Source organism: Clavibacter zhangzhiyongii, assembly GCF_014775655.1.
In the GTDB taxonomy this organism is placed as follows: domain Bacteria; phylum Actinomycetota; class Actinomycetes; order Actinomycetales; family Microbacteriaceae; genus Clavibacter; species Clavibacter zhangzhiyongii.
Genome location: NZ_CP061274.1, coordinates 2,765,036 through 2,984,713 on the forward strand (window position 1 = coordinate 2,765,036; position 219,678 = coordinate 2,984,713).

226 protein-coding genes, 5 tRNA genes, 2 pseudogenes and 1 riboswitch (2 of these 234 only partly in view) are annotated in these 219,678 nt (G+C 73.6%); of the genes and pseudogenes, 113 read left to right on the top strand and 120 right to left on the bottom strand.

Annotation, left to right across the window (positions count from 1 at the left end; translation table 11 throughout):
* From fusA to rpoB, 11 genes are all read right to left on the bottom strand, one after another.
* Positions 1-2,004, bottom strand: partial view of an elongation factor G gene (fusA, locus tag H9X71_RS13065; protein ID WP_191147465.1) — the 5' portion only. The gene continues 111 nt to the left of window position 1, outside the view; the window shows 2,004 of its 2,115 coding nt (coding positions 1-2,004); its start codon is at positions 2,002-2,004; the stop codon falls past the left edge of the window.
* A 47-nt stretch (positions 2,005-2,051) separates the two neighbouring features.
* Positions 2,052-2,522 (bottom strand): 30S ribosomal protein S7, encoded by a 471-nt coding sequence (gene rpsG, locus H9X71_RS13070; protein ID WP_012039311.1) that lies wholly within the window; start codon positions 2,520-2,522, stop codon positions 2,052-2,054.
* The gene (gene rpsL / locus H9X71_RS13075; protein ID WP_012039312.1) at positions 2,522-2,896 is read right to left on the bottom strand and encodes a 30S ribosomal protein S12; all 375 of its coding nucleotides are present in this window, start codon (positions 2,894-2,896) and stop codon (positions 2,522-2,524) included. Before rpsL ends, rpsG begins: the two co-directional genes overlap by 1 nt.
* Before the next feature lie 264 nt (positions 2,897-3,160).
* Positions 3,161-3,586 carry a DUF6121 family protein gene (locus H9X71_RS13080; protein WP_191147466.1) on the bottom strand — a complete coding sequence of 142 codons (426 nt, stop codon included), beginning with the start codon at positions 3,584-3,586 and terminating at the stop codon, positions 3,161-3,163.
* A 19-nt stretch (positions 3,587-3,605) separates the two neighbouring features.
* Complete coding sequence (locus H9X71_RS13085; protein ID WP_191147467.1) at positions 3,606-4,628, bottom strand: hypothetical protein; 1,023 nt, start codon at positions 4,626-4,628, stop codon at positions 3,606-3,608.
* Between the two features lie 73 nt (positions 4,629-4,701).
* Positions 4,702-5,532 (bottom strand): amino acid ABC transporter ATP-binding protein, encoded by an 831-nt coding sequence (locus H9X71_RS13090; RefSeq protein ID WP_280527973.1) that lies wholly within the window; start codon positions 5,530-5,532, stop codon positions 4,702-4,704.
* Positions 5,519-6,184: an amino acid ABC transporter permease gene (locus tag H9X71_RS13095; RefSeq protein WP_191147468.1), complete on the bottom strand. Its 666-nt coding sequence runs from the start codon at positions 6,182-6,184 to the stop codon at positions 5,519-5,521. The genes H9X71_RS13090 and H9X71_RS13095 overlap by 14 nt, the downstream gene beginning before the upstream one ends.
* A 45-nt stretch (positions 6,185-6,229) precedes the next feature.
* Positions 6,230-7,078 carry an amino acid ABC transporter substrate-binding protein gene (locus H9X71_RS13100; protein WP_191149190.1) on the bottom strand — a complete coding sequence of 283 codons (849 nt, stop codon included), beginning with the start codon at positions 7,076-7,078 and terminating at the stop codon, positions 6,230-6,232.
* Between the two features lie 192 nt (positions 7,079-7,270).
* Entirely contained in the window at positions 7,271-7,750 is a 480-nt protein-coding gene (locus H9X71_RS13105; protein ID WP_244961931.1) for a hypothetical protein, read from the bottom strand.
* 171 nt (positions 7,751-7,921) lie between these two features.
* On the bottom strand, positions 7,922-11,821 hold the full coding sequence (locus tag H9X71_RS13110) for a DNA-directed RNA polymerase subunit beta' (protein ID WP_191147470.1): 3,900 nt from the start codon (positions 11,819-11,821) through the stop codon (positions 7,922-7,924).
* 48 nt (positions 11,822-11,869) lie between these two features.
* The gene (gene rpoB, locus H9X71_RS13115) at positions 11,870-15,358 is read right to left on the bottom strand and encodes a DNA-directed RNA polymerase subunit beta (RefSeq protein WP_191147471.1); all 3,489 of its coding nucleotides are present in this window, start codon (positions 15,356-15,358) and stop codon (positions 11,870-11,872) included.
* A gap of 305 nt (positions 15,359-15,663) precedes the next feature.
* On the opposite strand from rpoB, the gene H9X71_RS13120 reads away from it, so the two are divergent.
* From H9X71_RS13120 to H9X71_RS13145, 6 genes are read left to right on the top strand one after another with little or no spacing between them, the layout of a single operon-like run.
* Positions 15,664-16,332 (top strand): MBL fold metallo-hydrolase, encoded by a 669-nt coding sequence (locus H9X71_RS13120; RefSeq protein ID WP_191147472.1) that lies wholly within the window; start codon positions 15,664-15,666, stop codon positions 16,330-16,332.
* A 53-nt stretch (positions 16,333-16,385) separates the two neighbouring features.
* A complete protein-coding gene (locus H9X71_RS13125; protein WP_191147473.1) occupies positions 16,386-17,243 on the top strand; it encodes a spermidine synthase in 858 nt (285 codons plus the stop codon).
* Positions 17,244-17,290: 47 nt separating this feature from the next.
* Positions 17,291-18,472: a PQQ-dependent sugar dehydrogenase gene (locus H9X71_RS13130; RefSeq protein WP_191147474.1), complete on the top strand. Its 1,182-nt coding sequence runs from the start codon at positions 17,291-17,293 to the stop codon at positions 18,470-18,472.
* A gap of 10 nt (positions 18,473-18,482) precedes the next feature.
* On the top strand, positions 18,483-19,013 hold the full coding sequence (locus H9X71_RS13135; protein ID WP_191147475.1) for a hypothetical protein: 531 nt from the start codon (positions 18,483-18,485) through the stop codon (positions 19,011-19,013).
* Positions 19,014-19,049: 36 nt separating this feature from the next.
* On the top strand, positions 19,050-19,553 hold the full coding sequence (locus H9X71_RS13140) for a SprT-like domain-containing protein (protein ID WP_191147476.1): 504 nt from the start codon (positions 19,050-19,052) through the stop codon (positions 19,551-19,553).
* On the top strand, positions 19,550-20,236 hold the full coding sequence (locus H9X71_RS13145) for a CGNR zinc finger domain-containing protein (RefSeq protein ID WP_191147477.1): 687 nt from the start codon (positions 19,550-19,552) through the stop codon (positions 20,234-20,236). The genes H9X71_RS13140 and H9X71_RS13145 overlap by 4 nt, the downstream gene beginning before the upstream one ends.
* Before the next feature lie 13 nt (positions 20,237-20,249).
* On the opposite strand, the gene H9X71_RS13150 is transcribed toward H9X71_RS13145, so the two are convergent.
* From H9X71_RS13150 to H9X71_RS13160, 3 genes are all read right to left on the bottom strand, one after another.
* Complete coding sequence (locus H9X71_RS13150; protein WP_191147478.1) at positions 20,250-20,552, bottom strand: DUF427 domain-containing protein; 303 nt, start codon at positions 20,550-20,552, stop codon at positions 20,250-20,252.
* 130 nt (positions 20,553-20,682) lie between these two features.
* Positions 20,683-21,276 carry a hypothetical protein gene (locus H9X71_RS13155; RefSeq protein WP_191147479.1) on the bottom strand — a complete coding sequence of 198 codons (594 nt, stop codon included), beginning with the start codon at positions 21,274-21,276 and terminating at the stop codon, positions 20,683-20,685.
* Entirely contained in the window at positions 21,260-21,760 is a 501-nt protein-coding gene (locus H9X71_RS13160; RefSeq protein ID WP_191147480.1) for an EVE domain-containing protein, read from the bottom strand. Before H9X71_RS13160 ends, H9X71_RS13155 begins: the two co-directional genes overlap by 17 nt.
* An 81-nt stretch (positions 21,761-21,841) precedes the next feature.
* Between H9X71_RS13160 and H9X71_RS13165 the strand changes: the two genes are divergently transcribed.
* From H9X71_RS13165 to H9X71_RS13180, 4 genes are all read left to right on the top strand, one after another.
* Positions 21,842-22,399 carry a hypothetical protein gene (locus tag H9X71_RS13165; RefSeq protein ID WP_191147481.1) on the top strand — a complete coding sequence of 186 codons (558 nt, stop codon included), beginning with the start codon at positions 21,842-21,844 and terminating at the stop codon, positions 22,397-22,399.
* Positions 22,400-22,452: 53 nt separating this feature from the next.
* Entirely contained in the window at positions 22,453-23,100 is a 648-nt protein-coding gene (locus tag H9X71_RS13170; protein ID WP_191147482.1) for a DUF1684 domain-containing protein, read from the top strand.
* A 236-nt stretch (positions 23,101-23,336) separates the two neighbouring features.
* Complete coding sequence (locus H9X71_RS13175) at positions 23,337-24,881, top strand: DEAD/DEAH box helicase (protein ID WP_191147483.1); 1,545 nt, start codon at positions 23,337-23,339, stop codon at positions 24,879-24,881.
* A 179-nt stretch (positions 24,882-25,060) separates the two neighbouring features.
* Positions 25,061-25,684, top strand: coding sequence for a TetR/AcrR family transcriptional regulator (locus tag H9X71_RS13180; protein WP_191147484.1), 624 nt, complete (start codon positions 25,061-25,063; stop codon positions 25,682-25,684).
* Positions 25,685-25,736: 52 nt separating this feature from the next.
* Here H9X71_RS13180 and H9X71_RS13185 read toward each other — a convergent pair whose 3' ends face one another.
* Positions 25,737-26,291 (bottom strand): NUDIX hydrolase family protein, encoded by a 555-nt coding sequence (locus H9X71_RS13185; RefSeq protein ID WP_191147485.1) that lies wholly within the window; start codon positions 26,289-26,291, stop codon positions 25,737-25,739.
* Positions 26,292-26,496: 205 nt separating this feature from the next.
* Here H9X71_RS13185 and H9X71_RS13190 point away from each other — a divergent pair, with 205 nt between their 5' ends.
* From H9X71_RS13190 to H9X71_RS13200, 3 genes are all read left to right on the top strand, one after another.
* A complete protein-coding gene (locus tag H9X71_RS13190; RefSeq protein WP_191147486.1) occupies positions 26,497-27,138 on the top strand; it encodes an alpha/beta hydrolase in 642 nt (213 codons plus the stop codon).
* Positions 27,139-27,220: 82 nt separating this feature from the next.
* A complete protein-coding gene (locus H9X71_RS13195; protein ID WP_191147487.1) occupies positions 27,221-32,032 on the top strand; it encodes an Lhr family ATP-dependent helicase in 4,812 nt (1,603 codons plus the stop codon).
* A 45-nt stretch (positions 32,033-32,077) separates the two neighbouring features.
* On the top strand, positions 32,078-32,881 hold the full coding sequence (locus H9X71_RS13200) for an Fpg/Nei family DNA glycosylase (RefSeq protein WP_191147488.1): 804 nt from the start codon (positions 32,078-32,080) through the stop codon (positions 32,879-32,881).
* A gap of 18 nt (positions 32,882-32,899) precedes the next feature.
* Here the strand turns inward: H9X71_RS13200 and H9X71_RS13205 are convergent, their stop codons facing one another.
* A complete protein-coding gene (locus tag H9X71_RS13205; protein ID WP_191147489.1) occupies positions 32,900-34,432 on the bottom strand; it encodes an amino acid permease in 1,533 nt (510 codons plus the stop codon).
* Positions 34,433-34,683: 251 nt separating this feature from the next.
* Between H9X71_RS13205 and H9X71_RS13210 the strand changes: the two genes are divergently transcribed.
* The gene (locus H9X71_RS13210) at positions 34,684-35,739 is read left to right on the top strand and encodes a sigma-70 family RNA polymerase sigma factor (protein WP_191147490.1); all 1,056 of its coding nucleotides are present in this window, start codon (positions 34,684-34,686) and stop codon (positions 35,737-35,739) included.
* A gap of 30 nt (positions 35,740-35,769) precedes the next feature.
* On the opposite strand, the gene H9X71_RS13215 is transcribed toward H9X71_RS13210, so the two are convergent.
* Positions 35,770-36,348 (bottom strand): ANTAR domain-containing protein, encoded by a 579-nt coding sequence (locus tag H9X71_RS13215; RefSeq protein WP_191147491.1) that lies wholly within the window; start codon positions 36,346-36,348, stop codon positions 35,770-35,772.
* A gap of 228 nt (positions 36,349-36,576) precedes the next feature.
* Between H9X71_RS13215 and H9X71_RS13220 the strand changes: the two genes are divergently transcribed.
* The 5 genes from H9X71_RS13220 (at position 36,577) to H9X71_RS13240 (ending at position 42,789) form a co-directional block, all read left to right on the top strand.
* A complete protein-coding gene (locus H9X71_RS13220; RefSeq protein WP_015491222.1) occupies positions 36,577-36,759 on the top strand; it encodes a PspC domain-containing protein in 183 nt (60 codons plus the stop codon).
* Between the two features lie 142 nt (positions 36,760-36,901).
* A complete protein-coding gene (locus H9X71_RS13225) occupies positions 36,902-38,800 on the top strand; it encodes an amidase (RefSeq protein WP_191147492.1) in 1,899 nt (632 codons plus the stop codon).
* Positions 38,801-38,882: 82 nt separating this feature from the next.
* Positions 38,883-40,547: a catalase gene (locus tag H9X71_RS13230; protein WP_191147493.1), complete on the top strand. Its 1,665-nt coding sequence runs from the start codon at positions 38,883-38,885 to the stop codon at positions 40,545-40,547.
* Positions 40,548-40,825: 278 nt separating this feature from the next.
* Positions 40,826-42,196: an AAA family ATPase gene (locus H9X71_RS13235; protein ID WP_191147494.1), complete on the top strand. Its 1,371-nt coding sequence runs from the start codon at positions 40,826-40,828 to the stop codon at positions 42,194-42,196.
* Positions 42,197-42,198: 2 nt separating this feature from the next.
* The gene (locus H9X71_RS13240; protein WP_280527974.1) at positions 42,199-42,789 is read left to right on the top strand and encodes an RloB family protein; all 591 of its coding nucleotides are present in this window, start codon (positions 42,199-42,201) and stop codon (positions 42,787-42,789) included.
* Positions 42,790-43,208: 419 nt separating this feature from the next.
* On the opposite strand, the gene H9X71_RS13245 is transcribed toward H9X71_RS13240, so the two are convergent.
* From H9X71_RS13245 to H9X71_RS13265, 5 genes are all read right to left on the bottom strand, one after another.
* Positions 43,209-44,585: a serine hydrolase domain-containing protein gene (locus H9X71_RS13245; RefSeq protein ID WP_191147496.1), complete on the bottom strand. Its 1,377-nt coding sequence runs from the start codon at positions 44,583-44,585 to the stop codon at positions 43,209-43,211.
* 142 nt (positions 44,586-44,727) lie between these two features.
* On the bottom strand, positions 44,728-45,186 hold the full coding sequence (gene ctaF, locus H9X71_RS13250) for an aa3-type cytochrome oxidase subunit IV (protein WP_191147497.1): 459 nt from the start codon (positions 45,184-45,186) through the stop codon (positions 44,728-44,730).
* A gap of 388 nt (positions 45,187-45,574) precedes the next feature.
* Positions 45,575-46,183: a nitroreductase family protein gene (locus H9X71_RS13255; RefSeq protein WP_191147498.1), complete on the bottom strand. Its 609-nt coding sequence runs from the start codon at positions 46,181-46,183 to the stop codon at positions 45,575-45,577.
* Positions 46,184-46,301: 118 nt separating this feature from the next.
* Complete coding sequence (locus H9X71_RS13260; protein ID WP_191147499.1) at positions 46,302-47,402, bottom strand: Gfo/Idh/MocA family protein; 1,101 nt, start codon at positions 47,400-47,402, stop codon at positions 46,302-46,304.
* A complete protein-coding gene (locus H9X71_RS13265) occupies positions 47,399-48,130 on the bottom strand; it encodes a ThuA domain-containing protein (RefSeq protein WP_094127654.1) in 732 nt (243 codons plus the stop codon). The genes H9X71_RS13260 and H9X71_RS13265 overlap by 4 nt, the downstream gene beginning before the upstream one ends.
* A 174-nt stretch (positions 48,131-48,304) precedes the next feature.
* On the opposite strand from H9X71_RS13265, the gene H9X71_RS13270 reads away from it, so the two are divergent.
* Complete coding sequence (locus H9X71_RS13270; protein ID WP_191147500.1) at positions 48,305-49,123, top strand: sugar phosphate isomerase/epimerase family protein; 819 nt, start codon at positions 48,305-48,307, stop codon at positions 49,121-49,123.
* 24 nt (positions 49,124-49,147) lie between these two features.
* Here the strand turns inward: H9X71_RS13270 and H9X71_RS13275 are convergent, their stop codons facing one another.
* A complete protein-coding gene (locus H9X71_RS13275) occupies positions 49,148-51,058 on the bottom strand; it encodes an ABC transporter ATP-binding protein (RefSeq protein WP_191147501.1) in 1,911 nt (636 codons plus the stop codon).
* A 409-nt stretch (positions 51,059-51,467) separates the two neighbouring features.
* On the opposite strand from H9X71_RS13275, the gene H9X71_RS13280 reads away from it, so the two are divergent.
* On the top strand, positions 51,468-52,319 hold the full coding sequence (locus H9X71_RS13280; RefSeq protein WP_244961627.1) for a ferritin-like domain-containing protein: 852 nt from the start codon (positions 51,468-51,470) through the stop codon (positions 52,317-52,319).
* A gap of 77 nt (positions 52,320-52,396) precedes the next feature.
* On the top strand, positions 52,397-53,200 hold the full coding sequence (locus H9X71_RS13285) for a hypothetical protein (protein WP_191147502.1): 804 nt from the start codon (positions 52,397-52,399) through the stop codon (positions 53,198-53,200).
* Between the two features lie 112 nt (positions 53,201-53,312).
* Here H9X71_RS13285 and H9X71_RS13290 read toward each other — a convergent pair whose 3' ends face one another.
* Positions 53,313-53,597, bottom strand: a complete 285-nt coding sequence (locus H9X71_RS13290; protein ID WP_191147503.1) for a GlsB/YeaQ/YmgE family stress response membrane protein — start codon at positions 53,595-53,597, stop codon at positions 53,313-53,315.
* A gap of 124 nt (positions 53,598-53,721) precedes the next feature.
* On the opposite strand from H9X71_RS13290, the gene H9X71_RS13295 reads away from it, so the two are divergent.
* Positions 53,722-54,390 (top strand): response regulator transcription factor, encoded by a 669-nt coding sequence (locus tag H9X71_RS13295; RefSeq protein WP_191147504.1) that lies wholly within the window; start codon positions 53,722-53,724, stop codon positions 54,388-54,390.
* A gap of 55 nt (positions 54,391-54,445) precedes the next feature.
* On the opposite strand, the gene H9X71_RS13300 is transcribed toward H9X71_RS13295, so the two are convergent.
* Positions 54,446-54,736, bottom strand: coding sequence for a type II toxin-antitoxin system RelE/ParE family toxin (locus tag H9X71_RS13300; RefSeq protein WP_191147505.1), 291 nt, complete (start codon positions 54,734-54,736; stop codon positions 54,446-54,448).
* A complete protein-coding gene (locus H9X71_RS13305) occupies positions 54,733-54,966 on the bottom strand; it encodes a type II toxin-antitoxin system ParD family antitoxin (protein WP_191147506.1) in 234 nt (77 codons plus the stop codon). The genes H9X71_RS13300 and H9X71_RS13305 overlap by 4 nt, the downstream gene beginning before the upstream one ends.
* An 89-nt stretch (positions 54,967-55,055) precedes the next feature.
* On the opposite strand from H9X71_RS13305, the gene H9X71_RS13310 reads away from it, so the two are divergent.
* Positions 55,056-56,120, top strand: coding sequence for a S66 family peptidase (locus H9X71_RS13310; RefSeq protein WP_191147507.1), 1,065 nt, complete (start codon positions 55,056-55,058; stop codon positions 56,118-56,120).
* A gap of 7 nt (positions 56,121-56,127) precedes the next feature.
* Positions 56,128-56,643 carry a hypothetical protein gene (locus H9X71_RS13315; protein WP_191147508.1) on the top strand — a complete coding sequence of 172 codons (516 nt, stop codon included), beginning with the start codon at positions 56,128-56,130 and terminating at the stop codon, positions 56,641-56,643.
* A 22-nt stretch (positions 56,644-56,665) separates the two neighbouring features.
* Here H9X71_RS13315 and H9X71_RS13320 read toward each other — a convergent pair whose 3' ends face one another.
* The gene (locus tag H9X71_RS13320; protein WP_191147509.1) at positions 56,666-57,730 is read right to left on the bottom strand and encodes a glycosyltransferase family 9 protein; all 1,065 of its coding nucleotides are present in this window, start codon (positions 57,728-57,730) and stop codon (positions 56,666-56,668) included.
* A 147-nt stretch (positions 57,731-57,877) separates the two neighbouring features.
* On the opposite strand from H9X71_RS13320, the gene H9X71_RS13325 reads away from it, so the two are divergent.
* Positions 57,878-58,732 carry a hypothetical protein gene (locus H9X71_RS13325; RefSeq protein ID WP_191147510.1) on the top strand — a complete coding sequence of 285 codons (855 nt, stop codon included), beginning with the start codon at positions 57,878-57,880 and terminating at the stop codon, positions 58,730-58,732.
* A 150-nt stretch (positions 58,733-58,882) separates the two neighbouring features.
* Here the strand turns inward: H9X71_RS13325 and H9X71_RS13330 are convergent, their stop codons facing one another.
* Complete coding sequence (locus H9X71_RS13330) at positions 58,883-59,548, bottom strand: DedA family protein (protein WP_191147511.1); 666 nt, start codon at positions 59,546-59,548, stop codon at positions 58,883-58,885.
* A gap of 235 nt (positions 59,549-59,783) precedes the next feature.
* Here H9X71_RS13330 and bla point away from each other — a divergent pair, with 235 nt between their 5' ends.
* Positions 59,784-60,749 (top strand): class A beta-lactamase, encoded by a 966-nt coding sequence (gene bla, locus H9X71_RS13335; protein WP_191147512.1) that lies wholly within the window; start codon positions 59,784-59,786, stop codon positions 60,747-60,749.
* 83 nt (positions 60,750-60,832) lie between these two features.
* Here the strand turns inward: bla and H9X71_RS13340 are convergent, their stop codons facing one another.
* Positions 60,833-61,069 (bottom strand): hypothetical protein, encoded by a 237-nt coding sequence (locus H9X71_RS13340; RefSeq protein ID WP_191147513.1) that lies wholly within the window; start codon positions 61,067-61,069, stop codon positions 60,833-60,835.
* Between the two features lie 46 nt (positions 61,070-61,115).
* Between H9X71_RS13340 and H9X71_RS13345 the strand changes: the two genes are divergently transcribed.
* The 9 genes and pseudogenes from H9X71_RS13345 to H9X71_RS13380 all read left to right on the top strand — a co-directional run bounded on the left by H9X71_RS13345 (position 61,116) and on the right by H9X71_RS13380 (position 70,133).
* Positions 61,116-61,586, top strand: coding sequence for a MarR family winged helix-turn-helix transcriptional regulator (locus tag H9X71_RS13345; protein ID WP_191147514.1), 471 nt, complete (start codon positions 61,116-61,118; stop codon positions 61,584-61,586).
* Between the two features lie 122 nt (positions 61,587-61,708).
* Entirely contained in the window at positions 61,709-62,554 is an 846-nt protein-coding gene (locus H9X71_RS13350; RefSeq protein WP_191147515.1) for an endonuclease/exonuclease/phosphatase family protein, read from the top strand.
* Complete coding sequence (locus H9X71_RS13355; protein ID WP_191147516.1) at positions 62,548-63,207, top strand: DUF2238 domain-containing protein; 660 nt, start codon at positions 62,548-62,550, stop codon at positions 63,205-63,207. Before H9X71_RS13350 ends, H9X71_RS13355 begins: the two co-directional genes overlap by 7 nt.
* A 167-nt stretch (positions 63,208-63,374) precedes the next feature.
* Positions 63,375-63,866: pseudogene (locus tag H9X71_RS14985) on the top strand (D-glycero-alpha-D-manno-heptose-1,7-bisphosphate 7-phosphatase); the annotation flags it as partial.
* Between the two features lie 27 nt (positions 63,867-63,893).
* The gene (locus tag H9X71_RS13360) at positions 63,894-64,988 is read left to right on the top strand and encodes a glycosyltransferase family 9 protein (protein WP_244961933.1); all 1,095 of its coding nucleotides are present in this window, start codon (positions 63,894-63,896) and stop codon (positions 64,986-64,988) included.
* A complete protein-coding gene (locus tag H9X71_RS13365; protein WP_191147518.1) occupies positions 64,985-66,037 on the top strand; it encodes a glycosyltransferase in 1,053 nt (350 codons plus the stop codon). The genes H9X71_RS13360 and H9X71_RS13365 overlap by 4 nt, the downstream gene beginning before the upstream one ends.
* Positions 66,034-67,980, top strand: coding sequence for a glycosyltransferase (locus H9X71_RS15085; RefSeq protein WP_191147519.1), 1,947 nt, complete (start codon positions 66,034-66,036; stop codon positions 67,978-67,980). Before H9X71_RS13365 ends, H9X71_RS15085 begins: the two co-directional genes overlap by 4 nt.
* Positions 67,977-69,356, top strand: a complete 1,380-nt coding sequence (locus tag H9X71_RS13375; RefSeq protein ID WP_191147520.1) for a PfkB family carbohydrate kinase — start codon at positions 67,977-67,979, stop codon at positions 69,354-69,356. The genes H9X71_RS15085 and H9X71_RS13375 overlap by 4 nt, the downstream gene beginning before the upstream one ends.
* A 72-nt stretch (positions 69,357-69,428) precedes the next feature.
* The gene (locus tag H9X71_RS13380) at positions 69,429-70,133 is read left to right on the top strand and encodes an SDR family oxidoreductase (RefSeq protein WP_043584090.1); all 705 of its coding nucleotides are present in this window, start codon (positions 69,429-69,431) and stop codon (positions 70,131-70,133) included.
* Between the two features lie 82 nt (positions 70,134-70,215).
* Here H9X71_RS13380 and H9X71_RS13385 read toward each other — a convergent pair whose 3' ends face one another.
* Together H9X71_RS13385 and H9X71_RS13390 are read right to left on the bottom strand one after the other, a co-directional pair.
* Entirely contained in the window at positions 70,216-70,593 is a 378-nt protein-coding gene (locus H9X71_RS13385; protein ID WP_191147521.1) for a hypothetical protein, read from the bottom strand.
* 94 nt (positions 70,594-70,687) lie between these two features.
* The gene (locus tag H9X71_RS13390) at positions 70,688-71,299 is read right to left on the bottom strand and encodes a hypothetical protein (protein WP_191147522.1); all 612 of its coding nucleotides are present in this window, start codon (positions 71,297-71,299) and stop codon (positions 70,688-70,690) included.
* A 104-nt stretch (positions 71,300-71,403) separates the two neighbouring features.
* On the opposite strand from H9X71_RS13390, the gene H9X71_RS13395 reads away from it, so the two are divergent.
* The 4 genes from H9X71_RS13395 (at position 71,404) to H9X71_RS13410 (ending at position 76,074) form a co-directional block, all read left to right on the top strand.
* On the top strand, positions 71,404-71,898 hold the full coding sequence (locus H9X71_RS13395; RefSeq protein WP_244961629.1) for a luciferase domain-containing protein: 495 nt from the start codon (positions 71,404-71,406) through the stop codon (positions 71,896-71,898).
* A gap of 131 nt (positions 71,899-72,029) precedes the next feature.
* The gene (locus H9X71_RS13400) at positions 72,030-73,043 is read left to right on the top strand and encodes a glycoside hydrolase family 26 protein (protein ID WP_191147523.1); all 1,014 of its coding nucleotides are present in this window, start codon (positions 72,030-72,032) and stop codon (positions 73,041-73,043) included.
* Between the two features lie 108 nt (positions 73,044-73,151).
* Positions 73,152-74,540, top strand: coding sequence for a glycoside hydrolase family 26 protein (locus H9X71_RS13405; protein WP_191147524.1), 1,389 nt, complete (start codon positions 73,152-73,154; stop codon positions 74,538-74,540).
* A 178-nt stretch (positions 74,541-74,718) separates the two neighbouring features.
* Complete coding sequence (locus H9X71_RS13410) at positions 74,719-76,074, top strand: alpha/beta hydrolase (RefSeq protein WP_191147525.1); 1,356 nt, start codon at positions 74,719-74,721, stop codon at positions 76,072-76,074.
* 7 nt (positions 76,075-76,081) lie between these two features.
* Here the strand turns inward: H9X71_RS13410 and H9X71_RS13415 are convergent, their stop codons facing one another.
* Both H9X71_RS13415 and H9X71_RS13420 read right to left on the bottom strand, forming a co-directional pair.
* Entirely contained in the window at positions 76,082-77,218 is a 1,137-nt protein-coding gene (locus H9X71_RS13415; RefSeq protein WP_191147526.1) for a glycosyltransferase family 9 protein, read from the bottom strand.
* Between the two features lie 84 nt (positions 77,219-77,302).
* The gene (locus tag H9X71_RS13420; protein ID WP_191147527.1) at positions 77,303-78,352 is read right to left on the bottom strand and encodes a LacI family DNA-binding transcriptional regulator; all 1,050 of its coding nucleotides are present in this window, start codon (positions 78,350-78,352) and stop codon (positions 77,303-77,305) included.
* A 110-nt stretch (positions 78,353-78,462) separates the two neighbouring features.
* On the opposite strand from H9X71_RS13420, the gene H9X71_RS13425 reads away from it, so the two are divergent.
* The 4 genes from H9X71_RS13425 to H9X71_RS13440 all read left to right on the top strand — a co-directional run bounded on the left by H9X71_RS13425 (position 78,463) and on the right by H9X71_RS13440 (position 83,670).
* The gene (locus H9X71_RS13425; RefSeq protein ID WP_191147528.1) at positions 78,463-79,404 is read left to right on the top strand and encodes a carbohydrate ABC transporter permease; all 942 of its coding nucleotides are present in this window, start codon (positions 78,463-78,465) and stop codon (positions 79,402-79,404) included.
* A 2-nt stretch (positions 79,405-79,406) separates the two neighbouring features.
* Positions 79,407-80,357, top strand: coding sequence for a carbohydrate ABC transporter permease (locus H9X71_RS13430; RefSeq protein ID WP_191147529.1), 951 nt, complete (start codon positions 79,407-79,409; stop codon positions 80,355-80,357).
* A 71-nt stretch (positions 80,358-80,428) separates the two neighbouring features.
* Positions 80,429-81,784, top strand: a complete 1,356-nt coding sequence (locus tag H9X71_RS13435) for an ABC transporter substrate-binding protein (protein ID WP_191147530.1) — start codon at positions 80,429-80,431, stop codon at positions 81,782-81,784.
* Positions 81,785-81,870: 86 nt separating this feature from the next.
* The gene (locus H9X71_RS13440; protein WP_191147531.1) at positions 81,871-83,670 is read left to right on the top strand and encodes a glycoside hydrolase family 35 protein; all 1,800 of its coding nucleotides are present in this window, start codon (positions 81,871-81,873) and stop codon (positions 83,668-83,670) included.
* Positions 83,671-83,713: 43 nt separating this feature from the next.
* Here the strand turns inward: H9X71_RS13440 and H9X71_RS13445 are convergent, their stop codons facing one another.
* Entirely contained in the window at positions 83,714-84,754 is a 1,041-nt protein-coding gene (locus tag H9X71_RS13445) for a PDDEXK nuclease domain-containing protein (RefSeq protein ID WP_191147532.1), read from the bottom strand.
* 150 nt (positions 84,755-84,904) lie between these two features.
* Here H9X71_RS13445 and H9X71_RS13450 point away from each other — a divergent pair, with 150 nt between their 5' ends.
* The 4 genes from H9X71_RS13450 to H9X71_RS13465 are packed head-to-tail and all read left to right on the top strand — an operon-like array spanning position 84,905 to position 89,162.
* The gene (locus tag H9X71_RS13450; RefSeq protein ID WP_191147533.1) at positions 84,905-86,407 is read left to right on the top strand and encodes an aldehyde dehydrogenase family protein; all 1,503 of its coding nucleotides are present in this window, start codon (positions 84,905-84,907) and stop codon (positions 86,405-86,407) included.
* Positions 86,404-87,987, top strand: a complete 1,584-nt coding sequence (gene rfaE2 / locus H9X71_RS13455; RefSeq protein ID WP_244961631.1) for a D-glycero-beta-D-manno-heptose 1-phosphate adenylyltransferase — start codon at positions 86,404-86,406, stop codon at positions 87,985-87,987. Before H9X71_RS13450 ends, rfaE2 begins: the two co-directional genes overlap by 4 nt.
* Positions 87,984-88,949: a glycosyltransferase family A protein gene (locus tag H9X71_RS13460; RefSeq protein ID WP_213003950.1), complete on the top strand. Its 966-nt coding sequence runs from the start codon at positions 87,984-87,986 to the stop codon at positions 88,947-88,949. Before rfaE2 ends, H9X71_RS13460 begins: the two co-directional genes overlap by 4 nt.
* A gap of 21 nt (positions 88,950-88,970) precedes the next feature.
* Positions 88,971-89,162, top strand: coding sequence for a DUF2795 domain-containing protein (locus H9X71_RS13465; protein ID WP_094127534.1), 192 nt, complete (start codon positions 88,971-88,973; stop codon positions 89,160-89,162).
* 82 nt (positions 89,163-89,244) lie between these two features.
* On the opposite strand, the gene H9X71_RS13470 is transcribed toward H9X71_RS13465, so the two are convergent.
* The 3 genes from H9X71_RS13470 to H9X71_RS13480 all read right to left on the bottom strand — a co-directional run bounded on the left by H9X71_RS13470 (position 89,245) and on the right by H9X71_RS13480 (position 90,061).
* The gene (locus tag H9X71_RS13470) at positions 89,245-89,490 is read right to left on the bottom strand and encodes a hypothetical protein (protein ID WP_191147534.1); all 246 of its coding nucleotides are present in this window, start codon (positions 89,488-89,490) and stop codon (positions 89,245-89,247) included.
* A 129-nt stretch (positions 89,491-89,619) separates the two neighbouring features.
* Positions 89,620-89,760 carry a hypothetical protein gene (locus H9X71_RS13475; RefSeq protein WP_191147535.1) on the bottom strand — a complete coding sequence of 47 codons (141 nt, stop codon included), beginning with the start codon at positions 89,758-89,760 and terminating at the stop codon, positions 89,620-89,622.
* Positions 89,761-89,887: 127 nt separating this feature from the next.
* Entirely contained in the window at positions 89,888-90,061 is a 174-nt protein-coding gene (locus H9X71_RS13480; RefSeq protein ID WP_191147536.1) for an antitoxin, read from the bottom strand.
* Between the two features lie 106 nt (positions 90,062-90,167).
* Here H9X71_RS13480 and H9X71_RS13485 point away from each other — a divergent pair, with 106 nt between their 5' ends.
* Positions 90,168-90,716 carry a DUF2087 domain-containing protein gene (locus H9X71_RS13485; protein WP_191147537.1) on the top strand — a complete coding sequence of 183 codons (549 nt, stop codon included), beginning with the start codon at positions 90,168-90,170 and terminating at the stop codon, positions 90,714-90,716.
* 198 nt (positions 90,717-90,914) lie between these two features.
* On the opposite strand, the gene H9X71_RS13490 is transcribed toward H9X71_RS13485, so the two are convergent.
* The 4 genes from H9X71_RS13490 to H9X71_RS13505 form a co-directional block, all read right to left on the bottom strand.
* On the bottom strand, positions 90,915-92,159 hold the full coding sequence (locus H9X71_RS13490) for a PP2C family protein-serine/threonine phosphatase (protein ID WP_191147538.1): 1,245 nt from the start codon (positions 92,157-92,159) through the stop codon (positions 90,915-90,917).
* 166 nt (positions 92,160-92,325) lie between these two features.
* Positions 92,326-93,660 (bottom strand): PP2C family protein-serine/threonine phosphatase, encoded by a 1,335-nt coding sequence (locus H9X71_RS13495; protein ID WP_191147539.1) that lies wholly within the window; start codon positions 93,658-93,660, stop codon positions 92,326-92,328.
* Entirely contained in the window at positions 93,660-94,082 is a 423-nt protein-coding gene (locus H9X71_RS13500) for an ATP-binding protein (RefSeq protein ID WP_191147540.1), read from the bottom strand. The genes H9X71_RS13495 and H9X71_RS13500 overlap by 1 nt, the downstream gene beginning before the upstream one ends.
* A complete protein-coding gene (locus H9X71_RS13505) occupies positions 94,075-94,413 on the bottom strand; it encodes an STAS domain-containing protein (RefSeq protein ID WP_191147541.1) in 339 nt (112 codons plus the stop codon). Before H9X71_RS13505 ends, H9X71_RS13500 begins: the two co-directional genes overlap by 8 nt.
* A gap of 270 nt (positions 94,414-94,683) precedes the next feature.
* On the opposite strand from H9X71_RS13505, the gene H9X71_RS13510 reads away from it, so the two are divergent.
* Positions 94,684-95,049 (top strand): hypothetical protein, encoded by a 366-nt coding sequence (locus H9X71_RS13510; RefSeq protein WP_191147542.1) that lies wholly within the window; start codon positions 94,684-94,686, stop codon positions 95,047-95,049.
* On the opposite strand, the gene H9X71_RS13515 is transcribed toward H9X71_RS13510, so the two are convergent.
* Positions 95,046-95,672: a histidine phosphatase family protein gene (locus H9X71_RS13515; RefSeq protein ID WP_191147543.1), complete on the bottom strand. Its 627-nt coding sequence runs from the start codon at positions 95,670-95,672 to the stop codon at positions 95,046-95,048. The two genes, H9X71_RS13510 and H9X71_RS13515, sit on opposite strands and share 4 nt — an antisense overlap.
* Before the next feature lie 216 nt (positions 95,673-95,888).
* Here H9X71_RS13515 and H9X71_RS13520 point away from each other — a divergent pair, with 216 nt between their 5' ends.
* From H9X71_RS13520 to H9X71_RS13535, 4 genes are all read left to right on the top strand, one after another.
* Entirely contained in the window at positions 95,889-96,296 is a 408-nt protein-coding gene (locus H9X71_RS13520) for a hypothetical protein (protein ID WP_244961633.1), read from the top strand.
* Positions 96,230-97,033 (top strand): nitroreductase family protein, encoded by an 804-nt coding sequence (locus H9X71_RS13525; RefSeq protein ID WP_191147544.1) that lies wholly within the window; start codon positions 96,230-96,232, stop codon positions 97,031-97,033. Before H9X71_RS13520 ends, H9X71_RS13525 begins: the two co-directional genes overlap by 67 nt.
* Before the next feature lie 85 nt (positions 97,034-97,118).
* A complete protein-coding gene (locus H9X71_RS13530; RefSeq protein WP_191147545.1) occupies positions 97,119-98,078 on the top strand; it encodes a hypothetical protein in 960 nt (319 codons plus the stop codon).
* A gap of 3 nt (positions 98,079-98,081) precedes the next feature.
* The gene (locus H9X71_RS13535; RefSeq protein WP_244961635.1) at positions 98,082-98,720 is read left to right on the top strand and encodes a hypothetical protein; all 639 of its coding nucleotides are present in this window, start codon (positions 98,082-98,084) and stop codon (positions 98,718-98,720) included.
* Positions 98,721-98,735: 15 nt separating this feature from the next.
* On the opposite strand, the gene H9X71_RS13540 is transcribed toward H9X71_RS13535, so the two are convergent.
* A complete protein-coding gene (locus H9X71_RS13540; protein WP_191147546.1) occupies positions 98,736-99,158 on the bottom strand; it encodes a GNAT family N-acetyltransferase in 423 nt (140 codons plus the stop codon).
* A 98-nt stretch (positions 99,159-99,256) separates the two neighbouring features.
* Here H9X71_RS13540 and H9X71_RS13545 point away from each other — a divergent pair, with 98 nt between their 5' ends.
* The 4 genes from H9X71_RS13545 (at position 99,257) to H9X71_RS13560 (ending at position 103,268) form a co-directional block, all read left to right on the top strand.
* Positions 99,257-100,381 (top strand): ice-binding family protein, encoded by a 1,125-nt coding sequence (locus H9X71_RS13545; protein WP_191147547.1) that lies wholly within the window; start codon positions 99,257-99,259, stop codon positions 100,379-100,381.
* 171 nt (positions 100,382-100,552) lie between these two features.
* A complete protein-coding gene (locus H9X71_RS13550; protein ID WP_191147548.1) occupies positions 100,553-101,512 on the top strand; it encodes a carbohydrate ABC transporter permease in 960 nt (319 codons plus the stop codon).
* Positions 101,512-102,495: a carbohydrate ABC transporter permease gene (locus tag H9X71_RS13555; protein WP_191147549.1), complete on the top strand. Its 984-nt coding sequence runs from the start codon at positions 101,512-101,514 to the stop codon at positions 102,493-102,495. Before H9X71_RS13550 ends, H9X71_RS13555 begins: the two co-directional genes overlap by 1 nt.
* A 59-nt stretch (positions 102,496-102,554) precedes the next feature.
* Positions 102,555-103,268 carry a GAF and ANTAR domain-containing protein gene (locus H9X71_RS13560; RefSeq protein WP_191147550.1) on the top strand — a complete coding sequence of 238 codons (714 nt, stop codon included), beginning with the start codon at positions 102,555-102,557 and terminating at the stop codon, positions 103,266-103,268.
* A gap of 38 nt (positions 103,269-103,306) precedes the next feature.
* Here H9X71_RS13560 and H9X71_RS13565 read toward each other — a convergent pair whose 3' ends face one another.
* The 7 genes from H9X71_RS13565 to H9X71_RS13595 form a co-directional block, all read right to left on the bottom strand.
* A complete protein-coding gene (locus tag H9X71_RS13565; RefSeq protein WP_191147551.1) occupies positions 103,307-103,630 on the bottom strand; it encodes a DMT family transporter in 324 nt (107 codons plus the stop codon).
* Between the two features lie 10 nt (positions 103,631-103,640).
* Positions 103,641-103,705, bottom strand: a riboswitch (guanidine-III (ykkC-III) riboswitch).
* A gap of 51 nt (positions 103,706-103,756) precedes the next feature.
* On the bottom strand, positions 103,757-105,115 hold the full coding sequence (locus H9X71_RS13570) for an ABC transporter substrate-binding protein (protein ID WP_191147552.1): 1,359 nt from the start codon (positions 105,113-105,115) through the stop codon (positions 103,757-103,759).
* 119 nt (positions 105,116-105,234) lie between these two features.
* Positions 105,235-106,140, bottom strand: a complete 906-nt coding sequence (locus tag H9X71_RS13575) for an alpha/beta hydrolase fold domain-containing protein (protein WP_191147553.1) — start codon at positions 106,138-106,140, stop codon at positions 105,235-105,237.
* 22 nt (positions 106,141-106,162) lie between these two features.
* A complete protein-coding gene (gene glpX / locus H9X71_RS13580) occupies positions 106,163-107,149 on the bottom strand; it encodes a class II fructose-bisphosphatase (protein ID WP_191147554.1) in 987 nt (328 codons plus the stop codon).
* A 60-nt stretch (positions 107,150-107,209) separates the two neighbouring features.
* The gene (locus H9X71_RS13585) at positions 107,210-108,355 is read right to left on the bottom strand and encodes an AI-2E family transporter (protein WP_191147555.1); all 1,146 of its coding nucleotides are present in this window, start codon (positions 108,353-108,355) and stop codon (positions 107,210-107,212) included.
* 309 nt (positions 108,356-108,664) lie between these two features.
* Positions 108,665-108,754: transfer RNA gene (locus tag H9X71_RS13590), tRNA-Ser, on the bottom strand.
* A gap of 56 nt (positions 108,755-108,810) precedes the next feature.
* Positions 108,811-109,353 (bottom strand): hypothetical protein, encoded by a 543-nt coding sequence (locus tag H9X71_RS13595; protein WP_191147556.1) that lies wholly within the window; start codon positions 109,351-109,353, stop codon positions 108,811-108,813.
* Positions 109,354-109,523: 170 nt separating this feature from the next.
* Between H9X71_RS13595 and H9X71_RS13600 the strand changes: the two genes are divergently transcribed.
* Positions 109,524-110,165 (top strand): HAD family hydrolase, encoded by a 642-nt coding sequence (locus tag H9X71_RS13600; RefSeq protein ID WP_191147557.1) that lies wholly within the window; start codon positions 109,524-109,526, stop codon positions 110,163-110,165.
* A 28-nt stretch (positions 110,166-110,193) separates the two neighbouring features.
* On the opposite strand, the gene H9X71_RS13605 is transcribed toward H9X71_RS13600, so the two are convergent.
* Entirely contained in the window at positions 110,194-110,922 is a 729-nt protein-coding gene (locus tag H9X71_RS13605) for a GAF and ANTAR domain-containing protein (RefSeq protein WP_191147558.1), read from the bottom strand.
* 50 nt (positions 110,923-110,972) lie between these two features.
* Entirely contained in the window at positions 110,973-111,656 is a 684-nt protein-coding gene (locus H9X71_RS13610) for a GAF and ANTAR domain-containing protein (protein ID WP_244961637.1), read from the bottom strand.
* Between the two features lie 207 nt (positions 111,657-111,863).
* On the opposite strand from H9X71_RS13610, the gene H9X71_RS13615 reads away from it, so the two are divergent.
* Positions 111,864-112,589 (top strand): NADPH-dependent F420 reductase, encoded by a 726-nt coding sequence (locus tag H9X71_RS13615; RefSeq protein ID WP_191147560.1) that lies wholly within the window; start codon positions 111,864-111,866, stop codon positions 112,587-112,589.
* Between the two features lie 9 nt (positions 112,590-112,598).
* The gene (locus H9X71_RS13620) at positions 112,599-113,399 is read left to right on the top strand and encodes a sulfite exporter TauE/SafE family protein (RefSeq protein ID WP_191147561.1); all 801 of its coding nucleotides are present in this window, start codon (positions 112,599-112,601) and stop codon (positions 113,397-113,399) included.
* 19 nt (positions 113,400-113,418) lie between these two features.
* On the opposite strand, the gene H9X71_RS13625 is transcribed toward H9X71_RS13620, so the two are convergent.
* The gene (locus H9X71_RS13625) at positions 113,419-113,649 is read right to left on the bottom strand and encodes a hypothetical protein (protein WP_191147562.1); all 231 of its coding nucleotides are present in this window, start codon (positions 113,647-113,649) and stop codon (positions 113,419-113,421) included.
* A 135-nt stretch (positions 113,650-113,784) separates the two neighbouring features.
* On the opposite strand from H9X71_RS13625, the gene H9X71_RS13630 reads away from it, so the two are divergent.
* The 7 genes from H9X71_RS13630 (at position 113,785) to H9X71_RS13660 (ending at position 122,394) form a co-directional block, all read left to right on the top strand.
* Positions 113,785-114,186: a hypothetical protein gene (locus H9X71_RS13630; RefSeq protein ID WP_191147563.1), complete on the top strand. Its 402-nt coding sequence runs from the start codon at positions 113,785-113,787 to the stop codon at positions 114,184-114,186.
* 315 nt (positions 114,187-114,501) lie between these two features.
* Positions 114,502-114,606, top strand: coding sequence for a K(+)-transporting ATPase subunit F (gene kdpF / locus H9X71_RS13635; protein WP_043668301.1), 105 nt, complete (start codon positions 114,502-114,504; stop codon positions 114,604-114,606).
* Positions 114,606-116,282 carry a potassium-transporting ATPase subunit KdpA gene (kdpA, locus tag H9X71_RS13640; RefSeq protein WP_191147564.1) on the top strand — a complete coding sequence of 559 codons (1,677 nt, stop codon included), beginning with the start codon at positions 114,606-114,608 and terminating at the stop codon, positions 116,280-116,282. The genes kdpF and kdpA overlap by 1 nt, the downstream gene beginning before the upstream one ends.
* On the top strand, positions 116,279-118,453 hold the full coding sequence (gene kdpB, locus H9X71_RS13645) for a potassium-transporting ATPase subunit KdpB (RefSeq protein WP_191147565.1): 2,175 nt from the start codon (positions 116,279-116,281) through the stop codon (positions 118,451-118,453). Before kdpA ends, kdpB begins: the two co-directional genes overlap by 4 nt.
* A 43-nt stretch (positions 118,454-118,496) precedes the next feature.
* Positions 118,497-119,105 carry a potassium-transporting ATPase subunit KdpC gene (gene kdpC / locus H9X71_RS13650; RefSeq protein ID WP_191147566.1) on the top strand — a complete coding sequence of 203 codons (609 nt, stop codon included), beginning with the start codon at positions 118,497-118,499 and terminating at the stop codon, positions 119,103-119,105.
* Positions 119,106-119,137: 32 nt separating this feature from the next.
* Positions 119,138-121,693, top strand: a complete 2,556-nt coding sequence (locus H9X71_RS13655; protein WP_191147567.1) for a DUF4118 domain-containing protein — start codon at positions 119,138-119,140, stop codon at positions 121,691-121,693.
* Positions 121,690-122,394: a response regulator gene (locus H9X71_RS13660; protein ID WP_191147568.1), complete on the top strand. Its 705-nt coding sequence runs from the start codon at positions 121,690-121,692 to the stop codon at positions 122,392-122,394. The genes H9X71_RS13655 and H9X71_RS13660 overlap by 4 nt, the downstream gene beginning before the upstream one ends.
* Positions 122,395-122,416: 22 nt before the next feature.
* Here H9X71_RS13660 and H9X71_RS13665 read toward each other — a convergent pair whose 3' ends face one another.
* Positions 122,417-123,349 (bottom strand): ketopantoate reductase family protein, encoded by a 933-nt coding sequence (locus H9X71_RS13665; RefSeq protein ID WP_191147569.1) that lies wholly within the window; start codon positions 123,347-123,349, stop codon positions 122,417-122,419.
* Between the two features lie 81 nt (positions 123,350-123,430).
* On the opposite strand from H9X71_RS13665, the gene H9X71_RS13670 reads away from it, so the two are divergent.
* The 4 genes from H9X71_RS13670 (at position 123,431) to radA (ending at position 126,962) form a co-directional block, all read left to right on the top strand.
* A complete protein-coding gene (locus H9X71_RS13670) occupies positions 123,431-123,979 on the top strand; it encodes a TetR/AcrR family transcriptional regulator (RefSeq protein WP_191147570.1) in 549 nt (182 codons plus the stop codon).
* A 53-nt stretch (positions 123,980-124,032) separates the two neighbouring features.
* Positions 124,033-124,809, top strand: coding sequence for an SGNH/GDSL hydrolase family protein (locus H9X71_RS13675; protein WP_244961640.1), 777 nt, complete (start codon positions 124,033-124,035; stop codon positions 124,807-124,809).
* A 39-nt stretch (positions 124,810-124,848) separates the two neighbouring features.
* Positions 124,849-125,208 carry a hypothetical protein gene (locus tag H9X71_RS13680; RefSeq protein WP_191147572.1) on the top strand — a complete coding sequence of 120 codons (360 nt, stop codon included), beginning with the start codon at positions 124,849-124,851 and terminating at the stop codon, positions 125,206-125,208.
* Positions 125,209-125,600: 392 nt separating this feature from the next.
* Positions 125,601-126,962 (top strand): DNA repair protein RadA, encoded by a 1,362-nt coding sequence (gene radA, locus H9X71_RS13685; RefSeq protein ID WP_191147573.1) that lies wholly within the window; start codon positions 125,601-125,603, stop codon positions 126,960-126,962.
* A gap of 9 nt (positions 126,963-126,971) precedes the next feature.
* Here the strand turns inward: radA and H9X71_RS13690 are convergent, their stop codons facing one another.
* The 16 genes from H9X71_RS13690 to H9X71_RS13765 form a co-directional block, all read right to left on the bottom strand.
* Positions 126,972-127,286 carry an ArsR/SmtB family transcription factor gene (locus H9X71_RS13690; RefSeq protein WP_191147574.1) on the bottom strand — a complete coding sequence of 105 codons (315 nt, stop codon included), beginning with the start codon at positions 127,284-127,286 and terminating at the stop codon, positions 126,972-126,974.
* Positions 127,287-127,387: 101 nt separating this feature from the next.
* Entirely contained in the window at positions 127,388-127,546 is a 159-nt protein-coding gene (locus tag H9X71_RS13695) for a zinc transporter permease (protein WP_086517094.1), read from the bottom strand.
* Positions 127,547-127,655: 109 nt separating this feature from the next.
* Positions 127,656-128,315: a hypothetical protein gene (locus tag H9X71_RS13700; protein WP_191147575.1), complete on the bottom strand. Its 660-nt coding sequence runs from the start codon at positions 128,313-128,315 to the stop codon at positions 127,656-127,658.
* A gap of 88 nt (positions 128,316-128,403) precedes the next feature.
* Positions 128,404-128,946, bottom strand: a complete 543-nt coding sequence (locus tag H9X71_RS13705; protein ID WP_191147576.1) for an amino-acid N-acetyltransferase — start codon at positions 128,944-128,946, stop codon at positions 128,404-128,406.
* A 38-nt stretch (positions 128,947-128,984) separates the two neighbouring features.
* Positions 128,985-129,257, bottom strand: a complete 273-nt coding sequence (locus tag H9X71_RS13710; protein WP_244961642.1) for a hypothetical protein — start codon at positions 129,255-129,257, stop codon at positions 128,985-128,987.
* Position 129,258: 1 nt separating this feature from the next.
* Positions 129,259-130,830 (bottom strand): sensor histidine kinase, encoded by a 1,572-nt coding sequence (locus H9X71_RS13715; protein ID WP_191149196.1) that lies wholly within the window; start codon positions 130,828-130,830, stop codon positions 129,259-129,261.
* A gap of 53 nt (positions 130,831-130,883) precedes the next feature.
* Entirely contained in the window at positions 130,884-131,657 is a 774-nt protein-coding gene (locus tag H9X71_RS13720; protein WP_244961645.1) for a response regulator transcription factor, read from the bottom strand.
* Positions 131,658-131,776: 119 nt separating this feature from the next.
* Entirely contained in the window at positions 131,777-132,805 is a 1,029-nt protein-coding gene (locus H9X71_RS13725; protein ID WP_191147578.1) for a TerC family protein, read from the bottom strand.
* 176 nt (positions 132,806-132,981) lie between these two features.
* A complete protein-coding gene (locus H9X71_RS13730; protein WP_191147579.1) occupies positions 132,982-133,920 on the bottom strand; it encodes a TolB-like translocation protein in 939 nt (312 codons plus the stop codon).
* Positions 133,917-134,990, bottom strand: coding sequence for a sugar phosphate isomerase/epimerase family protein (locus H9X71_RS13735; RefSeq protein ID WP_191147580.1), 1,074 nt, complete (start codon positions 134,988-134,990; stop codon positions 133,917-133,919). The genes H9X71_RS13730 and H9X71_RS13735 overlap by 4 nt, the downstream gene beginning before the upstream one ends.
* A 100-nt stretch (positions 134,991-135,090) precedes the next feature.
* Entirely contained in the window at positions 135,091-135,927 is an 837-nt protein-coding gene (locus tag H9X71_RS13740) for an ABC transporter permease (RefSeq protein ID WP_244961647.1), read from the bottom strand.
* A complete protein-coding gene (locus H9X71_RS13745) occupies positions 135,924-136,979 on the bottom strand; it encodes an ABC transporter ATP-binding protein (protein ID WP_244961648.1) in 1,056 nt (351 codons plus the stop codon). Before H9X71_RS13745 ends, H9X71_RS13740 begins: the two co-directional genes overlap by 4 nt.
* Positions 136,972-137,916, bottom strand: coding sequence for a SagB/ThcOx family dehydrogenase (locus tag H9X71_RS13750; RefSeq protein ID WP_191147581.1), 945 nt, complete (start codon positions 137,914-137,916; stop codon positions 136,972-136,974). Before H9X71_RS13750 ends, H9X71_RS13745 begins: the two co-directional genes overlap by 8 nt.
* A gap of 46 nt (positions 137,917-137,962) precedes the next feature.
* Complete coding sequence (locus H9X71_RS13755; protein WP_191149198.1) at positions 137,963-139,225, bottom strand: YcaO-like family protein; 1,263 nt, start codon at positions 139,223-139,225, stop codon at positions 137,963-137,965.
* On the bottom strand, positions 139,222-140,136 hold the full coding sequence (locus H9X71_RS13760; protein ID WP_191147582.1) for a TOMM precursor leader peptide-binding protein: 915 nt from the start codon (positions 140,134-140,136) through the stop codon (positions 139,222-139,224). The genes H9X71_RS13755 and H9X71_RS13760 overlap by 4 nt, the downstream gene beginning before the upstream one ends.
* A gap of 10 nt (positions 140,137-140,146) precedes the next feature.
* Entirely contained in the window at positions 140,147-140,359 is a 213-nt protein-coding gene (locus tag H9X71_RS13765) for a hypothetical protein (RefSeq protein WP_191147583.1), read from the bottom strand.
* Between the two features lie 172 nt (positions 140,360-140,531).
* Here H9X71_RS13765 and H9X71_RS13770 point away from each other — a divergent pair, with 172 nt between their 5' ends.
* Entirely contained in the window at positions 140,532-141,194 is a 663-nt protein-coding gene (locus tag H9X71_RS13770; RefSeq protein WP_191149199.1) for a YqaJ viral recombinase family protein, read from the top strand.
* Positions 141,195-141,224: 30 nt separating this feature from the next.
* Here H9X71_RS13770 and H9X71_RS13775 read toward each other — a convergent pair whose 3' ends face one another.
* On the bottom strand, positions 141,225-141,806 hold the full coding sequence (locus H9X71_RS13775) for an AAA family ATPase (protein ID WP_191147584.1): 582 nt from the start codon (positions 141,804-141,806) through the stop codon (positions 141,225-141,227).
* Positions 141,807-142,052: 246 nt separating this feature from the next.
* Between H9X71_RS13775 and H9X71_RS13780 the strand changes: the two genes are divergently transcribed.
* The gene (locus tag H9X71_RS13780) at positions 142,053-143,009 is read left to right on the top strand and encodes an NADP-dependent oxidoreductase (RefSeq protein ID WP_191149200.1); all 957 of its coding nucleotides are present in this window, start codon (positions 142,053-142,055) and stop codon (positions 143,007-143,009) included.
* Between the two features lie 12 nt (positions 143,010-143,021).
* On the opposite strand, the gene H9X71_RS13785 is transcribed toward H9X71_RS13780, so the two are convergent.
* From H9X71_RS13785 to H9X71_RS13810, 6 genes are all read right to left on the bottom strand, one after another.
* Positions 143,022-143,606 (bottom strand): GNAT family N-acetyltransferase, encoded by a 585-nt coding sequence (locus H9X71_RS13785; protein WP_191147585.1) that lies wholly within the window; start codon positions 143,604-143,606, stop codon positions 143,022-143,024.
* A gap of 123 nt (positions 143,607-143,729) precedes the next feature.
* A complete protein-coding gene (rplA, locus tag H9X71_RS13790) occupies positions 143,730-144,416 on the bottom strand; it encodes a 50S ribosomal protein L1 (protein WP_094116706.1) in 687 nt (228 codons plus the stop codon).
* 99 nt (positions 144,417-144,515) lie between these two features.
* Complete coding sequence (gene rplK, locus H9X71_RS13795) at positions 144,516-144,947, bottom strand: 50S ribosomal protein L11 (protein WP_012039476.1); 432 nt, start codon at positions 144,945-144,947, stop codon at positions 144,516-144,518.
* Between the two features lie 53 nt (positions 144,948-145,000).
* A complete protein-coding gene (gene nusG / locus H9X71_RS13800) occupies positions 145,001-146,038 on the bottom strand; it encodes a transcription termination/antitermination protein NusG (protein WP_191147586.1) in 1,038 nt (345 codons plus the stop codon).
* 195 nt (positions 146,039-146,233) lie between these two features.
* The gene (gene secE, locus H9X71_RS13805; protein WP_012039478.1) at positions 146,234-146,506 is read right to left on the bottom strand and encodes a preprotein translocase subunit SecE; all 273 of its coding nucleotides are present in this window, start codon (positions 146,504-146,506) and stop codon (positions 146,234-146,236) included.
* A gap of 86 nt (positions 146,507-146,592) precedes the next feature.
* A tRNA-Trp gene (locus H9X71_RS13810) sits at positions 146,593-146,665 on the bottom strand.
* 189 nt (positions 146,666-146,854) lie between these two features.
* On the opposite strand from H9X71_RS13810, the gene H9X71_RS13815 reads away from it, so the two are divergent.
* Positions 146,855-148,072, top strand: coding sequence for a pyridoxal phosphate-dependent aminotransferase (locus tag H9X71_RS13815; RefSeq protein WP_191147587.1), 1,218 nt, complete (start codon positions 146,855-146,857; stop codon positions 148,070-148,072).
* A gap of 44 nt (positions 148,073-148,116) precedes the next feature.
* Here the strand turns inward: H9X71_RS13815 and H9X71_RS13820 are convergent, their stop codons facing one another.
* The 7 genes from H9X71_RS13820 to H9X71_RS13850 all read right to left on the bottom strand — a co-directional run bounded on the left by H9X71_RS13820 (position 148,117) and on the right by H9X71_RS13850 (position 152,393).
* Positions 148,117-149,271: a UDP-N-acetylmuramate dehydrogenase gene (locus tag H9X71_RS13820; protein ID WP_191147588.1), complete on the bottom strand. Its 1,155-nt coding sequence runs from the start codon at positions 149,269-149,271 to the stop codon at positions 148,117-148,119.
* A 7-nt stretch (positions 149,272-149,278) separates the two neighbouring features.
* Entirely contained in the window at positions 149,279-149,725 is a 447-nt protein-coding gene (locus tag H9X71_RS13825) for a MaoC/PaaZ C-terminal domain-containing protein (RefSeq protein WP_244961652.1), read from the bottom strand.
* On the bottom strand, positions 149,722-150,171 hold the full coding sequence (locus H9X71_RS13830; RefSeq protein WP_191147589.1) for a MaoC family dehydratase N-terminal domain-containing protein: 450 nt from the start codon (positions 150,169-150,171) through the stop codon (positions 149,722-149,724). Before H9X71_RS13830 ends, H9X71_RS13825 begins: the two co-directional genes overlap by 4 nt.
* Before the next feature lie 589 nt (positions 150,172-150,760).
* Positions 150,761-150,955 carry a hypothetical protein gene (locus H9X71_RS13835; protein WP_191147590.1) on the bottom strand — a complete coding sequence of 65 codons (195 nt, stop codon included), beginning with the start codon at positions 150,953-150,955 and terminating at the stop codon, positions 150,761-150,763.
* A 202-nt stretch (positions 150,956-151,157) separates the two neighbouring features.
* Positions 151,158-151,231, bottom strand: a tRNA-Met gene (locus H9X71_RS13840).
* Between the two features lie 41 nt (positions 151,232-151,272).
* Positions 151,273-151,344: transfer RNA gene (locus H9X71_RS13845), tRNA-Thr, on the bottom strand.
* 110 nt (positions 151,345-151,454) lie between these two features.
* Positions 151,455-152,393 (bottom strand): aldo/keto reductase, encoded by a 939-nt coding sequence (locus tag H9X71_RS13850; RefSeq protein WP_191147591.1) that lies wholly within the window; start codon positions 152,391-152,393, stop codon positions 151,455-151,457.
* A gap of 127 nt (positions 152,394-152,520) precedes the next feature.
* Between H9X71_RS13850 and H9X71_RS13855 the strand changes: the two genes are divergently transcribed.
* Positions 152,521-154,260: a glycoside hydrolase family 13 protein gene (locus H9X71_RS13855; RefSeq protein WP_191147592.1), complete on the top strand. Its 1,740-nt coding sequence runs from the start codon at positions 152,521-152,523 to the stop codon at positions 154,258-154,260.
* A gap of 96 nt (positions 154,261-154,356) precedes the next feature.
* Here the strand turns inward: H9X71_RS13855 and H9X71_RS15050 are convergent, their stop codons facing one another.
* The 5 genes from H9X71_RS15050 to H9X71_RS13880 form a co-directional block, all read right to left on the bottom strand.
* Positions 154,357-155,616: a M23 family metallopeptidase gene (locus H9X71_RS15050; RefSeq protein ID WP_280527975.1), complete on the bottom strand. Its 1,260-nt coding sequence runs from the start codon at positions 155,614-155,616 to the stop codon at positions 154,357-154,359.
* Positions 155,617-155,846: 230 nt separating this feature from the next.
* On the bottom strand, positions 155,847-156,656 hold the full coding sequence (locus H9X71_RS13865) for an inositol monophosphatase family protein (RefSeq protein WP_191147594.1): 810 nt from the start codon (positions 156,654-156,656) through the stop codon (positions 155,847-155,849).
* Positions 156,657-156,724: 68 nt separating this feature from the next.
* Complete coding sequence (locus H9X71_RS13870; RefSeq protein WP_191147595.1) at positions 156,725-157,471, bottom strand: YoaK family protein; 747 nt, start codon at positions 157,469-157,471, stop codon at positions 156,725-156,727.
* A gap of 174 nt (positions 157,472-157,645) precedes the next feature.
* Entirely contained in the window at positions 157,646-158,632 is a 987-nt protein-coding gene (locus H9X71_RS13875) for an aldo/keto reductase (RefSeq protein ID WP_191147596.1), read from the bottom strand.
* A 114-nt stretch (positions 158,633-158,746) separates the two neighbouring features.
* Positions 158,747-158,828 (bottom strand) — tRNA-Tyr (locus tag H9X71_RS13880).
* A gap of 140 nt (positions 158,829-158,968) precedes the next feature.
* On the opposite strand from H9X71_RS13880, the gene H9X71_RS13885 reads away from it, so the two are divergent.
* The gene (locus tag H9X71_RS13885; RefSeq protein ID WP_191147597.1) at positions 158,969-159,457 is read left to right on the top strand and encodes a YajQ family cyclic di-GMP-binding protein; all 489 of its coding nucleotides are present in this window, start codon (positions 158,969-158,971) and stop codon (positions 159,455-159,457) included.
* Between the two features lie 78 nt (positions 159,458-159,535).
* Complete coding sequence (gene cls, locus H9X71_RS13890; protein WP_191147598.1) at positions 159,536-161,005, top strand: cardiolipin synthase; 1,470 nt, start codon at positions 159,536-159,538, stop codon at positions 161,003-161,005.
* Positions 161,006-161,026: 21 nt separating this feature from the next.
* On the opposite strand, the gene H9X71_RS13895 is transcribed toward cls, so the two are convergent.
* The 5 genes from H9X71_RS13895 to ubiE form a co-directional block, all read right to left on the bottom strand.
* Entirely contained in the window at positions 161,027-161,512 is a 486-nt protein-coding gene (locus H9X71_RS13895; RefSeq protein ID WP_191147599.1) for a MarR family winged helix-turn-helix transcriptional regulator, read from the bottom strand.
* A 125-nt stretch (positions 161,513-161,637) separates the two neighbouring features.
* Entirely contained in the window at positions 161,638-162,360 is a 723-nt protein-coding gene (locus H9X71_RS13900) for a prepilin peptidase (protein WP_244961654.1), read from the bottom strand.
* A 123-nt stretch (positions 162,361-162,483) separates the two neighbouring features.
* Positions 162,484-163,854: an FAD-dependent oxidoreductase gene (locus H9X71_RS13905; protein ID WP_191147600.1), complete on the bottom strand. Its 1,371-nt coding sequence runs from the start codon at positions 163,852-163,854 to the stop codon at positions 162,484-162,486.
* 91 nt (positions 163,855-163,945) lie between these two features.
* Positions 163,946-165,019, bottom strand: coding sequence for a polyprenyl synthetase family protein (locus H9X71_RS13910; RefSeq protein ID WP_191147601.1), 1,074 nt, complete (start codon positions 165,017-165,019; stop codon positions 163,946-163,948).
* A gap of 36 nt (positions 165,020-165,055) precedes the next feature.
* Entirely contained in the window at positions 165,056-165,790 is a 735-nt protein-coding gene (gene ubiE / locus H9X71_RS13915) for a bifunctional demethylmenaquinone methyltransferase/2-methoxy-6-polyprenyl-1,4-benzoquinol methylase UbiE (protein WP_191149203.1), read from the bottom strand.
* Positions 165,791-165,948: 158 nt separating this feature from the next.
* On the opposite strand from ubiE, the gene H9X71_RS13920 reads away from it, so the two are divergent.
* Positions 165,949-167,223 (top strand): isochorismate synthase, encoded by a 1,275-nt coding sequence (locus H9X71_RS13920; RefSeq protein WP_191147602.1) that lies wholly within the window; start codon positions 165,949-165,951, stop codon positions 167,221-167,223.
* Here the strand turns inward: H9X71_RS13920 and H9X71_RS13925 are convergent.
* On the bottom strand, positions 167,220-168,551 hold the full coding sequence (locus tag H9X71_RS13925; RefSeq protein ID WP_191147603.1) for an MFS transporter: 1,332 nt from the start codon (positions 168,549-168,551) through the stop codon (positions 167,220-167,222). The two genes, H9X71_RS13920 and H9X71_RS13925, sit on opposite strands and share 4 nt — an antisense overlap.
* Positions 168,548-169,132, bottom strand: coding sequence for an ArsR/SmtB family transcription factor (locus H9X71_RS13930; RefSeq protein WP_244961656.1), 585 nt, complete (start codon positions 169,130-169,132; stop codon positions 168,548-168,550). Before H9X71_RS13930 ends, H9X71_RS13925 begins: the two co-directional genes overlap by 4 nt.
* A gap of 58 nt (positions 169,133-169,190) precedes the next feature.
* On the opposite strand from H9X71_RS13930, the pseudogene H9X71_RS13935 reads away from it, so the two are divergent.
* Positions 169,191-169,925, top strand: a pseudogene (locus H9X71_RS13935) (tyrosine-protein phosphatase).
* Between the two features lie 30 nt (positions 169,926-169,955).
* Here the strand turns inward: H9X71_RS13935 and H9X71_RS13940 are convergent.
* From H9X71_RS13940 to H9X71_RS13950, 3 genes are all read right to left on the bottom strand, one after another.
* Positions 169,956-170,801 carry an EamA family transporter gene (locus H9X71_RS13940; protein WP_191147604.1) on the bottom strand — a complete coding sequence of 282 codons (846 nt, stop codon included), beginning with the start codon at positions 170,799-170,801 and terminating at the stop codon, positions 169,956-169,958.
* Positions 170,802-170,874: 73 nt separating this feature from the next.
* Entirely contained in the window at positions 170,875-172,551 is a 1,677-nt protein-coding gene (gene menD, locus H9X71_RS13945; RefSeq protein WP_244961939.1) for a 2-succinyl-5-enolpyruvyl-6-hydroxy-3-cyclohexene-1-carboxylic-acid synthase, read from the bottom strand.
* A gap of 85 nt (positions 172,552-172,636) precedes the next feature.
* The gene (locus H9X71_RS13950; protein ID WP_191147606.1) at positions 172,637-173,077 is read right to left on the bottom strand and encodes a PLD nuclease N-terminal domain-containing protein; all 441 of its coding nucleotides are present in this window, start codon (positions 173,075-173,077) and stop codon (positions 172,637-172,639) included.
* A 137-nt stretch (positions 173,078-173,214) separates the two neighbouring features.
* Between H9X71_RS13950 and H9X71_RS13955 the strand changes: the two genes are divergently transcribed.
* Complete coding sequence (locus H9X71_RS13955) at positions 173,215-173,589, top strand: DUF4229 domain-containing protein (protein WP_191147607.1); 375 nt, start codon at positions 173,215-173,217, stop codon at positions 173,587-173,589.
* 105 nt (positions 173,590-173,694) lie between these two features.
* Complete coding sequence (locus H9X71_RS13960; RefSeq protein WP_191147608.1) at positions 173,695-173,976, top strand: DUF1905 domain-containing protein; 282 nt, start codon at positions 173,695-173,697, stop codon at positions 173,974-173,976.
* Positions 173,977-174,011: 35 nt separating this feature from the next.
* Here H9X71_RS13960 and H9X71_RS13965 read toward each other — a convergent pair whose 3' ends face one another.
* The 5 genes from H9X71_RS13965 to H9X71_RS13990 form a co-directional block, all read right to left on the bottom strand.
* Positions 174,012-174,380: a hypothetical protein gene (locus H9X71_RS13965; RefSeq protein ID WP_191147609.1), complete on the bottom strand. Its 369-nt coding sequence runs from the start codon at positions 174,378-174,380 to the stop codon at positions 174,012-174,014.
* Positions 174,380-175,363 (bottom strand): 1,4-dihydroxy-2-naphthoate polyprenyltransferase, encoded by a 984-nt coding sequence (locus tag H9X71_RS13970; protein WP_191147610.1) that lies wholly within the window; start codon positions 175,361-175,363, stop codon positions 174,380-174,382. Before H9X71_RS13970 ends, H9X71_RS13965 begins: the two co-directional genes overlap by 1 nt.
* A gap of 134 nt (positions 175,364-175,497) precedes the next feature.
* Positions 175,498-176,250: a histidine phosphatase family protein gene (locus H9X71_RS13980; protein ID WP_191147611.1), complete on the bottom strand. Its 753-nt coding sequence runs from the start codon at positions 176,248-176,250 to the stop codon at positions 175,498-175,500.
* A gap of 71 nt (positions 176,251-176,321) precedes the next feature.
* The gene (locus tag H9X71_RS13985) at positions 176,322-177,233 is read right to left on the bottom strand and encodes a serine hydrolase (RefSeq protein ID WP_191149205.1); all 912 of its coding nucleotides are present in this window, start codon (positions 177,231-177,233) and stop codon (positions 176,322-176,324) included.
* An 11-nt stretch (positions 177,234-177,244) separates the two neighbouring features.
* Positions 177,245-179,227 (bottom strand): M13 family metallopeptidase, encoded by a 1,983-nt coding sequence (locus H9X71_RS13990; RefSeq protein WP_191147612.1) that lies wholly within the window; start codon positions 179,225-179,227, stop codon positions 177,245-177,247.
* A gap of 92 nt (positions 179,228-179,319) precedes the next feature.
* Here H9X71_RS13990 and H9X71_RS13995 point away from each other — a divergent pair, with 92 nt between their 5' ends.
* From H9X71_RS13995 to H9X71_RS14005, 3 genes are all read left to right on the top strand, one after another.
* Positions 179,320-179,517, top strand: coding sequence for a helix-turn-helix transcriptional regulator (locus H9X71_RS13995; RefSeq protein ID WP_191147613.1), 198 nt, complete (start codon positions 179,320-179,322; stop codon positions 179,515-179,517).
* A complete protein-coding gene (locus H9X71_RS14000; protein WP_191147614.1) occupies positions 179,501-179,902 on the top strand; it encodes a hypothetical protein in 402 nt (133 codons plus the stop codon). The genes H9X71_RS13995 and H9X71_RS14000 overlap by 17 nt, the downstream gene beginning before the upstream one ends.
* A gap of 105 nt (positions 179,903-180,007) precedes the next feature.
* Positions 180,008-181,291: a uracil-xanthine permease family protein gene (locus H9X71_RS14005; protein WP_191147615.1), complete on the top strand. Its 1,284-nt coding sequence runs from the start codon at positions 180,008-180,010 to the stop codon at positions 181,289-181,291.
* 34 nt (positions 181,292-181,325) lie between these two features.
* On the opposite strand, the gene H9X71_RS14010 is transcribed toward H9X71_RS14005, so the two are convergent.
* On the bottom strand, positions 181,326-182,024 hold the full coding sequence (locus tag H9X71_RS14010) for an HAD family hydrolase (RefSeq protein WP_191147616.1): 699 nt from the start codon (positions 182,022-182,024) through the stop codon (positions 181,326-181,328).
* Positions 182,025-182,088: 64 nt separating this feature from the next.
* Complete coding sequence (locus H9X71_RS14015; RefSeq protein ID WP_191147617.1) at positions 182,089-182,598, bottom strand: MarR family winged helix-turn-helix transcriptional regulator; 510 nt, start codon at positions 182,596-182,598, stop codon at positions 182,089-182,091.
* Positions 182,599-182,731: 133 nt separating this feature from the next.
* Between H9X71_RS14015 and mmuM the strand changes: the two genes are divergently transcribed.
* Positions 182,732-183,634, top strand: a complete 903-nt coding sequence (gene mmuM / locus H9X71_RS14020; protein WP_191147618.1) for a homocysteine S-methyltransferase — start codon at positions 182,732-182,734, stop codon at positions 183,632-183,634.
* A gap of 70 nt (positions 183,635-183,704) precedes the next feature.
* Here mmuM and H9X71_RS14025 read toward each other — a convergent pair whose 3' ends face one another.
* Positions 183,705-184,568 (bottom strand): SDR family oxidoreductase, encoded by an 864-nt coding sequence (locus H9X71_RS14025; protein WP_191147619.1) that lies wholly within the window; start codon positions 184,566-184,568, stop codon positions 183,705-183,707.
* 115 nt (positions 184,569-184,683) lie between these two features.
* Between H9X71_RS14025 and H9X71_RS14030 the strand changes: the two genes are divergently transcribed.
* Both H9X71_RS14030 and H9X71_RS14035 read left to right on the top strand, forming a co-directional pair.
* Positions 184,684-185,064 (top strand): winged helix-turn-helix transcriptional regulator, encoded by a 381-nt coding sequence (locus H9X71_RS14030; protein ID WP_191149206.1) that lies wholly within the window; start codon positions 184,684-184,686, stop codon positions 185,062-185,064.
* Positions 185,065-185,140: 76 nt separating this feature from the next.
* Positions 185,141-186,427, top strand: a complete 1,287-nt coding sequence (locus tag H9X71_RS14035) for an MFS transporter (RefSeq protein ID WP_191147620.1) — start codon at positions 185,141-185,143, stop codon at positions 186,425-186,427.
* Positions 186,428-186,449: 22 nt separating this feature from the next.
* Here the strand turns inward: H9X71_RS14035 and H9X71_RS14040 are convergent, their stop codons facing one another.
* Positions 186,450-187,280 (bottom strand): helix-turn-helix transcriptional regulator, encoded by an 831-nt coding sequence (locus H9X71_RS14040; RefSeq protein ID WP_191147621.1) that lies wholly within the window; start codon positions 187,278-187,280, stop codon positions 186,450-186,452.
* Between the two features lie 101 nt (positions 187,281-187,381).
* Between H9X71_RS14040 and H9X71_RS14045 the strand changes: the two genes are divergently transcribed.
* The 3 genes from H9X71_RS14045 to H9X71_RS14055 all read left to right on the top strand — a co-directional run bounded on the left by H9X71_RS14045 (position 187,382) and on the right by H9X71_RS14055 (position 189,326).
* Positions 187,382-188,119 (top strand): SDR family oxidoreductase, encoded by a 738-nt coding sequence (locus H9X71_RS14045; RefSeq protein ID WP_191147622.1) that lies wholly within the window; start codon positions 187,382-187,384, stop codon positions 188,117-188,119.
* Positions 188,116-188,346 (top strand): Atu4866 domain-containing protein, encoded by a 231-nt coding sequence (locus tag H9X71_RS14050; RefSeq protein ID WP_191147623.1) that lies wholly within the window; start codon positions 188,116-188,118, stop codon positions 188,344-188,346. Before H9X71_RS14045 ends, H9X71_RS14050 begins: the two co-directional genes overlap by 4 nt.
* 113 nt (positions 188,347-188,459) lie before the next feature.
* Positions 188,460-189,326, top strand: a complete 867-nt coding sequence (locus H9X71_RS14055) for an aldo/keto reductase family oxidoreductase (protein ID WP_191147624.1) — start codon at positions 188,460-188,462, stop codon at positions 189,324-189,326.
* 32 nt (positions 189,327-189,358) lie between these two features.
* Here H9X71_RS14055 and H9X71_RS14060 read toward each other — a convergent pair whose 3' ends face one another.
* Complete coding sequence (locus H9X71_RS14060) at positions 189,359-190,294, bottom strand: LysR family transcriptional regulator (RefSeq protein WP_191147625.1); 936 nt, start codon at positions 190,292-190,294, stop codon at positions 189,359-189,361.
* A 71-nt stretch (positions 190,295-190,365) separates the two neighbouring features.
* On the opposite strand from H9X71_RS14060, the gene H9X71_RS14065 reads away from it, so the two are divergent.
* The 3 genes from H9X71_RS14065 to H9X71_RS14075 are packed head-to-tail and all read left to right on the top strand — an operon-like array spanning position 190,366 to position 192,064.
* Positions 190,366-191,343, top strand: a complete 978-nt coding sequence (locus tag H9X71_RS14065) for a DMT family transporter (RefSeq protein ID WP_191147626.1) — start codon at positions 190,366-190,368, stop codon at positions 191,341-191,343.
* Entirely contained in the window at positions 191,340-191,708 is a 369-nt protein-coding gene (locus tag H9X71_RS14070; RefSeq protein WP_191147627.1) for a YidH family protein, read from the top strand. The genes H9X71_RS14065 and H9X71_RS14070 overlap by 4 nt, the downstream gene beginning before the upstream one ends.
* Positions 191,705-192,064: a DUF202 domain-containing protein gene (locus H9X71_RS14075; RefSeq protein ID WP_191147628.1), complete on the top strand. Its 360-nt coding sequence runs from the start codon at positions 191,705-191,707 to the stop codon at positions 192,062-192,064. The genes H9X71_RS14070 and H9X71_RS14075 overlap by 4 nt, the downstream gene beginning before the upstream one ends.
* 40 nt (positions 192,065-192,104) lie before the next feature.
* On the opposite strand, the gene H9X71_RS14080 is transcribed toward H9X71_RS14075, so the two are convergent.
* A complete protein-coding gene (locus H9X71_RS14080) occupies positions 192,105-192,995 on the bottom strand; it encodes a carbohydrate kinase family protein (protein WP_191147629.1) in 891 nt (296 codons plus the stop codon).
* Positions 192,988-193,986 carry a LacI family DNA-binding transcriptional regulator gene (locus H9X71_RS14085; RefSeq protein ID WP_244961659.1) on the bottom strand — a complete coding sequence of 333 codons (999 nt, stop codon included), beginning with the start codon at positions 193,984-193,986 and terminating at the stop codon, positions 192,988-192,990. The genes H9X71_RS14080 and H9X71_RS14085 overlap by 8 nt, the downstream gene beginning before the upstream one ends.
* Positions 193,987-194,154: 168 nt before the next feature.
* Between H9X71_RS14085 and H9X71_RS14090 the strand changes: the two genes are divergently transcribed.
* From H9X71_RS14090 to H9X71_RS14105, 4 genes are read left to right on the top strand one after another with little or no spacing between them, the layout of a single operon-like run.
* Positions 194,155-195,246 (top strand): substrate-binding domain-containing protein, encoded by a 1,092-nt coding sequence (locus H9X71_RS14090; RefSeq protein WP_191147631.1) that lies wholly within the window; start codon positions 194,155-194,157, stop codon positions 195,244-195,246.
* Between the two features lie 2 nt (positions 195,247-195,248).
* Positions 195,249-196,295, top strand: coding sequence for an ABC transporter permease (locus tag H9X71_RS14095; RefSeq protein WP_191147632.1), 1,047 nt, complete (start codon positions 195,249-195,251; stop codon positions 196,293-196,295).
* The gene (locus H9X71_RS14100) at positions 196,292-197,089 is read left to right on the top strand and encodes an ATP-binding cassette domain-containing protein (RefSeq protein WP_191147633.1); all 798 of its coding nucleotides are present in this window, start codon (positions 196,292-196,294) and stop codon (positions 197,087-197,089) included. Before H9X71_RS14095 ends, H9X71_RS14100 begins: the two co-directional genes overlap by 4 nt.
* Positions 197,086-197,379 (top strand): putative quinol monooxygenase, encoded by a 294-nt coding sequence (locus H9X71_RS14105; protein WP_191147634.1) that lies wholly within the window; start codon positions 197,086-197,088, stop codon positions 197,377-197,379. The genes H9X71_RS14100 and H9X71_RS14105 overlap by 4 nt, the downstream gene beginning before the upstream one ends.
* Positions 197,380-197,467: 88 nt before the next feature.
* Here H9X71_RS14105 and H9X71_RS14110 read toward each other — a convergent pair whose 3' ends face one another.
* A complete protein-coding gene (locus H9X71_RS14110; RefSeq protein WP_191147635.1) occupies positions 197,468-198,220 on the bottom strand; it encodes an SDR family NAD(P)-dependent oxidoreductase in 753 nt (250 codons plus the stop codon).
* 192 nt (positions 198,221-198,412) lie between these two features.
* Here H9X71_RS14110 and H9X71_RS14115 point away from each other — a divergent pair, with 192 nt between their 5' ends.
* From H9X71_RS14115 to H9X71_RS14130, 4 genes are all read left to right on the top strand, one after another.
* Positions 198,413-200,488, top strand: a complete 2,076-nt coding sequence (locus H9X71_RS14115; protein ID WP_191147636.1) for a PhoX family protein — start codon at positions 198,413-198,415, stop codon at positions 200,486-200,488.
* 147 nt (positions 200,489-200,635) lie between these two features.
* Positions 200,636-200,992, top strand: a complete 357-nt coding sequence (locus H9X71_RS14120) for a biopolymer transporter Tol (protein ID WP_191147637.1) — start codon at positions 200,636-200,638, stop codon at positions 200,990-200,992.
* 36 nt (positions 200,993-201,028) lie between these two features.
* Positions 201,029-201,634 (top strand): hypothetical protein, encoded by a 606-nt coding sequence (locus tag H9X71_RS14125; protein ID WP_191147638.1) that lies wholly within the window; start codon positions 201,029-201,031, stop codon positions 201,632-201,634.
* Positions 201,635-201,687: 53 nt separating this feature from the next.
* A complete protein-coding gene (locus H9X71_RS14130; protein WP_191147639.1) occupies positions 201,688-202,425 on the top strand; it encodes a ZIP family metal transporter in 738 nt (245 codons plus the stop codon).
* 43 nt (positions 202,426-202,468) lie between these two features.
* Here H9X71_RS14130 and H9X71_RS14135 read toward each other — a convergent pair whose 3' ends face one another.
* Positions 202,469-202,957, bottom strand: coding sequence for a MarR family winged helix-turn-helix transcriptional regulator (locus tag H9X71_RS14135; protein ID WP_191147640.1), 489 nt, complete (start codon positions 202,955-202,957; stop codon positions 202,469-202,471).
* Positions 202,958-203,125: 168 nt separating this feature from the next.
* Between H9X71_RS14135 and H9X71_RS14140 the strand changes: the two genes are divergently transcribed.
* From H9X71_RS14140 to H9X71_RS15120, 3 genes are all read left to right on the top strand, one after another.
* Positions 203,126-205,015, top strand: coding sequence for a MinD/ParA family ATP-binding protein (locus tag H9X71_RS14140; RefSeq protein ID WP_191147641.1), 1,890 nt, complete (start codon positions 203,126-203,128; stop codon positions 205,013-205,015).
* A 98-nt stretch (positions 205,016-205,113) separates the two neighbouring features.
* Positions 205,114-206,442, top strand: coding sequence for an MATE family efflux transporter (locus H9X71_RS14145; RefSeq protein ID WP_425321403.1), 1,329 nt, complete (start codon positions 205,114-205,116; stop codon positions 206,440-206,442).
* Between the two features lie 700 nt (positions 206,443-207,142).
* Complete coding sequence (locus H9X71_RS15120; RefSeq protein ID WP_425321416.1) at positions 207,143-207,688, top strand: FRG domain-containing protein; 546 nt, start codon at positions 207,143-207,145, stop codon at positions 207,686-207,688.
* Between the two features lie 44 nt (positions 207,689-207,732).
* On the opposite strand, the gene H9X71_RS14155 is transcribed toward H9X71_RS15120, so the two are convergent.
* From H9X71_RS14155 to H9X71_RS14170, 4 genes are read right to left on the bottom strand one after another with little or no spacing between them, the layout of a single operon-like run.
* A complete protein-coding gene (locus tag H9X71_RS14155) occupies positions 207,733-208,593 on the bottom strand; it encodes an aldo/keto reductase (RefSeq protein WP_280527976.1) in 861 nt (286 codons plus the stop codon).
* A gap of 23 nt (positions 208,594-208,616) precedes the next feature.
* Positions 208,617-209,558, bottom strand: coding sequence for a methyltransferase family protein (locus H9X71_RS14160; RefSeq protein WP_191147644.1), 942 nt, complete (start codon positions 209,556-209,558; stop codon positions 208,617-208,619).
* Positions 209,555-210,070, bottom strand: coding sequence for an ASCH domain-containing protein (locus H9X71_RS14165; RefSeq protein ID WP_191147645.1), 516 nt, complete (start codon positions 210,068-210,070; stop codon positions 209,555-209,557). Before H9X71_RS14165 ends, H9X71_RS14160 begins: the two co-directional genes overlap by 4 nt.
* A 40-nt stretch (positions 210,071-210,110) precedes the next feature.
* A complete protein-coding gene (locus tag H9X71_RS14170; RefSeq protein ID WP_191147646.1) occupies positions 210,111-210,830 on the bottom strand; it encodes a class I SAM-dependent methyltransferase in 720 nt (239 codons plus the stop codon).
* Positions 210,831-210,918: 88 nt separating this feature from the next.
* Between H9X71_RS14170 and H9X71_RS14175 the strand changes: the two genes are divergently transcribed.
* Positions 210,919-211,479, top strand: a complete 561-nt coding sequence (locus H9X71_RS14175; RefSeq protein ID WP_191147647.1) for a GNAT family N-acetyltransferase — start codon at positions 210,919-210,921, stop codon at positions 211,477-211,479.
* On the opposite strand, the gene H9X71_RS14180 is transcribed toward H9X71_RS14175, so the two are convergent.
* Positions 211,476-212,009, bottom strand: coding sequence for a GNAT family N-acetyltransferase (locus H9X71_RS14180; protein ID WP_191147648.1), 534 nt, complete (start codon positions 212,007-212,009; stop codon positions 211,476-211,478). The two genes, H9X71_RS14175 and H9X71_RS14180, sit on opposite strands and share 4 nt — an antisense overlap.
* Before the next feature lie 173 nt (positions 212,010-212,182).
* On the opposite strand from H9X71_RS14180, the gene H9X71_RS14185 reads away from it, so the two are divergent.
* The 7 genes from H9X71_RS14185 (at position 212,183) to H9X71_RS14215 (ending at position 218,214) form a co-directional block, all read left to right on the top strand.
* On the top strand, positions 212,183-213,130 hold the full coding sequence (locus H9X71_RS14185) for a DMT family transporter (protein ID WP_244961944.1): 948 nt from the start codon (positions 212,183-212,185) through the stop codon (positions 213,128-213,130).
* Between the two features lie 9 nt (positions 213,131-213,139).
* The gene (gene nucS / locus H9X71_RS14190; protein WP_191147650.1) at positions 213,140-213,835 is read left to right on the top strand and encodes an endonuclease NucS; all 696 of its coding nucleotides are present in this window, start codon (positions 213,140-213,142) and stop codon (positions 213,833-213,835) included.
* 55 nt (positions 213,836-213,890) lie between these two features.
* Positions 213,891-214,607, top strand: coding sequence for an HAD family hydrolase (locus tag H9X71_RS14195; RefSeq protein WP_191147651.1), 717 nt, complete (start codon positions 213,891-213,893; stop codon positions 214,605-214,607).
* A gap of 113 nt (positions 214,608-214,720) precedes the next feature.
* Positions 214,721-215,182, top strand: coding sequence for a MarR family winged helix-turn-helix transcriptional regulator (locus H9X71_RS14200; protein ID WP_191147652.1), 462 nt, complete (start codon positions 214,721-214,723; stop codon positions 215,180-215,182).
* 87 nt (positions 215,183-215,269) lie between these two features.
* Positions 215,270-216,127, top strand: a complete 858-nt coding sequence (locus H9X71_RS14205) for a M56 family metallopeptidase (RefSeq protein ID WP_191147653.1) — start codon at positions 215,270-215,272, stop codon at positions 216,125-216,127.
* Between the two features lie 270 nt (positions 216,128-216,397).
* Positions 216,398-217,507 carry a VIT1/CCC1 transporter family protein gene (locus H9X71_RS14210; RefSeq protein WP_191147654.1) on the top strand — a complete coding sequence of 370 codons (1,110 nt, stop codon included), beginning with the start codon at positions 216,398-216,400 and terminating at the stop codon, positions 217,505-217,507.
* Between the two features lie 62 nt (positions 217,508-217,569).
* Entirely contained in the window at positions 217,570-218,214 is a 645-nt protein-coding gene (locus H9X71_RS14215; protein ID WP_191147655.1) for a HEAT repeat domain-containing protein, read from the top strand.
* Positions 218,215-218,276: 62 nt separating this feature from the next.
* On the opposite strand, the gene H9X71_RS14220 is transcribed toward H9X71_RS14215, so the two are convergent.
* Positions 218,277-219,077, bottom strand: a complete 801-nt coding sequence (locus H9X71_RS14220) for a DUF4352 domain-containing protein (RefSeq protein ID WP_191147656.1) — start codon at positions 219,075-219,077, stop codon at positions 218,277-218,279.
* A 165-nt stretch (positions 219,078-219,242) separates the two neighbouring features.
* Positions 219,243-219,678 carry the end of an alpha/beta fold hydrolase gene (locus tag H9X71_RS14225; protein ID WP_191147657.1) on the bottom strand. 437 nt of this gene lie beyond the right edge of the window, so only the last 436 of its 873 coding nucleotides appear in the window; its start codon lies off the right edge, out of view; it ends in the stop codon at positions 219,243-219,245.

Here is a 219,678-nt window from a genome sequence, read left to right on the forward strand (position 1 = left end):
GTCGCCGACGTAGCCGAACATCTCCGACAGGGGGACGTTCGCCGTGATGACCTTGACGCCGCTGGCGTCCTCCATGGCCTGGATCTGGCCGCGGCGGGAGTTCAGGTCGCCGATGACGTCGCCCATGTACTCCTCGGGCGTGCGGACCTCGACGGCCATGAGCGGCTCGAGCAGGACGGGCTTCGCCTTGCGGGCCGCCTCCTTGAACGCCATGGAGCCGGCGATCTTGAACGCCATCTCCGAGGAGTCGACGTCGTGCGCCGCGCCGTCCAGCAGGGTCGCCTTGACGCCGACCATGGGGTAGCCCGCGAGGATGCCGACCTGGAGCGCGTCCTGGATGCCCGCGTCGACCGAGGGGATGTACTCCCGCGGGACGCGACCGCCGGTGACCTTGTTGTCGAACTCGTAGGTCTTCTCCGCGGTCACCTCCATGGGCTCGATCTTGATCTGGATCTTGGCGAACTGGCCCGATCCACCCGTCTGCTTCTTGTGGGTGAAGTCGTGCTTGTCGACGGTGCCGCGGATGGTCTCGCGGTACGCGACCTGCGGCTTGCCGACGTTCGCCTCGACGTTGAACTCGCGCTTCATGCGGTCGACCAGGATGTCGAGGTGGAGCTCGCCCATGCCCTTGATGACCGTCTGACCGGTCTCCTGGTTCTGCTCGGTGCGGAAGGTCGGGTCCTCCTCGGCGAGCTTCTGGATGGCGACACCCAGCTTCTCCTGGTCGGCCTTCGTCTTCGGCTCGATCGCGACCTCGATGACGGGCTCGGGGAACGTCATGGACTCGAGGACGATCTGGTCCGTCGGGTCGCAGAGCGTGTCGCCCGTGGTCGTGTCCTTGAGGCCGATGACCGCGTAGATGTGACCGGCGGTGACCGAGTCGACCGGGTTCTCCTTGTTGGAGTGCATCTGGAAGATCTTCCCGATGCGCTCCTTCTTGCCCTTGGTCGAGTTGATGACCTGCGAACCGCTCGCGATGTGGCCCGAGTAGACGCGCACGTAGGTGAGGCGACCGAAGAACGGGTGCACCGCGACCTTGAACGCGAGCGCCGAGAAGGGCTCGGTCGAGTCGGGCTTGCGGATGATGACCTTCTCCTCGTCGCGCACGTCGTGTCCCTCCATGGGGGGCACGTCGAGCGGGCTGGGGAGGTAGTCGATGACCGCGTCGAGCATCGGCTGGACGCCGCGGTTCTTGAACGCGGAGCCGCACAGCACGGGGTAGATCTCGCTGTTGACGGTGAGCTTGCGGATGGCGGCCTTGATCTCCGCCACCGTCAGCTCCTCGCCGCCGAAGTACTTCTCGAGCAGCGCGTCGTCGGTCTCGGCGACGGTCTCGAGCAGCTTGGCCCGGTACTCGTCCGCCTTCTCCTGGAGGTCCGCGGGGATCTCCTCGATGTCGTACTTCGCACCGAGCTCGACGTCTCCCTTGGAGTCGCCGCGCCAGGTCAGCGCGCGCATCTCGACGAGGTCGATGACGCCCTCGAAGCCGCCCTCCGCGCCGATGGGCAGCTGGATGACCAGCGGCTTCGCGCCGAGGCGGTTGATGATCGTGTCGACCGTGAAGTAGAAGTCGGCGCCGAGCTTGTCCATCTTGTTGACGAAGCAGATGCGCGGCACGTCGTACTTGTCGGCCTGGCGCCACACCGTCTCGGACTGGGGCTCGACGCCCTCCTTGCCGTCGAACACGGCGACCGCGCCGTCGAGGACGCGGAGCGAACGCTCCACCTCGACGGTGAAGTCGACGTGCCCGGGGGTGTCGATGATGTTGATCTGGTTCTTGTTCCAGAAGCACGTCGTCGCGGCGGACGTGATCGTGATGCCGCGCTCCTGCTCCTGGGCCATCCAGTCCATCGTGGCGGCGCCGTCGTGGACCTCGCCGATCTTGTGAGTGATGCCCGTGTAGTACAGGATGCGCTCGGTGGTGGTGGTCTTGCCGGCATCGATGTGAGCCATGATGCCGATGTTGCGGACCTTGTTCAGGTCGGTGAGCACGTCCTGTGCCACAGGTTCCTCCGAAAGGGGTTGGTGGTGCTGTCGAACGAGGTGGACGACTACCAGCGGTAGTGCGCGAAGGCCTTGTTCGACTCGGCCATCTTGTGGGTGTCCTCGCGGCGCTTGACCGCGGCACCGAGGCCGTTGGATGCGTCGAGGATCTCGTTGGTGAGACGCTCGGTCATGGTCTTCTCGCGACGCGACTTGGCGTACGTCGTGAGCCAGCGGAGCGCGAGGGTGTTCGCGCGGTGCGGCTTGACCTCGATCGGCACCTGGTAGGTGGAGCCACCCACGCGGCGCGAGCGGACCTCGAGGGCCGGGCGGACGTTGTCGAGCGCCTTCTTCAGCGTGACGACGGCGTCCTGGCCGTTCTTCGCGGCGACGCCGGCGAGGGCGTCGTAGACGATCTTCTCGGCGAGGCCCTTCTTGCCGTCGAGCAGGATCTTGTTGACGAGCTGGCTGACGATCGGCGCACCGTAGACGGGATCTGCGACGACAGGGCGCTTGGGGGCGGGACCCTTGCGAGGCATTACTTCTTCTCCATCTTCGCGCCGTACCGGCTGCGAGCCTGCTTGCGGTTCTTCACGGCCTGGGTGTCGAGCGCGCCGCGGACGATCTTGTATCGCACACCGGGGAGGTCCTTCACGCGACCGCCGCGGACGAGCACCATCGAGTGCTCCTGGAGGTTGTGGCCCTCACCGGGGATGTAGGCCGTGACCTCCTGGCCGTTGCTGAGCTTGACGCGGGCGACCTTGCGCAGAGCCGAGTTCGGCTTCTTGGGCGTGGTCGTGTAGACGCGGGTGCAGACGCCGCGCTGCTGGGGGTTGGCCTTCAGGGCGGGCGCCTTGGTCTTGACGACCTTGGGCGTGCGGCCCTTGCGGACCAGCTGCTGGATGGTGGGCACTACGGGACTCCTCGATGCTGCACGGTGACAGCGGGTTGATGGTCAGCATTCGACGCCCGCGGACGGGATCGAGTTCAACTGGACCCGCGCGTCCGCCGACCACGGGAGTGGAAGGCGCCGGCGGGTATGCCGTGGGGGCCGGCCGAGTGGCCGAACCCTGATCGGTGCGCTGACGGCCCGCTCGACTGCACCCGTTCCCGGGCACGACACGAGCGCACGCCGAAGCGCACACCCCCGCCACGATACAGTTCCGCGACTCGCCGGTCAAACGGTGGACGAGGGTCCGCGAGCGGCCAGGGCGACGGCGCCGAGGCCCAGGAGCGCGGAGACCCCGAGCACCGCGATCCCGAACGGATCGACCAGGTGGCGGATCGCGAAGGCGACGCTCGCGAACGCGTCGGCGCCGCCCGCGAGGTACACGACGGCGCCCACGAGCCCGTACGCCAGCCAGGCAGCCGCGCCCCAGCCGAGGACGGGGAGGACGGGGATCCGCCGCTCGCTGTCGGCCTCGCGCGCGGTGCGGACGAGGCCCCCGGCGAAGACGAGCGTGGCGCTGAGGACCATGACCGGACCGAGGAGGACGCCGGCGTCCCGCTCCGGGATCACGTCGTCACCGCCGAGCAGCGAGACGAAGCCGAAGATGCAGACCACCAGGGCGACGTGCAGTACGGCGGCCAGGAGGGGGATCACTCCCCCAGCCTGACACGCGTCAGCGGTGGTCCGGCTGCTCTGCCAGCTTGCGGTCGTACTCGGCGCGGGCCTCGACGTTCCGGGCCTTGACCCGGCGTCCGCGCGCGCTGATGCCGGCGCCGAGCCAGGTGACGAGCTCGCGGGCGAGGAAGCCGGCGAGGATCCCGTCGGGGAAGGTCACCGTGCGCTGGAGCAGGAGCGCCTGCTCCGACGGGGCGAGGTCCATGACGCCGCCCTGGAGGAGGCGCGTGCCGACGTACGCGGCGTAGACGAGGATCGCGACCGGCAGGCCGCCGAGGACGAAGGCCCACCACTTCCCGCGGTTGACCAGCAGCGCCAGCAGCACGAAGAGGACGAGGAAGGCGATGGTCGGCACGTAGAAGACGGGCGACAGGAGGTAGCGGCCGAAGACCTCGCCGAACGCGTCGGGGTTGCGGACCGAGGCGAGGAGGGCGGTGCCCAGCGAGTAGAGCAGGGCGAACAGGATGGCGGCGACGACCGCGATGAGGACGCCGAATCCGCGGTTGCCGCGCTTCACGGGCGGGACGGGCGCCTGGACGTAGATGGGCTGGGACTGCGACTGGCGCTGGCCCTCCTCGTCGCGCGCACGGCGGTCGCGCTCCTCGCGCTCGCGGGCGTCGGCCTCGCGGGCCTCGCGCTCGCGGCGCTCCCGGTCCTCGACGTCGCGCTGGCGGGCCTCGGCCTCGCGGGCCTGGGCCTCACGTGCCTCGGCCTCACGCGCCTCGGCCTCACGCGCCTCGGCCTCGCGGGCGTCGCGCTCGCGGGCGTCGCGGTCGCGCTCCTCGGACTCGCGGGCCTCGCGGTCGCGGGCCTCGCGCGCCTCGCGATCCCGGTCCTCATCGACGGGCGCCGCGAAGGCGGTCTGGTCGAAGGCGGAGGTGTCGGAGCGCGCGGCGTCGTGCCGGTCGGCGGGGCCGTCGTCGAACGCGGCGACGGCGGCCGTCTCGTCGGGGGTGCGGGGATCCAGCGGCTGGTCGGCCTCGTCGGACTGTCGGTGCGGGGCGGGCCTGTCGTCGGTCATGGCTCGAACCTACCGTCGGGCGGCGCCCCCGCCCGGGCGGCATGCCGGGGAGCGGCCAGAACGGACAGGCGGCCTAGAAGGGCTCGAGCAGGCGCTGCAGGAAGCGCCGCGTGCGCTCCTCGGCCGGGTGCTGCAGCACCTTCGAGGGGTGTCCGCGCTCGACGACGACGCCGCCGTCCATGAAGACGACCTCGTCCGCCACCTGCCGGGCGAACGCCAGCTCGTGCGTGACGATCACCATGGTCCAGGCCTCGTCGGCCAGCTCCTTGATGACGCTGAGCACCTCCCCCACGAGCTCGGGGTCGAGCGCCGACGTCGGCTCGTCGAACAGGAGGATCTGCGGCCGGAGCGCGAGCGCGCGCACGATGCCGACGCGCTGCTGCTGGCCGCCGGAGAGCTGGAAGGGGTGCTGGTCGCGCTTGTCGGCGAGGCCTACGCGGGCGAGCAGCTCCTCGGCCTCGCGCGTCGCCTCGGCCACGGGCCGGCGCTGGACCTGCACGGGACCCTCGATGACGTTCTCCAGCACGGTCTTGTGCGGGAAGAGGTTGTACTGCTGGAACACCATCGCCGAGCGGTCGCGGAGGGCGAGGAGCTCGCGGTTCCGCGGCCCGGACGCGAAGTCGACGCGGAGCGGGCCCGTGGTGCCGGCGCGGGAGTCGGGATCCGCGGCCGCCACCTCGACGACGCCCGCCTCCGGCGTCTCGAGGCCGTTGAGGGAGCGGAGGACGGTGGTCTTGCCCGAGCCGCTGGGGCCGATGAGCGCGGTCACGCCCCCGCGGAGGACCTCGAGGTCGATGGAGCGGAGCACCTCGTTGTCGCCGAACGACTTCCGGAGGCCGCGGACGGTGAGCACGGGCTCGCCGGGGGCGCGGTGCGGGGCGGGCGTGGGATCAGTGGGCGACATACCGGTCGAGCCTCCTCTCGAGGCGGGTCTGCGCGAAGGAGAGCACGAGGCAGACGAGCCAGTAGATCAGCGCGGCCTCGAGGTACAGCAGCATGTACTCGAACGTGGACGACGCGATGAGCTGGGCCTGCTTGAACAGCTCGGTCACGAGGATCACCGACGCGAGCGACGTGTCCTTCACGAGGCTGATGAAGGTGTTCGACAGCGGCGGGACGGAGACCCGGGCCGCCTGCGGCACGATGATCCGCCGCAGCGTCAGCGCGCGCGACATCCCGATGGTGTGTCCCGCCTCCCATTGCCCGCGCGGGACGGACAGGATCGACGCCCGGATGATCTCCGCCGCGTATCCGCCGACGTTCACCGACAGCGCGATGACCGCGCTCGGCCACGGCGGGAGCACGACGCCGATGGACGGCAGCCCGTAGAAGATCACGAACAGCTGCACCAGGAGCGGCGTGCCCCGCACGACGGAGATGTAGAACCGGGCGATGCCGGACACGAGCCGGTTGCCGTAGAGGCGCATGAGCGCGAGGCCCAGCGCGATGGCGAGGCCGAGCGCGAAGGTGACGAGCGCCAGGGGGATGGTGCCGCGGATCGTCTCGAGCGCGAGCGGCCCGATGGACGACCAGAACAGGTCCCACTCCCTCGACATGCGGTCCTCTCGTCCTCGTCCTCGTGGGTCAGCGTACGCGGAGGGCTACTGCGAGACGTCCTCGCCGAAGTACTTCTCGGAGATGGTCGCGAGCGTGCCGTCGGCGCGGAGCTCGGCGAGGGCGTCGTCGACCGCGGTCACGAGGTCGTCGCTGCCCTTGCGGAAGGCGAACGCGCTGAGCGACGGGTCGTCGGTCTCTGCCGCGACCTGCAGGTCGGAGTCGCCCTGCTGCTTCTGGTAGTCGAGGAGCGTCAGGCGGTCGTTGATGGTCGCGTCGACGCGGCCCTGCTGGAGGAGCGTGACGGCCTGCGCGAAGCCCTCGACGGCCTCGACCTTGGCGCCGCTCTCGGTGGCGAGCTCGTTCCAGTTGCTCGTGAGCGACTGCGCCGTGGTCTTGCCGGCGAGGTCGTCGAAGGAGGAGATGCCCGAGTCGGAGCCCTTGACGATGATGACGCCGGGCGAGACCGTGTACGGCTCGGAGAAGTCGTAGACGGCCTCGCGGTCGTCGTTGACGGAGATCTGGTTGGCGATGACGTCCCAGCGTCCGGCCTCGAGTCCCGCGAAGATCCCGTCGAACTGGGTCTCCTCGAAGACCGGCTCCACGCCGAGCTTCTCCGCGACCGCGGTCGCGATGTCGACGTCGTAGCCCGTGAGCGCGCCCGAGCCGGATCCCTCGTGGAAGGAGAACGGCGAGTAGGTGCCCTCGGTGCCGATGACGAGCTTCCCCGCGGCCTGCACGTCGGCGAGGCTCGAGGCGGCGGCCGGGCTGGCCGACGGGTCCGTCGCGGATCCGCTGCCCGCGTCGCCCGACGCGCAGCCCGCGAGGCCGAGGGCGGCCACGGCGACGAGGCCGGTGAGGGCGAGGGAGGGGCGGATGCGGGACAGGAGGCTCATGGGGGTCCTTGCGGTCACGGCGGTCCTCGGGAGCGGGGACGCCTCGTGCGGGTGCTGTGCGGGTGATGCGGCGCCGGGTGCCGGGAAGGGTCCCGGGAGCGCCGACCGCCATCGTCTCAACGCCTGCGTCGCGTCGGTATTCCCGTGTCGTCGCATGACGGGCGCACCCGCGCCCCGGGGGCACCCGCGTCGCTAGAAGAGCGGCTCGGGATCCGTGTCGTCGCCCTCGTCCGAGACGGGGCCGATCTCGCCCTCGAGCTCCGCGAGCCGCAGGTTGACGACGCGGTCGAGCGCCTGGCGGATGACGGGCGCGAGGGGCGTCAGCTCGCGGGCCAGCGCCTGGTCGACGACCTGCTGGATCTCCGCGGCGCGCTCCCCGTAGTCCACGAACGCGGGCATGCCGAAGGGGTGGTCGCGGTACACCGGGCCGCGGGTCTCGCGGTACAGGCGCTCGCGGGCGTCGAGGGCCGCCTCCGCGCGCGCCGTCTCGAGCGCGGCGATCAGCGGGTGGATCGCGGTGTGCGGGGCGTCGCGCGGGATCGCCTCGTGGCCCGTGAAGGACGAGGCGTCGCAGGCGGGGCAGGACCCGGACCCGCCGCCCGGGGCGGGCGCGTCCTCCGTCGCGTGCCGGAGGGCGTGCGCGCGCCAGGCCAGGACCACGTCCTCCAGCATCCGCACGTCCGACGCCTCCCCGGGTCCCGGCGCGGGTCACCGGGTCGCCCCACTGTATCGCCGGGCCGACGGGCGCCCGGGAGGCGGGACCCGGGCGCGGGGAGCCCGGGGACGAGGAAGGGCCCCGCCGGAGCGGGGCCCTTCTCATCGTGCGCTCACGCGCCGGCGTCCCTAGTTGTAGGTGCCGGGCGTGTAGTCGTCCGAGCTGAAGCTGTCGAAGTCGACGAAGCTCAGGTCGGACTCGTTGAACACCGACTCATCCGTGAAGATGCGGTTCGGGTAGCGCTCGGCCTTGGCCTCCTCCGTCGCGGTGACGGTGACGTCGCGGTACTTCGCGAGCCCCGTCCCGGCCGGGATCAGCTTGCCGATGATGACGTTCTCCTTGAGGCCCATCAGCGGGTCGGACTTGCCCTCCATGGCGGCCTGCGTGAGCACGCGGGTCGTCTCCTGGAAGGACGCGGCCGACAGCCACGACTCGGTCGCGAGCGAGGCCTTGGTGATTCCCATGACCTCCTGGCGGGCGGAGGCGGTCTTCTTGCCCTCCGTCAGCGTGGCGCGGTTGACCTCGTTGTAGCGGGCCCGGTCGACCAGCTCACCGGGGAGGAGGTCCGTGTCGCCGTGCTCGACGACCGTGACCTTGCGCAGCATCTGCCGCACGATGACCTCGATGTGCTTGTCGTGGATCGGGACGCCCTGCGAGCGGTAGACGCCCTGGACACCGCCCACGAGGTGCTTCTGCACCTCGCGCACGCCCTTGACCCGGAGGACCTCCTTCGGGTCGATGGCGCCGACGTGCAGCTGCTGCCCGAGCTCGACGTGCTGGCCGTCCTCGACGAGGAGGGTCGCGCGCTTGAGCACCGGGTAGATGTGCGGCTCGTCGCCGTTGTCCGGGGTCAGGATCACCTTGCGGCTGCGATCCGTGTCCTCGATCGTGATGCGACCGGCGGCCTCCGCGATGGGCGACGCACCCTTGGGGGTGCGGGCCTCGAAGAGCTCCTGCACGCGGGGCAGACCCTGCGTGATGTCGTCCGCCGATGCCACACCGCCGGTGTGGAAGGTGCGCATTGTGAGCTGCGTGCCGGGCTCGCCGATCGACTGGGCCGCGATGATGCCGACGGCCTCGCCGATGTCGACGAGCTTGCCCGTGGCGAGCGAACGGCCGTAGCAGGCCGCGCACACGCCGACGGCGGACTCGCAGGTCAGGACCGAGCGCACCTTGATCTCGTGCACGCCGGCCGAGATGAGGTGGTCGATCATGACGTCGCCGACGTCGCTGCCCGCGGGGGCGACGACCTCGCCGGCCTCGTTGACCGCGTCAGCGGCCAGCGAGCGGGCGTACACCGAGTTCTCCACGTTGGAGTCGCGCACCGACATGCCGTCCGCCGCCTGGGTGGCGATCGGCAGGTCGAGGCCGCGGCCGGTGCCGCAGTCGTCCTCGCGGATGATGACGTCCTGCGATACGTCCACCAGACGACGGGTGAGGTACCCGGAGTCGGCGGTGCGCAGCGCGGTGTCGGCCAGTCCCTTACGGGCGCCGTGGGTGGAGATGAAGTACTCCGCCACCGTCAGGCCCTCGCGGTACGAGTGGACGATCGGGCGGGGGATGATCTCGCCCTTCGGGTTCGACACGAGGCCGCGCATGCCGGCGATCTGGCGGACCTGCATCCAGTTGCCTCGTGCCCCGGAGGACACCATGCGGTTGATGTTGTTGTCGGCGGGGAGGTTGTCCTCCATCGCCTTCGCGACCTCGGCGGTGGCCTTGTTCCAGATCTCGATGAGCTCCTGACGACGCTCGGCGTTCGTCGTGAGGCCCTTCTCGAACTGGCCCTGGACCTTGGCGGCCTGCTTCTCGTAGCCCGACAGGATGGCCGCCTTGGTGGGCGGGGTCAGCACGTCGGAGAGGGCGACCGTGACGCCGGAGCGCGTGGCCCAGTAGAAGCCCGCGTCCTTGATCCGGTCGAGCGCCGCGGCGACCTCCACCTTGGGGTAGCGCTCGGCGAGGTCGTTGACGATCTCGGAGAGCTTGCCCTTGTCGGCGACGGCCTCGATGTAGGGGTAGTCGACCGGCAGGGTCTCGTTGAACAGCGCGCGACCGAGGGTGGTCTCGAGCAGCACGGGACCGACGGTCTTGCCCTTCTCGTCGAGCTCGACGCCCTCGGGCGTCTCGCCTTCGGCGAAGTAGAGGTCGTGCAGGCGGATGCGCACCTTGGCGTTGAGGTCCAGCGAGAGCTGGTCCTTCGCCAGGATGGCCTCGGCCACCGAGCTGAACGCGCGACCCTCACCGGCGACGCCCTCCTTGAGGGTGGTCAGGTGGTGCAGGCCGATGATCATGTCCTGCGTGGGCAGGGTGACCGGCCGTCCGTCCGACGGCTTGAGGATGTTGTTCGAGGCGAGCATCAGGATGCGCGCCTCGGCCTGGGCCTCGACCGACAGGGGCAGGTGGACGGCCATCTGGTCGCCGTCGAAGTCCGCGTTGAACGCGGCGCAGACGAGCGGGTGCAGCTGGATGGCCTTGCCCTCCACGAGCTGGGGCTCGAACGCCTGGATGCCCAGACGGTGGAGCGTGGGCGCGCGGTTGAGCAGCACGGGGCGCTCGCGGATGATCTCCTCGAGCACGTCCCAGACCTGTCCGCGGCTGCGCTCGACCATGCGCTTGGCGGCCTTGATGTTCTGGGCGTGGCTCAGGTCGATCAGGCGCTTGATGACGAACGGCTTGAACAGCTCGAGCGCCATCTGCTTGGGCAGACCGCACTGGTGCAGCTTGAGCTGCGGTCCGACGATGATGACCGAGCGGCCCGAGTAGTCCACGCGCTTGCCGAGCAGGTTCTGGCGGAACCGGCCCTGCTTGCCCTTCAGCATGTCGCTGAGGGACTTGAGCGCGCGATTGCCGGTGCCCGTGACGGGACGACCGCGGCGGCCGTTGTCGAACAGCGCGTCGACGGCCTCCTGCAGCATGCGCTTCTCGTTGTTCACGATGATCTCGGGGGCGCCGAGGTCGAGGAGACGACGGAGGCGGTTGTTCCGGTTGATCACGCGGCGGTACAGGTCGTTCAGGTCGCTGGTCGCGAAGCGGCCGCCGTCGAGCTGCACCATCGGGCGCAGCTCCGGCGGGATGACCGGGACGACCTGCAGCACCATCGCGGCCGGCGAGTTGCCGGTGGCGAGGAAGGAGCTGACGACGCGCAGGCGCTTGATGGCGCGGATCTTCTTCTGGCCCTTGCCGGTGGCGATCTGCTCGCGGAGCAGCTCCCCCTCGGCCTCGAGGTCGAAGGCCTCCAGGCGCTTCTGGATCGCCTCGGCGCCCATGTGGGCCTCGAAGTAGATGCCGAAGCGGTCCTGCAGCTCGTGGAAGACGGCGTCCTCGGGCTTGAGCTCGCCGACCTTGAGGCTGCGGAACTCCTCCCAGACGCGCTCGAGGCGGGAGATGTCCTCGTCGAACGCCTTGCGCGTCTGACCCATCTCCTTCTCGGCGCCGTCCTTCGCGCGACGCTTCTGGTCGCTCTTGGCGCCCTCGGCCTCCAGCGCGGCCAGGTCGGTCTCGAGACGCCCGAGGCGCTCGGCGATCTGGCTGTCGCGCTGGTCCTGCAGGGTCTTGATCTCGAGCCGGAGCTCGTTCTCGAGGCCCGGCATGTCCTCGTGGCGAGCGTCCTCGTCCACGCTGATCACCATGTAGGCGGCGAAGTAGATGACCTTCTCGAGGTCCTTCGGCGCCATGTCGAGCAGGTAGCCGAGGCGCGAGGGCACGCCCTTGAAGTACCAGATGTGCGTGACGGGCGCGGCGAGCTCGATGTGGCCCATGCGCTCGCGGCGGACCGCGGACTTGGTGACCTCCACGCCGCAGCGCTCGCAGACGATGCCCTTGAAGCGCACCCGCTTGTACTTGCCGCAGGAGCACTCCCAGTCACGGCTGGGTCCGAAGATCTGCTCTCCGAAGAGGCCGTCCTTCTCGGGCTTCAGCGTGCGGTAGTTGATGGTCTCGGGCTTCTTGACCTCACCGTGCGACCAGCGGCGGATGTCGTCGGCCGTCGCGAGGCCGATCCGCAGCTCATCGAAAGTTGTTACGTCGAGCAATTTTCCTTCTCTCCTTGGAAAGCTTCGAGTCGAAAGTCTTGAGCGGGCTTAGATGTCGTCGATGCTGGACGACTCGAAGCGGGTGGAGATGTTGATGCCGAGCTCCTCCGCCGCGCGGAAGACCTCGTCATCCGTGTCGCGCAGGCTGACCGCCTGGCCGTCCGCCGAGAGGACCTCGACGTTCAGGCAGAGGGACTGCATCTCCTTGATCAGGACCTTGAAGGACTCGGGGATACCCGGTTCCTGGATGTTCTCGCCCTTGACGATGGCCTCGTACACCTTCACGCGGCCGAGGATGTCGTCCGACTTGATGGTGAGGAGCTCCTGGAGCGCGTAGGCCGCTCCGTATGCCTCGAGCGCCCACACCTCCATCTCGCCGAACCGCTGGCCGCCGAACTGGGCCTTACCGCCCAGGGGCTGCTGCGTGATCATCGAGTAGGGACCCGTCGAGCGCGCGTGGATCTTGTCGTCCACCAGGTGGTGCAGCTTCAGGATGTACATGTAGCCGACCGAGACGGGCTCGGGGAACGGCTCGCCGGAGCGGCCGTCGAACAGGCGCGTCTTGCCGCTGGACCCGATGAGGCGGTCGCCGTCGCGGGTGACCGTCGTCGAGTCGAGCAGGCCGGCGATCTCCTCCTCGAGCGCTCCGTCGAACACCGGGGTGGCGACCTTCGTGCCGGCCGGGGCCTGGCGCGCGTGGTCGGGCAGGCGCTCGGCCCACTTGGGGCTCCCCTCGACCTCCCAGCCCTGCTTGGCGATCCACCCGAGGTGGGTCTCCAGGACCTGGCCGAAGTTCATGCGGCCGGGGATGCCGAGCGGGTTGAGGATGACGTCGACCGGGGTCCCGTCGGCGAGGAACGGCATGTCCTCGACCGGCAGGATCTTGGAGATGACGCCCTTGTTGCCGTGACGGCCGGCGAGCTTGTCGCCCTCGGTGATCTTGCGCTTCTGCGCGATGAACACCACGACGCGCTGGTTGACGCCCGAGCCGAGCTCGTCGTCGCCGTCCTGCGAGTCGAAGACCTTGACGCCGATGATCGTGCCCTGCTCGCCGTGGGGCACCTTCAGGGACGTGTCGCGGACCTCGCGGCTCTTCTCGTTGAAGATCGCGCGCAGCAGGCGCTCCTCGGCGCTGAGCTCGGTCTCGCCCTTCGGCGTGACCTTGCCCACGAGGATGTCGCCGGGGCGGACCTCGGCGCCGATGCGGATGATGCCGCGCTCGTCGAGGTCGGCGAGCAGCTCGGGGCTGACGTTGGGGAGGTCACGGGTGATCTCCTCCTTGCCCAGCTTCGTGTCGCGCGCGTCGACCTCGTACTCCTCGATGTGGATGGAGGAGAGGGTGTCGTCCTTGACCAGGTTCTGGCTCAGGATGATCGCGTCCTCGAAGTTGTGGCCCTCCCACGGCATGAACGCGACGAGCAGGTTCTTGCCGAGCGCGAGCTCGCCGTTCTCCGTGGCGGGGCCGTCGGCGATGACCTCGCCGGCCTCGATGCGGTCGCCGGCCGAGACCAGGACGCGGTGGTTGTAGCTCGTGCCCTGGTTGGAGCGGTCGAACTTGCGCAGGTAGTAGGTCTGCGTGCCGCCCTCGTCGAGCTGGATGGTGACGACCTCGGCCGACACCTCCTGCACGACGCCCGAGGCGTCGGCGGTGAGGACGTCGCCGGCGTCGATCGCCGCGTAGCCCTCCATGCCGGTGCCGACGAGCGGGCTCTCGCTGCGCAGCAGCGGGACAGCCTGACGCTGCATGTTCGCGCCCATGAGGGCCCGGTTCGCGTCGTCGTGCTCGAGGAACGGGATGAGCGAGGTGGCGACGGACACCATCTGGCGCGGGGAGACGTCCATGTAGTGGACGTTCTCCTTCGCGACGAGCTCCACCTCACCGCCCTTGGGGCGGACGAGGACGCGGTCCTCCGCGAAGCGGAAGTCCTTCGTGAGGGGCGCGTTGGCCTGGGCGACGAGGAACTCGTCCTCCTCGCTGGCCGTGAGGTAGTCGATCGTGTCGGTGACCACGCCGTCGACGACGCGACGGTACGGGGTCTCGATGAAGCCGAACGAGTTGATGCGGGCGAACGACGCCAGCGAGCCGATCAGGCCGATGTTCGGGCCCTCGGGGGTCTCGATGGGGCACATGCGGCCGTAGTGCGACGGGTGGACGTCGCGGACCTCGACGCCGGCGCGCTCACGGGACAGACCACCCGGGCCGAGCGCCGACAGGCGGCGCTTGTGGGTGAGACCCGCGAGCGGGTTGTTCTGGTCCATGAACTGCGACAGCTGGCTCGTGCCGAAGAACTCCTTGATCGCGGCGACGACGGGGCGCACGTTGATCAGGGTCTGGGGCGTGATGGCCTCGATGTCCTGCGTGGTCATGCGCTCGCGGACGACGCGCTCCATGCGGGACAGACCGGTGCGCACCTGGTTCTGGATGAGCTCGCCGACCGCGCGGATGCGGCGGTTGCCGAAGTGGTCGATGTCGTCCACGTCGAGGCGCAGCTCGACGGGCTTGCCGTCGCGCGTGCCGTTCATCTTCGTCTCGTTCGCGTGCAGCGAGACGAGGTACTTGATGGTCGCGAGGATGTCCTCGACCGTCAGCACCGAGTCGGTGAGCTGCTTGTCGATGCCGAGCTTGCGGTTGATCTTGTAGCGACCCACCTTCGCCAGGTCGTAGCGCTTCGGGTTGAAGTAGAAGTTGTCGAGCAGCGCGCGGGCGGCCTCGGCGGCGACCTGCTCGCCGGGACGGAGCTTGCGGTAGATGTCCTTGAGGGCCTCCTCCTTGGTGAGGATGGAGTCCTTCTCGAGCGTGAGCTCGATGGACGCGACGCCCTTGAACTCCTCGAGGATCTGCTCGCTGGTGAGGCCGAGGGCCTTCAGGAACACGGTGACCGACTGCTTGCGCTTGCGGTCGATGCGGACGCCGACCTGGTCGCGCTTGTCGATCTCGAACTCGAGCCAGGCGCCGCGGGACGGGATGACGCGGGCGGAGTAGATGTCCTTGTCGGAGGTCTTCTCCTGCTGGCGCTCGAAGTACACGCCGGGCGAGCGGACTAGCTGGGACACGACGACACGCTCGGTGCCGTTGATGATGAACGTGCCCTTCTCCGTCATGAGGGGGAAGTCGCCCATGAAGACCGTCTGGGTCTTGATCTCACCCGTGAGGTGGTTCATGAACTCGGCCTCGACGTAGAGGGGAGCAGAGTAGGTCTTGCCGCGCTCCTTGCACTCGTCGATGGAGTACTTCTGCTCCTCGAGGTACGGGTTCGTGAACCCGAGCTGCATGGTCTCGCCCAGGTCCTCGATGGGGGAGATCTCCTCGAAGATCTCCTCGAGGCCGGAGTTGAGCGCGAGGTCGGTGCGACCCTGCTTGGTGCCCTCCTCGACGCGCCGCTTCCACACGTCCGAGCCGACGAGCCAGTCGAAGCTCTCGGTCTGCAGGGCGAGCAGGTCGGGGACGGTGAGGGTGTCAGTGATCTTCGCGAACGAGAGCCGCGATGCGTCGCGACCGTTCTGGGGAGTGGGAGTTGCGTTGCGCGCAGCAGCCAAGGAAATTACCTCCGTGGGCCCCGTCGGGCTCCGATGTCGTCGATACGCCGAGACCGACCCGGGACGTGACCCGTGCCGATCCTGATGGAGTTGCTCGCCACACCTCGCGGGATGGGCTCGGGATGGACCCGAGCGCACACGATGACCGACCGCAATATGAAGGCAAAAGGGAGTGGGAGCGCAAAGGATCACCATACGGGTCGCGACGCGCCATGTCCAGCGGAATCTTGCATCCTCGGCGTGTCTCGGTGTATAACGTCCGGTCGCCCTGTCGGACGGCCGCTCGGCCCGCGTAGCGTCGGGGCATGAGCGATCCCTGGCACGTGTCCCCCGGCGGCCCCTCGCACGTGCACCGGGCGGGCGACGTGGAGGTCCGGAAGGCCTCCGTGGGCGCGATGGACAACGACGCGTACCTCCTCACCGACCTCGACTCCGGCGAGCGCCTGCTGGTCGACGCGGCCGCGGACGCCGACCGCCTGCTGGCCCTCGTCGCCGAGCCGGATCCCGTCGGCCGGCTGGCCGTCGTCGTCACGACCCACGGCCACGCCGACCACCACGGCGCCCTCGCGGCCGTCGTCGACGCGACCGACGCGACCGCCGCCGTGGGCGCCGCCGACGCCGACGACCTCCCCCTCGATGCCGACCGGCGGCTCGCGCACGGCGACGAGGTGGCGTTCGGCGGCATGGTGCTCGAGGTCGTCGCGCTCCGCGGCCACACGCCCGGGAGCGTCGCGCTCGTCCTGCAGCCGGGCGACGGCAGCACGCACCTGTTCACGGGCGACTCGCTCTTCCCCGGCGGGGTCGGCAGCACGCAGGGCGACCCGGACCGCTTCCGGCAGCTGATGGACGACGTCGAGGAGCGGCTCTTCGCGCGCTTCCCCGACGACGCGCACGTGCACCCCGGCCACGGCGACTCGACGACGCTCGGCGCCGAGCGCGGATCCCTCGCCGCCTGGCGCTCGCGCGGCTGGTGACGGGTCGCCCGGCGGCCGGGCCCGCTCCCGCAGCGGGCGCCTAGGCTGAGGAGATGCCCGAGCACCCGTCGACCGTCCTGTCCCTGAGCGGGCACCGGGCCGTCATCGAGCCCGACCGGTTCGTGCCGGGCGCGTACCAGCTCGTGGTCGACGGCACGCCCCAGTCGCACGTCAACATGGACGACCCGGGCGAGCTGTTCTTCGAGTACGTGCAGCGGATGGGGCACGTCATCGACCTCGTCGGCGACCCCGGCCAGCCGATCACCGCGCTGCATCTCGGCGCCGGCGCGCTCACCATCCCGCGGTACGTCGAGGAGACCCGGCCAGGATCCCGCCAGCAGGTCATCGAGCTCGAGCAGGACCTCGTGGGGCTCGTCCGCGAGCACCTGCCGTGGTCGCGGAAGGCCTCCATCCGACTGCGCTACGGCGACGCGCGCGAGGTGATGGGGCGGCTGCCCCAGGGGCTCCGCGGCTCCGTCGACCTCATCGTCGTGGACGTGTTCAGCGGCGCCCGCACGCCCGCGCACATCACGAGCCGCGAGTTCCACGCGGAGGCCGCCGCGTTCCTCGCGCCCGGCGGGATCATGACGATCAACGTCGCCGACGGCCACGGGCTCGCGTTCGCGCGCGGCCAGGCCGCGACGATCCAGGACGTCCTGCCGCACGTCGCCGCCCTCGCGGAGACGCAGGTGCTGAAGGGCCGCCGGTTCGGCAACGTCGTGTTCGCCGCCTCGGCCACCCCGCTGCCGCTCGACTTCGTGCCGCGCCTGCTCGCGGGCGGCCCGCATCCCGCGAAGGTCGTCGAGGGGCGCGAGCTCACCGACTTCATCGCCGGCGCGTCCGTCGTGACCGACGCGACGGCCGTGCCCTCGCCCTCCCCCGCCCGCAGCATCTTCCAGACGAGGCCCTGACCGGCCTCATCCCGGGCACCGAGGCCCGCCGATCCACCGGAGTCACCATGAACCGCCGCTCCCGCACCCGCCCGGCTCGCCTCGCCGCGCTCGGCCTCGCCGCCCTGGTCGCGCTCACGGGGTGCACCAACGACGACGGCTCGCCCGTCGACGTCCGGGCCACCGAGCCGCCCGCGCCCTCCGCCGAGGCCTCCGACGCGGCGCCCGCGGGCGTCGCCCCGTCCGGCACGCCGACGGCGATCACGACGGGCCTCGTGTCGCCGTGGTCGATCGCCGAGCTGCCGTCCGGCTCCCTCCTCGTGAGCGAGCGCGACACCGCGCGCGTCGTCGAGGTGCTCGCCGACGGCACCACGCGCGTGGCCGGCGTCGTCGCGGGCGTCGGGCCGCTCGGCGAGGGCGGGCTCCTCGGCATCGCGCCGCGCGAGGCCGACGGCACCACGCAGCTCTACGCGTACCTCACCAGCGACACCGACAACCGCATCGTGCGCATGGACGTGACCGGCGAGGCCGGGTCGCTGGGGCTCGGGCCGGCCGAGGACGTGGTGACGGGGATCCCCCGCGACGCGAACCACAACGGCGGCCGCATCGCGTTCGGCCCCGACGGCATGCTCTACGCGACCACGGGCGACGCGGACCTCCGCGACGCGGCGCAGGACCCGATCTCGCTGGCCGGGAAGATCCTCCGCCTCACGCCCGAGGGCCAGGGCCCGGCCGACAACCCGACGCCCGGATCGCCCGTCTACTCGCTCGGGCACAGGAACCCGCAGGGGCTCGCGTGGGACGCCGAGGGCAACCTCTGGTCGGCCGAGTTCGGGCAGGACACCTGGGACGAGCTGAACCTCATCGAGCCCGGCGGGAACTACGGCTGGCCGGTCGTGGAGGGCTCCGGCGACGACCCGTCGGACGCGTACATCGACCCGGTCCGCCAGTGGGCGACCGACGACGCGAGCCCGAGCGGCATCGCGGTCGCGGGCGACACCATCTTCATGGCGGGCCTCGGCGGCCAGCGCCTCTGGGTGATCCGGCCGGGCGCCGTGCCCACCGACCCCATCCCCGACGACCGCGTCACCGAGTTCTACACGCGCGAGTTCGGGCGGATCCGCGACGTGCAGGCCGCGCCCGACGGGTCGCTGCGCATGCTCACGAACAACACCGACGGCCGCGGGCAGCCGCGCGAGGGCGACGACAAGCTGCTCCGGGTCGAGCTCATGCCGATCCAGGCGGGATAATCTCTTCCTCGTGACAGGCACCGCGATCATCATCGGCTACGACAGGGACACCCTCCGGGAGAAGGTGGACCTGCGGGCGGCCGGCGAGCGCCTGGACGAGCTGGAGGCCCTCCGCAGCCTCTCGGCCATCACCGAGAAGGTGGCGCTGCTGCGCATGCTCGGCCGGCTCGACGAGGCGTGGGACATGGCGAACGCCGCGGTCCGCCAGGCGCGCTTCACGGGCGACCGGGAGACGCTGCTCGCGTGCCGCATCCGCCGCGCGCAGGTGCAGCAGTACCAGGGCAAGCTCGACATCGCGCTGCAGGACCTCGGCGGCTGCGTCGACGAGGCCCGCGCCCACGAGTGGCACGCGCTCGAGGCCTTCGCGCTGCAGCACCGCGGCAAGGTGCACTTCGACCGCGGCGACTACCGCCACGCCCTCTCCGACTTCGAGGACGCGTACACGCTCCGCACCCGCGAGGGCCTGCCGAGCGACCAGCTGGAGAGCTCGGCGCTCGCCATCGACGTCGCCAAGGAGCGCATCGCCGCCCAGCCGGCGTGATGCGCCCGCTCGCTCCCCGGCCGCGGGCGGCCGGCCGTGGCTGACCTCGCCCGCGTGCGGGTCTGGGCCGACGCCCTGATCGCGCTGCACCTCGACCCGTCGTGGACCTTCGCGTTCGACCACGCCCGCACGCGCGCCGGCGCCTGCCACTACGGCGACAAGCGCATCACCGTCTCGCGGCACCTCGCCGGGCGGTTCGAGGACGACGAGATCCACCAGGTGCTCCTGCACGAGGTCGCGCACGCGCTCGCCGGGTCGCGCGCCGGGCACGGGCCGAGGTGGAAGGCGACGGCGGCGGAGCTCGGCTACGAGGGATCGCGGCTGCACTCGGGCGCGGTGGCCGAGGAGCTCGCGCCGTGGGTCGGCGCCTGCCCGGCCGGCCACGCGCACTTCCGCTACCGGAAGCCGACGAGGCCGCTCGCCTGCGGGCTGTGCTCGAAGCGCTTCGACGCGGCGCACCTCATCGCGTGGACCCGGCGGGACGTGCCGTCGGGCGCCTCCGCATCCGCATCCGCCCGGCGCCGCGAGGGCGCCGCGTGAGCCGGGCGCCGGGATCCGAGCGGCCGACCGGGCAGTGGATCGACGACCCCGACGGCCTGCGCTGGTTCCTCGACACGGGCGCGGTGAGCCTCGACCTCGCCTACACGGGCGCGCTCGGGGATCCGGAGCCGCGCGAGACGCTGGCGGACGCCGCCGCCCTCGGCGCGTGGCTGAGCGAGCACCTCGCGCCCGTCTCCGAGCCGGCCGAGCGCGACCTCGCGGACGCGCGCACGCTCCGGCAGGCCATCGGCGACATCGCCGCCGCGCTCGCGGACGACCGCGAGCCGGAGCCGCGCGACGTGGACGTGCTCAACCTGTACGCCGCGACGCCCGACCTGCCGCCCGCGCTCGGCGGCGGATCCCGCCAGGCCGGCCGCGCGCTCGCCCGGCCCGCGCAGGCGCTCGCGTCCGCGGCGCGCGACGCGGTGGCGGTGTTCGGCGCGGGATCCGAGCGGATCCACCGCTGCTCGGCCGACGACTGCACCGTGCTCTACCTCGACACGACCCGCTCGGGCACGCGCCGCTGGTGCTCGATGCGGCGCTGCGGCAACCGCGCGAAGGTGCGCGCCCACCGCGCGCGGCAGCTGCGGGAGCGGCGGACGGGGATCCCGGCGCGCGTCGCGCCCCCGCGTCCCGCCCCCGGGGACGACGACGGCCCGGGAGCGCGAGCCCCCGGGCCGTGATCGGAGATCCGCGTCACTCGCTGACGCGGACCTCCTTCCAGAACGCGATGTAGCCGCTGTAGTCGCGGCCGACGCGGTCGAACGAGGACGGGATGGGCGTCGGGTACGACCACGCGCGGTCCTGCAGCGGGGTCTCGCCGTCCTTCACGGAGTAGTACTGCGTGTCGCCCTTCCACGGGCAGTGGTACGGCGTGGAGGTCTCGGTGAGGAGCGACATGTCGACGCTCTGCGGCGGGAAGTACCAGTTGCCCTCGATCTCGATGAGCTCGTCCTTGGGGGCCTCGGCGACGGTGACGCCGTTCAGCTGTGCCTTCATGGGGTGCCTTTCCTGACGGTCCGGGCGTCACGCGGACGGCGGCGCCTGCTCCGGGGAACACGCGTCACGTCACGGCCATTCCGCCGGGGACGCGGGCGGCGGGATCCGGACAGGCGGCGATCCGCCCGGGTCAGGCGTCGCGGTGGAGGCGGTGCACGACCACGTCGGCGGACGCGACGGCCGCGACCGCCTGCGCGACGAGGTCGCCGTGCCCGGCCGCGTCGAGCCGGCGCGCGGAGACGCTCGCGGTGACGAGGTGGGAGACGGCCGGCCGGAGGCCCTGGTACGCGGCGCACGCGACGGCGGCCTCGGGGGACGCGGCGTCGATCCCGAGGGCGGCGAGCGCGTCGACGACGGCGCCCGCGGCGAGCTGGTCCTCGGCGGCCGTGCGCCAGGATCCGTCGGCCTCGACCGCGCCCGCGGCGACGACGGCCACGTACGCGCGACGGCCGAGCGCCTCCTGGAGCGCGAGGATCCAGCCGGCCACGGCCGGAGCGTCGGCGAGCCCGGCGCTCACGATCGCGGGACGCGCGGGGAGGGTCGCGACGACCTCGTCGCGGCGCGCCGCGGTGGGCGGGGGCACGGTCGGCAGCGCGTCGACCCAGACGATGACGTCGGCGCCGGTCGCGATGCGGCGGGCGCCCGCCACGCCGCCGTCGAGCCGCACCTGGTAGCGCGCCTGCGTCGACGGGTCGGGGTGCGCGGCGTCAGCGGAGGAGGTCACGATCCGATGCTACGGGCGTCCACGGCCCCGCCCCTCCCCGGATGACGCGGCGCGACGGCTCGGGCGCCCCGCGGCGCATCGCCTGGCGGATCACCTCGAAGTCGTCGCGCGTGATCTCGAGCAGCCCGGGCGCGAGCTTCCGGCCCCACTCGAGGGAGTCGCGGGTGAAGTCGAGCACGGGCACGAGCGGGCGGATGGGCGCGTCGACGGCGCCGAGGTCCCAGTCCATCCGCCGCCGCCACGGCCGCCACTCGCCCACGCGCCCCTGGTAGGGCGCGGCGTCGGCGACGCGGCCGATCGCGGTGAAGGAGCGGAGGAGCTGCCCGTCGGGGTACGACTCGCGCGGCGAGTAGTAGACGAAGCCGTCGGCCTCGCCGAGCCGTTCGACCGGTTCGCGGGCGCCGCGGTTGACCTGCGCGATGCCGAGGTCCAGGCCGTCGAGCACGCGGTCGCGCGAGACGACGCCCACCCAGTACCTGATCATGTCCGTCCCATCCTGTCCCACCGCGGCCGGGCGGCGGGCGCGGCGGGACGATCGCCCAGCCGCGCGGAGCATGCTGGGGGCATGCGCGTGCTGCTGAAGACCATCCTCGACTGCGATCCCGACGCCGCCTGGCGCGCGCTCCACTCGCCCACCGTCATGCGGGAGGTCGCGGGCCCGCTCGTCGACTTCGTGCCGCTCGAGGACGGCGGGTTCCCCACCAGCTGGGACGGCCGCGAGCACGTCGCGGCGATGCAGACGGGGCCGTTCACGGCGGGTCGGCAGAGCATCCGTCTGCGCGACATGCGGCCGCGCGTCGAGGGCGTGCGCATCGTGCGCGACGACGGCCACGGGCTCTCCGGCCTCATGGCGATCCCCACGAGCATGCGGCACAGCATGGCCGTGTCGGCGGATCCCGCCGGCCCCGACGAGGACGGCCGCGTCAAGACGCTCTTCCGCGACCAGCTCGAGTTCGAGGCCGGGCTCCTCGGCCCCGCGATGTGGCCGACCTTCTGGGCCTTCTGGCAGTGGCGCGCGTTCCGGCTCCGCCAGCTCGCGCCGACGTGGGCGTACGACTGGGAGCCCGAGGCGGAGCCCGAGCCCGAGGCCGGCGCGTCCGGCGCGGGCGTGTCCGCCGACTGACGCCGGGGCCGTCCGGCAGCGGCATCGCGCGTGGCGCCCCGTACGGTGGCTGCATGCCCTCCGCCGTCACCGCCCTCCACGTCGCCGACTGGCGCCGCCGCACGCACGAGATGTACGCGGAGGTGCGCTGGGTCGCGCAGACGGATCCCGCCGCCGCGCACGCGCTCTGGCGGCGGACCCGCGACGACATGTTCCGCAGCCACCCGGCGACGCCGCTCCTGCCCGAGCACCGCGCCGACTTCGACCGGCTCGACGTCGCGGAGTACGACCCGGCCTGGCGGTTCGAGCTGGAGATCCACGACGACCGCGGCGAGGAGCGCCACGAGGTCGAGACGGGCACCGACGGCGTCGTGCCGTTCGAGCTCCTCGGATCCGTGCACCTGCCCGCCGCCGACGGCCGCGAGGCCGGCACCCTCGACGTCTGGCGCCTCGCCAGCTACGGCGGCGGCCTGCACCTGCCCGTGAAGGACGCGTCGCACCGGCGCGAGGGCGGCACCTACGGGGGCGGCCGCTACCTGCTCGACACGGTGAAGGGATCCGACCTCGGCCCCGGCGCTCCCGGCTCGATCGTGGTGGACCTCAACTTCGCCTACAACCCGTCGTGCGCCTACGACCCGGAGTGGGCCTGCCCCCTCGCCCCGGCCGGGAACGTGCTCGGATTCGAGGTGCCCGTGGGCGAGATGGGCTTCTCCCCGGCCTGACCTGCTACGGTGGGGCCACTTGCGAGCACATCACCGTGCTCCCTGCGTCGAGAGAACGCGTTCCCTCCTCACCCCGATCAGATCGCCGCACAGGCCGACGGGGCCGAGTGACATCTTTCTTACGGCGAACGGATGCGCCCATCGGCGCCTTCGCCATCCTCCGCTTCCGTGCGGATCCGCCTCGCTGCGGATCATGACGTCGGGGCGGACCCGTGCCTGGAAGGCAACTCCCCCGAATGACCACTGACACCTTCGGCGCGCTCGGCGTGCCCGCCCCCCTCGTCTCCGCCCTCACGGCGAACGGCATCACGACGCCGTTCCCCATCCAGGTGGACACGCTGCCCGACACCCTCAACGGCCGCGACGTGCTCGGCCGCGGCAAGACCGGCTCCGGCAAGACGCTCGCGTTCGCCATCCCGATGATCGCGCGCCTCGGCGGCGGCCTCGCCGGCGGCCGTCGTCGCCCGGGCCGCCCGCTCGGCCTCATCCTCGCGCCGACCCGCGAGCTCGCCACGCAGATCACGGCCGCCATGGCGCCGCTGGCCGAGGCCTACAACCTCACCACCACCACGATCTTCGGCGGCGTCTCGCAGCAGCGCCAGGTCGCGGCCCTCAAGGCCGGCGTCGACGTGGTCGTGGCCTGCCCCGGCCGCCTCGAGGACCTCATGAAGCAGGGCTTCGTGAACCTCGACGCCGTGGAGATCACCGTCCTCGACGAGGCCGACCACATGGCCGACCTGGGCTTCCTGCCCGTCGTCACGCGGATCCTCGACAAGACCCCGAACACCGGCCAGCGCATGCTGTTCTCCGCCACGCTCGACAACGGCGTGGACAAGCTCGTCCGCCGCTACCTGCACGACCAGGTGCTGCACTCCGTCGACGAGGCGAACTCGCCCGTCGCCGCCATGACGCACCACGTGTTCGAGGCGTCCGACGTCGAGGCCAAGCGCCTCCTCGTGCAGAAGCTCGCGGGCGGCACCGGCCGCCGCATCCTCTTCATGCGCACCAAGCACCACGCCAAGAAGCTCGCGAAGCAGCTCACCGACGCGGGCATCCCGTCGGTGGACCTGCACGGCAACCTCTCGCAGGTGGCCCGCGACCGCAACCTGGCCGCGTTCTCCGCGGGCGACGTCAAGGTCCTCGTGGCCACCGACGTCGCGGCGCGCGGCGTGCACGTCGACGACATCGAGCTCGTGATCCACGTCGACCCGCCGGCCGAGCACAAGGCGTACCTGCACCGCTCGGGCCGCACGGCGCGCGCGGGCTCCGCGGGCGACGTCGTCACGATCATGCTGCCGGCGCAGCGCAAGGACGTGCAGCTCCTGATGCGCAAGGCCGACATCCACGTCACGCCGCAGCAGGTCACCGAGTCCTCCCCCGCCGTGGCCGAGCTGACGGGCGCCGTCGCGGCGTACGTCAAGCCCGCGCCGCGCGAGACGAAGTCGGTCCGCGAGTCCACCCAGCGCCAGTCGCAGGGTGGCCGCGCCAACGGCGGCGGACGCTCGCAGGGCGCCAACGCGCAGCGCAAGCGCGCGGCCCGCGACGGCGCTCCCGTCGGCGGCCGCCGCGAGGGCGCCGCGTCGGGTCGTCGCGACGGCGCCGCCTCGGGCGGACAGCGCGGCGGCAGCACGCCCCGCACGTTCAGCACCTCCTCCGAGGGCTTCGGCGGCGGCACGTCCGCCGCTCCCTCGCGTCCCCGCCAGGACCGCCCCGCGGCCTCCGGCGGCGGCGCGGCCGGCGGTCGTGCGCGCACGCACCGCCGCGTCTCCAGCGGACGCTAGACCGCACGGCGTGCAGCGCACGCCCGCGTGACACGGAGGGCCCTCGTCGACGACGGGGGCCCTCCGTCGTCCCCGGGCACGGCATCGGCCGACGCGTCCGTGCCCCGAGCTCGGAGGGCCGAGGCGCGACCTGGGGACGGTCGCCGAGGCGGCCCGACGCATCCGGATACGGTGTGCGGATGACACGCCCCGCCCTCGCCACCCGTGGCCCGTACCGCAAGGGACTGGAGCGCAGGGAGCTCCTCATCCGCACGGCCATCGAGGTGTTCGCCGAGCAGGGCTACCGCGGCAGCTCGCTGCGCGAGATCGCGTCGCGCGCGGAGATCACGCCGGCCGGCCTGCTGCACCACTTCAGCGGCAAGGAGGAGCTGCTGCTCGCCGTGCTCGCGCGTCGCGAGGAGCGCCTGGCCGCCGCCATCGAGCTGCACCGCCCGCGCAGCGTCGCCGAGCACGCGGCCGTGGTCATCGCCGACGGGGAGCAGAGCGCGTGCCTCACGCGCGTCCTCGCCGTCGTCTCGTCCGAGGCCTCGGCCGCCGGCCACTCGCTGCACGACATGTTCCGCGAGCGCCGCGCGCGCGAGCTCGACCGCATCACCTCCGGCGTCATCGTCGACCAGGCGCGCGGCATCATCGACCCGCACCTCGACCCGGAGGCCGCCGCGGCCGTCGTGCTGTCCGCCATGGACGGCCTGCACGTGCAGCGGTCCTACGGCGTGGGCGCCGGCGCCAGCGAGGCCTTCGAGGACCTGCGGCGCCACTACCTCGAGCCGCCCGAGTTCGCCGAGCGGGCCGCCGCGGTCTGAGCGCGCGTCGCCTCCGGGCGGCCGGCGCTCGCGTGCCCGGGCCGGGATACGCCTAGGGCAGCACGCCCACCGAGGCGAGGGCCGCGCGGAGCAACGCGCCGCGGCCGCCCTCCATGTCGGCGGAGACGGCGTCGGACGCGGCCTCCTCCGGCGTCATCCACGTGATCTCCAGGGCGTCCTGCCGCGGATCGCACGTGCCCGTCACCGGCACCACGTACGCGAGCGAGACGGCGTGCTGCCGGTCGTCGGTGAACGGGCTCGCGCCGGGGAACGGGAAGTACTCGGCGATCGAGAACGGCGTCGGGCTCGCGGGGAGCTGCGGGAACGCCATCGGCCCGAGGTCCTTCTCGAGGTGGCGGAAGAGCGCGTCGCGCAGGGTCTCGCCGTACATGACGCGGCCGGAGACGAGCATGCGCGTCATCTGGCCGGTGACCGTGGCGCGCAGCAGCACGCCGATGTCCTTCACCCGGCCCATCCCGTCGACCCGCACGGGCACGGCCTCCACGTAGAGGAGGGGCAGCCGCTGCCGGATCTGCGCCAGCTCCACGTCCGACAGCCAGCCGGAGTTCGGGTCGGGGATGTTCGGGTCCGGGGTGCGAACGGTCATGGTCCATTGTCACCCACGGCCGGAGCGCGACGGCCACCGGCGCGCTCCGGGGCTCGCAGCGTCCCCCGGCTGCCCGCCCGGCTGCCCGCCCGACTGCCCGCCCGACTGCCCCGATGCCGTCCAGGGGCGGGTGCGAGGATGGGCGCGCCGGTCGATCCCCGCGTCCGCGCATCCGCCGCCGCCCGGCCCGTCGACGAGGACACCCGTGACCGCTCTCCCGCTGGATCCCGACGCCGTCCTCTGGTCGGCCTCGACCGCCGAGCTCGCCGACCGGCCGCTGCTCGTGCTGCTGCACGGCTTCGGCTCGCACGAGGGCGACCTCTTCGGCCTGTCGCCGTACCTGCCGCTCGGGCCCGTGGTCGCGTCGCTGCGGGCGCCGATCGCGCTGCAGGGCGGGCACGCGTGGTTCCCGATCGTGCCCGGTACCACGGGCGACCCGGATCCCGCGGCCGCCGACGCCGCCGCGCAGGGCGTGCTCGACTGGCTCGACGCACTGCCCGTGCCGCCGCGCTCCGTCGGCCTCCTCGGCTTCAGCCAGGGCGGCGCGACCGCGCTGCAGCTCCTGCGGCTCGCGCCCGGGCGCTTCGCGTACGCGGTGCAGCTCAGCGGGTTCTCCGTGCGCGGCGGACACGCGGGCGACGCGGCCAACGCCGCCGCCCCGACGCCGGTGTTCTGGGGCCGCGGCACGGCCGACCAGGTCATCCCGGACGAGGCCGTCGCGCGCACGAGCGCCTGGATCGGCGCCCACACCGACCTCACGGAGCGCATCTACGAGGACCTGCCGCACTCCGTGTCGGCGCCGGAGCTGCGGGACGTGTCCGCCTTCATCCGGGAGCACGCGGGCTGACGGCCGCACGACCGGCCGACCGCCGCCGTCCGGCGGGCGCGCGGCCCGGCCGGATGTCGGTGGCGCGGAGGAGGATGAGCAGATGGATCCCGTCCTCGCGCGCTTCTCCCCGGCCACCCGGGAGTGGTTCCAGGGCGCCTTCCCCGGCCCCACCGCCGCGCAGACCGGCGCGTGGGAGGCCGTGCAGAAGGGGTCGCACGCGCTCGTCGTGGCGCCCACGGGATCCGGCAAGACGCTCGCGGCGTTCCTCTGGTCCATCGACCGGCTGGCCTCGCGACCCGCGCCGGAGGATCCGATGCGGCGCACGCGCGTCCTCTACATCTCGCCGCTCAAGGCGCTCGCTGTCGACGTGGAGCGGAACCTCCGCTCGCCGCTCGTGGGCATCGTGCAGACGGCGAAGCGGCTGGGCGCCGAGCCGCCCGAGGTCACGGTGGGCGTGCGCTCCGGCGACACCCCGGCGGCCGACCGGCGGGCGCTCGCGAGGACGCCGCCGGACATCCTCATCACCACGCCCGAGTCGCTGTTCCTCATGCTCACGTCGGCCGCGCGGGAGACGCTCGCGGGGGTCGAGACGGTCATCGTCGACGAGGTGCACGCGGTCGCGGCGACCAAGCGCGGCAGCCACCTCGCGCTCTCGCTGGAGCGGCTCGACGCGCTGCTCGAGAAGCCGGCCCAGCGGATCGGGCTGTCGGCCACCGTCCGGCCGCCCGAGGAGGTGGCGCGGTTCCTCGGCGGACGCTCGCCCGTGAGCATCGTGTCGCCCAAGAACACCAAGGAGTTCGACCTCCGGGTCATCGTGCCGGTCGACGACATGACCGAGCTCGGCACCACGGCGCCGCTCGAGGGGTCGGCGGCGCAAGGCGACGCGCCGCAGCAGGGGTCCATCTGGCCGCACGTGGAGGAGGGCATCGTCGACCTCGTGCTCCAGCACACGTCGTCCATCGTCTTCACGAACAGCAGGCGCCTGGCGGAGCGGCTCACGGCGCGGCTCAACGAGATCTACACGGGGCGCATCGAGGAGGGGCGGATCGACGCCGAGGGTCGGGCGATCTCGGGCGGGTCCGCGGCGGCGGACGCCGTGCCCGTGCTCGCGGGGGCCGCGGCGCTCACGTCGGCGACCTCCACCTCGTCGGGCGGCGGCGCCGACGCCACCGCGTTCTCCGCCACGCGCCGCACCGCCGCGCGCCCGCCCGCCGAGGTCATGGCGCAGGCCGGGAGCACCGAGGGCGCGGATCCCGTGCTCGCCAAGGCGCACCACGGATCCGTCTCCAAGGAGCAGCGGGCCCTCATCGAGGACGACCTCAAGTCCGGCCGCCTCCGCTGCGTGGTCGCCACCTCCAGCCTCGAGCTCGGCATCGACATGGGCGACGTCGACCTCGTGGTGCAGGTGGAGGCGCCGCCGTCGGTCGCGAGCGGGCTGCAGCGCGTCGGCCGCGCCGGGCACCAGGTGGGCGAGGTCTCCCGCGGCGTCATCTTCCCCAAGCACCGCGCCGACCTCATCCACTCGGCCGTCGCCGCGGAGCGCATGGCGAGCGGGCAGATCGAGTCGCTGCGCGTTCCCGCGAACCCGCTCGACGTGCTCGCGCAGCAGACCGTCGCCGCCGTGGCGCTCGAGTCCGTCGGCGTCGAGGAGTGGTTCGACATCGTGCGGCGGAGCGCGCCCTTCGCGACCCTCCCGCGCTCCGCGTACGAGGCCACGCTCGACCTGCTGAGCGGCCGCTACCCGTCCGACGAGTTCGCGGAGCTGCGGCCCCGCATCGTGTGGGACCGCGACGAGGGCACCATCGAGGGGCGGCCGGGCGCGCAGCGGCTCGCGGTCACCTCCGGCGGCACCATCCCCGACCGCGGCCTGTTCGGCGTGTTCATGGTGGGCGAGAAGGCGTCGCGCGTCGGCGAGCTCGACGAGGAGATGGTCTACGAGTCGCGCGTCGGCGACGTGTTCGCGCTGGGGGCCACGAGCTGGCGGATCCAGGAGATCACGCACGACCGCGTGCTCGTCACGCCCGCGTTCGGCGAGCCCGGCAAGCTGCCGTTCTGGAAGGGCGACGGGCTCGGCCGGCCGCTGGAGCTCGGCCGCGCCATCGGGGCGTTCGTGCGCGAGCTGTCGGGATCCGCGGTCGACGACGCCCGGGCCCGGGCCGGCCGCGTGGGCCTCGACGACCGCGCCGTGAACAACCTGCTCGCGTTCCTCGACGACCAGAAGAAGGCCACCGGCCACGTCCCGAACGACCGCACCCTCGTCGTCGAGCGCTTCCGCGACGAGCTGGGCGACTGGCGCGTGGTGCTGCACTCCCCCTACGGGATGCAGGTGCACGCGCCGTGGGCGCTCGCGGTGGGTGCGCGGGTCACCGAGCTGTACGGCATCGACGGCGCGACCATGGCCAACGACGACGGCATCGTGGTGCGCATCCCCGAGACCGACGGCGAGCCGCCGGGAGCCGACCTCTTCGTGTTCGAGCCGGACGAGCTCGACGCCATCGTCACGCGCGAGGTCGGCGGGTCCGCGCTGTTCGCCTCGCGCTTCCGCGAGTGCGCGGCCCGCGCTCTCCTGCTGCCGCGCTACAACCCCGGCCGCCGCTCGCCGCTCTGGCAGCAGCGCCAGCGGGCGTCGCAGCTGCTCGACGTCGCGCGCAAGTTCCCCGCGTTCCCCATCGTGCTGGAGACCGTGCGCGAGGTGCTGCAGGACGTCTACGACCTTCCCGCGCTCACGTCGCTCGCGAAGGACATCGAGGCCCGGCGCATCAAGATCGTCGAGACCACCACGGAGGACGCGTCGCCGTTCGCGCGCAGCCTCCTCTTCAGCTACGTCGGCGCCTTCATGTACGAGGGCGACAGCCCGCTCGCCGAGCGCCGGGCCGCGGCGCTCTCGCTCGACGCCGGGCTCCTCAGCGAGCTGCTGGGCCGGGCGGAGCTGCGCGAGCTGCTGGATCCCGCGGTCATCGCCCGCACCGAGCTGGAGCTGCAGCGGCTCGCGCCCGATCGGCGGGCGAAGGGGCTCGAGGGCGTGGCCGACCTGCTGCGGATCCTCGGCCCGCTCGACGCCGACGAGGTCGCCGCGCGCCTCGAGCCCGAGGAGGCCGGCGAGGGCGCCGCGCACCTCGACGCCCTCGTCGTCGGCAAGCGCGCGCTCCGCGTCTCGTTCGGCGGGCAGCCGCGCGTCGCCGCCATCGAGGACGCGAGCCGCCTCCGCGACGCCCTCGGGGTGCCGCTGCCCATCGGCACGCCGCTCGCCTTCGTCGAGCCCGTGGCCGATCCGCTCGGCGACCTCGTGGGCCGGTACGCGCGCACGCACGGCCCCTTCACCATCGCGGACGCGGCCACCGGCATCGGCCTCGGATCCGCCGTGATCGCCGACACGCTCGCCCGGCTCGGCGCCCAGCGGCGGGTGGTCGAGGGCGAGTTCCGGCCGGGCGCCTCCGGCAGCGAGTGGTGCGACGTCGAGGTGCTGCGGCGCCTCCGGAGCCGCTCGCTGGCGGCGCTCCGCAGCGAGGTCGAGCCGGTCGAGCGAGCCGCGTACGCGCGCTTCCTGCCGGCGTGGCAGCACGTCGCGGGCGCGGACCGCGAACGCGGGCTCCGCGGGGTCGACGGCGTGCTGCAGGTCATCGAGCAGCTCGCGGGCGCGCCCGTGCCCGCCTCCGCGTGGGAGACGCTCGTGCTGCCCGCCCGGGTGCGCGACTACACGCCCGCCTTCCTCGACGAGCTCACGTCCACGGGCGAGGTCATCTGGTCGGGCGCCGGCACGCTCGCGGGCGCCGACGGCTGGGTGAGCCTGCACCTCGCCGACCAGGTCGCGCTCACGCTGCCGGAGCCCGACGCGCACGACACCGACGAGCTGCAGCGCGAGGTCCTCACCACGCTCGGCACGGGCGGCGGCTACTTCTTCCGGCAGCTGAGCGACGCCGTCGGATCCACGGACGACAAGGCGCTCGTCACCGCGCTGTGGGACCTCGTGTGGGCGGGCCTCGTCACGAACGACACGCTCTCGCCGCTGCGGGCGCTGCTCGCGGGCGGATCCACCGCGCACAAGACCCCGCAGCGGGCGCCGCGCGGCCGCATGTACCGGGGAGGGCGGATGCCGCGGCCCGACATGCCCACGCGCACCGGGCCCTCGACGGCGGCCGGGCGGTGGTCGATCGTGCCGCTCGCCGAGACCGACGCCACCGTGCGCGCCGCGGGCACGGCCGAGCTGCTGCTCGAGCGGTACGGCGTGGTCACGCGCGGGTCGGTCATGACCGAGCGCGTGCCGGGCGGCTTCGCGCTCACCTACAAGGTGCTCGCCGGGTTCGAGGACACCGGGCGCGCGCGCCGCGGGTACTTCATCGAGACGCTGGGCGCGGCGCAGTTCTCCACGGGCGGGACGGTCGACCGGCTGCGCGGCTTCACGCGGGATCCCGACGCGGGCGAGCGGCCGCTGAACGCGCTGACGCTGGCGGCCACGGATCCGGCCAACGCGTACGGCGCGGCGCTGCCCTGGCCGCGGCTCGACGGGTCGTCGGTGGACGGCGACGACGGCGCGGACGCGGATCCCGCGGGCGACGCGGACGGCGGCGGCGCGACGGCGACGGTCGCGGCGGCCGGCAGCGTCGACGCGCGCGGCGAGCGGCCCACGGGCCACCGGGCCGGCCGCAAGGCGGGCGCGCTCGTCGTGCTGGTCGACGGCGAGCTCGTGCTCTACGTGGAGCGCGGCGGCAAGACGGTGCTGCGGTTCGACGACGACGAGGCCGTGCTGCGCGCGGCGGCGGAGTCGCTCGGCGGCGTCGTCCGGCGCGGCGGCGTGGCGAAGCTCGCGATCGAGAAGGTCAACGGCGCGTTCATCCTCGGCACCCCGCTCGGCACGGCGCTGCAAGAGCACGGATTCTCGGCCACGCCGCGCGGGCTGCGGATGCGGTCGTGAGCGTGCGCACGTCCCCGAGCGGCATCGCCACGACGGGAGCCGCGCGTGCCTGAGGGCGACACCGTCTACCGCACCGCCGCGCACCTGCACGAGGCCATCGGCGGCCGGGTGCTCACGCGCAGCGACTTCCGCGTGCCGAAGCACGCGACGCTCGACCTCGTCGGGCGCGAGGTCGACGAGGTCGTGAGCGTCGGGAAGCACATCCTCCACCGGGTCGACGACGTCACGATCCACAGCCACCTCAAGATGGAGGGGTCCTGGCACATCTACCAGCACGGCACCGCGTGGCGGCGGCCGGCGTTCGAGGCGCGCGTCGTGCTCGAGACGGCGGAGCGCGTCACGGTGGGCTTCTCGCTGGGGGTGCTCGAGGTGATCCCGCGCGACCAGGAGCACACGGTCGTCGGGCACCTGGGGCCGGACATCCTCGGCCCAGGGTGGGATGACGCGCAGGCGGAGGAGGTCGTGCGGCGCATCGCCGCCCAGCCCGACCGTCCCATCGGCCTCGCGCTCCTCGACCAGCGGAACGCGGCCGGAATCGGCAACGTCTACCGCGCCGAGCTCTGCTTCCTCCGCGGCGTGCTGCCCACGCGGCCGGTGCGCGAGGTGCCGGACCTGCCCGCGATGGTCGCGCTCGCCCGCCGCACCATGCGCGCCAACCGCGACCGCATCGAGCGCACCACCACGGGCGACCTCCGCCGCGGCCGCACCGACTGGGTCTACGGGCGCAAGGGCAAGCCGTGCCTGCGATGCGGCACGCGCATCCTGCAGGGCCAGCTCGGCGACCCCGTGCGGCCCGGCATGGGCTCGCAGGACCGGGTCACCTACTGGTGCCCGCGCTGCCAGACCTGACGCGCGGGCACCCGGGGATCAGTCCCGCGGCGTCGACGCCGACGGCAGCTCGGGCGCGGGCTCGCCGCCCGCCGCGATCCGCGCCTCCTCCTTGCCGAGCACCGAGTGGCGGCGGCCGTAGAGGAAGTAGATCGCGAAGCCGATCGCGAGCCAGACGACGAAGCGCACCCAGGTGAGGGTCGTGAGGTTGAGCATCAGCCAGATGCAGAGCACGGCCGAGAGGATCGGCAGCCACGGCATGAAGGGCACACGGAACGACGCGCGGATGTCCGGTCGCTTGCGACGCAGCACGATCACGCCGATGCTCACCAGCACGAACGCGGACAGCGTGCCGATGTTGATCATCTCCTCCAGCACGCCCACGTCGGTGAAGCCGGCGAGGGCCGCGACCACGACGCCCGCGATGATCTGCACGCGCACCGGCGTCCGGCGCTTCGCCGAGGTGCGGCTGAGGCCGCGCGGCAGCAGGCCGTCGCGGCTCATCGCGAACACCACGCGCGCGAGGCCGAGCAGCAGCACCATGAGCACGGTGGTGAGGCCGAGCAGCGTGCCGATGGAGATGACCTGCGCCGCCCATCCGGCGCCCACCGCGGTGAACGCGGTCGTGAGCGACGGGTCCTCGGCGTCGGCGAGCACCGTGTACGGCACCATGCCCGTGAGCACGAGGGTCACGAGCACGTAGAGCACGGTGACGACCGCGAGGCCCGCGAAGATGCCGCGCGGCAGGGTGCGCTGCGGGTCCTTGACCTCCTCGGCGCTCGTGGCGACGACGTCGAAGCCGATGAACGCGAAGAAGACGAGCGAGGCGCCGGCGAGCAGGCCGTAGAGGCCGTACTGCGTGGGCTCCTGGCCGCTCGCCCACGAGAAGAGGGACTGGGTCCAGACGTCGGCGGCCTTGCCCTCGGCGGGCTGCTGCGGCGGGATGAAGGGCGCGTAGTTCTCGGCCTTCACGTAGAAGGCGCCCACGACGATCACGAACAGGACGACCGCGACCTTGAGCACGGTGAAGACGCTCGAGACGCGGCTGGAGAGCTTGGTGCCGAGCACGAGCAGCACGGTGAAGATCCCGGTGATGAGCACGGCGCCCCAGCTGATCCCGAGACCGAAGACCGTGACGGTGGCGGGGATGTCGAGCCCCGCGAGCTGCAGCGCCGACTCCAGGTAGATGCCCCAGTACTTGGCGATGACGGCTGCCGCGGTGAGCATCTCGAGGATGAGGTCCCAGCCGATGATCCAGGCGAGCAGCTCGCCCATGGTCGCGTAGGTGAACGTGTACGCGCTGCCCGCGACCGGCACGGCCGACGCGAACTCGGCGTAGCACATGATCGCGAGGCCGCACGTGACGGCGGCGAGCACGAACGCGAGCGTGACCGACGGGCCCGCGTAGTTGCCGGCCGCCTTCGCGCCGACGGAGAAGATGCCGGCGCCGACCGCGACGGCCACGCCCATGAGCATGAGGTCCCAGGTGCCGAGCGAGCGGGTGAGGCTGCGCTCGCCTCCCGCGGCGTCGGCGAGCGACGACTCGATGCTCTTCGTGCGGAACAGGCTCATGGGACGTCCGTTCGGGTGGGGAGGCGGGGAACGGGGATCGAGCCTACCGGCGCGCGGGCCGCGCCCCCGTGCGGGGGCGCTGCTCCGGACTGGTGCGGATGCGGCGGCCATCGACACGCCCGGCCGACGGAGAAGCAGGAGAAGCGCCGAGGAGAAGTGCTCGCCCGACCTAGGCACCTCCGAGAAGCAGTGCTTCTCTGGAGGAGCGGTCAAGCAGCGTGCCGCGTCCGCCTTCGTCCGGAGGGTCCTGAGTGACCGGAACGCTGCGCTCGCGCGCCCTCGTCGCCGCATCGCCCGCCTCGCGCGGAGCCGCCTCGGCGACCCCAGCCGCGACGGCCCTCCCGCGCACAGCGGGTCGATCCGCGACCCGGTCCGCCCCGGTGGCGCCGACCCCGCTCGGCTCCGCCGTGACGGCGACCGCGACGACCGCGGAGCGCGCGGCGACGGGCCTCGCCGCCGCCCGCGACGAGAAGCGCCGGCTGACCCACGAGCGCTTCGTGCGGGCTGCGGCCGCCGCCGAGGATCCCGCGGGCGACGCCGAGCGCCGCCGGCTGCACGACCAGATCGTCCTCGACCACCTCGAGCTCGCCGACCAGCTGGCCCGCCAGCACTCGGGCCGCGCCCACGACTGGAGCGACCTCCGCCAGGTCGGCTACCTCGGCCTCGTGAAGGCCGCGCGCCGCTACGACCCGGGCTTCGGCGCGCCCTTCGTGTCGTTCGCGATCCCCACCATCTCCGGCGAGATCAAGCGCCACCTGCGGGACAACGGCTGGGTCGTGCGGCCGCCCCGCCAGATCCAGGAGCTGCGGCACGCGCTCCTCGCGGTCGTGCCCGCGCTCACGCAGCGCCTCGGCCGCACGCCCACCGACGCGGAGCTGGCCGCGCACACCGGGCACCCGCGCGAGGAGGTCGCCGAGGCGCTGGCCGCGCACTCGAGCCTGCGTCCCGCGTCCCTCGACTTCACGGTGCACGAGGAGGAGGGGACCTCGCTCGCCGAGACCCTCGGCGCCGACGACCCCGGCTTCGCGCGCGCCGAGCGCACGGTGCTGCTGGACGCCGCCCGCGGGGTGCTCAGCGACCGCGACCGGCGGATCCTGCACCTGCGCTTCGTCGACGAGTGCAGCCAGAGCGAGATCGCGGCTGAGCTCGGCGTGACCCAGATGCAGGTGTCGCGGCTGCTGGCGCGGATCCTCGGCCGGCTGCGCGCGGAGCTCACCCGCGGCGAGCCGGAGGCGCTGCCCGAGGCCGCGCCGCTCGCGGAGGTGTCGCCCATCCGCGCGGGCGTAGCGGACCGGCGCTCGGCCTGACGCCTCGCCAGGCCGCGCGGGCGGATCCGCTCAGGCCGAGGGCAGCGCGCCCGTCTCGACCACGCGACGCGCGACCTCGACGAGCTTCACGTTGCCGTCCTGCGAGTGACGGCGGAGGACCTGGAACGCGCGGTCGGCGTCGAGCGAGAAGCGCTCCATGAGGATCCCCTGCGCCTGCCCGATGAGCGAGCGCGACGCGAGCCCGCGGGCGAGGTCCTCCGCGGAGTCCCACGCGGCGAGCGCGATGCGCGCGTGCACGGCGACCTCCTCGGCGACGACCAGGTCGTCCTCGCCGAGCGCGGCGGATCCGCGGTGCAGCGCGACGACGCCGGCGGCACCCGGGCGCACGGCCGGCTCGTCCCCCAGGGCCACGATCAGCAGGCCGGACCCGGTCGCCGGCCCCGGCCCCCGCAGCAGCTCGGCGAGCGCCGGCCCGGTCTCCCCGGCCACCGCGATCCCGGCTCCGCGCGGCAGGACCACGGCCGCGCCGGTCGCGGAAGACGCGTCGAGGAGGGCGGCGAGCAGGAGGTCGACCCCGGAGGAACGATCGGCGGCGGAGTGGATCGCGGCGACGACGCGGGCGGGCAGGGCGGACCGGCGCTGCTCCATCCGTTCCTCCTGGCGCTCGAGGGGCGTGGCGGCTCACCGGACGCGTGCGCGACCGCGACCCGCGGCATCGCGAGGAGACGCCGAGCCCCGGCTCGACCGTTCGAGTATCGCACCATGGCTTTGGGCCCAAACCGACCCGGGGGAGAACTCACGGGGAGCCGTACGCTCGCGCGCGGGAGCCGCGCCCCCGTCCGGTCGCCGCCCACCCGCGCCTGGCATGCTCGGTGCATGGCCACCCTCATGCGTCCCCGTCGCGGGAAGATCATCGCCGGCGTCTGCGCCGCGCTCGCCGACCGCTTCGGCATCAGCCGCTTCCTCGTCCGCCTGCTCTTCGTGATCTCGATCGTGCTGCCGGGCCCGCAGGTGCTGCTGTACCTGATCCTCTGGATCGTCTTCCCCAAGCAGCGCTGACCCGCCGGATGGTCCCGTCGCCCGCGGCGCCGCCCGCGCCCGCGCCGCCCGGCGACCCGGGATCGTCCCGCGCCCGAAACGCCGCCGCAACACCCGGTTCCCAGACTGAGGAGACGCCTCTCCCCCGTCTGGAGGAATCCGCATGGCCGCACGCCGACGCCCCCGCGCGCGCATCCGCCGCGCGCCCGTCCTCGTCGGCCGCGGCGTCGCGACGCTCGCCCTCGCGGCCGCGCTCGCGGTCGGCGGACTCGGCGTCGGCACCGCGTCCCCGGCCCGCGCCCTCGCCGAGCGCCCCGCGGCGGACGCAAGCGTGAGCGCCCCCGCCGTCGTCGACCTGAATGTCGCCGACACGGTCGCGCTGCTCGACTCGGGCGCCACCACCTCCGTCGAGCTGACCCGCGCCTACCTCGCGCGCATCGAGGAGTACGACGACCCGCGCGGCGACCGGAAGGGCTTGAAGGCCGTCATCACGACGAACGCGGACGCGCTCGCGACCGCCGCCGAGCTCGACGCGGAGCGCGCGGCCGGCACGATCCGCGGGCCGCTGCACGGCGTGCCGATCGTCGTCAAGGACAACCTCGCGACCGCCGACATGCCCACCACCGCCGGCAGCGCCGCGCTCGCCGAGTACCGGACGCGCGACGACGCCACGGTCGTCGCGAGGCTCCGCGCGGCCGGCGCGATCGTCCTCGCGAAGACGAACATGTCGGAGTTCGCCTGGCACGGCACCTACACGCTGAGCTCCGCGCGCGGGCGCACCGCGAACCCCTACGACCTCTCGTGGAGCGCGAGCGGATCCAGCGGCGGCACGGGCGCGGCGGTCGCGGCCGCGTACGCGCCGGCGGGCCTCGGCACCGACTCGTGCGGATCCGTGCTCGGCCCGGCCGCGCACCAGAGCCTCGTCGGGCTCCGGCCGACCCTCGGCCTCACGAGCACGGCCGGCGTCGTGCCGCTCTCGCCGCGGCAGGACGTGGTCGGCCCGCTCACCACGACGGTCGCCGACGCCGCGCTCCTCCTGGAGGTGCTCGCGGGGCGCGACCCGGCGGATCCGCTCACGGTCGCCGCCGACGCGCAGCCCGGCACCGCGTACGTGGCCGGCCTCCGCCCCGACGCGCTCGCGGGCAAGCGGATCGGCGTCGTGCGCTGGGCGTTCGAGGAGGACCCCGAGAAGCCGGGCCTCGCCGAGACGACCGCGCTGTTCGAGCAGGCCGTGCGCGACCTCGCGGCGCAGGGCGCCGAGGTGGTCGAGGTCCCGCTCACGCGCGAGTTCGTCGAGGGGACGCTGCAGAGCGGCGGCTGGATGGACATGCGCCCGTCCATCGACCGCTTCCTCCGTGAGACACCCGCGACCTGGCCGGCCCGCGTCGCCGCGCGCACCGCGCCCGAGGACGTCCTCTCGTTCGCCGACGCGATGGCGGACCGCGCGAGCGCGCTCACGGACGGCGACATCGCCCACTTCCTCGGTCAGCGCGACGTCCCGAACCCCGAGTACGACGCGGCGATCGCCGAGCAGGAGGCGGGCAGGGACGCGATGGACGCGTTCTTCGTCGAGCACGGCGTCGACGCCCTCGCGATGCCCGTGAGCGCCACCAGCGCGACGCCGACCTGGGCGGGCACCACCTTCTGCGACGTCGGCGCGAACACCGGGATCCCCACGATCTCCGTGCCGGCCGGCTTCACGTCGGCGGGCGCGCCCGTGGGGCTCGAGCTCGCCGCGCCCCGGCACCGGGACGGCGACCTGCTCGCGATGGCCTACGCGTACGAGCAGGCGACGCTGCACCGGGTCGCGCCCACGGCCACGCCGGAGCTGGCGGTGGCCGAGGAGCCCGCGGCAGCCGACGACGGGACGGCGGCGGGCCCCGCCCCCGCCGGATCCGCTCCCCAGGCGCTCGGCGCCGCCCGCGTCACGGGCGCCGGCGTCAACACCGGCGCGCAGAACCTCGCCATCTCCGCGGGCCTCGCGCTCGTCGCCGGCGTCGTGGTCGCCTGCGGAGCCGGCCTCCTCCGCCGACGCCGCGCCCGGGGATCCGGACCCGTCTGATCCTCTGCGAGTCGGGGCCGGTCGCTGGGCGTGTCGCCCGCGGCTCGGCAGGCTGGGAGGACGACGACGAAAGGACTCCCCCATGACCGACGTCTCCTCCCAGGGCCCCGCCGAGGGCGATGACCGCGAGGTCCTCACGAACCGCCAGGGCCACCCCGTCTACGACAACCAGAACCAGCGCACCGTCGGCGCGCGCGGCCCCGCGACGCTGGAGAACTACCAGTTCCTCGAGAAGATCAGCCACTTCGACCGCGAGCGGATCCCGGAACGCGTCGTGCACGCGCGCGGCGCCGTCGCGTTCGGCTACTTCGAGGCGACCGGCACGTGGGGCGACGAGCCCGTCTCGAAGTACACGCGCGCGAAGCTCTTCCAGGAGGCGGGCAAGCGCACCGACGTCGCCATCCGCTTCTCGACCGTGATCGGCGGCCGCGACTCCTCCGAGGCGGCACGCGACCCGCGCGGGTTCGCCGTGAAGTTCTACACGGAGGACGGCAACTGGGACCTCGTGGGCAACAACATGGGCGTCTTCTTCATCCGCGACGCCATCAAGTTCCCCGACGTGATCCACTCGCTGAAGCCCGACCCCGTCACCTTCCGCCAGGAGCCCGCGCGCATCTTCGACTTCATGTCGCAGACGCCCGAGTCGATGCACATGCTGATGAACCTGTTCAGCCCCCGCGGCATCCCCGCGGACTACCGCCACATGCAGGGCTTCGGCGTGAACACCTACAAGTGGGTGGATGCCGACGGCGGCACGAAGCTCGTGAAGTACCACTGGATCCCGAAGGCCGGCGTCAGCAGCATGACCGAGGCCGACGCGGCCGTCGTGCAGGGCGGCGACCTCGGCCACGCGTCGAAGGACCTCTACGAGGCCATCGAGCGCGGCGACTTCCCCGAGTGGGAGCTCCGCGTGCAGCTCATGGACGACGGCGACCACCCCGAGCTCGACTTCGACCCGCTGGACGACACGAAGGTCTGGCCGGAGAACGACTTCCCGCCGAAGGCCGTGGGCCGCATGGTGCTCGACCGGAACGTGACCAACCACTTCGCCGAGAACGAGCAGCTCTCGTTCGGCACCGGCGTGCTCGTGGACGGCCTCGACTTCTCCGACGACAAGATGCTCGTCGGCCGCACCTTCTCCTACTCGGACGCGCAGCGGTACCGCGTGGGCCCGAACTACCTGCAGCTGCCGGTGAACGCGCCGCAGCACGCGAAGGTGGCGACGAACCAGCGTGACGGCCAGATGACGTTCCACCAGGATCACGGCGGCCAGAACCCGCACATTAACTACGAGCCGTCGATCACGGGCGGGCTCCGCGAGGGGCAGTACCCGACGCATGACGACCAGGGCCCGGAGATCACCGGCCGACTGACGCGCAAGCGGATCCCGCTGACCGCCGACTACCTGCAGGCCGGCCAGCGCTACCTGCTCATGGAGGGCTGGGAGCGCGACGACCTCGTCGCGAACCTCACCGACCTCATCTCGCAGGCCGCGCGCCCGGTGCAGGAGCGCATGCTCTGGCACTTCTACCTCGTGGAGGACGACCTGGGCCGCCGCGTGGGCGAGGGCCTCGGGATCACGCTGGAGGAGGTCAAGGACCTGCCGCCGCTGCAGTCGCAGACGCTGTCGGAGGAGGAGCGGACCCGCCTCGCGAACCTCGGGCACAACGGGACGCGCGACGTCACGGGCCTCGTGATGACGCACTGCGTGCCGGACGCGCGACGCAACCTGGTCGACGCGGCGTAGGTCGCGGGCCCGCGCACCACGCGGGACGACGGGAGGGGCGGGTGGCCGAGGGCCGCCCGCCCCTCCGACTCATGTACAGGCTCCCGCCAAGGCGAGCCGGTCTCTCTGAGCCGACCGCGAAGCTTGACCACGGCGCCCGCACTACAGCTAGTCGAGAGCGACGGCCTTTGGGACCGAGGCTTGTCACCTGAGCGCTCGAGATGACGCTTCAGATGACTCCACAGGGCTCCTGAGGACGAAGTTCGACATGTAAGGCTGCCATGGCGCATACTCAGAGCATGCTGCTCCTACGCTTCCGCCTCTCGAACCACCGAAGCTTCCGCGACGAAGCAGAGCTGTCGTTTTTGCAGAGCCGGTTGAAGTCCGCCCGGCCCCACGACGGCCAATGGGCTGACTACACGACGCATGTGGCGGCGATATACGGCGCGAACGCCTCTGGAAAATCCTCAGTCTTGGGAGCCATGGAGCTGTTCCGAAACATGATCCAAAACTCCGCAACAGCGTGGGCAGACCGAAAGAAGCTGCCACAAACTCCTTTTAAGTTGGATGACGTTTCGAGCGCACAGCCAACTTCATTCGTTCTCGACTTTGCAATAGATGACCTGCGGCACGAATACGGATTCACTTTCACAGAAGACGCGATAGTCTCAGAATGGCTATACGACTACCCCGTAAGCCGCAGGAGGGTATTGTTCGAACGGAATAACGTTACGGATTACAAGTTCGGGCGGGCCCTTCGAGGTGAAACGGCAATTTTGGAAAAGATTACAGGACAAAGAGAGCTGTTTCTTTCCCGTGCCGCAAGCTCTCGCCACGAACTTCTTCGTGAAATCATGCTTGAACTCACATCCAAAATGCGGTACGCGGAGTTCACTGACGCAAGTCGTCAAACTCGAATTGCGAAAATAGCAGAAGGCCTAGCTGATGGCGAAGTTGCACTTCGAGACATAGTCACGTTGCTAAAGGTTGCTGACGTTGGAATTGGCGAAGTGGAGGTCAAAACCTCCGAACTCCCCGCCGAGGTCCTTGACATGATTCAACGTATGATAAACGCCGCAGCCGAGAACCCAGGAAAGGGTAAGCGAAAAGCACAAGCAACGAAGAACGAAGATAACAGCGGAAGCGCGCGCTCCATAGAAGGCTTCAGGGCCATTGACAGCATTCAGCGTGCGCTTGAATTCTCGCACCTGGGTCAAGACGGAAAATACTATAACTTGCCTGCAGTTGTTCAATCTACTGGAACAATGTCCTGGCTGAGTTTAGCGCTTCCCAGCGTCGAAATATTGCGCCACGGCGGCGCATTGCTGATCGACGAATTGGATGCCAGTCTCCACCCCCAATTAGCTCAAGTCTTGATTCAGATGTTTAAGGACCCGTTGCTTAATCAAGCAGGTGCGCAATTGATATTCACGACTCACGACACTTACTTTCTTTCTCCAGCCGCAGAGGTCCGCCTAGGCGAAGAAGAAGTTTGGTTCGCAGAAAAGGATCGAAGCGGACTTAGCGAGTTGTATGCGCTATCCGATTTTAATATTCGGGACAGCGAAAATATATCTAGGCGCTACCTCCATGGTCGATATGGCGCCACTCCTTCGGTGGCACCCAGCTTCCTGGCATCCCTGTTTGACCAACACGAAATTGACGCTTAATTATGAGCAGCAGTCGTGTCAACCGAAAGCACCGAGCCCGACAAGAGCGGAAACGAATTCTTGTAGTCTCGGAAGGGGTGGTTACCGAAGCTCAGTATATACAGGGGCTGGCGCAATATCTGCGGACGAGTGGAGTCAGCATCCGTACGCCACTATTAAAAGGCATAGGAAGAGATCCGTATAGCGTACTGCAGGCCACGGTCAAACTCAGGGAATCTGACGCCGAAGGCTTCGACGAGACCTTTGCTCTCGTGGACGTGGATGATCATGAGACCTTAGACAAATGCCTTGAAAGTTCAGGGGCGGCCAGCGTGGGCGTCATTGTCTCCAATCCCTGCTTTGAAATATGGCTCTTGTGGCACTACCGTGATCACAATCGCAATGACTCGACAAGTGCGGTGCAGGCAGCTTTAAAACATGAAGGCCACGAGCAAAAAGCAATTCCAACAAAGTTTCCATATGAGAAGTACGTAGATGCCGTTGAGCGGGCCGACAAGCGCAATCGCAAAATGGTTACCAGCCATGCTGGTCAAAATCCCGGCAGCTCGATGCCGCGCCTGATCGAGGCAATGATTTTAAACGCGCAGGGCTAGTGCGTCAAACAACACAAGTAGATGTGCGGGAGATGTTATTCAGTCTGATGCCTATCGGTTATCGAAGACATCACTAGAGCCCTCAATGAGCCGGAATAACGCATTTTTCTCGGCGCTTCACCGAGCGCCCTAAGAGCGGCAATTCTGGGGCAGTTGTCTCCTCTATTCGGTAGCGATGCTAGCCCGTCCAAGGCCCCGTCGCCGAGACCCCGAGACCATACTCACGGTCATCCGGCTAGCCTTGCCCGCAATCACCGCTGCCAAGTCGCGGCACTGCAAGCCGCCCGCAGTGCCCACCTCTAGACGCTTACTCAAGTTACTCACTGTCAGCGGTTATCTGGCGGCGCTGCTATTGCATTGCTGTCTCGCCGCGACTCCATAACGCCGCGAGCAACACTCGAGGCGCGGCGTGCGGCGGGTCAGCCGCGCGACCGCGGGACGAAGCTGCGGGTCTCGGGCTCGAGCGTCATGCCGCCGCCCGCGCGGATGCGGTCGACCGAGCCGTCGGCGGCGCGCTCGGCCGTGACCTCCTCGCCGACGGATCCGAAGCCCTCGCCCTCCACGATGCGCGCCGACGAGTCGCCCGTCGCTGCGAGCACGTCGACGGCGTCGAGGGGGTGCTCGGCCGTCGGGTCGATGCGGAGGAAGCGGTCGCCGACCACCTGGAAGTCCTGCACGCCCCACATGTTCGCGAAGCGGCCCGTGAAGGGCGCGTCGACGGCGGCGCGCTCCGCGTCGGTGGCGGCGGAGTCGGCCAGCAGCAGCTCGAGCACGCCCGTGCTGAGCGCAGCCGCGGGGCCGTCGATCGCGTTCGTGAGGACGCTGACCGCCCAGCCGCTCACCGGATTCACCGCCGTGCGCGTGATGTGGCCGGGGTACCCGCCCGAGTGGCCGAGCACGGTGGCCTCGTGCGCGCCGGATCCGACGCGCTCGACGATGAGGCCGTAGCCGTAGCGGCGGGGACCGGCCGGGTCCTGGCCGGTGGCGAAACGCGGACGCTGCTGGATCCGCTTCGACGCGTCGGTCAGGAGCCGCTCGTCGCCGGGCAGCACGAGCGCGGAGAAGAACGCGACCAGCTCGGCCGCGGTGCTCGTGACGCCGGTCGCCGCGGCCATCGCCTGCGTGTCGACGTGCGGGAGGACGCTGCGCTCGCGCGAGGTGCGGAGCGAGGTGGAGGCCGCCGCGTACTCGCCCGCGCGCTCCGGCAGGTACTCGGCGGCGGTGTCGCGGAGCCCGAGCGGGGCGATGATCCGGTCGGCCAGGTAGTCGGCGAAGGACAGGCCGGACGCCGCCTCGACGACGAGCCCGAGCAGCGCGTAGCCGACGTTCGAGTAGTTGAACGCGGTGTCGGGCGCGACCTTGGCGACGCCGGGCGCGGTCGCCATCGCGAGCAGGTGGCGGCGGTCGGGGAACGGGCCGGCGTGCTGCCAGTGGTCGCCGTCGGGCCCGTCGCGGAGCACGCCCGCGCCGTGCTCGAGGAGGGCGGCGACCGTGACGTCGGCCAGCTCGGATCCGGCCAGCTCCGGCACGTGCAGCGCGAGCCGGTCGTCGAGGCGGAGGGCGCCGCGCTCGGCGAGCTGGAGGATCGCGGTGGCCGTGAAGGACTTGGAGTGGGACGCCACCCGGAACAGGTGCGCGGGGGTGAGCGGCGCCTCGGTGGTGGGATCCGCGACGCCGTACGCCTCCGACAGCACGACCTCGCCGTGCCGGGCGATCGCGACCTGCGCGCCGGGAACGCGGGTCTGCCAGACCCGGAGGTCGAGCCAGGTGCGGACGTAGTCGAGGATCTCGGTCATGGCGGGGCTCCGGCTCGTGTCGGTGACGGGGTACGCGGGGATGCGCGACCGCGCGGCACGGGCGGCGGACCGCCGACCTCCGGGACCGCGGGTCGCCCGTCGGACACTACGCGAGTCCCCGGCGCCGACCGGGGATCCGCCCTCAGCGGGCGTGCCAGCCGCGGTAGTACTCGTAGGTCCAGCCGACGAGCGCGATGACGAGCAGGATCGCGCCGAACAGGGCGATCCAGATCCCCACCGCGAGCCCGAGGAACACGAGCGCGCCGCCGCCCGCCAGGGTGATGGGCCACCAGCTGTGCGGGGAGAAGAAGCCGAGCTCGGGGTCGCCGTCGTCGACGTTCGCGCTCTCGACGTCCTGGGGCAGCTCGCCCGACTGCGCCCGGTGGACGCGCTGCAGGAAGAACCCGATGAGGGCCGCGAAGGCCGCGGACAGGAACAGCGCGGTCGTGCCGACCCACTCCACCGTCGACGCGCCCTCGCCGCTGTTCGGGTCGGTGTTCAGGCCCTGCGCCTCGTAGGCGATGTTCCACACGACGTAGGCGACGGCGGCGACCACGAAGAACGAGGCCAGGACGAACATCAGTCGGACGTTGGCGCGCATGGTCCCCCTCGGATCGGTCGGCGTGCGTCGATCGCACTCCGATAGGGCGGGGGCGCCCAGGTGCTTGACCTCGGCGGGCCGGGTGCGCTATCCGACGACCCGACCGAGGGCCGCGGTCCGCGGCCCGCGGTCCGCGATCCCCGACTTCAGTCGTCGGCGCCGCACACCGCCTCGAGGATGGGCCGGGCCGCGGACTCCGCCGCCTCGTGGGAGGGGTACGGGCCGTCCTCCGGCATGCCGTCGAAGCCCTACAGGTCGAACGGGTGGCGCACGAAGAAGGCGGGACCGGCGTCGCCGCGCTCGGTGGTGATGGTCACGTCGGACATGCGGGCCTCCCCCGACGGCTCCGCCGACCCGGGGGTCGACGGCCGCGTGCGTGCGGGTGGGACTACTCGCGGACGAGCACCAGCTCGGAGAGCGGCAGGCGCGTGCGCGGCAGGGTCTCGCGCTCGGCGAGCGGGCCCTCGAGCGCGTCGGCGGGCGCGACCGTGCCGACGGCCGTGACGGTGAGCGGCTGGAGGTTCTCGGGCAGGTCGAACGCGGCGGACAGCTTGTCGAACTCGACGCCGGCCATCTGGTGCGTGTGGAGGCCCTCGGCCTGCGCCTGCACGGAGAGGTGGGCGACGGCCTGGCCGAGGTCGTACGCGGCGTAGGGGCGCTTCTCGCCCTCGACCGTGGAGGTCTCGGCGATGGCGACGATCAGCGCGGAGGCGTGCACGGCCCACGCGGCGTTGAAGCCGACGAGCGCGTCGACGATGGTGTCGAAGGCGTGCGTGCCGCGGCGGGCGACGATGAAGCGGCGCGGCTGCTGGTTGCTGCCGGACGGCGCCCAGCGGGCGGCCTCGAGGAGCGCGTCGAGCTGCTGGTCGGAGACGGTGGCGTCCCGGTCGAAGGAGCGGGGGCTCCAGCGGGCGTCGAGCTCGCGCACGATCGGCACGGACGTGTCGGCGGTGCGCTCGGTGGAGGCGGGGGTGGTGGTGCTCTCGGTGAGGGTCATGCGACGGTCCTTCGGTCGGTGGTCGGGGATCGGCACGCCGTCGGGCCTCGCGGTGCACAAGGCGGGACGCGGCCCGGCTATTCCTGCGTGACGCCGGGCCGCCGGGCCGCGTCCTGCCTCACGGGGCGGGCTGGTCCGCCAGCGGGTGCCGCACGTCCTCGAAGAGGCCGGACTCCGCGGATCGGCCGGCCGCCTCCATCAGGGCGAGGCTGCCGAGGTTGTCGCGGCCGCTCGTCTCGGGCGGCGGGCCGCCGAGGATCGAGAGGGCGAAGGCGCGCAGGCCCGCGGCGCGGCCCTTCAGCGGGAGGGTCTCGAGGTCGAGCTCGCGCTCGGCGCCGGCGGCGTCGCGGATCCCGACCCGGTCGGCCGAGACGCCCTCGCCGCGGCTCGTGAAGGTCAGCTCGCCCTCCTCGCCCGAGATGCGCCACTCGCCCGCCCACGGCGTCGCGGGTCCGCGGTGCAGCCAGCTGCCGCGGTAGTCGACGACGAGGCCGCCCTCCAGCTCGATGACCATGCTCGCGACCGCGGCGTCGCGGTAGTGGCTGAACGACGGCCGGCTGGTGCGGGCGAACACGCGCACGGCCTCGCGGCCGGTGACCATGCGGATCAGGTCGAAGTGGTGGATCGCCATGTCGTTGATGATCGGCTGCGGGAACCGGTAGTGCGGGTAGTCGTCGGGCTCGTCGTTGTCCCACTGGCGGAAGTCGATCTCGATGGTCGCGACCTCGCCGAGCGCGTCGGCCGCGAGCAGCTCGCGCACGCGGCGCGGCGCCGGGTACCAGCGGTAGTTCTGGCTGACCTGCACGATGAGCCCCAGCTCCTCGCCGCGCCGCACCACCTCGGCGGCCTCCACGGTCGAGTTCGCGAACGGCTTCTCGACGATCACGTGCTTGCCCGCGGCGAGCGCCTCCAGCGCGAGCGGCGCGTGGGTGACGGCGGGCGCGGTGATGATGACGGCGTCCGCCTCCACCGCGGCGAGCGCGTCGGCGAGCGACGCGAAGGCGGCGGATGCGGGCAGGCCGAGCAGCGCGCGGACCTCCTCGCGGGTGGGCTCGCTCGGATCCACGATCGCGGCGACCTCGACCTCGGCCACCTGCGGCACGGCGTTGCGCGCCCAGTCGCCGCCCCAGCCGCCGAGGCCGACGTGGATCACGCGGACGCGCGGGCCGTCGTAGGCGGGCGCGGCGGGCACGGCGGGCGTCGCCTTCGCGGCGCTCATCGGGCGAGGAACCAGTCGCGCGGGTGCTGGTCGGCCGTGAGGTCGGCGCGGCCCTGCGTGGGCGCGACCCAGCGCGCGGCGTTCGCGAGCACGCGGCGGATGTCGGGGTGGTGGTACACGGGGTACTCCTGATCCCCGGGCGAGAAGTAGAAGACGCGGCCGCGGCCGCGGTGGTACGCGACGCCCGAGCGGAAGACCTCGCCGCCCGCGAAGGTGGAGAGGAACACCTCCTCGTCGGGGCGCGGGATGTCGAACTGCTCGCCGTACATCTCCTGCCGGTCGATGACGATCGGGTGCGGGATGCCCTCGGCGATCGGGTGCTGCGGCGCGATGGTCCAGACGAGCTCGCGCTCGCCGTCGTTCCGCCACTTGAGCGAGCACGTCGTGCCCATGAGGCGCGTGAACACCTTCGAGTAGTGGCCGGAGTGCAGGACCACGAGGCCCATGCCCGCGTGGACGTGGCGGATCACGCGCTCGACGACCTCGTCGGACACCTCGCCGTGGGCCACGTGGCCCCACCAGTACAGGACGTCCGTGGCGGCGAGGCGCTCCTCGGTGAGGCCGTGCTCCGGATCCTGCAGCGTGGCGGTGCTCACGGACGCGTCGTCGCCCAGCAGCTCGCGGAGGCCGTCGGCGACGACGGCGTGGATCCCGTCCGGGTAGTGCGACAGGACGGTCGCGTCGCCCCTGCTCTCGTGCACGTTCTCGTTCCAGACGACGATGTCCATGGCGCTCCTCGTTCGGCGGTGATCGGGGGATCGGGCGTGCGCCGCACGGGTCGGGCCCGAGATCGGCCGGACGCGGCGGCATGCCCGCGCCTACGATCGTACGCATGCCCCGCGCCGATGCGGGCGACCCGGAGGACGCATGGACGCCATCGCCGACGACCACGGAGCGATCCGATGACCGGCCCCACCGACAAGGCCGTGCACGCCTGGTCCCTCGACGGGACGCTCGGGCATCCCCGCGTCCCCGGCCCGGACGGATCCGGCTCCGTCACCCGCGCCGCCGGTGCCCTCGACCTCCTCGACCTGCCCGCCGAGCTCGCCCGCCGCGGATACCGGGCCGTGCAGCTCGCCCACTTCCAGCTGCCCACGCGCGACGCCTCCTACCTCGAGGAGCTGCGGTCGTCGCTCGAGACGGCGGGCATCGTGCTCGACGCGTTCCTCGTCGACGACGGCGACCTCACGCACCCCACCGACGCCGACCTGCACGAGCGGTGGATCTCCGACCGGCTCGACGACGCCCTCGCCCTCGGCGCGCACCACGCCCGCGTCGGCGCCGGCCGCAGCGCGCCCACCCCGGAGCTGATCGCGTCGAGCGCCCGGCGCATGTCCCGGCTCGCGGACGCGCACCCGGGCCTCCAGCTGGTCGTCGAGAACTGGCGCGAGATGATGCCCGACGCGGACTCCGTGCTCGCGCTCCTGGCCGACGCCGGCGACATCCGCGTGCTCGTCGACCTCGGCAACTGGACCATGCCCGACAAGCACGAGCAGCTCGCCCGCATCGCGCCGCACGCGGTCACCTGCCACGCCAAGGCCCACCGCCACGACGACGGCCGCCTCGACGACGTCGACTACGCCCGCTCCCTCCGCGTGCTCCAGGACGCGGGGTTCACGGGCGCGCTGGCGATGGTCAACGAGTCGAGCCGGCCCGACGGATCCGACGAGTGGGACGGCCTCGAGGAGGAGTTCGAGGTGGTGCGGCGGGTGTTCGGGTGAGGTGACGCGGCTCCCGCGCCGGCCTCAGCGGCCGGGACCACCCACGGGCTCCTCGTCCGCCGCCACGGCGGCCTTCCGCACCGCGAACTGGGTGCGGTGCAGCTCCTCGTACCGGCCCGCCGCGGCCAGCAGCTCGTCGTGCGTGCCGCGCTCGACGATGGATCCGTCCTCGACCACGAGGATCATGTCCGCGCTGCGGATCGTGGAGAGGCGGTGGGCGATGACGAGCGCCGTCCGCCCCTCGAGCGCCTCGCTCAGCGCGGCCTGCACCGCGGCCTCGGAGGTCGAGTCGAGCGCCGCCGTCGCCTCGTCGAGGATGACGACGCGCGGCTGGGCGAGCAGGAGCCGGGCGATGGTCATGCGCTGGCGCTCGCCGCCGGAGAGCCGGTAGCCGCGCTCCCCCACCATCGTGTCGAGCTGATCCGGGAGGGACCGGACGAGCGGCTCCAGGCGGGCACGGCGGACGGCGTCCCACACCTCGTCGTCGGTCGCCTCGGGCCGGGCCAGGCGCAGGTTGGACAGGATCGTCTCGTGGAACAGGTGGCCGTCCTGCGTCACCATGCCGAGGGTGTGCCGCATGGAGGCGGAGGTGACGTCGCGCACGTCCGTCCCCGCGAGGCGCACGGCGCCGCTGTCGACGTCGTACAGGCGCGCGAGGAGCTGCGCGATCGTGGACTTGCCGGCGCCAGACGTGCCGACGAGGGCGACGGTCTGCCCCGCCTCGATCCGGAACGAGACGCCGTGCAGCACCTCCTCGCCGCCGCGGGTGTCGAGCGTCGAGACCTCCTCGAGGGAGGCGAGCGACACCTTGTCGGCGGACGGGTAGGCGAAGCGGACGTCGTCGAACTCGACCGCCACCGGACCCGCGGGCACGGGGACGGCGTCGGGCTTCTCCTGGATGAGCGGCTCGAGGTCCAGCACCTCGAAGACCCGCTCGAAGCTGACCACCGCGCTCATGATCTCGACCCGGGCGTTCGCGAGGCTGGTGAGCGGCGCGTACAGGCGCGTGAGGAGGAGCGCGAGCGTGACCACCTCGCCGGTGTCCAGCTGGCCGGCCAGCGCGAGGAAGCCGCCGAGCCCGTAGACGAGGGCGAGCGCGAGGGCGGAGACGAGCATCAGCGCGGTGAAGAAGACGAACTGCAGCATCGTGCTGCGGACCCCGATGTCGCGGACGCGGGCGGCGCGCACGCGGAACTCCTCGGATTCCTCATCGGGGCGGCCGAACAGCTTGACGAGGGTCGCGCCGGGCGCCGAGAAGCGCTCGGTCATCTGCGTGCTCATGGCGGAGTTGTGGTCGGCGGCCTCGCGGCGGAGCGCGGCGAGGCGACCGCCCATGCGGCGCGCGGGGATCAGGAAGATCGGGAGCATGATCACCGCGAGCACGGTCACCAGCCACGAGGTGCTGAGCATGACGGCGAGGGTGAGGATCAGCGCCACGAGGTTCGTGACCACGCCGGAGAGTGTGCCGCTGAAGGCCTGCTGCGCGCCGATCACGTCGTTGTTGAGGCGGCTCACGAGGGCGCCCGTGCGCGTGCGGGTGAAGAACGCGATGGGCATCCTCTGCACGTGGTCGAAGACGGCGGTGCGGAGGTCGAGGATCACGCCCTCGCCGATCCGCGCCGAGTACCAGCGCGTGACCAGCGACACGGCGGCGTCGGCCACGGCCACGAGGGCGATGACGACGGCGAGCCAGGTGATCGTGCCGACCTCGCCCCGGGCGACGATGACGTCGACCACCTGGCCGGCGAGCACCGGCGTCGCCACGGCGAGGAACGCGCCGACGACGGAGAGCCCGATGAAGACCAGCAGCTTCGACCGGTAGGGCACCGCGAATGCCAGGATCCGGCGCACGGACTCCCGGGAGATGCCGTTCCTGCCGTCCCGGGCGCTCGAGATCTTGTAGAGCGAGCTCCAGGCCGCGCCTTCCATGCTCATGGTGGTTCCTCTCGTGGGCGCCCTGCTCGGGTGATCGGCGGCCGGCCCGGGGTCGGGATGCGCCGTGACGGCGACGAGCCGGGCGGCGTCCCGGGGGACGGCTCGGTCGGCGACGTCGTCGTGGCCGGATCCGGCGACGGGGCGCGCACCGCTCATCCCGACGATGCCCGCATGCCCATCATGCGCCACGGCCGGCGGCGATCACGCCGTGCAGGCGATCCGCGACCGGAGGGGACAGGGAGCGGGGCGGCGCGCGAGTCGGCGTCCGTGTCGGCGAGTCGTCCCGCGGAGGACGTAGCCGGCGTCCGCCTCGCGGACCACGTCGTCGCCGGGAGATGCTCCGCGGCGACCCCCGGGGTCCCCCCTGCGCCCGGCGAGGCCGCGGGGCGGGCGCTCCTAGCGTGACGACATGACCTCGAACACACCGACCGCAGCGCACCCCGATCCCCGTCCCGACGCCGCGAGCGGGACGCCCCGCATGGCGACCGCCGTCGACTGGATCGCCCACTTCCACGCCAACGCCGACCGGCACCGGACCCCGGAGGAGCTGATCCCGGACGACGCGCCCTCGCCGATGGACGCCCGCACCCGGCGCGCGTTCATCCGCTCGTTCCAGCGGTTCGCGCTCGGCGAGAGCGGCGACGGCATGCACCTCCTGCGGATGGCGACCGCCGCGGGCGACCCCGCGTACACGCACGCGCTCGCGCTCCTCGTGCAGGAGGAGCAGAAGCACGTGGCCCTCTTCCTCCGCGCGCTCGACCACCTCGACGCGCCCGCGCTGCCCGCGCACTGGACCGACGCGGCGTTCACGCGGCTGCGGCACCTCATCGGGCTGCGGACGGAGATCAGCCTGTTCCTCATCGCGGAGACGGTCGCGACGGGCTACTTCCACGCCCTCGCCGACCACGCGCCGGATCCCGCTCTCCGGGCGCTCGGGCAGCGGATCGCGGACGACGAGCGCGACCACGTGCGCTTCCAGATCGACCGGCTCCGCACGGGCTTCCGCGACACCCCCGCTCCCCTGCGCGCGCTCATCGGCGCGGCCTGGACGGTCGTCGCGGCGGGCGCGGCGATCGTGATCGTGGTCGACCACCGGGCCGCCCTCCGCGCCTGCGGCGTCGCGCCGCGCGCGTACTGGGGGCAGGGGATGCGCGACTTCGGCGCGGCGGCGCGCTCGGTGCTGGTGGATCCGCGGGCGCCGCTGCTGGGGCCGGCGGACGCGGGTTCCAGCGGTTCCCCGCGAACCGGAGGTCAGTCGTAGCGCATCTCGAGCGTCGCCGGATGAGGAGCCCGACCGGGGTCCTGCGTCCGCGACCGGCTGTGTATAGCGTCGTCCGGGTGAGCATCGAAGGCGATTCCGGTTCCTACGTCTACTTGTACCGCTCGACCGGTACCCAACAGAAGGCGAAGTACGTCGGGTACGGACGAAAGCCAGCCAGGGCCCTGTCGCATGCAGCCGAGAGCCACAACGATGCACTCAGATCCTGGCTCGAGCGCGGCGATTACTCGCTCGAGATCGCGGGCCCCTACGCCGACGAGAAGACGGGCTTGGAGGTCGAGGCCGCATTGATCTCCGCCATGGCCCCGGAATTCAACAGAGCTGTGGGCAATGGTCATCGCTTCCTCCCGTTGGGAGTTCCCGCCGACCTCGCCGACCGGATCGGCCTGGCACCGGTCCACGAAGGAGACCTCGCGCAGCAGGCAGGCGGTGCGCTGTTCGTCTACCTCGCGGCGGGCGACGTCCTGGCAGACGGCCGGATCATGGCCGACCCGAGCAACCCCGACGAGAAGATCATCGCCGCCGATGCGGAAGCATGGTGGCAGATCGAGCGGCATCTGGACGAGTGGATCGAGCATCCGACCGACGCGCCTCGCGCGTTGGTCGCCGTCCACGGCCCTCACACCCGAGCTCGGTTCGTCATCGGGTCGTTCGAGATCGACGTGCAACTCCTCCTGTCTCGCGATCCGTCTTTGCGGCAGGGGTCCTTGTGGAAGATCCCTCTCGTGAATCGCGAGGACGCCGACTTCGCCGCGCTGCGGGGACGGAAGCTCACCTACAGCTCGTTCGGACAGTTGAAGCAGCAGCTGTACCACTGGGTCGACGAGCACGGAGAAACCCGCTGGGACGGCAAGCAGTCCTGATCCGCGTACGCCGAAGGGGCGGGCGGCCTCCACGGCCGCCCGCCCCTCCTCGTCTCAACTACCGGCTGTCGTCAGGTGCGCGCCAGCGCATCGACGGGTCGCCCGGCCGTGTTCAGCGGCGGACGCTGCGGTTGCTGCGACCGCCGACCTTCACGTAGATGAGCAGCACGATGATGGCGCCGATGATCGAGCCGATGATGCCGGCGGGCTGGAGGAAGCCGTCCATCACGTCGTGCTGGAAGATCAGGAAGCCGAGGAAGCCGCCGACGAACGAGCCGACGATGCCGAGCAGGATCGTCTTGAGGATGCCGAGGTTCTGGCGGCCGGGCACGACCGCGCGGGCGATGAAGCCGGCGATCAGGCCGACGACGATGAGGCTGATGATGAGTCCGAGCATGGTGTTCTCCTCTGTGCGAGCACGTCAGGGAAGACGCGCGGTGGGTGCCCGTTCGGGCCGATGACCCCAACCAACCACCCTCCGGGGTGTGGGAGCACACCCCTGGGGGTGGGATCCTGGATCCATGCCCGCCACCCGCACCCGCCCTGTCACGATCGCGCTCGTCGACGACTACGACGTGGTGCTGAAGGGCCTCGCCCACATGTTTGACGACTACCGCGACCGCGTGGTCGTCGCCGAGATCGACGCGAACGCGGCCCTCGCCGACGAGATCGACATCGTGCTCTACGACTCGTTCGCGCAGCCGGAGTCCGACCACCACGAGATCGCGGAGCTGGTGCGGAACCCGCGCGCGACCCACGTGGTCGTCTACACCTGGAACTTCCAGCCCGAGCTGATCGCCGACGCTCGCCGCCAGGGCGTGCACGGCTACCTCTCCAAGGCACTGCCGGCCCGCGAGCTGGTGGAGGCGCTCGAGCGGATACAGGCCGGGGAGGAGCTGTTCAACGACGCGCCGCTGCGGGCCGCGAGCGCGCCGTCGCTCGACTGGCCGGGCAAGCGCGAGGGGATCACGGACCGCGAGTCGGAGATCCTCGCGCTCATCACGCAGGGCAAGAGCAACCAGGAGGTCGCCGCCCTCACGTACCTCTCCCCCAACACGGTGAAGAGCTACATCCGCTCGATCTACCGGAAGATCCAGGTGCAGAGCCGCACCCAGGCGGTCATCTGGGGCGTGGGGCACGGGTTCAGCCCGGACCACCATCGGATCGACCACTGGCTGGGCGGGCCGTAGGGCGGGACACGCCCCCGTCGAGCAGAGCCACCCGCCGAGGCGAGTCCAGCGCCCCTCACAGGTGCCGGGACGGGTCCATCCGCTGGTGCAGGATCCGGATCACGTTGATCGTGTCGGGCCGGTCCACGTAGTAGACCGTGTGACTCCCGATGCCGTAGCGCCTGTACCCCGGGCGGATGTCGCCGCAATCGCGGCCGCGCAGGGAGTCCTCGGCCACGCGCTCGATGGCGGCTCCGATCTCCCGGACGTACGACTCGGCCTGATCGGCGTCCCAGCGCTCCTCGGTGTAGTCCCAGATCTCGGAGAGGTCCTTCGTCGCCGCCGGCGTGAGCCGGTAGGGCTTCACGCGCGCTTGTCCGCGATGAACGCGTCGAGGTCGAACGGTGCGGCCTCGCCGCTCGCCTCGCCGGCGATGAGCGCTGCACGCAACGCCTCGAGCTGCGTCTCCTGGTCCTCCAGGAGACGAAGCCCGGCACGGACCACCTCGCTCGCCGAGCGATAGCGCCCGGATTCGACCTCCCGGGCGAGGAAGCCGGTGAAGTGCCCGTCCAGGCTGATCGACGTGTTCTGAGCCATGGCACGAAGGTACCAAGGATTGGTACAAGGGGGAACGGACGGAGGGATCGCCCCGCGGGCTCACGGGCTCCTCTGCGAGCATGACCCGCATGACGCCCTCCACCACCTCCCGGTTCCGCAAGTCCGTGCCCAAGGCGAAGGCGGGAGACCAGGTGGCGGTGCTGAGCCCCGCGTTCGCCGCCCCCGGGATCGCGCCCGAGGTGCACGAGCAGGCGATGCGCCGGCTGCAGGAGGCGACCGGGCTGATCCCCGTCGAGTACCCGACCACCCGGCGGCTCGGTGCGAGCGCCGAGGACCGCGCCGCCGACATCACCGCCGCGTTCGCCGACGACTCGATCCGCGCCATCGTCTCGACCATCGGCGGGGACGACCAGGTCACCGTGGTGCCGCACGTCGACATCGAGGAGCTGGCCCGGAACCCCAAGCCGTTCCTCGGCTACAGCGACAACACGAACCTGCACAACCTGCTCGCGGGGCTCGGCATCCCCTCCTTCTACGGCGGATCCACCCAGGTGCACCTCGGCGCCGGACCCGGCATCGACGACGTGCACCTCCGCTCGCTCCGGGCGGCGCTGATCGAGGGCGGGGAGCTGGCGATCACGGAACCGGGCGAGTCGGAGGACTTCGGGATCGACTGGACGGATCCTCGCGCGCTCACCGAGCACGGCGAGCGCCACGCGACCGAGCCGTGGAAGTGGGCCGGTCCCGCGAAGATCGCGGAGGGGCCGACGTGGGGCGGCTGCATCGAGGTGATCGACCAGATCGCGATGGCCGGGCGCATGCCCGAGGTCGCGAAGCTCGAGGGCGGGATCCTGCTGCTGGAGACCAGCGAGGAGGTGCCGTCGGCCGACAGCGTGCGACGGTGGGTGAGGGGGCTCGGCGAGCGCGGGATCCTCGACGTCGTCGCGGGCGTGCTCGTCGCCCGGCCGCCGACCATCATCATGGGAGCGCCGGTGCCGTCGGCCGAGGAGCGCGCGCGGCTGCGGGCGGAGCAGCGCGACACGATCATCGAGCAGGTCGCCCGCTACAACCCGCGCGCCGTGGTCTGCGTGGGCGTGCCGTTCGGTCACACGCGGCCGCAGTGGATCCTGCCGCACGGCGGGACGGTGCGGCTCGACGGCGCGGCGAAGACGGTGCACGCGGACTACAGCTGATGCAGCGATGACGGACCCGGCGATGGAGCACTCGAACCTCCCGCGCGCGGCGACGTTCCGCGGGAACCTGCTGTCGCGGCTGACGCTCGTGGAGCTGTCGCAGCCGGAGTGCGTCGCGATCGTGGAGGGTGTCGAGTTCGCCGAGGACTCGACGACGCTGATCACGACCTCCGGGCACCGGATCCGCATGCCGGGGTGGGCGACGAGCGAGGAGATCCATGAGGCACTCGCCGCCTTCATGCCGCTCGCGCCGCTCGACCCGGACTGCTGGCAGAGCTTCCCGTACGACATGACGCCGTGGGCGATCTGGCTCACGCTCCACTACGACCTCGCGTCGCTCGAGCACCACCTCGACGACAACGTGCCGGGGCTGCACCTGGTCGAGGTGCATCGCGACGGCGAGCACGCACGCATCGTCACGGGGATCGGCGACGAGCGCGTCCGGCACGAGGTGCCCCTCACGGAGCAGCCGCTCGCCGTCCCGGTCGACCTCGCTTTCGAGGTCATGCGGCTGCGGCGCTGAGCCGTCCTGCGGTCGCGGCGGATCAGTCGCGCGGCTCGCCCGTGAGGGGACGGATCACGCGGTGGCCGTCGAGGGAGCGGGCCGCCTCGAGGACGTGGGCCGGCGTGATCGCGAGAAGCGCCGGATCCGGGATCGCGGAGAAGGTGTCGCCGAGGCGCTGCGACGCGTCGGTCAGCACGATGTGCGGGCCGGACGCGGGCGGGCCCCACTCCTCGGGCGGGGCCGGGCCGAAGATCACGACCGACGGGATGCCGTAGGCGCTCGCGAGGTGGGCGGCGCCCGTGTCGGCGGAGATCACGAGGTCGGCGGCCGCGATGACGCCCGCGAAGGCGTCGAGGGCCAGCTCGCCCGCGAGCACCGTCTCCGTGGGCATGCCGGCGAGGGCGGCGACCTCGAGGGCGCGCTCGCGCTCCTTGTCGCTGCCGGTGAAGACGACCGTGCGGCCCTCGTCGGCGAGCGCGCGGGCGACCTCGGCGAAGCGGTCGACGGGCCACTGGCGGGATCCGTAGGCGGCGCCCACGTGGATCACGACGGCGTGCTCGGCGACGGGCGGCTCGGCGGGCACCAGGATGCCGACGTCGTCCGGGTCCGCGGGCATGCCGTGCCAGGAGACGAGCCGGGCCCAGCGGTAGCGCTCGAGGACGTGGTCCTCCCACGCGGGGCCGTCGGCGGCGGGCATGCCGTCGAGCTCGGGCGCCGCGTGGCCGAGGGTGCGGTGCGCGCGCAGCTCGTGGAGGAGCGTGCGGCTCTCGATGCCGGCGCCGTGCAGGTTGATCGCGAGGTCGACGGTTCCGGGCTCGCGCGCGATGGGGTGGTCGAAGCCCTGCTGCGGGAGGTGCACGTCGACCATGCCGAGGAGTTCCACGACGGGGGCGAGCCAGCCGGTGGTGGCGAGCAGGATCCGCGACCCCGGGTGCGCGCGGCGGATGGCGCGGAGCGCGGGGACGGCCACGAGGATGTCGCCGAGCTTGATGGCGCGGAGGACGAGGATCTCGGCGGGGCTGTCGAGGCTCGCGGCGCCGTCGGTGCTCGTGGGAGCGGGGCGGGCGTCGTCGGGGAGGGCGGCGCGATCGCCGGGGGTATGCATGGGTTCCAGCCTGGCACGCGATCTCAGCCTGTAGCACCCACTCGTACCAGTACCACGGCAAATGAACTGTTTTGCAAAACGGCTGGAGGTGCAGCATTTAGGTGCGGAAACGCTTGCAAATGGAGCACGAATCTGTTCAACTTGAATATGAGTACAGAAACTATCTTACACTTTTCACGTGCCTTAGCATCCCACATTCAAGCAGGGGAAGCGCTCATCATTAAACTTCTCGAGGAAGGAGACCGACGTGAAGAGTCTGCTGCTAAACTTCACTTGGATTCCAGCGGTGATATTTCTCGTGATGACATCCGGCATGCTCACCAAGATCTGTTAATGACTGCGCTGTCCGGCCTTGACCATTTCAAGGCTTTTTGCTCCACCCTCGAGGCCCGGCCGGTCGGCGCATGGGCACTCGGCTCACTAGCCAGAGGCGCCACAGAGGCCTTTGGCAAGGTCGCTTACTTCCTCGAATCAGAAACAACCGAAGAATTTTACTACCGCTTTTCTAGGCTTCGTATTAAGTCCGTCAGCTACTTAGCCGGCGAGGAGTACCGCGAATATGAAACCGAATGGGGCCGCCGAGCGCGAGATCATGCAGCACGCTGGGAGGCAGAGCTTATATCCAATAGCGGGGAGCCGGTATCCAAAACCAACACTCCGACGCCGCCCCGGTTAGCAAAAAATCTTCTTCGTAAGACTTTTGAGGCAAGAGCCAGTTCTTGGTATGCGTCCGTAGCAGCATTAAGCCACAGCGAGTACTCAGCCATGGATCGCCTGGTAGATCCAACCATACATAACAACCACGACTTGATTGTCGTCATCAACGGATTATATGTTGACGTTGAGCAGCTCGTTGCGCCACCCATGCTCGTCGAAAGCTATGTGCTGCGCTCCATCAGTGAATACTTTGGGCTTTCTGAAGTGGAGCTGAATGATTGGATCCAAACAGGCACAACCACTGCCGAATATGCAGCCAAGTACTGGACCGGCAGGGCAACCTAAATTGAGCTCGCGCTCGTATGCACGTTTTCACCAGATAGTTGGAGGAGCCAGCTTCAACTTCAATCGAGTTGGATCCCGTCAAGCGACCGCATGATCGCGGCCGCCCGCGCCCACCGGCAGGCGGGCGCGGGCGTGGCGTGCCCCGCGCCCTCAGGCCGCCCGCACCCGCCGGATCAGCCGCGACACCACGAACCACAGCACCAGCAGCGCGATGACGCCGACGGCCGCGTACGAGATCAGCCCGCTCCACTCCTCGAGCACCGGGCGGATCGCCGGGCCGAACGCGAAGCCGAGGCCCACCCAGACGGCGTTCCAGGCACCGGATCCGATCACCGTGTAGAGGGAGAAGCGCCAGACGGGCATGCGCTCGATGCCCGCGGGGATCGAGATGAAGGAGCGCACGAGCGGCACGCAGCGGCCGAGGAGCACGGCGGTGCCGCCCCAGCGCACGAAGAAGGCCTCGGCCTTGTCGAAGTCGGCGTGGTCGAGCAGCGGGATCCGGCCGACGAGGCGGCGGGTGCGGTCGCGGCCGAGGGCGGCACCGATCGCGTACCAGATGAGCGCGCCGAGGAGCGCGCCCACGGTGGCCGCGGCCCAGGCGCCCCACGCGCTCATCCGGCCCTCGTAGGCGAGGAAGCCGGCGACGGGGAGGATCGCCTCCGACGGGATCGGCGGCACGAACGTCTCGATGAGGACCGCGAGGCCGACGCCCACCTCCCCCAGCGTCTCGATGAGCGAGAGGACCCAGCCGACGAAGCCGTCGTACCCCTCGCTCGGATGGATCTCGCCGGGGGTCACTGCGGTGATGGCGCTCATGCGGCCTCTCGTCTCTCGGGGGGTCGGGCGTCGGGGTCGGGCGTCGGGTCCCGCGTCGGGAGCCCCGCGAAGCCTAGGGAACGCTTTTCCACATCCGCTGAATCGGAAGCGTGGTCCGAGCGGGGGACCCGCCTGCACCGCCCGGGGGACGACGCGCGCGTCCACGCGGGAGAGGCTGGATCCGCGGCCCGCACGACGCGCCGCATCCGCCCGACGCCTCCCGAGGAGCCCCGCCGTGATCCACCCCGCCCGACCCGTGCGCCTCGCCGCCGTCGCGTCGCTCGCCGTCGCCCTCCTCGCCGGGTGCGCCGCCCCCGCCGCCGAGTCCCCGACGCCGCCCGCCCCCGCCGCGCCGCCCGCATCGGCCGAGCCCTCGCCCGCGGTCGACCAGGCCGCCGCCGACGCCGCGTTCACCGCCCTGGAGGGGCGCTTCGGCGCGCGCCTCGGGGTCCACGCGGTCGACACGGGCACGGGCGCCGAGGTCTCCTGGCGCGCGGACGAGCGGTTCGCGTACGCCTCCACCATCAAGGCCCCGCTGGCCGCGGCCCTCCTCGACCGCGTCGGCATCGCGGGGATGGAGCGCGCGGTGCCGATCGACGCGGCCGACGTCCTCTCCTACGCCCCCGTCACCGAGACGCGCGTCGGCGGCACGATGACCCTCCGCGAGCTGGCCGAGGCCGCCATGACCCGCAGCGACAACACCGCGGCGAACCTCCTGCTCGAGGCGCTCGGCGGCCCCGCGGAGCTGGATGCGGCGCTCACGGCCCTCGGCGACGACACGACGATCGTCTCCCGCACCGAGCCCGACCTCAACGAGGCCACCCCGGGCGACGACCGCGACACCACCACCCCGCGGGCCGCCGCCGCACTGCTCCGCGCGTACGCCCTGGGCGGCCCGGGGGCGATCGCGGATCCCCTCGACGCCGACGAGCGCGCCCTCTTCACCGGCTGGCTGACGGCGACGCAGACGGGCGACACCCTCGTGCGCGCCGAGCTGCCGACGGACTGGACGGTCGGCGACAAGTCGGGCAGCGGCGCCTACGCGAGCCGCGGCGACGTGGCCGTCGTCTGGCGGCCGGATGCCGCACCGATCGTGATCGCCGTGCACTCGTCGAAGGACCGGCAGGACGCGGACGTCGACGACGCCCTCATCTCCGGCGCCGCGAAGGCCGCCGTCGCGGCGCTGGGCGCGCTCGACTGACGCGGCACCCGGGCACCGCCCAGCTCGGCCCGGCTCGGCCCGGCCAGCCGTGAGGCCAGACGTCGCGCCGGCCGACCCGCGGATCAGGCGGGGCAGCGCACCTGCGTGCGCGCCCCCGACCGGTCGATGTCGTGGTCGGGCATGGGCTTGCCGCACATGGGGCAGAGGCGCGACTGCGGCTCGGGCACCGGATCGTCGGTGTACGGCCCGAGCGGGGGCGCGCCGAGGTACGGGCGCAGCCGCTGGTTGAACCGCTCGACGGCCGCCCCGAAGCCGCGCTCGTGCCGCGGGCCGTCCTCCCGCCCATTACCTCGTGTCATAGTATTCAGTGTACGCGGTATTTCTCCGCGCGGCGAGGAGCAGGGCATGGCACACGACGACGCGACGCGCGCGGATCCCCTGGCGCTCGAGAGCCAGGTCTGCTTCGCGGCGGTGCTGGCGGCGCGATCGGTCGTCTCGCTGTACCGGCCGATCCTCGAGCCGCTGGGCCTCACGCATCCGCAGTACCTCGTGATGCTGGCGCTCTGGGAGCGGGACGGCCGCTCCATCTCCGACCTCGGCGGCGCGCTCGCGCTGGAGCCCGCGACGGTGACGCCGCTGCTCAAGCGCCTCCAGTCGGCGGGCCTCCTCGAGCGGTCGCGCAGCGAGGAGGACGAGCGCGTCGTGCGCGTCACCCTCACCGGCGCGGGCCGGGCGCTCCGTCGGCAGGCCGAGCAGGTGCCCGCGCGCGTCGCCGAGCGCACCGGCATGACCCCGGCCGAGCTCGGACGGATCCGCGACGACCTGCACGCGTTCCTCGCGCGCATCGACGCCGCCCCGGATCCCGCCGCCGCGTAGCCTCGCGCCGCGTCCGACGGGCCGAGCGGCTCCGCGTGTCGCGTCGCGACGATGCGGACGACCCCGGTGACGGTTCCCCGCCAGCGGCGGTCGGTGCGGCCCCGCTGGGGGACGATGGACGCATGACCCTCAGCGCCGACGGCACCCTGCAGGACGGGCGGGTGCTCATCGGCCCGGTCGACGCCCCCGACCTGCACGTGATGACGTACAACATCCGCCGCCTGTTCCGCCGCTACCGGCCGGGCAGCCCCGACCGCTGGGCCGACCGCGAGCCGCTCCTCGCCGCGCTGCTGCAGCGCGAGCAGCCCGCGCTCCTCGGCACGCAGGAGGCGATGCCCACGCAGGGCCGCGCCCTGTCGCACGCGCTCGGGCGGCACTACCGGCGGATCGGCCACGGCCGCAACCCCGACGGGCACGGCGAGGGCTGCCCCACCTTCTACGACACGCGCCGCCTCGAGCTCACGAGCTGGCGGCAGGTCGCGCTGTCGGACACGCCCGCGGTCGCCGGATCCCGGAGCTGGGGCAACATGGTGCCCCGCATCGCCGTGGTCGCCGACTTCACCGACCTCGCCACGGGCCTCCCGCTCCGGCACGTGAACACGCACTTCGACCACCTCTCGCGGCGCTCCCGCGAGGCGTCGGCGCGCATGATGCTCGAGATCGTCGCCGAGGTGCCGGTGCCGACCATCGTCTCGGGCGACACCAACGCGGGCGTCGACACCGAGCCGCACCGGCTGCTCGTCGAGTCGGGCGCGCTCGTCGACGCCTGGCCCGCCGCCCGCGAGCGCCTCACTCCGGAGTGGGGCACGTGGTCGAACTACAAGGCGCCGAAGCGGACGACCCGCCGGATCGACTGGATGCTCGTCACGCCCGACGTCGAGGTGACGCGCGTGGGCATCAACACCACGCGCGTCGCGGGCCGCGCGCCGAGCGACCACGAGGCGCTGCAGGCGGTGGTGCGGTGCTGACGGACCCCACCGCGTCGACCCCGCCCGACGCGCCCGCCCCGCCCGAGGACGTCGCGGCCTTCGCCGGGCTGGCCGGGCTCACCTTCCTGCAGCCGCCGCGCGGGATCACGGCGGTCCTCGCCGACGCCGTGCGCGTGATCGGGCTGCTCACGTTCCTCTTCTCCGTGTTCGCGTGGACGGGCGTCACCTCCGCGATGTTCGCGCTCGCGCTGCTCGGGCTGGTGGCGCCGCGGGGTCTCGGCGCGCGGCCCGGGCTGGACCTCGCCATCGGGATCACGACCCTCGTCTCCGCTGCGAGCAACCGGCTCGACCTCTACGAGAGGCTGCCGTGGTGGGACATCCCCGCGCACCTCGTCACGACGGCCGCGCTCGCCGCGCTCGTGATCCTGCTGGCCGACCGCGCGGGCGTCGTCGTCGACCGGCGGCCGCTGCCGCTCGGGTTCCTCAGCCTCACCGTGGGCCTCGCGCTCTCGGCGCTGTGGGAGCTCGGCGAGTGGGCGGGGCAGACGTGGCTCGACCCGGAGATCCTCACCGGCTACGCCGACACGATCGGCGACATGGCCGTCGGCGGGCTGGGCGCGCTGCTGATCGCGCCGCTCATGCCGATGCTGCTGGCGCGATCGCGGTGGATCACGGAGGCGCCCGCGCGCTGACGCCGGCCTCCGCTCGACCCGCGCCCCCGTCCGCGCGCCCCCGTCCGAGGGCGCTGCTGCTCCCCGCGCGGGGGCGCTGCTCCTCGGCTCGCGGAGAAGTGTGACGGGAGGAGGAGAAGTGCTCGCGGCCGCGTTTGGGAGGAGGAGCAGTCGGGTACGGGCCGATCATGCGCTCGCCCGGGATCGACCTCCAGGCCGTCCTGTTCGACCGGGACGGGACGCTCGTCGTCGACGTGCCGTACAACGGCGACCCGGCCCTCGTCACGCTCATGCCCGGCGCCCGCGAGGCCGTCGACGCCGTGCGCGCCGCGGGCCTGCGCGTCGGCATGGTGACCAACCAGTCCGGCATCGCGCGCGGCCTCATCACCCGCGATCAGGCCGACGCCGTCAACGCGCGCGTGCAGGAGCTGCTCGGCGCGTTCGACCTCGTGCTGCTGTGCCCGCACGGATCCGACGACGGCTGCGACTGCCGGAAGCCCGCCCCCGGCATGGTGCTCGAGGCCTGCCGGACGTGGGGCATCGCGCCGTCGACCGTCGCGGTCGTGGGCGACATCGCCGCCGACATGGGCGCCGCCCGGAACGCGGGCGCGCGCGGCGTGCTCGTGCCGACGCCCGTCACGCGCGAGGAGGAGGTGGCCGAGGCGGAGCTCGTGGCCCCGACGGTCCTCGACGCGGTGCACCTCCTCATCCACGACCCCGCGCCCCGCCGCGTGCTCGTCGTGCGGCTCGACTCCGTGGGCGACGTGCTGATCTCCGGCCCCGCGGTGCGCGCCGTCGCCGCCGACCCGCGCGTCGAGGTCCACCTGCTCTGCGGCCCGCGCGGCGCGTCCGGCGGTCGGCTGCTGCCGGGCGTCCACGCGGTGCACGTGTGGGACTCGCCGTGGATCTCCTCCCCCGCGCCCGCCGCCGACGCCGCGTCCGTCGACGCCCTGCACGCGATCCTCACCGAGGTCGCGCCCGACGAGGCCGTCATCCTCACGTCCTTCCACCAGTCGCCGCTCCCGCTCGCGCTGCTGCTGCGGCTGGCGGGCGTGCGGCGGATCACCGGCGCGAGCGTCGACTACGCCGGCTCCCTCCTCGACGTGCGCCTGAAGCCCGGCGAGGACCTCGACGAGGACCAGCCCGAGCCCGAGCGCGCCCTCGCGATCGCCGCCGCGGCCGGGCACGCGCTGCCCGCCGACGACGACGGCCGGCTCGCCGTCCGGGAGGCCGCGCTGCCGTCCGACGTGGAGGCGCTCCTCCCCGACGGCCCGTTCGCGCTCGTGCACCCGGGAGCCGCGGTCGGCGCGCGCTCCTACCCGGCCGACCAGCACCGGGACGCCGTCGCGCTCCTCGTGGAGCGCGGGATCCCCGTGGTCGTCACCGGCGGACCCGACGAGCGGGACCTCACGGCGCACGTCGCCGGATCCGCCGCCCTCGACCTCGGCGGCCGCACCGACCTCGCCGGCCTCGGCGCGCTCATGCGCCGCGCGGCCGTGCTCGTGAGCGGCAACACCGGGCCCGCGCACCTCGCCGCCGCGACCGACCTCCCCGTCGTCAGCCTGTTCTCGCCCGTCGTGCCGCCCATCCGCTGGGCGCCGTACCGCGTGCCGGTGATCCTGCTGGGCGACCAGGACGCGCCCTGCAAGCTGAGCCGCGCCCGCGACTGCCCGATCCCCGGCCACCCGTGCCTCGCCGGCGTCTCCCCCGCGGAGGTCGCCGACGCGGTCGAGCGCCTGCTCGCGACCACGGGCGGCACCGGCGGCACGGCGTCGCGACCGTCCTCGGAGGTGCCCGCATGAGGATCCTGATGTGGCACGTCCACGGCGGCTGGACCGACTCGTTCGTCCTCGGCTCGCACGAGATCCTCTTCCCGACGACGCCCGCGCGCGACGCGTGGGGCCTCGGCCGCGGCGGCCGCGCGTGGCCCGCGAGCGCCCGCGAGGTGGATCCGTCGTCCCTGCACGACGCCGACGTCGACCTCGTGCTCCTCCAGCGCGTCGCCGAGATCGAGGAGGCGGAGCGCCTGCTCGGCCGACGCCTCGGATCCGACGTGCCGGCCGTCTTCCTCGAGCACAACACCCCGCGCGGCGCCCCGACCGAGACCGTGCACCCGCTCGCCGACCGCACCGACATCCCCGTGATCCACGTCACGCGCTTCAACGCGCTCATGTGGGACACCGGATCCGCGCCCACCACGGTCGTCGAGCACGGCGTCCCCGACCCCGGCGCGCTGTACACGGGCGAGGTCGCCTCCTTCGGCGCGGTGATCAACGAGCCCGTGCGCCGCGGCCGCATCACCGGCACGGACCTGCTGCCCGCGTTCGCCGACGTCGCGCCCGTCGAGGTGTTCGGCATGGGCACCGACCTGCTGCCGGGCGCGTTCCCCGAGCTCGGCGAGCGCCTCGTGCCGCGCGGCGACCTGCCGACCGCGCGCATGCACCCGGAGCTCGCGCGGCTGCGTGCCTACATCCACCCGCACCGCTGGACCTCGCTCGGCCTGTCGCTGCTCGAGGCGATGCACATGGCCATGCCGGTGCTCGTGCTCGACGCGACCGAGGCGTCGCGTGCGGTGCCGCCGGACGCGGGCGCCGTCTCGTCCGACCCGGCCGAGCTCGTGCGCGTCGCCCGGCTGCTGCTCGCGGATCCCGACGAGGCCACCCGGCGCGGCCGCGTCGCCCGCGAGGCCGCGCTCGCCCGCTACTCGCTCGGCCGGTTCCTCGGCGACATGGACGCCGCGCTGCACGACGCCGTGGATGCCGCGGCCGCGCGCCGCTCCCGCCGCGCCCCCGCCGGATCCGGCCCCAGGACTTCCCCGCACCACCCGCTCGACGAGAGGACGACACGATGAGGATCGCGATGATCTCCGAGCACGCCAGCCCGCTGGCGACCCTCGGCGGGGTCGATGCCGGCGGCCAGAACGTGCACGTCGCGGCGCTGTCCGCGGCGCTCGCGGACGAGGGCCACACGGTCACCGTCTACACGCGCCGCGACGACGCCTCGCTGCCCGCCCGCGTCGCCTTCGCGCCCGGCGTGGAGGTCGTGCACCTCGACGCGGGACCCGCGCGCGCCGTCCCCAAGGACGACCTCCTCCCGCACATGGGCGAGCTCGCCGACGGCCTCCTCGCCGACTGGCGCACCAACCGGCCGGATGTGGTGCACAGCCACTTCTGGATGTCCGGCATCGCGGCCCTCGACGCCGCCGCCCGCCTCGCCTCCTCGCCGGTGGGCGCCGCCGCGGCCCCGCCCGTGCTGCACACCTTCCACGCGCTCGGCTCCGTGAAGCGCCGCCACCTCGGCGCCGAGGACACGAGCCCCGCCGAGCGCACCGAGCTCGAGCCCGGCGTCGGCCGCCGCGCGGACGCGGTCATCGCGACCTGCTCCGACGAGGCCGCCGAGCTCGTGCGCACGGGCGTCGACGCGGCCCGCATCACGGTGATCCCGTGCGGCGTCGACGTCGAGCACTTCACCCCGCGGTCGTACGCGGACGCCGACGCGGATGCCCCGATGCGCGTCATGGTCGTCGGCCGCCTGGTGCCCCGCAAGGGCGTCGACCTCGGGATCGAGGCCCTCGGGATCCTCGCCGGCCGCGGCCGGCGCGACGTCGAGCTCGTGATCGTCGGCGGATCCGGCGACGCCGCGAGCGCCACCGAGGAGACCGAGGCCCGACGCCTGATGGACGCCGCCCGCGCCGCCGGGGTCGCCGACCGCGTGCGCCTGCACGGCCGCGTCTCCCAGGCCGACATGCCCGCCGTGATGCGCACCGCCGACGTCGTCGTGTGCGCGCCCTGGTACGAGCCGTTCGGCATCGTGCCCCTGGAGGCGATGGCCTCGGGCGTGCCCGTCGTCGCGTCCGCCGTGGGCGGCCTCACCGACAGCGTGGTCGACGGCGTGACGGGGATCCTCGTGCCGCCGCGCGACCCCGCCGCCATCGCCGACGCCCTCGGGGAGCTCCTCGCGGATCCCGCCCGCCGCCGCCGCCTCGGCCGCGCCGGCCGCGACCGCATGGAGCAGGGCTACTCCTGGGCGACCGTCGCCGCCCGCACCGCCGACGCCTACCGGTCCGCGATCCAGGACGCCGCCCTCGACGACCTCCCCGCCGACCCGACCGTGGTCGACGCGCACCTCGACGCGCTCGGCCCGGTGCTCGACGCCCTCCGCACGCACGCGCCGCGCCTCACCGCGTGGGGCAGCGAGATGGCCGACCGGATGAGCCACGGCGCGCGCCTGCTCGCGGCCGGCAACGGCGGATCCGCGGCCGAGGCCCAGCACCTCACGAGCGAGCTGGTGGGCCGGTTCGACGGCGACCGGCGACCGTTCTCCGCGATCGCGCTGCACTCCGAGTCGTCCGCGGTCACCGCGATCGGCAACGACTACGGCTTCGACGAGGTCTTCGCGCGCCAGGTGCACGCGCATGCGCGCTCCGGCGACATCGTCGTGCTCCTCTCCACCAGCGGCCGGAGCGTCAACCTCCTCAAGGCCGCAGCCGCCGCGCGCGCCGCCGGCGCCACCACCTGGGCGATGACGGGCCCCGGCCCGAACCCGCTCGTGGAGGCGTGCGACGAGTCGCTCGCGCTCGACGGGCCGTCGGCCAACGTGCAGGAGGCGCAGCTCGTCGCCGTGCACGCGATCTGCCGCGCGTTCGAGAGCCGCCTGAAGGCGAACGACCGCGCCGCCGCCCTCGCCTCGGCCACCGCGGACGCGGCTCCCGCGTCGCCGGCATCCGTCGCGTCCGTCCCCGTGACGGTCACGCCCGCGTCCACCACGGCCGCTCCCGCGGAGGTGCCGGCATGAGGATCGTCGTGGTCGGCGACGTGCTCCTCGACGTCGACATGACGGGCGCCGCGCACCGCCTGAGCCCGGATGCGCCCGTCCCCGTCATCGAGGTCGAGGAGTCGCTGCCGCGCGCCGGCGGCGCGGGCCTCGTCGCGACGATGCTCGCGCGGGACGGCCACGACGTCCGCCTCGTCACCGTGCTCTCCGACGACCGGCACGCGGCGACCCTCCGCGCGTGCCTCGACCGGATCGACGTGGTCGCCGGCCCGTCCCGCGCGCCCACGCCCGTGAAGACCCGCGTCCGCGCCGACGGCCACGCCATCGCCCGCATCGACGAGGGCTGCGCGCCGCCGCCCACGCCGGAGGCGACCGACGCGATGCTCGACGCGATCGCCACCGCCGACGCCATCGTGGTCGCCGACTACGGCCGCGGCGTCACGCGCGACCCCCGCGTCCGCGCCGCTCTCGACGCGCGCGCCGCGGTCGTGCCGCTGGTCTGGGATCCGCACCCCGCGGGCGAGCCGCCCGTCCCGAACACCGCGCTCGCCACCCCGAACCTCGCCGAGGCGCGCGCGTTCTCCGGGATCGCCGGGCGCGACGTGTCCGCCGCCGCCGACGCCGCCCGCCTCCTGCAGGAGAGGTGGGGCGTGGGCACGGTCGCCGTCACCATGAGCGAGCGCGGCGCGCTGCTCGTCTCGGCGCCGTCGGCCGGGGGATCCCCGTCCATGCCCGTCATCGTCCCCGCCCCGCTCGTCGCCACCGGTGACCCGTGCGGCGCGGGCGACCGCCTGGCCGCCACCGCCCTCGCGGCCCTCGCCGGCGGATCCGCGGTGGACGACGCCATGCGCGACGCCGTCGCCTCCGCCGCCGAGTACGTGGACGCGGGCGGCGTCGCCACGCTCACGGGCCCGCCGGCCGCCCGCCCCATCGGCGGCCACGCGGCGAGCGCCCTCCAGGTCGTGCGCGCGACCCGCGCCGCCGGCGGCACCGTCGTCGCGACCGGCGGCTGCTTCGACCTCGTGCACGCCGGCCACGCCCGCACGCTGGCCGCGGCCCGCGCCCTCGGCGACTGCCTCGTCGTCCTCCTCAACTCGGACGACTCCGTCCGCCGCCTCAAGGGACCCGAGCGGCCGATCATGACCGAGGAGGACCGCGTGGACCTCCTCATGTCGCTCGGCGTCGTGGACGCGGTCGTGCTCTTCTCCGAGGACACCCCCGAGGAGGCGCTCCGCTCCATCAAGCCCGACCTCTGGGTCAAGGGCGGCGACTACCGCGCCGAGGACCTCCCCGAGTCGGCGGTCATCGCCGAGTGGGGCGGCCAGGCCGTGACCGTGCCGTACCACCCCGGCCGCTCGACAACGAAGCTCGCGGGCGCGCTCGCCCGCGTCGGCTGAGCCCCTGATCCGCACGTCTCCCCCGCACCTCCGCGCCCACCGGGCGCGATCCGCATCACGGAAGGAACACCCATGACCGACTCCCCCCGCCCCAGCACCGGCCGCGTCCTCATCACCGGAGGCGCGTCCGGGCTCGGCGCCGCGGTCGCGCAGGCGGTCCTCGCGGCCGGCGGCGAGCCCATCGTGCTCGACCTCGACACCTCGAGCGTCACCGGCATGGAGGCCCACCGCATCGACGTCTCCGACACCCGCGCCACCGAGGCGCTCGTCACCGAGATCGCCCAGGCGCACGGCGGGCTGGACGCCGTCGTCACCGCCGCGGGCATCGACCGCTGCGGCCGCCTCGTCGACGTCGCCCCCACCGAGTGGGAGAAGGTCATCGGCGTGAACCTGATGGGCACGGTCGCCGTCGTCCGCGCGGCGCTGCCGTTCCTCACCGAGTCGCACGGCCGCGTCGTCACCGTCGCGTCGTCGCTCGCGATCAAGGCCGTCTCCGACGCGACCGCCTACTGCGCGTCGAAGTTCGGCGTGCTCGGCTTCACCCGGGCCCTCGCCGCCGAGACGAAGGGCGAGGTCGGCGTGACCACGCTCATCCCCTCCGGCATGAAGACCCACTTCTTCGACGACCGCGACCCGAAGTACAAGCCCGGCTCCGACGCGAACCTCAACGACCCGGCCGCCGTCGCCGACAGCGTGATGTTCATCCTCGGCCAGCCGCGCGGCTGCGAGATCCGCGAGCTCGTCATCACCCACGAGCTCGAGGACAGCTGGCCGTGAGCCGCGGCTGATCCGCACCCTGCGCACGTGACACGAGCCCGGCCCCGCATCGCGCGGGGACGGGCTCGTCTCGTCCCGAGGGTCAGCGGAGAGCGATGCCGGTCATGACCTGCACCGCGAAGTTGATCCCCACGATGAGCGCGATCCCGGTGATCGGCGCCCACGCGGCCGGCACACGACGCGTGCGGCAGACGACGACGGCCACGGTCGACAGCACGAGCACCGCGATGGTCCCGACGACCCAGAGTCGCGAGGCCGCCGTCTCGAGGCCGATGTCGCAGGCGCCCGAGACCCCGCAGCGGTCCGGGAGCCAGCTCACGAGCACCATGGCGACGAGCCCCGCGAAGCCGAGCACCCACTCGACGACGAGCAGGATCATCGCGAGCCGCGCGTCGTACGGCGGCCGGGTCGGCACGGGTCCGGCGACGCTCGGGCGGTGCGCGGTCTGCTGGTCGCTCATCGGATCCCCCTGATCCCGGGCGCACGCTACGCCTGTCGATCCCCCGACGCTATCCGCGTCCCCGCCCGCCGCGGAAGGGCCTTGCGCGATCGCGTCAGACCGGCCGCACCAGCGTCACCCCGCGCTCCGCGGAGAACCGCGCGAAGTCCGCCACCCCGAGCCGCGCATCCGCCGCCGTGGATCCCACGCCCGACGGGTTGTGGAACGTCGCCGTCTCCCCGTCGAACGCGTGCACCAGCACGAGGTGCCCGCCGCGCCTCGTCGCCGGCCGCTCCGGGTACCGGATCTCCGACGACACCGACGCGAGCACCACCCGCCCCTCGCCCACCCCGGCGAGCAGCTCGGGCACGGCGATCCGCGGATGCACGACCGCCTCGATCCCGAAGTCGTCGCGCACCCACTCCGCGAACGGCCGGTAGTACAGCCCGCCGACCTCGTCGCCGTCGCGCGTGAGGGCGGCGCGCGCGACGGCGCGGGTGATCAGCTCCTGCATCGGCAGCGCGCCGGCCGCGGGGATCCACGCCTTGAGCACCGACCGCAGCCCCGCGAGCCCGCAGACGTGCCGCGACCAGAACAGGTACTCGGCCTCCGACGGGTGGCCCTCGGTGCGCCAGTCGAACCGGTCGGCCGGGCTCTCGCCGCGCTCGATGAGCGGCGCGTTGCAGGCGAGGTCGCCCCACTGCGACTCGTACGGGTACGTGGTCATGCGGGCTCCTCGGGTCGGTCCTGCACAGGGTGGCATGCGGGCGGTGGGAGCACGTCCCTCCTCCGGCCGACGCTCCCGGCGCAGCCCCGGCCTACGTTCGACGGGTGATCTCCACCCCGCGCCCCGGCCCGCGCCCGTCCCTCTCCGACGAGGGCCCGCAGCGGCAGCTCACCGACCGCGCCGCGCCCGAGCTGTGGGGGCGGCTCGTCGCGCACGCGTTCGCGCTGCCCGGGGTGCGCGAGAGCCACAGCCAGGTGTCGCCCGCGTCGTCGCGCGGCCTGTTCCTCCGCGATCTCGAGACGCCGATCGTCCCGTGGACCTCGCTCGCCCCCGAGGGCCGCCTCGAGCCGGTGCACCTGCACGGCGTCGACGACACCTCGGTGCACCTCTGCCTCCCTGTCGCCCGCGGCGCCGAGCTCACCGCGCTGGGCTGGGCCACGCCGCACCAGTACGAGGACTTCGGCACCGAGTTCCTCGTCTACGGCCCGCGCGACGAGGCCGAGGTCGACGTGGTCGTCAGCCTGATCGAGGAGGCCATCGCCTTCGCGCGGGATCCCGGCGACGAGCAGCCGGCGCACCTCCCCGTCGCCGGGGGCTGAGCGCGAGCGGGCGCATGGATCCCCACCCGACCATCGCCTGACCGTCCGGCCGTGACCGGACATCGCCCCGGGATGCAGCGGGAGCGTCGGATAGCTTCCGGGGAGCGGACATCCGCAGAGAATTGGTCAGAATGCAGCACCACCCCCTCCCCTTCCGCCCCGCGACCGCCCTCCTCCTGGGTCTCGCCCTCACCGCCGGGGTCCTCACGGCAGCATCCCCCGCCAGCGCCGCGACCCGCGGCACCGCACCCGCCGTCGGCGCCGCGTCCGCCGCCCCGACCGTCTCCGACGCCCGGCTCCGCTTCGGCGTCGCGACGCCCGGCGGCCCGACCGCCGGCGGCGAGCTCGACCAGGTCGCCGCGCAGGTCGGCGAGAGCCCGAGCATCGTGCTCTCCTACGCCGACTTCACGCAGGCGCCGCCCATCGCGGCCCTCGACGCCGTCGCCGCCCGGGGTGCCGAGAGCCTCCTCACCTGGGAGCCCTGGCGCGCCGGAGGCGGCCGGGACCAGCCGGGCTTCTCGAACGCGAGCATCGTCGCGGGCGACCACGACGCGCACCTCCGCGCGTGGGGATCCCAGCTGGCCGCGTGGGGAGGTCCGGTCTCCCTCCGCTACGCGCACGAGATGAACGGCGACTGGTACCCCTGGGCCGAGGGCGTCAACGGCAACGCGGCGGGCTCGTACGCCGCGGCCTGGCAGCACGTGCACGACGTCGTCGTGGCCGAGGGCGCCACCAACGTGCGCTGGGTGTGGACGCCGAACGTGCCCTACGCGGGATCCACCGCGCTCGCGGGCCTCTACCCCGGCGACGCGTACGTCGACGTCGTCGGGCTCGACGGCTACAACTGGGGCACCGGCGTCGCGGGCTTCGCCTGGGTGTCGCCCGCCGACCTGTTCGGCCCCGGCATCGAGCGCCTCCGCGCCATCGCGCCCGGCAAGCCCATCGTCATCGCGGAGACGGCGTCGTCGGAGATCGGCGGATCGAAGGCCGCCTGGGATCGCGACCTCGTCGCGTTCCTGCAGGCCCAGCCCGACGTCGCGGCCTTCGTCTGGTTCGACATGGACAAGGAGGCGGACTGGCGCATCGGCAGCTCCGAGTCGTCCGCGACCGCCTTCCGCGACGCGCTCGCCGCCCGCCGCGTCTGATCCGCCGCCCCGGCCGTCGGATCCCGTCGCTCAGCGGACATCCGATGGACGGCGGGGGCCGAAGAACATACGCTCGCATGGATCCATCGGGGGAAGGACCATCTCGCCATGCCCGCTCGTCGCCGTCTGAAGTGCGCCGTCGTCACCGCCGTCGCCCCCGCTGTCGTCGTCACGGCCACCGTCCTCGCCGCACCGGCGACCGTGACCCAGGCCGCCGCCGCGCAGGCCGTGCCCGCGGCCCCCGCCGCGATCGTCCTCTCGGTCGCCGCCGGCCCCGTCGGCACCGCCGTCACGGTGACCGGCACCGGCTTCCCCGCGAGGAAGGCCGCGGTCGTCACGGCCGGAACCACCGCGAAGCGCATCACGACCACGGCCACCGGCCGTCTCACCACCGCGATCCCGATCGCCCGCACGGCGCTGTCGACCATCCGGATCACCGCGACGTCCGGCACGCGCACGGCCGCCGCGTCGTTCACCGTCACCCCGGCCCGCAGCGCGCGCGAGACGCGGACGACCCCGACGCCCGCCCCCGCCCCGAAGCCGGTCCCGAAGCCCGCGCCGGCACCGCGGCCGACCCCGACACCCGCGCCCACCGTGTCCGCGCCGAGCGCCCCGGCGGCCCCCTCCGCCCCGGCCATCAGCTCGGCCCGCCTGCGCCTCGGCCTCTCCACCCCCGGCGGCCCCACGGCGAACGGCGAGCTCGATGCCGCCGCCGCGACGCTCGGCGAGAGCCCGTCCATCGTGATGAGCCACGTCGACTTCACGCATCCGGCGCCCGTGGCGGGCCTCGCGAGCGTCGCCGCGCGCGGCGCCGACAGCCTCCTCACCTGGGAGCCGTGGATCGGCGGCGCGGGCGTCGACCAGCCGGCCTACGCGAACGCACGCATCCTCGCGGGCGACCAGGACGCCTACATCCGCTCCTGGGGCGCCGACCTCGCGAGGTACGGCGGGCCCGTCTACCTCAGATACGGCCACGAGATGAACGGGAACTGGTACCCGTGGTCGGACGGCGTCAACGGCAACGCGCCCGGCTCCTACGTGGCCGCGTGGAAGCACGTGCACGACCTCGTCGTCGCCGAGGGCGCCACCAACGTCAAGTGGGTGTGGAGCCCGAACGTGCCGTACCCGGGATCCACCGACCTCGCCTCCCTCTACCCCGGCAGCGACCAGGTCGACGTGGTCGCGCTCGACGGCTACAACTGGGGGACCGCGCCCGGCCAGACGTGGACCGCGCCCGCCGCGCTCTTCGGCCCCGGCATCGACCGCCTCCGCGCCATCGCGCCCGGCAAGCCCCTCGTCATCGGCGAGGTCGCGTCGAGCGAGGCCGGCGGATCCAAGTCCGCGTGGAACCGGGACCTCGTCTCCTACCTGCAGGCCCAGCCCGACGTGCTCGGCTTCGTGTGGTTCGACTTCCGGAAGGAGGAGGACTGGCGGATCGACAGCTCGGCCACCTCCGCCGCCGCCCTCCGCGACGCGCTCGCGCTCCGGCGCCGCTGATCCGGGCCCGCGCCGGCACCGCCCGCCGGCCCGCGCTCCGTCACGCCCGGCGCCTCCCGTCCCCCAACACACCCGGCGCGCACCCAGCCGGCGCACAGCGGATGCCCGCCGCCCGCGCCCTACCCTCTGACGGGCGCCGCCCGACCCGACCGGCGACGTCCCAGACGAGGAGGCGGTGGTGACCCGAGCCCACCGGCGGCGCGAGACGGCACATGGCGTCCCGTCCCGAGCCCACCGGCGGCGCGAGACCGCGCTGGCCCTCGCGGCCGTGCTCGTCGGCCTGCTGATCCTCCCGGCCCCGCCCGGCTCCGGCGTCGAGGGCGGCTTCGCCCAGCTCGACCGCTACTCCGCCCTCACGGCCGCGCAGGCGCACCGCATGATCGCCGCGCATCCCGCGCTCGAGCTGCAGGTGATGGACGCGGCGCCCGACCGCGTCGTCGCGTGGTGGGCGGCCAAGGACCGGAAGCACCGGAAGGCGCTGATCCGCGAGTCGCCCGCGCTCATCGGCAACCTCGACGGCGTGGACTACGCCTCGCGCGACGCCGCCAACCGCCGCCAGCTCCGGACGGAGATCCGCGAGGAGGAGCAGGCGGTCGCGGCGAGGCCCCGCGACGCCGACGCGCACGCGCGCCTCGCCGCCCTCACCGCGATCCGCGCCGCCTTGCACGCGCACGCCTCCACCCCCGGCGGCCCGGAGCCGAAGCGCACGCTCGTGTCGCTCACCCGCCGGGATCCGCCGCTCGCCGCCATCGCCGTGGGGGATCTCGACACCGCCCGGCAGGTCACGTTCACCGTCCCGGGCATGGGCACCTACACCGACGACATGCAGCTCTGGACGGAGACGGCGCAGAACGTCTTCGACGCGCAGGCGTCGGTCGGCGCGCCGGCCGCGCACGCCGTGGTCGCGTGGATCGGGTACCGCACGCCGCCGCCCGGCGTCGACGCGACCCTCGGCGACGCCGCGGAGCGCGGCGCCCCGCTGTTCGCGAGCGAGCTGGCCGGGCTGCAGGCGGCGCGGCGCGGCGGCGACCTGTCGTCGGTGAGCGTCATCGCGCACTCGTACGGATCCACCATGGTCGCCGACGCCCTCGCCGCCCGCGACCTCGGCGTGCGCTCCTTCGTCATGCTCGGCTCGGCCGGCGTCGAGGACGGCATCCACGGCGTCCGCGACCTGCACGCCCGCCACGTCTTCGCGGGCGAGGCCGCGGACGACGGCGAGGCCGTGTGGGGCCGGCTGTCCCGGCAGGATCCGCGCGCCCCCGGCTTCGGCGCCACCGTGATCTCCGTCGACGGCGATCCCGCGCGCGGCCTCCTGCCCGTCACCGGCCACGCGCCCGTGCTGCACTCCCCCTGGAACGACGACCCGGACTCGCGCGCCTGGACCACGATCCCCGACGAGGCCCAGCGCGCCGCCGAGTACGCCGCCCACGAGAGGACCTACGGCTACCTCGACGCGGGCACGGAGTCGCTGCTCGATGCGGCGATCGCGACGACCCCGCACGCGACGGGGCCGCTCCTCACCGAGCAGGGCTGAGCGCGGCTCAGGCCGTCACGCGCTCCCCGAGCGACGCGCGCCGCAGCTGCTCCACGTCCGCGTGCACGTCGTCGACCCGCACGTCGGCCACGTACGACGGGTCGTGCTCGCAGCGCTCCGCGGTCCAGCCGACCTGGGTCACGTCGACGCCGCAGACGGGGCAGCGCGTGGTCCAGCCCATGTGGATCCGGTGCCGTGTGCGCCCGAACGCCGCCGCGTTGATCACGTTGCCGAACCAGAACACGCCGACCGTGCGCGCGCCGACGGCCTGCGCGAGGTGGCGCGGTCCGCTGTCGTTGCCGAGCACCACGTCGGCGTGGGTGAAGAGGCCGGCCAGCTCGCCGAGGGTGAGGGCGTCGGCGAGGGAGGTGATCCGCTCGGCCTGCTCCGCCGGCAGGCCCTGGCGGCCGAGCGCGACGATGCGGTCGGCGTCGGCCGCGTCCGTCGCGTCGCCCACCACGACCACCTGCGCGTCGTCGGCGGCGGCCCGGCGCGCGACGTCGGCGAACGACCCGACCGGCCAGCGGCGGCGCACGTCCGTGGCGCCCGGGTGGATGACGACGAGCCCGCCGGGCGCGCCCGTCACGTGCTCCGCCGCTGCCGACCGCTCGGCGTCGGTGACCTGGACGACCGGCTCGAGGTCGGCGATCGGCGCGCCCGCGAGCCCCGCGACCTCGAGCCCGCGCAGCACCTCGTGCTGGTAGTAGACGTACGGGATTACGCGCTCGAGCCGCTCGGCGTCGTCGGTCGCGGTGCCCACGGTGTGCCGCGCGCCGAGCCGCAGCAGGAACGGGTTGGAGTTGCGGCCGCCGCCGTGCACCTGCACGGCGAGGTCGAACCGGCGCTCGCGCATCCGGGCGGCGAACGCCTCGATCTCCTCGGGGTCGGGATCCGTGCCCGGCACGTCCCGCACGCCGTGCGCGACCGGCAGCACCTCGATCTCCTCGGGCGCTCCCGGGCGGCCCTCCAGCAGCGCGCGGTGCAGCGGCGTGCCGAGCAGCGTGATCCGCGCGCCCGGGTACGCGGCCCGCAGCGCCGCGATGGCCGGCAGCGCGAAGATCAGGTCGCCGAGCCCGCCGCCGCGCAGCACGGCGATGGAGCGGACGCGATGGAAGGTCTCATGGAGCGGGGCGACGACGGGCACGGGCGGGCCTCCTGGTGGGGCGGTCGGGTCCCCCACCCCGTTCCCCGCGGCGGCCGTGTCGAAACGGTCCGGCGGATCGGCGCGCTACGTCCGCGGCGCCCCCGCGCTCTCGCGCACCACGAGCCGCGTCGGCACGATGCGGTCGCCCGAGGGCTCGCGCCCGTCGAGCATCTCCAGCAGCACCTGCATGGAGCGGCGGCCGATCTCGGTGAAGTCCTGGTGCACGGTGGTGAGCGGCGGCCAGAACGAGCTCGACTCCTCGGTGTCGTCGAAGCCGACCACGCTGACGTCGCCCGGCACGTCGCGGCCGAGCTCGTGCAGCGCGTGCATGATCCCGAGGGCCATCTGGTCGTTCGCGGCGACGATGCCGGTGATGTCCGTCCGCCGCCCGAGCTCCTTCCCGATGCGGTAGCCGGACGCCGTGGTCCAGTCCCCCTGCGCCGGGTCCTCCGGGGTGAGCCCCGCGTCGAGCATGGTCGCGCGCCACTCCGCCGCGCGCCGGGCCGCCGAGTACGAGGTGGACGGCCCCGCGACGTGCACGATCGCGGTGTGCCCGAGGTCCAGCAGGTGCTGCGTGACGAGCCGCGTGCCCTGCTCCTGGTCGGTGTCGACGACCACGAACGGGTCGCCCGCGTCGGAGTCGATGATCACGACGGGCAGCCCCACGGGGATGATCACGTCGGCCCGGTCGAGCATGTGCGCCTCGATGATGATGACGACGCCGTCGACCGCCTCCTCCTGCAGCCGGCTGAACGCCCCGGCCACCTCGCCCTCGGTGGGATGCGGCACGGGCATGAGCGTGATCGTGTAGCCGGCGCCGGACGCGGCCGTCACGATCGCGTCGAGCGTGCGCATGTTGCCGAGGGTGGAGAGCGTGAACATGATGATGCCGATGCTGCGGAAGCGCCCGGTCTTCAGGGCCCGCGCGGCGCTGTTCGGCCGGTAGCCGAGCTCGGCCATCGCGTCCATCACCCGCTGGCGCGTCGTCGCCTCCACGTTCTGGGCCCCGTTGGACACGCGGGAGACGGTCTGGGCGGACACGCCGGCGTGCGCGGCGACGTCCGCCATCGACACGGTGCGGCCCCCGGGCGTGCGGCGGCCAGCCGACTTGACGACCGACGGTGGAGATGTCATGGTTGCGAGCATCACAGATGTTTGCGCAAACACCCAATCCTCCTGAGGTGGGTGACCGGCCTTTCGAAACGGCCCGGCAGCGCGGAGATCCCCCGACGAAGTGGAAGCACATGACGACGATGTCGACCTCGGCCACCCGGCCGAAGGCGCCCGACGCGGGCCGCCCGAGCGGCCCCCCGATGCGACGCGACAAGCGACGCTGGACCGGGCTGGGCTTCGTCGCCCCGTTCCTCGTGGTCTTCCTCGTCGTCCTCATCGCGCCCGTCGGCTACTCGATCTACCTCAGCCTGTTCCAGGAGCGGATGATCGGCGGCAACTCGTTCGTCGGCCTCGCCAACTACACTCAGGCGCTCAACGACCCGAAGTTCTGGGACGCGCTCGGCCGCGTCGCCCTGTTCCTCGTCGTGCAGGTGCCGATCATGCTGGCCATCGCCCTGTTCGCGGCGCTCGCGCTCGACTCGGCCCGCCTGCACTTCACGGCGTTCTTCCGCATCTCGATCTTCCTGCCGTACGCCGTCCCCGCGGTCGTCGCGGCGCTCATGTGGGGCTTCATCTACGGCAACCGCTTCGGCCTCGTCGGCAACGTCGAGCAGGCCACCGGCTGGGACCTCCCCGACCTGCTCTCGCAGAGCTGGATCCTCGCGTCGATCGGCAACATCGTCACGTGGGAGTTCGTCGGCTACAACATGCTGCTGTTCTACGCGGCCCTCCGCGTCATCTCGCCCGACCTCTACGAGGCCGCCGAGCTCGACGGCGCCGGCCCGTTCCGCATCGTCACCGGCATCAAGCTGCCCGCCATCCGCGGCGCGCTCGTCATCGGCGTGATCTTCTCCATCATCGGCAGCTTCCAGCTGTTCAACGAGCCGAACATCCTGCAGACGCTGGCGCCGAACGGCATCAGCTCGTTCTTCACGCCGAACATGTACGCCTACAACCTGTCCTTCGCGGGACAGCAGTTCAACTACTCCGCCGCCATCGCGATCATCATGGGCGTCCTGACGATGGTGGTCGCCTACGTGGTGCAGCTCGTCGGCACCCGGAAGGACAGCTGACCGTGTCGACCCTCACCGGAACCCCCCTCGCCGCGCCCGACGCCGGCACGCCCACCCGCGACGCCCCGGCCGACAAGGCGCCGAAGCGCCGCAAGAGCGCGGGCGCTCCCCGCGAGCGCCGCAGCATCGTGCTCACGCTCGTCATGGCGCTGCTGCTCATCTACTCCGTGCTCCCCCTCTTCTGGCTCCTGGTCAACTCGACCAAGACGCAGGACGCGCTGTTCAGCTCGTTCGGCCTCTGGTTCTCGGGCGACTTCGCGCTGTGGGACAACATCCAGGGCGTGCTGACCTACGGCAACGGCGAGTTCGTCCGCTGGCTCGGCAACACGCTCATCTACGTGGTCGTCGGAGCGGGCGGCGCCACGCTGCTCGCCACGCTCGCGGGCTACGGCCTCGCGAAGTTCGACTTCCCGGGCAAGAAGATCGTGTTCGCGGTGGTGCTCGGCGCCGTCGCGATCCCCGGCACGGCCCTCGCGGTGCCGACCTTCCTGCTCTTCAGCCAGATGGGCCTCACGAACACCCCGTGGGCGATCATCCTGCCGTCGCTCATCAGCCCCTTCGGCCTGTACCTCATCTGGACCTACGCGGTCGACTCGGTGCCCACCGAGATCCTCGAGGCGGCCCGGATGGACGGCTCGAGCGAGCTGCGCACGTTCTTCACGATCAGCCTCCGGCTCCTCAGCCCCGGCCTCATCACGGTGCTGCTGTTCTCGATCGTGGCGACCTGGAACAACTACTTCCTCCCCCTGATCATGCTGAGCGACTCCCGCTGGTACCCCCTCACGGTGGGCCTCAACCAGTGGAACGCGCAGTCGACCACCGTGGGCGGCCAGCCGATCTACAACCTCGTCATCACGGGCTCGTTCCTCGCGATCATCCCGATCGTGATCGCGTTCCTCTTCCTCCAGCGCTACTGGCAGTCCGGCCTCTCGGCCGGCGGCGTCAAGGCGTAGCGCTCCCCGACAGCACCTCCCCGCACCACAGCACGTCCCCTCACCACCACGAAGAAGTGAAAGGCACCACCATGTCCATCTCGTTCCCCCGCAGGGCGAAGCGCGCCATCGCGCTCGGCCTCGGCATCGTCCTCGCGGGCTCGCTCGCGGCGTGCTCCTCCGGATCCGGCGGCGGCGCCAGCGGCGGCACCGCCAGCGCCGACGACCTCGCGAAGGCCCTCGACACCGAGTCCTCCATCACCGTCTGGGGCTGGGCCCCCGCGATCAAGCCGATCGCCGAGGCGTTCGAGAAGGAGCACCCGAAGATCACGGTCGACGTGCAGAACGTCGGCACCGGCGCCGACCAGTACACGAAGCTCCAGAACGCCATCAAGGCGGGCAAGGGCGCCCCCGACGTGGCGCAGATCGAGTACTTCGCGATCCCGCAGTTCGCGCTCGGCAAGTCCCTCGCCGACCTCTCGGGCTACGGCTACACGGACCTCGAGGACCAGTTCACGGCGTCCACCTGGAACGCGGTCACCGAGGGCGACGCCCTCTACGCGCTGCCGCAGGACTCGGGCCCCATGGCGATGTTCTACCGCCAGGACGTCTTCGACAAGTACGGCATCTCCGTCCCCACCACGTGGGACGAGTACGTGGCCGCCGCGGAGAAGATGCACGCCGCCGACCCGAACCAGTACATCACCAGCGACTCCGGCGACGCCGGCTTCACCACGAGCATGATCTGGCAGGCCGGCGGCAAGCCCTACAAGGTCGACGGCGACAAGGTCACCATCGACATGCAGGACGCGGGCGCCAAGAAGTACACGGCCATGTGGAACCAGCTCGTCGCCAACGGCTCGCTCGCCCAGACCCCCGGCTGGACCGACGAGTGGTTCCGCGGCCTCGGCGACGGGTCCATCGCGACCCTGATCACCGGCGCGTGGATGCCCGGCAACCTCATCGCGCAGGCGACCGAGGGCGCCGGCCAGTGGCGCGTCGCCCCCATGCCGCAGTACACCGCGGGTGACACCGCGACCGCGGAGAGCGGCGGATCCTCCATCGCCGTCATGCAGCAGTCCGAGAACAAGCTCGTCGCGGCCGAGTTCGCGAAGTTCACCACGGCCGACGAGCAGGGTCGCCAGATCTCGTTCGACGCCGGCGGCTTCCCGTCCACCACGGCGGACCTGAACAGCCCCGAGTTCCTCGGCGAGACCCCCGAGTACTTCGGCGGCCAGAAGATCAACGAGGTGCTCAGCGCGGCCTCGAAGGAGGTCGTCCCGGACTGGCAGTACCTGCCCTTCCAGGTCTACACGAACAGCGTCTTCAGCGACTCGGCCTCGTCCGCGTACTCCAACGGCACCTCGCTCGACCCCGTCCTCGAGGCGTGGGGCCAGGCGGCTGCCGAGTACGGCCAGCAGCAGGGCTTCACCGTCGACGTGAAGTAGCGACACCCGTACGACGAGGGGAGGTGCGACGCGAGTCGCGCCTCCCCTCTCCCATGCCACCCGCCCCCACATCCGAGGACACGACCATGCCCGGCCTCCCCGCCACCAGCACCCGCTTCCGCATCGGCGCCGACGACTTCGAGCTCGACGGCCGCCCGCACCGCGTCATCGCGGGCGCCCTCCACTACTTCCGCGTGCACCCCGACCAGTGGGCCGACCGGATCCGCAAGGCCCGCCTCATGGGGCTCGACACCATCGAGACGTACGTCGCCTGGAACGCCCACTCCCCCGAGCGCGGCGCCTTCGACACGTCCGACGGCCTCGACCTCGGCCGCTTCCTCGACCTCGTCCACGCCGAGGGCATGCACGCGATCGTGCGCCCCGGCCCCTACATCTGCGCGGAGTGGGACGGCGGCGGGCTCCCGGGCTGGCTGTTCGAGGACCCCGCGGTGGGCGTCCGCCGCAGCGAGCCGCTGTACCTCGCGGCCGTCGACGAGTTCCTCCGCCGCGTGTACGAGATCGTCGCGCCGCGGCAGATCGATGAGGGTGGGCCGGTGATCCTCGTGCAGATCGAGAACGAGTACGGCGCGTACGGCGACGACGCGGAGTACCTCCGGCACCTGGTCGACCTCACGCGGGAGTCGGGGATCATCGTGCCGCTGACGACCGTCGACCAGCCCACCGACGAGATGCTCTCGCGCGGCAGCCTCGACGAGCTGCACCGCACGGGATCCTTCGGCTCGCGCGCCACCGAGCGCCTCGCGACGCTGCGCCGCCACCAGCCGACCGGCCCGCTCATGTGCAGCGAGTTCTGGGACGGCTGGTTCGACCACTGGGGCGAGCACCACCACACGACCTCCGCCGCGGACGCCGCCGCCGAGCTCGACGCGCTGCTCGCCGCGGGCGCGTCCGTGAACATCTACATGTTCCACGGCGGCACGAACTTCGGCTTCACGAACGGCGCCAACCACAAGGGCACGTACCAGTCGCACGTCACCTCGTACGACTACGACGCCCCGCTCGACGAGACCGGATCCCCGACGGAGAAGTTCTTCGCGTTCCGCGACGTGATCGCCCGCTACCGGTCGGTGCCCGACGAGGTGCCCGCGCAGCGCGGCGACGCGCCCGCCTTCCAGGTCGCGTTCGACGCGGTCGCGCCGCTCGCCGACCTCGTCGAGGGCGGCGCCCCGGGCGTGTTCCGGTCGACGGAGGCCGTGCCGTCGATGGACGCGCTCGGCGTGTTCCGCGGCTTCGCGCTGCACCGGGTGGAGCTGCCCGCGTCCGACGGCACGCACGTGCTGTCCTTCGGCGAGGTGCGGGACCGCGCCGTGGTGTCGGTCGACGGCGTGCGCGTCGGCGTGATCCAGCGCGACCAGCACGAGACCGCGATCGCCGTGCCGCCCGGCCGGATCCTCGAGGTGCTCGTGGAGGACCAGGGGCGCGTCAACTACGGCGTGCGGATCGGCGAGGCGAAGGGCCTCATCGGGCCGGCGACGCTCGACGGCGTGGAGCTCACGGGCTGGGAGAGCATGCCGCTCGACCTCGGCGCGATGGCCGCGGTCGTCTCCTCGGCGGCGTCCTTCGCGGCTGAGCCGGCCGAGCCCGTCACGGCGCTCGACGGTCCGGTGCTCGCGCACGCGTCGTTCGACATGGAGGCGCCCGCCGACCTCTTCCTCGACACGCGCTCGTGGGGCAAGGGCGTCGCGTTCGTCAACGGGTTCGCGCTCGGCCGCTACTGGACCCGCGGGCCGCAGCACACGCTCTACGTGCCGGGTGCGCAGCTCCGCGCGGGCCGCAACGACCTCGTGGTGTTCGAGACGGGCGCGGCGGCGGATCCGGTCGTGGCGTTCCTGGCGCAGCCGGAGCTGGGGCACCTGGAGTCGTAGGGGCGGCGCGGTCCGCGCCACCGCCATCGTCACCTCGATGGGGTCACGCCGAGCCGTCGTCCTCCGCCCATCCGAGCGCGGCGATGATCTGCTCGGCCGCGGGCAGCGCATGCTGCTCGGCCGCAGGCAGGCTCTCGTACGTGTAGGTCGACACGGCCATCGGCGCCGACGCCTGCCCGAGCGCATACCGGACCGTGCGCTGGTTGCGGCTGCCGCAGATCAGGATGCCGACGGTGGGCCGGTGGAAGTCGCGGCGCATCTCGTCGTCGACCACGGCGACGTAGAAGCCGAGCTGCCCGGCGAAGGCCGGTTCGAACTTCCCGGTCTTGAGCTCGATGACGACGTAGCGGAGCTGCTCGGTGTGGAAGAAGAGGAGGTCGACGTAGAAGTCGTCGCCATCGACATCGAAGCGCACCTGGCGGCCGACGAACGCGAAGCCGGCGCCGAGCTCCCGGAGGGTGTCGACGATCCGGTCCATGAGCGCCTGCTCGAGCTCGCGCTCGGAGACCGCGTCGGTGAGGTCGAGGAAGTCGAAGACGTACGGGTCCTTGCCGAGTTCCCGGGCCAGGTCGGAGTCGGCAGGGGCGAGCTGTCCGGCGAAGTTCGTCGGCGGGGCGCCGACTCGCTCGATGGTCCGGTTCATGATCTGGTTCGTGAGCACGTTGCGCGACCAGCCGTGTTCGGCGGCGCGCACGGCATACCAGTCGCGTGCTGTCCGGTCGTCGAGCTTGCCGAGGAGGACGGTGATGTGCCCCCACGGAAGTCGTCCAACAGCTTGTTGGACTACTTCGGCACGGTCGGGCCACGCCCCCGCGAAGGCTCGCATGTGGAAGAGGTTCGAGCGCGAGAAGCCCTTCATCGCGGGGAACTCGGCGCGAAGGTCATCGGCGAGGCGCGCGACGACGGCACCACCCCAGCCCTCGTCTGCCTGGCGCTCCAGGATGACGTGCCCGATGGACCAGTACAGCTCGACCAGCTGCGTGTTCACGCGCCGTTGCGCGGTGAGCTGGGCCGTTCGGACCTGCTGCTTCAGCGCCGTGAGGACGCTGGCGTAGTCGGTGGGCAGCGGCAGCACGTCGGTCACCGGGTGAGGGTAGCCGCCGCGGCCCGAGACGAGGGATCGACGCGACGCCCCGTGTGAGGAACAGGGGAAGTGGGTACGGGCCGGGTGGCGCGCGAGCGCCGCCCGGCCCGCGCCGCACCGTGCGGGCCGCCGACCCGCACGAGGAGACCAGTGACCACGGACACCGCACTCGACATCGACGGCCTGATCGACCCCGAGGAGGTCGAGGCCGGGCCCGGCACGCTGCGGATCACGGATCCGCGCGACGGCTCGCCCGTGGGCGACATCGACGCGTCGAGCCCCGAGGAGGTCGACGCCGCAGTGCGCCGCTCGGTCGCCGCGTCCGCCGCCTGGGCTGCGACGCCGCCCGCCCAGCGCGGCCAGGCCGTGCGCCGCGCCGCCCACGCGCTCGCGGAGCACGCGGAGGAGCTGGCGGAGCTCAACGTGCGCGAGACCGGCAAGCCGCACGGCGACGCGCTCGGCGGCGTCGGCGCGGGCGTCGACACGCTCCTGCAGTACTCCGAGCTCGGGCCCGTCCACCGCGGGAAGGCCCTCCTCGGCACGCTCCCCAACGTCGACTTCTCGGTGCCGCGCCCGCGCGGCGTCACGGTCGCGCTCACGCCGTGGAACGATCCGGTGGCGGTCGCCGCCGGCATCATCGGCGCGGCGCTCGTGATGGGGAACACCGTGGTCCACAAGCCGAGCGAGCGCTGCCCGCACACGGGCGAGCTGCTCGGGCGGATCCTCGCGGAGGCCCTGCCCGACGGCGTGCTCGTCTCCGTGGTCGGCGGCGGCGACGTCGGCGACCGGCTCGTCGCGCACGAGGACACGCAGGTGGTCGCGCACGTCGGATCCACCGCCGCGGGCGAGGCCATCGCGCGCCGCGCCGCCGGCACCCCCACCCACGTCATCCGCGAGAACGGCGGCAACGACCCGCTCCTCGTCGACGCGGGCGTCGATCCCGCGTGGGCCGCCGCGCAGGCCGCCCTCGGGTCCTTCGCGAACGCCGGCCAGATCTGCACCTCGGTCGAGCGGATCTACGTCCACCGCGACATCGCCGACCGCTTCACCGCCGCGCTCGTCGCCGAGGCCGAGCGCTGGAACTCCTCCGGCGACCTCGGTCCGCTGGTCGACGAGCGCATGCGCTCCGCCGTGCACGAGCAGGTGTCGGAGGCGCTCACGGAGGGCGCCCGCGCGCTCGTCGGCGGCCACGTCCCCGACGGCCCCGGGTCCCGCTACCCCGCCACCGTGCTCGTCGACTGCACCGACGACATGACCGTGATGACGCACGAGACGTTCGGCCCGGTCGCGGCCGTGCGGGTGGTCGAGGACTTCGACGAGGCCCTCGAGCGCGCGTCCGCCGACCGCTACGGGCTCGCCGCGAGCGTGCTCACGGCGTCGATGGAGCACGCGCAGCGCGCCGCCGCCGAGCTGCCCGTCGGCACGATCAAGGTCAACGGCGTCTTCGGCGGCGCACCCGGCGGCGCCGCGCAGCCCCGCGGCCGCAGCGGATCCGGCTTCGGCTACGGCCCCGAGCTGCTCGACGAGATGAGCACCACGACGGTCGTGCACCTCGGGCTGCCCGTGCTCGACGCGGGCGATGCGCCGGCCGTCACCACCCCGGCCGAGGACGCGTCCGGCTCCGTGAGCACCGACGCGGGCGACGCACGATGACGAGCGAGCTGCGCGGGATCATCGGCCTCCTCGCGGAGCGCCGGCCCACCGTCACGGTCATCGGCGACGTCATCCTCGACGAGTGGTGGCGCGGCCACAGCGACCGGATGACCCGCGAGGCGCCGGCGCCCGTCGTCGACGTGACCGAGCGGATCCAGTCGCTCGGCGGCGCCGCGAACACGGCCGTGAACCTCGCGAGCCTCGGCGGCACCGTGCGGATGGTCGGCCTCGTCGGCCAGGACGCCGCGGGCGACCGCGTGCGCGACCTGCTCGTGGCCGCGGGCGTCGACGTCACCGGCCTCGTGCACTCGCCGCGCCTGCGCACCACCACCAAGACGCGCATCGTGGGCGACGACCAGGTGATCGTGCGGGTCGACGACGTGCACCGCGGATCCGTGCACCGCGACGACGCGCGCGCCCTCGCCCGCGCCGCGCTCGAGGCGACGGCGGGCGTCGACGCCGAGATCGTGTCCGACTACGGCACCGGCACGCTGCACGGCGTGGTGCTCGAGTCGCTCGCCGCCCGGTCGAGCCGCCCCGGACTGACCGTCGTGGACGCGCACGACCCCGCCATGTGGGCGCCGCTCCGCCCCGACCTCATCACGCCGAACGCGGGCGAGGCCGGCCGCCTCGTCGACCGTGCGCTCGGCCGCGACGAGGACCGCGCCGCCGTCATCGCGGGGCTCGCCGACGCCGTGCTCGCCGCATCCGGATCCGCGACCGCCGTCGTCACCCTCGACCGCGACGGCACCGTGGTGCTCGGCGCGGGCGAGCCGTACCGCACGCGCGCGCACCCGGTGCCCGAGAAGCAGGCGTCCGGCGCGGGTGACACCTTCGTCGCCGCCCTCACGCTCGCGCGCGCCGTCGGCCTCCCGCTCCAGGTGAGCGCCGACTTCGCGCAGGCCGCGGCCGACGTGGTCGTGCGCCTCCCCGGCACCTCCGTGTGCTCCGCCGCGACCCTCGCCGACCACCTCGGCGAGACGCGCTCGCGCACCGTCAGCCAGGGCGAGCTCGTCGAGCTCGTGGCCGCCGAGCGCGCCGCGGGCCGCCGGATCGTCTTCACCAACGGCTGCTTCGACGTGCTGCACCGCGGCCACACCACCTACCTCCGCCAGGCCAAGCGCCTCGGCGACGTGCTCGTGGTGGCGCTCAACAGCGACGACTCCGTGCGGCGGCTGAAGGGATCCGACCGGCCGGTGAACACCGCGGAGGACCGCGCGGGCGTGCTCGCCGAGCTGTCCTGCGTCGACGTGATCACCGTGTTCGACACCGACACCCCCATCCCGCTCATCGAGGCGGTGCAGCCCGACGTGTACGCGAAGGGCGGCGACTACACGCCCGAGATGCTCGACGAGACCGCGGTGGTGCGCGCGTACGGCGGCGAGGTGTCGATCCTCGGCTACGTGCCGTCGCAGTCGACGAGCTCGATGGTGGACCGGATCCGCGCCTCCGCTCCCGAGCCCGGCTTCACCCGTCCCACGGGCACGGCGACGTCCGCGCCCGTCTCCGGCCCCGAGGCCGACGCCCCCGCGTCCGCGTCCGAGACGGATCCGGAGCCCGCGCCGGGAGCACCCCGGTGACCTCGGGCCGGAGCCGCCGCTGGTCCGGCGAGTGGGGCGCGGGCCGGGCGCCGGACGCGCCCGCGATCGACGTGCTGATCCCGAGCGCCGGCCGCACGGCCGAGCTCGCGGTGACCCTCTCGGGCCTCGCCGGGCAGGACGACCCGCCGTTCCGCGTCGTCGTGAGCGACCAGTCCGACGGCTTCCGCGCCGACGCCGAGCCGAGCGTGCAAGGCATGGTGCGCGTGCTCCGGGCGCAGGGCCGCGAGGTCGAGGTGGTCTCGCACCTGCCGCGCCGCGGGATCGCCGAGCACCGGGCGTCGCTCCTCGCGCGCGCCACCGCCGACGCCGTGCTCTTCCTCGACGACGACGTGTGGCTCGAGCCCGGCATGCTGCGCCGGATGCACGACGCCCTCGAGACCCTCGACATCGGCTTCGTCGGCGCCGCCGTGCAGGGCCTCAGCTACCTCGAGGACCGCCGCGCCCACGAGGCCACGGCCTTCACGCCGTGGGGCGACGACGTCGAACCGGAGCGCATCCGCCGCGGCACGCCGGGCTTCGACCGCTGGCCGCTGCACAACGCCGCGAACCTCGCGCACATCGCCGCCGACCTCGACCTCGAGGTCGACACCTGGCTCGCCTACCGGATCGCGTGGGTCGGCGGCTGCGTGCTCTACCGCCGCCGCGCGCTCGTGGAGACGGGCGGCTTCGACTTCTGGGAGCGCCTGCCCGAGCGCCACTCGGGCGAGGACGTCGCCGCGCAGTGGCGCGTGATGGAGCGCTTCGGCGGCGCGGGCATCGTGCCGAGCGGCGCCGTGCACCTCGAGGCGCCGACCACGATCCCGGTCCGCGAGGTCGACGCGTTCGACGTGGTGTTCGCCGAGGATCCGCCGGATCCCCAGGAAGCACCCCTAGGCGACGCGCCGCCGGAGGAGTCGACTCGATCCGTGGACGCCGCGACCCGTCGCGCCGACCGCTCCTGATCACCGACGAGAGGACACCCCATGGCCATCAACCCCATCGAGCTCCAGAAGCACCTCAGCGGCCTCGACTACCCCGCGTCCAAGGACGCGATCGTGAAGAAGGCGGAGGAGTCGGGCGCCGACTCCGACGCGCTCGACGCGCTGAAGAAGATCGAGGACAAGGAGTACGACGCCCCCACGGCGATCAACTCCGCGGTCTCCGACGCGAGCTGACCCGACGCGGGCGATCCGCTCGCCGCACCGACGGCCCCCGTCCTCCCGGTGAGGACGGGGGCTGTCGCACGCATGGGCCGGCTCAGCCCCGCCCGCCGGCCTCCGCCGGGAGCTCCTCCTCGATCGCGGCCAGCGCGTCCTCGAGGCAGCCGAACCAGTCGCACAGCCCGGGGACCGGCTGCATGCGCATCAGCTCGACCCGCTCACCCTGCGCCTGCAGGTAGCCGCGGAGCCGCCGCGCGTCGCTCTCGTGCAGGCGCGCATCGCACACCCGCCACTCCGTCGCCGAGAGCGCGACGACCTCCAGGCGCTCCTCGATCCGCGGCATGCTCCCTCTCCTCCCGGGCGTCCCCGCCATCCCCTCGACGCTAGGCGCGTGCGGGATCGGGGAGGACGGGGTTGACAGCTCCCCGGGAGGGATGCCGGGCGGCGACGCTGGGGAGGGGCGGCCGGCGGCTCAGGGCCGGTACTCGCGCGGCCTGTCGAAGCCCATCGGGTCGCCGTTCGCGGGGTTCTGCCCGTCAGCCGACATGCGGCCCTTGCCGAGCACGTAGAGGATCCGCATCAGGACGCGGCCGAGGAGGCGGAGGGCGGTCATGTGCCGACCGTACCCGGGCGCCACCACGGGACGGAAGGCGCGCGGACCGACGGGGGCGCGGTCGCCGGACGCAGCACCGCCCGGCCCTCGAGAGGAGGTCCGGGCGGTGCGGATTCGATGTGCGGGACTACTGGCCGAGCTTCCGGTCGGCGACGTCGCCGGCCTTCTCCGCGGCGCCGTCGGACTTGCCGCCGGTCGCGTTGCTGGCGGCGTCCTGGCCCTTGTCGATGGCCCCGTCCGTCGCCTGCTCGCCCTTGTCGCTGTCGATGAGTCCCTTGGCCTTGTCTGCGAGGTCTGCCATGTCGTTCTCCTCTTCGTCTGCGGAACGCCCCGATCGGGGCGCACCTCCACCCTGCTCCGATCCGGGGCGCACGACATCCCCCTGTCGCGGATGCGAGGCTGGATCCATGGACCACATCGACCCGCGCCGCATCGCGGCGGTGCTCGCCGACACGGAGATGCGGGCCGCGTACGCGCGCGTCGTGCTGGGATGCTCCCTCGACGACGCCCTCGCGCACCTCTCCCCCGCCCGACGGCGGAAGGCGCAGGCGGCGCTCACCGGATCCGGCCTCGTGCTGGTGGCGGAGGACGGCGGCGCGACCGCACCCGACGCCGTGTTCCGCGCGATCCTCGCCCAGCAGCCCGCGACACCGCCCGCCCAGGGCGTCGAGCGCTTCCTCCGCGACGGCCGCATCGCGCAGTGGCCGGCCGGCCCGACGGACCTCGACGCCCTGCTGCGGCACGTGGTCGCCCAGGTGCTGGACACGCACGAGGTCCTCGACGAGAAGGCCCTCACCGCGCGCCTCCTCCGCCTCACCGACGACCACGCCCTGCTCCGCCGCCACCTCGTGGACGCCGGTCTGGTGCTGCGGACGCGCTCGGGATCCGAGTACGCGCGGGCGGAGGCGGGCGCGGAGACGGCTGACGCGACGGATCCGGCCGGCGCGACGGCCTAGCGACCGCGGTCCGCGCGCGCCGGTCCCGCCCGGTGCTCGGCGCGCAGGGCCTGGACGCGGTGCGCGACCACCCGAGCCTGCAGGCGCTGGGACCGGTCCCGCGGTGGGATCCGCCGCACGGGCGCGCGGTCGGACCGGCGGCTCCCGACGGGGATCCGGCCGCCTGAGCCGTCGGGCGAGCGGGCCGCCGAGCGCGGCTCAGCCGGCCGACGCGTTCCGCACGCACACCGCGGAGACGTCGTCCCCGACCCGCGTGCCGGCCACCGCGTCGGCGATGCGCCGCACCGTCTCGGCCGCGTCCCCGGCCGTGCGCACGAGCTCCACGAGCGGGGCGACCGAGTCGAGGGATCCGTCGAAGAGGTCGAGCGCGCCGTCGGTGAACGCGAGGAGGCGGTCGCCCGGCCGCAGCTCGCCGGAGACGGGCGCCCAGGTCGCGTCCGGCACCACGCCGAGCGGCAGGCCGAGCGCCGGCAGCACCTCGTGCGTGCCGTCCGCGCGCAGCACCACGGTGAGGCCGTGGCCGCCGTCGGCGTACGCGAAGCGGCCGGTGGATCCGTCGATGCGGCAGTGCAGGAACGTCGCGAACGTCTCGGTGGCGTCGAGGTCGGCCTGGAGCTGCGCCTGCACCGCCGTCACGGTGCGCGCGACGTCCGGGCCGCGGTGCGCGAGGAAGCCGGAGCGGACGGCCGAGGCGAGGATCGCGGCGCCGGCGCCCTTGCCCATCACGTCGGCGATGGTCAGGTGCAGGCCGTCGGCGTCCTCGCCCCACGCGTAGAAGTCGCCGCCCACGCCGCGCGCCGGGAGGCTGATCCCCGCGAGCTCGTAGTCGGGCCAGAGCGGCCGGTCGACGGGCAGGAGCCGCCGCTGGACATCGCCCGCCAGCTCGTCGTCGGCGCTGTCGCGGAGCTCGCGCTCGACCCACGCGCCCATCTCGTCGAGCAGGCGCTCCTGCTCGGGCGCGAGCTCGCGCGGCTCGGTGTCGACGAGGCAGAGCGTGCCGACGGCCTGGCCGCCCGACATCAGCGGGCGTCCCGCGTAGAAGCGGATGTGGCGCGGACCGGTGACGGTGCTGCGCCACGAGAAGCGGTCGTCGCGGGTGGCGTCGGGCACCACGAGGAGCTCGGGCGAGCGGATGGTCACGTCGCAGAAGGACTGGGAGCGGTCGGACAGCAGCGAGACGCCCGCGGGCTGCGGCGACTTCGTGAACTGCTCGACGTCGTCCACGAGGTTGATCTCGGCGATCGGCACGTCGAACAGCTCGCGTGCGATGCGGGTGACGCGGTCGAAGCGCTCCTCCGCGCGGGATCCGACGAGCCGCAGGTCGTGCACGGCGCGCAGCCGCGCCTCCTCGGCGGCGCCGGTCGCGCCCGGGCGGGCGTCGACGGTGATCCCGCCCGCGGGATCCGAGCCGCCCTGGCGTGCGACGGGTTCCTGCATGGACATGTGCCCCCCTGGTGGATCCGGCGCCGGTCGCGCCGGGCGGAGCCCCGCCCGTCGCACGATCCCCCCGGACCGCCGCGCCTGCATCGAGTGTACGTGCAGGTCTTCGGAGCCCTCCCCGGATCAGGAGGGCGTCAGGATGCCGCCGTCCCGCTCCGCGCCGCTGCGCTCAGGCCTCGCGGCGGAGCACGAGCACGGTCACGTCGTCGGGGTTGGCCTGGCCCTCGGCGAGCGCGGTGATCCGCCCCACCAGGTCCTCGGCCGACGCCGCCGTGCGCGCCAGCTCGGCCACCCGGTCGACCGCGCGGAGCGTCCCGTCGTACAGGTCGAGCACGCCGTCGCTGAAGGTGACGATGAGGTCGCCCGGCCCGAGCGCCACCTCGTGCGCGGCCCAGCCGTCGCCGCCCGGGACGCCGACGGGGAGGTCCGTGGACTCGAGCCGCTCGTGGGTGCCGTCGGCGCGCACCAGCGCGGAGAGGCCGTGGCCCGCGTCCGCGTAGAGGACCGTGTGGTCCTCGACCCGCACGCGCGCGTGGAACACGGTCGCGAACGACGCGGCCTCGCTGAGCTCCGCGGTGAAGCAGTCGGCGGTGCGCTCGATGGCGGCCACGGGATCCGGCACGTTCTTGGCGCTGCGGACGACCGCGCGGGCGGTGGCCGCGATGATCCCCGCGCCGACGCCCTTGCCCATGACGTCGCCGAGCGTGAAGGCGAGGCCCTCGCGCACCGGGTACCAGTCGAAGAAGTCGCCGCCGACGGCCTTGGAGGGCAGGCACGCGCCCGCGACCTGATAGCCCGGCAGCGGTGCGGACGTCTTCGGCAGGAGCGCCTGCTGCACCACGGAGGCGCGGTTCAGCTCGTCCTCGCTCACCCGCTCCCGCGCGCGCGACGCCTCGAGGCTGAGGCGCGTGAGCCGCGACAGCTCGTTGACCACGAGCGCCGCGACCGCGAAGGCCAGCGCGCTGAAGAACCCGCGCCACAGCTCGTTCGCGTTCTGCTCGCCGAGCTCGAGGAGCAGCGGCAGGCCGAGGGTCACGTAGACGCCCACGAACGCGACGAGCACGTTCCAGCGGCCGGGGTTCAGGCTGAACCAGATCACGGGGAGGATCACGAGGGATCCGAAGATGGATGCGTTCTCGCCCGTCGCGATGCGGAGCATGCCGACGGCCAGGAAGTCGAGCGCGGGCACCGTGTCGGCGAAGCGCCGGAGGGACGGGCGCATCGAGACGGCGACCGCCAGGCCGGTGGCGGCCAGGAGGATCAGGGCCGCCACGAGCAGGGAGCGCGGCGCCGTGATGGCGAGCGACGGCACCGTGACGCTCGCGAGCACGGCGAGCGCGAACAGCACCAGCATCGGGAGCTGCTTGAGGATCGGGGTGGGACCGGCCGGTCCGCCTCCCGCGCGGGCCGCGGACTCCGGCACCCACGTGATGCGCTCGAGCCAGGCGGGCACGGCGGGATGCGGCGTCCGGGCGAGCCGGGGCAGCCGCGCGTTCGCGCTCATCAGGACGCCTCGGGCTCGCTCCGGGTCCGGCGCACGCTCCACACGTTCTCGTCGCCGACCCGCTCGTACGTCAGCTCGTCGCAGAGGAGCTGGACCATCGCGAGGCCGCGGCCGGACTCGGCGTCCTCCCCCGGCATGTCGCGGGGCACGAGGCGGAAGTCGCCGGGCTCGGATCCGTCGGCCAGGCGCGCGCGCATGACGTCGCCCTCGACGGTGACGCTCACGACGCAGGTGACGCCCTGCCCGTGGTCGGCGTGCTCGATCACGTTGGAGGCGAGCTCGATGAGGGCCGTCTCGAACGCCATCCGGTCGAGGTCGCCCACGTCGGGTCGGGCGTCCCAGAGGCCGGCGACGAGCTCGTGCACGGCGTCGACGTCGTCGGGCGGGGACTGGAGGGTGAGGCTGCGCGTCGTCTCAGTCACGGTAGGCCGCCTCGGCCGTCGGCGTGGACACCAGCACGCGGTCGAGGTTGGACAGCTGCAGCACCATCGCCACCTGCGGTCCGGGAGCCGCGATGCGGAGGTCGCCGCCGGCGTCGCGCGCCTCGCGGAGGCCGGCGATGAGGACGCCGAGGCCGGAGGAGTCGATGAAGTCGACGGCCGCGAGGTCGACGACGATGCGCGGCGGGCCGCCCTCCAGCGCGTCGTGGATGGCCTGCCGCAGGTCGGCGGCCGCGGCCATGTTGAGATTGCCCGTCGCGGTGACGACGGTCACGTCGTCCTCGCGTCGTGCGGTGGCGGTCGTGAGCGCCATGGGTCCCCCTCGGATCATGCGGTCGCCGGCGACGCGCATCCCCCGATGCCGACGTCGGACGGTGCCGGTCCCGCGCGGTCGCCGCGCGGATCCCCTGCTCCCGCCTCGCCCATCCTCTCATCCTCGGAGTGAGGAAATACGATGGGAGCACGACGGGTCCGGATCCATGTCCGCGTGCCGCGTCCGGCTGGCCGCCGCCCCGGCATCCGGCTAGGTTGCGGCTGACCCGCATGAACGAGCACGGCCGCCCCGGCCGCACGAGGAGAGACCGTGTCGACCGCATCCGAGCACGTCCCGACCGAGCGCCGCATCACGCGGCAGGCGATCGAGACCTCCGTCGCGATGGCGTGGAACCAGGAGGGCGCGATCCGCGGCCTGCCGCCCCTCGCCTGGCAGCTCGGCGGGCCCTGGGAGGGCGTGCACTTCTCGGGCGACGCCGACGCGTACGCGCCCGAGGTGCGCCGCGAGGTCGTCGAGGCGTGGATCGCGGGGCTCGGCCTGGCCGACGCCATCGACCTCACCGACGGGCCGCTCGCGCGCCGCGGAGACGACATGGTGTGGACGGGCGCGCTCGACGACGTGGTCTTCGAGCTGCGGTACCCGGCGGACGCGGATCCCGCGGGGCCGGGCGCCTAGCGCGTCGCGGGCCCGGCCTCGCGCCACCCGGATCCGTCGCGCTCCAGCTCGATGAGCTGCCCGTTCGCCCACACGAGCGAGCGCGTGAGCGCCGGCGAGCGCCGGAGCGCGGTGAGGTAGAGCACGCGGAGCAGGTAGCCGTGGGCGACCACGAGGGTGGTGCGCGGATCCGCCGCCACGTCGTCGAGCACCGCCCGCGCCCGCACGGCCGCCGCGGCCCACGTCTCGCCGCCGCCGGGGGCCGCGGGCTCGCCGTCCTCGCCCGTGAGCCAAGCCGCGAACGCCGCGCCGTGCACCGGCCCGCGCAGCTCGTCGCGCGTGATCCCCTCGAAGCCGCCGAAGTCGAGCTCCACCAGCTCGGCGCGCGGCTCGGGCACCACGCCCGGCGCCACGCCCTGCTCCTGCAGGATCCGCGCGGTGCTGCGGGCGCGCGCGAGCGTGCTCACGAGGATCCGCTCCACGCCCTCGCCGCGCAGCCGGGCCGCGAGCGGCGCCAGCTGCTCCGCCGCGTCGTCGCCGACGTCCACGTCGGTGCGCGAGTTGTAGCGGTACTCCCGGTTCCAGGGCGTCTGCGCGTGCCGGGTGAGGAGCAGGCGCGCGGGCGCGGCCGGGGGTGTCTGCATGTCCCCATCCAACCGGGTCGGCGGCGCCGCGGCGGCCGGCCAGCCCGCCGCGGATCTTGCCCGTGCCTGTGCTCCTCCGCCGCCGCCCGGCCGTCGCGCGCGGCCCCGGACTAGCGTCGGAAGGGCCCGCGGCGACCGCCCGGGCACCGGACCCAGCGGAGCACGGGAGCCACGATCGCCACTCGGAACCCGCGCCGCCCGGCCGCGTCGCCCGCCGTGCGCGTCGCCTTCGCCGCGGCCTCCGGCGCGTACCTCGTGAACTGCGCCATCGGGATCGGCGCGGCCGCCCGGATCCTGCCGCCCCGCCCGGAGCTCCGCCTCCACCACCGCGCCTACCTGCTCACGAGCGCCCTGACGGTCGTCGCGCTGAGCGCCGCGCTCTGGGCACCCGCGCCCGGCCGCGCCGCCGCCCGTCGCGCGGCCCGCGCGCTCGCCCCCGCCCTGCTCCCGCTCGCCGCGCTCCCCGCCGCCGGCACGCGCACCCGGCGGCATCCCGCCGTCGCCCTGACCGCCGCCCCCTGGTACGCCTGGGGCACCCTCACCGCCTGGAGAGACCCATGGAGTTCCTCGACGTCCTGCGCGCCCGGAAGACCACCAACGGCGCCTTCCTCCCCGACCCGGTGAGCGAGGAGCACCAGCGCCTCCTCATGGAGGTCGCCGGCCGCGCGCCCTCGCAGCTCAACAGCCAGCCGTGGCGCTTCGTGCTCGTCGAGGAGCGCGACACCATCGAGCGGATCGCCGACATCAGCGGCGAGAGCATGACCGAGACGATGTCGAACGGCACCTTCTTCGAGCGCTACAAGCACTACTTCCGCTTCTCGCAGGAGGAGATGGACAGCCGCCGCGACGGCATGCTCTTCGACAGGCTGCCCGCGCCGCTGCGCCCCTTCACCAAGCAGGCGTTCACCCCGCGCGGCCAGAAGCTGATGAACTCGCTGCGGGTCCCCCAGACGCTCGGCCGCGAGAACCGCCGGCTGGTCGCGGGCAGCCCGCTGCTCATCGGCGTGATGCTCGACCGCGGCGAGGAGCGGCCCGAGTCGCTCGCGTCCTTCTACTCGACGTTCTCGATGGGCGCCGCGATGGAGAACGTGTGGCTGACGACGGTGGAGATCGGCATGGGCATCCAGTTCATCTCGTTCCCGATGGAGATCCGCGAGCAGTGGACCCGCGTCGAGGAGCTGCTGCGCGTGCCGCCGGAGCTCCAGCTCATGGCCGTCTACCGGCTCGGCTACCTGCCGCCGGAGGCCCGCCGACCCGCGATCGACTGGTCGAGCCGCGAGCGCAAGCGCCCCTCGCAGTACGTCTTCCGCGGCACGTGCGACACCCCGCAGGAGGGGTGGGACGAGGCCGCGCCGCGCTGATCCCGGGATCGCGCGCCTCGTTCTGGGGGCGGAGCCGGGCGCCCGCCGGGCCGGCGCCGCGGATCCGCGCCCATAGGGTCGGAGCATGGCCAGCGACGCGTGGGTGCGCATCCCGTCCCCGAGCACGCGGCAGCGCTGGCTCCTCACCGCGGCGTCGCTCGCCGTCGCCGGGGTCCTGCTCTGGTCGCCCGTCGGCCTCGTGACCCGCCTCGTCGACATCGCGATCGGCCCGTCGCCGCTCATCTCCGTGGGCCTGCCGATCCTCCTGATCGCCGCCGTCGTCGGCATCGCGTACCTCGTCGTCGCGGAGCGCAGCGCGCCGCCCGCGATCGACGTCGCGCGCGAGCGCCTCCGCATCGGCCGGAAGGAGTGGGGCTTCTCCGAGGTCACCGGCGCGCGCATCGAGCTCGCGGGCGGCCCGGGCGACGACACCCTGGTCCTCCGCCTCACGACGACCGGCGGCGAGAGCTGCAGCGTCGTCGTCTCCACGCGCGAGGGCGTCCGCGTCGACGACGCGCAGCGCGACGCCCTCCTGGCCCTCGTCGCCGGATCCCGCATCGCGCCGCCCCGCTCGAAGGACGACCCGCACGGCCGGTTCGCGCACGTCGAGTTCCCCGGCCACCTGACGCGCGAGGACACCGCGTCGCTCGTCGACGGCAGCGGCACCGCCGAGCCGACGGCCGCCCGCGGGCAGCGCGGTCAGGGCACCGGCGCGCGGAACGTCCGCCCCGCGGGCACGCCCAGCCGGAGCCCCGTGTCGATGCGGGCGCAGTACGTCATCGCCGGGATCGGGACGGCGGCGGGCGCCTTCTTCGCGGTCGTCGCGGTGCGGGACCCGGCGGCGGTGTTCGGGCGCACGGAGATCCCGGTGGTCGCGCTCGCCGTCCTCTTCCTGGCCGGCGGCATCGGCACCATCGTCATCACCCGCCGCGACTCCCGACGCGCGGCCGAGCAGCGTGCCGCCGCCGACGCCGCCCGGGCGGCGGCCGAGCGCGACGGATCCGCCGAGCCCGCGGAGCGCGCCCGCCCCGCCGACGGGAGCTGACGCGTGGCCGACGACGGGTGGGTGCGGATCCCGCCGCCCAGCTTCCGGCAGCGGCTCCTCTTCGGCGGCTTGTGGTTCGCCCTCGTCGCCTGGCTGGGCGTGAACCCCCTGGGATACCTCGGCCGGCCCGTCGAGGAGGCCGTCGGCGGCGGATGGATCACGGTCGGGGCCACCGTGGCGCTCGGCGTCGCCGCCGCCGGGGCGATCCTCCTCCTCGTCATCACGCGGCTCGCCCCCGGGCTCGACGTCGACGCCAGCCGGGGCGTCCTCCGCCTCCGCGGGCGGGAGCACCCGTTCACCGACCTGGTGGGCGCGCGCATCGAGGTCGCACCGGTCCCGCATGAGTCCCGCTACGACGAACCCCGGAAGCGTCCGCGGCGGGATCCGCTGGTCCTCCGCCTCGACCTCGCCGGCGGCGCCCGCTTCCGCATCGTGCTCGCGATCGGCCGAACCGACGCCCTCTCGCCCGAGCGCACGGCCGCGCTCCTCGCGGCGGTGCGCGGGTCCAGGATCGCGGCGCCCGCCGCCTCCTATGACCCCGACGGCCGCTTCACGCACCTCAACTTCCCCGGGAGCCTCGACCTCGACGCCGCCGCGCGCCTGATCGAGGACCCGCAGAGCGCCCGCACGCTCCCCAGCTGATCGGGATCGCCCGCGTCACACCCGCAGCGAGAACGCCGCCAGCCCCTCCTCGGCGTGCGGCGCGAAGCCGAGCGCGCGGTAGAAGGGGTGCGAGCGGTCGCCGTCCTCGGTGCCGCCCGCGTCCGTGGTGAGCACGAGGAGGACGCCCGCGGCCGAGCGCGCGCGGACGCGCTCGAGGAGGGCGCGGCCGATGCCGGCCCGCTGCCGGTCGGGGCGCACGAGGAGGTCCTGCACGTAGGAGATGGTCGCGCCGTCGCCCACGGTGCGCACGAGGCCGACGAGCCGCCCGTCGTCGTCGCGCGCGGTGATGATGAGGGAGGATCCGGCGAGCGCCCGCACGAGCCGCTCCGGGTCGGCCGCGTAGACGCTCCAGCCGACGGATCCGTAGAGGTCGAGCAGCTCGTCGCGGGCGGGGATCTCGTCGGCGAGGAGGGTCACCCCCACACCGTAGCGGCCTGTGCAGTCGGCCCCCGCGGGAGGATCGCCCCTCGATACGGTCGCGGTTCCACCCGCCATCCCTCCGACGAGAGCTGCCCATGCACCAGTCGCGCCACGCCTGCACGTCCTCATCCCGTCGGTCGCGATCCGGGGCCCTCGCCGTCGCCTCGCTCGCCGTCGCCGTCGCCGCCGTCGCCGCCGGCGGCCTCGGCGCCGCCCTCCTGGCACCGGCCAGCGCGTTCGCCGCCACGGCCACCGTCGGCCTCGGCACCGCCGCGTCCTACTCGGTGCTCGCCGGCCAGGGCGTCACCAGCACCGGCCCCACCACCCTCGCGGCGGATCTCGGCACGAGCCCGTCCGCGGCCGTCACCGGCTTCCCGCCCGGCGTCGTCGGCGGCGCCACCCACGCGGCCGACGCCGCGGCCGGCCAGGCCCAGTCCGACCTCACCACGGCGTACGACGACGCGGCCGGCCGCCCCACCACCGCCGCCGTCCCCGCCGACCTGGTCGGCGCGACCCTCACGCCGGGCGTCTACACGGCAGGCGGCCCGCTCGGCCTCACCGGCACGGTCACGCTCGACGCGCAGGGCGACCCGGCCGCGGTCTTCGTCATCCAGGCCCCGTCCACGCTCACCACCGGCTCGAGCAGCCGGGTGGCGCTCGTGGACGGCGCCCAGGCCTGCAACGTGTTCTGGCAGGTCTCGAGCTCCGCCAGCCTCGGCACGAACTCGGGCTTCGCCGGGTCGATCCTCGCGCTCACCTCCATCTCCGTCGGCACCGGCGCCACGGTCGACGGCCGCGCGCTCGCCCGCAACGGATCCGTCACCCTCGACGACGACGCGTTCGTCGCCTCCACGTGCGGCAGCAGCACGTCGCCCATCGGCTCGGGCACCACGCCCGTGGTCACGCCCACCCCGGCGCCCTCGGCCACGCCGGCCCCGTCGCTCACCCCGCCCGGCGGATCCGGCGGCAGCGGTGGCGGAGGCACGACGGGTGGCACGACCGGCGGCACGACCGGCGGATCCAAGCCCACCACCACGCCCGCCACCGGCGTGCCCTCGCCCACCATGCCGCCCGGCGACGTGCCGCCCCCGGGCGGCCACCTCCCCCGCACGGGCGGCGACGGAGCGCGCCTCGTCATCGAGCTCGCCCTCGGCGCGGCGGCCCTCGCGGCCGGCGCGGTCGCGGTCATCGCCGTCCGCACCCGCCGCCGACGCCGCTGATCCCCCGCCCGACCGGACGCCCGCGCTCCCCGAGCGCGGGCATCCGTGCGTCGGGGCGCCGCGGATGCCCTCCGGACAGGCGCGGATCCGACCTCGCCGGAGGAGGAGGAGCGGGGCTAGTGTCGGCGGAGGAGCGATGCCGCTCCGACCCACCAGTCGACGAGGACCACCATGACGACGACGAGCCGGCCGCCGCGCACGGACACCCCCGACCGGCCGCCCCGTCCCCGACGCTCCCGCATGGCCCGCCGCGAGGCCGTGGCCGGCTACCTCTTCATCAGCCCGTGGATCATCGGCTTCCTCGTCTTCACGCTCGGCGCGATGGTCTACAGCCTCGTGGTGTCGTTCAGCGACTACAACCTCGCGACCGACGTGGCCACCCCGGTCGGCACGGCGAACTACGAGCGCCTCTTCACGGATCCGCGCGTCGCGCTGAGCCTCGGCAACACCCTCTTCTACGCCATCCTCGCGGTGCCGTTCGAGGTCTGCCTGGCGCTCCTGCTCGCGATCCTCCTCGCGCGCCTCGGCCGCGCCGCCGGCATCTTCCGCACCCTCTACTACCTGCCGAAGATGACCCCGACGGTCGCCACCGCGAGCGTCTTCCTGCTGCTCCTCAACGGCAACACCGGCGCCGTGAACGAGGGCCTCGAGGCGATCGGCATCGACGGCCCGCAGTGGCTCATCGACCCCGCCTGGGTGAAGCCGTCCATCGTGCTCATGACGCTCTGGGGCGTGAGCGGCACCATGGTGATCTTCCTGGCCGCCCTGAAGGACGTGCCGCGCGAGCTCTACGAGGTCTCCTCGCTCGACGGCGCCGGGCCCGTGCGGCAGTTCTTCGCCATCACCGTGCCGATGATCTCGGGCGCGATCTTCTTCAACGTCGTCGTGCTCACGATCGCGGCGCTGCAGGTCTTCGACCAGGCGTACCTGCTGTTCTGGCGCGACCAGACGAACGCCTCCCCCGACTCGTCGCTGTTCTACGGCGTCTACCTCTTCCAGCAGGCGTTCCGCTCGTTCGACTTCGGCTTCGCGGCCGCGATGGCGTGGCTGCTGTTCGTGATCGTGCTGGTGATCACGCTCGTGCAGGTGCAGCTGAGCAACCGGTTCGTCTACTACGAGGGGGACCGCTGATGGCCGTCACCGACCGCACCCCGGCCACGCCCGCGACGCCGGCCGCCGCCACGGGGGATCCGCGCCTCGCCGCCGCCCTCACGCCGCTGCCGTCGCGGGATCCGTCGCCCGGGCGCCGCGACCCCGACCGAACCCGGCGGGTGCGCTCCCGCATCGGCCGCGCCCTCATCACGGCGCTGCTCGTCGGCTTCGCGCTCCTGTTCCTCTACCCGTTCGCGTGGCTGCTCGCCGCGAGCCTCAAGCCGCGCGGCGAGGTCTTCGACAACACGCTGTGGCCGCGCACGTTCACGCCGCAGAACTACGTCGAGGTGTGGGAGCAGCTGCCGCTCCTCGGCTGGATGGGCAACAGCCTCGCCATCGCCCTGCTCTCCGCGGCGCTCGTGTCGATCTCGAGCGCGCTCGTGGCGTTCGGCTTCGCGTACTTCCGGTTCCCGGGCCGCAGGATCCTCTTCGGCCTGGTGCTCGCGACGATGATGCTGCCGGGCGCCGTCACGATGGTGCCGCAGTTCCTCATCTGGAAGAACCTCGGGCTGATCGGCACGTGGGTCCCGCTGTTCGGCATGAACCTGTTCGGCTCGGCCTTCTACATCTTCCTGCAGCGGCAGTTCTTCCTCGGGCTGCCGCGGGAGCTGTTCGAGGCGGCGCGGCTCGACGGCGCCAGCTACTTCGGGATGTTCCGGCGGATCGCGCTGCCGCTGTCGATCCCGTCGTTCGTCATCATCTTCATCTTCGAGTTCCAGGCGAGCTGGAACAACCTGCAGGCGTCGCTCATCTACCTGAACGCCGGCAGCGTCGAGGGCTTCACGGTGCCGCTCGGCCTCTCCTACGCGATGACCGCGTTCAGCCCCACGAACGGCGGGCAGGGCGACTACCAGCTCGTCATGGTCGCGGCGCTGCTCGTCACCCTGCCGATGCTGCTGCTGTTCGCGTTCGGGCAGCGCTACTTCGTGGAGGGCATCGCGACGCAGGGCCGGAAGGGCTGACGCGGGCCCGCACGCCGCCGACCCCGGTCACGCGCGCGCGATCCGCCTATCGTGGAGGGGTGACCGAGCACGAACCCGACCTCCGCAGCATCTTCACCGCCCTCGCCGACAGCCTCGTGGCCTCCGACATCGTGCAGGCGCTCAACGACCTGGTGGGCGCCTGCGTCGACCACACGTCCGCGACCGAGGGCGGCATCGTCCTCGCCGACCGCGACGGCGTCCTGCACGTCATCGCGTCCACGAGCGAGCGCGCAGCCGACGTGGAGGAGGCCCAGCTCGGCGCGCACGAGGGCCCGTGCCTCGACTGCGTGCGCGACGGCGAGGCGGTCGAGGTGCCCGACCTCGACGACATGCTCCAGGAGTGGCCGGAGTTCGCCCGCATCGCCGAGGACCGCGGCTTCCGCGCCGTGCACGCGACGCCCATGCGCCTGCGCGGTCGCACGCTCGGATCGCTCTGCCTCTTCGCCCCGACCCCGGGCCCGCTGTCGGATCGCGACGCCGCCCTCGTGCAGACGCTCGCCGACGCCGCGACCCTCAGCGTCCTGCAGCAGGACGCCATCCACCGCGGCCAGGCGCTGAGCGACCAGCTGCAGCAGGCGCTCGACAGCCGCGTGGTCATCGAGCAGGCGAAGGGCGCGCTGGCCCACCGCCTGGGCGTCACGCCCGACGAGGCGTTCGCGCACCTGCGGCGCCAGGCGCGCAGCACCGGCCGGCGGATCCACGACGTCGCCGCCGAGGTCGTGCGGCCCGACCGCGGGAGCCGCGCCAGCTGAGCCGAGCGCACGACGGCCGAGCCGGCCGGCGCGGCGGATCAGCTCCCGGTGTCGACGACCTTGAGGCCGACCACGCAGCCCACGAGGCCGAGCAGCAGCAGGACCTTCACGACGCTCGCGGGCTCCTCGCCCGTGACGATGGCGTAGGTCACGGTGAGCGCGGCGCCGATGCCGACCCACACGGCGTACGCGGTGCCGGTGCTGATCTCGCGCATCGCGTAGGCGAGCCCGACCATGCTCAGCACGACGGCGACGCCGAAGACGATCGACGGCCCGAGCTTGGTGAACCCGGCGGACCTGCCGAGGGCGGTGGCCCAGACGGCCTCGAGCACCCCGGACACGATGAGGACGATCCACGACATGGCGACTTCTCCTGGCCAGTCTTGTCGCGTTCCGGGTACTGATCCCTCGTCCGGGAGCGCGGATGAGCGCCCGAGCTCAACGGTACTCGGGCGCCCTGGTCACGGCGTGTGCGGGTCGGCGCCGGGTCAGCGCGCCGCCTGCTCGTACGCCCGCATGGCCGCGGTCTGCGCGTCGCCGAGCGCCTGCTCGGGCGTCTTGTCGCCGAGGAGCGTCGAGGCGACCGCGTTCTGCAGCTCGCTCTGGATCTGCTGCCCCGCCGGCGACCCGCCGATCGAGCGGCCCTCCGACACCACGTCGTAGTACGTCGCGATGGCCTGGTCGATGCCGTCGTCGCCGCTCGGCACGACGTGCGCGTCGCGGACGGCCTGGTCGGCCGCGGGGGATCCCGTGAACAGGCCCGTGTAGATCCCGCCGTTCTCGGCGACCGTGTCGGCGCGCACGTCGCCGGCCGCCTCCCACGACTCCTGGCTCGTGAGGTCGAGCATCCACGCGCACGCGGCGTCCTTGTTCGCGGCGCCCGCGGGGATCACGAACGCGGATCCGCCGGCCACCGCGAAGGGCTCGCCGTCGCGGTCGCGGAACGGCACGGCCGAGATGTCGATGTCGTCGCGGTACGGCGCGACCACGTTGAGGTACCACTGGGCGTCGACCTGCGCGCCGACCTGGTCCTTCACGAACTGGTTGCCGTCGCCGAACGTGTCGAACGCGTCGCTGAAGCTCTTGCCCTTCGCGTACCCGCCCTGCGCGTCGGACAGCCGCTTGAGGAACTCGAGGCCGGGCAGGTTGGCCTCGTCGTCGAGCGTGGGCTTGCCCTCGTCGTCGACGAGCTGGCCGCCGAAGCCGAGCATCCAGAGCGCGGCCTGGCTGGTGGGCACGGCGTCGAGGCCCAGCACGGCGGGGTCGCCGCCGGACTCCCGGTAGACCTTCCCGACGGCCTCGAGCAGCTGGTCGGGCTTCGACGTGTCGAACTGGTCGGCCGTGACACCGGCCGCGCCGAGCACGCGCTCGTTGAGCATGATCGCCGGCGGCTGGAAGAACTGCGGCACCGCCCAGATGGCGTCGTCGTAGCGGATGTCGTTGGTGACGGACTCGTAGAAGCGCTCCTCCGGGTCCACGTCGTGGACGGCGTAGCACTCGTCGAGCGGGAGGATCAGGTCCTGGGCCGCGTAGGTCGCCACGAACTGGCGGTCCATCTGCACCACGTCGGGGGTCTGGCCGCTCGCGACGCGGGTCGTGAACTTCTGCGCGTCGAACGCGGTGGAGTCGAGGTCGACCTCGACGTCGCCGAGCGCGTCGGCCGCGTGCGCCAGGCGGGCCTCGCCCACGTCGTCCGCGCCGTCGAACGCCCAGGCCTTCAGCGTGCCGGTGGCCTCCGTCGTGAAGGAGGCGTCGGCCGCGCCGGTGCCGCCGGATCCGCATCCCGCGAGCAGCGTGACCGTGGCCGCCGCCGCGACGACGGCGAGCGTCCTGTGTGTCCTGGTCATGTGGATCCCTCCGAGAGCACGGCGGGCGTCATCGCCCGCTCCTCGAACGTACGCCGCTTCTCCTCCGGCGGGCCGGCGGGGGGCTCCGTCGCGCGGCCGACCGGCCGGGCGCCGCCGCGTCAGGCCAGCAGCAGCGCGACCATCGCGTCGCGGGCCCGGGCGCCCTCGGGGATCGGCATGAGCGCGTAGACGTGCAGGAGGTCCGGCTCCACGTGGATCCGCACCGGGTGCCCGGCCGCGGCCGCCTTCCGCTCGAGGGCGCGCGCGTCGGCGAAGAGGATGTCGTGCGTGCCCGTGAAGACCGTGATGCGGCCGAGGCCCGCGAGCGATCCGCGGAGCGGGCTGACCCGCGGATCCTCCACCGGCAGCTCCCCGCGCCACGACTCCACGGCGGCGCGCATGCCGTCGACCGCGAGCCACGGGTCCGTGGGCTGGATGCGCGCGATGAGCGGATCCGAGAACGTCAGGTCGAGCGCGGGCGACAGGAGCACGACGTCGCGCGGCGCGGGCACCCCGCGGTCGCGGAGCGCCATCGCGGTCGACAGCGCGATCTGCCCGCCGGCCGAGTCGCCCATCAGCGTGATGCCGTCTGCGCCGACCTCGGCGACGAGCGCCTCCGCGAGGTCCGCCGTGCGCGCGACGACGTCCGCCGCCGTGCCGGTGGGCACGAGCGGGTAGATGGGCACCGTGAAGGTCGTGCCGGTGCGGCGGGCGAGCCCGGCGACGAGCCACCAGTGGAACGGCGAGATCTCGTGGGTCCACCCGCCGCCGTGCGCGTACAGGGCGCGGCGGCGGGTGGCCGGGCCCGCCGGCGCGACCTCGTAGACGTGCCAGCCGCGCTCCACCCGCGCGGTGACGCGCACCCCGCGGAGGAGCGGCGGGGGCGCGAACCCGCCCGGCCGCAGCACCCGCCGGGCGGCCCGGCGCATGGTGCGGTCGGGCGACGCGAACTCGCCCTGCCCGCCGACCAGCCGGATGACGGGCGGGACGAGGCGGGTCAGCAGGCTGCGGCGGGTGCGCGTCATGGCGGGGCGGGCCGGGATCCGGTCAGCTGGCCAGGCTGTACCACTTGGAGACGAGGTGGTCGGCCTCCACGCGGCGGATGGTGCCGGAGTGCGAGCGGAGCACGATGCTCGAGGTGCGGATCATGCCGCGGTGGCGCGTGACGCCCGCGACGAGCGCGCCGTCGGTGACGCCGGTCGCGACGAAGTACGCGTTGTCGCCCGTGACGAGGTCGTCCTGGTCGAGGACGCGGTCGAGGTCGTGGCCCGCGTCGACGGCCCGCTGCCGCTCGGCGTCGTCCTTGGGCGCGAGGCGGGAGAGGAGCACGCCGCCGAGCGCCTTGATGGCGCACGCCGTGATGATGCCCTCCGGCGTGCCGCCGATGCCGACGCACATGTCGATGCGCGAGTCGGGGCGGGCCGCGTTGATGCCGCCCGCCACGTCGCCGTCGAGCAGGAGGCGGGTGGAGGCGCCGGACGCGCGGATCTGCGCGATGAGGTCGGCGTGCCGTGGCCGGTCGAGCACGGCCACCTGCATGTCCTCGACCGCGAGGCCCTTGGCCTCGGCGAGCGCGCGGATGTTGTCGCCGATGGGGCGGTCGAGGTCGACGACGCCGCGGCCCTCGGGACCGGTGACGAGCTTGTCCATGTAGAAGACGGCCGACGGGTCGAACATGCTGCCGCGGTCGCTCACCGCGATGACGGAGAGGGCGTTCATGCGGCCGGCGGCGGTGAGGCTCGTGCCGTCGATGGGATCCACCGCGATGTCGCACGCGGGGCCGAAGCCGTTGCCGACGTGCTCCCCGTTGAAGAGCATCGGCGCCTCGTCCTTCTCGCCCTCGCCGATGACGACGAGCCCGTCGAAGGCGACGGTGCCGAGGAACTTGCGCATCGCGTCGACCGCGGCGCCGTCGGCGGCGTTCTTGTCGCCCTTGCCGATGAAGGGGGCGGAGCGGATGGCCGCGGCCTCGGTGGCCCGCACGAGCTCCATCCCGAGGTTGCGATCCGGATTCGAGTAGTTCTCCTCGGTCATGGTGGGGTCCTCCCGGTAGAGACGTGCGCGGGCGGCTCCGTCGACTCCGCAGGTGCGTCCCTACGATCCTACGGCGGGGGTGCGGGCCTTCCAGCTGCCGCCGGCGACGTACCGGACCATCACGTTGAGCGTCGCGACGAACGGCACGGCGAACAGGGCGCCCGCGACGCCGCCCACGTAGGAGCCCGCGGCGACCGCGAGCACGACCGCGAGCGGGTGCACGTGCACGGCCCCGCCCATCACGAGCGGCTGCAGCACGTGCGACTCGAGCAGGTGCACGCCGATGACGGCGACCAGCATGATGACCGCCTGGAGCGGCCCCACGAACACGAGCGCGATGACGACCGCGAACGCGCCCGAGACGATGGCGCCGACCACGGGGATGAACGACGCGAGGAACACGACCACGGCGATGGGGATGGCGAGCGGGAGGCCGAGGATCCACGCGGCGATGCCGATGCCGACCGCGTTGCCGGCGGCGACGAAGATCTGCACGCGCGTGAACGCGGAGAGCGTGCCCCAGCCCGCGCGGCCGGCGCCGTCGATCGCGGGACGCGCGCGCCGCGGGATGACGGAGACGACGAACCGCCAGATGCCGCGCCCGTCGATGAGCACGATGACGATGGTGAAGAACGCGAGCAGCGCGCCCGTGACGAGGTGGCCGACGCCGAGCCCCGCGTCGAGCGCCCCGGTGAGCAGGGCCTCGCGGCTGCTCTCGAGGGCCTTCCCGGCGGACGCGAGCAGCGCGTCGTAGTCGGCCGGCACGACGTTGAAGGGCGGCTGCGCGAGCAGGTCGCGCACGTCCTCGAAGCGGGCCATGGCCTCGCGCTGCAGGGTGGGGATGCCCGTGCGGATCTGCGTGACGACCAGCAGCACGAGCCCGGCGATGACCACCGCGGTCGCGAGCAGCGTGGACGTGATGGCGAGCCACGCCGGCCAGCGCCGCCGGCGCAGCGCCGCGACGAGCGGCTGCAGCAGCGCGCAGACGAGGAGGCCGATGAGGAACGGGACGACCACCTCCTTGAGCGAGACGAGGATCCACACGGCCGCGGCCACCGCGATGCCGATGACCACCAGGCGCCACGACCACTCGGAGGCGAGGAGGACCCCGGGCGTGACCCCGCGCGCGGCGGCCCGGCCGGCGTGCGGCACGGGATCCGACAGCGGGGCGGAGGCGCCCGGCGAGGGCTCGACGTCGTGGGACATGGCGGTGCTCCGATCTCGAAACGCGGGAGGAGCGCCCCCCGATGCGAGGTGAGCCCGGCGCCCATCATGGCCGGACCCGACGGAGGCGCGGGCGGCGGTGCCTGGTGCGTGTGCACGAGGATCCTCCGCGCGGCTGTGCGGGAGGCGTGGGCGAGCACGTGAAGGGCGGGCCGCGTAGCTGCCTTCCTCCGGTGACCCGACGTCGACGGCATGTCGAGATGACCGCCGGGGACGACGAAGGGCCCCGGTCTCCCGGGGCCCTTCGCGCGGATCGGGGGCGTCGCGCGAGGCGAGCCGCCGGGATCCTGCTGGCGGTGGCGGTGGGATTTGAACCCACGGTGGAGTCTCCCCCACACACGCTTTCGAGGCGTGCTCCTTAGGCCGCTCGGACACGCCACCGGGATCGAGTGTAGTACAGGCCCGGGGCGGGATCGCACGGGCCGGGCGGCGGCGGATCAGCGCACGGACGCGAGCGCGCGCACCGTCACGGGCAGCTCGACAGGCACCGGCGTCGCGACGTCGACCACGCGGATCCCGCGCACCTCGACGACCGCCGGCACGGGCACCGCGATGAGGTCGCCGGCCGCGACGTCGGCGGGCAGGCGCACGAGCGTGCCGCCGACCACCGCGGGCCGCGCGGCCGCGGTGGACGCGCGCCCGATCAGCCGCACCTCCGACCAGGTGCAGGCGAGGCCCGCGATGTCCGCGTCGAGGAGCAGGGCGCGCGGGGCGTCGGCGGTCGCGGGCGCGACGGCGAGGATCCGCAGGACGACCGCGGAGGCCGACGCGGTGCGCGACGCGCGGCCGCCGCTGCCGCGCTCGACCACCGGGCCGGTGACGGTGCAGGGCGTGCCGCGCTCGCCGGCGAGCGCGACGAGGGAGACGTCGCCGACCCGCAGGTCGGTCGTGGTGGCGACGGTGCCGGCGGGCCAGAGGGCGGCGGCGAGCGGATCCGGGATGCTGCGGCGGAGCGACGGGAGGATCGCGGTGAGGGTCATGGCTGCAGGTCTACCCCCGCGCAGCACGGCCCGCGCCCGCCCTCACGGAAGCCGTGCGCGCAGGGCGGCGACCCTCACGCGATCCGCACGGCGGCCGGACGATGCGCGTGCCGCATCGCCCGAGCGGGCATGCTCGAGGGGACCCGTCCGCCACGTCCCGAAGGAGACCCGTGCCCGAGAACCGCGACCCCGCCCTGCCCTGGCTCCTCTTCGACATCGGCGGCGTGCTCATCACGCGGCCGGACGACATCGGCGCGCTGGCCCGCGCGCTGGATCCCGCGGGCGTCGCCGGCGAGGACGCGGAACGGCGCGTCCGCGGGGCCTTCGACGCGCACCGGGAGCCGTACGACCGCGGCGGGAGCGCCCGGGGGTTCTGGGACGCGGTCGCCGCGGACGTCGACGCCGCCACCCCCTCCGAGGACGGCCTCCGGGAGCTGGTCGCCATCGAGCAGCGCCGCTGGGCCTCGCCCGACGACGAGGTCCTCGCCGCGCTCGACCGCGCCATCGCGGCGGGCTACCGGCTCGCCGTGCTGAGCAACGCGCCGCACGATCTCGCCGACGTGCTCGAGGACCCCGACGGCTGGGGCGCGCGCTTCGACCACGTCATGACGAGCGCGCGGCTCGGCATGGCCAAGCCCGACGCGGACGTGTGGCCCGTCGCGGCGGAGCGCCTGGGGAGCCCGGCCGAGCGGATCCTCTTCGTCGACGACAAGACCGGCAACGTCGAGGCCGCCCGCCGCGCGGGGTTGCGCGCGCACGTGTGGGAGGGCCTCCGCACGCTCGACCGGATCCTCGCCGGCGAGCTCGACTGACCCGGCCGTCGGCGCGGCGGTGCGCCGGCTAGGACCGGTCGCGCGACCCCAGCGTGATCCGCCCGGCCACGATGCCCGCCGCGACCTCCGGCATCGCCGTGCTGGTGCTGCGGGCCTCGCGGCGGATGAGCCGGAACGCGGCGTCCATGTCGACGCCGTGCATGTGCGCGACGACGCCCTTGGCCTGCTCGATGACCACGCGGCTGTCGAGCGCGTGCCGGAGCTGGTCGCGCACGACGCTGCTGTCGCGGATCGTCCGCTCCTGCAGCACGCTGATGGTCGCCACGTCGGCGAGCGCCTGCGCCGCGATCGCGTCGGCCTCGTTGAGCACGCCCTCGTGCTCGCGGAAGAGGTTGAGGGATCCGATGACCTGGCCGCGCAGCCGCAGCGGGATCGCGCGCACCGACACGTACCCGGCCCCCGCCGCCTGCGCCGCGAAGGCCGGCCAGCGGTCGGCGATCGCGCGCACGTCGGCCACGGACACGACCTGGCCGGTGGTGACCGCCTCGACGCACGGACCCTCGCCGACCTCGAGCTGCATCAGCCCGACCAGCCGGCTCTTCTCGCTCGTGGAGGCGACGACCTCCAGGTGCGCGTCGTCGGGCCCGATGATGATGCCCGCCGCGCTCGCGTCGAACAGCAGCGTGGCCTGGTCGACCAGCGTCTGGAGCAGCTCGAGCACGTCGAAGTCGCTCACGAGCGAGTCGGCGAGGCTCACGAACGTGTGGACGAGCAGCTCTTCCCGCGTCTCGGGCATCGGCGTGGTTCCTCTGGGTCTCTCGGGTGGTCGGTGATCGGTGGGCCGCGTCAGCGGTCCGGGGTGAAGTCGAGCGTGCGGCCCACGACGTCCTCGGCCACGTCCCGCAGCGGGCGTCCCGTGGCGAAGGCGTGGCCGCGGAGCACCAGGAGCGCATCCGCCGGGGGGATCCCCATCTGCGCGACGACCATCCCGGTGGCCTGGTGCACCTCGCGGCGCGAGTACCGGCCCACCCACTCCCCATTTTCCTCCTGCGAGGCATCCGCAGCCAGCAGAGCGCGGCGGAGGATCTGGCGGGCGACGATCCGGGACAGGGTCGTCGCGTCCGTCACCTCCCGGTCGGAGATGTCGCGGGCGGTGCGGGAGTAGAGGTCGACCGCGCCCAGGCTGAGCCCCGCGAAGACGAGCGGGAACGCGAAGACGGCACCGGCGCCGCTCTCGTGCATGGCCCGGCGCGCGAGCGGCCACGACGTGCCGCCGGATCCCTGCATGTCGGGCTCGAGGACGGGACGGCGCGTGACGAGCGCCTCCCAGCACGGGCCCTCCCCGAGGTCGAGCTGGATCTCGTCGAGCCGGCCCGCGTGGTCGTCCGAGGCGCAGACGGTCTCGCTGCCGAGCGGGTCCCCGAGGGTGGAGACGGCCGCGCCGCTCACGCCGAACGCGGCGACGAGGGGGCCGCACAGGTCGGATCCGACCGCCGTCGCGTGCTCGAGCGCCCGCGCCGCCTCGGCCACGGCCCCGCGGCTAGGCACGGGCCGACGCACGAGGGGGGATGACCATGAGCATGGGAGCCTCCAAGGCCCGAACAGTGCGCGAGGTGGGACGCGGAGCGCAGGGACCGGGTGTCGACCGCTACGCCACCCTATCCTCGCCGGGACCCGGCGGCGACGGCCACCGGCGACGGGTCGTGACCCGGGCGGGCGTCCGCGGAGAATGGATCCATGACGCATCCCGACGCTCCCGCCGCCCGACCCGACGCCGACCGGTCGGAGGCGGCGGGATCCGTCACCGTCGGGATCCTCGGCGCCGGCAAGGTCGGCACGGTGCTCGCCCGCCGCGCGATCGCCGCCGGGCACCCGGTGCTCATCTCGGGCTCGGGGGAACCGTCGCGCATCGCCCTCATCGTCGACGTGCTCGCGCCCGGCGCCGTCGCCACCACCTCGGCCGACGCGGCCGCCCGCGCCGACGTCGTGATCCTCGCCCTCCCCCTCGGCAAGCTGCCCTCCGTGCCCGTCGCGGAGCTGCGCGGCAAGCTCGTGGTCGACGCCATGAACTACTGGTGGGAGGTCGACGGCCACCGCGACGACCTCGCACACCCCGCCTCCTCCACGAGCGAGCTGGTGCAGGACTCCCTCCCCGGCTCCACCGTCGTCAAGGCCTTCAACCACATGGGGTACCACGACCTCGACGAGGGGCCGCGGCCCGCCGGCGAGCCGGGCCGCAAGGGCATCGCGGTCGCGGGCGACGACGACGCGGCCCGGGCGACCGTCGCAGCCCTCGTGGACGCGTTCGGCTTCGACCCCGTCGACATCGGCCCGCTGAGCGCCGGCCGCGTGCTGGAGCCCGGCCGCTCGCTCTTCGGCGTGAACGTGGACGCGGAGGAGATCCGCCGCCTGGTCGCGCTCGAGTCGGCGGACGCGCGGCCCGACGCCGCGCCCGCCGCGTAGCGCCGGCGGATGGACATCGGCGGATCCCTCGGCGAGATCACCCTCCAGGTCGCGCTGCTCATGCTGCTGGCGGCGCTCGCGGCCGGCTGGATCGACGCGGTCGTGGGCGGCGGCGGCCTGCTGCAGCTGCCGGCGCTGCTGCTGGTGCCGGGGATCACGCCCGTGGAGGCGCTCGCGACCAACAAGCTCGCGTCGCTCTTCGGCACCACGACGAGCGCCGTGACCTGGTACCGGCGCACGCACCCGGACCTCCGCACCGCCCTGCCCATGGCCGCGGTCGCGCTGGCCGGCAGCTACGGCGGGGCGAGCCTCGCGGCGCTGCTGCCCGCCTCGGTGTTCAAGCCGCTCGTGGTGGTCGCGCTCGTGATCGTGGCCGTCGTGACCATCGCCCGCCCGCGCCTCGGCGACGTGGCCGCGCTCCGCCACACGGGCCGGAAGCACCACGGGATCGCGGCGCTGCTCGGCGTCGTGATCGGCTTCTACGACGGGCTCATCGGACCCGGCACGGGCACGTTCCTGATCATCGCGCTCATCACCGCGCTCGGCTACGACTTCGTGCTCGCGAGCGCCAAGGCCAAGATCGTGAACGTCGCGACGAACCTCGGCGCCCTCGCCTTCTTCATCCCGCAGGGCCACGTGCTCTGGGCGCTCGCGCTCGGGATGGGCGTCGCGAACATGGTCGGCGGCTACGCGGGATCCCGCATGGCCGTGGCCCGCGGCAGCCGCTTCATCCGCATCGCGTTCATCGTGGTGGTGGCGGTGCTCATCGTGAAGGTGGGGTCGGACGTGGTGGCGGAATGGGCTGCGTGACCCGTCACCCGCGGCGGGCTCAGCCCGGCAGGCCCTCGCGGGCGTGCACGCGGTAGCTCGCGTAGTAGGAGACGGCCACCACCGCGAAGGCGACCGCGGCGAGCGCCTCGCAGATCCGGCCCGCCACCGGGATGTCGACGAGCACGACCGCGATGACGGCGGCGAGCAGGGCGAGCACGCCCCACACCACAGCGAGCCGGGCGCAGCGCTTCGCGGGGCCGGGCTGGAGCCAGGGGGATCGGGTCGCCATGCCCTCCACGCTACGGGCGCCGGTCGGCGCGCCCGGACCGGTCCGGGCCCCAGTAGGGGGCACGTCACGCGGCCCGACGATGACGATCCGGTCACGGGCCTGTCCGGCGGGGGTGCGCGCGTGCGAGGGTCGGGCATGCCCCGCTCCCCGCGCCCCTCCCGCGTCGTCGGCCTGGTCGCCGTGGCCCTGCTCGCCGCCGCGCCGCTCAGCTCCTGCAGCGCCGCCGCCTTCGCGTGCAGCGATGTCGGCTACCGGAACACGCTGGACGTCCGGGTCGTCGGATCCGAGGAGGCCGTCGCCCGGGTCGCCCTCGTGCGCATGTGCGACGAGGACGGCTGCTCCGGCACGCTCGAGCAGTCCGGCCCGTCGGCGGATCCCGAGGCCGCCCTGCCCGAGCACACCGCCACCGCCACCGGCCCCGGCCGCTGGACGGTCGAGCGCGGCATGACCACACCGGCAGAGGCGACCTTCACCGCGCTCGCGGCCGACGGCACCGTGAAGACCGCGGGCACGGTCGACCTCGCGCTCGCGGGCTGACGCCCTCCCCGCGGGCGCGACCGGCTCCCGCTCCGGGACGCCGTGGAGCTCGCGATCCCCGACGGGACCGCCTCGCCGCGCCCCCGCGTAGGAGTGTCGTGAGGTTCCCCGCGGCGCCGTGAGGGAACCGTATGGATGCGTGAGGACGCCCGCGCGCGAGGTGTCTAGTGGTCCTCCGTGCCCCGCCGGGCACCCGCGTCCGACCGGCCGCGGCACCCCTCACCGGAGGATCCCCGTGCTCGACCTCGTGTACATCGCAGGCGCCATCGTCCTGTTCGCCCTCGTCGGCCTCGTCGCCCGGGGGGTGGAGAAGCTGTGATCACCTCGTTCGCCGACGCGGCCGGCCTCGCCGCCGCCGTGCTCGGCATCGCGTCCGTCGTGTACCTCGTGTACGCCCTGATCCGCCCCGAGCGGTTCTGATGGAGGCGCTCGCCGGCATCCTCCAGGTCGCCACCGTCGTCCTGGTCCTCGTCCTCGTCCACCGCCCGCTGGGCGACCTCATGGCGCGCATGTACGAGTCGCGCCACGACCTGCGCGTCGAGCGCGGCATCTACCGCCTCATCGGCGTGGATCCCCGCTCCGAGCAGACCTGGCCCGCCTACCTCCGCGCGGTGCTCGCGTTCTCGCTCACCGGCGTCCTCGTCGTCTACGCGATGCAGCGCCTCCAGGCGTCCCTCCCCTACGCGCTCGGCCTCCCCGCCGTGCCCGAGGGCATCTCCTTCAACACGGCCGTCTCGTTCGTCACCAACACGAACTGGCAGTCGTACTCGCCCGAGGCGACCATGGGCTACACCGTCCAGCTCGCCGGGCTCGCGGTGCAGAACTTCGTCTCGGCGGCGGTCGGCATCGCGGTGGCCATCGCGCTCGTCCGCGGCTTCGCCCGCACGCGCAGCGGCACCATCGGCAACCTCTGGGTCGACCTGATCCGCGGGTCGCTCCGCCTGCTCCTGCCCCTCTCGCTCGTCACCGCGGTGGTCCTCATCGCGGGCGGCGTGATCCAGAACTTCGCCGGGTTCCAGGAGGTGCAGACCCTCGCGGGCGGCACGCAGACCATCCCGGGCGGGCCGGTGGCCTCGCAGGAGGCGATCAAGATGCTCGGCACGAACGGCGGCGGATTCTTCAACGCGAACTCCGCGCACCCGTTCGAGGACCCGACCGCCTGGACGAGCGCGTTCCAGGTGCTCCTGATGCTCGTGATCCCGTTCTCGCTCCCCCGCACCTTCGGGAAGATGGTCGGCGACACCCGCCAGGGCACCGCGATCGCGGCCGTCATGGCCACGATCTTCCTGGCCTCCTTCACAGCCCTCACGCTCTTCGAGCTGCAGGGTGCGGGCACGGCCCCGATGGCCGCGGGCGGCGCGATGGAGGGCAAGGAGCAGCGCTTCGGCATCGTGCTCTCGACGCTGTTCGGATCCACCTCGACGCTCACCTCGACGGGTGCCGTCAACTCGATGCACGACTCGTACACGGCGCTCGGCGGCATGATGCCGATGCTCAACATGATGCTCGGCGAGGTCGCCCCCGGCGGCGTCGGATCCGGCCTCTACGGCATGCTCGTGCTCGCCGTGATCGCGGTGTTCGTCGCGGGCCTGCTCGTCGGCCGGACGCCCGAGTACCTCGGCAAGAAGATCGGGCCGCGCGAGATCAAGCTCGCGAGCCTCTACATCCTCGTCACGCCGATCCTGGTGCTCGTCGGCACCGCGCTGAGCTTCGCGATCCCCGCGGTGCGCGCGGACGTCGAGGGCACCTCGATCCTCAACGGCGGCCTGCACGGGCTCTCCGAGGTGGTCTACGCGTTCACGTCGGCGTCCAACAACAACGGGTCCGCGTTCGCCGGCCTCACCGCCTCGACGCCGTGGTTCAACACGGCGCTCGGCGTCGCGATGCTGCTCGGCCGCTTCGTGCCGATCGTGCTCGTGCTGGCGCTCGCCGGATCCCTCGCGGCGCAGGACCGCATCCCCTCCACGGCGGGGACCCTGCCCACCCACCGGCCGCAGTTCGTCGGCCTCCTCATCGGGGTGACGGTCATCGTGACCGCTCTCACCTACTTCCCCGTTCTCGCGCTGGGTCCCCTGGCGGAAGGGCTGCAGTCATGACCACCATCACCCCCGAGGCCGGCTCCGCGCCGGCGGCCGTCCCGTCGGATCCGTCCGAGCCGAAGCCGTCGCGCGCCCGCGCCATCGACGCCCGGCAGCTCGCCGAGGCGCTCCCCGGCGCGTTCCGGAAGCTCGACCCGCGCCTCATGTGGAAGAACCCGGTGATGCTGATCGTCGAGGTCGGCGCCGCGTTCACCACCGTGCTCGCGATCGCCGAGCCCTTCACGGGCGGCCCCGGATCCTCCGGCGGCAGCGCCGTGCCCGCGACCTTCACGGCCGGGATCGCCCTGTGGCTCTGGCTCACCGTCGTCTTCGCGAACCTCGCGGAGTCGGTGGCCGAGGGCCGTGGCAAGGCGCAGGCCGACAGCCTGCGGAAGACCCGCACGAGCACCATGGCACACGTCGTCGCGTCCTACGACCAGGCCGCGGATCCGGGCGCCGAGCGCACGGCGCTCCGCGAGGTGTCGAGCGCCGACCTCACGCTCGGCGACATGGTCGTCGTGGTCGCCGGGGAGTCGATCCCGGGCGACGGCGACGTCGTGTGGGGCATCGCCTCCATCGACGAGTCGGCCATCACGGGCGAGTCCGCCCCGGTGGTCCGCGAGTCCGGCGGTGACCGCAGCGCCGTCACGGGCGGCACGCGGGTGCTGAGCGACCGGATCGTGGTGCGCATCACCTCGAAGCCCGGCGAGACGTTCGTCGACCGCATGATCGGCCTCGTCGAGGGCGCGTCGCGCCAGCGCACGCCGAACGAGATCGCGCTGAACATCCTGCTGGCGAGCCTCACGATCGTCTTCGTGGTCGTGGCCCTCACGCTCAACCCCATCGCCTCCTACTCGGCGGCGACCGTGAGCGTGCCGGTGCTCATCGCGCTGCTCGTCTGCCTGATCCCGACCACCATCGGCGCGCTGCTGTCCGCCATCGGCATCGCCGGCATGGACCGGCTCGTGCAGCGCAACGTGCTCGCGATGTCGGGCCGCGCGGTCGAGGCCGCCGGCGACGTCACCACGCTGCTGCTCGACAAGACCGGCACCATCACCTACGGCAACCGCCGGGCCAGCGAGCTGATCCCGGTGGGCGGCGTCACGGGCGAGGAGCTCGCCCGCGCCGCGGCCATGTCGTCGCTCGCGGACCCGACGCCGGAGGGATCCAGCGTCGTCGACCTCGCCGTCGCGCAGGGCGTGGACACCGCGACGCTGCCGCGCGGGGTGGACGTGCCGTTCACCGCGCAGACCCGCATGTCGGGCGTCGACCTGCCCGACGGGCGCATCGTCCGGAAGGGCGCGTCGTCGGCCGTGTTCGCGTGGCTCGAGGAAGGCGGCCGCGCGCTGCCGATGCTGGTCCGCGACGAGCTCACCTCGACCGTCGAGGCCGTCTCGAACTCCGGCGGCACCCCGCTGGTCGTCGCGACCAAGGACGCCGACGGATCCGGCCGCGTGCTCGGCGTCGTGCACCTCAAGGACGTCGTGAAGGACGGCCTGAAGGAGCGGTTCGCGGAGCTGCGGGCGATGGGGATCCGCACGGTGATGATCACGGGCGACAACCCGCTCACCGCCCGCGCCATCGCCGCCGAGGCCGGGGTGGACGACCACCTCGCCGAGGCGACGCCCGAGGACAAGCTCGCGCTCATCCGCAAGGAGCAGGAGGGCGGCCGGCTGGTCGCCATGACCGGCGACGGCACCAACGACGCGCCCGCGCTCGCGCAGGCCGACGTGGGCGTCGCGATGAACACGGGCACGTCGGCCGCGAAGGAGGCCGGCAACATGGTCGACCTCGACTCCGACCCGACCAAGCTCATCGACATCGTCCGCATCGGCAAGCAGCTGCTCATCACCCGCGGCGCGCTCACCACGTTCTCCATCGCCAACGACATCGCCAAGTACTTCGCGATCATCCCCGCCATGTTCACGGGCGTCTTCCCGCAGCTCGCGGTGCTCAACGTGATGCAGCTGCACTCTCCGGCGTCCGCGATCCTCTCGGCGATCGTGTTCAACGCGCTGATCATCGTGGTGCTCATCCCGCTGGCCCTCAAGGGCGTGAAGTACCGGCCGCTCAGCGCCTCCAAGGTGCTCAGCCGGAACCTGCTCGTCTACGGGGTCGGCGGCGTCGTCGCGCCCTTCGTCGGCATCAAGCTCGTCGACCTCGTCGTCAGCCTGATCCCCGGCTTCTGATCCCGCACCGCTCCCCGCACGCCCCACCCAGACAAGGAACCCCATGCCCTCCCCCCGCCAGTCCCTCCGCACCGCCGGCGTCGCCGTCCGCGCGATGGCCGTCCTCACCGTGATCCTCGGCGTCGGCTACACGGCCGTCGTCACGGGCATCGGCCAGCTCGCGCTCCCCGCGCAGGCGGACGGCTCGCTCGCCACCGCCGACGGGGAGGTCGTCGGATCCTCGCTCATCGGCCAGTCCTTCACGGACGCCGACGGCGCCGCGTCACCTGGGTGGTTCCAGTCCCGGCCGTCGGCCGCGGGCGACGGCTACGACGCGTCCGCGTCCAGCGGCAGCAACCTCGGCCCCGAGAACGAGGACCTCATCGCCTCGATCGAGGAGCGGAGGGCTGCGATCGCCGCCTCCGACGGCGTGGATCCGCAGACGATCCCGGCCGACGCGCTCACCGCGTCGGCCTCCGGGCTCGATCCGCACATCAGCCCGGAATACGCTCGACTCCAGGTGGCGCGCGTGGCCTCGGCCCGGGGGATCCCGGTGCAGGAGGTCGAGCGCCTCGTCGACCAGCACGTGCAGGGGCGCGACCTCGGCTACCTCGGCGAGCCGACCGTGAACGTGCTCCAGCTGAACATCGCGCTCGCCGGCCTCGGCGGCTGACGCCCGCACCACGCGGGCAAGGAAGAGGAGACATGAAGCGCGGTCGACTGCGGGTGCTGCTGGGAGCGGCGCCGGGCGTGGGCAAGACCTACGCGATGCTCGAGGAGGGCAGGCGGCTGCGCGACGAGGGCGCGGACGTGGTGGTCGCGGTCGTGGAGACCCACGGCCGCGCCGCCACCGCGGCCATGCTCGAGGGGCTGGAGATCCTGCCCCGCCGCGAGGTGTCGCACCGCGGGGTGGAGATCACCGACCTCGACGTCGACGCGGTCATCGCCCGCCGGCCGGCCATCGCGCTGGTCGACGAGCTCGCCCACACGAACGCCCCCGGCGGCCGCAGCGAGAAGCGCTGGCAGGACGTCGACCTGATCCGCGACGCCGGCATCGACGTGATCTCCACCGTCAACATCCAGCACATCGCGTCGCTCAACGACGTGGTCGAGAAGATCACGGGCGTGCCGCAGCGCGAGACGATCCCCGACCGCGTGCTCCGCGAGGCCCACCAGATCGAGGTGATCGACCTCGCGCCCGAGGCCCTGCGCGACCGGCTCGCCGGCGGGCGCGTGTACCCGGCCGAGCGGATCGACGCGGCCCTCTCCCACTACTTCCGGCTCGGGAACCTCACGGCCCTCCGCGAGCTCGCGCTCCTCTGGCTCGCCGACGAGGTCGACACCGCGCTCGCCGCCTACCGCGACGAGAAGGGGATCGACGCGCGGTGGGAGGCCCGCGAGCGCGTGGTCGTGGCGCTCACCGGCGGCGCCGAGGGCGAGACGCTGCTGCGGCGCGGCGCCCGGATCGCGGCCCGCTCGGCCGGCGGGGAGCTCCTCGCCGTGCACGTCTCCAGCCAGAACGGCCTCCGCTCCGGCAGCCCGGAGGCGCTCGCCCGCCAGCGCGCGCTCGTCGACTCGCTGGGCGGCAGCTACCACCAGGTCGTCGGCGACGACATCCCGCGCGCGCTCGTGGAGTTCGCCCGCGCCTCCAACGCGACGCAGCTCGTGCTCGGCGTCAGCCGCCGCAGCCGCCTGGCCGCCGCGACCACCGGGCCGGGGATCGGCGCCACCGTGATCCGCGAGTCCGGCGACATCGACGTGCACATCGTCACGCACGCGGCGGCGGGCGGGCGCTTCCGGCTCCCGCGCATCCGCGGCGGCGCCCTCAGCATGCGGCGCCGGGTGATGGGCGCCCTCCTCGCGCTCGTCGGCGGCCCGCTGCTCACCTGGCTCCTCTCGGCGACGCGCTCGGAGGACTCCATCACGAGCGACGTGCTCTCGTACCAGCTGCTCGTGGTGCTGGTCGCGCTCGTCGGCGGGATCTGGCCGGCCCTGTTCGCGGCCGTGCTCTCCGGGATCACGCTCGACTACTTCTTCATCGACCCGCTCTACACGATCACCGTCGACGAGCCGCTGCACCTGCTCGCGCTCGTGCTCTACGTCGTCATCGCGCTGCTCGTCAGCTGGATCGTCGACCAGGCTGCACGCCGCACCCGCCTCGCCCGCCGCGCGGCCGCCGAGGCGGAGCTGCTCGCGACGGTGTCCGGATCCGTGCTCCGCGGCGAGGGCGCCGTGCACGCGCTCGTCAGCCGCACCCGCGAGGCGTTCGGCCTGCAGGGCGTGAAGCTCGCGGACCGCGACGCGACCATCGCGTGGGACGGCGTCGTCACCGGCGCGGCCGCGACCGACGTGCCCGTGGGGTCCCGCGCCGTGCTCACCCTCTACGGCGACGACCTCGAGGCGTCCGGCCGCCGCCTGCTCCGCGTCATCGCCGCGCAGCTCGACGCCGCGCTCGAGCACCGCGACCTCTCCGACACGGCCCGCGAGGTCGGCCCGCTCGCCCAGACCGACCGCGTGCGCACGGCCCTCCTCTCGGCCGTCAGCCACGACCTCCGGCGACCGCTCAGCGCCGCGACCGCGGCCGTCACCGCGCTCCGCTCCCCCGACATGCGCTGGGCCGAGGGCGACCGCGACGAGCTCCTGGCCACCGCCGAGGAGAGCCTCGGCACGCTCGCCGACCTCGTCACCGACCTCCTCGACGTCAGCCGCGTGCAGGCGGGCGTCCTCGGCGTGCGGCTGATGGACGTCGACCTCGACGACGTCGTGCTCGCCGCCCTCGACGAACTGGACCTCGGACCCGCCGACGCCGTTCTGGACCTCGCGCCGGACCTTCCCGGCGCAGTGGCGGATCCCGGCCTCCTGCAGCGCGTGGTCGTCAACCTGCTCAGCAACGCCGTGCGGCACGCGCCCGTCGGGGTGCCGGTGCGCCTCAGCACGAGCGCGTTCGCGGAGGCGGTGGAGATCCGCGTGGTGGACCACGGCCCCGGCGTCGCGCCCGAGCGCCGCGACGACATGTTCGTGCCGTTCCAGCGCCTCGGCGACACCGACAACGCGTCCGGCCTCGGCCTCGGGCTCGCGCTCTCCAAGGGCTTCACCGAGGGGATGGGCGGCACGCTCACCGCCGAGGACACCCCGGGCGGCGGGCTCACGATGGTGGTGGCGCTGCCGGCCTGCCGGGCGGGATCCGCGCCCGCCGCGCCCCCGGCCGGTGCCGCCGCCGCCACTGCCGCCGCCGCGCCCGCCTCGGAGGTGACCGCGTGAGGATCCTCATCGCCGACGACGACCAGCAGATCCTGCGCGCCCTCCGCATCACCCTCACGAGCCTCGGCTACGACATCATCACGGCCGAGGACGGCGCCGCCGCCATCCGCCTGGCCGTCGCCGAGAAGCCCGACCTCTACATGATCGACCTCGGCATGCCGCGGCTCGACGGCGTCGAGGTGATCCAGGCGCTCCGGCTCTGGTCGACCGCGCCGATCCTCGTGGTCTCCGGCCGCTCGGGCGCCGCCGACAAGGTCGAGGCCCTCGACGCGGGCGCCGACGACTACGTCACGAAGCCGTTCTCCATCGACGAGCTGCTCGCCCGGATCCGCGCCCTCGGCCGCCGCGCCGCGCCCGACGAGGACCGCTCGGCCGTCGTCGCGTTCGCCGACGTCACGGTCGACCTCGCGGCCCGCGTCGTCACCCGCGCCGACCAACGCGTGCGCCTCACCCCCACCGAGTGGCAGGTGCTCGAGCTGCTCGTGCGGAACCCCGACCGGCTCGTCTCCCGCCAGACCCTCCTCACCGAGATCTGGGGGCCGACGCACGTGAACGACAGCGGCTACCTCCGCCTCTACGTGGCGCAGCTGCGCAAGAAGCTCGAGCCGGACCCGTCGCACCCGCGGCACCTGCTCACGGATCCCGGCATGGGGTACCGGTTCGTGCCGGCGGGGGCGGGGCGGGCGCCGGGGGAGGCGTAGCCACCGCCAGCCGACGGACGCGTCAGCCTGCCGCTCGCGCGAGCCGCGGCGTCGCGATGCCGAGCTGCCGGGCCGTGCTCCGCGCATCCTCGAGGACGGCCCGGTGCTCGGCGGCGTCCGGATCGGTGTGCGCGGCGAGGCTCACCCGCGCGATCGGCACGAGGACGGTCGCGGCCGCCAGCATCCAGCCGGTCAGCCCGGGGAGCCGCCAGGGGACCGCGGCGGCGACGTGCCGGCGGAGGTCCACGTCGCGTGCCGCGAGGACGGGGAGCAGCTCCCGGCTGGCGAGGAACGCCTCCCGGAGCGCTCGCGGACGCCCGACCATGCGCGCGAGACCGCCCGCGGCCCGCGCCTGGGCGAACATGCCGGCGTCCATGGCGAAGTGCAGCAGCAGCCATCCCCGCATGTCCTCCTCCTCCCGGGTGCCGATCCCCGCTCGCCGGAACGCCGCGCGCACCAGCTGTCCACGACGACCGGCCGCGCGCCCGGACGCATCGAGGACGATCGATCGGAAGAGGGCGCCGTGCAGGACCCCGTCCGGCCCGAAACCCCCTCCGGCCTGGGGGAATCCGAACACCACCTGGTCGGCGGGGAGCGGGGCGATCGCCGCGAGCGGCTCGTCCCAGACGTTGCCGAAGACCAGCACGGTCGCGTCGCCGATGCGGGGCGCGAGGTACGCGGCGGCCTCCTCGAGGCGGTGGTGCCCGACGCTGAGCACGACGAGGTCGAACCCGTCCGCGGATCCGAGGTCCTCCCGCAGCCGCGTCGTGACGGAGCCGCGGACGCGACGGCCCAGGGGCGAGCGGCGCGCGTCCATGACGTCCGTCCGCACCTCGTCGCCGTACTCGGCGGCACGGCCCGGGCGCACGAGGAACTCGACCTCGTGACCGCCCTCCTGGAGCACCTGGCCGTAGATGGTCGCGATGACCCCGCGTCCGAACATGAGGATCTTCATGGCGCTCTTCCCGTTAAAGTGGAGACCATCTCCATGCTCACAGTATGTGGAGACTGTCTCCATATGTCAACGGGAGGGTGCATGGCCGAGGACAAGCCGCTGCGCGCCGACGCACGCCGCAACCGCGAGGCGATCATCGCCGCGGCGCGCGCCGTGTTCGAGCACGACGAGCAGCTGAGGTTCGACGACTTCGCCGCGCGCGCGGGAGTGGGCGTCGGGACGCTGTACCGCCACTTCCCCACCCGGGAGGCGCTCGCTGCGGCCGTCTACCGCGGCGAGGTGAACGCGCTCTGCGAGCGAGGCCGCGCCTCGTCGCTCCCACCGGCGGAGGCCCTGGAGACCTTCCTGCGCGCATTCGTGGACTACGTCCTCCAGCACGCCCCGCTCGCGCGCACGCTGGCCGGCATCGTCGACGACGCCGCCCGCGCCGAGGGCGGCAGTGAGCTCGAGCGCACCCTCACCGACCTGATGTCCCGAGGGGTCGCCGACGGCACCCTCCGCGACGACGTGAGCGCACGGGCCGTGATGATGGCGCTCCACGGCATCGGAGCCGCGGCCGACGGCCCTCGTCGCGCACCCGACGCCCGCGAGGTCGCGTCGCTCCTCGCCCGCGGCCTCCGCGTCGCCTGATCCCGCGACGGGCGGCCAGCCAGCACCCGGATCCACGCGCGTATGCTCCCGTGGTGCCCACGAGAACCACCCGCTCCGCCCGTCCCGCCGCCGTCATCGCCTCCCTCGCCGCCGCGCTCGGCGGCCTCACCGCCGCCGCCCTCGTGGTGCCGCGCCGCTTCGAGGCCGGCCGCCGCGAGCGCGCCGTCATCCTCAACGAGACGCTCCCCGTGAACTCGGCCTGGTGGCGCGAGCACGCGAAGACCGAGGGCGACCTCCTCTACGTGGCGCTCGGCGACTCGACCGCGCAGGGCATCGGCGCGAGCCGCCCGGTGAACGGCTACGTCGGGATCCTCGCCGACCGGATCCGCGCCCTCAGCGGCCGCACGGTCCGCACCGTCAACCTCAGCGTCTCGGGCGCCCGCGTGGCCGACCTCATCGACTACCAGCTCCCCCGCCTCGCGAAGCTGCAGCCGGACGTGGTGACCCTCGCGATCGGCGCCAACGACATCGCCGCGTTCGAGCCGGTCGCCTTCGAGCGCGACCTCGGCCGGATCCTCGACGCCGTCCCGCCGACCACCGTCGTCGCCGACCTGCCGTGCTTCCACTTCCCGACGAGCGAGCGCAAGGTGCGGGTGGCCAACGAGATCGTCCGCCGCCTCGCCGCCGACCGCGGTCTGCGCATCGCACCCCTCCACGCCACCACCCGCCGGCAGACGGCGATCCTCGCGCTCACGCAGGCCGCGGGCGACCTCTTCCACCCGAACGACCGCGGCTACCGCGTCTGGGCGAGCGCGTTCCTGCCGTTCCTCCCGGCGGCCGTACGGGCGCTGGCGGTGTCGGGGCGCTGACGCGCGCGTCGCGTCGTACCGCGTCCGTAGGGTGGTCGCATGGCCGACGACACCCCCGACGCCCGCTCCTCCGGCACGCTCTGGATGGTGATCGGGCTCGTCTCGGGTGCCCTGCTCGTCACCGGCGCGGGCGTCTCGCCCTGGATCTCCGCGGCTGCCTTCGCCCTGTCCGTATTCATGTACGTGCGTGTCCGCGGCCGTGACCGGGCCCTCGCGCCCCCGCCGACCGGCACGCTCTGGTTCGTGATCACGCTCATCATCGGCGCCCTGCTGATCACGGGCTCGATCGAGCCGCCCTGGATCGGCGCGGCCGCCCTCGCGGGCTCCGTGCTCCTCTACGTCCGTGCGCTGGGCCGGCTCAGGGCCCGCCCCGCGGAGGGCACGGTGCCCCGCGATTGACCTGCTTCCTCCATCAGCTCGTATGGCACGGGCTCGCGCAGTAGGCGCACCCGTTCACGTTGCTGTACATGCGACGCGCCGCGTTGACGGCTCCGCTGCAGGACGCGTGAAAACCGAGATCGACCCGGTTCGATTGAAGGGGCAGACGAACGCACGCGGCGAGGTCGTGGACCTCCCGATCACCATTCGGTTGGGAGTCTCTGTTCACGATGCAGTGGGGCATGCGAGACTCCTTCGTCTCCTCGGACGCGATGGGCGTCACGGCGAGTGGATCCGGGACGGATCCGGGTGGGCCTTCAAGGTAGGCGGAAGAGGGCGGGGCCCCGCAGCCCCGCATTGGGGTGACACCGGCCGGTCCGGGGGTGTCGGTGCCCGCCGGTAGAGTCCCCCGCATGGCCCGCATCCACACCACGTACCGCTGCTCGGAGTGCGGGTGGACGACCCCGAAGTGGGTCGGGCAGTGCGGCCAGTGCCAGCAGTGGAACACGGTCGCCGAGGTGTCGCAGACGCCCGCGGCGGCCGGTCGCGTCACCACGCTCACCCCCGCGGGGTCGAGCCAGGCGCGCTCGATCATGCACGTCGGCACGGCGTCCGCCAGCCACAGGCCGAGCGGCGTCGGCGAGCTCGACCGCGTGCTCGGCGGCGGCATCGTGCCGGGAGCCGCCATCCTCATGAGCGGCGAGCCCGGCGTCGGCAAGTCCACGCTGCTGCTCGAGGTCGCGGCGCGCGCGGCCGCCAAGGGCGCGAAGGTCCTCTACGTCACGGCCGAGGAGTCCGTCGCGCAGGTGCGCATGCGCGCCGAGCGCACGGGCGGGCTGCAGGAGTCGCTCATGATCGCGGCCGAGACCGACCTCGGCACGATCCTCGGCCACATCGAGCAGGTGTCCCCCGACCTCCTCATCGTGGACTCCGTGCAGACCGTCTCCAGCAGCACGTCCGACGGCCTGCCCGGCCACCCCGGCCAGGTGCGCGAGGTCGCCGTCACCCTCATCCGCGTCTGCAAGGAGCGCGACCTGCCGCTCCTCCTCGTCGGCCACGTCACGAAGGACGGCTCCATCGCCGGCCCCCGGCTCCTCGAGCACCTGGTCGACGTGGTCTGCCAGTTCGAGGGCGACCGGCAGACGTCGCTCCGCTTCATCCGCGCGCTCAAGAACCGCTTCGGTCCCACCGACGAGGTCGGCTGCTTCGAGATGGCGGGCGACGGCATCGTCGAGGTGCCGGATCCGAGCGGCATGTTCCTCTCGCGCGGCGTCCACTCGGTCTCGGGCACGTGCGTCACCGTCGCGATGGAGGGCCGCCGCGCCCTGCCCGTGGAGGTGCAGGCGCTCGTCGTCGACACGAAGGCGCCGCAGCCGCGCCGGGTGGTCAACGGCGTGGACGCGTCCCGCGTCGCCATGCTCCTCGCGGTGCTCGAGAAGCGCGCCAACGTGCGGCTCTCGGATCGCGACGTCTACGTCTCCACCGTCGGCGGCGTGCGGCTCACCGAGCCCGCGGCCGATCTCGCCATCGCCGTCGCGCTCGTCTCGGCCGTCAACGGCAAGGCGATGCCGCACGACCTCGCCGCGTTCGGCGAGATCAGCCTCGCGGGCGAGATCCGCGGCGTCACGTCGGCACCCCAGCGTGCGGCGGAGGCCCGGCGGCTCGGCTTCACGCAGATCGTCGACGCCGAGTGGGGGCCGCTGTTCTCCGCGCTCGGCCGCGCGTTCTCCCTCGCGAAGAGCGAGCGGGAGAAGGAGCTCGACGAGGCGTTCTGAGCGGCGGGCTCAGCGCGCGTCGACGGACCCGGCCGCGTGCTCGCGCACGTGCGCCACGGCGTCGTCCACCACGTGGGTCACGTGCGTGTCCGCCACCTCGTAGCGGGCGATGCGCCCGTCGCGCTCCACGGTCACGAGGCCCGACGACCGCAGCACGCGCAGGTGCTGGGAGACGAGCGGCTGCGACAGCCCGGATCCCTCGACGAGCTCGGTCACGGTCATCGCCCCCGTGGACAGCAGCCCCAGGAGGCCGAGGCGCGAGGACGACGACAGCACCTTGAAGAGCTCGGCAGCCTGCTCGAAGCCGGCGGGTGGGTACGTCACCTGGTCGATCCTACGACCGCGGCTCCCCCATGACGACGACGGGGACCGGGCCTCGTGGCCCGGTCCCCGTGTCGATCCTCGCGCGTCGCCGCGCGACGGGATCAGTGCTCGTCGTAGTGGTCGCCGTGCTCGGCGTGCTTGTGGCCGTCGTGGACGAAGTCGACGTGGTCCTCGTGCGTGACCGTCTCGTGACCGCAGTCGGTGCCGTGCTGGTGCTCGGCGACGGTGTGCTCGGCGTGGGTCTCGGTGGTGTCGGTCATGGTGCGTCCTAACGTCGGTGGAGCACCAGGATGACACTCATATGCACGGATTGCAATGTGTGCATCCAATTGATGACCGTTGTCATGTGGGCACGATGGCAGGCGCCGGTCAGTACAGCAGGAACGACTTCGGCTCGGCGCTCTTCACGCCCGCGACCTCGACCGAGAGCGTGTACGTCGCACCGCCGGCGGGCACGGCCGGGCGCTCCCGCTCCTGGCACGTGGTGGAGGACGAGCGCTGGCGCGACCACTCGAACGGCGACGAGGTCTGCGGCGTGCGGGCGGCGAGCTCGACCTGCGCGTCCTCGGCGCCCGTCTGGCAGTCCGTCGACTTCCAGTAGACGTCGGATCCGCTCGAGATCGTGAACACCTGCGTGGTCGTCCCGAGGTTCGCCGTGCAGGGCTCCATGCCCGTGTTGGTCACGGTGAAGGACAGCTTGGGGAGGACGCCCGCCTTGTACGACGGGGCGTCGGTGACGGGGGTGACGGTGAGCTGACCGACGGCGCAGGATCCGTCGGCGTTCGTCTCCGTGCCGGCGCTCGCGGTCGGGGTGGGCGTCGGGGTCGCCTCGGGGGCGGCGCCCGCGTCGTCCGCGGCGTCCGCGGTGGGGGTCGCGCCCGGCGCGGCGGTGTCGGCCGTGCCGCGGCCGAGGTTGGAGACGATGATCACGACGACGGCGATCACGGCCACCACGACGAGCAGCGCGAGCAGACGGCGGCGGCGGTACACGGCCGCGGACGGGCGGCCTCCGGGCGAGGTCGAGGACATGACGACAGGCTATTCGCGGGGCCGTCCGGGGCCCGGTCGCCGCGCCCGGGCGGGGCGGCAGCGGATCACGGACCGGGCGGCTCGGGCCCTAGAGCGCCTTGAGCATGCGCGTGTTGCCGAGGGTGTTCGGCTTCACGCGCGAGAGGTCGAGGAACTCGGCGATGCCCTCGTCGTGCGAGCGGAGCATCTCGTAGTAGATCTCCTGCGCGATGATCGACTCCGCGACCTCGTGGTAGCCGTGGCGCTGGAAGAAGCCGACCTCGAATGTCAGGCAGAAGAGGCGGCTGAGGCCGAGCTCGCGGGCGTCGTCCTCGAGGCGCTCGAGCAGCGCGTGGCCGACGCCGGTGCCGCGCGTGTGCGGGGCGGCGGCGAGGGTGCGGATCTCGCCGAGGTCCTCCCACATGACGTGCAGGGCGCCGCAGCCGACGACCTCGCCGGACGCGTCGACCGCGACCCGGAACTCCTGCACGTTCTCGTACAGCACGACGAGGTCCTTGCCGAGGAGGATGCCCTCCATCACGAGCGGCTCGACGAGCTGCTGGATCCGCGGCACGTCGCCGGTGCGCGCACGTCGCACGCGGATGCCGGCGGCGGGCTCCACGGACTCGGCGGTGACTGGCTCTGCGCTCACGGTGACGACCCTCTCGACCCGCGGCTCGGGCGCCCGGATCAGGGGTCCAGCCTATCGACGGGCGGCTCGGGCGTCCGGGGCGGGCCGTCCGCGCCGGCACCCCCGGCGTCGGGTGCGAGCCGGGCGATCATCCGCGGCGCGATCCACACGATCGCCACCACGCCGACCACCGCCCGCAGCCCCGCGAACACGAGCACCCACCAGCCGACCCCGTCGCCGCCGACCAGTAGCGCGATCCCGATCACCACGAGCGCCGCGTCCGCGACGAACGGCACGCGCAGCCAGAACAGGAGGCGGCGGACGGGATCCATGTCAGCCGCCGACGCGCGGGCCCGGGCGCCCCGCGACGGGCGCGCCCGACGGCGGCGCCCAGCGGTCGGCCACGGAACCCGCTGCCTCGCGCGCGTCCGCCCGCCGCTCCAGCGGCAGCCGCACCCCGAAGACCGTGCGGCCCGGCTCCGACTCCACCCACACCGCGCCCTGGTGCGCCGACACGATCGCCTGCGCGATCGCGAGACCGAGGCCCGTCCCGCCGGTGGAGCGGGCCCGGGATCCGTCGCCGCGCACGAAGCGCTCGAACAGGTTCGCCTGCAGATCGGGCGGGATGCCGGGGCCGTCGTCGGTGACGCGGATGACCGCGTGCCCGTCGGATCCGGCGCCCTCCACCGCGAGCGAGGCGACGACGCGCGTCCCCGCCGGCGTGTGGGTGCGGGCGTTCGCGAGCAGGTTGACGACGACCTGGCGGAGCCGGGCGTCGTCGCCGGGCACGGTGACGGGCTCCTCGGGCAGGTCGAGGTCCCAGTCGTGGTCCGGGCCGGCCGCGCTCGCGTCGCCGACCGTGTCGAGCAGGATGCGCGTGACGTCGACCGGGTCCGACTCCAGCTCCCGCCCCTCGTCGAGGCGCGCGAGGAGCAGGAGGTCCTCGACGATCGTGGTCATGCGCACCGACTCCGACTCGATGCGCGACAGCGAGTGCGTCACGTCCTCGGGCAGCTGATGCGGACCGCGGCGCGTGAGCTCGGCGTAGCCGCGGATGGAGGCGAGCGGCGTCCGCAGCTCGTGGCTCGCGTCGGACACGAACCGCCGCACCTTGGCCTCGCTCGCCTGCCGCGACGCGAGCGCGTCCGCGACGTGCCCGAGCAGGCCGTTGAGCGCGGCGCCGACGCGGCCGACCTCGGTGCGCTCGTCGGTGTCGGATGCGGGGACGCGCGCCTCGAGCGCGACGTCGCCGCGGTCGAGCTCGAGGGCGGCCACGTGGGTCGCCGTGTCGACGACGCGGTCGAGCGGGCGCAGCGCGCGGCGCACGATGAGCGCGCCCACGAACGCGGCGAGCGCGAGCGTGATCGCGGCGACCACCGTGATCACCACGATGAGCTGGTCCACCACGTCGTCGGCGGGCTTCGTCGGGAGGCCGGTGACGACGGTCGCTCCGGACGACGAGGTGCCGGCCACGAGCCGGTAGCTGCCGAGGGATCCGCCGAGGTCGACCGTGCGGGGGACGCCGTCGGTCGGCACGCTCTGCAGCTGCTGGCTCTGCCGCGTCGTGAGCTCGACCGCGCCCGCACCGCCCGGCTCGCCCTCGGCGGCGTCGCGGTCGGCGATGTACCCGCCCGAGACGACGCCGTCGATGATGGTCGCGCTGATCGTGCCGACCTGCTGGCCGAACGCGCCGAGCCCGCCGGGAGGCGCCCCGGGGAAGCTGCCGTAGCCGCCGGGATCCCGGTCGACGAAGCTCTCCGAGCGCGCCGCCGTGGCCTGCAGCTGCTGGTCGACCTGCCGCATCAGCGACGCCTGCAGCGCGAGGATGCTGACCGCCCCGATGAGGAGGCTCGCGAGCGCGAGCAGCCCCACGACGCTGAGGACGAGCCGACGGCGCAGCGTCATGCCGCGCCCGGCCGCGGTCACGCGATCGGCGAGGCGGGCGGCGAGCGGAGAGGTCACTCGGCGGCCTTGAGCATGTAGCCGCTGCCGCGCACCGTGTGGATCATCGGGTTCCGACCGGCGTCGATCTTGCGGCGGAGGTAGGAGATGTAGATCTCCACCACGCTCGACTTGCCGCCGAAGTCGTAGCTCCACACCCGGTCGAGGATCTGCAGCTTGCTCAGCACGCGGCGCGGGTTGCGCATCAGGTAGCGCAGCAGCTCGAACTCGGTGGCGGTGAGCTCGATCGGGGAGCCGGCGCGGGAGACCTCGTGGCTGTCCTCGTCGAGGCTGAGGTCGCCGACGCGGATCACCGGGTCGACGCTGTCGCTGACCACGAGCGTCGAGCGGCGGATGAGGCCCCGCAGCCGCGCGACCACCTCCTCCAGGCTGAACGGCTTGGTGACGTAGTCGTCGCCGCCCGCCGTGAGCCCGGCGAGCCGGTCGTCGAGGGAGTCCTTCGCCGTGAGGAACAGCACGGGGATGTCCTCGGCGTCGGCCCGCAGCCGCGACAGCACCTGGAGGCCGTCGAGGTCGGGGAGCATGATGTCGAGCACCACGGCGTCCGGCTTGAACTCGCGCGCGGCGGCCAGCGCCTGGTGCCCGTTCTCGGCGGTGCGGATCTGCCAGCCCTCGTAGCGCAGCGCCATCTGGAGCAGGTCGGTGAGGGACGCCTCGTCGTCGACGACGAGCACCCGGATGGGCGACCCGTCGGCGCGGGTGAGGCGGGGCTGCGGGGCGGCGGCGGGCTGGAAGCCGGAGGGCGGGGTGGTGGTCACGGGGACCATCATCCGCATGTTCCTATGAAGCGGCCATGAGCGGGCCATGCGACGACCGCGCCGTCGCGGGAGGACGACGACGGGCCCGGCGCGTGATGCGCCGGGCCCGGATCGTGCGGAGCTGCGGGGAGCTAGTGCGTGTCCTCCGTCGCGCGGGTGACGGGCTCGCCCTCGACCGTCTTCCGGTCGTCCTTCTGCTTGTCTCCGCGGGTCTTCGCGAGGCTCGCGACGGTGGCGACCGTGATGGTCGCGCCGATGAAGAGGAGCGAGAACCAGATCGGGATCTCCGGGGCCCACAGCATCGGCTCGCCGCCGTTGATGAAGGGCAGCTCGTTGACGTGCATCGCGTGCAGCACGAGCTTCGCGCCGATGAAGGCGAGGATGACCGCGAGGCCCTGCGAGAGGTACACGAGGCGCTCGAGCAGGCCGCCGATGAGGAAGTACAGCTGGCGGAGGCCCATCAGCGCGAAGGCGTTCGCAGTGAACACGATGTAGGCCTCGTTCGTGAGGCCGTAGATGGCGGGGATCGAGTCGAGCGCGAACACCAGGTCGACGAAGCCGATCGCGATGACGCAGAGCAGGAGCGGCGTCACGAAGCGCTTGCCGTCGATCTTCGTGGTGAAGCGGTCGCCGACGAAGTCGTCGTGGACGGGGAGGATCCGGCGGGCGATGCGCACGAACATGTTGTCCGCCGCGTTGCCGCCGTGGTCGCCCTTCAGCTGCTGGTACGCGAGCACGAACAGCAGCGCGCCGAAGATGTAGAAGACCCAGGAGAAGTTCTCGATGAGGGCCGCGCCGAGGGCGATGAAGCCCGCGCGCATGATCAGCGCGATGACGATGCCGATCATCAGCACCTTCTGCTGGTACTTCCGCGGCACCGCGAACCCGGTCATGATCAGCAGGAACACGAAGAGGTTGTCGATCGACAGGGCCTTCTCGGTGAGGTAGCCGGCGAAGTACTCGCCGCCGTAGCCCCACCCGCTCGTGGCGCCGATGCCGACGCCGAACGCCAGCGCGAGGCCGATGTAGAACGCCGACCAGCGGGCGGACTCGCCGATGGTGGGCTCGTGCGGCTTGCGCACGTGGGTGAAGAACTCGTAGACGAAGAACGCGATGGTGACCGCGATCGTGATGAGCCAGGTCGTGGGGGTGATGTTCACGGGGGTCTCCGGAAGTGAGGCCGACGGGATATCGGGACGGCGGGTGGCGCGGATCCCCATGGTCCCATGCGGGATCGCCCCGGACCGGGGAAATCCCTGCGACGACGCTCCGCGGATCGCCCGTCGAGGGAGCGGCCCGGCCGCCGGGCGTCCCCGAGCGACGGCCGCCGGTCGGCTCAGCTCAGGCTCGGCGCCGCGAACGGGTAGGCGACGTACGCGAAGCGGCGCGAGTCGGGCGCCCAGCTCGTGACGTTGAGGGTGCCCTGGCCGCCGGGGAAGGACGCGAGGTCGCGCGTGCGGTGGCTCTGCCGGTCGATGACGCGGAGGATCACGTCGCGGTCGGCCGGGTGCCCGAGCGTGCCGGGCGGGAAGCTCACGTAGACGATGTGCTCGCCGTCGGGCGACGGGTGCGGGAACCAGTTGACGCGCTCGTCGGAGGTGAACTGGTGCACGTCGGAGCCGTCGACGCGCATCGTGAAGAGCTGCGCGTGGCCCGGCAGGTCGGATCCGCGCTCGGAGTTGTAGTAGAGCCAGCCGCCGTCGGGCGAGAACTCGGCGCCATCGTCGGGGAAGCCGTCGTCGGTGAGCTGCGTCGTGGGGCCGCCGTCGACGGGGACCAGGTGGATGTTCGTGGTCCACTCGCCGCGCGCGTCGAGCTGGCCGCCGATGACGCTGAGCGTCGTGCCGTCGGGCGAGACGCCGTGGAGGTAGTTCTTGAAGCCGAGCGCCGGATCCCGGTCGGCCGTGATGCGTCGGCCCTCGCCGCCCGCTCCGTCGTTCCAGAGGACGCTGTAGAGGTGGCCGTCGCGGCCGGAGACGTACACGTGCGCGCCGTCGGGCGAGAAGACGTGGTCGTTGTTGATGGGCGGCACGCCGCCGAGGTCGACGGCCTGGAAGTCGACGGCGGGCTCGGGGAGGTCCGGATCCGGCTCCTCGGCCGACGGCGCGGGCAGCCGCCACAGGCCGCCCTCGGCGTTCACGACGAGCCAGCGGCCGTCGGGCGTCCAGTTCGGCGCCTCGATGTGCAGCACGGCCGACTCGGCGACCATGCGCTCGGCGCCCGTCTCCACGTCGACGACGAGGAGACGGGCCAGCTGGCCGTCGCGCAGCGTCACGCGGCCGATCCGGTGGAGCCCGTGGAGCCGGTGGAGCCCGCCGCGGGCGCGTCGTCGCGGTTGTTCGCGAACGCCGAGTCGAAGAGGCTGTCGGGCGTCGGCCAGAGGAGGGAGCGCACCTGCGCGAGGGCGTCGGGGGCGCCGTGGAGTCGGTCCATCCCCGCATCCTCCCACTCGACGGAGACGGGGCCGTCGTAGCCGATGCTCCGGAGCGCCCGGAAGGCGCGCTCGAACGGGACGTCGCCGTGGCCGACCGAGACGAAGTCCCAGCCGCGGCGCGGGTTGCCCCAGCCGAGGTGCGAGCCGAGCCGGCCGCCGCGGCCGTCGGAGGTGCTCACCTTCGTGTCCTTGGCGTGCACGTGGTAGATCCGGTCGGCGAAGTCGAGGAGGAAGCCCACCGGGTCGATGTCCTGCCACATCATGTGGCTCGGGTCCCAGTTGAGGCCGAAGCCGGGGCGGTGGCCGATGGCCTCGAGGGTGCGGCGGGTGGTCCAGTAGTCGTAGGCGATCTCGCTCGGGTGCACCTCGAGCGCGTACCGCACGCCCTCGTCGTCGAACACGTCGATGATCGGGTTCCAGCGGTCGGCGAAGTCCTGGTAGCCGGCGTCGATGACCGACTCGGGGACCGGCGGGAACATGGCGACGTACGGCCAGATGCGGGATCCGGTGAAGCCCGTCACGCGCGTGACGCCGAGGCCCGCGGCCGCCTTCGCGGTGAGCTTCAGCTCCTCCGCGGCGCGCTGGCGCACGCCCTCGGCCTGGCCGTCGCCCCACACCTTCGAGCGGAGGATCGCCTGATGGCGGAAGTCGATCGGGTCGTCGCACACGGCCTGCCCGGTGAGGTGCTGCGAGAGCGCGTGCACCTGGAGGCCGTGCCGCTCGAGGATCTCGAGCCGCCCGCGGAGGTACGTCGGATCCTCGGCCGCCCGCCAGACGTCGAGGTGCTCGGCGGAGCAGGCGATCTCGAGGGCGTCGAACCCCCAGCCGCTCGCGAGCCGGGCCACCTCCTCCAGCGGCAGGTCGGCCCACTGGCCGGTGAACAGGGCGACGGGGTTGGTGATCTGGGGCATGGTTCCCTCTCGTCGACGGTGACGGTGGTGGTGGCGCGGGCCCGGTGACGGCGCGCGGGATCCACGCTACACACCGGGCCGCGCGCCTCCACGGCGGACGTCAGCGAAAGTTCGCCGACTGCGTGCGCTGGTAGCCGGCCAGGGTGACCGCGCCGAGGAGCAGCGTCCAGGCCGCGAGGATCAGCAGCGGGAGTCCCACGACGGCCGCGTCCTGCCGGGCGGCCGCGCTCGCCAGCGTGCTCCACGCGCCCGTCGGCAGCAGCACCGTGAGCGACTCCCAGGGCGTGCCGCTCGTGTCACCGCCCGTGAACAGGCCGCCCGCGAACGAGAGCGGCAGGTACACGAGGTTGGCGAGGCCGAGGGCGCCGCGGGCGGGGAACCAGTAGCCCATCGCGAGGCCGAGCAGGGCCATCGGGACGGAGCCCGCGAGCACGGCGAGCGCGACGGCGGCGAGGGTCGGCGCGTCCACCCGCACACCGCCGGCCGTGACGCCCACGACCGCCACGGGCACCACGAAGGCCACCCCGAAGACGCACGCGACCGTGAGCTTCGCGGCCAGGCGGATCCACGCGGGCACCGGCGCCGTGAACAGCCACCGTTCCCACGGCGACTCCCGGGCCGAGGCCACACCCACCCCGAACTGGAACGTCACCGTGCCCAGCACCGAGAACAGGACGTAGCCGAGCAGGACGCTGAGCCGCGCGCTCGGCGGGCCGCCCTGCGGCAGGCCGACCACGACGTAGATGAGCACGGGGTAGGCGAGCAGCGGGAGCACGAAGGCGGGCATGCGGGCGTTCTGCGCGAGCTCGCTTGCGACGTGGGCGCGGTAGATCGCGAGGCGGCGCCGCGCGGTGGGGCGGGCGGGGGTCGCGTCGGGGGCGGGAGCGCCGGGGGCGGGGACGTCGGGGACGGCCGGCGGGCGCGGGGTGGCGGTCATCGGGGGCACCCCGCGGGATCCGCGCTGCGCGAGCGGCCGGGATCGTCGCCGGCGAGGTCGTCGGCGGCGAGGTCGTCGTCGACCGGGACGTCGTCGCCGTCCGGCCCGGGTCCCGCTCCGGCCGTCGGCGACGGCGGGGGTGCCGCCCCCGCCGCGCCGCCCGCGAGCACGCGCTCCACTATCTCGCCGAGCCCCGGCTCGACCACCGTGAGCTCGGGATGCGGCACGGCGGCGAGCACGAGCCCGGCCACGACGTCGGAGCGGTCGGTGTCGATGACCCACCGGATCCGCTCTCTCGCCCGCGGCTCCGCGCCGGACTCGGGCCGCGCCCCGCACGACCGCACCTTGCGCGCCTCGTGCGCCGTCGCGCCGAAGCCGACGCGCCGGACGCCCGCGAGCCCGCGGAAGTCGGCGGCGGTCCAGTGGCCGACGACGCGGCCGTGGTCGAGGCAGACGACGGTGTCGGCGAGCGCCGCGACCTCCTCCATGTCGTGCGAGGCGAGCAGCACCGTGCGCCCGGAGTCCCGCACGGCGGCGATGGCGTCGCGGACGGCGGCGCGCCCCGGGATGTCGAGCGCCGCGGACGGCTCGTCGAGCACCACGACGGGCGTGCCCGCACCGACCACGCACGCGAGCGCGACCCGGCGGCGCTCCCCGCCGCTGAGCCCGCCCGTCTGGCGGGACGCGAGGCGGTCGAGGTCGAAGCGGTCGATGGCCTCGGCCGGCGCCAGGGCGCGGGCGTGGGGCACGAGCGCGAGCGCCAGCACCTCGCGGACCGTGAGGTACTCGGGGAACGCGAGCGCCTGCGGCATCACCGCGACGAGCGACGCCGTGGGCCCGCCGCGCCGCACGTCGTGGCCGAGCACGCGCGCCCGGCCCGTGTCGGGTCGGCGCGTGGCGGTGAGCACGTCGATGGCCGTGGTCTTGCCGGATCCGTTCGGCCCCAGCAGCGCGTGCACGAGCCCCGGTGCGAGCGCGAACGACGCGGCGTCGAGGGCACGCGTGCGGCCGAAGGTGCGGGTGATCCCGTCGAGCTCCACCGCGTCAGTCATGGGATGCCTCCTCCTGGCCGAAGCGACGCGCGGCCGGCTCGGCCCCGCCGAACGAGATCGCGTAGAGCGACGACTGGGTCACCCCGTCGAGCCCGAGCACCGCGTCGAGCTCGTGGTCGACGAAGCCGACCCAGCCGAGCACGGGCAGGCCCAGCGCGGTCGCGACCAGGAGCGCGTTCTGCCCCACGTGCCCCGCCTCCAGCAGCGTGAGCCGGTAGCCGCGCATCCCGTACTTGCAGCGCGAGCGCTCGAAGCTGCCCGTGATGACGACCGTGACCGCGGCGGTCTCCGGGATCGGCGCCATGAGCGACGGCGCCGCCCGGCGGAAGCGCGCCAGCCGGGACGCGCGCTCGAGCCCGGACACGTCCACGAGCGTCTCCTCCAGCGGGTCGAGCTGGTGGATCCCCGGCTCGAGCCCCGTCACCGCCCGCGCGACCACGTGCAGGTCGAGCGGGTACAAGCCGCCTCCCGAGGGCACGTGCCTCCCCGGCGTCCCGTCGCCGCGCGGCCCGTACGCGTACCGCAGCACCGTGGCGAGCTCGGCCAGCTCGACCGGCCGGCCGAGCGTGCGCGGCTCCGCCGAGCGTCGCGCCGCGAGCGTCGCGCCCAGCTCGTGCCGCACCGGCAGCGCGCGCGGCAGCGGCACGGCCGGGAGGAGCCGCGGCGCGGAGGTGGCCCCGCCCGGACCCGCGTCCTGGATGCCCTGCGCCTCCTGCGCCATCTGGTGCGCGTACCGCACGTCGGTCCAGCCGGGATGCGTGATCCGCGTGATCTTCGACGCCTCGTGGAAGTCCTCCGCCGGGTCGCCCGCCGGGCGGTCGACGGCGCCTCCGACGCTGAAGATGGGCCCCATGCTGCCGAGGGAGCGCGCGGTCGCGGCCGGCTCGCTCGGGCGCTCCCTCCGGTCGGGGGCGGCGTCGGTCTCGATGGTGCTCATGGGATCCTCCTGGTGCGGCGGGCGTGCGGACGGGCGGTGCCGGCCGTCACGGGAACGGGTGCGGGGTGGGGACGAGGTCGTCGGGCCCGTGGAGCGCGGGTCCGTCGCGCCAGAGCCGGTACAGGCGCGGATGACCCAGGAAGCGCGCGGCGTGCACCACGTCGAGCGCCACGAGATCCGGGCTCAGCGCGCGCACCACGTGGTAGCCGGCGGCGCGCACCTCGGGCGCGGTGATGTCCGCGAGCAGCACGTCGATGCCCTCGCGGTCGAGCCCGGCGACCACGTCCGCCCAGCTCGCCGGGCCGCCGACGGCCGTGACCCGCTCATCCGAGGCGTCGAGCGCGGCCGTGAGCGGGCGGGCCGACGGGCGGCAGTGCAGCCGGATGTGGTCCTCGAACTCGACCACGTCCGCCGGGTCGATCGTCGGCTCCGTGAGCAGCCGCAGGCACCAGTTGTGCGTGTGCAGCGCCTCCCGGACCGCGTTGAGGATCGCCCGGTCGAGCCGGAAGTCGGCCGCGCAGCCCACCGCGACCCCGATCCGGTCGCTGCGCATGACCGCGAGCAGCACGGGGACGTCGGCCGCCGCGTCCAGCACGCGCACGGTGAACGACGCCTCGAACCGCCCGCACAGCTCCTCGAGGCGCTCGAGCTCGCGGAGGGTCGCGTCGGTCAGCCGGGGGCTGCCGCGCCAGTCGAGGGCCGGGGGCGTGGATCCGCGGAGCCACGTGCGCTGGAACGCGTCGCGCTCGACGAGCTCCAGCACGGCGCGCCCCGCGGCGAACCCGAAGTGCGGCCCCGCCGCGACGCCGGACGAGGTCGCCGGCTCGACGTGCGGCTCGCGGTGCCCGTCCGCGCGATGCGGGTCGTCGAAGACCACGAGCTGCGCCGGCACGTGCACGGCGGCGCCCCGGTGCAGCGAGCGGGCCGGCATCCACGTGAGGAGGTCGCCCCGCCGCGCGCGCTCGTAGTGGAAGGACGGATCCTCGAACTGCGTCGGGTGGAAGCGCTGGAAGGCGTCCGGCTCCACCTGACGGGCGTCGGCGCCGAGGGACGCGCGGAACCCGCCGGGTGCGCCGGCGAGCGACATCCGCTCGACCGCCTCGCCGATGCACGAGCGGCGGGCCTCGAGCCGGGAGCCGCCGGGGCCCATGCTGAAGCGCTCGGACGCCGTGCCGGTGAGGAACCCCGTGTCGGCCGAGCGACCCGAGTAGAGGGCGTCCGGGATGGCGTCGGGCGTGAAGGCCATGGGATGCGCGTGCTCGACGAGCCCCGTGTACGGGCTCACGACGCCGGGGGCCCCGCGGCTCATGCGCGCCACGGCGAGACGATGCCGGCGTAGGGGCGGGGGCCGCACGTGCCGCAGCGGGCGACGCGGTACACGGCGTGCGCCTCCGCCTCCATCACCTTGGGCTCGACGACGAGCACCGTGCTCGCGACGAGCCAGTCGTGGGCGTGGATCCACCGGGCGGCGTAGCGGGCCGCGAACCCGGCCGTGATGGCGTCGAGGCTCGGGTCGCGCGGCACGACGGCGACCGCGTCGGCCGCCGCGGCGTGATCCGCGGCGAACGGCGTGGTCGACGCCCAGCGCAGCGCGACGCACTCCAGGCACGGGCCCTCGCCGGGCACGACCACCGGTCCGACGAGCTGGAACCTCCCGTCGAACGGGTGCACGGGGAGCCACGCGCGCCCGGCGGCGTGCATGCGCGCGCCGACGTCGCGGAGGACGGGCCGCGATCCGGCGGCGATGACGAGGTCGGCGTCGGCCTCGTCGCCGAGCTCCGCCGAGGGCAGGGCCTCCGCGAGGCCCGTGAGCAGCGAGGGGATCATGTCGCCCACGAGCGCGACGCGGGCGGGCGTCGCGGGGTCGAGGACGGGGCCGAGCCCCGTGCGGTCGCCGCCGTTGCGCCGCGCCTCGTCGAGGACGTGCGCGAGCTCGTCGGGCACGGACGCCGAGGATCCGCCGGTCGGCGCGCCCACGACGACGTCGCGCAAGACGAGCTCGTCGACCAGCTGGGCCACGGCGTCGGCGTGCGCGGGGAAGGCCCGGTCGAGGTCGGCGCGGGTGAAGGGACGGGAGAGGAGTCGCGACACCGCGGAGACGGCGTCGCCCGAGGGCAGCTGCAGGGAGACCAGCTCGCGACCCCCGAGGAGGTGGAGGGTGTCCTCCACCTCCCCGAGGGCGTAGCGGGGACTCACCGAGTACGTGGTCGACGGGTCCATGCGCGGGCGATCAGCGAGGCTGCTGGCGGCCGCCGCTGCCGCTCGACGAGCACGTCGTGCTGCAGCACAGGGTGACGTCGCCCATCACGAGCTCCTCCTCCGCGCCGCGGTGCGTGATGGTGAAGCCGAAGGCCTCCGCCAGCAGCGCGTCGGACGCGTCGTCGGACCCGGGTGCGGTGGTGCGCGACGGGGCCTGGGCCGCCGTCTCCATGAGCAGTGACATTGCCGTTCCTTCCTCTGGGTGGGTGGGACGACGTCTTTCTAGCACGATCCTCCGTGCCCTGGTCGGAAACGCATTGCCTGTTGACAAGGCGGCCCCGGGGCAGCATGATCCGCCCGCGTCGGAGCCGGCGGCGTCGGATCCGGCGCGTACCCTGGAGCCCGTGACGGACGAGATGCTGGCCTTCCCGTGGGAGGACGACCTGGCGCCCGCCGCACCCCCGCCGCCCCCTCCCCCGCCGCACCTGACGCGCATCGTCGCCCACTCGTCCGACCGCGTCGCCTGGCTGCGAGCCCGGAGCTTCGGGATCACCGCCACCGACGTCGCCCGCCTCGCGACCGACGCCTCGCTGCAGGCGGTCGCCATCGAGAAGCTGCACGGATCCGGCTTCGGCGGCAACCGCTACACCGACCACGGCCGCGAGCGGGAGCCCGAGATCGCCCGCTGGGTCGAGGCCGAGCACGGCATCGTCCCGAGCGCGCACCTGTTCCACGCGGAGGGCCAGCGCCGCCACCTCGCCACCCCCGACGGCGTGGGGCTGCGCGCCGACGGACGGCTCGAGCTGGCCGAGATCAAGACCACCGCGAAGCCCTGGCGAAGCGTCCCGCGCAACTACCTGCGGCAGATCTGGTGGCAGCAGTACGTGCTCGGCGCCGAGCGCTCGCTCATCGTGTGGGAGCAGCACGTCGACTTCGTGCCCGTGCACGACATCCCGAAGTGGAAGTGGATCGACCGCGACGAGGCCGAGATCGCCGCGCTCGTGGCGCGCGCGAACGACCTCATCGCGCTCATCGTGCGCATGGCGAACGCGCCGGCGGGAGCCCGCGGCCTGGCCTGAGGCGCGCCGCCCGACCCCGCGGGGCAGCCGTCAGCGCACGTGCGCGAGCCGCACCCGCATCCGCTCGGCCGCGCGCCGCCACGGCCCCGTGAGGTCAGGCCCGATCCGCACGCCCGCCACGAGCGCCACCGCCTCGACCACCTGCACGTGCGTGAGCCCGTCCGTGTCCACGTGGTCGGCGAAGCGCGGTCCCCGCAGCGCCGCGGTCCGCGGGAGCTGCGCCGCGGCCCAGCCGTCCGGCCCCTCGAGCCGCGTCCGCAGGCGCCGCAGCACGACCGCGTCCGAGGCGAGGAGCGTCACGTGCCGCACGTCGTGGCCGGCGTCCCGGAGGGCGCCGAGCATCCGCGCGTGCCGCCCCTCGTCCACGAGCGCCATCGGCACGATCACGTCGCCGGGGTGCCGGGCGAGCACGTCGAGCAGGATCCCCGTGACGGTCGGCTCCCACCACGGCGTGTCCTGGAAGTCGCCACGGAGCGCGGGCGGCTGCATCCGGTGGATCCCGAACCCCACCTGCTCCGGGTCCGCCACGACCGAGCCGGGCAGCCGCCGCCGGAGCGACGCCGCGGCCTGGGTCTTGCCGACGCCGAAGGTCCCGTTGATCCAGATGAGCACCCCGCGAGCCTGCCAGCCGCGCGCCCGGAGCGCATTCTTCTCACCCGGGGAACACCGCGGAAACACTCCCGACTCACGCGCCGACTTCACTGGAGGAGCGGGGGCCGGGTGGGATCCACGGGGCCGCCGCGTCCGAGGAGGGGTCGCACGATGAGCCAGGTCGTCCAGTCGAGAGCCGTCGTCGCGGCCGAGGCCCAGCGGGACCGGGCGGCCGCGGCCGTCGCGCTCGCCCCGCACGGTCCCACCATGCGCGCGGTCGTCGTCGCCGAGACGGGCGGGCCCGACGTCCTGCACGTCGCCGACGTGCCCGTGCCGCGCCGCCTCGACTCGGAGGTGCTCGTGAAGGTCGTGGCCGCGGGCGTCAACCCCGTCGACCTGCGCCAGCGCGCGGGCGGCCCGGACGGCCCGGCCACCGGAGCCCTGCCCGCGGTGCTCGGCCGCGACTTCAGCGGCGTCGTCGTCGAGTCGCCGTACGAGGACCACGCGCTGCATCCGGGCGACGAGGTGTTCGGCCTCGCCATGGCGCCGCGGATGCCCGGCACCTACGCCGCGTACGTCGCCGTCCCGAGCGTCAGCCTCACCCGCAAGCCCGCTCGGCTCTCGCACGTGGAGGCCGCGGCGACCCCCGTGAGCGCGCTCACGGCCTGGGGCATGGTCGTCGACATCGGCAAGGCGCACGAGGGCCAGGTCGTGCTCGTCCACGCCGGCGCCGGCGGGGTCGGCCACTTCGCGGTCCAGTTCGCGCGCCACTTCGGCGCCCGCGTGATCGCCACCGGCTCGCCCCGCAACGTCGACTGGCTCGCCGAGCTCGGCGCCGACGAGGTCATCGACCGCACGCAGGGCCGCTTCGAGGACGTGCTCGCCGACGTGGACGTCGTGATCGACCTGGTCGGCAACTGCACGGACGACACCGGAACGCGCTCCCTCCAGGTGCTGCGCCGCGGCGGCCTCATCGTCAGCGCCCCGGTGCACGGGTGGCCGACGCTCGTGCAGGACGCCGCCGCCGTGGGCGTGCGCGCGACGCACTACGAGGTCGCGCCCGACGGCCAGAAGCTCGCCGTGATCGCGCGGCTGCTCGAGTCCGGCGACGTCAAGGTCTACGTCGACGAGGTCTTCGACCTGGCGGACGCGGCGGAGGCGCACCGCCACATGGAGAGCGGCCGCGCGCGCGGCAAGGTCGTGCTCAACGTCGCGCGCGGCTGATCCGGGAGCCCGTCACGACGTGACGACCGCCAGGGGCCGCTCCATCACGTGATCCGTCTCGACCGCGTCCGACAGCCGGAACGACCGCGTCCCGACGATGCCGAACCCGCTGCGCTCGTAGAACCGGATGGCGCGCAGGTTGTGCTCGTTGACCCCGAGCCAGATCCCGGCCTCCGCGTCGCGCCCCGCGTCGCCCGCGAGCGTCCGGGCGACCCGCAGGGTCTCCGCCATGAGCGGCCGCGCGACGCCCGCCCCGTGCTGCCCGGCCTCCACGTACACCTTGCTCAGCTCGATCACCGGCCGCAGCCGCAGCGCGCCCGCCACGTCGGGATCCGCGGGCGGCGCGGCCACGACCATCGTGTATCCGACCGGGCGACCGTCGACCTCGGCGAGCACGACCCGGTGCGCGGGGTCCGCGAGGTGCGCCCGGAAGCGCGCCGGCGACAGGACCGTGCGGATGTGCTCCGCGATCGCCTCGGCCGTCGTGGTCGGCGGGCACGCGAGGGCGAAGGTGCGGGCGGCGACGGCGGCCACCTCGTCGGCGTCGGCGGGAGTGGCGACGCGGAAGGACGGGCCTGCGGGATCGGGGGTGCTCACCCTCACGAGCCTAGGCAGGCGCGGGGGCCCGGACGGACGCGCCCGCCGGGGAACGACGGAAGGGCCCGCCGAGGCGGGCCCTTCCTGTGCTGCATGTCGTGCGTGCGCCTCCGCGCGGCGGTGCTAGATGGAGTTGACGTCCACCGGGATGCCGGGGCCGAAGGTCGTGGAGACCGTGGCCTTCTGCACGTAGCGGCCCTTCGAGGAGGACGGCTTGAGGCGGACGATCTCCTCGAGCGCGGCGCCGACGTTCTCCGAGAGCTGCTCGGGCGAGAAGCTGGCCTTGCCGACCACGAAGTGGACGTTCGCGTGCTTGTCGACGCGGAACTCGATCTTGCCGCCCTTGATGTCGGACACCGCGCGCGCGACGTCCGGGGTGACCGTGCCGGTCTTCGGGTTGGGCATGAGGCCACGCGGGCCGAGCACCTTGCCGAGACGACCGACCTTGCCCATGAGCTCGGGCGTCGAGACGGCGGAGTCGAACGACGTGTAGCCGCCCGCCACCTTCTCGATGAGCTCGTCGCCGCCGACCTCGTCGGCTCCGGCGGCGATGGCCGCCTCGGCCGCGGGGCCCGTCGCGAAGACGATGACGCGGGCGGTCTTGCCGGTACCGTGAGGAAGGATGACGGTGCCGCGGACCATCTGGTCTGCCTTGCGGGGGTCGACGCCGAGCTTCAGCGCGACCTCGACGGTGCTGTCGAACTTGCTGGATCCGGTCTCGCGCGCGAGCTCGACGGCCTCGGAGGCGGTGTACGCCTTCGTCGCGTCGATCTTCTCGGCTGCGGCCCGGTAGGCCTTTGACTTCGCCATTCGTTTCTCCTGTTTCGAGAGTGCGGTCGATGTGAGCCTGGCCGGCTCTCCCGCATGATGCTGGAGCGGATCCCGGACGGGATCCGCGGGTGGTGGAGGCTAGGCCTCGACCGTGATGCCCATGGAGCGGGCGGTGCCGGCGATGATCTTCGCCGCGGCGTCGATGTCGTTGGCGTTGAGGTCGGCCTGCTTCTGCTCGGCGATCTCGCGGACCTGGTCCATCGTGAGCTTCGCGACCTTGACCGTGTGCGGCGTGCCCGAGCCCTTGGCGACTCCGGCGGCCTTCTTGATGAGCTCCGCCGCCGGGGGCGTCTTGAGGATGAACGTGAACGTCCGGTCCTCGTAGACGGTGATCTCGACGGGGATGACGTTCCCGCGCTGAGCCTCGGTCTGGGCGTTGTACGCCTTGCAGAACTCCATGATGTTGACGCCGTGCTGTCCCAGCGCCGGCCCGATGGGCGGTGCGGGGTTGGCGGCGCCGGCCTTGATCTGCAGCTTGATCAGACCCGTGACCTTCTTCTTCGGTGCCATTTCTCTTCCTTCTTCTTGATTGCTAGATCGAGCGGGCCGCGCGGCCCGACCGCCTAGAGCTTGGTGACCTGGTCGAAGCTGAGCTCGACCGGGGTCTCGCGCTCGAACAGGGAGACGAGGACCGTGAGCTTGCCGCTCTCGGGCTTGATCTCGCTGATGGAGCCGGGGAGGCCCGCGAACGAGCCCTCCTTGATCGTGATGGTCTCGCCGATCTCGAAGTCGACCTCGGCCGCGACGACGCGCTGCGCCTGGCCGCCCTTGGTGGGCTGGCCCTTGACCTGCGCCACCTCCTTGATCTCGACGAGGCTCTTCAGCATGGAGAACGCCTCCTCGAACCGCAGCGGCGTGGGGTTGTGGGCGTTGCCCACGAAGCCCGTGACGCCGGGGGTGTGGCGGACGACCGACCAGCTGTCCTCGTTGAGGCTCATGCGCACCAGCACGTAGCCGGGGATGCGCACGCGGTTGACCATCTTGCGCTGGCCGTTCTTGATCTCGACGACGTCCTCCATCGGGACCTCGATCTGGTAGATGTCGTCCTCCATGTTGAGCGACACCATGCGGTTCTCGATGTTGCTCTTCACGCGGCGCTCGAAGCCCGCGTAGGAGTGAATGACGTACCACTTGCCCGGCTTGGAGCGCAGCTCCTTGCGGAAGTCCTCGTAGGGGTCGACGTCCGACTCGTCCTCGGCGGGAGCGTCCTCGTCGGGCACGAGGTCGGCCTCGGCCTCGGCGATGTCCTCGGCGGTCGCGGGCGTGACCTCGGCGGGCTCCAGCGCCTCCTCGGCTGCCTCCTCCTCGGCCTCGTCGTCGGTCGCCTCGACGGCGGCCTCGGCCTCGTCGGCGGAGTCCACGTCGAGCGCGTCCTCGACGATCGCGTCGGCCTCGGGGTCGTCGACCGACTCCATGGCGTCGAGCGCGGCCGTCAGGTCGGTCTCGACGTCGTCGCCCTCGACGTGCAGGGCGGTGTGCTCCGCCGCGTCCGAGCTGCCCTCGGATGCGGTGGTGACGGAACCCTCCTGGGCCTCGTCCACCTCGGAGGACTGCTCCGCCGCGGGGGCGAGGTCGACGTCGTCGCGCTTGCTCTCAGCCAATGGATCTACTTCCCTCGTTCTTCGTCGTGCGTTGCCGTGTGCGTGCCGTGCTGCTCCGGGCGCCGGACCGCGTGGACGCGGACCCGTCGGGATCCGCCGCGCTCCGGCCGTCCGCGCTCCGCGGCGCATCGGATCCGTGGATCCCGTGCGCAGCCCGCCGTCCGGCCCGTGCCGCCTCCGGTGGAGGCCCTGGTGCTAGGCGCCGTTGCCGAACACCACGATGGCGAGGTACCCGAACAGCTGGTCGAGGAGCGAGACGATCACCATCATGACGATGACGAAGGCCAGGACCACTCCCGTGAACGTGAGCAGCTCCTTGCGGGTGGGGGTGACCACCTTCTTGAGCTCCTGCACGACCTGCTTGATGAAGAGCACCAGCCGGGCGAAGGGGTTGCGTCGCGCGTCCCGCTGCTCGCGAGCCTGCGCGACGATCTCCTCGCTCGGCTCGTCGACGATCTTCCGCGCCACGCGTGGGTCCCTTCCTGCATTGCTCGGCTCCACCCGGAGTTCGGGCCAGCCGCGATGTCACGCGCCCGGGGACCCGTTCCATCTAGCAGGGCGGACAGGACTCGAACCTGCAACCTGCGGTTTTGGAGACCGCTGCTCTACCAATTGAGCCACCACCCTCTGCGTCGACACCCACCTGCCCCTGCGCTCCACCACCGTGCGAGCACGGGAGGAAGAAGGCGCGGAAGAGCATGGCGGAGATACCGACCCGGACGAGTGTACCAGCATCCGCGCCCGCCCGGTCGGGCCGGCCGCCGACGCCGCCTCGGCACCCGCGTGGCGGCCCGCGCGGATCCCTATGCTCGGGGCATGGCCGAACCGCAGAGCACCGTCCCCCTCAGCCGCGTCTCCACCCGCATCGGATCCATCGCCGAGTCCGCGACCCTCAAGGTCGACGGCAAGGCCAAGGCCCTGCAGGCCGCCGGACGCCCCATCATCAGCTTCGCGGCAGGCGAGCCCGACTTCCCGACTCCCGACTACGTGGTCGAGGCCGCGGTCGAGGCGGCGCGCGATCCCCGCAACCACCGCTACACCGCCGCCGCCGGCCTCCCCGACCTGCGCGAGGCGATCGCCGAGAAGACGCGCACGTCGTCGGGCCTCGACGTGGGGATCGACCGGATCATCGTCACGAACGGCGGCAAGCAGGCCGTCTACCAGGCGTTCCAGACGCTCCTCGACCAGGGCGACGAGGTCCTCGTGCCCACGCCCTACTGGACCACCTACCCCGAGGCCATCCGCCTCGCGGGCGGCGTGCCCGTCGACGTCTTCGCGGGTGCCGACCAGGGCTACCTCGTCACCGTGGAGCAGCTCGAGGCCGCGTGGACCCCGCGCACCAAGGTCCTGCTCTTCGTCTCGCCCTCGAACCCCACCGGCGCCGTCCACTCCCGTGAGCAGACCCGCGAGATCGGCGAGTGGGCCGAGTCGAAGGGCCTCTGGGTCATCAGCGACGAGATCTACCAGGACCTCGTCTACGACGGGGCCGAGGCGGCAAGCATCGTCGACGTGGTGCCGGCGCTGGCCGACCGCACGATCCTCGTCAACGGCGTCGCCAAGACGTACGCCATGACCGGCTGGCGCGTCGGGTGGATGGTCGGCCCCGCCGACGCCATCAAGGCCGCCGGCAACCTGCAGTCGCACCTGTCCTCCAACGTCTCGAACGTCTCGCAGCGCGCGGCCATCGCGGCGCTGCGGGGCCCGCGCGACACCGTCGACCGGATGCGCGAGGCGTTCGACCGCCGCCGCCGCACGATCGTCGCCGAGCTCGACGCCATCCCCGGCTTCGTCACGCCCACGCCGCAGGGCGCGTTCTACGTCTACCCCGACGTGACCGGGCTCTTCGGCCGCGACATCGACGGCGTGACGCCGACCACCTCGCTCGAGGTGGCCGACGTGCTGCTCGAGAAGGCCGAGGTCGCCGCGGTGCCCGGCGAGGCCTTCGGCCCCAGCGGCTTCCTGCGCTTCAGCTACGCGCTCGGCGACGAGGCGCTGCTCGAGGGCGTGCGCCGGATCCGCGACCTGCTGGCCTGATCCGCCGCACGCCCGCCGCACGACCGCCGCCGGTCGGCCCGCCCCTAGAGGGCGAGGCCGACCAGCACGGGCTCGGGCTGCAGGATCACGCCGTGCTCGCTCATCACGCGGCCCTGCACGTAGCGCGCGAGGGCGGCGACGTCCTCGGCGGTCGCGGTGCCGCGGTTGGTGAGCGCGAGCGTGTGCTTCGAGGAGACGGCCGCGCCGGATCCCGGCAGCCGGAAGCCGCGGTGCACGCCCGAGTGCTCGATGAGCCACGCGGCGCTGAGCTTCACGGCCGGGGGCTCGCGACGGCGTCGCGCGGCGGCCTCGCGCTCGATGGCCTCGGCCACCTCCCACTGGTCGCCGAGCGGCACGACGAGGTCCTCGGGCGGCTGCTCCTGCGGCCAGCGCGGGGCGTCGGCCGGCAGCATGCGCGCGAACGCGGCGCTGACGATGGGGTTGGTGAAGAAGGACCCGGCGCTCCAGGTGTCGGGATCCGCGTCGTCGAGCACCATGCCCTTGGACCCGCGGAGGGCCAGCACGGTCTCGCGCACGCGGGCCACCGGCACGCGGTCGCCGAGCTCGACGCCGAGCGCGCCGGCCAGCTGCGGGTACGCGACCGGGAGGCCGAGCGCGTCCGGCCCCTCGCCGCGGGTCAGCGCGAAGTCGACGGAGAGCACGACGCCCGCGCGACCGCGCTTGAGCGCCGAGGTGCGGTAGCCGAGGCCGAGGTCGGCGGCGCTCAGCCGCTCGACCGCGCCGGTCTCGTAGTCGAGGAACTCGATGCCCTCGAGCACGTCGGCGATCTCCTGGCCGTACGCGCCGATGTTCTGCACGGGAGCGGCCCCGGTGGATCCCGGGATGCCCGACAGCGCCTCGAGCCCGGCCAGCCCGTCGGCCACCGTGCGCGCGACGAGCGCGTCCCACGGCTCGCCGGCCTGCACGCGCACGAGCACGGTGCCGTCGGCGCGCTCGTCGCCGACCTCCACGCCGCGCGTCGCGATGCGGACGACGGTGCCCTCGACGCCGTCGTCGGAGATGAGGGAGTTGGATCCGCCGCCCAGCACGAGCCAGTCCTCCCCCACGGCCCAGAGGCCGAGCAGGGTGTCGACGAGCTCGTCACGCTCGCTCACGGTCACGAGCTCCTCGGCCGGGCCGCCGACGCGCAGCGTGGTGAGGTCGGCGAGCGGGGCGTCGCGGTGGGTCTCGATCGTCATGGGTGCCCTACGCCAGCCGGACCTGCGCCTGCGCGCGGCCGAGGACGGTCTTCCCGTCGACGGAGACGGCGAGGTCGATGCGGACCGTGCCGGCCTCGGCGTCGATCGCGCCGACCTTGGCGACGATCGTCAGCTCCTGGCCGTCGGCGGGATCCACGACCACGGGCCGCGTGAACCGCACGCCGTAGGAGACGATGCGCGAGGGATCCCCCGCCCAGTCGGCCACGGGCTGCACGGCCTGACCCATGGTGAGCATGCCGTGCGCGAGGACGCCCGGCAGGCCGACCGACGCGGCCACGTCGTCGCGGTAGTGGATGGGGTTGAAGTCGCCCGAGGCGCCCGCGTAGCGGACGAGGGATTCGCGCGTGAGGTGGATCGAGCGCTCGGCGACGACCTCGCCCACGGCGAGGTCCGCGAGCACGGGCACGCTGCCGGCCGCGGCTGCGGCGCTCACGCGTCGTCCCCGCGGACCACGAGGGTGGACACCGCCGTGACGACGTGCGCCCCGGATCCGTCGACCATGGCGGACTCGGCGGTCACCATCGCGTTGCCGCCGAGGGTCTGGACCTTGGTGACGGTGAGCGTCGCGGTCAGCTCGTCGCCCGCGACCACCGGCCGGGAGTACGTGAAGGCCTGCTCGCCGTGGACCACGCGGCTGTAGTCGATCCCCGTGTCCGGCTCGGCGAGCAGCTGCGTCACGGTCATCGCCTGCAGCACGACGGGGAACGTGCTCGGCGCGACCACGTCGGCGTGGCCCGCGGCGCGCGCGGCCTCGGGGTCGAGGTGGACGGGGTGGGTGGCGCCGACGGCACGGGCGAACTCGCGCACCTTCTCGCGTCCCACCAGGTACGGGGCGGCGGCGGGGAGCACGCGGCCCTGGAGCTCTGGATTCACTGGCACCGGACGATCCTACGCGGCGGGCCCGCGGGCGCCCGGCGGTCGATGGCCCCGGGCACGCGAGAGCCCCGGCCCCCACTTCTCGTGGGGACCGGGGCCCGGGTACGCGATGCTGCTTCCGCGGCGTCAGCTGCCTACTGGCAGGAGTCGCACTGCAGGAGCTCCATGGGGTCGACGGGGATCGCGTAGCCGCCGACGGTGTCGTTGTTGTCGTAGTCCATGGGTGCCTCCCGTTGTGTCGTGTGGGGAGCCGCCGGTGCGGCTCCTCAGGTCTCGTGGCTCTCGCCCCGATGGCCTCCGGATCCGCGTCTCCGCGACGATCCGGTGTGCTCGGCCACCCGGTGGGGCGGTGAGGTTCTCCACTATATAACCCGAACTACAGACCTGTCATTCCACTACATCTAGTGGTTCGGCGTGTCGCGGCGCCTTCCGCGCCGTCATGCGGATCCGCGGCCGCCGACCGATCCCGGAGCCCGCACGAGCCCGGCGTGTCGCCTGCTCCGGACCCTCGACGAGGTGCACCCGGCACGCACGAGGGCCGCCGCGATCACGTCGCGGCGGCCCTCCTCCCGCGCCGTGCGCGGGATGCGGATCAGGACTCGCGCGCCTCGCGCGCCTCCTTCTCCTCCTCGGACTCGCTGGCGGTGTAGTCGCCGCCCGCGGGGGCCTCACGGCGCTCCTCGTCGTGCGCGTCGGGGACGGGGTTGCCCTGGGTCTTGTAGAGCACGTCGTCGTGCTCGGCGCCCGTGGCGTGGTCGGGGTGGTCGGGGGATTCGTGGTGGGTCATGCCCGGAGGCTACGCCGCGCGCGCGGGCACCGGAAGGACGCGCGCCGCGGGAGGACACGGGCCGGCGCGGACGCGGCAGCCCGGGGACGCCGCCGCTCGGCGACGCAGCCGCTCGGCGACGGGCAGAGGAAAGGCCCCGGAACCTGGCGAGAGGTGTCCGGGGCCTATCGAGGAGGACGGACCCTGAGGATCCGCGCTTCCGTAGCGGGAGCGGGACTTGAACCCGCGACACCACGATTATGAGCCGTGTGCTCTAACCACCTGAGCTACCCCGCCATGACCCTCGCCGCCGACCGTGGCCGGACCCGGAGGGATCGAGCCCCCAGTGAGGATTGAACTCACTACCTCTTCCTTACCAAGGAAGTGCTCTACCAATGAGCTATGGGGGCGTGCTCAGGCGCGTCGGAGACGCGCTGGAACCCTACGACGATAGCAGGTCCGGGACCGCCCACGAGACGCGGGACGGCCCCGGACCGGGGCACGCGGGGCGCGGCGCGGATCAGACCGCGGAGAGGTCCTGGATCTCGTCGGCCGTCAGCTCGAGCTCCATCGACGCGAGGAGGTCCGGCAGCTGCGTGAGGTCGCGGGCGCTCGCGATGGGCGCGGTGACCGACGGCTGCGCGCGCAGCCAGGCCAGCGAGACCGTCGTGACCGAGACCCCGTGCGCCTCGGCGACGCGGTCGAGCACCTCGAGGAGGGCGCGGCCGTGGTCGTCGTAGTAGGCGGACGCGGTGCCGGCGCGCGGGCTGTCGACGTCGCCGCCGCGGTACTTGCCGGTGAGGAAGCCGCTGGCGAGGCTCGAGTACGGCGCGGAGGCGATGCCCTCGCGGATCAGGAGGTCGGCCAGCTCGCCCTCGTAGGCGTCGCGCGCGACGAGGTTGTAGCGGTTCTGCAGCACCTCGAAGCGGGCGATGCCCTCGCGGGCGGAGACGTCGAGCGCGGCCTGCAGGCGCTCCGCGGTGAAGTTGGAGGCGCCGATCGCGCGGACCTTCCCCTCGGCCACGAGCTCGGCGAGAGCCGTGACGGTCTCCTCGATCGGGGTCCCCTGGTCGTCGATGTGCGCGTAGTAGAGGTCGATCGCGTCGACGCCCAGGCGGCGGAGGCTGGCCTCGACGCCGCGGCGCACGCTGTCGCGGGACGTGCCCTTCGCCGACTCGAGCGACCCCACCTTGGTGGCGATCACGAGGTCGTCCGGGCGGCCGCGCGAGGCGAGCCAGCGGCCGATGATCTCCTCGGACTCGCCGCCGGAGTTGCCGGGCTTCCACGCGGAGTAGACGTCGGCGGTGTCGACGAAGTTCCCGCCGGCCTCGACGTAGGCGTCGAGCAGCTGGAAGGAGGTGGCCTCGTCGGCGGTCCAGCCGAAGACGTTGCCGCCGAAGGACAGGGGGCTCACCTCCAGGCCGCTCGATCCGAGGGGCGCGCGTGCGGGCTGCGTCATGGCTGATCTCCTTCGTCCGGTGGTGGCCGCGTTGGCCGTCCCCCTCCCCAGCGCACGCGGCCCGTCGACTATTCCTGTCCGTCCCCCGCGTCGGGACCGCTCCCTGCCCGTCGCCTAGGCTCGATCCATGACCCCACCCTCCCCCACAGCCCCCTCCCCGGCTGCCCGGGACGACCTCCTGGCCCGCCCCGACCACGGCGACGCGCACGGCACCGGCTCCGAGTGGTGGCGCACCGCCGTGATCTACCAGATCTACCCCCGCTCGTTCGCCGACTCCGACGGCGACGGCATCGGCGACCTCCCCGGCATCACCGAGCGGCTCCCCGCCCTCCGCGAGCTCGGGGTCGACGCCATCTGGCTCTCCCCCTTCTTCCTCTCCCCGCAGAACGACGCCGGCTACGACGTGGCCGACTACTGCGCGGTGGATCCGCTGTTCGGCACCCTCGACGACTTCGAGCGGATGCAGCGCCGCGCGCACGAGCTCGACCTCCGCGTCATCGTCGACATCGTCCCGAACCACACGTCCTGCGAGCACCGCTGGTTCCAGGAGGCCGTCGCCTCCCCGGCCGGCAGCGAGGAGCGCGCCCGGTACATGTTCCGCGACGGGAAGGGCGCCGACGGCGAGCTGCCCCCGAACAACTGGGAGTCGATCTTCGGCGGGTCCGCCTGGTCGCGGCTCACCGAGCCCGACGGCACGCCCGGCCAGTGGTACCTGCACCTCTTCGACTCCTCCCAGCCCGACCTCGACTGGACGAACCCGTGGGTGCGCGAGCGCTTCCGCGAGATCCTCCGCTTCTGGCTCGACCGCGGCGTCGACGGCTTCCGCGTGGACGTCGCGCACGGCATGGTCAAGGCACCTGGCCTCCCCGACTACACGCCGCCCGAGGGCCAGGGCAGCATGGGCGGCGCCGGCGGCGTCGACGACCAGCCCGCTCCCCCGCCGCCCTACTTCGCGCAGGAGGGCGTGCACGAGATCTACCGCGAGTGGCGCGAGATCTTCGACTCCTACGAGGGCGACCGCGCGATGGTCGCCGAGGCGTGGGTCGAGCCGCTCGCGAAGCTCGCCGACTGGGTGCGTCCCGACGAGATGCACCAGGCCTTCAACTTCAGCTACCTCGAGACGCCGTGGGACGCGACGGCGCTGCGGCGCACGATCGACGCGTCGCTCGCGACGTTCTCGTCCGTGGGCGCGCCCAGCACGTGGGTCCTCTCGAACCACGACGTGGTGCGGCACGCCAGCCGCCTGGCGCTCTCGGGCGAGAACCCGCAGGGCGTGGGCATCGGGCCGCGCTCGACCGTGACGGTCGACGAGGAGCTCGGCCTGCGCCGGGCCCGCGCCGCGAGCGCGCTCATGCTGGCCCTGCCCGGCAGCGCGTACATCTACCAGGGCGAGGAGCTCGGCCTGCCCGAGGACACGCGCCTGCCGGACGAGGCACGTCAGGATCCGACCTTCCACCGCACCGCGGGCGAGCGCTACGGCCGCGACGGCTGCCGCGTGCCCATCCCGTGGGAGGCCGGCACGCCGTCCTACGGGTTCAGCACGGGTGACGCCAGCTGGCTGCCGCAGCCCCGCGACTGGGACCGGTTCGCGCGCGACACCGAGCAGGCGGATCCCGCGTCCACCCTCGCGCTGTACACGGAGGCGCTGCTGCTGCGTCGCGAGCACGGGCTCGCGCTCGGCTCGCTCGAGTGGGTCACCGCCGAGGGCGACGACGTCATCGCGTTCGAGAGCGCCGGCGTCACCGTCATCGCGAACCTCGGCGCCGCGTCCGTGCCGCTGCCGGAGGGCCGCGTGCTGCTCGCGAGCCACGCGCTCGACGGCGACGCCGTGCCCTCGGACACGACCGTGTGGCTCCTCCGCGACTGACGACGGCGGGCCGCCCCGCCCGGACGTGACGACGCCCCCTCCGCCTTCGGGCGGCGGGGGCGTCGTCGTGCGGGGCCGTCCGGCCTCGCGGGGGTGCTAGTTGGCGTGCTCCTGGAGCCAGGCGAAGGGATCCACCGCGGTGCCGTCGGCCATGCGGACCTCGAAGTGGAGGTGCGGGCCGGTGGAGGCGCCGGTGTTGCCGACCTGGCCGATCTGCTGGCCGACCTTCACGGGATCGCCCGCCTGCACGCGCATGGAGCCCGGCAGCATGTGGCCGTAGACGGTGGTGATGAGCTGGCCGTCGATCACGTGGTCGATGACGAGGTGCACGCCGAGGCCGGTGTCGCTGTTGACGGACTCGCGCACGACGCCGTCGGCGATGGCCTGGATCGGCGCGCCCATGCCCGGCGCGAAGTCGACGCCCTGGTGGTTGCTCGAGCAGCCGTTGGAGCAGGGCGCGATGCGCTTGCCGAAGACGCCGCTGATCGGGACGCCGGCCGCGAAGGGCCACTGGATCGACCCGTTGATGTCGTTCGTGAACGCCCCGGCGCCCTTCGACGTCTGCGCGAGCATGATCTGCTGTGGCGTCGTCGCGGTGAACGCGTCGTCCGTGCCGCCGACCACCTGGGCCTCGGGGGCGGCGGAGAGCGCGATGCTCTGGCTGGGGACGGAGCCGGCGGGGGCGTCCGTGATCACGTTCGCCTGCGCCATGTCCTGGCCGGTGAGGAACGCGGCGGACGGCAGCGAGGTCGCGATGGTGACCGTCGCGACGAAGGCCATCGTCAGGAGCGTGAGGCCGCGCGAGGCGTTCGAGCGGCGGCGGCCGGCGGAGGCCTCGGGGTGCGGCGCCGCGAGAGCGGGACGCGCGGAGACGGGGGTGCGGCGACCGCGGGTGCGGGAGTGCGGGGCGGCGGCGGGGACGCTCGCGCGCTTGGCGTGCACGAAGGACGAGCGGCGAGCCTCGGGCGCGGCGGCGGTGCGGAGGCGGCGGGCGCGCATCGCGAGCGGCACGGCGTCGGCAGCGGCCACGACGGCCGGCTCGGCGTCGGCGGGGAGGTGCGTGGTGGGGACGGCGGGGGCCGCGACCGCGACGTGGAAGATCCGCGGGGCGGGGACGGGCTGCTCGGCGGCGGTCTGCGCGGTGGCCGTGGCGTCGTCCGCGGGGTGCGCGGTGGCCGTGGCGTCGTCCGCGGGCTGCTCGGCGGCGGCGGGGGCCTGCTCCTCGGCGGCGGCGGGCGCCTGCGTCGTGGCCGCCTCGTCCGCGGATCCCGTCATCGCCTCCGCCGCACGGCGCTCGGCCTCACGGCGCTCGCGTCGCGTCGGGTAGACGACTCCCGCGGTCTCGTCGGGGGTCACCACGAGGACCGCCGGACGGAGGACTGGGGGGCACGCGAGGCGTGGAGGACGGACAGGATCGTGGAGCTCCTAGCGCGAGGGGACAGGGGTGTGCGCGGAGCCGGCCGACGGGGGTCGGGGCACGCGCGTGCGTCCGGGCCCAGCCCGGTCGCGATGTAACGGATCGGTAAAGGCTAACCGGAGGAAGGGATTCGCGCCACCCGGGGGATGCGCGACGAGGCGCTCAGGGGCTATGCGCCCGCGTGCGCCAGCCGCTCCTCGAGGGCGCGCGCGAGCTCCGGTTCCGCTGCGATCAGGAGCTCCGCCGACGCCGGACCGCCGTCGACCCCGACCACCCGCGCACCCGCCTCGGCCGCGATCAGCGCACCCGCGGCGTGGTCCCACGGCTTCAGCCCGCGCTCGAAGTACGCGTCGGCGCGACCGGCGGCCACGTTGCAGAGGTCCAGCGAGGCGGCGCCGATGCGGCGGATGTCACGCACCTCACCGAGCAGGTCGGTGATCACGCGGCCCTGCTGCATCCGCTTCTCCGCCCCGTAGGAGAAGCCCGTGCCGACGAGCGCGAGGGAGAGCGGGACGCCCGCGTTGACGGCGAGGGGCCGGCCGTCCAGCGCGGATCCGCCGCCCGCGGTCGCCGTGTAGACCTCGCCGAGCGTGGGGTTCACGACGCAGCCGGCGCGCGCGGTCCAGGTGAGCGGATCCGCCTCGCCCTCGACCACCGCGATGCTCACGGCCCAGGCGGGGATGCCGTAGAGGAAGTTGACGGTGCCGTCGATGGGGTCGACCACCCAGGTGAGGCCGGACGTGCCGGACGTGCCCTCGGACTCCTCGCCGAGGAACCCGTCGTCGGGGCGGACGTCCTGCAGCGCGCGGCGGATGAGGTCCTCGGTCTCGCGGTCCGCGTGCGTGACGATGTCCTCGGGGCTCGACTTCGACGCGGCCACCTCCACGCCCTCGCGGCGGCGGCGGAGCGCGAGCTCCCCGGCGCGGGTGGCGATGTCGCGGGCGATGGTCAGGAGCGCGGCGTCGCCGGGGGAGGTCATGCGTCCACCCTGCCAGAGCCGCCGGGAGGCCGCGGCGGAGCGCCTCGGGCGCCGGCGGGCGGCGCGGCTCAGGCGGTCGCGGTGCCCGTGCGCTCGTCCACCGCCGCGCCCGACGCCCCGCCCTCGCGCAGGCGCGTCCGCTCCACGCGCCGCGCGTTCCCGAGCAGCCCGACGCCCACCGCCATCAGGACGCCGGCCGCGAGCAGCGCCCACGCGCCGCCGACGTGCGTCGTGATGAGCGCGGCCACGAGCGCGCCGAGGCCCATGCAGACGATGGCGCCGATGCGACGGGCCCACGCGGCGCCCGTGCCGCCGGCCACGCGGCTGTCGGAGGAGAGGTTGACCATCGTCATGGTCACGACGACGGTGGAGAGGTCGCGCAGGCCGATGCTCTTGACGGCCGCCGCCTGCGCGCCGAGGAGCAGCGCGAGGATGCCGGTGATGGCGATCATCACGCCCGTGTCGAGCACGCCGACCGCGAGCCAGACCCCGGAGAGCGCGAGGGTGAGCAGGGTGCCGGCGACGAGGATCCAGACGGACGAGCGCGGCAGGTGCACGTCGGTGGGCGCCCGGCGCGTGATGCGGGACGCGATCACCGCGCCGAGCATGAAGGCCACGAGGGCCACGAGGTTGTTGAGCACGGGGATGTCGGCGACGCCCACCAGGCCGAAGCCGATGAAGAGGACGTTGCCGGTCATGTTGCCGGTGAACACGCGGTCGAGCGCGAGGTAGCTGACCCCGTCGACGGCGCCGGTCGCGGTGGTCATCACGAGCAGGGCGGCGATGTAGGAGCCCTCGGGCCAGGGACGGGACACGGCGGATCTCCTCGGCGGTCGGGCGGGACCCTCACACCCTACGACCGCCGCATCGCGTCGCGGGGAGGTCGCACGGCAGCGACGACCGCCGGTCGCGGCGGGTCAGGACGAGCAGGGCGGTCCCGGGACGGGGCCGCCCGGGACGAGGCCGCCCGGGACGGGGCCGCCCGGGGATCAGGCGCTCTCGCCCCGCACCGCTCGCGCGGCCGCCGACGCGAGCCGCGACACCTCGTCGTCGTCGAGCGTCAGACGGGCCGCGGGCATCAGCTGCCGGATCTGCCGGACGGTCCGCGCGCCCACGAGCGCGCTCGCCACCCCGCGCCGATCCAAGACCCAGGCGATGGCGACCTCCGCGACGGTGACGCCGCGCATCCGCGCGACCTCCTCGGCGGCGCGCACCGTGGCGTGGCCGCCGGCGGTCATGTACTGCTCGGCGTCGAGCGCCCGGGCCGACGGCACCGCGGGCGCGCCCGGCAGGTACTTGCCCGTGAGGAAGCCCTTCGCGAGGACGCTGTGCGCGACGAGGCCGACGCCCTCCTGCCGCACGACCGCCTGCAGCCGGCCCTCGGCGCGGTCGCGCGCGAGCAGGCTGTACTCCTCCTGTACCACGCCGACGGGCACCGCGCCGGATCCGTGCGCCAGCGCGAGCGCCTGCTCCAGCCGCTCCGGGGTGAAGCCCGAGACGCCGACGAGCCGGGCCTTGCCCTGCTTGACGAGGTCGGACAGCGCGCCGACCGTCTCCTCGAGCGGGGTGCGGGTGTCGTCGAGGTGCGCGTGCACGACGTCGACGCGGTCGGTCCCGAGGCGGCGGAGCGACGCGTCGACGCCGCGGCGGATCGACTCCGCCGACGTGCCCGGCGCGTCCCTGCTCTTGCCGACCTTGGTGCCGACGACCACGTCGTCGCGGCAGCCGCGCGCGGCCAGCCAGCCGCCGATGATCGCCTCGGACTCGCCGCCCGCGTGACCGGGCACCCACTGGGAGTAGGAGGACGCGGTGTCGACGAAGGTGCCCCCCTCCTCGCGGTAGGCGTCGAGGATCGCCCACGCCTCCGCACGGTCGGCCGTCCAGCCGAAGCCGCTCGTGCCGAGGCCGACGGTGGAGACGACGACGCCGGACGTGCCGAGGGCGCGCGTCGAGGGGCCGGGAGCGGCGGGGAACATGGGAGAGGGATCCAGGTGGTCGGGCGCGCGCGCGACGGTGCGGGCACGGACGGGCCCCGTCGGATGCGGCGGGGCAGAGGAACGGCCCCGCGTGGGCGGGGCCGTTCCGTTCGGTGGCGAGTGAGGGATTCGAACCCCCGAAGGCTGAGCCGTCTGATTTACAGTCAGATCCCTTTGGCCGCTAGGGTAACTCGCCATGCGCACCCGACCTGTGTGATCACGGACCGGAGACGCTCGTCGATGATAGCGGTCGCCGGCCCGCGAACCGAAATCGCCCGGATCCGGCCCCGTCGCCCGCCGGCCGCTCCCCCGCCGGCGTCCCTTAACATGGTCGGCATGGCAGATTCCTCGTTCGACGTCGTCAGCAAGGTCGACCGCATGGAGGCGGACAACGCCGTCCACCAGACCCAGAAGGAGGTGGAGCAGCGCTACGACTTCAAGAACGTGGGCGCCTCCATCGAGTGGAGCGGCGACACCATCCTCATGAAGGCCTCCAGCGAGGAGCGCGTGAAGGCGATCCTCGACGTGCTGCAGTCGAAGATGATCAAGCGCGGCATCGGCCTCAAGAGCCTCGAGGAGGGCGAGCCCTTCCCCTCGGGCAAGGAGTTCCGCATCGAGGTCACCCTCAAGCAGGGCATCGACCAGGCCAACGCGAAGAAGCTCGGCAAGATCATCCGCGACGAGGGCCCGAAGGGCATCAAGAGCCGCGTCGAGGGCGACGAGCTCCGCGTCTCGAGCAAGAGCCGCGACGACCTGCAGCAGACCATCGCGCTGCTCAAGGGCGCCGACGTCGACCTCGACCTGCAGTTCGTCAACTTCCGCTGATCCGGCGCCTCGCCTCGGCGCTGTCCGACCGGCGCCCGGCCCGTCGACGGCGGGGTCCCGGCGGATAGACTCCGGCTGATGGACCCCTCGATGACCACCCTCGTCCTCGCGGGGCTCGCGGTCGTCGTCGACTTCATCGTCCGCGTCACGGCGCTGCTGGTCATCCCCCGGAACCGCCGGCCGTCGACCGCGATGGCCTGGCTCATGGCCATCTTCTTCCTGCCGTACCTCGGCATCCTCCTGTTCCTGCTCATCGGGTCGACGCGGCTGCCCAAGCGGCGCCGGGAGAAGCAGCAGGAGATCAACCGGTTCATCATCGAGTCGACCGAGGGCATCGAGCGGGTCACGCGCGAGCACTCCTGGCCGGGCTGGCTCGACTCGGTCGTGGAGCTCAACCGCACGCTCGGGGCCATGCCGCTCGTCGGGGGCAACCGGGCGAAGCTCTACAGCCACTACGACGAGTCGATCCAGGCCATGACCGACGAGGTCGACCGGGCCACCCGCTACGTGCACGTGGAGTTCTACATCCTCGCGTGGGACGTCACGAGCGCCCCGTTCTTCGACGCCCTCGAGCGCGCCGTGCAGCGCGGCGTCACCGTGCGCGTGCTGCTCGACCACATCGCCTCGCTGCGCGCGCCGGGCTACAGACGCACCACCCGGAAGCTCACGGCGATCGGCGCGGACTGGAACCTCATGCTCCCCGTGCAGCCGCTGCGCGGGCGGTACCAGCGACCCGACCTCCGCAACCACCGCAAGGTGCTCGTGGTCGACGGCCGCGTGGGCTTCATGGGCTCGCAGAACATGGTGCACCGCAGCTACAACAAGGTCGTCAACCGCAAGCGCGGCCTCAAGTGGCAGGACCTCATGACGCGGCTCGAGGGCCCCATCGTCAGCGGCCTCAACGCGATCTTCATCACCGACTGGTACGCCGAGACCGACCAGCTGCTCGTGCGCGAGACGGAGCCGATCGAGATCGCGGCGTCCGACGACGACGAGGAGCTCGACTGCCAGGTCGTGCCGTCCGGCCCCGGGTTCCCGGGCGAGAACAACCTCCGGCTCTTCAACGCGCTCCTCTACTACGCGCAGGAGCGCATCGTGATCACGTCGCCGTACTTCGTGCCCGACGACTCGATGCGGTACGCGATCACCACCGCCGTGCAGCGCGGGCTCTCGGTCGAGCTGTTCGTGAGCGAGATCGGCGACCAGCCCGTGGTGTACCACGCGCAGCGCTCCTACTACGAGGAGCTGCTGAAGGCGGGCGTGCGGATCTGGATGTACCGGGCGCCGTACATCCTGCACAGCAAGCACTTCACGATCGACGACGACGTGGCCGTCATCGGGTCGAGCAACATGGACATGCGCTCGTTCAGCCTCAACATGGAGGTGTCGCTCATGGTGCGCGGGCCCCGCTTCGTGCGGGAGATGCGCCGCGTCGAGGACGGCTACCGGGCGCGCAGCCGCGAGCTCACGCTCGAGGAGTGGAGCCGGCGCACGCGGCTCAGCACCGTGCTCGACAACCTCGCGCGCCTGACCTCGGGCGTGCAGTAGCGACCCGAGGCTCCCCGCGGATCAGATCGCGTCGGGGTCCGCGGCGCCGTCGGCGCGCGGGTCGTCCTGCTCGTGCAGGCTGGCGCGCTCCAGGACGGCCTGGAGCAGGAGCCGCAGCTGCGGATCCCCGAGCCCCTCGCCGGCGATGTCCTGACGGACCTGGTCGCCGACGCGCCAGATGACGGGCAGCATGTCGCGCCCGGCGTCGGTGAGGCCGACCGAGAGACGGCGCTCGTCGGTGGTGTCGCGGAAGCGCGTGACGTAGCCGAACACCTCGAGGCGCTTCAGGAGCGGCGACAGGGTGCCGGGGGTGAGGTGCAGCTTCTCGGCGAGGTCGACCACGGCCTGCGGCTCCTCCTCGTCGAGGGCCAGCAGCACGAGGTACTGGGGATGCGTGAGGTTCAGCGGCTGAAGCAGCGGCCGGTAGAGCGACACCACCGCTCGGGAAGCGGCGGCCAGCAGGACGCCGGTCTCGTCCTCCAGCAGTGCGAGCGATCTCTGTGCCATGTCTCTTTTCCTCTGGCTCGTCAGTACGTCGATGCCGGGGTCTTGGACACTTCCTCCACCGTACGCCTGTCGGGGCGGGAGGATGCCCACGTACAGGCAACGGTCGGCCGAGGTCGTGCGCGCGTTCACGCGAGCGTAGCGGGAGAGGAGGCGACGGCGAGCGCGCCCAGCACGAGCCACGGGCCGAACGGGAGCGCCGACCCGGCCCGCGCCCGGCCGCCGACCAGCAGCGCCGTGGCCGCGACGCCGCCGAGGAGCGTGCCGACGGCGAGGCCGAGCGCGACCTGCGCGGCGCCGAGCTGCCCGAGCGCGAGCCCGAGGACGCCCGCGAGCTTCACGTCGCCGGTGCCGAGGCCGCCGCGGGTGGCCGCCTGCAGGAGGGCGAGGACGACGAGCGCGCCGGCGGCGCAGGCGAGCGCGCGGAGGAGCAGGCTGGATCCGCCGGTCGCCAGCGCGAGGGCGGCGGCCGCGACCGCCGCGGGGGCGGTGGCGCGGTCGGGCAGGCGGTGCGCCGCGAGGTCGGCGAGGACGAGCACGGGACCGACGGCGACGAGCAGCAGGGCGACCGGGAGGTGCGCGGGCGGCGCCTCCGCGGCGGACGCGGCCGCGAGGATCCCCGTGGCGAGCGCCGCGATGACGGCCGCCGCGGGGCCCAGGCCCGGGAGCGCATCGAGCGGACGCGCGTCGAGCCCGTCCGCCCTCCGGCCGCCGGCGAGGGCGAGGCGGGCGAGGCGCGGGGAGGCGGCGCCCACGACGGTGCCGAGGAGGCCCGCGATCGCGACGCCGGCCGGTGCGGTGCCGGGTGCCCCCGCCGCGCGCGCGACGGCGACGGCGAGGGCGGGGATCACGCGGCGACCCTAGGGCCTGCGGCGCGGCGACCGCGCGGCCCGGGCCCCGCCTGGGGACGGACGACGGACGGGCGCCCGCGGGAGGACCGCGGACGCCCGTCGGCGTCGATCAGGGGGTGCGGATCAGACGGACCGCCGCGGGCGCGACGCCTCGAGCATCTCGTCGCGCTCGACCACCTTCACGCGGGCGCGGCCGTGCGGCTGGCCGAGGGCGATCTCGTGCTCGTCGAGCGCGTGCCAGCCGGCGAGGTCGGTGTACTCGATGCCGCGCTCGGCGAGCAGGTCGACGATCGCCTGCTCCTCGGGCGCCTCCGGGGTCCACCAGTCGCCCTGGTCGTTGAGCACGTGCGAGACGGTCTCCATGGCGTCGGACTTGGTGTGCCCGATGAGGCCGATGGGGCCGCGCTTGATCCAGCCCGTGGCGTAGACGCCGGGGATGCGCGTGTTGTCGAGGTCGAGGACCTGGCCCTCGTGGTTCGGGATCACGCCGCGGACCTCGTCGAACGGGATGCCGTCGACGGGCGAGCCGAAGTAGCCGACCGCGCGGTAGATCGCCTGGACGGGTACGTCGCGGAACTCGCCCGTGCCCTCGACGCCGCCGTGGCCGTCGGGGCGCGTGCGCTCGATGCGGAGACCGGCGACGCGGGGCTCGGCGTCGTCGGACGCGAGCACCTCGGCGGGGCGCGAGTAGAAGTGCAGGTGCAGGCGGCGGGACGCGGTGCCGGCCTCGCGCGTGCGCCACTTCTCCAGCACGCGGCTGATGACCATGACCTGCTTGTTGGTCTTCGCGGCCTCCTCGGCGGCGGGATCCACGCCGAAGTCCTCGTCGTAGACGACCACGTCGACGTCGGGCACCTCGCCGAGCTCTCGGAGCTCGAGCGGCGTGAACTTCACCTGCGCGGGACCGCGGCGGCCGAAGACGTGCACGTCCGTGACGGGCGAGTGCTTGAGGCCCGTGTAGACGTTGTCCGGGATCTCGGTGGGCAGCAGGTCGTCCGCGTGCTTGGACAACATGCGCGCGACGTCGAGCGCCACGTTGCCGTTGCCGATGACGGCGACCTCGCGGGCCTCCAGCGGCCAGTCGCGCGGGAAGTCGGGGTGGCCGTCGAACCAGTTGACGAAGTCGGCCGCGCCGTAGGAGCCGGGCAGGTCGATGCCGGGGATGTCGAGCTCGGCGTCGCGGATCGCGCCCGTGGAGAAGATGACCGCGTTGTAGTGCTTCTGCAGGTCGGCCAGCGTGATGTCGCGGCCGTAGTCGACGTTGCCGAAGATCCGGATGTCGCCGCGGTCGAGCACGTCGCGGAGCGCGCCGATGATGCCCTTGATGCGGGGGTGGTCGGGCGCGACGCCGTAGCGCACGAGGCCGTACGGCGCGGGGAGGCGCTCGAAGAGGTCGATGGAGACGTCGAACTGCTTCTCGGCCTTCAGGATGATGTCGGCCGCGTAGATGCCCGCGGGCCCTGCGCCCACGATGGCCAGCCTGAGCTTGGTCACTGGTGTCCTCTTGATCGTCGTCGTCCCCGGTCCGGCCGTCGGGGGCGTGGTGGTGCGGATCCCCGCGAGAGCCGGCGGGGACGAGCGGGAGCTAGCGCGTGCGCTCGACGATGGTGTCGGCGAAGCGCGTGAGCGCCTTCTTGACCGGGCCCTCCGGGAGGGGGGCCAGGGCGTCGACCGCCTCGGCGGCCCAGCGGTGGGCCTCGGCGATCGTGCGGGCCGTGACCTCGTGGTCGCGGAGCTCCGCGATGGCGGCGGTGAGGTCGGCCTCGGACTCGGGCGTCTCCTCGTGCTCCACGTCGCGCTGGATGCGGGCGAGCAGCGCTGCGGCGCCCTCGTCGGTGGCCGCGAGCCGCGTGAGGTAGAGCAGCGGCAGCGTCGAGACGCCGGCGCGGAGGTCGGTGCCGGCGAGCTTGCCGGTCTCCTCGGGCTGGTCGGCGAGGTCGAGCACGTCGTCCACGAGCTGGAACGCGACGCCCGTGCGCTCCCCGAAGGCGAGCACGGCGGACTCGAGCTCGGGATCCGCGCCGGAGTAGATGACGCCCATCTGGGCGGCGCAGGCGATGAGGGATCCGGTCTTGTCGGCGAGGACGTCGAGGTAGTGCTCGATGGGGTCCTGGTCCTCGCGCGGGCCGATGGTCTCGTGCAGCTGGCCGAGGACCAGGCGCTCGAAGGTGGCGGCCTGCAGCCGGATGGCGCGGGGGCCGAGGTCGGCGACGATCTTGCTGGCCCGGGCGAAGAGGAGGTCGCCCGCGAGGATGGCGACCGAGTTGCCCCAGACGGCCTGCGCGCTCGGCACGCCGCGGCGCATGTCGGCCTCGTCCATGACGTCGTCGTGGTACAGCGAGGCGAGGTGCGTGATCTCGATGGCGACCGCCGCGTCGACGACCTGCTGCGTGTTGCCCTCGCCGAGCTGGGCGATGAGGAGGGCGAGCATCGGGCGCACGCGCTTGCCGCCCGCGTCGAGCAGGTAGCGCGTGGTGACGTCGGCCACGTCGTCGGCGAAGCGGACCTCGCGGAGCAGCTGCTCCTCGACGAGCGCGAGCCCGTCGTCGATGCTGCGCGCCATGCGGCGGTCGTCCGAGGACGAGAAGAGGCGCTCGGTGAGGCTGGCGTGCGAGGCGACGGAGGTGCCGCGCCGGGCGAGCGGGATGCTCGGACTCATGATCGGCAACCTTGTCTGTGGAGGTTCACGCGCCGGTCAGGACGCGGCGGGACGGGGTGCGGCGTGGCGGCCGGCCGGCTTGACGCCGCGGTGCAGCGCCACGATCCCCGCAGTGAGGTTACGGTGCTCGACCGACGCGAAGCCAGCCTCGCGCAGCCACGATGCCAGCGTCTCCTGGTCGGGCCAGGCCTGGATGGACTCGTTGAGGTACTCGTACGCGCTGGCGTTGGAGCTCACGAGCTTCACGAGCGAGGGCGCGACGGCCTTCATGTAGAGGTCGTAACCGCGGCGCACGAGCGGCACGGGCGGGGTGCTGAACTCGCAGATGACGATGCGGCCGCCGGGCTTGAGCACGCGGAGCAGCTCGTCGAGGCCCTTCCTCGGCTCGACCACGTTGCGGAGGCCGAAGGAGATGGTGACGGCGTCGAAGGAGTCGTCCTCGAACGGCAGGTCGGTGGCGTCGGCGTGCACGAACTCGATGCGCGGGTTGCCGGCGTGACGACGGCGGCCGACCTCGAGCATCCCCTCGGAGAAGTCGGCGGCGACCACGTGGGCGCCGGACGCGGCGAGCGCGGCGCTCGAGGTTCCCGTGCCCGCGGCGAGGTCGAGGATGCGCTCCCCCGCGACGGGCGCCACGGCGCGCGTGGTGGCGACGCGCCAGAGCTGGTCGTTGCCGACCGAGAGGAGGGCGTTCGTGCGGTCGTACGCGCTCGACACCTCGTCGAACATGGCCGACACCTGGCCGGGCTTCTTGCTGAGGTCTGCGCGCATCACCCGTTCAGTCTATTCGGGCGCGCTGGGCGCTCGGTGGGCGGCGGCCGGATGCCCAGCGGCCCATCAGAGGACGGGGGCGGCGGGGGCCGAGCCGGGCGCCGGGGGCCGTCGCGCGCCCCCGGGAGGCCCGGATCCCCGGCGGTAGGCTGGCATCCGTGACCGCCACCCGCGTCCGAGCGCTCCTCGTCGACACCACCCCCGTCGACTCGATCGCACGACTCGTCCCCCTCCTCGACGCCCGGCACCCGCTCCTGTGGCTGCGGCACGGATCCGGGATGGGCGGCATCGGCGAGGCGCTCCGCCTGGAGTTCACGGGCCCCGACCGCGTGCGCGACGCCGCCGCCGCATGGCGCGAGGTGGCCGCGGCCGCGCGCGTGACGGATCCGCTCGGGATCCCCGGCACCGGCCTCATCGCGTTCGGCGCCTTCGCGTTCGCGGACGACTCGGCGGCCGCGAGCGTGCTCGTCGTGCCGCGCGTCGTCGTCGGGCGGCGCGACGGGGTGTCGTGGGTCACCAGGATCCGGCTGGCCGAGCCGGAGGCCGACGACGTCGCCTCCCCCCTCGACGACCTGGCCGCGGGATCCGTCCCCGTGCCCGAGCGCTCCGGCGCCGAGTACCGCCTGCACCTGCGCCCCGGATCCCAGGGCCCCGAGGGCTACGAGGAGTCCGTCGCGCGCGCCGTCGCGGCCATCGAGGCCGGCGACGTGCAGAAGGTCGTGCTCGCGCGCGACCTCGTCGGGCGCCTGCCGCTCGGCGGCGACCTCCGGCTCGCGCTCAGCCGCTTCGCGCTCGGCTACCCGGACTGCTGGACGTACGCGGTCGACGGGCTCATCGGCGCGAGCCCCGAGACGCTCGTGCGCGTGGGCGGCGGAACGGTCGGCGCGCGCGTGCTCGCCGGCACGGTCTCCCGCGGCGCGGACGCCCGGGCCGACGCCGCAGCGGCCGCCGGGCTCGCCGCGAGCCCCAAGGACAACGAGGAGCACGCCTTCGCGCGCGACAGCGTGCTCGACGCGCTGCGCCCGCACAGCCGCGACCTCTCCACCACCGACGCGCCCTTCACGTTGAAGCTGCCGAACCTGTGGCACCTGGCGAGCGACGTCACGGGCACGCTGGGCGACGGATCCTCGTCGCTCGACCTCGTCGCCGCGCTGCACCCGACGGCCGCGGTCGCCGGGCACCCCACCGCCGCCGCGCTGGAGCTCATCGCCCAGCTCGAGCCCTTCGACCGCGGCCGCTACGCCGGGCCGGTCGGCTGGGTCTCCGCGGACGGCGACGGCGAGTGGGCCATCGCGCTGCGGGGCGCCCAGGTGGATCCGTCGGGCGCGATCGTCGCGCACGCGGGCGCGGGCATCGTCGCGGGATCCGACCCCGAGCGCGAGCGCGCCGAGACGGCCATGAAGTTCCGACCGGTCGTGGAGGCGCTGGGCTAGGAGGCGGTCCCATCGGCTGGCGCCTCCGCCTCCGCCTCCGCCTCCGCTCGCTCCGCCGTCGCGCGTCGCCGCAGCAGCGCCGGCGCCGCGATCCCGGTCACGACGAGCGCCGCGACCACGCCGACCCCGATGCCGGCCAGCGGGCCCGCCGCGTCCACCACCGCGCCGACCGCGGCCGCCGCGAGCGCGACCCCGGTGTTGACGGCCGTGTTGACCCACGCTGATGCCTCGGTCCGCACCGACGGCTCCGTCTGCGCGTCGGCCAGGAGGTAGCCCGTCACCATCGCGGGCGCGAGGAACAGGCCGACGGGGACGAGCGCGGCGGCGAGCAGGATGAGCGCGCGGGCGTCAGGGGCGGCGGGGACGCGGGACGCGACCGCGGCGAGCACGGCCGTCGCGGCGAGCATCGCCGCGACGAGGACGACCAGGCGGATCCGCGCCGGCGCCCGCCACGCGCGCGTCCCGTACGCGAGACCGCCGACCGCGCTGCCCGCGGCGAACGCGGCGAGCAGCGGCCCCGCGAGCGCCGTGCTGCCCGCGCGCTCGGCCAGCGCCGCGACGGCGACCTCGACGGATCCGAGCACCGCGCCGACCCCGAGCAGCGTCACGAGCAGGGGGATCACGAGCGGCTGGCGGAGCGGATCCGCGGACCGGCGACGCGCACGCCCGTCTCGCGTCGACTGGCCCTCCGGCGGGGCCTGCCGCGCGCCCTGCGCCCGGGACAGGCGCGACGACGTCATGCCCAGGGTGCCGAGCACGCTCGCGGCGGCTGACGCGAGGACAGCGACCTCGGGATCCGCGACGGCCACGAGGGCCGCCACGACGAGCGGCCCGACGGTGAAGACGACCTCCTCCCCCACGGCGTCGAGGCTGTAGGCGCGCGTCCGCATCCGCGCGTCGGGCACGAGCGCCGCCCAGACGACGCGCATGGCGGCGCCGAGCGGCGGCATCGCGAGGCCGGCGAGCGCGGCCGTCACGACGACGACCCCGACGGGCGCGCCCATGCGGACCACCGCGAGCACCCCGACGAGCCCAGCCGCGTGGGCGACCGCGAGCGCCACGAGCACGGGACGCTGTCCGTGGGCGTCCACGAGCCGGGCGCGGACGGGCGACGCCAGCACGTTCGCGAGACCGAACGCGCCGGTCGCGAGGCCGGCGGCGGCGAAGGACCCGGTGCGCGCCTGGACCAGGAGCAGCAGCGCGAGCGCGACCATCGCGAAGGAGAGCCGGCCGAGCATCGCCGGGAGGAACACGCGGAGCGCGCCGGGCAGCGCCAGGACGGCGAGGTAGCCGGTGCGGGCGGGCGGCGGCGTGCGGGCGGCGGTCACGCCGGGGCCTGACCCGCGGTCGCGCCCCGGGCCATCGCGAACAGCGCGAGCGTCGCGCTGACCGCCACGTCGTCGTCGCCCGGGCGACGCGCGGAGTCGTCGTGGAGCACGGTGCCGAGCTCGCGGGCGAGCTCCTGCACGCGAATCCACGTGCTGGTCGAGACCGTGAGCTCGGCATCCGTGATCACCGGCCGCGTGCCCTCCGCGTGCAACGCGGCGCGGCGGGTCAGCTCCGCGGCGAGCGCGGCGGCCACGGTCGGCATGCTGCCCCCGGTCAGGGCGTCGAGCCGCTCCCCGCTCGCGGGAACGTGACGGTAGCGCCTGGCCGCTCCCCCACGGATCCGCTCGACGCCCGCGTCCTCGAGCAGCCCGGCCTCGCGCAGCCGCCGCAGGTGGTAGCTCACGTTCGCCTGCGTCTCGCCGAGCTCGCGCGCGGCCTCGGACGCGCTCACGGGCGACCGCGTGCAGAGCGAGAGGAGGCGGAGGCGCAGCGGGTGGGCGATGACGCGGAGGTCGCGGAGGTCGGTCTCGTCGGCGGGCACGCGCCATCCGACCACGGCCGCGCCTCGACTGTCAAACATGTCTTTGACGGTCGCTGGGATGACGCGGGGCGCTCGGTCGCCGTGGTCGACTCGGGCGATGACCGCATCCGACCGCGCCCTCCCTATCGACGGCCTCGTCAACGCCCGCGACCTCGGCGGCATCCGCCTCCGCTCCGGCGGCACCACGCCCACGGGCGTCCTGGCCCGCTGCGAGGACGCCGACCTCATCACCGACGCGGGATGGGAGCGGCTGCGCGAGCTCGGCTACCGCACGGTGCTCGACCTGCGCCAGCCAGGCGAGCGCGCCCGGGACACCCGGCCGCGTCCCGATCGGATCCACCGGGCGCACGTCGACCTCGACGGCCTCGACGACCACCCCGGCTTCTGGGAGCCGTACTGGTCGGCCGGCCTCCACGGCACGCCGCTCTAATACCTGCCGCACCTCGCCGAGCTGCCGGAGCGCGCCGGATCCGCGCTGCGGACCATCGCCCACGCGCCCGCGGGCGGCGTGCTCTTCCACTGCGGCGCCGGACGGGACCGCACGGGCCTGGTCGCGCTGCTGCTCCTCCTCGCGGTGGGCGCCGAGCCGGACGACATCGTCGACGACTACCTGGCGACCATCCGCCTCGGCCCGGAGCGATCCGCGAACTCCGGCGAGCGGGACATGGAGCCGAGGATCGCCGAGCTCCTCGCCGAGCGCGGCACCACGAGCGAGGCGGCGTTCCGCGACGCGATGGCGGGGATCGACCTCGACGCGTTCCTCGCCGCGGCCGAGCTCACCGACCACGAGCGGGACCTGCTGCGCACGTGGCGGGGCGCGATCCCGGCCTGAGCCGGACGGCACGCGGCGGGACGGGCCACCTCAGGTCGCCGACACCGCGATCAGCAGGACGGCCCCGGTCGCGAGCACGGTCGACGCGACGCGGCGGGCGCTCACCCGCTCCCCCAGCGCGACCCACGCGACGACCCCCGACATGACGATGCTCGTGCTCCGCAGCGCCGCGACCTCGCCGACGGGCGCGTGCTGGAGCGCGAGCAGGCTGAGGACGTACGACAGCGGGATCAGCGCCCCGACGGCCGCCGCCCGGCCGAGCCGGCGTCGGTCGCGGAGCACGCCGACGCCGAGGTGCCGACGGGCCACGACGGTGACCATGGCGAGCTGCAGCAGCGCGACGACCGCGTAGTACGGCACCGGGGGGATCCCCCAGGCGACGACCACGGCCGCGTCCCAGAGCGTGTACCCGGCGATGACCACGCCGGTGAGCGCGCCCCAGGCGACATCCGACCCGGCGCCCGCACGGGAACCGTCGCCGAGGAGCAGCAGCACCGACACGGCGATGAGGAGGACCCCGACGCCCGAGGGGATCCCGAGGCGCTGACCGAACAGGAGCACGCCGAGCACCGCGACGAGAACGGGCGCGATCCCGCGCGACACCGGGTAGACGACGCTCACGTCGCCGCGCTCGTAGCCCGCCTGGAGCACGAGGCTGTAGCCGCCGTGCAGTGCCGCGCCCACCGCCCCGGCCGCGAGCCATGACCACGCGGGGACGAGCCCCTGCGCGAGCACGATCGCGACGGCCACCGGGACGACGAGCAGCGCGCCGAGCACGGTGCACAGCCACACGAACGCCGTTCCGCCTCCCGCGCCGGCCTTGCTGAGCGCGTTCCAGCCGGTGTGCGCGACGGCCGATCCGAGCGCGAGCGCCATCCCCAGCATGCGGCCCCCGATCGCGCGGGGATCGGGTCCCGCCTCGACGACCGTAGCGAAGGCGGCGGCGGCCCTACCGGACCAGCGGCACCTCGATGAGCATCGGCGCCGTGGACGCCGTCGTGAGCGCGGCCTCCAGCTCGCCGTGGGTCGACGCGCGCAGGTGCGTCCAGCCGTAGGCGGCGGCGAGCGCCGCGAGGTCCACGCGCTGCGGCGTGAACATGACGCGGTCGATGGCCGCGGGGGCGGCGGTGCGGGACACCTCGAGGCCGTCGAAGATGGTGCCGCCGCCGTCGTTGCCCACGATGACCTGGATCCGCGGGACGCGCTCGCCCGTACCGAGCAGCAGCGAGCCGACGTCGTGCAGGAGCGTGAGGTCGCCGACGAGGACGCGCGTGACGCCCGCGGCGGAGGTGCCGGATCCCGCCTGCGACGCGAGCGCGATGCCGAGGCCCGTGGAGACGGTGCCGTCGATGCCGGCGAGGCCGCGGTTCGCGTGCACGCGCACGTGCTTGCCGGGGAGCGCGCGGTCGGCCTCGCGGATGAGGCGCGACGCCCCGAGCACGAGCCGGTCGTGCGGCCAGGTGGCCTGCCACACCGCCCGGACGAGGCTGCGGCGCGTGACGTCGGCCCGCACGGCGGCGAGCTCGGCGCGCGCGAACTCGCGGCGCTCGGCGGGCGTGGTGCCGGCGGGGACGAGCGGCGCGGACTCCGCGGCGGCGGCCTCGTCGAGGATCGCGCGGCTCTCCTGCACCCAGGTGCCGAGCCAGCGGCGGGCCTCGGTCGGATCCGCGGGCTCGCCGACCACGCGCACGGTGGCCGGGTGCGCGGTGACGCGGTGGCGCGGGTCGTAGTCCTCGCCGCCGGTGGACCCGACGACGATCGCCTCGACGTCGTCGCGCCCCACGAGCAGCGGGACCTCGCGGGTGAGGGTCGGGTGGCCGAACACGACGACGCGCTCCACGCGGTCGCCGAAGCCCGGGCGGGCGAGCAGCTCACGGAAGGACACGACGAGGTTCGGGCCGAAGTGGGATCCGCTGGAGATCTCGGCGGCGAGCGGCCAGCCCCCGGTGCGCGCGAGCTCCTCGGCGGCCTCGCCCGCGGCATGGCCGGCCACGACGAGCGTGCGGGGTCCGTGCGGGAGGTCGAGGACGTCGGCGGCGGGCGCGGGATCGGCGGCACCCTCCGCGTGGCCCGCGGCGCGCGCCTCCGCGACGGCGACGGCGGCGGCGAGGTCCGGCACCGCGACCGAGAGCGGATCCCGGAACGCGGCGTTCACGTGCACGGGCGTCCGCTCGTCGCGGGCGCGGCGGTACGCGTCGCGCGCGATGCGGGCGTCCTCGGCGAGGTCGTCGTCCGTCCCCTCGGGCGCGGGCACGTCGATGCAAGCGACGCGCTCCCCGAACATCCCCGGCTGGTGCGTGGTCTGGTTGCTCGCGATGCCGCGGAGCTCGGCGGGCCGGTCGGCGGTGACGAGCAGCATCGGGACGCCGGAGTGCCACGCCTCGAGCACCGCCGGGTGCAGGTTCGCGACGGCGGTGCCGGAGGTGGTGATCACGGGCGCGGGCCGGCCGGACTCGACGCCGAGGCCGAGCGCGAGGAACGCGGCGGCGCGCTCGTCGATGCGCACGTGCAGGCGCACGCCGTCGACGCGCTCCAGCTCCGCGGCGACGAGCGCGAGGGCCTGCGACCGGGATCCGGGGCAGAGCACCACGTCGGTGACGCCCTCGCGGACGAGCGCGAGCAGCATCGCGAGCGCGCGGTCGGTGGACGGGTTGCCGGTGCGCGGACCGGCGGCGGACGGGATGCGGAGGGCGTCGGTGGCGGTCACCGGGTCAGGCGTCCCGGCGACCGGGGGCGCCGCGGTCGTCGTCGGCGTCGGGGCTCGGCCGCGGGGCGGTGCCCGTGCCGCCGGGGGTCGTCGGACCGTCGGGGCCGGAGCCGTCGCCGTCGCCCGAGCTGTCGAGGTCGGCGAGCTCCTGCTCGAGGCGGCGGATCCGCTCCTCCTCCGAGCGCGCGCGCCCGAGGCCGGAGAGGAAGTCGGGGTCGTCGTCGGGGCCGAGGCGGCGGCCGGATGCGCGGGCCAGGTCGGTGCGGTCCTTGCCGATCGTGAGCCACAGGATGCCGCCGATGAGGGGCACGAGCACGACCACCGCGATCCACGCGGGCTTCGGGAGACCGCGCATGCGGTTCCGCGGCGTCAGGGAGGTGTCCACGATGACGAAGACCGTGAAGAACACGATCACGACGGCGAGACCGATCAACAGGCGGGGCATCTCCCGATGGTAGCTCCGCAACCGGGGAGGACGCCGGGCGTCCAGCGAGCGGGAAGGGGGCGCGGGCCGGACCCGGGCTGGGCGGCGAGGCGTGGACGGTCGGGGCCTCGCCCAGCCGCCCGACCTATGCTGACCCGGTGAGTTCCCGTCGCTACTGGCTCGTCTACACCGTCGTCCGCATCCTCCTGTTCGCCGTGCCGTTCGGCCTGGTGGTCGCGGTGAGCCCCGACTTCTGGCCGCTCGCCGCGGTCATCGGCGCGGTGGTGTCGTTCTGCGGCTCCTACATCTTCCTGCGCCCCCAGCGCGAGGCCATGGCGGCGGATCTCGCGGCCGTCGCGGCCGGCCGCCGCAAGCCCGTGGAGGACGACGACTCCGAGGACGCCGCGGTCGACGCGGCCGAGCGACGGGCCCGCGCGGACGGATCCGCCGACGCCGTGGGCACCCCGGGCGCCGGCACGCCCGACACCGCGGCGGCGGCCCCGCGCGCGGACGGCGAGGCCGAGCGGAGCTGACCCCTCGGGCGCCGGGCGAGCCGTCCCCGTCAGGGGGTGGAGCCGTCCGGACCTCCCCGGTACGCTCGTGCCGGATCAGCACGACGTCGGGGAGGGGATGCACGCGTGACCGCCGGACCCCTCGACCTCTCCTTCACGGCGCCCATCGGCGTCACCGTCAAGGGCGACCTGTGGGCGTGCGTCGAGATCCCCGGCTCGGTCGAGCTGCTCGGCACGGGGAAGGCCGTGAAGGTGGTCGCCACCGTCGACGGCGAGCCGATCACGGCGGGCCTGCTGCCCACCGGCGCAGGCGGGCACATGCTGTCGATCAGCGCGAAGCTGCGGCGGAAGCTCGGCAAGGACCTGGGCGACGCGGTCGCCGTCCACCTGACCGAGCGCCTGTCCTGACGGACGGGCCGTGCGCGGCCGCGCGCCGGTCCCGCTCAGCCCGCGTCGCGCGGCACGTACGGGACCCAACGGCCGCCCGACGACGGCGGCGAGGCGTCTCGCAGAGCCGGACGCACTGCACGGGTCGACGGCGTGAAGCCATCCCCGTCGAGGAGCCGGTAGCGCTCCGTCGGCCGTGCCTCCACCGCCACGGCGGCGAGTGCCGACCCGAGTCGGGCGGCCGCATCGCGCGGATCGGCGCCCACGAGCGCATCCCACCACGCGACGAGCGCGTCATCCACCACCAGCACCGCGCGCCCGCCGGCCGTCGACCGCGGGCGGAGCATCAGCCCCACGCCCTCGACGGCCGCCACCTCGTGCGCGGCCGCGAGCGCGTGCACCAGCCCGGCCGGCGCCTCCGGCATCAGAACGCGAACGCCGCCCCGAGGCCGAGGCCGAACGTGAGCGCGGCCATGCTCGTGAGCTGCAGGGAGAGGATCAGCTCCTTGGGGGTGCGGCCGGTGCACGCGATGATCGCGGCCGGCAGCGCCAGCACGAGCGTGAACAGCACCAGCAGCGCCTTCGGGTAGAAGAGGAAGAAGAACACCACGATCCCGTAGGCGATCGCGATCTCGACGCAGTAGACGATGCGCGAGCCGCGCGGGCCGAGGCGCACGGCGAGGGTGCGCTTGCCGACCTTGCCGTCCTGCTCGATGTCGCGGATGTTGTTCACCATCAGCACCGCGCACGCGAAGCCGCCGGCCGCGACGCCGCCCAGCCAGCCCTCGCCCGTGATCGTGCCGATGAGGATGAACTGCGTGCCCGCGGTCGCGACCAGGCCGAAGAAGACGAAGACGACCACGTCGCCGAGCCCGGCGTATCCGTAGGGCTTCTTCCCGCCGGTGTAGAAGTAGGCCGCGACGATCGCGACGGCGCCGACGGCGAGGAGCCACCAGTGGCCGGTGATGAGCACGATCACGAGGCCCGCGACGGCGGCGAGGCCGAAGAACGTGAGCGCGACGGTGAGCACGGTGCGGGGCTTCGCGGCGCCGGATCCGGTGAGGCGGGCGGGGCCGACGCGGACGGCGTCCGTGCCCCGGATCCCGTCGGAGTAGTCGTTGGCGTAGTTCACGCCGATCTGCAGCAGCACCGCGACGGCGAGGCAGAGGAGCGCGAGGCCGACGGAGACGCCCTCGTCGGGGCCGAGCGCACGGGCGGCTCCCGCGCCGATCGCGACGGGGGCGACGGCGAGCGGGAGGGTGCGGATGCGGGCGCCGGAGACCCAGTCGCGTGCCGTCGCCTTGCGGCTCGTCGCCGGGTTCCCCGAACGCGCCTTGGCGGGCGTTCCCGGACGGGTGCGTGCTGCGGACGAGGGGGCCGTGCGGGTGCGCTTCTTCTTCTGTGCCACGAGGGGCGATCCTACGCGGCGGGCCGATGCACGGCCGCGCCGAGGGGGCGCGGTGCCGGTGCCGGTGCCGGTGCCGGTGCCGGTGCCGGTGCCGGTGCCGGTGCCGGTGCCGGTGCCGGTGCCGGTGCCGAGCGCTACCGGCTGCCGCCCACCGGCGACGGCGCCCAGCCGTCCGCCGGGCAGTTCCAGCGCATGATCGCGTGGCGGCCGTGCTCGAAGCCGAGCTCGCTGAGCGTGGAGGTGGAGAGGGTGAGGATGCCGCCGGCCTCCGCGGGCAGGCCGACCCACGCGACGGCGAGCGCGCGGATCACGTGCGCGTGCGCCACCAGCAGCACGTCCTGGCCGGACTCCAGCACGGGCAGCACGCGCTCGAGCACCTGGAGGACGCGGTCGCGGACCTGCTGGGACGTCTCGCCGGGGGTGTCGCCCGCGGGCACGCCGTCGGTCCAGAGGTCCCAGTGGCCGCGCTCGGACTGGATGTCGGCGGTGGTGCGGCCCTCGTACGCGCCGTAGTCGAACTCGACGAGGCGGTCGTCGACCTCGGCCTGGTCGCGGTAGCCGATGAGCTCGGCGGTGCGGAGCGCGCGCGACCGCGGGCTCGCGAGCACCAGGCCGAACTCGGTACCGGCGAGCACGGCGCCGACCGCGCGCGCCTGCCCCTCGCCCGTCTCGGTGAGGGGGATGTCGGTCGTGCCGGTGTGGCGCCCGTTGACGCTCCACTCGGTCTGCCCGTGGCGGACCATGACGATGCGGCCGCGGACCTTCTCCTGCCACTCCGGGGTGCCGGGGATCTCCGCGCGCGCGATGGCGGCGTCCACCTCCGCGTACATCGGCGCGACGTCGTCGCGGGCGAGGCGCTTGGCGGTGGCGGGGTTCATGCCGGTCATGCGGGGGTCTCCTCCGTCGTCCGGGCGGGTGGCGGACGACCTCCGACTCTACGCCCGGCGGATCCGCGGGCTCAGTGCACGTGCTCCAGCAGGTCGAGCCCCACCACGCCCAGGGCGTCGCGGACGGCGAGGCGGGCGCGGAGGTCGGCGTCGTCGAAGTGCACCATCACGGCGTACGCGACCGCGCCGCGCGGCCCCCGGAGCACGCCCGCCTCGGCGCGCACGCCCGCGTCGACGCCCGTGCAGTCCACGAGCGCCATGCCGTGCTCGCCGCCGCCGCGGCTGACGAGCGCATCCAGCCCGAAGGACGCCGCGACCAGCGACCGGTCGGTGTTGAGCGCGAGCCATCCGACGACGCGCGTGCTCGTCTCCTCGTCGACCACCTCGCCGTGCACGAGGGAGGCGAAGAGCGACGCGAGCTCGCGGGCGGATCCGACGGAGAGCTGCGGGGCGTCGTCCGGCCCGCGGCTGCCGCGCGCCACGTCGAGGAGGGCCGTGCGGCGGAGGCCGAGCGACTCGGCGCGCGTACGCACCGCATCCAGGCCGACGAGGCCGAGGAGCGCGTTGGTCGCGGCGGCGTCGCCGGTCGCGCCGACGAGCGACGCGAGGTCGGTGACGGGCAGCGACGGCACCACGAGGTGGCGCCAGAGGCCCGCCGTGCCGCCCTCGTCGTCCGGCTTCCGGTCGACGAGGTGCAGCGGCGACAGGTCGCCCGCGGTCATGCGCGCCGACAGCTCGACGAGGAGCAGCACGCGGCCGAGGCCGGCGGCGGGCAGCGCCACGTGGTCGTCGACCGAGAGCACGACGTCGCCGGAGTCGAGGTCGACGGCGCGGGCCGCGACGCGCATCCCGTCGAGGGCGAGGCCGCCGAGCGCGCGGAAGGCGGGGCGGAAGCACGGGGTCGGCTCCTGGCCCGCGTGGCGCGCGGCACCACCCCCGGCGCGTCGGGGGCGGTGGAGCGGATCCTCGCGGGCGGCGACCATCGCGCGGCGCGTCACCAGATGGTGACGCGGGCCTCCTCGTCGAGCCACAGGCCGTCGCCCGGCCGCACGTCGAACGTCTCGTAGAACGCGTCGATGTTGCGGACGATCTGGTTGCAGCGGAACTCGTTCGGCGCGTGCGGGTCGATGGCGAGCAGGCGCATCACCTCGGCGTCGCGGCCCTTCTGCTGCCAGGCCTGCGCCCAGGAGAGGAAGAAGCGCGCAGCTCCCGTCAGGCCGTCGATCACCGGCGGCTCCGCGCCCTCGAGCGAGAGGAGGTACGCCTTCCACGCGATGGAGAGGCCGCCGAGGTCGCCGATGTTCTCGCCGATGGTGAGGGCGCCGTTGACGTGCGGCGCGCCGTCGCCCGTGAGCTGCGCCGGCACCAGGGCGTCGTACTGCTGGATGAGCGACGCCGTGCGCTCCTCGAACGCCGCGCGGTCGGCCGGGGTCCACCAGTCGGTGAGGCGGCCGTCGCCGTCGTAGCGCGAGCCCTGGTCGTCGAAGCCGTGGCCGATCTCGTGGCCGATGACCGCGCCGATCGCGCCGTAGTTCGCGGCCGGGTCGCGCGCCTCGTCGAAGAACGGGAACTGCAGGATCGCGGCCGGGAACACGATCTCGTTGAAGCCCGGGTTGTAGTACGCGTTGATGGTCTGCGGCGTCATGAACCACTCGTCGCGGTCGAGCGGGGCGCCGATCTTCGCGAGCTCGCGGCGCGTCTCGAAGCGGGCGGTCGCGCGCACGTTGCCGACGAGATCCGTCGGGTCGATCTCGAGCGCCGAGTAGTCGCGCCACCTGTCCGGGAAGCCGATCTTCGGGGTGAACCTGTCGAGCTTCTCCAGCGCCCGCCCGCGGGTCTCCGCGGTCATCCAGTCGAGGCCGGAGATGGAGTCGCGGTACGCCTCGACGAGGTGGCCGACGAGCACGTCCATCTCGGCCTTCGCGGTGCGGGAGAAGTGGCGGTCGACGTAGATCCGGCCGATGGCCTCGCCCATGGATCCCTCGACCAGCGAGACGCCGCGCTTCCAGCGCACGCGCTGCTCGGGCGCGCCCGTGAGCGTGCGGCCGTAGAAGTCGAAGGACGCCTCCGAGAACGCCTTCGGGAGCAGGGCCGCGTTGGAGCGGACGACCTGCCAGGTGAGCCAGTCGCGGAGCGCGGGCACCTCGGCGTCGGCGAGCAGCGCGCCCGTGCCCTCGGCGAAGCTCGGCTGGCGGAGGACGACCTCGTCGAGCGCGGCCGCGGGCGCCTCGAGGGCGTCGCGCCAGACGTCGAGGTCGGCGCCGGCGGCCTTCGCGACGACGTCGCGGAGCTCGGCCCAGGAGACGAGGTTGTAGGTGGCCTGGCTGTCGCGGGTGCGGACGTTGTCCCAGTGGGCCGCGGCGAGGCGGGTCTCGAGGTCGAGGATCCGGTCGGTGCGCCCCGCGGGGTCGTCGAGCTGCGCGAGGCCGAGCATGCGCTCGACGAAGGCGCGGTACGCGTCGCGGACGGCCGCGTGGCCCTCCTCGCGGTAGTAGCTCTCATCGGGGAGGCCGAGGCCGCCCTGCTCGACCTGCACGACGTAGCGCTCGGGATCGCCCGGGTCGTTGTCGACGAAGAGGCCGAGGAGGCCGCTCACGTTGCTCTGCTCGAGGCGGCCGAGGGTCGCGAGGAAGGTCGGCACGTCGGTGACGGCGGCGGCCTCGTCCAGCTGGTCGCGGATCGGCTCGACGCCGAGCGACTCGACCCGCTCCTCGTCCATGAAGCTCGTGAAGAGGTCGCCGAACTTGCGCTCCTCGGTGCCGGGCGCGGCGTCGACGGCCTCCTCGATGATCACGCGCACGGCCTCCTCGGCGGCCTCGGCGAGCTGGTGGAACGAGCCCCAGCGGGCCTTGTCGTCGGGGATCGCGGTGCGCTCGAGCCAGCGGCCGTTGACGTGGAGGTAGAGGTCGTCCTGGGGCCTGACCCCCTCGTCCAGCTCGTCGGTGCGGATCCCGGTCGGAGGTGTCTCGGCGCTCATGCGCACGAGCCTATGCGCCTTCGCCCGGCCCGCGCCGGGAGCGGTGTAAAGCACCCTTGACACCCCCGCGACGTAAAGCTAGCTTGTCACCCATGCGCAGCGAGGTGAGGGAACTCCGGACGGCGGCCGGCCTCTCCCAGCAGGCCCTCGCCGACGCGCTCGGTGTCTCCCGCCAGACGATCAACGCCATCGAGACGGGACGCTACGACCCGTCGCTCGGGCTCGCCGTGCGGACGGCGCGCTTCTTCCACCAGACCGTCGAGGAGGTCTTCCATGTCGAGGACGACTGAACGCCGCGGGATCTCCCGCGTGAACGTGCTCATCGGGACCGTGTTCGCGCTGTCCGCCCTCGTCCTGCTCGTCGCCGGGCACGCGGACCGCGCTATCTCCATGGCCGTCATCACCGTCATCTTCCTGATCCAGGCCGTCGTCGCGGCGCAGCCGGGGGTGAGCGACGAGACCCGGGTGAACGGGCTCGAGTACCGCGACGAACGCGACCGGCAGCTCGCCCAGCGCGGGTTCGCCGCGGTCGGCGTCGCGGCGCTCCTCCTCTCCTGCGGCACGTTCCTCGTCCGCACGCTGATGGGCGACGTCGACTGGTGGATCGCCGGGCAGATGCTCGTGCTCGTCGCCGTGTGGGGCATCGCGAACCGGGTGGCCGTCCGCCGGAGCTGAAGCCGATCGCGTCGGATCCGCAGCGCGAAACGCCGCCGCAACACGGCGTCGGTACGCTCGCGGATCGGGGCGTCTCCCCACACACCCGCGCGGAAGCAGGCGAGCATGGCCCGACAGATCTGGACCCTCCACGGCGACGGCAAGGCGGTGGACGCCTCCGCGGTCGTCGGCCCCGGCGAGCGCCTCACCTGGCCGCGCACCATCGGGCTCGGGATGCAGCACGTCGTCGCGATGTTCGGCGCGACCTTCCTCGTGCCCGTCCTCACGGGCTTCCCGCCCACGACCACGCTGTTCTTCTCCGGGATCGGGACGCTCCTCTTCCTCCTCATCACCAAGAACCGGCTGCCCAGCTACCTCGGGTCGTCGTTCGCGTTCATCGCGCCGATCCTCGCGGCCAACGCGGCGACGGCGGCGGGCGGCGGCGGCATCGGCGCGGCGCTCGCGGGCATCGTGGCGGTCGGGATCCTGCTGGCCGTCATCGGCGGCATCGTGCAGGTCACCGGCACCGGCTGGATCGACGCGCTGCTGCCGCCCGTCGTCGCCGGCGCCATCGTCGCGCTCATCGGCTTCAACCTGGCCTCGGCGGCGCGCGACAACTTCGTCGTGGCGCCCGTGACGGCGACCATCACGCTCGCGACCGTGATCCTCTCCACAGTGCTGTTCCGCGGGATCCTCGGCCGGCTCTCCATCGTGCTCGGCGTGGTCGTCGGCTACGTCGTGGCCGCGATCCGCAGCGAGATCGACTTCTCGAAGATCGAGTCGGCCGCGTGGATCGGGCTGCCCGAGTTCCACGCACCCGAGATCACGCCGCAGTTCTGGGCGCTGCTGCCCGCGTTCCTGCCCGTCGTGCTGGTGCTCGTCGCCGAGAACGTGGGCCACATCCGCGGGGTCGCGCAGATGACCGACGGCTCGGTCAACAAGCTGACCGGGCGCGCGCTCCTGGCCGACGGCCTGGCGACCGTGCTCGCGGGCCTCGGCGGCGGATCCGGCACCACGACCTACGGCGAGAACATCGGCGTGATGGCGGCCACCCGCGTCTACTCGACCGCCGCGTACTGGGTCGCCGGCGCGTTCGCCGTGCTGCTCGGCCTCTCCCCCAAGGTCGGCGCGGTCATCAACACGATCCCCGCCGGGGTGCTCGGCGGCGTGACCACCGCGCTCTACGGCCTCATCGGGATCATCGGCGTGAAGATCTGGATGGACAACCGGGTCGACTTCTCGAAGCCGGTCAACCAGCTGACGGCGGCGACCGCGCTCATCGTCGCGATCGCGCCCTTCACCTTCACGCTCGGCACCGTCTCGTTCAACGGCATCGCGCTCGGCACCGTCGCGGCCATCGTGATCTACCACGTGATGCACACGGTCGCGCGGCTGCGCGGGACCGACTAGCGCGCGGGGCGGCGGCAGCGGCGGCCGCCGTCGGTCAGAGCCCGAGCAGCCGCTCCAGCGCGGGATCCTCGAGGGAGTCGAGCACGAGGTCGGCCCCCGCGTCGCGGAGCTCGGCGGCCGAGTAGTGGCCGCTCGCGACGCCGACCGCGGTGGCGCCCGCGTCGTGCGCGGACGTGACGTCGTTCGGGGTGTCGCCGACGACGAGCACCTCCTCGCGCCGCGGCTCGGCGCCGCGCAGGATGCCGGCGGTGGCGATCGCGCGGCGCACGACGTCCACCCGGTCGGGCGAGTCGGATCCGTACGCGCCGAACACGAAGAACCGGCCGAGCCGCGCGGGCTCCATCTTCGTGCGGGCCGCGCCCTCCATCGCGCCGGAGACGACGCCGAGCACGACGCCCGCGTCGGCGAGCCGGTCGAGCAGCGCCTCGGCGCCGTCGAGCACGCGGTATCCCTCCGAGACGCGGATGTCGTCGGCGAGGTGGCGCAGGTAGGAGGCGTAGAGGCGCGCGAGCTCGGCGGGCTGCGGATCCCGGCCCATCACGCCGCGGAAGGTCGCGGCGCCGACCTGCGGATCCGTCTCCCCCGCCGACGAGTGCTCGCCGATGTCGGCCTCCACGTCGTGCAGGTCGCGGAAGGCCATCGCCCAGCTGCGGGCGCCGGAGCCGCCCGTGTGGATGAGGGTCTCATCGATGTCGAAGAGGACGGCGGGCGGGATGCGATCGGTGTCGGCCATGGATCCATCGTGCTCCGGCCGACCTCCGTGCGACCCGGACGGCCACGGCGCAGCGGCGGGCGCGTCAGCTGCGGCGCGCGCGGACCCGCTCGGTGGTGCGGGCGATGACCCGCAGGCTGTCGATGAGCGTCGCGATCTGCTCGCGGCTGAGGTCGGCGAGCACCTCGTCCTCGTCGGCGACGAGGCGGCGCATCGCGCGGTCGACGCGCTCGATGCCGAACGGCGTGAGGACGACGAGCCGGCTGCGGCCGCCCGCCGGATCCTCCTCGCGCGTGATGAAGGAGCGCGCGGTCAGCCGGTTCACCCGGTGCACGAGGCTGCCCGTGTCGGTGCCGAGCCGCTCGGCGAGCGCGGCGCGCGTGAGGCCGGCGTCGCCCTGCTGGCGGAGCACGGAGAGGAACTCGAACTCGCTCGTGGTGAGGCCCTCGGCGGCGAACGCGCCCTCGCGGATCCGCTGCATCTGCGGCAGCAGGCGCCGGAGCCGCGACACCACGTCGAGCGGCGCGAAGTCGACGTCGGGCATGGCCGCACCCCACGCGTCGATCACCAGGTCGACGTCGTCGTCATCCTTCATCGGGACTCCCACCGTCGCGTCCACGGTACCCGGGACGCGACGCGACGCGGACCCGCCGGCGCACGACGGGCGGGTGACGTCGCGGGGCGTCGCGGTCGGCGGATGCGACGCCCGGCTCCGGCAGGATGTGCGCATGACCCGGCCGCTCCCCCTCCCCGACCGCCCGCTGGTGCTCGACGGCGGGCTCGGCACGCTGCTGGAGGCGCGCGGGCACGACCTCTCGGATCCGCTCTGGAGCGCCCGCGTGCTCGCCGACGAGCCCGACGCGATCCGCGCGGCGCACGCGGAGTTCTTCCGCGCGGGCGCGGACGTCGCGATCACGGCGTCGTACCAGGTGGGCTTCGCGGCCTTCGCGGCGCGCGGCCGGGGCGCGGCCGAGACGGAGGCGCTGCTGCGCGCGAGCGTGCGGCTCGCGGCCGAGGCGCGGGACGAGGTCGCGCGCGACGACGCCGGGGCGCCGCGCGACCGGTGGATCGCCGCGTCCGTCGGCCCGTACGGCGCGACGCTCGGCGACGGCTCCGAGTACGCGGGATCCAGCGGCCTCACCCGCGCGGAGCTGCGCCGCTGGCACGCGCCCCGGTTCGCCGTGCTGGCCGACGCGGGCGCCGACCTCCTCGCCTGCGAGACCATCCCGAGCCTCGACGAGGGCCGCGCGCTCGTGGACCTCGCGCGCGGCTCGGGCGCGTCCGCCTGGCTCGCGTTCACGGTCGCCGACGGGCGCCTGCGCTCCGGCGAGCCGATGGCGGAGGGGTTCCGCCTCGCGGAGGAGGCCGACGAGGTCGTGGCCGTGGGGATCAACTGCGCGCACCCGGAGGAGGTGCCCGCCGCGATCGCCGCCGCCCGCGGCGTCACCGACCGGCCGGTGGTGGTCTACCCGAACTCGGGTGAGCGCTGGGACGCGGTCGCCCGCGGCTGGCGCGGCGACCCGGCGCTGCCGTCCGTCGACGCGTGGATCCGGGCGGGCGCGTCGCTCGTCGGCGGCTGCTGCCGGGTCGGCCCCGACGGGATCCGGCGGATGCGGGACGCGCTCGGCTGATCCCGCCGGCACGACGGCGGCCCGCCCCGCGAGGGGACGGGCCGTCGTCGCGTGCGGGCGGCGCGGCGGATCAGGCGCCGGCGACCGCCTGGCGGAGGCCCTCGGCGAGCGGGGTGGTGGGACGGCCGAGGAGGCGCGCGAGGTCGCCCGTCTCGTCGTCGAGCTGGCCGGCGGCCGTCGCGGCGTCGAGGCCCACGACGAAGCCGACGGTGCCCTCGTCGAGGCCGGCCTCGCCGAGGATGCGCGCGTGCTCCTCGCCGGGGACCTGCGAGACGGGGACGGGCTGGCCCGTGATGCCGGAGATCGCCTCGGCGAGGTCGCCCTGGGTCCAGCGCTCGTCGCCCGCGAGCTCGAGGGTCTGCCCGGCGAGCGAGTCGTCCATGGCCGCGACGGCGGTGGCCTCCGCGAAGTCGGCGATGGTGGCGCTCGCGACGCGGCCGTCGCCCGCGCTCGTGAGGAGCGCGCCGGACTGCTTCACCGAGTCGACCGTGCCGGCGTAGTTCTCCGTGTACCAGCCGTTGCGGAGGAGGGTGACGGGCACGCCCGAAGCGGCCAGCACCTCCTCGGTGGCCTTGTGCTCGCCCGCGATGAACAGCTCGGTCGTGCTGGCGCGGAGGACGCTCGTGTAGAGGATCCGGCCGACGCCCGCGGCCGTCGCGGCCTCGATGACGGTGGTGTGCTGCGGCACGCGCTGGCCGACCTCGCTGCCGGAGACGAGCACGAGGGTGTCGCCGGGCTGGATCGCGGCGGCGACGCTCTCGGCGTCGGAGTAGTCGAGGCGCGCGGTGCGGACGCCCTGCGCGGCGAGGTCGGCGAGGGCCTCGGGGCGGCGCGCGGTGGCGAGGACGTCGGAGGCGGCGTAGCCGCGGGCGAGGAGGGACGCGACGATGCGCGATCCGAGGCGGCCGGTGGCGGCGGTGACGACGATGGTCATGGGATGCCTTTCGAGTCGGGAGGAGGAGCGGTACGCCGGGGTCAACGACTCCGTCGCCGAGTACCTTCCCACAGGGAGGTACCCACCTTCTGGTAAGTTGTGCGATGTGACGCAGATGAGCTTCCGGGTGACCCGCGACCGGCCCGGCGTGACCGACGGCCGCTACCCCGCGAACTGCCCGTCGCGCACCCTGCTCGACCACATCACCAGCAAGTGGGGCGTGCTCGTGCTGCTCGCGCTCGGCGAGCGGTCCCGGCGCTGGGGCGAGCTGCGGCGCGAGGTCGAGGGGATCAGCGAGAAGATGCTCGCCTCGACGCTCCGCACGCTGGCCGACGACGGACTCGTCCTCCGCGAGGCGCAGCCCACCATCCCGCCGCGGGTGGACTACCGGCTCACCGAGCTCGGGCACGAGGTGAGCGCCCGGCTCGTGCCCCTCATGGACCTCGTGATGGACGTCACCGAGGACACGTCCCCGCTGGCATCCCGCCGACCCTAGGCTTGTCCCGGCAGCCGAGGGATCGGCGCCGACCCGCCTCGCGCCACGGCGCCACCCGGCCAGAGAGAGACCGACGATGCCCTCCCCGTCCGCGCCGACGCTGTCGCCCACGCCCGCCCCGACCCGCGACGTCCGCCGCGCCCGCGTCGCCGTCGGCATCCTCTTCTTCACCAACGGCGCGATCTTCGCGAACCTGCTGCCGCGCTACCCGTCGATCAAGGCGGAGCTCGGGCTCGCCAACGTCGAGTTCGGGGCCGCGGTCGCCGCGTCGCCGCTCGGCGCGCTCATCGCGGGGCTCGCGGCGGGAGTGCTCATCCGCCGGTACCGCTCCGCGCGCGTGGCGGTCGCCGCGACCGTGGTGGCCTCCGTCGGGATCCTCCTGGCCGGCCTCGCGCCCGGCTGGCTCGTGCTCGCGGGCGCGCTGTTCCTCGCGGGCGCCATGGACTCCATCACCGACGTCGCGCAGAACTCGCACGCGCTGCGGGTGCAGCGGCTGTACGGGCGGTCGATCATCAACTCGTTCCACGCGGTCTGGTCGATCGGCGCGGTCGCCGGCGGGATCATGGGCGCGGCCGCCGCGCAGATCCGCCTGCCGCTCGCCGTGCACCTCTCCATCTCGGCCGTGCTGTTCAGCGCGCTCGCGGTGCTGTCGCTGATGTGGCTGCTGAAGGGCCCGGAGCCGGAGCCCGGCGAGGGCGGCGCCGCCCACGCGCACGCGCCGGATCCCGAGGGCGACGTGGCGCGCGCCGCCTCCCCGCGCGCGCTCGGCCTCGTCGCGAAGTACGGCGTGCTGCTCGCGCTCGTGATCATCGCCTCCGGCGGCGCCATCGTCGAGGACGCCGGCAGCACCTGGTCGGCCATCTACCTCTCGCGCGACCTCGGCTCGTCGGCCTTCGTCGCGGGCCTCGGCTTCATCTCGCTGCAGGGCATGCAGTTCATCGGCCGGATGCTCGGCGACCGCATGGTCGACCGCTTCGGCCAGCGCGCCATCGCCCGCCTCGGCGGCGTGCTCGTGCTCCTCGGCATGGGCGGGGCGCTCGCGTTCCCGAGCATCGTCGGCACGATCGTCGGCTTCGGCGTCGCGGGCTTCGGCGTCGCGACCCTCATCCCCGCGGCCATGCAGGCGGCGGACGAGCTGCCCGGCTTCAAGCCCGGCACCGGCCTCACGATCGTCGGCTGGCTGCTGCGCGTCGGCTTCCTCGTCTCGCCGCCCGTCGTCGGCGCCATCGCGGACGCGTCGTCGCTCCGGTACGGCCTGATCTTCATCCCTGCCGCCGGCCTGCTCGTGCTCGTGTTCTCGCGCGTGCTCGCCACGCGGCGGGCGCACCCGGCGGCGCAGACGGCGCCGGGCGCGGCCTCCTAGGGGCGCCGCGGATCCGCCGCCCTCAGCGGGAGGCGGCGCGCGTGGCCGCGAGCGACCCGAGCAGGGCGAGCGCCTCGGCGCTCGCCGACCCCGCCTCCGCGCGGTAGACGACGAGCTCCTGCCCCGGCGCGGCCCGCACGTCGAAGGCGTGGGCGCGGAGGTCGAGCGGGCCGACCTCGGGGTGCAGGAACCCCTTCCGCACGGGCCGCTTGCTCCGCGCGTCCCCCGTCGCCCGGAGGGCCGCGAACTCGGGGCTCGCCGCCGTCAGCTCCCGCACGACGGCCCGGAGGCGCGCGTCGTCCGGCGCCTGCCCCTCCGCGAGGCGCAGCCCCGCGACGGTCGCCGCGGCCGCCGCGGGCCAGTCCGCCCAGAGCGTGCGGGCGTCCGGATCGAGGAACAGCATCCGGGCGAGGTTGCCGCGGTGCGCGGCGCTCGCGAACAGGGCACGACCGAGCGTGTTGGCGGCCAGCACGTCGTAGGCGCGGCCGAGCACGAGCGCCGGATGCTCCGGCCAGGAGTCGAGGAGCGCCAGCAGCTCCGGATCCGCGCGCTCGGACGAGGCGCTCGAGGAGGCCGGCGCGGGGGCGAGCCCGGCCAGCCGGAAGAGGTGGAGGCGCCCGTCGTCGTCGAGCCCGAGGACGCGCCCGAGCGCGTCGAGCACCTGCGGCGACGGGTTCGTCTCGCGCCCCTGCTCGAGGCGCATGTAGTAGTCCGCGCTCATGCCCGCGGCGACGGCGACCTCCTCGCGGCGGAGGCCCGCGACGCGGCGGCGGCCGCCCGAGGGGAAGCCCGCGTCCTCGGGCCGGGTCGCCGCGCGGCGGGCGCGCAGGTAGTCGCCGAGGTCGTGGTTCATGCCCCGACCCTAGGTCGGCGGGCGCGCGGATGGGTGGGTGCACCGCACCCGGGCACGCCGCGGCCCTCGGCGGGCGGATCCGGAGGCCGAGGCTGGAGGACATGACCGCACACGACACCCCCACCATCACCCTCATCACCGGAGCGAGCAGCGGGATCGGCGCTGCCACCGCCGAGCGCCTCGCCGCCGACGGCCACCACGTCGTCCTCGCCGCCCGCCGCCGGGACCGCCTCGACGCGCTCGTCGCCCGGCTGACCGCGGCCGGCGGATCCGCCCAGGCCGTCGAGCTCGACGTGGTCGACGCCGAGGCCCACCGCGCCGTGGTCGACGCGATCGTCGCCGAGCACGGGCGCCTCGACGTCCTCGTCGCCAACGCGGGCGTCATGCCGCTCTCCCGCCTCGACGCGGGCCTCCTCCCCGAGTGGCGCCGCATGGTCGACGTCAACGTGATGGGGCTGCTCCACGGCATCGCGGCGACCCTCCCGCACTTCACGCGGCAGGGGTCCGGCCACCTCGTGACGATCGCGTCCATCGCCGCCCGGGAGGTCCCGGCGACGAGCGCCGTGTACTCGGGCACGAAGCACGCGGCCCGCGCGATCACGGAGGGGTTGCGCATCGAGTCGCCCGCGGGGATCCGCGTCACGACCGTCAGCCCGGGCGTGACCGAGAGCGAGCTCGCCGACTCGATCACCGACCCGCACGCCCGCGAGGCGATGGTCGCGTACCGGGCCGGCGCGATCCCCGCGTCGAGCATCGCCGCGGCCGTCGCCTTCGCGGTCGGGCAGCCCGCGGAGGTCGACGTGAACGAGATCACCGTGCGCCCGGCGGCGCAGCGATGACCGCGCACCTGGGCCTCTGGTGCACGGCGGACGGCCGCGTCCGCCAGGAGCTGCGCGCCGACGGCCGCTACGTGGAGGCGCGCGGCACCCGCGAGGCCGCGTACACCGGCGCCTACGAGGTCGACGGGGATCGCATCGCGTACCGCGACGACACCGGGTTCAGCGCCGACGGCGTCTTCGTCGACGGGGTGCTGCACCACGCGGGCATGGTGATGCGGCGGCGGTGAGGCGACGGGCGGATCCGCCGACGCGCGGATCCGCTCACGGGCTCCTGCGAGTGCGGCCGCCGGCGCGCCCGGCCGCGGGAGAGTGGGCGGACCGCCCACCCGAGAGGATCGCCATGTCCACCGACCTGCCCGGAGGGCTCTTCCCCCTCGCCGACGACCTCACCGTCACGCGCTTCGGCTACGGCGCCATGCAGCTCGCCGGGCCGCGCGTGTTCGGCCCGCCCGCGGATCCCGACGCCGCCCGCGCCGTGCTCCGCGAGGCGGTCGCGCTCGGGATCACGCACATCGACACGGCCGACTTCTACGGGCCCGGCCACACGAACGCGCTCATCGAGGAGGCGCTGTTCCCGTACCCGGAGCACCTTCACATCGTCACCAAGGTCGGGAGCCTCCGCGACGCGAAGGGCCGCTGGCCGCAGGCGCTCACCCCCGCCGAGCTCCGCCAGGCCGTCTACGACAACCTCACGCACCTCACGCTCGACGTGCTCGACGTCGTGAACCTCCGCGTCGGCGCCTTCGACAGCCCCACCGACGGATCCGTCGAGGAGCCGTTCACCGCCCTGGCCGAGCTGCAGCAGGAGGGGCTGATCCGCCACCTCGGCGTGAGCAACGTGACGCCCGCGCAGGTCGCCGAGGCCCGCCGCATCGCGCCCATCGTGTCCGTGCAGAACCACTACAACCTGGCCCGCCGCGACGACGACGCGCTCGTCGACGAGCTGGCCGCCGACGGCATCGCCTACGTGCCGTACTTCCCCCTCGGCGGGTTCTCGCCGCTGCAGTCGGAGACGTTGGCGCGCGTGGCCGCCGACCTCGGCTCGGCGCCGCTGCCGGTCGCGCTCGCCTGGCTGCTGCAGCGGTCGCCGAACGTGCTCGTCATCGCGGGCACGTCGTCGGTGGAGCACCTGCGCGAGAACGTCGCGGGCGCACGGATCCGGCTGCCGGAGGACGCGCTCGCGGAGCTGGAGGGGATCGGCGGCTGACGCGGCACGCCCGTCCGGCACCGCACGCCGCGTCAGGCGCCGTCGGTCCGCCCGGCGGCATCGGCCGCGGCGTCCGCCACCCGCCGCAGCGCCGCCAGCACCGCGCGGACGGGCGCCTGCGCGAGCGCGTCCGGGCGGGCGAGCACGTCGACGTGACGCACGAGGGTGGCGCCGACCACCGGCCGCAGCACCATCCCGTCGACCGCGAGCGGGGCCGCGGTCGTGCGGGGCATCACGGCGATGGCGTCGCCGGTCCGCACGATCTGCGCCGCCACCGAGAACTCGTTGACGCGGTGCACGATCCGCGGGGCGCTACCGCTCAGCGCGCCGAGGTGCTCGAGGACGCCGGCGAGCGGGAAGCCCGTGTGCGTGGAGATCCACCGCTCGTCGCGCAGCTCCTCCGGCGTGATCCCCGCGGACGCGGCGAGCGGATGCCCGGCGTGCAGCGCGACGTCGAGCGGCTCCACCAGGAGCGGCACGACCACGAGCCGCGCGGTCGGCCACGGCGGGTCGTGCGGGAGGCGGTGCGCGACGACGAGGTCGTGATCCGCGGTGAGGCCCGCGAAGTCGCCCTGCGCAACGTCGGCGTCCGCGAGCGCGACGCGCGTGCAGGGCCCCTCCGCACCGGCCAGCTCGGCGAGCAGCGGCCCGAAGAGCGCGAGCCCGGCGCTGTGGAACGCGGACACCCGGACGGCCCGGTCGTCGTGCGCGAGGAAGGAGCCGACCGCCTCCCGCGCCGCGGCGAGCGCCTCGTCGACGCGCACCGACGCGGCGGCGAGCGCCTCCCCGGCCTCCGTGAGCGCCAGCCGCCGGCCGCGCCGCACGGTCAGCGGCACGGGGACGCCGGCCTGCAGCGCCGCGAGCTGCTGCGAGACGGCGGATGCGCTCACGTGCATCGCCACCGCGACGGCCGCGACGCTGCCCCGGTCGCCGAGCTCGCGGAGGAGGCGGAGGCGGGCGGGATCCATGAGCACTGTCTAACGCATCGATGAAGACGATGCCCGTCGATCTTCCGCGTCGACTGCCGGACAGTGGGGACATGGCCTCCCCCACCCGCCGCGAGCCCGTCGTCGACCTGCTGCTCCTGGCCGTCGCGGCGGTCTGGGGCGCGAGCTTCCTCGCAGCCAAGGACCTCGCGGCGGAGACGGGCGTGCCCGCGGCCGTCGCGCTGCGCTTCCTCGTCGCGATGGTCGCGACCGGCCTCGTCTGCCTGGCCCGGCGCGAGCGGCTGCCGCGCGGCCGCGGCCTCCTCATCGCGGCGGCGCTCGGCTGCTCGCAGGCCGCGGTCATCGGGCTGGAGACGTGGGGCGTGCACCTCACGAGCGCCACCAACGCGGGCCTCCTCATCAGCCTGGCGCTCGTGATGACGCCCGTGCTCGAGGGCGCCGCGTCGCGCGCCTGGCTGCCCCGGTCGTACTTCGTCGCGGCGGTCGCGGCCGTGGTCGGCGTCGCGCTGCTGGTCTCCGAGGGCGGGCTGCGCGCGCCCACCCCGGGCGACGGGCTGGTGATCGCGGCGGCGGTCGTGCGGGCCGTGCACGTCACGGCGAGCGGGCACCTCACGCGCGGGCGGAGCGAGGGATCCCTCGGCGTCGTCCTCGTGCAGATGGGCGTCTGCGCGGCCATCTTCTCCGCGATGGCGGGGCCCGACCTGCCCGCGGCGGCCGCGTCGCTCGACGCCCGGGGCTGGGCGGGGGTCCTCTTCCTCGGCGTGCTGTGCTCGCTGTTCGCGTTCGCGGTGCAGCTCTGGGCCGTGCGGCGGACGTCGGCGTCGCGCGCGAGCATCCTCATGGGCACCGAGCCGGTGTGGGCGCTGCTCGTCGGCGTGGTGGTGGCCGGGGAGGCGATCGGGCCGGTCGGCGCGGTCGGCGCGGCGCTCATCGTCGCGGCGTCGTACGCGGGGCAGGCGATCGAGCGGCGGCACCGGGCATCCGTCGACGCCGCTCGCGCCGGATCCCGCGAGAATGGGCGCATGCCCCAGCCCGCCGCGGTGCCGCGCCTGCGCCGTCCCGCCGCATGACCGCCCCCGACCGCCGCTTCCCGCGCCGCGTCTACCGCGAGGGCGCCGAGCCCGACGTGCGGTTCACGCTCGCGAACGAGCGCACGTTCCTCGCGTGGATCCGCACCTCGCTCGCCCTGCTCGCCGGCGGCGTCGCGCTCGAGGCGCTCGCCCTCGGGCTGCAGCCGGGGTTCCGGCTCGCGGCCTCGATCGTGCTCATCGTCACCGGCATCGCGGCGCCCGCCCAGGCGTGGATCGGCTGGATGCGCGTCGAGCGCGCCCTCCGGCTGGATCGCCCGCTGCCCGCCGCCGGCCTGTCGCTGCCGCTCGGCATCGCGGTGGTCGTCGCCGGGGTGCTCGTGCTGCTGGGGGTTCTCACCGCGTGAGCGCGTCCGGTGCCGCCGAGCATCCCTTCGACCCCGGCCTCCAGCCCGAGCGCACGGCCCTGGCGTGGCGGCGGACGGCGCTCGCGCTCGTCGTCGGATCCCTGCTCGGGCTGCGCGCGCTGCCGGCGCTCCTCGGCCCGGCCGGCCTCGTCGTCGCGGCGGCCGGCGTGCTCGCCGCCCTGGCCGTGCTCACGACCGCCCACCTCCGCTACCGTCGGGTGCACCGGATCCTCACCGCGGCCGCCGATGGCCCGCATCGCCCCGTCGCCCTCCCCGGCGGCGCGCTCCCCGCGCTCGTGGCGGCGCTCACCGCGTGCGCCGGCCTGGCCGCGCTGGCCCTCGCGCTCGCCCGCTGACCCCGCGCTCGACGCACCGTGTCGGCGCGCCCCGCCCGCCTCAGGCCGTCGGCATCCGCAGCAGCGCGCCGTGCTCGCGGCAGGTGGCCGCGGCGATCGCCATGCAGGTGCGGAGCATCGCCTCGCCCTCCTCGGGCGTGCGCGGCGCCCCGCGACGGGCGATGGCGTCGGCCGCGGCAGCGAGCGAGGCGTCGCCGGCGCCCATGGTGTCGACGACGGGCCGCGGATCCGCCGTGATGCCCGCCTCCACCACCTCGCCGCCCTCGAGCTGCACGGACGCGCCGTGCTCGCCCGCGGTCGCGAGCACCAGGCGGCTGCCGGCGCGGTGCAGCTCGGCGCGCGCGTCGGCGAGCTCTCCGAGGCCCAGCAGCTCGGCGTCGTCGTCGCCGATCTTCACCAGCAGCGCCTCGGCCGCCGCCCGCGCGAAGCCGGCGCGGAACCTGGCCGCGTCGTGCAGCATGCCGGCGCGCGGGTTCGGGTCCACCAGGAGGCGGTCGCGCGGATCCCGCACGGCGGCCAGCAGCTCGTCGGCCTGCTCCGCGTCGTCGTAGGGGAAGCAGCTCACGACCACGAGCGAGGCCGCGTCGAGCGCCCGGCGCTCCGCCTCGCCGATGCGCACGCGCCGGTTCCACGCGGCCTCGTTGAACGCGTACCGCGGCTCGCCGTCCTCGCGCTCGCTCACGGCGACGGAGGATCCCGAGGGCCCGACGGTCGCGAGCAGCTCGACCCCGTGCGCGTCGAGCTCCGCGCGGATGCGGCTCCCGTGCTCGTCGTCGCCGACCATCGCGATGAGCTGCACGCGGTGGCCGAGGATCGCGAGCCCGACCGCGACGTTGAGGGCGGCGCCGCCGACGAAGGCCTGCTCCTCGCCGTCCTCGCGCAGCAGGTCGATGAGGGCGTCGCCGACGACGACGATGGGCTGGTCATGCATGGCGGGGGACCTCTCCGGAGCCTCGGACGATGAGCGTGGTGGGGACGACGACGGTTTCCGCGGGGCCCCGGTCGCCGTCGAGCCGGGCGAAGACGCGCTCCGCGGCGGCGTGGCCGATGCGGGACGGGTCCTGCGCGATGACGGTGACGGCGGGATCCAGCAGCGCGGCCATCGGGAGGTCGTCGAAGCCGACGAGCGCGATGCGCCGCTGGGCGCCGTGCCGGCGGAGGGCCGCGATGACGCCGATGGTGATGAGGTTCTGCCCGCTGACGATCGCGGTCGGCGGCTCGGGCAGCGCGAGCAGCCGCTCGGCGAGCCCCTCGGCCACGTGCTCGTCGTGCGCGCCGTCGAGGACCAGGCCAGGCACCACGGGCAGCCCGCGCCGCGTCATCTCCTCGACGAAGCCGCGCTCGCGCTCGCGGGCCGTGAAGATCTCCGGCCGGTCGCCGAGGAACGCGATGCGGCGGTGCCCCTGGTCCGCGAGGTGCGCGACCGCCCGGGTGACGCCGTCGGCGTTGTCGGTGATGACCGCGTCCGCCGAGATGCCCGCGGGCACGCGGTCGACGAAGACGACGGGCGTGCCGCGGTCGAGCGCGATCCCGAGGTAGGCCTGGCTCGGCGCGATGGCCGTGAGGATGAGGCCGTCGACGCGGCGGGCGAGGAACGCGTCCACGGCCGAGCGCTCGCGGGCGGGATCGTCGTCGAGGCTCGAGGCGAAGACGGCGACGCGACGCTCCTGGGCCACGTCCTCCACGGCCCGGTGCAGCGCCCCCGAGAACGGGTTGGCGACGCTGCCGACGAGGAGGCCGAGCGTGCCGGTGCGGCGGTCCGCGCGGCGCAGGTTCCCCGCGTGCATGTCCGGCTGGTACTGCAGCTGCTCGACGGCGGCGCGCACCCGCTCGGTCATCTCGGGCGAGACGTTCGGCTCGCCGTTGACCACGCGCGACACCGTCTTGATGCCGACGCCCGCGAGCCGGGCCACGTGCTTCATCGTGGGGCGCCGCGGTGCGGGGACGGCCCCGGTTGGGGATGACAACGGTGTCACGGATCGGTCTCGCTCTCTGCGGTATGGGTTGACCATAGCGGGTCCGACCCGCTAGACCTGCCTCTGACAACGTTGTCGGGAGGCCAACTCCCACCTCAAGGACAGGATCCCTCAATGACGAACCGATCCCCGCGCCTCACGCGCACCATCGCCCTCGGCTCGGCGGCCCTCATCGCCGCGGTCGGCCTCACCGGCTGCCAGAGCTCGAGCTCCTCCGGCGGATCCGGAGGCTCCGGCGACGTGGGCGTCTCGCTCATCGTGAAGACGACCACCAACCCGTTCTTCGTCGCCATGCAGGACGGCGCGAAGGACGCCGCCGCCTCCTCCGGCATCGCGCTCACCCTCGCGGCGGGCAAGGAGGACGGCGACGAGGACACGCAGATCCAGGCCATCGAGAACGCCATCTCCAAGGGCGACAAGGGCATCCTCATCACGCCGAACGGCCCGTCGGTGGTCGACGCGATCCAGAAGGCCCGCGACGCCGGCCTCTACGTCATCGCGCTCGACACGGCGCCCGACCCGGCCGACTCCGTCGACATCACCTTCGCGACCGACAACTTCGCCGCGGGCGAGTCCATCGGCGAGTGGGCGGCCGCGCAGCTCGGCGGGAAGAAGGCGACCATCGCGCTGCTGGACCTCTACGACGACAAGGCCGTCTCGGTCGACTACGACCGCGACCAGGGCTTCCTCACGGGCATGGGCATCGACGTCGCCGACGACGCGAAGAACGGCGACGAGGCGAAGACCGGCGAGTACAGCGGCGGCGACTACGAGATCGTCGGCAACGAGGCCACGCAGGGCGCCGAGGACGGCGGCCGCACGGCCATGGAGACGCTGCTGTCGAAGGACCCCGACGTCAACGTCGTCTACACGATCAACGAGCCCGCCGCGTTCGGCGCGTACCAGGCGCTCCAGGCGGCCGGCAAGGAGGACGACGTGATCCTCGTCTCGGTCGACGGCGGCTGCGCGGGCGTGACGAACGTGAAGGACGGCGTCATCGGCGCCACCGCCCAGCAGTACCCCGTGAAGATGGCCGAGCTCGGCGTCGAGGCCATCGCGCAGCTCGCGGAGGACGGCACCAAGCCCGCCACGAGCGCCGGCCTCGACTTCTTCGACACAGGATCCGCGCTCGTCACCGACACCCCCGTCGACGGCCTCGAGAGCATCACCGCCGACGACGCCGCGACGAAGTGCTGGGGCGAGTGACCGTGAGCCAGCGGACCACGGACCCGAACCCGCCGACCTCGGCGCTCGACCTCGCCAACGAGTTCCTCGACCGGCGCACGCCCCTCGACCGGATCCGCGGGGTGCTGCACCGCTACCCCGCCGTCAGCCCCGCGGTCGTCCTCGTCCTCGCGGTCATCGTCTTCGGTCTGCTCAACGACCGCTTCCTCGATCCCGCCAACCTGTCGCTCGTCACGCAGCAGGTCGCGGTGGTCGGCACGCTCGCGGTGGCGCAGACGCTCATCATCCTGACCGCGGGCATCGACCTCTCGGTCGGCGCGGTCATGGTGCTCACGTCGATGGTCATCGCGCAGACGGCCAGCCAGAACGGCCTGCCGGCGCCCGTCGCGCTGGCCGCCGGGCTCCTGGTGGGGCTCGCGGCCGGCGCCTTCAACGGCCTGCTCGTCACGCGGCTGCGGCTCCCCCCGTTCATCGTGACCCTCGGGACGCTCAACATCTTCGTGGCGCTCACGCTCCTGTACTCCAACGGCGCGACCGTCCGCGGCGTGGACATGCCGAAGGCGCTCTCCTGGACGGGGCGCACGTTCGACCTCGCCGGGGTGAAGATCAGCTTCGGCGTGGTGCTGATGCTCGTGCTCTACGTGATCGTGGCGTTCATCCTCGGCAAGACGGCGTGGGGCCGGCACGTGTACGCGGTCGGCGACGACAAGGAGGCCGCGCGCCTCGCGGGCATCAGCGTGAACCGGGTGCTCATGAGCGTGTACCTCGCGGCCGGGGCGATCCTCGCGGTCGGCGCGTGGATCCAGATCGGCCGCAGCAACGCGGCCAGCCCCAACGCCGGCGCCGACCTCAACCTCGACTCCATCACCGCGGTGGTCATCGGCGGCACCAGCCTCTTCGGCGGCCGCGGCACCGTGTGGGGCACCCTCCTCGGCGCGCTCATCGTCGGCGTCTTCCGCAACGGGCTCTCGCTCGCGGGGCTCGACGTGCTCTACCAGACCCTCGCGGTGGGCGTCCTCATCATCGTCGCCGTCTCCGTCGACCAGTGGATCCGAAAGGTGCGCAAGTGACCCTCACCGACCCCGCGGGGAGCACCCCCGCCGCGACCCGCGCCCCCGTCCTCGAGGCGAAGCGGCTCGTGAAGACCTTCGGCCGCGTGGTCGGCCTCGACGGGGTGAGCCTCGAGCTGTTCCCCGGCGAGGTGCTCGCGATCATCGGCGACAACGGCGCCGGCAAGTCGACGCTCATCAAGTGCCTCACGGGAGCGGAGACGCCGGACGAGGGCGAGCTGTTCCTCGACGGGAAGCCGGTGTCGTTCAAGCGGCCGCAGGACGCGCGGGCCGCGGGCATCGAGACGGTGTACCAGAACCTCGCCGTCTCCCCCGCGCTCGACGTGGCCTCGAACCTCTACCTCGGGCGGGAGCGGCGGAAGAAGGGGATCCTCGGATCCGTCTTCCGCATGCTCGACACGGCCGGCATGCGCCGCGAGGCCAAGGCGGAGCTGACCGAGCTCGGCATCTCGACGCTGCAGGACGTGACCGTGCCGGTCGAGAACCTCTCGGGCGGGCAGCGCCAGGCCGTGGCGGTGGCGCGCGCGGCCGCGTTCGGGTCGAAGGTCGTGGTGCTCGACGAGCCCACCGCGGCGCTCGGCGTGCGCGAGTCGAACCAGGTGCTGGAGCTGGTGCGGAACCTGCGCGACCGGGGCATCCCGGTGATCCTCATCAGCCACAACATGCCGCAGGTGTTCGAGGTCGCCGACCGCATCCACATCCAGCGCCTCGGCAAGAAGGCCGCCACCATCACGCCGCAGTCGCACTCCATGACCGACGCGGTCGCGATCATGACGGGCGCGGCCACCGCATGACCGCCACGGTCCTGTACGCGGAGTTCACGGCGCTGCCCGGCCACGAGGAGCAGGTCGCGCGGATGATCGCCGAGCTCGCGGAGCTCGTGCGGGCCGAGCCGGGGAACGTGGTGTTCGAGCCGTACCGGCGGGTGGAGGATCCGGCGCGCTTCGTCGTGCACGAGGTCTACCGGGACGATGCCGCGTTCCAGGCGCACATCGGCGCCTCGTACGGGGCCGAGTTCAACGCGGCGCTCGGGCCGCTCATCGTGGAGGACGGGTCGCAGCTCACGTTCCTCGCACCCGTCTGACGCACCTCGTTCCGCGGCCGCCCGGCGTCTCGACGCGCCGGGCGGCCGTGCGCGCGCCGCGGGCGCGGGCCCGCGAGGCGCCCGCGGATCAGCGCGCCGAGTACCCGCCGTCCACCAGGTGATAGCTGCCGGAGATGAAGGACGCCTCGTCGCTGAGGAGGAACAGCACGAGGGCGGAGACCTCCTTGTCGGTGCCGAGGCGGCCGGTCGCGTGCTGGCTCTCGAGGAACGCGAGCGCCTCCGGGGTGAGGTTCGCGCGCACGAGCGGGGTGTCGATGAAGCCGGGGCCTACCGCGTTGGTGCGCACGCCGCGCGCCGTGTACTCGAGCGCCGCGACCTTGGTGAGGCCGACGAGGGCGTGCTTGCTCGCGACGTAGGCGGCGTTCTGGGCGAAGCCGACGGATCCGAGCACGGAGCTCATGTTGACGACCGCGCCGCCGCCCGCCTCGACCATCGCGGGGAGCTCGTACCGGAGGCCGTAGAAGACGCCGTCGAGGTCGACCGCGCGGGTGCGGTCCCACGCGGCGACGTCGTACTCGCCGATGTCGGCCGCGGGGGCGCTGATGCCGGCGTTGTTGACGGCGAGGTGCAGGGCGCCGTACGTGGCGACGGCGTGCGCGACGGCGGCCTCCGAGTCCTCCGCCTTCGACGTGTCCTGGCGGAACGCGGTGGCGGTGCCGCCCGCGGCCTCGATCTCGGCGACGACGCGCTCGGCCGCCTCCAGCTGGATGTCGGTCACGACCACCGACGCGCCCTCCGCGGCGAGCGCGCGCGAGATCGCGGCGCCGATGCCGCTGCCTCCGCCGGTCACGAGAGCGGTCTTCGTGTCGAACCTGGCCATGGGGATCCTCCTCGGGTCGCGTGACGCGGATCCGCGCCGCAGCTCGACGGTACGCCCGCACGATCCGGCCATCCCGGGTTAACCCGGCGTCCACCCGGGCGTCGGGGGCGCGCACGGGGGCACCAATACCTTTCTGGTGTGATGCGTCCGCCGGTACCCGGAGCAGACGCCCGAGATCGATGGAGACCCCACATGACCCTCACCCGTGAGACCCACCACCGGCTCCTGCCGGTCCTGTCGCGCGACCCCCACGCCCGCGGCAAGCGCAGCACCGTCACCTGCCACCTCAAGTGCGACGACGCCTGCACGAAGCCCGTCCCCAACCTCACCGACAACTCCTACTTCCGCGACATCGCGGGCCGCGCCCTCTCGCGTCGCACGCTGCTCGGCGGCGCCGGTGCCGGCGCGCTCGCGATCCTCGTGGCGCAGAACGCCGCCGCCCCGGGCGCCGAGGCCGCCGCCGCGCAGGCCGCGTCGAACCTCCCCTTCACGGCGATCACGCCCGTCGACGCCTCCGTCGACCAGTTCAACGTGCCCACCGGGTACCGCTGGGCGCCGATCATCCGCTGGGGCGACCCGATCTTCAGCTACGCCGACGACTTCGACGCCGACAACCAGACGGCCAAGCTCGCGGCGCGCCAGTTCGGCTACAACAACGACTACCTCGACATCATCCCGATCAACTCGCGGAACAAGGAGGCGCTCCTCGTCGCCAACCACGAGTACACGAACGAGAACATCATGTTCCCGCCCGCGGCCGACGACGCCGAGCGCGACGAGCAGCGCCGCATCGGCAAGGCCTCGCACGGCATGTCCGTCGTCGCCCTCCGCCGCAAGACGGTCGGCCAGCCGTGGACCTACACGATCGGCCACCACCGCAACCGCCGCATCACCGCGGACACGCCCTTCACCGTGACCGGCCCCGTCGCCGGATCCGCCGCGCTCCGCACCAAGGACGACCCCAAGGGCACGACGATCCTCGGCACCCTCGGCAACTGCGCCGGCGGCACCACCCCGTGGGGCACCGTGCTCTCCGGCGAGGAGAACTTCAACGGCTACTTCCGCACCGCCGGCACCTCCGCCGCCGACAAGCGCTACGGCCTCGGCGACAAGGCCACGAGCCGCGGCTGGGAGTCCATCGACCCCCGCTTCGACGCCCGCACCCCCGGCTACGAGAACGAGCCGAACCGCTTCGGCTACATCGTCGAGGTCGACCCGTTCGAGCCCGGCGAGGCGCCCGTCAAGCACACCGCGCTCGGCCGCTTCAAGCACGAGGGCGCGAACGTCATCGCCGGCACGAGCGGCCACGTCGCCGCGTACATGGGCGACGACGAGCGCTTCGACTACCTCTACAAGTTCGTCTCGCACGACACGATGGTCATCGGCACCTCCCGCCAGGACCGCCGCAAGAACAAGCAGCTCCTCACGCGCGGCTCGCTCTACGTGGCGCGCTTCACGGGCGACTCGCCCGTCGCGGAGATCACCGGCACCGGCCAGCTCCCCTCGGACGGCCAGTTCGACGGCATCGGCCAGTGGATCCCGATCGCGGTCGACGGCGTCTGCCCCGTCCCCGGCTTCACCATCGAGGACGCGCTCATCCGCACCCGCCTCGTGGCCGACGCCGTGGGCGCGACCAAGATGGACCGCTGCGAGGATGTGCAGCCCAGCCCCATCACCGGCAAGATCTACGTCGCGTGCACCAACAACACCGACCGCGGCAAGGTCGGCAAGGAGGGCGCCACGGAGATGAACCCGCGGACGACCAACCGCGACGGCCACATCGTCGAGATCACCGAGGACGGCGGCGACCTCCGCTCGACGACCTTCTCGTGGAACCTCCTCCTCGTCGCGGGCGACCCGGCGAAGAACGAGTCCACCTACTTCGCGGGCTTCCCGAAGGACAAGGTCTCGCCCATCAGCTGCCCGGACAACGTGGCGTTCGACTCCGAGGGCAACCTCTGGATCTCCACCGACGGCGCCCCGAGCACCATCGGCCTGAACGACGCCCTGTTCAAGGTCCCGCTGGAGGGCGCCGAGCGCGGCCACGTGCAGCAGTTCCTCTCCGTGCCCACCGAGGCGGAGACCTGCGGTCCGGTCATCCACGACACCGAGGGCATGGTCTTCGTCGCGGTGCAGCACCCGGGCGAGGACGGCTCGTTCGCCGAGCAGCACTCGTTCTTCCCGGACTACGTGCCGGCCGGCGTCACCCCGCCGAAGGGCGCCTGGCGCGGACCGCGTCCGTCGGTCATCCAGGTCTGGCGGGGCTGACCCGCACGAGCTGCTCGCGGGGTGACCCGCTGAGCTGATCGGGGGGCCGATCGGAGGGCCGGGGCGTGCGTGCGCCCCGGCCCTCGCACGTGCGGGGTGCGGATCCGCCGGGCTCCGGTGCCGCTCCGCGGGGGCTAGCGTCGGGGGATGAGCGAGCGCGCGGATCCCGGGGACGCGGGCGACGGATCCGGCGACGGCTCGACCGAGGACGAGCGCTGGCTGGTCGTGGGCGGCCGGCGGTGGCCGCGCACGGATCCGTCGCTGCCGGTCGACGTCGTCGAGGCGCTGAAGTCGCACCTCGGCCGCGGCCGGTCGGGGGTGGGCGCCGCGAAGCGCCGGGGCGACGAGGACGCGGTCGCCGCCGCCCGCACCCGGGTCGGCCTCGCGAAGCACGGCCTCGGCGAGCGCGGCCCGCGCTGGTGGGACGAGCCCGAGGACGCGCGCCTCGAGCGGGCCCAGCAGGCCCTGCGGGATCTCGACGCGCTGGACGACCCGGCGACCTGACGCGCGGCCCGTCCGCCCGCAGGCCAGGCTGGACGCATGCAGCTCTACTCCGCGCTCCCCCTCGTCCGCGCCCGGCAGATCGCGGCCGACACCGCGGCCCTCGCGGGCATCGTCGTGTCGGTGCTGGTGGGGATCGCGGTGGCCGCGCTCATCCGCCCGCTCGGCGACCTCGGCCGCAGCATGGAGCGGTCGGGCACGCAGCTGAGCGGATCCATGACCGACGCCGCCGACGCCCTCGGCCGCCTGCCGCTCGTGGGCGACGCCGCGCGCGGGCCGTTCGAGGACGCGAGCGGGATCGGATCCGGCCTCGTGCAGGCGGGGCGCGACCAGCAGGCGCTCGTCGGCACCGTCGCGCTCGTCGTCGGGCTGCTCGTGGCGCTCGTGCCGATCGCGTTCATCGTGCGGCACTGGCTGCTCCGGCGCGTGTCGTTCGTGCGGCGGGCGGCCGCGGCCCGCTCCCTCGCCGCGACGCCCGGCGGCACCGAGCTGCTCGCGCTGCGGGCCCTCTCGTCGCGGAAGCCGGCGTCCCTGCTGAAGGCGCACCCGGATCCCGTCGCCGCCTGGCGCGCAGGCGACCCGCGCGTGGTGCGCCAGCTCGCCGACCTGGCGCTGCGCGACGCGGGGGTGTCGTCGGGGCGGTGATCCCGGCCGCAGCCGGGTGACGCACGCGGTGCAGGAGGAGCATCCTCGAAGGCATGTCGCCTCTCCTCCTGGCCGGGCTCGCCGGCCTGCTCTCCGGGCTGTCGCTCGTGGTCGGATCCCTCGTCGCCTGGTTCGTGAAGGTGCCGCGCGAGGTCGTCGCGCTCGTCATGGCGTTCGGCGCCGGCGTGCTCATCTCGGCGCTCGCGTTCGACCTCGTCGACGAGGCGGCGGCGAGCGGCGGCGTGATCCCCACGCTCGGCGGCTTCGTCGCGGGCGCGGTCGTGTACGTGGTGCTCGACCAGATCCTCGAGCACGGCGGGTTCCGGCGGAAGCACCACGGGAAGTCGGGCGGCGGGGGCGGCACCGGGGTCGGGATCGCGCTCGGCGCCCTCCTCGACGGCGTGCCCGAGACGGCCGTGCAGGGCCTCAGCCTCACGGGCGGCGGCGCGCTGAGCATCGGCGTGCTCGTGGCGGTCGTCATCTCGAACTTCCCCGAGGGCATGTCGAGCACGGCCGACCTCAAGGAGAACGGCCGCGGCGCGCGCTACGTCTTCGGGCTCTGGACCTCCATCGCCGTGATCTGCGCCCTCTCCTCCCTCGGCGGCTACGCGCTGCTGGGCGGCCTGCCGGAGAGCGGGCAGTCGGTCGTGATGGCGTTCGCGGCGGGCGCGATCCTCGCCATGATCTGCGACACGATGATCCCCGAGGCCTTCCGCAAGGCGCAGGCCCTCACCGGGCTCGTGACCGTGCTCGGCTTCGTCGCGAGCTACGCGGTGCACCAGGCGGGGTGATCCGCGCGTCAGCGGCCCGGAGCCGACGGCACGGCCGCGGCCGTCAGGCCCGGGGCGCCGGGTCGCGCGGCGAGACGTTGAAGCGGTGCAGCATCGCGGCGAGCTGCTCCACCTCCGCCACGTCCCAGGCGTCGAGCCGGTTCTGCAGGCGCACGCGCGTGCTCGCCCGCACCTCGGCGAGGCGGTCCTCCGCGAGCGGCGTGAGGCTGAGGATCGTGGAGCGGCGGTCCTCGGGATCCGGCTCGTCGCGCACGTAGCCCTCCTCGCGGAGCACCCGGAGGTGCCGGCTGACGGAGCTCTTGTCCATGAGGAGGCCGGTGGCGACCGCGCCGGCCGACGACGGCCCGGCCTGGCCGAGCCACCGCGCGACGGCGAAGGCGCCGGGCTGGAGTCCCGGGTGGAAGATGGCGGCCTGCTCGAGGCGGAGGGAGCGGATCGACACGAGGACCTCGCCCAGCTCGGAGGCGACGGCGGAGACCGCGGCCGCGCGGTCGTCGGCGGCGTCGGGCTCGTCGGCGGTTCCGTGGATCACGGGGAGACCCTAACCGACGCGGATCGGCGTCCCGTGCGCCGGCCGCCCCCGCGACGCCGGGTGACGGGCGGGCCGGACGAGGACGGCGGCCCGGCCACCCGGTTCCGGCCCCTGGGAGCACCCCTGGTAGCCTCGTCCGCGCAGGCGGGGACGACGAAGGCGAGCCACATGACCGACGACACGCACGAGACCGGCCCCCAGGGCGGGGGCACGTCCGAGCCCCCCATCCTCAGCCGTCGCGAGCTGCGCCGCCGCCAGCAGGAGATGGAGCAGAACCGCCCCTCCGGCGAGGCGGGCGACGCGCACCGCTGGGTGGATCCCTTCCCCGCCGTCCCCCGCACCTCCGAGGGCGGCCTGTTCGGACCGGATCGCGTGCGGCCCGGCGCCGAGGCGCCCGCGGATGCCGCTGCCGAGGACGCTGCCGCTCAGGCGGGCGATGACGACGAGATGGACGGCATCGACGACGCGGTCGGCTCCGCGCCGACGGCCGCGATCCGCGCCGACGCCGACGCCGCCTCCTCCGAGGACGACGCCGAGGACGAGATCGAGGTCGAGGGCACGCACGCGTTCGACGAGCTCTTCGAGGACGACGAGACCGCGGACGACGCGGGCGAGGTCGACGCCGCGGAGGACGTGGACGCCGACGCCGAGACCGACGCCGACGACGCCAGCCCCGCATCCGCCGGCGCCACCCCCTTCGACGCGGTCGTCTCCCCCGAGGCCGGATCCGCGTGGTCGGTCCCCGCGCCGCACGTCGTGAACGCGCACCCCTTCCGCATGCCGCTGCGCCCGAGCACGGAGGACCGCACACCGGCCCCCGCCGTCACCGCGCCCGCGGACGCCGCCGACGACACCCGCACCGCTGACGACGCCGGCACCGGCACCGGCACCTCCGGCACCGCGCCGGACGACACCGCCGCCGAGGCCGCGCCCATCGCCCCCGCCGCCCCCGAGCCGCACCCCGTGGCCTCCCTGCCCGCCGCGCCCGTCGACACGGAGGAGCCCGCCGACGACCGCCGCCCCGGCACCGACCTCACGGCGTTCCCGGACGCGGATCCGCAGCGCTACGTCATGCGCACCCCGCGCGCCGACGCCGCCACGAGCGCCCTCACCCTCTTCCCCGAGCAGACCGGCCAGCGCGCGCCGCGCGGCCCGGTCGTCGCCCGCACGGGCTTCCGCGGCTTCATGAACTCCGTCACGGGCGGCGTCTTCAAGATCGCCCCCGGGCCCGAGGAGGCCGCGGCCAACGCCGAGGTCGCCCGCCGCGAGGGCGACGAGCGCGTGATCCGCCAGGCCACCTGGTCGCGCGCGGTCAGCGTGCTGGTCGCGAACCGCAAGGGCGGCGTCGGCAAGACGCCCACCTCCCTCATCCTGGGCGGCGTGCTCGGCTCCATCCGCGGCGGATCCGTCGCGGTGGTCGAGGTCACCGACGATCCCGGCGCGCTCGGCTACCGCGCCGAGGGCCAGCCGCAGCGCGGGCTCGGCGAGCTCGTGCGCGACCGCGACGAGATCCACAGCGCCGGCCAGCTCGCCGGCTACACGGCGCCGCAGACGAGCTTCGCCTCCGTCGTCGCGTCCGTCGGGCCGCGCCGCGAGCTCACCGGCGAGGACGTCGTGGGCGTCTCGCGCCTCATCGACGAGTACTACGCGATCCGCGTGATGGACTCCGGCAACCAGCCGTCGTCGTCCGCCTTCCGCGGGGCCGTCGAGGTCACCGACGTGCTCGTCGTCCCCGTGCTCAACGCGGGCGACGCGGTGCTCGAAGCGGTGGCGCTGCTCGACTTCCTGCGCGAGCTCGGCGGCCACGCGGCGATGCTCGCGGACAACGCGATCATCATCCGCCTGCACGACGGGCGCCCGGAGGATCCCGCGGTCGTCGCCCGCATCGACCGCATCCTCGACGACGCCCGCCCGGCGCAGATCTTCACGGTGCCGTACGACGCGCACATCGCCGAGCGCGGGCCGATCTCGCTCGGCTCCCTCGACCCCGAGGTGGCGCGGGCCTTCACGGCCGCGACCGCGGGCGTCGTGCAGCGCCTCACGCACGCGGTCCGCTGACGGGCGCGCCTCCGCCCGGGTCCGGGTCCGGGTCCGGGTCCGCCGGGCGCGGTCCGCGGATCCGCCGCCCGCTCGACCGCGAGATCCTCGCGCTGGCGGTGCCGGCGCTCGGCGCGCTCGTGGCCGAGCCGCTGTTCCTCCTCACCGACACGGCGCTCGTCGGGCACCTCGGCAGCGCGCCGCTCGCGGGCCTCGGCATCGCGAGCGTGATCCTGCAGACGATCGTCGGCCTCCTCGTCTTCCTCGCCTACGCGACCACGCCGACGGTCGCGCGGCGGCTCGGCGCCGGTGACCGGCCGGGCGCGATCCGGGCGGGCATCGACGGCCTGTGGCTCGCGCTCGCGCTCGGCGCGGTGGTGCTGGTCGTGGGGCTCGCCGTCGCGGATCCGCTCGTGCGCGCCCTCGCCGACACCGGCGGCGCCGATGCGGACCCGGCAGCGACCGCCGCCGTGGTCGACGCCGCCCGCACCTACCTCGGCATCTCGCTCGCCGGGATGCCCGCGATGCTCCTCGTCATCGCCGCGACCGGCCTCCTCCGCGGGCTCCAGGACACGCGCACGCCGCTCGTCGTCGCCGTCTCGGGCTTCGCGGCGAACGCGGCCCTCAACGCCTTCCTCATCTACGGGCTCGGGTTCGGCATCGCGGGATCCGCGTGGGGCACGGTCATCGCGCAGTGGGGCATGGCCGCGGTCTTCGTCGCGATCGCCGTGCGCGCGGCGCGCGAGAACGGCACGACCCTGCGCCCCGGCCTTCGCGGCGTCGCGCGCTCGGCGGCGTCCGGCGGGTGGCTGCTCGTGCGCACGGCCTCGCTCCGGGCGGCGATCCTCGCGACGGTCGCGGTGGGCGCGGGGCTCGGGGTCACCGGGCTCGCGACCCTGCAGATCGCCCTCACCCTCTTCTCGACGATCGCGTTCGTGCTCGACGCGCTCGCCATCGCGGGCCAGGCCCTCGTCGGGCACGGCCTCGGCGCGGACGACGTGCCGCGGGTCCGCGCCGTGTCCCGCCGGCTCGTCCAGTGGGGCGTCGGCCTCGGCGCGATCCTCGGCCTCGTCCTCGCCGCCCTCTCGCCGCTGCTCGGCCCGGTCTTCACGGGCGACCCGGACATCCACCGCATGCTGACCGCCGTGACGCTCGTGCTCGCGGTGGGCCTGCCCGTCGCCGGGTACGTGTTCGTGCTCGACGGCGTGCTCATCGGCGCGGGTGACGCCCGCTACCTCGCGCTCGCGGGCCTCGTGAACCTGGCGATCTACGCGCCCGCGCTGATCCTCGTGGCGTGGCTCACCGGCACCGGCCGCGTCGCCGGCACCCCCGCCCTCCTCGCGCTGTGGGCGGCCTTCGGCCTCGTCTACATCGGCGCCCGCGCGCTCACGCTCGGGCTGCGGGCGCGCGGCGACCGGTGGATCATGACGGGGGTCGCGCGGGCCTGACGTTCTCTTCAGGACTGACTCCCTCTGAGTGCCTGCATACGAGGTCGCATCCGCGCCAGCAATGCTGCTACCCCCATCACCTACTTCCATTCGTCTTCGACGTCGACCGGCCGACGGAATTCAAAGACCAGTAGAGCGACACGCCCACGTGCGATGTTGACAGCGCTCCCGAATAGGGGGTTTGTGAAGAACGCGCGCGTCGCTAGCATGTCGTCAATATCTACGCGATTTGCTTGGATGGGCCACACTACCGAAAGCGCAAGGTGCCCCAATGACTGACGGAGTTGTCGACGAAAAGGATCGCAAGCTTGGTAAGATTCCAGAAAGAGTGGAAAACGGTTACACTATTTACACGGTCAGTAACCCTACTGAACTGACTCAGGTTGCTGGATGGCTTAGATACAATACAAAAGAGGGAGTTGCGCTCTTCAGGGGCCAGGTTCACTTATACTCCGAGATGCTGGCAACAGGTCTTCGCTCAAGAAGAGACACACCCGGACGGACAGGACTATCTAAAAATCAACTTGATCAGCATGGCGTCAAACTTCGTGCCTATATCGATACCTTGTACGGCGCACCCTGTTCTTGTGGCGTAAGCGCAAAATCTTTTTCGCGAATGCATAACTGTCTCGAAATCGCTCGACCTGTGCGCCATAGGACACAGGCGGGGTCCGTAGTATCGGGCACTTACAGGGCCGTCATGGAGCCATTACTGCAGCATTATGGGCTTAATACGCGTTGGATGGACGTTGTAGACAACATATGGATCGCCCTTTGGTTTGCATGTTACAAGCAAGTAAGCAACGAGGGCTTTGCTCACCACGCTCGAAGATCTCCTGCACAAGAGGGGTCAGATGCAAAGGCTTTCATCCTAGTATTTCGCTCCGGACCCTTAAAGGAAACGGCCATACCGGGCTATCGCATCGGGACGCTAAGTCGCTTGGTAGACCTGCGCTACTCGGTTCCATCGATATACCACCGCCCGCACGCTCAGCACGGCCTTCTTATAGCCCCAGCAGACCTAGAACACGGCGATATTTTCGGATCGCTTAAGGAGCATGTGGTCGGTGTTATAGAAGTGGCCTTGGAGGATGCCTTGGATTGGCTTGGCAAAGGAACAATGACGTCGCCATCGACCTTATTTCCACCGGCCACCCTAGATGATGGGTATAGAAGACTCCTTGAGTACGCCCCAAAACCCACCAAAGCACTCGGGCATCTCACCATTTACGGACCGGGGCAGTAAGCCAGCAAAAACCGCAGTGAGGGCTCGGGCCGAAAGGTCGCCCCTTAGTACATCGCCAGCGGACCCGCGCCCGACGGGCCCGGGAACGCGCGATCGAGCTCCGCGAGGGTCTTGTCGGGGATCACCAGGTCGAGCGCGGCGCGGTTCTCCGCGACGTGCGCGGCCGTCGCGGCCTTGGCGGTCGCGAAGACGTGCGGCGCCTGCCGGACGACCCACGCGAGCGCGAGCTGGCCGGCGCTCACGCCGAGGGGCTCGGCGAGGGCGGCGAGCGTCGGATCCGTCGCGAGCCGGCCCTGGTCGAGCGGCGAGTAGGCCATGACGGGCATGCGGCGCTCGCGGGCCCGCGGGATCACGTCGTGCTCGGGCCCCCGCTGGGCGAGGTTGTAGAGCACCTGGTCGGTCTGCGCGGCGTCGCCGCCGGGGAGCGCGGCGAGCTCGTCGAGGTCGTCGCCGTCGAGGTTGCTGACACCCCACGCGCGGATCAGGCCCTCCTCGACGAGCTCCTGCATCGCGGCGACCGTGTCCGCGAGCGGATGCGATCCGCGCCAGTGCAGCAGGTAGAGGTCGAGCCGGTCGGTGCCGAGGCGCGCGAGGCTGCGGCGCGCGGCCTCGCCCGTGCCGCGGCGGGACGCGTTCGACGGCAGCACCTTGCTGATGAGGAACACCTGGTCGCGGCGGCCGGCGATCGCCTCGCCGACGAGCTCCTCGGATCGCCCGCTGCCGTACATCTCGGCGGTGTCGATCGCGGTGAGGCCCGCGTCGACGCCGGCGCGCAGGGCGTCGAGCTCGGTGGACCGGGCGGCGCGGTCGTCGCCCATGTTCCAGGTGCCCTGCGCGAGGGCGACGGCGGTGCGGCCGTCGGGGAAGGTGGTCGTGGGGATCTCGGTGTCAGCCATCCCGTCCATCCTGCGCCGGTCGGCACGAGGTGTCAGCGCCGCGTCGCCTCGACGCCCGGGAACGTCGGCACCCAGCAGCGGACGGCCGCGCGGTAGCGGCGGAACGGATCCCCGAAGCGGGCCTCGAGGTCGGCCTCCTCGCCCGGCCGCACGATGTGGTTCCACAGCGACGAGCCGATGACGGCGTAGGCGACGACGAGCCAGGATCCGAGCATCAGCCCGACCGCGGCCGCCTGCGTCACGCCCGCGAGCGCCATCGGGTTGCGGACGAAGCGGTACGGCCCGGCGATGACGAGGCGCGTCGCCGTCGCGGCCGGGAGCGGGGTGCCGCCGCCGCGCGTCGACATGGCGGCGGCCGACCAGATCCCCAGCGCGCTCGCGAGCACCGGCACGACGATCCCGACGGGCAGCGCCGCGGCGGGCAGCGGCACGGCGACCCGCCAGCGCATCTTGAGCCAGCGGATCGCGAGCGGCACGACCAGGAGGAAGAAGCCCCAGAAGACGACGATCTGCCCGGCCGTCGCGAGCACGTGCCGCGAGGTGGCGGCGTCCGCGTCGGCGGGGCGCGCGGCGAACGGGCCGATGAGCGCCCAGCGGGTCGGCAGCCGGCCGAGGAGCAGGAGGGCGCACGCGACGAGGGATCCGAGGGCGGCGACCGCCATGATCACGACCCCGATCCCGGCCTCGGTCGTCACGGTCGCGTACCCGGCGAGCGCGACGGCGACGAGGAGCGTCCAGGAGGCGGCGACGACGGCGGCCCACCGGATCCGGGCCGCGGCGAGCGCCGACCCCACGACGAACAGCGGCACGTCGAGGAGCGCGACGGGGAGCGGATCCAGCGACCCGAGCGTCGCGATCCGCACCGCCGGGATCGTCGGCACGGCCACCCACCAGGCGGCCCCGCCGAGCGCCTGCGCCGCGAACCAGAGGCGGGCGGCGGTGCGCGCGGAGGGGAGGCGGACCGGACGCGTCACCGCGGGTCCGCGTGCTCCGGCGGCCAGACCACGGAGAAGCGCTCGAAGACGATCTCCTCGTCCTCCGACCAGACGGCGCCCCGGGCCGCGCTGACCCGCTCCCAGTAGACGCGGTGCTGCGTGCGCCAGCTCTCGAGCGAGAGGTCGTCCTCGCCCTCGTCGTGCGCGAAGGCGGCGTCGGCGCTCGTGAAGGGGCCGACGCGGAGCTCCGTGCTGCGGATCACGATGCGCGGCGCCCCGGCGCTGTCGCAGGCGATCCAGTGCGAGCCGATCCGCGGCACCTCGTCGCCGCGCGCGAGGAAGTCGGCGACCAGCTCGGCGGTGGCGCGCTTCCGGCCGGACAGCACGATCCCGAGCAGCTCGTCGGCGAGCTGGGCGTGGTCCCCGAAGTGCTCGACCGTGTGCTCGGGACCGGCGGCGACGGCCTGCGGGTGGGCGGCGGCGTACGCGTCCCACATGCGCGCTGCGGCGTCGAGGTCGGGCGGGGAGACGGGCGCGGTCGGGTCGCTCATGGGTCCGATGCTCCCATGCGGGTCGGCGCGGTCGGCCCCGTCAGACGGCCCGGGCAACGAAGACCATCACCCGCGACGACCCGGTGAGCGGGCCCCGCGCGAAGTCGCCGTGCACCGCGTCCACGGCGAAGCCCGCCCCGTCCAGCTGCGCCTGGATGGTCGCCCGGTCGCGGAACGCGAACTCCTGCACCTGCGTGACCAGCTCGCCCGTCGCGACGAAGCGGCTGCGGAAGGCGACCGTGATCCGACCGGGCCCCGTCTCCTCCACCTCCGCCCGCTCCTCGAGCGGGCCGTGCGCGGTGTCGCGCGTGGTGGCGGGACCCGCCCACCTCTCCCATGCGCGGTCGGCGGGGTTCCGGCTCTCGAACGTGAGCGTGCCGCCGTCGCGGAGGGCGCGGCGGAGATCGGCGAGGGTGCGGATCCACTCGGCGTCGGGGATGTGCTGCACGACGTTGCCGGTCAGGAACGCGAGGTCGAACGGGCCGGGAGGCATGGCGCGGCTGTCGCCGTGGATCCACTCGACCACGTCCCCGCCGGGTCGGGCCCGCGCGACGTCGAGCATCGCGGCCGACGGGTCCACGCCGACGACCCGGCGCCCCGGGCGCGCGAGCGAGACCGTGAGCATGCCCGTGCCGCAGCCGAGGTCGAGCACGGACCGCGCACCGACCTCCTCGGCGAGCGCCCGGTCGAAGTCGTGGTCGGGGCCGTCCGGATTGTCGCCGTCGTAGAGCGCGACGAGGCGGGGATCGAGGTCGGGCATGCCCCGACGCTACCGAGCCGTGCACCACGGTCTCGCCGGATCCCGTCGCCACCGCCCCGCGGGCACCCGACGGCCGTAGCGTGAGGGCATGACCGCCTCCCCGCTCCCCGCGCGCCTCGACACCGCGCGCCTCCGGATGCGGCCCCTCGGCCCCGAGGACGCCGAGGTCGTGCTGCGCCTCTGGGCGGAGCGGGACCCCCGGCACCCGCCGAGCCGCCGCGTCGACGACGAGGGGCACCCGGCGCTCGAGGAGGTCCGCGCGCGCCTCGAGGTGCAGGAGGCGGAGTCGCGGAGCACGGGGATCGGGCTGCTCGCCGTCGAGCGCCGGGAGGATCCGGGCGTCGTCGGCTACTGCGGGCTCGTCGTCGGCAGCGCGTCGGTCGAGGAGCCCGAGATGGCCTTCGAGCTGCTGCGCGACGTGCACGGTCAGGGCATCGCGACGGAGGCCGCGCTCGCCGTCGTGGAAGCCGCGCGCGCGACGGGCCGCACCCGCCTGTGGTCGACCGTGCGCCGGTGGAACGCCGCGTCCGCCCGCGTGCTGGAGAAGGCCGGCTTCACGGACAGCGGCCGGATCACGGCGGATCCCGAGCACGGCGACACCGTGTGGATGACGCGCGACCTGCGCGACCCGTCGGCCGCCGACGCCTAGCCCGCGCGCGACCCGCCCCAGCGCACCTCCCAGCGCACCTCGCCGTCGACGCGCTCGTCGGTCGGCGCGAGCCCGAGGCGCCGCGCCACGGCCTCGCTCGCCGCGTGATCCGGGTGGATGTGCGCCCGCACGACCCCGACGCCCTCCTCCCGCAGCCACGCGACCACCGCCGCCGCGCACTCGGCCGCCGCGCCGGATCCCTGCGCCGCGGTCCCCACGAGCCACGCGACCTCCGCCGCGCGCGCGGGCCCCTCGCCGGTCACGGTCGCCTGCACGAACCCCGCCGCGCGCCCCGACCCGCGGTCGCGCAGCACCCACACGAGCCAGCGCTGGGATCCGTCCGGCGAGCGCCCCGCCGCCTGCCGCGCGAACCGGGCCTCGAGCGCGGCGGGCGACGGCGGCTCGCCCCCGGTGAAGCGGTACAGCGCCGGATCCGCGAGCACCCCCACCATCTCCGGCGCGTGCGCGACCACCAGCGGCTCGAGCGCGAACCGCGCCGTGACGAGCACGGGGGCCGGCGACGTCGTCATCGCCCGAGCCTCCCACGCATCGGGCCGGCCGACCCGACGACGTCCGCCGTCGCACCCGCCGATACGCTGACGACGTGACCCCCCGCGGCGCCCCGACGCCCTCCGCATCCGCCGCCCCCGCCTCGCCGCTCGCCGTGCCCGGCGGCCGCCGCATCGCCGTCCAGTTCGCCGCGATGGGCACCGTGTGGGGCGCGAGCTTCCTCTTCATGAAGGTCGCGCTCGAGGGCGTGTCCTTCGGGCAGGTGTCGTGGACCCGGCTCGTGCTCGGCGCGATCGCGCTCGGCCTCATCGTCGCCGCCCGCCGCCTGCCGCTCCCGAAGGAGCGCGTCGTGTGGCTGCACTTCGCGGTGGTGGGCGTCGTCGGATCCGCCATCCCCTACTCGCTGTTCGCGTGGGCCGAGCAGCACGTCACGTCGGGCGTCGCGAGCATCTACAACGCGACCACGCCGATCATGACCGCCCTCCTCGCTACCCTCGCCTTCCGCGTCGAGAAGCTGGGCCGGCGGCAGCTCGCGGGGATCTCCGTCGGGATCGCGGGCGTCGTCGTGATCATCGGACCGTGGCGCCTCGCCCCGAACGCCGACGCCGCCGCGTCCGGCCAGCCGCTCCTCGAGCTCGCGGGCCAGCTCGCGTGCCTCGGCGCGGCCGTCTGCTACGGCATCACCTTCAGCTACCTGCGCCGCTTCCTGACCCACCGCGGCATCCCGGGCGTCGTGACGGCCTTCATGCAGATCGGCATGGGCGCCGCCGCGATGATCCTCGCCACCCCGTTCCTCGCCACCGGCCCCGTGCAGCTCGACCTCCCCGTCGTGCTCAGCCTCGTGGTGCTCGGCGTGGTCGGCACGGGCCTCGCGTACCTCTGGAACATGAACGTGCTGCTCGCGTGGGGGCCCACCGCCACCTCGACCGTCACATACATCACGCCCGTGGTCGGGGTCGCGCTCGGGATCCTCGTGCTCGGCGAGACCCTGCACTGGAACGAGCCCGCCGGCGCCGCCCTCGTGCTCCTCGGCGTGCTCCTCTCGCAGGGCCGCCGCCGCGCCGCCCGCCCGACCGCGGCCACCGCAGCCAGCACCGCCGTCCCGCCCGCCGCGACGCGCACCCCTCCGACGCCCGGCTAGGCTCGCCGGGTGCGTCTCGTCATCGCCCGCTGCTCCGTCGACTACGCCGGCCGCCTCAGCGCGCATCTCCCCCTCGCCACCCGCCTCCTCATGGTCAAGGCCGACGGGAGCCTCCTCGTCCACTCCGACGGCGGCTCCTACAAGCCGCTGAACTGGATGAGCCCGCCCTGCAGCATCGTCGAGGTCGAGCCCGACGACGACCAGGCGCTCGCGGGCGTCCGCGAGATCTGGCGCGTCGTGCAGCCGAAGACGGCCGACATGCTCGTCGTCTCGATCCACGAGGTGCTGCACGACTCCGCGCACGACCTCGGCGTCGACCCGGGACTCGTGAAGGACGGCGTGGAGGCGCACCTGCAGAAGCTGCTGGCCGAGCAGATCCACCTGCTGGGCGACGGCCACGAACTGGTGCGCCGCGAGTACATGACGGCGATCGGGCCGGTCGACATCCTCGCGCGCGACGCGTCGGGGAGGTCCGTCGCGGTCGAGCTCAAGCGCCGCGGCGACATCGACGGCGTCGAGCAGCTCACGCGCTACCTGGAGCTGATGAACCGGGATCCGCACCTCGCGCCGGTCACGGGCGTCTACGCCGCGCAGGAGATCAAGCCCCAGGCCCGCACGCTCGCCGAGGACCGCGGCATCCGCTGCCTCCTCCTCGACTACGACGCGATGCGCGGCCTCGACGACGGCCACTCCCGCCTGTTCTGATCCGGCCCCGGGGCGCTCTCGGACGCCTCCCGCGCGAGGCTCGTAGGGTGGCAGCGTGACCGCACCCGACACGACCACGCCGCCCGACGTCGCGGGCTCCGCGCCCTGGAGCTGCATCCTCTTCGACCTCGACGGCACCATCACCGACTCGGCCCCCGGGATCACCGCGCAGCTCGCGAGGACGCTCGTCTTCATGGGCCTGCCCGTGCCCGCCCCGGCCCAGCTGCTCGAGTACGTGGGGCCGCCCATCCTCGACTCCTTCCGCGACCTCGCGGGCATGGACGACGAGGCCCAGCAACGCGCCCTCGCCCACTACCGCGCGGGCTACGCGGGCGGCGGCGTCTTCGACAGCTCGGTCTACGACGGCGTGCCCGAGGTGCTCCGCGCGATCCACGCGGCCGGCGTCCCGCTCTCCCTCGCCACCAGCAAGCCCGAGTCGCAGGCCCGCCGCGTGCTCGACCACTACGGCCTCACCGACCTCTTCACCGAGATCTGCGGCGCCAGCGAGGACGAGGTGCGCTCGGCCAAGGCCGACGTCATCGAGGAGGCGCTGCGCCGGCTCCGCGAGGCGGGCGTCGACCTGGCGGACGTCGTGATGGTCGGCGACCGCGAGCACGACGTGCTCGGCGCCGCCGCCCACGGCATCCCGACGGTGATGGTCGGCTGGGGCTATGGCAGCCCGGCCGAGGCCGCGGGCACGATCGCGGTGGTCGAGACGGCTGCGGAGCTCGAGGCCCGGCTGCTCCCGACGGCGGCGCGACCCGCCGCCTGACCCGGCCGCTCCGAATCCCTCACATGCAGTCGCGTTTCCACAGATCCGGCTGCTGACGCCCGTTCGCCCGGGGGTTAGCAACACGGAGTGACAGAATGACCGGCGGAGGAACCATGTCAACACCGCAGGACCTGCAGGACCCGCTCGCGCTCGACAGGCAGGTGAGCTACTCGCTCGTCGTCGCCGCGCGCAGCGTGACCGCCCTCTACCGACCCATCCTCGACCCGCTGGGGCTCACCCACCCCCAGTACCTCGTGCTCCTCGCGCTCTGGGCCCGCGGGCCGCGCTCGGTCAAGGACCTGAGCCACGAGCTGCAGCTCGACAGCGCCACGCTCTCGCCGCTGCTCAAGCGGCTCGAGGCCATGGGCCACGTTTGGCGCGTGCGCCGGGCGACGGACGAGCGCGTGCTCGAGATCGGGCTCACCGACCAGGGCCGCGCCCTGCGCGAGAGGGCCGTCGCCATCCCGCAGCAGATCCGCGACCGCCTCTCCATGACGGAGGAGCAGCTCGAGGGCCTGAAGACGGTGCTGAGCCAGGTCATCGACAACGCGAAGGCGCTCCCCGAGACCATCTGACCGCGGGCCGCGACCCCTCGGCACCCGCACGCCGCGCCACCCGGGCGCCGGCACCCGCACCCGCACCACCCGATCGGAGCGCGACCAGTGAGCGACACGCTCCGCGCGGTGCTCCTCCTGGAGTGCTACGTCACCGTCACGCTCCTCGCGCCGCTCCTCCTCGGCCGGCTGCCGCTCGTCGCCCAGCGCCCCGTGGCGATGCTCGCGGCGTGGCACGGCTTCCTCGTCACCGCGGTGCTGAGCCTCGGATCCGGGCTCGGGCTCCTCATCCACCAGGGCATGGCCGCGCAGTCCGGCGCCGGCCCGGACGACGCCGCCATCGCCGCCGTCCCGCTCGCGTACGTGGCCGCGGGCGTGCTCGGCGTGCTGCTGTTCCGCATCGTGGAGGAGGGCGGCCGGGTCGTGCGCGAGGCCCGGCGGCGCGCGGCCGAGGTGGCCACCCTGCTGCTCGCGTCGCGGCCGTACCGGGTCGCCGGGCGGGATGCGCGGATCGTCGAGTCCGAGGTGCCGCTCGCCGCCCTCTCCCCCGCGACCGGCGTGATCCTCCTCACCACCGAGGCCCGCGCCCGCCTCGACGACGACGAGCTGGCGGCCGTCCTCGAGCACGAGACGGCGCACCTGGAGCAGCGGCACGCGCTGGCCGTGCGGCTCGCCCAGGTCTCCCGCGCGATCCTCCCGGCCCTCCCCGCCAGCCAGCGCCTCGCGCTCTCCACCACCATCGCCATCGAGTTCATCGCCGACGACCACGCGGCACGGGTCGCCGGGCCCGCCACGGTCGCCTCGGCGCTGCGGAAGCTCGATCCCGAGGGCGGCCTCTCCGCGCTCCGCGCCGACCGCATGCGGCACCCCCGCGGCGGGCACCGCGCGGCGCTCCGGCTGCTGTGCGCGGTCGCGTGCGCGCTGCCGGTGCTGCCCGTCGTCATCGTGCTGCTGCCGCCCGCCTGACCGCCGCCGCGGGTGCCCGTGCAGCCCCCGCCGCCGGGCCGCCCGAGCCCGTGCGCTAGGGTCGTCGACGAAGGGGAGTAGTCCCCCCGGCCCTCGGGCCGGACGGCGATGCGTCGACATGCTGGCCCCCGGGCCCGGTGCATCACCCGCCACCGCGCACGAGCGAGGCGGGCGGACGAGACCTTCGGCCAGACGAACGACAGGCGCACGACGCGCCGTCGCGCCGGCCGGAGCCCCCGGGTTCCCGGCCGTCGCCCGACCGGAGGACCCATGACGTCCATGCCCCCTGCCCGCACGCCCGATCCGACGCCCGCCCAGGTGCGCCGCTGGCGGCAGTACCTCGCCGACGAGCGCGCCGAGGCCGCCGTCTACCGCGACCTCGCCGGCCGCCGCACGGGCGAGGAGCGCGCGATCCTGCTCGCCCTCGCCGAGGCGGAGGGCCGCCACGCCGACCACTGGATCGAGCTCCTCGGCGACCGCGTCGGCAAGCCCGTGCGCGGCGACGTCCGCACCCGGATCCTCGGCCTGCTCGCCCGCCGCTTCGGCTCCGTCTTCGTGCTCGCGCTCGCGCAGCGCGCCGAGAGCCGGTCGCCCTATGCGGACGACGCCGACGCCACCGACGCCATGGCCGCCGACGAGCGCGTGCACGAGGAGGTCGTGCGCGGCCTCGCCACCCGCGGCCGGCTGCGCCTGTCCGGCACCTTCCGCGCCGCGGTCTTCGGCGCCAACGACGGGCTCGTGAGCAACCTCGCGCTCGTGCTCGGCATCACGGCCACGGGCGTCCCGAACGCGGTGATCCTCGCCACCGGCCTCGCGGGCCTCCTCGCCGGCGCGCTCTCCATGGGCGCGGGCGAGTTCGTGTCGGTGCGCTCCCAGCGCGAGCTGCTCGAGGCCTCGGCGCCGGATCCGGGCACCCGCGACGCCCTCCCGCACCTGGACGTCGACGCGAACGAGCTCGCCCTCGTCTACCGCGCCCGCGGCATGACCGAGGAGGAGGCGCTCGCCCACGCCGACGAGGTGCTGCGCGACCTCGCGGCCGAGACCCGGCCGATCCCCGTCACCATCGCGGGCGTCGCCGCGGCCGAGGACGACCACGAGAGCGTCGGCACCGCCTGGGGCGCGGCCCTGTCGAGCTTCTGCTTCTTCGCGTCGGGCGCCGTGATCCCCGTGCTGCCGTACCTGTTCGGCCTCCAGGGGATCCTCGCCCTCGCCGTCGCGTGCGTGCTCGTCGCGATCGCGCTCTCCATCACGGGCGCGGTGACCGGCCTCCTCAGCGGCGGCCCGCCCCTGCGTCGCGCGGGCCGGCAGCTGCTGATCGGCTTCGGCGCGGCCGGCGCCACCTACCTGCTGGGGCTGCTCTTCAACACCCAGGTCGGCTGATCCGCGCTCCCGCCGCTCCCGGGCGGCGGGAGGGCCCTGCCGCAGCCGATACGGTGGGGCCCATGGCTGACGGAGATGACCCCCGCCGTCGCGAGGATTCCCTCGCGACGCGCATGAGCGACGCGGTGGCGCGCACGAGCGAGCGGGAGGTCGCCCTGCGGGCGATGGGCCTGCTGGACGGCCTGTACGAGGGCGACGACTTCCTGCTGCTGGTCGGCGGGCGCCACGCCCGCGGGATCCTCAACGGCGCGCCTCCCCTCTACTGGCCCGAGGCCTGGGGCGCGCGCGCGCTCCTCTACGCGTGGACCCCGGAGGCCGCGAAGGTCGTCGAGAAGAACCTCACCAACCGCGCCTGGCGCGTCCGCGAGGCGTGCGCCAAGGTCGTCGCCACCCGGCAGCTGCCGCTGGTGCGCGCCCTCACCGTGCTCGTCACTGACGAGAACGCCCGCGTCCGCGGCGCCGCCCTGCGCGCGCTCGGCGCCGTCGGCGGCCCGTCCGACGAGGAGGTCATCCGCCGCGCGCTGACCGATCCCGACACCTCCGTCCGCGTCGCCGCGCACGACGGCCTCGAGGCCCTCGCCGCCCGCCACGAGCAGGTGCTCTCCCCCGCCGGCCGGCACGCGCAGGCCGCGGCCGAGGCGGGCGCCATCACCGTGGACGTCGACGAGGACGAGGACGAGGCGGACACGAGCGCCGACCGTTCCTGAGTGACGAACGGCGGAGGGGGCGGTGACCACGTGGTCACCGCCCCCTCCGCCGTCCTCACGGGTCAGGATGCGCGGACGACCACCGCGTTGTCGAAGCTGAAGGTCGGGCGGAACTCGATGTAGTCGAGCGCGGCACCGGCCGGGATGTCGATGTAGACCGTGTTGTCGGTCCCCAGACCCGGGTTCACATCGGTGCTGAAGAGGTCGCCCCCGAAGGTGCTGACCGAGCCGTTCGTGTCGTAGGCGCTCTCGCCGATGTAGCCCTTGACGTCGTTGGACAGCAGGTTGATGGAGTCCGAGCCGCCGTTGTCGATGCGGTAGTCCACCTTGCAGAACTGGCCCTTGGCCGTCTCCTTCAGGTACTCGTTGTCCCCGGCCTCGGCGAGGCCGCACTCGATGCCGCGAACGGTGAAGGCGATCCCGTCGCCTGTGGTCACCGTGTCGCCGATGGCCGCCTCCTGGACGCCCTCCTCCTCTGCGGGTGCTTCAGCAGCAGGGGCCTCCGCGGCTTCGCTGGCCTCGGACGCGGCGGACGGAGCCGTGTCGCTCTCCTCGATCGCCGTGCCGACGGCACCCAGGATGGTCACCGAGGCGACGATGATCGCCACGATCCAGCCGACGACCGCGAGGATGAGCGCGCTGATCGAGGTCCCCTTGGCCTGGCCCTTGCGGGTGAGGCCGATGATCGCGAGCACGATCGCGGGGATGAAGAAGATCCACGCGAGCCCCGAGAGCGGCGGGATGACCCCGAACAGGAAGCCGATCCCGGCGAGGATCAGGGCGATGAGGCCGATCGTGTTCTTCTGCTTGGGAGCGGCGGGAGCGGGCGCGGGGGCAGGCGCGTACGGGGCGGGTGCGGACATGGCTGATCTTTCTCGAATGAGCGGGAGGGTGAGGGGCGTCGCCTCAGAACGGCGCGGGTGAGCCCGGTCCGAGTATTCAGCACCTTGGGAATAGCGGGGTCCCCCAGTTGTGGGGCGCGGTCGCCCTTCGCGACGGCCGGTCGGGTCGCACGGGGCCGGTCCGCATCAGCCCGGCAGCGACGCGAGGAAGTCCTCGACCAGCGCGGCGAACAGGTCCGGCCGCTCGATCTGCGGCATGTGCCCGCAATCGGGGATGAGCCGTGTGCGCGCGTCGGGCAGCTCCCGCGCGACGGCCGCGAGGTGCGCGGGCGGCAGGATCCGGTCGCGGTCGCCCCAGACCGCGAGCACCGGCAGGCCCGACTCCCGCACGCCCTCGACCAGCGGGCGGCGCCAGCGCGAGCTCACCCCGCGCACCGTGCCGAGGTCGCGCGCGATGTCGAGCATCGTGGCGGCGTGCGACGGCCGGGCCGACAGCTGCTGCGCGTGCCGCACGCGCTCGTCGGTGGTGAGCGCCGGGTCGTGGAAGATCGTGCGGGTCGAGCGCCGCGAGTTGCCGGGCGTCGGCCGCATGAGGAGGGTCGCCAGCGGATCGAAGGCGAGC

Coding starts and splice junctions, on each gene's coding strand:
- rpsG (WP_012039311.1), bottom strand. CDS start 2,522: ATGCCTCGCAAGGGTCCCGCCCCCAAGCGCCCTGTCGTCGCAGATCCC.
- H9X71_RS13085 (WP_191147467.1), bottom strand. CDS start 4,628: ATGACCGACGACAGGCCCGCCCCGCACCGACAGTCCGACGAGGCCGAC.
- H9X71_RS13090 (WP_280527973.1), bottom strand. CDS start 5,532: ATGTCGCCCACTGATCCCACGCCCGCCCCGCACCGCGCCCCCGGCGAG.
- H9X71_RS13095 (WP_191147468.1), bottom strand. CDS start 6,184: ATGTCGAGGGAGTGGGACCTGTTCTGGTCGTCCATCGGGCCGCTCGCG.
- H9X71_RS13100 (WP_191149190.1), bottom strand. CDS start 7,078: ATGAGCCTCCTGTCCCGCATCCGCCCCTCCCTCGCCCTCACCGGCCTC.
- H9X71_RS13105 (WP_244961931.1), bottom strand. CDS start 7,750: ATGCTGGAGGACGTGGTCCTGGCCTGGCGCGCGCACGCCCTCCGGCAC.
- H9X71_RS13120 (WP_191147472.1), top strand. CDS start 15,664: ATGAGCGATCCCTGGCACGTGTCCCCCGGCGGCCCCTCGCACGTGCAC.
- H9X71_RS13125 (WP_191147473.1), top strand. CDS start 16,386: ATGCCCGAGCACCCGTCGACCGTCCTGTCCCTGAGCGGGCACCGGGCC.
- H9X71_RS13130 (WP_191147474.1), top strand. CDS start 17,291: ATGAACCGCCGCTCCCGCACCCGCCCGGCTCGCCTCGCCGCGCTCGGC.
- H9X71_RS13150 (WP_191147478.1), bottom strand. CDS start 20,552: ATGAAGGCACAGCTGAACGGCGTCACCGTCGCCGAGGCCCCCAAGGAC.
- H9X71_RS13160 (WP_191147480.1), bottom strand. CDS start 21,760: ATGATCAGGTACTGGGTGGGCGTCGTCTCGCGCGACCGCGTGCTCGAC.
- H9X71_RS13165 (WP_191147481.1), top strand. CDS start 21,842: ATGCGCGTGCTGCTGAAGACCATCCTCGACTGCGATCCCGACGCCGCC.
- H9X71_RS13170 (WP_191147482.1), top strand. CDS start 22,453: ATGCCCTCCGCCGTCACCGCCCTCCACGTCGCCGACTGGCGCCGCCGC.
- H9X71_RS13175 (WP_191147483.1), top strand. CDS start 23,337: ATGACCACTGACACCTTCGGCGCGCTCGGCGTGCCCGCCCCCCTCGTC.
- H9X71_RS13180 (WP_191147484.1), top strand. CDS start 25,061: ATGACACGCCCCGCCCTCGCCACCCGTGGCCCGTACCGCAAGGGACTG.
- H9X71_RS13185 (WP_191147485.1), bottom strand. CDS start 26,291: ATGACCGTTCGCACCCCGGACCCGAACATCCCCGACCCGAACTCCGGC.
- H9X71_RS13195 (WP_191147487.1), top strand. CDS start 27,221: ATGGATCCCGTCCTCGCGCGCTTCTCCCCGGCCACCCGGGAGTGGTTC.
- H9X71_RS13205 (WP_191147489.1), bottom strand. CDS start 34,432: ATGAGCCTGTTCCGCACGAAGAGCATCGAGTCGTCGCTCGCCGACGCC.
- H9X71_RS13215 (WP_191147491.1), bottom strand. CDS start 36,348: ATGGAGCAGCGCCGGTCCGCCCTGCCCGCCCGCGTCGTCGCCGCGATC.
- H9X71_RS13220 (WP_015491222.1), top strand. CDS start 36,577: ATGGCCACCCTCATGCGTCCCCGTCGCGGGAAGATCATCGCCGGCGTC.
- H9X71_RS13225 (WP_191147492.1), top strand. CDS start 36,902: ATGGCCGCACGCCGACGCCCCCGCGCGCGCATCCGCCGCGCGCCCGTC.
- H9X71_RS13230 (WP_191147493.1), top strand. CDS start 38,883: ATGACCGACGTCTCCTCCCAGGGCCCCGCCGAGGGCGATGACCGCGAG.
- H9X71_RS13235 (WP_191147494.1), top strand. CDS start 40,826: ATGCTGCTCCTACGCTTCCGCCTCTCGAACCACCGAAGCTTCCGCGAC.
- H9X71_RS13240 (WP_280527974.1), top strand. CDS start 42,199: ATGAGCAGCAGTCGTGTCAACCGAAAGCACCGAGCCCGACAAGAGCGG.
- H9X71_RS13245 (WP_191147496.1), bottom strand. CDS start 44,585: ATGACCGAGATCCTCGACTACGTCCGCACCTGGCTCGACCTCCGGGTC.
- ctaF (WP_191147497.1), bottom strand. CDS start 45,186: ATGCGCGCCAACGTCCGACTGATGTTCGTCCTGGCCTCGTTCTTCGTG.
- H9X71_RS13255 (WP_191147498.1), bottom strand. CDS start 46,183: ATGACCCTCACCGAGAGCACCACCACCCCCGCCTCCACCGAGCGCACC.
- H9X71_RS13260 (WP_191147499.1), bottom strand. CDS start 47,402: ATGAGCGCCGCGAAGGCGACGCCCGCCGTGCCCGCCGCGCCCGCCTAC.
- H9X71_RS13265 (WP_094127654.1), bottom strand. CDS start 48,130: ATGGACATCGTCGTCTGGAACGAGAACGTGCACGAGAGCAGGGGCGAC.
- H9X71_RS13270 (WP_191147500.1), top strand. CDS start 48,305: ATGACCGGCCCCACCGACAAGGCCGTGCACGCCTGGTCCCTCGACGGG.
- H9X71_RS13275 (WP_191147501.1), bottom strand. CDS start 51,058: ATGAGCATGGAAGGCGCGGCCTGGAGCTCGCTCTACAAGATCTCGAGC.
- H9X71_RS13280 (WP_244961627.1), top strand. CDS start 51,468: ATGACCTCGAACACACCGACCGCAGCGCACCCCGATCCCCGTCCCGAC.
- H9X71_RS13290 (WP_191147503.1), bottom strand. CDS start 53,597: ATGCTCGGACTCATCATCAGCCTCATCGTCGTCGGCCTGATCGCCGGC.
- H9X71_RS13295 (WP_191147504.1), top strand. CDS start 53,722: ATGCCCGCCACCCGCACCCGCCCTGTCACGATCGCGCTCGTCGACGAC.
- H9X71_RS13305 (WP_191147506.1), bottom strand. CDS start 54,966: ATGGCTCAGAACACGTCGATCAGCCTGGACGGGCACTTCACCGGCTTC.
- H9X71_RS13310 (WP_191147507.1), top strand. CDS start 55,056: ATGACGCCCTCCACCACCTCCCGGTTCCGCAAGTCCGTGCCCAAGGCG.
- H9X71_RS13315 (WP_191147508.1), top strand. CDS start 56,128: ATGACGGACCCGGCGATGGAGCACTCGAACCTCCCGCGCGCGGCGACG.
- H9X71_RS13320 (WP_191147509.1), bottom strand. CDS start 57,730: ATGCATACCCCCGGCGATCGCGCCGCCCTCCCCGACGACGCCCGCCCC.
- H9X71_RS13325 (WP_191147510.1), top strand. CDS start 57,878: ATGAGTACAGAAACTATCTTACACTTTTCACGTGCCTTAGCATCCCAC.
- H9X71_RS13330 (WP_191147511.1), bottom strand. CDS start 59,548: ATGAGCGCCATCACCGCAGTGACCCCCGGCGAGATCCATCCGAGCGAG.
- H9X71_RS13340 (WP_191147513.1), bottom strand. CDS start 61,069: ATGACACGAGGTAATGGGCGGGAGGACGGCCCGCGGCACGAGCGCGGC.
- H9X71_RS13345 (WP_191147514.1), top strand. CDS start 61,116: ATGGCACACGACGACGCGACGCGCGCGGATCCCCTGGCGCTCGAGAGC.
- H9X71_RS13350 (WP_191147515.1), top strand. CDS start 61,709: ATGACCCTCAGCGCCGACGGCACCCTGCAGGACGGGCGGGTGCTCATC.
- H9X71_RS13365 (WP_191147518.1), top strand. CDS start 64,985: ATGAGGATCCTGATGTGGCACGTCCACGGCGGCTGGACCGACTCGTTC.
- H9X71_RS15085 (WP_191147519.1), top strand. CDS start 66,034: ATGAGGATCGCGATGATCTCCGAGCACGCCAGCCCGCTGGCGACCCTC.
- H9X71_RS13375 (WP_191147520.1), top strand. CDS start 67,977: ATGAGGATCGTCGTGGTCGGCGACGTGCTCCTCGACGTCGACATGACG.
- H9X71_RS13380 (WP_043584090.1), top strand. CDS start 69,429: ATGACCGACTCCCCCCGCCCCAGCACCGGCCGCGTCCTCATCACCGGA.
- H9X71_RS13385 (WP_191147521.1), bottom strand. CDS start 70,593: ATGAGCGACCAGCAGACCGCGCACCGCCCGAGCGTCGCCGGACCCGTG.
- H9X71_RS13390 (WP_191147522.1), bottom strand. CDS start 71,299: ATGACCACGTACCCGTACGAGTCGCAGTGGGGCGACCTCGCCTGCAAC.
- H9X71_RS13400 (WP_191147523.1), top strand. CDS start 72,030: ATGCAGCACCACCCCCTCCCCTTCCGCCCCGCGACCGCCCTCCTCCTG.
- H9X71_RS13405 (WP_191147524.1), top strand. CDS start 73,152: ATGCCCGCTCGTCGCCGTCTGAAGTGCGCCGTCGTCACCGCCGTCGCC.
- H9X71_RS13420 (WP_191147527.1), bottom strand. CDS start 78,352: ATGACATCTCCACCGTCGGTCGTCAAGTCGGCTGGCCGCCGCACGCCC.
- H9X71_RS13425 (WP_191147528.1), top strand. CDS start 78,463: ATGACGACGATGTCGACCTCGGCCACCCGGCCGAAGGCGCCCGACGCG.
- H9X71_RS13435 (WP_191147530.1), top strand. CDS start 80,429: ATGTCCATCTCGTTCCCCCGCAGGGCGAAGCGCGCCATCGCGCTCGGC.
- H9X71_RS13440 (WP_191147531.1), top strand. CDS start 81,871: ATGCCCGGCCTCCCCGCCACCAGCACCCGCTTCCGCATCGGCGCCGAC.
- rfaE2 (WP_244961631.1), top strand. CDS start 86,404: ATGACGAGCGAGCTGCGCGGGATCATCGGCCTCCTCGCGGAGCGCCGG.
- H9X71_RS13465 (WP_094127534.1), top strand. CDS start 88,971: ATGGCCATCAACCCCATCGAGCTCCAGAAGCACCTCAGCGGCCTCGAC.
- H9X71_RS13470 (WP_191147534.1), bottom strand. CDS start 89,490: ATGCCGCGGATCGAGGAGCGCCTGGAGGTCGTCGCGCTCTCGGCGACG.
- H9X71_RS13475 (WP_191147535.1), bottom strand. CDS start 89,760: ATGACCGCCCTCCGCCTCCTCGGCCGCGTCCTGATGCGGATCCTCTAC.
- H9X71_RS13480 (WP_191147536.1), bottom strand. CDS start 90,061: ATGGCAGACCTCGCAGACAAGGCCAAGGGACTCATCGACAGCGACAAG.
- H9X71_RS13485 (WP_191147537.1), top strand. CDS start 90,168: ATGGACCACATCGACCCGCGCCGCATCGCGGCGGTGCTCGCCGACACG.
- H9X71_RS13490 (WP_191147538.1), bottom strand. CDS start 92,159: ATGTCCATGCAGGAACCCGTCGCACGCCAGGGCGGCTCGGATCCCGCG.
- H9X71_RS13495 (WP_191147539.1), bottom strand. CDS start 93,660: ATGAGCGCGAACGCGCGGCTGCCCCGGCTCGCCCGGACGCCGCATCCC.
- H9X71_RS13505 (WP_191147541.1), bottom strand. CDS start 94,413: ATGGCGCTCACGACCGCCACCGCACGACGCGAGGACGACGTGACCGTC.
- H9X71_RS13515 (WP_191147543.1), bottom strand. CDS start 95,672: ATGCAGACACCCCCGGCCGCGCCCGCGCGCCTGCTCCTCACCCGGCAC.
- H9X71_RS13525 (WP_191147544.1), top strand. CDS start 96,230: ATGGAGTTCCTCGACGTCCTGCGCGCCCGGAAGACCACCAACGGCGCC.
- H9X71_RS13530 (WP_191147545.1), top strand. CDS start 97,119: ATGGCCAGCGACGCGTGGGTGCGCATCCCGTCCCCGAGCACGCGGCAG.
- H9X71_RS13545 (WP_191147547.1), top strand. CDS start 99,257: ATGCACCAGTCGCGCCACGCCTGCACGTCCTCATCCCGTCGGTCGCGA.
- H9X71_RS13550 (WP_191147548.1), top strand. CDS start 100,553: ATGACGACGACGAGCCGGCCGCCGCGCACGGACACCCCCGACCGGCCG.
- H9X71_RS13555 (WP_191147549.1), top strand. CDS start 101,512: ATGGCCGTCACCGACCGCACCCCGGCCACGCCCGCGACGCCGGCCGCC.
- H9X71_RS13565 (WP_191147551.1), bottom strand. CDS start 103,630: ATGTCGTGGATCGTCCTCATCGTGTCCGGGGTGCTCGAGGCCGTCTGG.
- H9X71_RS13570 (WP_191147552.1), bottom strand. CDS start 105,115: ATGACCAGGACACACAGGACGCTCGCCGTCGTCGCGGCGGCGGCCACG.
- H9X71_RS13575 (WP_191147553.1), bottom strand. CDS start 106,140: ATGACGCGCACCCGCCGCAGCCTGCTGACCCGCCTCGTCCCGCCCGTC.
- glpX (WP_191147554.1), bottom strand. CDS start 107,149: ATGACCGAGGAGAACTACTCGAATCCGGATCGCAACCTCGGGATGGAG.
- H9X71_RS13585 (WP_191147555.1), bottom strand. CDS start 108,355: ATGTCCCACGACGTCGAGCCCTCGCCGGGCGCCTCCGCCCCGCTGTCG.
- H9X71_RS13595 (WP_191147556.1), bottom strand. CDS start 109,353: ATGACCCTCACCGCGATCCTCCCGTCGCTCCGCCGCAGCATCCCGGAT.
- H9X71_RS13605 (WP_191147558.1), bottom strand. CDS start 110,922: ATGCCCGAGACGCGGGAAGAGCTGCTCGTCCACACGTTCGTGAGCCTC.
- H9X71_RS13615 (WP_191147560.1), top strand. CDS start 111,864: ATGACGCATCCCGACGCTCCCGCCGCCCGACCCGACGCCGACCGGTCG.
- H9X71_RS13620 (WP_191147561.1), top strand. CDS start 112,599: ATGGACATCGGCGGATCCCTCGGCGAGATCACCCTCCAGGTCGCGCTG.
- H9X71_RS13625 (WP_191147562.1), bottom strand. CDS start 113,649: ATGGCGACCCGATCCCCCTGGCTCCAGCCCGGCCCCGCGAAGCGCTGC.
- H9X71_RS13630 (WP_191147563.1), top strand. CDS start 113,785: ATGCCCCGCTCCCCGCGCCCCTCCCGCGTCGTCGGCCTGGTCGCCGTG.
- kdpA (WP_191147564.1), top strand. CDS start 114,606: ATGGAGGCGCTCGCCGGCATCCTCCAGGTCGCCACCGTCGTCCTGGTC.
- kdpB (WP_191147565.1), top strand. CDS start 116,279: ATGACCACCATCACCCCCGAGGCCGGCTCCGCGCCGGCGGCCGTCCCG.
- kdpC (WP_191147566.1), top strand. CDS start 118,497: ATGCCCTCCCCCCGCCAGTCCCTCCGCACCGCCGGCGTCGCCGTCCGC.
- H9X71_RS13655 (WP_191147567.1), top strand. CDS start 119,138: ATGAAGCGCGGTCGACTGCGGGTGCTGCTGGGAGCGGCGCCGGGCGTG.
- H9X71_RS13665 (WP_191147569.1), bottom strand. CDS start 123,349: ATGAAGATCCTCATGTTCGGACGCGGGGTCATCGCGACCATCTACGGC.
- H9X71_RS13670 (WP_191147570.1), top strand. CDS start 123,431: ATGGCCGAGGACAAGCCGCTGCGCGCCGACGCACGCCGCAACCGCGAG.
- H9X71_RS13680 (WP_191147572.1), top strand. CDS start 124,849: ATGGCCGACGACACCCCCGACGCCCGCTCCTCCGGCACGCTCTGGATG.
- radA (WP_191147573.1), top strand. CDS start 125,601: ATGGCCCGCATCCACACCACGTACCGCTGCTCGGAGTGCGGGTGGACG.
- H9X71_RS13695 (WP_086517094.1), bottom strand. CDS start 127,546: ATGACCGACACCACCGAGACCCACGCCGAGCACACCGTCGCCGAGCAC.
- H9X71_RS13700 (WP_191147575.1), bottom strand. CDS start 128,315: ATGTCCTCGACCTCGCCCGGAGGCCGCCCGTCCGCGGCCGTGTACCGC.
- H9X71_RS13710 (WP_244961642.1), bottom strand. CDS start 129,257: ATGGATCCCGTCCGCCGCCTCCTGTTCTGGCTGCGCGTGCCGTTCGTC.
- H9X71_RS13715 (WP_191149196.1), bottom strand. CDS start 130,830: ATGACGCTGCGCCGTCGGCTCGTCCTCAGCGTCGTGGGGCTGCTCGCG.
- H9X71_RS13720 (WP_244961645.1), bottom strand. CDS start 131,657: ATGATGGTCCCCGTGACCACCACCCCGCCCTCCGGCTTCCAGCCCGCC.
- H9X71_RS13735 (WP_191147580.1), bottom strand. CDS start 134,990: ATGCCCCAGATCACCAACCCCGTCGCCCTGTTCACCGGCCAGTGGGCC.
- H9X71_RS13740 (WP_244961647.1), bottom strand. CDS start 135,927: ATGACCGCCACCCCGCGCCCGCCGGCCGTCCCCGACGTCCCCGCCCCC.
- H9X71_RS13745 (WP_244961648.1), bottom strand. CDS start 136,979: ATGACTGACGCGGTGGAGCTCGACGGGATCACCCGCACCTTCGGCCGC.
- H9X71_RS13750 (WP_191147581.1), bottom strand. CDS start 137,916: ATGAGCACCATCGAGACCGACGCCGCCCCCGACCGGAGGGAGCGCCCG.
- H9X71_RS13755 (WP_191149198.1), bottom strand. CDS start 139,225: ATGAGCCGCGGGGCCCCCGGCGTCGTGAGCCCGTACACGGGGCTCGTC.
- H9X71_RS13760 (WP_191147582.1), bottom strand. CDS start 140,136: ATGGACCCGTCGACCACGTACTCGGTGAGTCCCCGCTACGCCCTCGGG.
- H9X71_RS13765 (WP_191147583.1), bottom strand. CDS start 140,359: ATGTCACTGCTCATGGAGACGGCGGCCCAGGCCCCGTCGCGCACCACC.
- H9X71_RS13770 (WP_191149199.1), top strand. CDS start 140,532: ATGCTGGCCTTCCCGTGGGAGGACGACCTGGCGCCCGCCGCACCCCCG.
- H9X71_RS13780 (WP_191149200.1), top strand. CDS start 142,053: ATGCGCGCGGTCGTCGTCGCCGAGACGGGCGGGCCCGACGTCCTGCAC.
- rplA (WP_094116706.1), bottom strand. CDS start 144,416: ATGGCGAAGTCAAAGGCCTACCGGGCCGCAGCCGAGAAGATCGACGCG.
- rplK (WP_012039476.1), bottom strand. CDS start 144,947: ATGGCACCGAAGAAGAAGGTCACGGGTCTGATCAAGCTGCAGATCAAG.
- H9X71_RS13815 (WP_191147587.1), top strand. CDS start 146,855: ATGGCCGAACCGCAGAGCACCGTCCCCCTCAGCCGCGTCTCCACCCGC.
- H9X71_RS13820 (WP_191147588.1), bottom strand. CDS start 149,271: ATGACGATCGAGACCCACCGCGACGCCCCGCTCGCCGACCTCACCACG.
- H9X71_RS13835 (WP_191147590.1), bottom strand. CDS start 150,955: ATGACCCACCACGAATCCCCCGACCACCCCGACCACGCCACGGGCGCC.
- H9X71_RS13850 (WP_191147591.1), bottom strand. CDS start 152,393: ATGACGCAGCCCGCACGCGCGCCCCTCGGATCGAGCGGCCTGGAGGTG.
- H9X71_RS13855 (WP_191147592.1), top strand. CDS start 152,521: ATGACCCCACCCTCCCCCACAGCCCCCTCCCCGGCTGCCCGGGACGAC.
- H9X71_RS13865 (WP_191147594.1), bottom strand. CDS start 156,656: ATGACCTCCCCCGGCGACGCCGCGCTCCTGACCATCGCCCGCGACATC.
- H9X71_RS13875 (WP_191147596.1), bottom strand. CDS start 158,632: ATGTTCCCCGCCGCTCCCGGCCCCTCGACGCGCGCCCTCGGCACGTCC.
- H9X71_RS13885 (WP_191147597.1), top strand. CDS start 158,969: ATGGCAGATTCCTCGTTCGACGTCGTCAGCAAGGTCGACCGCATGGAG.
- cls (WP_191147598.1), top strand. CDS start 159,536: ATGGACCCCTCGATGACCACCCTCGTCCTCGCGGGGCTCGCGGTCGTC.
- H9X71_RS13895 (WP_191147599.1), bottom strand. CDS start 161,512: ATGGCACAGAGATCGCTCGCACTGCTGGAGGACGAGACCGGCGTCCTG.
- H9X71_RS13910 (WP_191147601.1), bottom strand. CDS start 165,019: ATGAGTCCGAGCATCCCGCTCGCCCGGCGCGGCACCTCCGTCGCCTCG.
- ubiE (WP_191149203.1), bottom strand. CDS start 165,790: ATGCGCGCAGACCTCAGCAAGAAGCCCGGCCAGGTGTCGGCCATGTTC.
- H9X71_RS13930 (WP_244961656.1), bottom strand. CDS start 169,132: ATGTTTGACAGTCGAGGCGCGGCCGTGGTCGGATGGCGCGTGCCCGCC.
- H9X71_RS13940 (WP_191147604.1), bottom strand. CDS start 170,801: ATGGCGCTCGCGCTCGGATCGGCCGTCGCGCACACCGGCTGGAACGCG.
- menD (WP_244961939.1), bottom strand. CDS start 172,551: ATGCTGCTCGCGCTCGTCCGCGAGGGCGTCACCGACGTGGTGCTCTGC.
- H9X71_RS13950 (WP_191147606.1), bottom strand. CDS start 173,077: ATGCCCCGCCTGTTGATCGGTCTCGCCGTCGTGATCGTGTTCTTCACG.
- H9X71_RS13965 (WP_191147609.1), bottom strand. CDS start 174,380: ATGCCGGAGGCGCCGGCCGGGCTGGTGCACGCGCTCGCGGCCGCGCAC.
- H9X71_RS13980 (WP_191147611.1), bottom strand. CDS start 176,250: ATGACCGGCATGAACCCCGCCACCGCCAAGCGCCTCGCCCGCGACGAC.
- H9X71_RS13985 (WP_191149205.1), bottom strand. CDS start 177,233: ATGGTCGCCGCCCGCGAGGATCCGCTCCACCGCCCCCGACGCGCCGGG.
- H9X71_RS13990 (WP_191147612.1), bottom strand. CDS start 179,227: ATGAGCGCCGAGACACCTCCGACCGGGATCCGCACCGACGAGCTGGAC.
- H9X71_RS13995 (WP_191147613.1), top strand. CDS start 179,320: ATGCGCAGCGAGGTGAGGGAACTCCGGACGGCGGCCGGCCTCTCCCAG.
- H9X71_RS14000 (WP_191147614.1), top strand. CDS start 179,501: ATGTCGAGGACGACTGAACGCCGCGGGATCTCCCGCGTGAACGTGCTC.
- H9X71_RS14005 (WP_191147615.1), top strand. CDS start 180,008: ATGGCCCGACAGATCTGGACCCTCCACGGCGACGGCAAGGCGGTGGAC.
- H9X71_RS14010 (WP_191147616.1), bottom strand. CDS start 182,024: ATGGCCGACACCGATCGCATCCCGCCCGCCGTCCTCTTCGACATCGAT.
- H9X71_RS14015 (WP_191147617.1), bottom strand. CDS start 182,598: ATGAAGGATGACGACGACGTCGACCTGGTGATCGACGCGTGGGGTGCG.
- mmuM (WP_191147618.1), top strand. CDS start 182,732: ATGACCCGGCCGCTCCCCCTCCCCGACCGCCCGCTGGTGCTCGACGGC.
- H9X71_RS14025 (WP_191147619.1), bottom strand. CDS start 184,568: ATGACCATCGTCGTCACCGCCGCCACCGGCCGCCTCGGATCGCGCATC.
- H9X71_RS14030 (WP_191149206.1), top strand. CDS start 184,684: ATGAGCTTCCGGGTGACCCGCGACCGGCCCGGCGTGACCGACGGCCGC.
- H9X71_RS14035 (WP_191147620.1), top strand. CDS start 185,141: ATGCCCTCCCCGTCCGCGCCGACGCTGTCGCCCACGCCCGCCCCGACC.
- H9X71_RS14040 (WP_191147621.1), bottom strand. CDS start 187,280: ATGAACCACGACCTCGGCGACTACCTGCGCGCCCGCCGCGCGGCGACC.
- H9X71_RS14045 (WP_191147622.1), top strand. CDS start 187,382: ATGACCGCACACGACACCCCCACCATCACCCTCATCACCGGAGCGAGC.
- H9X71_RS14050 (WP_191147623.1), top strand. CDS start 188,116: ATGACCGCGCACCTGGGCCTCTGGTGCACGGCGGACGGCCGCGTCCGC.
- H9X71_RS14055 (WP_191147624.1), top strand. CDS start 188,460: ATGTCCACCGACCTGCCCGGAGGGCTCTTCCCCCTCGCCGACGACCTC.
- H9X71_RS14060 (WP_191147625.1), bottom strand. CDS start 190,294: ATGGATCCCGCCCGCCTCCGCCTCCTCCGCGAGCTCGGCGACCGGGGC.
- H9X71_RS14065 (WP_191147626.1), top strand. CDS start 190,366: ATGGCCTCCCCCACCCGCCGCGAGCCCGTCGTCGACCTGCTGCTCCTG.
- H9X71_RS14070 (WP_191147627.1), top strand. CDS start 191,340: ATGACCGCCCCCGACCGCCGCTTCCCGCGCCGCGTCTACCGCGAGGGC.
- H9X71_RS14080 (WP_191147629.1), bottom strand. CDS start 192,995: ATGCATGACCAGCCCATCGTCGTCGTCGGCGACGCCCTCATCGACCTG.
- H9X71_RS14085 (WP_244961659.1), bottom strand. CDS start 193,986: ATGAAGCACGTGGCCCGGCTCGCGGGCGTCGGCATCAAGACGGTGTCG.
- H9X71_RS14090 (WP_191147631.1), top strand. CDS start 194,155: ATGACGAACCGATCCCCGCGCCTCACGCGCACCATCGCCCTCGGCTCG.
- H9X71_RS14105 (WP_191147634.1), top strand. CDS start 197,086: ATGACCGCCACGGTCCTGTACGCGGAGTTCACGGCGCTGCCCGGCCAC.
- H9X71_RS14110 (WP_191147635.1), bottom strand. CDS start 198,220: ATGGCCAGGTTCGACACGAAGACCGCTCTCGTGACCGGCGGAGGCAGC.
- H9X71_RS14115 (WP_191147636.1), top strand. CDS start 198,413: ATGACCCTCACCCGTGAGACCCACCACCGGCTCCTGCCGGTCCTGTCG.
- H9X71_RS14120 (WP_191147637.1), top strand. CDS start 200,636: ATGAGCGAGCGCGCGGATCCCGGGGACGCGGGCGACGGATCCGGCGAC.
- H9X71_RS14125 (WP_191147638.1), top strand. CDS start 201,029: ATGCAGCTCTACTCCGCGCTCCCCCTCGTCCGCGCCCGGCAGATCGCG.
- H9X71_RS14130 (WP_191147639.1), top strand. CDS start 201,688: ATGTCGCCTCTCCTCCTGGCCGGGCTCGCCGGCCTGCTCTCCGGGCTG.
- H9X71_RS14140 (WP_191147641.1), top strand. CDS start 203,126: ATGACCGACGACACGCACGAGACCGGCCCCCAGGGCGGGGGCACGTCC.
- H9X71_RS15120 (WP_425321416.1), top strand. CDS start 207,143: ATGGAGCCATTACTGCAGCATTATGGGCTTAATACGCGTTGGATGGAC.
- H9X71_RS14155 (WP_280527976.1), bottom strand. CDS start 208,593: ATGGACGGGATGGCTGACACCGAGATCCCCACGACCACCTTCCCCGAC.
- H9X71_RS14165 (WP_191147645.1), bottom strand. CDS start 210,070: ATGAGCGACCCGACCGCGCCCGTCTCCCCGCCCGACCTCGACGCCGCA.
- H9X71_RS14170 (WP_191147646.1), bottom strand. CDS start 210,830: ATGCCCGACCTCGATCCCCGCCTCGTCGCGCTCTACGACGGCGACAAT.
- H9X71_RS14175 (WP_191147647.1), top strand. CDS start 210,919: ATGACCGCCTCCCCGCTCCCCGCGCGCCTCGACACCGCGCGCCTCCGG.
- H9X71_RS14180 (WP_191147648.1), bottom strand. CDS start 212,009: ATGACGACGTCGCCGGCCCCCGTGCTCGTCACGGCGCGGTTCGCGCTC.
- H9X71_RS14185 (WP_244961944.1), top strand. CDS start 212,183: ATGGGCACCGTGTGGGGCGCGAGCTTCCTCTTCATGAAGGTCGCGCTC.
- H9X71_RS14200 (WP_191147652.1), top strand. CDS start 214,721: ATGTCAACACCGCAGGACCTGCAGGACCCGCTCGCGCTCGACAGGCAG.
- H9X71_RS14210 (WP_191147654.1), top strand. CDS start 216,398: ATGACGTCCATGCCCCCTGCCCGCACGCCCGATCCGACGCCCGCCCAG.
- H9X71_RS14215 (WP_191147655.1), top strand. CDS start 217,570: ATGGCTGACGGAGATGACCCCCGCCGTCGCGAGGATTCCCTCGCGACG.
- H9X71_RS14220 (WP_191147656.1), bottom strand. CDS start 219,077: ATGTCCGCACCCGCCCCGTACGCGCCTGCCCCCGCGCCCGCTCCCGCC.